This window comes from Corynebacterium sp. TAE3-ERU30 (assembly GCF_019209925.1).
Taxonomy (GTDB): domain Bacteria; phylum Actinomycetota; class Actinomycetes; order Mycobacteriales; family Mycobacteriaceae; genus Corynebacterium; species Corynebacterium megadyptis.
Map to the genome: position 1 here is coordinate 57,672 of NZ_JAHUTO010000002.1, position 230,686 is coordinate 288,357.

Annotated in this window: 193 protein-coding genes, 4 tRNA genes, 2 pseudogenes and 2 riboswitches (2 of these 201 only partly in view); of the genes and pseudogenes, 69 read left to right on the forward strand and 130 right to left on the reverse strand. The window is 62.8% G+C overall.

Features of this window, described 5'->3' with window-relative positions; genetic code table 11:
* Window positions 1-353, forward strand: the 3' portion of a protein-coding gene (locus tag KR227_RS03305; RefSeq protein ID WP_255549085.1) for a DUF3515 domain-containing protein. Its footprint begins 643 nt before the window's first position; only the last 353 of its 996 coding nucleotides appear in the window; the start codon falls outside the window, past its left edge; it ends in the stop codon at window positions 351-353.
* Between the two features lie 13 nt (window positions 354-366).
* Here KR227_RS03305 and KR227_RS03310 read toward each other — a convergent pair whose 3' ends face one another.
* From KR227_RS03310 to KR227_RS03330, 5 genes are all read right to left on the reverse strand, one after another.
* Window positions 367-1,437, reverse strand: coding sequence for an ABC transporter substrate-binding protein (locus KR227_RS03310; RefSeq protein ID WP_218363719.1), 1,071 nt, complete (start codon window positions 1,435-1,437; stop codon window positions 367-369).
* A 13-nt stretch (window positions 1,438-1,450) separates the two neighbouring features.
* Window positions 1,451-2,239, reverse strand: coding sequence for an ABC transporter ATP-binding protein (locus KR227_RS03315; RefSeq protein ID WP_218363720.1), 789 nt, complete (start codon window positions 2,237-2,239; stop codon window positions 1,451-1,453).
* A 7-nt stretch (window positions 2,240-2,246) separates the two neighbouring features.
* Window positions 2,247-3,290 (reverse strand): iron ABC transporter permease, encoded by a 1,044-nt coding sequence (locus tag KR227_RS03320; protein WP_218364321.1) that lies wholly within the window; start codon window positions 3,288-3,290, stop codon window positions 2,247-2,249.
* Between the two features lie 115 nt (window positions 3,291-3,405).
* Window positions 3,406-3,547: riboswitch (cobalamin riboswitch) on the reverse strand.
* A 47-nt stretch (window positions 3,548-3,594) separates the two neighbouring features.
* The gene (locus KR227_RS03325; protein ID WP_218363721.1) at window positions 3,595-4,707 is read right to left on the reverse strand and encodes a D-alanine--D-alanine ligase family protein; all 1,113 of its coding nucleotides are present in this window, start codon (window positions 4,705-4,707) and stop codon (window positions 3,595-3,597) included.
* Window positions 4,708-4,873: 166 nt separating this feature from the next.
* On the reverse strand, window positions 4,874-5,872 hold the full coding sequence (locus KR227_RS03330; RefSeq protein WP_218363722.1) for an NAD(P)H-dependent glycerol-3-phosphate dehydrogenase: 999 nt from the start codon (window positions 5,870-5,872) through the stop codon (window positions 4,874-4,876).
* A gap of 174 nt (window positions 5,873-6,046) precedes the next feature.
* Between KR227_RS03330 and KR227_RS03335 the strand changes: the two genes are divergently transcribed.
* Window positions 6,047-7,432 carry a YdiU family protein gene (locus KR227_RS03335; protein WP_218363723.1) on the forward strand — a complete coding sequence of 462 codons (1,386 nt, stop codon included), beginning with the start codon at window positions 6,047-6,049 and terminating at the stop codon, window positions 7,430-7,432.
* A gap of 24 nt (window positions 7,433-7,456) precedes the next feature.
* Window positions 7,457-8,455 carry a bifunctional NUDIX hydrolase/histidine phosphatase family protein gene (locus KR227_RS03340; protein ID WP_218363724.1) on the forward strand — a complete coding sequence of 333 codons (999 nt, stop codon included), beginning with the start codon at window positions 7,457-7,459 and terminating at the stop codon, window positions 8,453-8,455.
* Window positions 8,456-8,559: 104 nt separating this feature from the next.
* Here the strand turns inward: KR227_RS03340 and leuD are convergent, their stop codons facing one another.
* A complete protein-coding gene (gene leuD, locus KR227_RS03345; protein ID WP_218363725.1) occupies window positions 8,560-9,147 on the reverse strand; it encodes a 3-isopropylmalate dehydratase small subunit in 588 nt (195 codons plus the stop codon).
* 30 nt (window positions 9,148-9,177) lie between these two features.
* On the reverse strand, window positions 9,178-10,596 hold the full coding sequence (leuC, locus tag KR227_RS03350; protein WP_218363726.1) for a 3-isopropylmalate dehydratase large subunit: 1,419 nt from the start codon (window positions 10,594-10,596) through the stop codon (window positions 9,178-9,180).
* A gap of 230 nt (window positions 10,597-10,826) precedes the next feature.
* Here leuC and KR227_RS03355 point away from each other — a divergent pair, with 230 nt between their 5' ends.
* Window positions 10,827-11,552 (forward strand): IclR family transcriptional regulator, encoded by a 726-nt coding sequence (locus KR227_RS03355; protein WP_218363727.1) that lies wholly within the window; start codon window positions 10,827-10,829, stop codon window positions 11,550-11,552.
* A 567-nt stretch (window positions 11,553-12,119) separates the two neighbouring features.
* Here KR227_RS03355 and KR227_RS03360 read toward each other — a convergent pair.
* Together KR227_RS03360 and KR227_RS03365 are read right to left on the reverse strand one after the other, a co-directional pair.
* Window positions 12,120-14,342 (reverse strand): AAA family ATPase, encoded by a 2,223-nt coding sequence (locus KR227_RS03360; RefSeq protein ID WP_218363728.1) that lies wholly within the window; start codon window positions 14,340-14,342, stop codon window positions 12,120-12,122.
* 1,607 nt (window positions 14,343-15,949) lie between these two features.
* Window positions 15,950-16,022: transfer RNA gene (locus tag KR227_RS03365), tRNA-Glu, on the reverse strand.
* An 853-nt stretch (window positions 16,023-16,875) separates the two neighbouring features.
* On the opposite strand from KR227_RS03365, the gene KR227_RS03370 reads away from it, so the two are divergent.
* Both KR227_RS03370 and KR227_RS03375 read left to right on the forward strand, forming a co-directional pair.
* Complete coding sequence (locus KR227_RS03370) at window positions 16,876-17,289, forward strand: Rieske (2Fe-2S) protein (RefSeq protein ID WP_218363729.1); 414 nt, start codon at window positions 16,876-16,878, stop codon at window positions 17,287-17,289.
* 133 nt (window positions 17,290-17,422) lie between these two features.
* Window positions 17,423-18,787: an MFS transporter gene (locus KR227_RS03375; protein ID WP_218363730.1), complete on the forward strand. Its 1,365-nt coding sequence runs from the start codon at window positions 17,423-17,425 to the stop codon at window positions 18,785-18,787.
* Window positions 18,788-18,957: 170 nt separating this feature from the next.
* Here KR227_RS03375 and KR227_RS03380 read toward each other — a convergent pair.
* From KR227_RS03380 to gltX, 3 genes are all read right to left on the reverse strand, one after another.
* Window positions 18,958-19,030, reverse strand: a tRNA-Glu gene (locus tag KR227_RS03380).
* A gap of 35 nt (window positions 19,031-19,065) precedes the next feature.
* A tRNA-Gln gene (locus KR227_RS03385) sits at window positions 19,066-19,137 on the reverse strand.
* A gap of 128 nt (window positions 19,138-19,265) precedes the next feature.
* A complete protein-coding gene (gltX, locus tag KR227_RS03390) occupies window positions 19,266-20,762 on the reverse strand; it encodes a glutamate--tRNA ligase (RefSeq protein WP_218363731.1) in 1,497 nt (498 codons plus the stop codon).
* 54 nt (window positions 20,763-20,816) lie between these two features.
* On the opposite strand from gltX, the gene KR227_RS03395 reads away from it, so the two are divergent.
* Complete coding sequence (locus KR227_RS03395; RefSeq protein WP_218363732.1) at window positions 20,817-21,941, forward strand: isochorismate synthase MenF; 1,125 nt, start codon at window positions 20,817-20,819, stop codon at window positions 21,939-21,941.
* Between the two features lie 107 nt (window positions 21,942-22,048).
* Here KR227_RS03395 and KR227_RS03400 read toward each other — a convergent pair whose 3' ends face one another.
* From KR227_RS03400 to KR227_RS03455, 12 genes are all read right to left on the reverse strand, one after another.
* Window positions 22,049-22,846, reverse strand: a complete 798-nt coding sequence (locus tag KR227_RS03400) for a fumarylacetoacetate hydrolase family protein (RefSeq protein ID WP_218363733.1) — start codon at window positions 22,844-22,846, stop codon at window positions 22,049-22,051.
* A 192-nt stretch (window positions 22,847-23,038) separates the two neighbouring features.
* A complete protein-coding gene (locus KR227_RS03405; RefSeq protein ID WP_218363734.1) occupies window positions 23,039-23,680 on the reverse strand; it encodes an exonuclease domain-containing protein in 642 nt (213 codons plus the stop codon).
* Window positions 23,680-25,608 carry a DUF294 nucleotidyltransferase-like domain-containing protein gene (locus tag KR227_RS03410; RefSeq protein WP_218363735.1) on the reverse strand — a complete coding sequence of 643 codons (1,929 nt, stop codon included), beginning with the start codon at window positions 25,606-25,608 and terminating at the stop codon, window positions 23,680-23,682. Before KR227_RS03410 ends, KR227_RS03405 begins: the two co-directional genes overlap by 1 nt.
* Before the next feature lie 197 nt (window positions 25,609-25,805).
* Window positions 25,806-26,825, reverse strand: a complete 1,020-nt coding sequence (locus KR227_RS03415) for a 3-isopropylmalate dehydrogenase (RefSeq protein ID WP_218364323.1) — start codon at window positions 26,823-26,825, stop codon at window positions 25,806-25,808.
* A gap of 59 nt (window positions 26,826-26,884) precedes the next feature.
* Window positions 26,885-27,517 (reverse strand): hypothetical protein, encoded by a 633-nt coding sequence (locus KR227_RS03420; RefSeq protein WP_218363736.1) that lies wholly within the window; start codon window positions 27,515-27,517, stop codon window positions 26,885-26,887.
* 154 nt (window positions 27,518-27,671) lie between these two features.
* Complete coding sequence (gene serA / locus KR227_RS03425) at window positions 27,672-29,267, reverse strand: phosphoglycerate dehydrogenase (RefSeq protein WP_218363737.1); 1,596 nt, start codon at window positions 29,265-29,267, stop codon at window positions 27,672-27,674.
* 212 nt (window positions 29,268-29,479) lie between these two features.
* On the reverse strand, window positions 29,480-31,153 hold the full coding sequence (locus KR227_RS03430) for a cell wall-binding repeat-containing protein (protein WP_218363738.1): 1,674 nt from the start codon (window positions 31,151-31,153) through the stop codon (window positions 29,480-29,482).
* A gap of 215 nt (window positions 31,154-31,368) precedes the next feature.
* Window positions 31,369-33,267: a DUF262 domain-containing protein gene (locus tag KR227_RS03435; RefSeq protein WP_218363739.1), complete on the reverse strand. Its 1,899-nt coding sequence runs from the start codon at window positions 33,265-33,267 to the stop codon at window positions 31,369-31,371.
* A gap of 67 nt (window positions 33,268-33,334) precedes the next feature.
* Window positions 33,335-34,354 carry a cation diffusion facilitator family transporter gene (locus KR227_RS03440; RefSeq protein WP_218363740.1) on the reverse strand — a complete coding sequence of 340 codons (1,020 nt, stop codon included), beginning with the start codon at window positions 34,352-34,354 and terminating at the stop codon, window positions 33,335-33,337.
* Window positions 34,355-34,466: 112 nt separating this feature from the next.
* Window positions 34,467-35,480 carry a ketol-acid reductoisomerase gene (gene ilvC / locus KR227_RS03445; RefSeq protein ID WP_218363741.1) on the reverse strand — a complete coding sequence of 338 codons (1,014 nt, stop codon included), beginning with the start codon at window positions 35,478-35,480 and terminating at the stop codon, window positions 34,467-34,469.
* A gap of 51 nt (window positions 35,481-35,531) precedes the next feature.
* On the reverse strand, window positions 35,532-36,080 hold the full coding sequence (gene ilvN / locus KR227_RS03450; RefSeq protein ID WP_218363742.1) for an acetolactate synthase small subunit: 549 nt from the start codon (window positions 36,078-36,080) through the stop codon (window positions 35,532-35,534).
* Between the two features lie 19 nt (window positions 36,081-36,099).
* Window positions 36,100-38,046, reverse strand: a complete 1,947-nt coding sequence (locus KR227_RS03455; RefSeq protein ID WP_218363743.1) for an acetolactate synthase large subunit — start codon at window positions 38,044-38,046, stop codon at window positions 36,100-36,102.
* A gap of 633 nt (window positions 38,047-38,679) precedes the next feature.
* Here KR227_RS03455 and KR227_RS03460 point away from each other — a divergent pair.
* The 3 genes from KR227_RS03460 (at window position 38,680) to ilvD (ending at window position 43,274) form a co-directional block, all read left to right on the forward strand.
* The gene (locus tag KR227_RS03460) at window positions 38,680-40,317 is read left to right on the forward strand and encodes a mechanosensitive ion channel family protein (protein ID WP_218363744.1); all 1,638 of its coding nucleotides are present in this window, start codon (window positions 38,680-38,682) and stop codon (window positions 40,315-40,317) included.
* Between the two features lie 6 nt (window positions 40,318-40,323).
* Entirely contained in the window at window positions 40,324-40,941 is a 618-nt protein-coding gene (locus KR227_RS03465) for a PH domain-containing protein (protein WP_218363745.1), read from the forward strand.
* Window positions 40,942-41,429: 488 nt separating this feature from the next.
* Window positions 41,430-43,274 (forward strand): dihydroxy-acid dehydratase, encoded by a 1,845-nt coding sequence (gene ilvD / locus KR227_RS03470; RefSeq protein WP_218363746.1) that lies wholly within the window; start codon window positions 41,430-41,432, stop codon window positions 43,272-43,274.
* A gap of 132 nt (window positions 43,275-43,406) precedes the next feature.
* Here the strand turns inward: ilvD and KR227_RS03475 are convergent, their stop codons facing one another.
* Together KR227_RS03475 and KR227_RS03480 are read right to left on the reverse strand one after the other, a co-directional pair.
* Window positions 43,407-44,852, reverse strand: a complete 1,446-nt coding sequence (locus KR227_RS03475) for a DoxX family membrane protein (protein ID WP_218363747.1) — start codon at window positions 44,850-44,852, stop codon at window positions 43,407-43,409.
* A gap of 86 nt (window positions 44,853-44,938) precedes the next feature.
* Complete coding sequence (locus KR227_RS03480) at window positions 44,939-45,817, reverse strand: LysR family transcriptional regulator ArgP (protein WP_218363748.1); 879 nt, start codon at window positions 45,815-45,817, stop codon at window positions 44,939-44,941.
* A 70-nt stretch (window positions 45,818-45,887) separates the two neighbouring features.
* On the opposite strand from KR227_RS03480, the gene KR227_RS03485 reads away from it, so the two are divergent.
* On the forward strand, window positions 45,888-46,685 hold the full coding sequence (locus KR227_RS03485) for a LysE family transporter (RefSeq protein WP_218363749.1): 798 nt from the start codon (window positions 45,888-45,890) through the stop codon (window positions 46,683-46,685).
* Between the two features lie 105 nt (window positions 46,686-46,790).
* On the opposite strand, the gene mgrA is transcribed toward KR227_RS03485, so the two are convergent.
* Complete coding sequence (gene mgrA / locus KR227_RS03490; protein ID WP_218363750.1) at window positions 46,791-47,885, reverse strand: L-glyceraldehyde 3-phosphate reductase; 1,095 nt, start codon at window positions 47,883-47,885, stop codon at window positions 46,791-46,793.
* A gap of 81 nt (window positions 47,886-47,966) precedes the next feature.
* Here mgrA and KR227_RS03495 point away from each other — a divergent pair, with 81 nt between their 5' ends.
* Window positions 47,967-49,325, forward strand: a complete 1,359-nt coding sequence (locus KR227_RS03495) for a M20/M25/M40 family metallo-hydrolase (RefSeq protein WP_218363751.1) — start codon at window positions 47,967-47,969, stop codon at window positions 49,323-49,325.
* Between the two features lie 153 nt (window positions 49,326-49,478).
* Here KR227_RS03495 and KR227_RS03500 read toward each other — a convergent pair whose 3' ends face one another.
* From KR227_RS03500 to KR227_RS03515, 4 genes are all read right to left on the reverse strand, one after another.
* On the reverse strand, window positions 49,479-50,864 hold the full coding sequence (locus KR227_RS03500) for an HNH endonuclease signature motif containing protein (protein ID WP_218363752.1): 1,386 nt from the start codon (window positions 50,862-50,864) through the stop codon (window positions 49,479-49,481).
* 323 nt (window positions 50,865-51,187) lie between these two features.
* Entirely contained in the window at window positions 51,188-52,693 is a 1,506-nt protein-coding gene (gene gatB, locus KR227_RS03505) for an Asp-tRNA(Asn)/Glu-tRNA(Gln) amidotransferase subunit GatB (RefSeq protein WP_218363753.1), read from the reverse strand.
* Between the two features lie 64 nt (window positions 52,694-52,757).
* Entirely contained in the window at window positions 52,758-53,789 is a 1,032-nt protein-coding gene (locus KR227_RS03510; RefSeq protein WP_218363754.1) for a 6-phosphofructokinase, read from the reverse strand.
* Between the two features lie 28 nt (window positions 53,790-53,817).
* On the reverse strand, window positions 53,818-55,317 hold the full coding sequence (locus KR227_RS03515) for a DHA2 family efflux MFS transporter permease subunit (RefSeq protein WP_255549086.1): 1,500 nt from the start codon (window positions 55,315-55,317) through the stop codon (window positions 53,818-53,820).
* A 160-nt stretch (window positions 55,318-55,477) separates the two neighbouring features.
* On the opposite strand from KR227_RS03515, the gene KR227_RS03520 reads away from it, so the two are divergent.
* Complete coding sequence (locus KR227_RS03520) at window positions 55,478-55,792, forward strand: hypothetical protein (RefSeq protein WP_218363755.1); 315 nt, start codon at window positions 55,478-55,480, stop codon at window positions 55,790-55,792.
* A gap of 174 nt (window positions 55,793-55,966) precedes the next feature.
* Here the strand turns inward: KR227_RS03520 and thpR are convergent, their stop codons facing one another.
* The 3 genes from thpR to gatC all read right to left on the reverse strand — a co-directional run bounded on the left by thpR (window position 55,967) and on the right by gatC (window position 58,561).
* Entirely contained in the window at window positions 55,967-56,551 is a 585-nt protein-coding gene (gene thpR / locus KR227_RS03525; RefSeq protein WP_218363756.1) for an RNA 2',3'-cyclic phosphodiesterase, read from the reverse strand.
* A 213-nt stretch (window positions 56,552-56,764) separates the two neighbouring features.
* Entirely contained in the window at window positions 56,765-58,249 is a 1,485-nt protein-coding gene (gene gatA, locus KR227_RS03530) for an Asp-tRNA(Asn)/Glu-tRNA(Gln) amidotransferase subunit GatA (RefSeq protein WP_218363757.1), read from the reverse strand.
* An 18-nt stretch (window positions 58,250-58,267) separates the two neighbouring features.
* Window positions 58,268-58,561, reverse strand: a complete 294-nt coding sequence (gene gatC, locus KR227_RS03535) for an Asp-tRNA(Asn)/Glu-tRNA(Gln) amidotransferase subunit GatC (protein ID WP_151529985.1) — start codon at window positions 58,559-58,561, stop codon at window positions 58,268-58,270.
* A 145-nt stretch (window positions 58,562-58,706) separates the two neighbouring features.
* Between gatC and KR227_RS03540 the strand changes: the two genes are divergently transcribed.
* On the forward strand, window positions 58,707-59,363 hold the full coding sequence (locus tag KR227_RS03540; protein WP_218363758.1) for an amino acid-binding ACT domain protein: 657 nt from the start codon (window positions 58,707-58,709) through the stop codon (window positions 59,361-59,363).
* On the opposite strand, the gene ligA is transcribed toward KR227_RS03540, so the two are convergent.
* On the reverse strand, window positions 59,335-61,368 hold the full coding sequence (ligA, locus tag KR227_RS03545; protein ID WP_218363759.1) for an NAD-dependent DNA ligase LigA: 2,034 nt from the start codon (window positions 61,366-61,368) through the stop codon (window positions 59,335-59,337). The genes KR227_RS03540 and ligA overlap by 29 nt on opposite strands.
* A 142-nt stretch (window positions 61,369-61,510) precedes the next feature.
* Here ligA and KR227_RS03550 point away from each other — a divergent pair, with 142 nt between their 5' ends.
* Entirely contained in the window at window positions 61,511-62,182 is a 672-nt protein-coding gene (locus tag KR227_RS03550) for a 3'-5' exonuclease (RefSeq protein ID WP_218363760.1), read from the forward strand.
* Window positions 62,183-62,211: 29 nt separating this feature from the next.
* On the opposite strand, the gene KR227_RS03555 is transcribed toward KR227_RS03550, so the two are convergent.
* The 4 genes from KR227_RS03555 to KR227_RS03570 form a co-directional block, all read right to left on the reverse strand.
* Window positions 62,212-62,370, reverse strand: coding sequence for a hypothetical protein (locus KR227_RS03555; RefSeq protein WP_192796162.1), 159 nt, complete (start codon window positions 62,368-62,370; stop codon window positions 62,212-62,214).
* 147 nt (window positions 62,371-62,517) lie between these two features.
* Complete coding sequence (locus KR227_RS03560) at window positions 62,518-63,504, reverse strand: hypothetical protein (protein ID WP_218363761.1); 987 nt, start codon at window positions 63,502-63,504, stop codon at window positions 62,518-62,520.
* Window positions 63,504-64,601 carry a tRNA 2-thiouridine(34) synthase MnmA gene (mnmA, locus tag KR227_RS03565; RefSeq protein WP_218363762.1) on the reverse strand — a complete coding sequence of 366 codons (1,098 nt, stop codon included), beginning with the start codon at window positions 64,599-64,601 and terminating at the stop codon, window positions 63,504-63,506. Before mnmA ends, KR227_RS03560 begins: the two co-directional genes overlap by 1 nt.
* Before the next feature lie 263 nt (window positions 64,602-64,864).
* Window positions 64,865-65,548 carry an aminotransferase class IV gene (locus KR227_RS03570; protein WP_218363763.1) on the reverse strand — a complete coding sequence of 228 codons (684 nt, stop codon included), beginning with the start codon at window positions 65,546-65,548 and terminating at the stop codon, window positions 64,865-64,867.
* Between the two features lie 104 nt (window positions 65,549-65,652).
* Between KR227_RS03570 and KR227_RS03575 the strand changes: the two genes are divergently transcribed.
* Together KR227_RS03575 and KR227_RS03580 are read left to right on the forward strand one after the other, a co-directional pair.
* Window positions 65,653-67,620 carry a chorismate-binding protein gene (locus KR227_RS03575; RefSeq protein WP_218363764.1) on the forward strand — a complete coding sequence of 656 codons (1,968 nt, stop codon included), beginning with the start codon at window positions 65,653-65,655 and terminating at the stop codon, window positions 67,618-67,620.
* Between the two features lie 8 nt (window positions 67,621-67,628).
* Window positions 67,629-68,402, forward strand: a complete 774-nt coding sequence (locus KR227_RS03580) for a spermidine synthase (RefSeq protein WP_218363765.1) — start codon at window positions 67,629-67,631, stop codon at window positions 68,400-68,402.
* A gap of 57 nt (window positions 68,403-68,459) precedes the next feature.
* Here the strand turns inward: KR227_RS03580 and KR227_RS03585 are convergent, their stop codons facing one another.
* From KR227_RS03585 to KR227_RS03615, 7 genes are all read right to left on the reverse strand, one after another.
* A complete protein-coding gene (locus KR227_RS03585; protein WP_218363766.1) occupies window positions 68,460-69,536 on the reverse strand; it encodes a GTP-binding protein in 1,077 nt (358 codons plus the stop codon).
* A 69-nt stretch (window positions 69,537-69,605) separates the two neighbouring features.
* Window positions 69,606-70,730 (reverse strand): cysteine desulfurase family protein, encoded by a 1,125-nt coding sequence (locus tag KR227_RS03590; protein WP_218363767.1) that lies wholly within the window; start codon window positions 70,728-70,730, stop codon window positions 69,606-69,608.
* Between the two features lie 119 nt (window positions 70,731-70,849).
* On the reverse strand, window positions 70,850-71,800 hold the full coding sequence (locus KR227_RS03595) for an electron transfer flavoprotein subunit alpha/FixB family protein (RefSeq protein ID WP_218363768.1): 951 nt from the start codon (window positions 71,798-71,800) through the stop codon (window positions 70,850-70,852).
* Between the two features lie 30 nt (window positions 71,801-71,830).
* A complete protein-coding gene (locus tag KR227_RS03600; protein WP_151549044.1) occupies window positions 71,831-72,628 on the reverse strand; it encodes an electron transfer flavoprotein subunit beta/FixA family protein in 798 nt (265 codons plus the stop codon).
* Window positions 72,629-72,684: 56 nt separating this feature from the next.
* Window positions 72,685-73,857, reverse strand: coding sequence for an SAM-dependent methyltransferase (locus KR227_RS03605; RefSeq protein WP_218363769.1), 1,173 nt, complete (start codon window positions 73,855-73,857; stop codon window positions 72,685-72,687).
* 33 nt (window positions 73,858-73,890) lie between these two features.
* Window positions 73,891-74,712 (reverse strand): NUDIX hydrolase, encoded by an 822-nt coding sequence (locus KR227_RS03610; protein WP_218363770.1) that lies wholly within the window; start codon window positions 74,710-74,712, stop codon window positions 73,891-73,893.
* 20 nt (window positions 74,713-74,732) lie between these two features.
* Window positions 74,733-75,590 (reverse strand): ABC transporter ATP-binding protein, encoded by an 858-nt coding sequence (locus KR227_RS03615; RefSeq protein ID WP_218363771.1) that lies wholly within the window; start codon window positions 75,588-75,590, stop codon window positions 74,733-74,735.
* 320 nt (window positions 75,591-75,910) lie between these two features.
* Here KR227_RS03615 and KR227_RS03620 point away from each other — a divergent pair, with 320 nt between their 5' ends.
* A complete protein-coding gene (locus KR227_RS03620) occupies window positions 75,911-77,941 on the forward strand; it encodes an alpha-1,4-glucan--maltose-1-phosphate maltosyltransferase (RefSeq protein ID WP_218363772.1) in 2,031 nt (676 codons plus the stop codon).
* Between the two features lie 316 nt (window positions 77,942-78,257).
* Window positions 78,258-80,459, forward strand: a complete 2,202-nt coding sequence (gene glgB, locus KR227_RS03625) for a 1,4-alpha-glucan branching protein GlgB (RefSeq protein WP_218363773.1) — start codon at window positions 78,258-78,260, stop codon at window positions 80,457-80,459.
* Here the strand turns inward: glgB and KR227_RS03630 are convergent, their stop codons facing one another.
* Together KR227_RS03630 and KR227_RS03635 are read right to left on the reverse strand one after the other, a co-directional pair.
* Entirely contained in the window at window positions 80,460-81,365 is a 906-nt protein-coding gene (locus KR227_RS03630) for a tetratricopeptide repeat protein (RefSeq protein ID WP_218363774.1), read from the reverse strand.
* 66 nt (window positions 81,366-81,431) lie between these two features.
* Window positions 81,432-81,740 carry a thiamine-binding protein gene (locus KR227_RS03635; protein ID WP_218364327.1) on the reverse strand — a complete coding sequence of 103 codons (309 nt, stop codon included), beginning with the start codon at window positions 81,738-81,740 and terminating at the stop codon, window positions 81,432-81,434.
* A 175-nt stretch (window positions 81,741-81,915) separates the two neighbouring features.
* Here KR227_RS03635 and mce point away from each other — a divergent pair, with 175 nt between their 5' ends.
* Entirely contained in the window at window positions 81,916-82,374 is a 459-nt protein-coding gene (mce, locus tag KR227_RS03640) for a methylmalonyl-CoA epimerase (protein ID WP_151529965.1), read from the forward strand.
* A 28-nt stretch (window positions 82,375-82,402) separates the two neighbouring features.
* Here mce and KR227_RS03645 read toward each other — a convergent pair whose 3' ends face one another.
* From KR227_RS03645 to rho, 20 genes are all read right to left on the reverse strand, one after another.
* Complete coding sequence (locus KR227_RS03645; protein WP_192796161.1) at window positions 82,403-82,696, reverse strand: hypothetical protein; 294 nt, start codon at window positions 82,694-82,696, stop codon at window positions 82,403-82,405.
* Between the two features lie 98 nt (window positions 82,697-82,794).
* On the reverse strand, window positions 82,795-83,487 hold the full coding sequence (gene nucS, locus KR227_RS03650) for an endonuclease NucS (RefSeq protein WP_218363775.1): 693 nt from the start codon (window positions 83,485-83,487) through the stop codon (window positions 82,795-82,797).
* A 39-nt stretch (window positions 83,488-83,526) separates the two neighbouring features.
* Window positions 83,527-83,985 (reverse strand): DUF2550 domain-containing protein, encoded by a 459-nt coding sequence (locus KR227_RS03655; RefSeq protein WP_218363776.1) that lies wholly within the window; start codon window positions 83,983-83,985, stop codon window positions 83,527-83,529.
* Between the two features lie 307 nt (window positions 83,986-84,292).
* Window positions 84,293-84,661 (reverse strand): F0F1 ATP synthase subunit epsilon, encoded by a 369-nt coding sequence (locus tag KR227_RS03660; protein WP_218363777.1) that lies wholly within the window; start codon window positions 84,659-84,661, stop codon window positions 84,293-84,295.
* A 10-nt stretch (window positions 84,662-84,671) separates the two neighbouring features.
* A complete protein-coding gene (atpD, locus tag KR227_RS03665) occupies window positions 84,672-86,117 on the reverse strand; it encodes a F0F1 ATP synthase subunit beta (RefSeq protein WP_151529961.1) in 1,446 nt (481 codons plus the stop codon).
* A gap of 3 nt (window positions 86,118-86,120) precedes the next feature.
* Entirely contained in the window at window positions 86,121-87,098 is a 978-nt protein-coding gene (locus tag KR227_RS03670) for a F0F1 ATP synthase subunit gamma (RefSeq protein ID WP_218363778.1), read from the reverse strand.
* 51 nt (window positions 87,099-87,149) lie between these two features.
* Complete coding sequence (atpA, locus tag KR227_RS03675) at window positions 87,150-88,826, reverse strand: F0F1 ATP synthase subunit alpha (protein WP_218363779.1); 1,677 nt, start codon at window positions 88,824-88,826, stop codon at window positions 87,150-87,152.
* Window positions 88,827-88,882: 56 nt separating this feature from the next.
* On the reverse strand, window positions 88,883-89,701 hold the full coding sequence (locus KR227_RS03680; RefSeq protein ID WP_151529959.1) for a F0F1 ATP synthase subunit delta: 819 nt from the start codon (window positions 89,699-89,701) through the stop codon (window positions 88,883-88,885).
* 5 nt (window positions 89,702-89,706) lie between these two features.
* Window positions 89,707-90,276 carry a F0F1 ATP synthase subunit B gene (locus KR227_RS03685; RefSeq protein WP_151529958.1) on the reverse strand — a complete coding sequence of 190 codons (570 nt, stop codon included), beginning with the start codon at window positions 90,274-90,276 and terminating at the stop codon, window positions 89,707-89,709.
* A gap of 30 nt (window positions 90,277-90,306) precedes the next feature.
* Window positions 90,307-90,546: an ATP synthase F0 subunit C gene (locus tag KR227_RS03690; protein WP_018019996.1), complete on the reverse strand. Its 240-nt coding sequence runs from the start codon at window positions 90,544-90,546 to the stop codon at window positions 90,307-90,309.
* Between the two features lie 86 nt (window positions 90,547-90,632).
* Window positions 90,633-91,409: a F0F1 ATP synthase subunit A gene (gene atpB, locus KR227_RS03695; RefSeq protein WP_218363780.1), complete on the reverse strand. Its 777-nt coding sequence runs from the start codon at window positions 91,407-91,409 to the stop codon at window positions 90,633-90,635.
* Between the two features lie 476 nt (window positions 91,410-91,885).
* Window positions 91,886-92,308, reverse strand: a complete 423-nt coding sequence (locus KR227_RS03700) for a hypothetical protein (protein WP_255549088.1) — start codon at window positions 92,306-92,308, stop codon at window positions 91,886-91,888.
* Window positions 92,309-92,350: 42 nt separating this feature from the next.
* Entirely contained in the window at window positions 92,351-93,550 is a 1,200-nt protein-coding gene (locus KR227_RS03705; RefSeq protein WP_218363781.1) for an MraY family glycosyltransferase, read from the reverse strand.
* A 289-nt stretch (window positions 93,551-93,839) separates the two neighbouring features.
* A complete protein-coding gene (locus tag KR227_RS03710; RefSeq protein WP_218363782.1) occupies window positions 93,840-94,496 on the reverse strand; it encodes an L-threonylcarbamoyladenylate synthase in 657 nt (218 codons plus the stop codon).
* A 187-nt stretch (window positions 94,497-94,683) separates the two neighbouring features.
* Complete coding sequence (locus KR227_RS03715; RefSeq protein WP_218363783.1) at window positions 94,684-95,715, reverse strand: permease; 1,032 nt, start codon at window positions 95,713-95,715, stop codon at window positions 94,684-94,686.
* Between the two features lie 15 nt (window positions 95,716-95,730).
* Window positions 95,731-96,459 carry a TIGR03943 family protein gene (locus KR227_RS03720; protein ID WP_218363784.1) on the reverse strand — a complete coding sequence of 243 codons (729 nt, stop codon included), beginning with the start codon at window positions 96,457-96,459 and terminating at the stop codon, window positions 95,731-95,733.
* A 191-nt stretch (window positions 96,460-96,650) separates the two neighbouring features.
* Complete coding sequence (locus KR227_RS03725; RefSeq protein ID WP_218363785.1) at window positions 96,651-99,806, reverse strand: alkaline phosphatase; 3,156 nt, start codon at window positions 99,804-99,806, stop codon at window positions 96,651-96,653.
* Window positions 99,807-100,000: 194 nt separating this feature from the next.
* The gene (prmC, locus tag KR227_RS03730; protein WP_370625151.1) at window positions 100,001-100,861 is read right to left on the reverse strand and encodes a peptide chain release factor N(5)-glutamine methyltransferase; all 861 of its coding nucleotides are present in this window, start codon (window positions 100,859-100,861) and stop codon (window positions 100,001-100,003) included.
* 1 nt (window position 100,862) lies between these two features.
* Window positions 100,863-101,936 (reverse strand): peptide chain release factor 1, encoded by a 1,074-nt coding sequence (gene prfA / locus KR227_RS03735; RefSeq protein WP_151529950.1) that lies wholly within the window; start codon window positions 101,934-101,936, stop codon window positions 100,863-100,865.
* 1 nt (window position 101,937) lies between these two features.
* Entirely contained in the window at window positions 101,938-103,998 is a 2,061-nt protein-coding gene (rho, locus tag KR227_RS03740) for a transcription termination factor Rho (protein ID WP_255549089.1), read from the reverse strand.
* Window positions 103,999-104,564: 566 nt separating this feature from the next.
* On the opposite strand from rho, the gene KR227_RS03745 reads away from it, so the two are divergent.
* The 3 genes from KR227_RS03745 to KR227_RS03755 all read left to right on the forward strand — a co-directional run bounded on the left by KR227_RS03745 (window position 104,565) and on the right by KR227_RS03755 (window position 107,845).
* Window positions 104,565-106,361, forward strand: coding sequence for a long-chain fatty-acid--CoA ligase (locus KR227_RS03745; protein WP_218363788.1), 1,797 nt, complete (start codon window positions 104,565-104,567; stop codon window positions 106,359-106,361).
* Between the two features lie 90 nt (window positions 106,362-106,451).
* Window positions 106,452-107,528, forward strand: a complete 1,077-nt coding sequence (moaA, locus tag KR227_RS03750) for a GTP 3',8-cyclase MoaA (protein WP_255549090.1) — start codon at window positions 106,452-106,454, stop codon at window positions 107,526-107,528.
* A gap of 59 nt (window positions 107,529-107,587) precedes the next feature.
* The gene (locus tag KR227_RS03755; protein ID WP_151529947.1) at window positions 107,588-107,845 is read left to right on the forward strand and encodes a MoaD/ThiS family protein; all 258 of its coding nucleotides are present in this window, start codon (window positions 107,588-107,590) and stop codon (window positions 107,843-107,845) included.
* A gap of 25 nt (window positions 107,846-107,870) precedes the next feature.
* Here KR227_RS03755 and KR227_RS03760 read toward each other — a convergent pair whose 3' ends face one another.
* The gene (locus KR227_RS03760; RefSeq protein ID WP_370451588.1) at window positions 107,871-108,290 is read right to left on the reverse strand and encodes a molybdenum cofactor biosynthesis protein MoaE; all 420 of its coding nucleotides are present in this window, start codon (window positions 108,288-108,290) and stop codon (window positions 107,871-107,873) included.
* Window positions 108,291-108,354: 64 nt separating this feature from the next.
* On the opposite strand from KR227_RS03760, the gene glp reads away from it, so the two are divergent.
* The 3 genes from glp to KR227_RS03775 all read left to right on the forward strand — a co-directional run bounded on the left by glp (window position 108,355) and on the right by KR227_RS03775 (window position 110,884).
* Window positions 108,355-109,638, forward strand: coding sequence for a gephyrin-like molybdotransferase Glp (gene glp / locus KR227_RS03765; protein WP_218363789.1), 1,284 nt, complete (start codon window positions 108,355-108,357; stop codon window positions 109,636-109,638).
* 107 nt (window positions 109,639-109,745) lie between these two features.
* Window positions 109,746-110,222 (forward strand): cyclic pyranopterin monophosphate synthase MoaC, encoded by a 477-nt coding sequence (gene moaC, locus KR227_RS03770; protein ID WP_218364333.1) that lies wholly within the window; start codon window positions 109,746-109,748, stop codon window positions 110,220-110,222.
* A complete protein-coding gene (locus KR227_RS03775; RefSeq protein ID WP_218363790.1) occupies window positions 110,219-110,884 on the forward strand; it encodes a molybdenum cofactor guanylyltransferase in 666 nt (221 codons plus the stop codon). Before moaC ends, KR227_RS03775 begins: the two co-directional genes overlap by 4 nt.
* Window positions 110,885-110,946: 62 nt before the next feature.
* Here the strand turns inward: KR227_RS03775 and KR227_RS03780 are convergent, their stop codons facing one another.
* Window positions 110,947-111,519: a MogA/MoaB family molybdenum cofactor biosynthesis protein gene (locus tag KR227_RS03780; protein WP_370625152.1), complete on the reverse strand. Its 573-nt coding sequence runs from the start codon at window positions 111,517-111,519 to the stop codon at window positions 110,947-110,949.
* A gap of 136 nt (window positions 111,520-111,655) precedes the next feature.
* On the opposite strand from KR227_RS03780, the gene modA reads away from it, so the two are divergent.
* The 3 genes from modA to KR227_RS03795 are packed head-to-tail and all read left to right on the forward strand — an operon-like array spanning window position 111,656 to window position 115,208.
* On the forward strand, window positions 111,656-112,423 hold the full coding sequence (gene modA, locus KR227_RS03785; RefSeq protein WP_218363791.1) for a molybdate ABC transporter substrate-binding protein: 768 nt from the start codon (window positions 111,656-111,658) through the stop codon (window positions 112,421-112,423).
* 23 nt (window positions 112,424-112,446) lie between these two features.
* Entirely contained in the window at window positions 112,447-114,438 is a 1,992-nt protein-coding gene (locus KR227_RS03790) for an ATP-binding cassette domain-containing protein (RefSeq protein WP_218363792.1), read from the forward strand.
* An 11-nt stretch (window positions 114,439-114,449) separates the two neighbouring features.
* Window positions 114,450-115,208: a metalloregulator ArsR/SmtB family transcription factor gene (locus KR227_RS03795; RefSeq protein ID WP_218363793.1), complete on the forward strand. Its 759-nt coding sequence runs from the start codon at window positions 114,450-114,452 to the stop codon at window positions 115,206-115,208.
* Between the two features lie 111 nt (window positions 115,209-115,319).
* On the opposite strand, the gene thrB is transcribed toward KR227_RS03795, so the two are convergent.
* The 4 genes from thrB to argS form a co-directional block, all read right to left on the reverse strand.
* A complete protein-coding gene (gene thrB, locus KR227_RS03800; RefSeq protein ID WP_218363794.1) occupies window positions 115,320-116,243 on the reverse strand; it encodes a homoserine kinase in 924 nt (307 codons plus the stop codon).
* Window positions 116,244-116,248: 5 nt separating this feature from the next.
* Window positions 116,249-117,586, reverse strand: a complete 1,338-nt coding sequence (locus tag KR227_RS03805; protein WP_151529940.1) for a homoserine dehydrogenase — start codon at window positions 117,584-117,586, stop codon at window positions 116,249-116,251.
* Window positions 117,587-117,753: 167 nt separating this feature from the next.
* Window positions 117,754-119,106: a diaminopimelate decarboxylase gene (gene lysA / locus KR227_RS03810; protein WP_218363795.1), complete on the reverse strand. Its 1,353-nt coding sequence runs from the start codon at window positions 119,104-119,106 to the stop codon at window positions 117,754-117,756.
* A 161-nt stretch (window positions 119,107-119,267) separates the two neighbouring features.
* Window positions 119,268-120,926, reverse strand: coding sequence for an arginine--tRNA ligase (gene argS, locus KR227_RS03815; RefSeq protein WP_218363796.1), 1,659 nt, complete (start codon window positions 120,924-120,926; stop codon window positions 119,268-119,270).
* Between the two features lie 337 nt (window positions 120,927-121,263).
* On the opposite strand from argS, the gene KR227_RS03820 reads away from it, so the two are divergent.
* The 5 genes from KR227_RS03820 (at window position 121,264) to KR227_RS03840 (ending at window position 126,685) form a co-directional block, all read left to right on the forward strand.
* On the forward strand, window positions 121,264-122,937 hold the full coding sequence (locus tag KR227_RS03820) for an L-lactate permease (RefSeq protein ID WP_218363797.1): 1,674 nt from the start codon (window positions 121,264-121,266) through the stop codon (window positions 122,935-122,937).
* Window positions 122,938-123,474: 537 nt separating this feature from the next.
* Window positions 123,475-124,260 carry a (Fe-S)-binding protein gene (locus KR227_RS03825; RefSeq protein WP_218363798.1) on the forward strand — a complete coding sequence of 262 codons (786 nt, stop codon included), beginning with the start codon at window positions 123,475-123,477 and terminating at the stop codon, window positions 124,258-124,260.
* Complete coding sequence (locus KR227_RS03830; RefSeq protein WP_218363799.1) at window positions 124,257-125,804, forward strand: lactate utilization protein B; 1,548 nt, start codon at window positions 124,257-124,259, stop codon at window positions 125,802-125,804. Before KR227_RS03825 ends, KR227_RS03830 begins: the two co-directional genes overlap by 4 nt.
* 2 nt (window positions 125,805-125,806) lie before the next feature.
* Complete coding sequence (locus KR227_RS03835) at window positions 125,807-126,451, forward strand: LUD domain-containing protein (RefSeq protein ID WP_218363800.1); 645 nt, start codon at window positions 125,807-125,809, stop codon at window positions 126,449-126,451.
* Between the two features lie 161 nt (window positions 126,452-126,612).
* Window positions 126,613-126,685: transfer RNA gene (locus KR227_RS03840), tRNA-Arg, on the forward strand.
* A gap of 127 nt (window positions 126,686-126,812) precedes the next feature.
* Here the strand turns inward: KR227_RS03840 and KR227_RS03845 are convergent.
* From KR227_RS03845 to KR227_RS03865, 5 genes are all read right to left on the reverse strand, one after another.
* Window positions 126,813-127,220, reverse strand: coding sequence for a MarR family winged helix-turn-helix transcriptional regulator (locus tag KR227_RS03845; protein ID WP_255549091.1), 408 nt, complete (start codon window positions 127,218-127,220; stop codon window positions 126,813-126,815).
* A 424-nt stretch (window positions 127,221-127,644) separates the two neighbouring features.
* Window positions 127,645-130,317, reverse strand: coding sequence for an AAA family ATPase (locus tag KR227_RS03850; RefSeq protein WP_218363802.1), 2,673 nt, complete (start codon window positions 130,315-130,317; stop codon window positions 127,645-127,647).
* 9 nt (window positions 130,318-130,326) lie between these two features.
* Window positions 130,327-131,481 carry a DNA repair exonuclease gene (locus tag KR227_RS03855; RefSeq protein WP_218363803.1) on the reverse strand — a complete coding sequence of 385 codons (1,155 nt, stop codon included), beginning with the start codon at window positions 131,479-131,481 and terminating at the stop codon, window positions 130,327-130,329.
* 71 nt (window positions 131,482-131,552) lie between these two features.
* On the reverse strand, window positions 131,553-132,491 hold the full coding sequence (locus KR227_RS03860) for a hypothetical protein (protein WP_218363804.1): 939 nt from the start codon (window positions 132,489-132,491) through the stop codon (window positions 131,553-131,555).
* A gap of 1 nt (window position 132,492) precedes the next feature.
* On the reverse strand, window positions 132,493-135,543 hold the full coding sequence (locus KR227_RS03865; RefSeq protein WP_218363805.1) for a DEAD/DEAH box helicase: 3,051 nt from the start codon (window positions 135,541-135,543) through the stop codon (window positions 132,493-132,495).
* Between the two features lie 537 nt (window positions 135,544-136,080).
* Between KR227_RS03865 and putP the strand changes: the two genes are divergently transcribed.
* From putP to KR227_RS03880, 3 genes are read left to right on the forward strand one after another with little or no spacing between them, the layout of a single operon-like run.
* Window positions 136,081-137,649 carry a sodium/proline symporter PutP gene (gene putP, locus KR227_RS03870; protein WP_218363806.1) on the forward strand — a complete coding sequence of 523 codons (1,569 nt, stop codon included), beginning with the start codon at window positions 136,081-136,083 and terminating at the stop codon, window positions 137,647-137,649.
* A gap of 59 nt (window positions 137,650-137,708) precedes the next feature.
* Window positions 137,709-138,461: an HNH endonuclease family protein gene (locus tag KR227_RS03875; RefSeq protein ID WP_218363807.1), complete on the forward strand. Its 753-nt coding sequence runs from the start codon at window positions 137,709-137,711 to the stop codon at window positions 138,459-138,461.
* 31 nt (window positions 138,462-138,492) lie between these two features.
* Window positions 138,493-138,966, forward strand: a complete 474-nt coding sequence (locus KR227_RS03880; protein ID WP_218364337.1) for a DUF2269 domain-containing protein — start codon at window positions 138,493-138,495, stop codon at window positions 138,964-138,966.
* A 195-nt stretch (window positions 138,967-139,161) separates the two neighbouring features.
* Here KR227_RS03880 and KR227_RS03885 read toward each other — a convergent pair whose 3' ends face one another.
* Complete coding sequence (locus KR227_RS03885; protein ID WP_218363809.1) at window positions 139,162-141,180, reverse strand: DEAD/DEAH box helicase; 2,019 nt, start codon at window positions 141,178-141,180, stop codon at window positions 139,162-139,164.
* Between the two features lie 50 nt (window positions 141,181-141,230).
* Window positions 141,231-142,481: an MFS transporter gene (locus tag KR227_RS03890; RefSeq protein WP_255549092.1), complete on the reverse strand. Its 1,251-nt coding sequence runs from the start codon at window positions 142,479-142,481 to the stop codon at window positions 141,231-141,233.
* A 94-nt stretch (window positions 142,482-142,575) separates the two neighbouring features.
* On the opposite strand from KR227_RS03890, the gene KR227_RS03895 reads away from it, so the two are divergent.
* The gene (locus KR227_RS03895; protein WP_218363813.1) at window positions 142,576-143,130 is read left to right on the forward strand and encodes a hypothetical protein; all 555 of its coding nucleotides are present in this window, start codon (window positions 142,576-142,578) and stop codon (window positions 143,128-143,130) included.
* Window positions 143,131-143,160: 30 nt separating this feature from the next.
* Here KR227_RS03895 and KR227_RS03900 read toward each other — a convergent pair whose 3' ends face one another.
* The 3 genes from KR227_RS03900 to KR227_RS03910 all read right to left on the reverse strand — a co-directional run bounded on the left by KR227_RS03900 (window position 143,161) and on the right by KR227_RS03910 (window position 146,448).
* A complete protein-coding gene (locus KR227_RS03900; RefSeq protein WP_218363815.1) occupies window positions 143,161-143,844 on the reverse strand; it encodes a hypothetical protein in 684 nt (227 codons plus the stop codon).
* A 142-nt stretch (window positions 143,845-143,986) separates the two neighbouring features.
* A complete protein-coding gene (locus tag KR227_RS03905; protein ID WP_218363818.1) occupies window positions 143,987-144,841 on the reverse strand; it encodes a (2Fe-2S)-binding protein in 855 nt (284 codons plus the stop codon).
* 5 nt (window positions 144,842-144,846) lie between these two features.
* On the reverse strand, window positions 144,847-146,448 hold the full coding sequence (locus KR227_RS03910) for a carboxylesterase/lipase family protein (protein WP_218363819.1): 1,602 nt from the start codon (window positions 146,446-146,448) through the stop codon (window positions 144,847-144,849).
* Between the two features lie 349 nt (window positions 146,449-146,797).
* On the opposite strand from KR227_RS03910, the gene KR227_RS03915 reads away from it, so the two are divergent.
* The 3 genes from KR227_RS03915 (at window position 146,798) to KR227_RS03925 (ending at window position 155,842) form a co-directional block, all read left to right on the forward strand.
* On the forward strand, window positions 146,798-147,793 hold the full coding sequence (locus KR227_RS03915) for a hypothetical protein (RefSeq protein ID WP_218363820.1): 996 nt from the start codon (window positions 146,798-146,800) through the stop codon (window positions 147,791-147,793).
* Window positions 147,794-147,985: 192 nt separating this feature from the next.
* Window positions 147,986-151,849, forward strand: a complete 3,864-nt coding sequence (locus tag KR227_RS03920) for an ABC transporter ATP-binding protein (RefSeq protein WP_370625153.1) — start codon at window positions 147,986-147,988, stop codon at window positions 151,847-151,849.
* 195 nt (window positions 151,850-152,044) lie between these two features.
* Window positions 152,045-155,842, forward strand: coding sequence for a multifunctional oxoglutarate decarboxylase/oxoglutarate dehydrogenase thiamine pyrophosphate-binding subunit/dihydrolipoyllysine-residue succinyltransferase subunit (locus tag KR227_RS03925; RefSeq protein WP_218363821.1), 3,798 nt, complete (start codon window positions 152,045-152,047; stop codon window positions 155,840-155,842).
* Window positions 155,843-155,972: 130 nt separating this feature from the next.
* Here KR227_RS03925 and KR227_RS03930 read toward each other — a convergent pair whose 3' ends face one another.
* Complete coding sequence (locus KR227_RS03930) at window positions 155,973-156,701, reverse strand: hypothetical protein (protein WP_218363822.1); 729 nt, start codon at window positions 156,699-156,701, stop codon at window positions 155,973-155,975.
* Between the two features lie 211 nt (window positions 156,702-156,912).
* Here KR227_RS03930 and KR227_RS03935 point away from each other — a divergent pair, with 211 nt between their 5' ends.
* Complete coding sequence (locus KR227_RS03935) at window positions 156,913-158,001, forward strand: magnesium and cobalt transport protein CorA (protein ID WP_218363823.1); 1,089 nt, start codon at window positions 156,913-156,915, stop codon at window positions 157,999-158,001.
* A gap of 300 nt (window positions 158,002-158,301) precedes the next feature.
* Here the strand turns inward: KR227_RS03935 and KR227_RS03940 are convergent.
* Window positions 158,302-158,769 (reverse strand): annotated as a pseudogene (locus KR227_RS03940) (general stress protein); the annotation flags it as partial.
* 311 nt (window positions 158,770-159,080) lie between these two features.
* On the opposite strand from KR227_RS03940, the gene KR227_RS03945 reads away from it, so the two are divergent.
* From KR227_RS03945 to KR227_RS03955, 3 genes are read left to right on the forward strand one after another with little or no spacing between them, the layout of a single operon-like run.
* Complete coding sequence (locus KR227_RS03945) at window positions 159,081-160,385, forward strand: magnesium transporter MgtE N-terminal domain-containing protein (protein WP_218363824.1); 1,305 nt, start codon at window positions 159,081-159,083, stop codon at window positions 160,383-160,385.
* Window positions 160,386-160,388: 3 nt separating this feature from the next.
* The gene (locus KR227_RS03950) at window positions 160,389-160,976 is read left to right on the forward strand and encodes a DUF1003 domain-containing protein (RefSeq protein WP_218363826.1); all 588 of its coding nucleotides are present in this window, start codon (window positions 160,389-160,391) and stop codon (window positions 160,974-160,976) included.
* Between the two features lie 30 nt (window positions 160,977-161,006).
* The gene (locus KR227_RS03955) at window positions 161,007-162,134 is read left to right on the forward strand and encodes an Mrp/NBP35 family ATP-binding protein (protein ID WP_218363828.1); all 1,128 of its coding nucleotides are present in this window, start codon (window positions 161,007-161,009) and stop codon (window positions 162,132-162,134) included.
* Window positions 162,135-162,230: 96 nt separating this feature from the next.
* Here the strand turns inward: KR227_RS03955 and tatB are convergent, their stop codons facing one another.
* The 3 genes from tatB to sigE all read right to left on the reverse strand — a co-directional run bounded on the left by tatB (window position 162,231) and on the right by sigE (window position 163,945).
* Window positions 162,231-162,716 carry a Sec-independent protein translocase protein TatB gene (tatB, locus tag KR227_RS03960; RefSeq protein ID WP_218363830.1) on the reverse strand — a complete coding sequence of 162 codons (486 nt, stop codon included), beginning with the start codon at window positions 162,714-162,716 and terminating at the stop codon, window positions 162,231-162,233.
* Between the two features lie 129 nt (window positions 162,717-162,845).
* The gene (locus tag KR227_RS03965) at window positions 162,846-163,214 is read right to left on the reverse strand and encodes an anti-sigma factor (RefSeq protein WP_218363832.1); all 369 of its coding nucleotides are present in this window, start codon (window positions 163,212-163,214) and stop codon (window positions 162,846-162,848) included.
* 80 nt (window positions 163,215-163,294) lie between these two features.
* Window positions 163,295-163,945 (reverse strand): RNA polymerase sigma factor SigE, encoded by a 651-nt coding sequence (gene sigE, locus KR227_RS03970; RefSeq protein WP_218363834.1) that lies wholly within the window; start codon window positions 163,943-163,945, stop codon window positions 163,295-163,297.
* Window positions 163,946-164,138: 193 nt separating this feature from the next.
* Here sigE and KR227_RS03975 point away from each other — a divergent pair, with 193 nt between their 5' ends.
* Window positions 164,139-164,786, forward strand: a complete 648-nt coding sequence (locus tag KR227_RS03975) for an O-methyltransferase (RefSeq protein WP_151641058.1) — start codon at window positions 164,139-164,141, stop codon at window positions 164,784-164,786.
* Window positions 164,787-164,894: 108 nt separating this feature from the next.
* On the opposite strand, the gene glgC is transcribed toward KR227_RS03975, so the two are convergent.
* Window positions 164,895-166,112 (reverse strand): glucose-1-phosphate adenylyltransferase, encoded by a 1,218-nt coding sequence (glgC, locus tag KR227_RS03980; protein ID WP_192795942.1) that lies wholly within the window; start codon window positions 166,110-166,112, stop codon window positions 164,895-164,897.
* Between the two features lie 102 nt (window positions 166,113-166,214).
* On the opposite strand from glgC, the gene glgA reads away from it, so the two are divergent.
* From glgA to KR227_RS03995, 3 genes are all read left to right on the forward strand, one after another.
* The gene (gene glgA, locus KR227_RS03985) at window positions 166,215-167,387 is read left to right on the forward strand and encodes a glycogen synthase (protein ID WP_218363835.1); all 1,173 of its coding nucleotides are present in this window, start codon (window positions 166,215-166,217) and stop codon (window positions 167,385-167,387) included.
* A 129-nt stretch (window positions 167,388-167,516) separates the two neighbouring features.
* A complete protein-coding gene (gene budA, locus KR227_RS03990) occupies window positions 167,517-168,272 on the forward strand; it encodes an acetolactate decarboxylase (RefSeq protein WP_218363836.1) in 756 nt (251 codons plus the stop codon).
* Window positions 168,273-168,372: 100 nt separating this feature from the next.
* On the forward strand, window positions 168,373-169,782 hold the full coding sequence (locus tag KR227_RS03995; RefSeq protein WP_218363837.1) for a GH32 C-terminal domain-containing protein: 1,410 nt from the start codon (window positions 168,373-168,375) through the stop codon (window positions 169,780-169,782).
* A gap of 140 nt (window positions 169,783-169,922) precedes the next feature.
* Here KR227_RS03995 and KR227_RS04000 read toward each other — a convergent pair whose 3' ends face one another.
* The 5 genes from KR227_RS04000 to KR227_RS04020 all read right to left on the reverse strand — a co-directional run bounded on the left by KR227_RS04000 (window position 169,923) and on the right by KR227_RS04020 (window position 173,881).
* On the reverse strand, window positions 169,923-170,795 hold the full coding sequence (locus KR227_RS04000) for a methyltransferase domain-containing protein (protein WP_218363838.1): 873 nt from the start codon (window positions 170,793-170,795) through the stop codon (window positions 169,923-169,925).
* Window positions 170,796-171,016: 221 nt separating this feature from the next.
* A complete protein-coding gene (locus KR227_RS04005; RefSeq protein ID WP_151529904.1) occupies window positions 171,017-171,187 on the reverse strand; it encodes a DUF3117 domain-containing protein in 171 nt (56 codons plus the stop codon).
* Window positions 171,188-171,310: 123 nt separating this feature from the next.
* Entirely contained in the window at window positions 171,311-172,126 is an 816-nt protein-coding gene (locus KR227_RS04010; RefSeq protein WP_218363839.1) for a glucosyl-3-phosphoglycerate synthase, read from the reverse strand.
* Between the two features lie 71 nt (window positions 172,127-172,197).
* Window positions 172,198-173,058 (reverse strand): dihydropteroate synthase, encoded by an 861-nt coding sequence (gene folP / locus KR227_RS04015; protein ID WP_218363840.1) that lies wholly within the window; start codon window positions 173,056-173,058, stop codon window positions 172,198-172,200.
* Between the two features lie 37 nt (window positions 173,059-173,095).
* Window positions 173,096-173,881, reverse strand: coding sequence for a TIGR00730 family Rossman fold protein (locus tag KR227_RS04020; protein ID WP_218363842.1), 786 nt, complete (start codon window positions 173,879-173,881; stop codon window positions 173,096-173,098).
* Between the two features lie 247 nt (window positions 173,882-174,128).
* Between KR227_RS04020 and KR227_RS04025 the strand changes: the two genes are divergently transcribed.
* The gene (locus KR227_RS04025) at window positions 174,129-175,136 is read left to right on the forward strand and encodes a DapH/DapD/GlmU-related protein (RefSeq protein WP_218363843.1); all 1,008 of its coding nucleotides are present in this window, start codon (window positions 174,129-174,131) and stop codon (window positions 175,134-175,136) included.
* A 114-nt stretch (window positions 175,137-175,250) separates the two neighbouring features.
* Window positions 175,251-176,624 carry an amino acid permease gene (locus tag KR227_RS04030; protein WP_218363844.1) on the forward strand — a complete coding sequence of 458 codons (1,374 nt, stop codon included), beginning with the start codon at window positions 175,251-175,253 and terminating at the stop codon, window positions 176,622-176,624.
* Between the two features lie 131 nt (window positions 176,625-176,755).
* On the opposite strand, the gene KR227_RS04035 is transcribed toward KR227_RS04030, so the two are convergent.
* From KR227_RS04035 to typA, 7 genes are all read right to left on the reverse strand, one after another.
* Window positions 176,756-177,334, reverse strand: coding sequence for a GtrA family protein (locus tag KR227_RS04035; protein ID WP_218363845.1), 579 nt, complete (start codon window positions 177,332-177,334; stop codon window positions 176,756-176,758).
* A 133-nt stretch (window positions 177,335-177,467) separates the two neighbouring features.
* Window positions 177,468-178,607 carry a succinyldiaminopimelate transaminase gene (gene dapC, locus KR227_RS04040; RefSeq protein ID WP_218363846.1) on the reverse strand — a complete coding sequence of 380 codons (1,140 nt, stop codon included), beginning with the start codon at window positions 178,605-178,607 and terminating at the stop codon, window positions 177,468-177,470.
* A 21-nt stretch (window positions 178,608-178,628) separates the two neighbouring features.
* Window positions 178,629-178,946 (reverse strand): ferredoxin, encoded by a 318-nt coding sequence (fdxA, locus tag KR227_RS04045; RefSeq protein ID WP_151549115.1) that lies wholly within the window; start codon window positions 178,944-178,946, stop codon window positions 178,629-178,631.
* Between the two features lie 29 nt (window positions 178,947-178,975).
* A complete protein-coding gene (locus KR227_RS04050) occupies window positions 178,976-179,419 on the reverse strand; it encodes a hypothetical protein (RefSeq protein ID WP_218363847.1) in 444 nt (147 codons plus the stop codon).
* A 3-nt stretch (window positions 179,420-179,422) separates the two neighbouring features.
* On the reverse strand, window positions 179,423-180,367 hold the full coding sequence (gene mshB, locus KR227_RS04055) for an N-acetyl-1-D-myo-inositol-2-amino-2-deoxy-alpha-D-glucopyranoside deacetylase (protein ID WP_370625156.1): 945 nt from the start codon (window positions 180,365-180,367) through the stop codon (window positions 179,423-179,425).
* A complete protein-coding gene (locus KR227_RS04060; RefSeq protein WP_218363848.1) occupies window positions 180,364-182,010 on the reverse strand; it encodes an ABC transporter family substrate-binding protein in 1,647 nt (548 codons plus the stop codon). The genes mshB and KR227_RS04060 overlap by 4 nt, the downstream gene beginning before the upstream one ends.
* Before the next feature lie 72 nt (window positions 182,011-182,082).
* On the reverse strand, window positions 182,083-184,011 hold the full coding sequence (typA, locus tag KR227_RS04065; protein ID WP_218363849.1) for a translational GTPase TypA: 1,929 nt from the start codon (window positions 184,009-184,011) through the stop codon (window positions 182,083-182,085).
* A 453-nt stretch (window positions 184,012-184,464) separates the two neighbouring features.
* On the opposite strand from typA, the gene KR227_RS04070 reads away from it, so the two are divergent.
* From KR227_RS04070 to arsC, 3 genes are read left to right on the forward strand one after another with little or no spacing between them, the layout of a single operon-like run.
* Window positions 184,465-185,163: a hypothetical protein gene (locus KR227_RS04070; protein ID WP_370625157.1), complete on the forward strand. Its 699-nt coding sequence runs from the start codon at window positions 184,465-184,467 to the stop codon at window positions 185,161-185,163.
* A gap of 21 nt (window positions 185,164-185,184) precedes the next feature.
* Entirely contained in the window at window positions 185,185-185,760 is a 576-nt protein-coding gene (locus KR227_RS04075; RefSeq protein WP_218363851.1) for a DUF402 domain-containing protein, read from the forward strand.
* Window positions 185,761-185,803: 43 nt separating this feature from the next.
* A complete protein-coding gene (arsC, locus tag KR227_RS04080) occupies window positions 185,804-186,154 on the forward strand; it encodes an arsenate reductase (glutaredoxin) (protein ID WP_218363853.1) in 351 nt (116 codons plus the stop codon).
* 77 nt (window positions 186,155-186,231) lie between these two features.
* Here arsC and KR227_RS04085 read toward each other — a convergent pair whose 3' ends face one another.
* The 8 genes from KR227_RS04085 to KR227_RS04120 all read right to left on the reverse strand — a co-directional run bounded on the left by KR227_RS04085 (window position 186,232) and on the right by KR227_RS04120 (window position 195,472).
* On the reverse strand, window positions 186,232-187,950 hold the full coding sequence (locus tag KR227_RS04085; RefSeq protein WP_218363855.1) for an ABC transporter ATP-binding protein: 1,719 nt from the start codon (window positions 187,948-187,950) through the stop codon (window positions 186,232-186,234).
* A 2-nt stretch (window positions 187,951-187,952) separates the two neighbouring features.
* Entirely contained in the window at window positions 187,953-188,951 is a 999-nt protein-coding gene (locus KR227_RS04090; protein WP_218363857.1) for an ABC transporter permease, read from the reverse strand.
* A complete protein-coding gene (locus tag KR227_RS04095) occupies window positions 188,944-189,870 on the reverse strand; it encodes an ABC transporter permease (RefSeq protein ID WP_218363859.1) in 927 nt (308 codons plus the stop codon). Before KR227_RS04095 ends, KR227_RS04090 begins: the two co-directional genes overlap by 8 nt.
* Before the next feature lie 358 nt (window positions 189,871-190,228).
* Window positions 190,229-191,812, reverse strand: a complete 1,584-nt coding sequence (locus tag KR227_RS04100; RefSeq protein WP_218363861.1) for an ABC transporter substrate-binding protein — start codon at window positions 191,810-191,812, stop codon at window positions 190,229-190,231.
* Between the two features lie 226 nt (window positions 191,813-192,038).
* Window positions 192,039-192,518: a hypothetical protein gene (locus KR227_RS04105; RefSeq protein WP_218363863.1), complete on the reverse strand. Its 480-nt coding sequence runs from the start codon at window positions 192,516-192,518 to the stop codon at window positions 192,039-192,041.
* 1 nt (window position 192,519) lies between these two features.
* Window positions 192,520-193,287: an energy-coupling factor transporter transmembrane protein EcfT gene (locus tag KR227_RS04110; RefSeq protein WP_218363865.1), complete on the reverse strand. Its 768-nt coding sequence runs from the start codon at window positions 193,285-193,287 to the stop codon at window positions 192,520-192,522.
* Window positions 193,284-194,771, reverse strand: a complete 1,488-nt coding sequence (locus KR227_RS04115; protein WP_255549129.1) for an ABC transporter ATP-binding protein — start codon at window positions 194,769-194,771, stop codon at window positions 193,284-193,286. Before KR227_RS04115 ends, KR227_RS04110 begins: the two co-directional genes overlap by 4 nt.
* Before the next feature lie 95 nt (window positions 194,772-194,866).
* Window positions 194,867-195,472 (reverse strand): ECF transporter S component, encoded by a 606-nt coding sequence (locus KR227_RS04120; protein ID WP_151549130.1) that lies wholly within the window; start codon window positions 195,470-195,472, stop codon window positions 194,867-194,869.
* A riboswitch (TPP riboswitch) is annotated at window positions 195,467-195,576 on the reverse strand. (Overlaps the previous gene by 6 nt.)
* A 174-nt stretch (window positions 195,577-195,750) precedes the next feature.
* Here KR227_RS04120 and KR227_RS04125 point away from each other — a divergent pair.
* The 4 genes from KR227_RS04125 to KR227_RS04140 all read left to right on the forward strand — a co-directional run bounded on the left by KR227_RS04125 (window position 195,751) and on the right by KR227_RS04140 (window position 199,632).
* Window positions 195,751-196,662, forward strand: a complete 912-nt coding sequence (locus KR227_RS04125; protein ID WP_218363867.1) for a DUF808 domain-containing protein — start codon at window positions 195,751-195,753, stop codon at window positions 196,660-196,662.
* Window positions 196,663-197,062: 400 nt separating this feature from the next.
* Window positions 197,063-198,712 carry a sodium-dependent transporter gene (locus tag KR227_RS04130; RefSeq protein WP_218363869.1) on the forward strand — a complete coding sequence of 550 codons (1,650 nt, stop codon included), beginning with the start codon at window positions 197,063-197,065 and terminating at the stop codon, window positions 198,710-198,712.
* 2 nt (window positions 198,713-198,714) lie between these two features.
* Window positions 198,715-198,882 carry a methionine/alanine import NSS transporter subunit MetS gene (gene metS / locus KR227_RS04135; protein ID WP_151529880.1) on the forward strand — a complete coding sequence of 56 codons (168 nt, stop codon included), beginning with the start codon at window positions 198,715-198,717 and terminating at the stop codon, window positions 198,880-198,882.
* 219 nt (window positions 198,883-199,101) lie between these two features.
* Window positions 199,102-199,632: a type 1 glutamine amidotransferase domain-containing protein gene (locus tag KR227_RS04140; RefSeq protein WP_218363871.1), complete on the forward strand. Its 531-nt coding sequence runs from the start codon at window positions 199,102-199,104 to the stop codon at window positions 199,630-199,632.
* A gap of 34 nt (window positions 199,633-199,666) precedes the next feature.
* On the opposite strand, the gene KR227_RS04145 is transcribed toward KR227_RS04140, so the two are convergent.
* Window positions 199,667-200,329: an isochorismatase family protein gene (locus KR227_RS04145; protein ID WP_218363872.1), complete on the reverse strand. Its 663-nt coding sequence runs from the start codon at window positions 200,327-200,329 to the stop codon at window positions 199,667-199,669.
* Between the two features lie 132 nt (window positions 200,330-200,461).
* Between KR227_RS04145 and KR227_RS04150 the strand changes: the two genes are divergently transcribed.
* The 3 genes from KR227_RS04150 to KR227_RS04160 all read left to right on the forward strand — a co-directional run bounded on the left by KR227_RS04150 (window position 200,462) and on the right by KR227_RS04160 (window position 203,706).
* On the forward strand, window positions 200,462-200,806 hold the full coding sequence (locus tag KR227_RS04150; protein ID WP_370625158.1) for an ArsR/SmtB family transcription factor: 345 nt from the start codon (window positions 200,462-200,464) through the stop codon (window positions 200,804-200,806).
* A gap of 10 nt (window positions 200,807-200,816) precedes the next feature.
* Window positions 200,817-202,028: an MFS transporter gene (locus KR227_RS04155; RefSeq protein ID WP_218363874.1), complete on the forward strand. Its 1,212-nt coding sequence runs from the start codon at window positions 200,817-200,819 to the stop codon at window positions 202,026-202,028.
* Window positions 202,029-202,260: 232 nt separating this feature from the next.
* Window positions 202,261-203,706, forward strand: a complete 1,446-nt coding sequence (locus KR227_RS04160) for an amidohydrolase (protein WP_370625159.1) — start codon at window positions 202,261-202,263, stop codon at window positions 203,704-203,706.
* 254 nt (window positions 203,707-203,960) lie between these two features.
* On the opposite strand, the pseudogene pyk reads toward KR227_RS04160, so the two are convergent.
* From pyk to KR227_RS04240, 16 genes and pseudogenes are all read right to left on the reverse strand, one after another.
* Window positions 203,961-205,382 (reverse strand): annotated as a pseudogene (gene pyk, locus KR227_RS04165) (pyruvate kinase); the annotation flags it as partial.
* Between the two features lie 409 nt (window positions 205,383-205,791).
* Window positions 205,792-206,673, reverse strand: a complete 882-nt coding sequence (gene lgt / locus KR227_RS04170) for a prolipoprotein diacylglyceryl transferase (RefSeq protein ID WP_218364344.1) — start codon at window positions 206,671-206,673, stop codon at window positions 205,792-205,794.
* 101 nt (window positions 206,674-206,774) lie between these two features.
* Entirely contained in the window at window positions 206,775-207,584 is an 810-nt protein-coding gene (gene trpC, locus KR227_RS04175; protein WP_218363876.1) for an indole-3-glycerol phosphate synthase TrpC, read from the reverse strand.
* Window positions 207,585-207,746: 162 nt separating this feature from the next.
* Window positions 207,747-208,466, reverse strand: coding sequence for a TIGR02234 family membrane protein (locus KR227_RS04180; RefSeq protein WP_370625160.1), 720 nt, complete (start codon window positions 208,464-208,466; stop codon window positions 207,747-207,749).
* A complete protein-coding gene (hisI, locus tag KR227_RS04185; RefSeq protein WP_218364348.1) occupies window positions 208,463-208,861 on the reverse strand; it encodes a phosphoribosyl-AMP cyclohydrolase in 399 nt (132 codons plus the stop codon). The genes KR227_RS04180 and hisI overlap by 4 nt, the downstream gene beginning before the upstream one ends.
* A complete protein-coding gene (gene hisF / locus KR227_RS04190; protein WP_218363877.1) occupies window positions 208,851-209,693 on the reverse strand; it encodes an imidazole glycerol phosphate synthase subunit HisF in 843 nt (280 codons plus the stop codon). The genes hisI and hisF overlap by 11 nt, the downstream gene beginning before the upstream one ends.
* Before the next feature lie 186 nt (window positions 209,694-209,879).
* Window positions 209,880-210,716, reverse strand: a complete 837-nt coding sequence (locus KR227_RS04195; protein WP_218363878.1) for an inositol monophosphatase — start codon at window positions 210,714-210,716, stop codon at window positions 209,880-209,882.
* A 44-nt stretch (window positions 210,717-210,760) separates the two neighbouring features.
* The gene (gene priA / locus KR227_RS04200; RefSeq protein ID WP_218363879.1) at window positions 210,761-211,501 is read right to left on the reverse strand and encodes a bifunctional 1-(5-phosphoribosyl)-5-((5-phosphoribosylamino)methylideneamino)imidazole-4-carboxamide isomerase/phosphoribosylanthranilate isomerase PriA; all 741 of its coding nucleotides are present in this window, start codon (window positions 211,499-211,501) and stop codon (window positions 210,761-210,763) included.
* Between the two features lie 66 nt (window positions 211,502-211,567).
* Window positions 211,568-212,203 (reverse strand): imidazole glycerol phosphate synthase subunit HisH, encoded by a 636-nt coding sequence (gene hisH, locus KR227_RS04205; protein ID WP_151530320.1) that lies wholly within the window; start codon window positions 212,201-212,203, stop codon window positions 211,568-211,570.
* Window positions 212,204-212,295: 92 nt separating this feature from the next.
* Window positions 212,296-213,705: an MFS transporter gene (locus KR227_RS04210; RefSeq protein ID WP_218363880.1), complete on the reverse strand. Its 1,410-nt coding sequence runs from the start codon at window positions 213,703-213,705 to the stop codon at window positions 212,296-212,298.
* On the reverse strand, window positions 213,706-213,891 hold the full coding sequence (locus KR227_RS04215) for a hypothetical protein (RefSeq protein WP_369408538.1): 186 nt from the start codon (window positions 213,889-213,891) through the stop codon (window positions 213,706-213,708).
* Between the two features lie 30 nt (window positions 213,892-213,921).
* Window positions 213,922-214,575: an imidazoleglycerol-phosphate dehydratase HisB gene (gene hisB, locus KR227_RS04220; protein WP_225976683.1), complete on the reverse strand. Its 654-nt coding sequence runs from the start codon at window positions 214,573-214,575 to the stop codon at window positions 213,922-213,924.
* An 84-nt stretch (window positions 214,576-214,659) separates the two neighbouring features.
* On the reverse strand, window positions 214,660-215,763 hold the full coding sequence (locus KR227_RS04225) for a histidinol-phosphate transaminase (RefSeq protein WP_218363882.1): 1,104 nt from the start codon (window positions 215,761-215,763) through the stop codon (window positions 214,660-214,662).
* A 22-nt stretch (window positions 215,764-215,785) separates the two neighbouring features.
* The gene (hisD, locus tag KR227_RS04230) at window positions 215,786-217,102 is read right to left on the reverse strand and encodes a histidinol dehydrogenase (RefSeq protein ID WP_218363883.1); all 1,317 of its coding nucleotides are present in this window, start codon (window positions 217,100-217,102) and stop codon (window positions 215,786-215,788) included.
* Between the two features lie 142 nt (window positions 217,103-217,244).
* A complete protein-coding gene (locus KR227_RS04235) occupies window positions 217,245-217,811 on the reverse strand; it encodes a hypothetical protein (protein ID WP_218363884.1) in 567 nt (188 codons plus the stop codon).
* 6 nt (window positions 217,812-217,817) lie between these two features.
* Window positions 217,818-218,498, reverse strand: a complete 681-nt coding sequence (locus tag KR227_RS04240; RefSeq protein WP_218363886.1) for a hypothetical protein — start codon at window positions 218,496-218,498, stop codon at window positions 217,818-217,820.
* Between the two features lie 101 nt (window positions 218,499-218,599).
* Between KR227_RS04240 and KR227_RS04245 the strand changes: the two genes are divergently transcribed.
* From KR227_RS04245 to KR227_RS04275, 7 genes are all read left to right on the forward strand, one after another.
* A complete protein-coding gene (locus KR227_RS04245; protein ID WP_218363888.1) occupies window positions 218,600-219,280 on the forward strand; it encodes a TetR/AcrR family transcriptional regulator in 681 nt (226 codons plus the stop codon).
* Window positions 219,281-219,289: 9 nt separating this feature from the next.
* Entirely contained in the window at window positions 219,290-221,929 is a 2,640-nt protein-coding gene (glgX, locus tag KR227_RS04250) for a glycogen debranching protein GlgX (RefSeq protein ID WP_218363890.1), read from the forward strand.
* Between the two features lie 198 nt (window positions 221,930-222,127).
* Entirely contained in the window at window positions 222,128-223,330 is a 1,203-nt protein-coding gene (locus KR227_RS10900) for a BRCT domain-containing protein (protein ID WP_218363892.1), read from the forward strand.
* A gap of 66 nt (window positions 223,331-223,396) precedes the next feature.
* Window positions 223,397-224,059, forward strand: coding sequence for a hypothetical protein (locus tag KR227_RS04260; protein ID WP_218363894.1), 663 nt, complete (start codon window positions 223,397-223,399; stop codon window positions 224,057-224,059).
* Window positions 224,060-224,328: 269 nt separating this feature from the next.
* A complete protein-coding gene (treY, locus tag KR227_RS04265; RefSeq protein WP_218363896.1) occupies window positions 224,329-226,752 on the forward strand; it encodes a malto-oligosyltrehalose synthase in 2,424 nt (807 codons plus the stop codon).
* Window positions 226,753-226,758: 6 nt separating this feature from the next.
* Entirely contained in the window at window positions 226,759-227,787 is a 1,029-nt protein-coding gene (locus KR227_RS04270; protein ID WP_218363898.1) for a GTP pyrophosphokinase family protein, read from the forward strand.
* An 81-nt stretch (window positions 227,788-227,868) separates the two neighbouring features.
* Window positions 227,869-228,027, forward strand: a complete 159-nt coding sequence (locus KR227_RS04275) for a hypothetical protein (protein WP_218363900.1) — start codon at window positions 227,869-227,871, stop codon at window positions 228,025-228,027.
* Window positions 228,028-228,112: 85 nt separating this feature from the next.
* On the opposite strand, the gene KR227_RS04280 is transcribed toward KR227_RS04275, so the two are convergent.
* Genes KR227_RS04280 through KR227_RS04290 form a run of 3 tightly spaced genes read right to left on the reverse strand, consistent with a single transcriptional unit; the run spans window position 228,113 to window position 229,451 of the window.
* Window positions 228,113-228,502 (reverse strand): RNA-binding S4 domain-containing protein, encoded by a 390-nt coding sequence (locus KR227_RS04280; protein ID WP_218363902.1) that lies wholly within the window; start codon window positions 228,500-228,502, stop codon window positions 228,113-228,115.
* A gap of 2 nt (window positions 228,503-228,504) precedes the next feature.
* Window positions 228,505-228,732, reverse strand: coding sequence for a hypothetical protein (locus KR227_RS04285; RefSeq protein WP_218363904.1), 228 nt, complete (start codon window positions 228,730-228,732; stop codon window positions 228,505-228,507).
* Between the two features lie 59 nt (window positions 228,733-228,791).
* Entirely contained in the window at window positions 228,792-229,451 is a 660-nt protein-coding gene (locus KR227_RS04290; RefSeq protein WP_218363906.1) for a YigZ family protein, read from the reverse strand.
* Between the two features lie 106 nt (window positions 229,452-229,557).
* Here KR227_RS04290 and treZ point away from each other — a divergent pair, with 106 nt between their 5' ends.
* A protein-coding gene (gene treZ / locus KR227_RS04295; RefSeq protein WP_218363908.1) for a malto-oligosyltrehalose trehalohydrolase crosses the window boundary here: on the forward strand, window positions 229,558-230,686 show its 5' portion. It continues 644 nt past the right edge of the window; 1,129 of the gene's 1,773 nt are visible here — the first part of the coding sequence; the start codon lies at window positions 229,558-229,560; its stop codon lies beyond the right edge, outside the window.

Here is a 230,686-nt window from a genome sequence, read left to right on the forward strand (position 1 = left end):
CCTCGGGCACCTACCGTCTGGTTAAGGGCTCGGAGCTGATCGCCGCCGGCTATCCGCAGGATCCGCAGAACACGGTGGCGTGGATGCCGGACGACGATGGCCTGGAGCCGATTGTCACCCGCTGCGGCCTGGCGGAGCCGGCGGGCTATGAGCCCGGCGAGCAGCTGCAGCAGATCAATGACATTCCGTGGTTCAATGACACCCAGTTGGCCAATGGAACGACCCAAGGCGTGTGGTACGCCCTGGGCCGTGATGTAGCTATTGCGGTGGCCATGCCCCAAGCTGTGGGCCAGACCGTGTTTGTGGATATCGGTGACGTCATCGCCGACACCACCGCCACGGTCGCCCGCTAGGCCGGCACCTGTTTTAGGAATCGATTCGGACGTTGAGGCTGGGCTGGATATCGGATTCCGGTACCAGCCCGTACTCCTCTAGCCCCTTGCGCACCAGCTCGGCGCCGTCGATATTGAGCGGCCCGGAGGTCCACAGCGCATAGGGCAGGTTGATGAAGCGCTCCTGCTGCACCGCCTCGAGATCCTTGGTGGCGGGGTTCTTCTTCAGCTGCTCCACCTTTTGCTCGAAGCTCTGGCCGGGATAGTCGACGAAGACAAACACATCGGGCTGGGCATCGGCGAGGGTTTCCCAGCCCACCTCCACCCAAGTGTCATCGAGATCGTCTGTTGCGTAGTCTGCACCGGCAGCGGCCACCATTTCTGCGGGAGCACCCTTCGCGCCGGAGGTAAATACCGCATCGGTGCCAGAGTCGTAGAGGAAGACCACCGGCTTGTTCTCCGCCTGCGGGGCGTTATTCAGCGCCTCGATACGCGCATCCATATCGGCGATCACGTCTTCGGCCTTATCCTCATGCCCAGTGATCGCGCCAACATTGCGCAGATCGCTGCGCACCGCATCCCACGGGTTTTCCACGCCGCGGGCCGTCGAGCCCTCTTGGCGGCAGGCCTCGGTGAGGATATAGGTGGAGATATCGTGCGTGGCTAGGGAGTCGGGGGTGATGTTTTTATCCTCCCCCAGCCCATAGCCCCAGCCGCCGTAGAACACCTGCGGGGAGGCGGCCACGATCTGTTCCAGGGAGGGATACTCCTCGCTGATCTCCTTTAAGTTATTGACCTTCTCGCCATACTTTTCGACGAGCACGTCGCGGTCCCGGTTCAGGCTGGAGACCGCCACTAGCTCATCTTGGGCATCGAGGGCCAGGTTGAGCGCGATGAGATTGCCGTCATTGGCCAAACCGGCGGCCTTTTTCGGAAAGCTCACCTCCTCGCCGCAGTTGGTGACGGTGACCATCTCGCCGGAGTGGTCGGTGGCATCGTTAGGCGCTGCGGGGTTCTCGGCGCTGCCGCCGCCGGAGCAGGCGCTCAGAAGGACTGTGGCGCTGCTCAGGGCGGCGACAAGCGCGAGGCGATAAGGCTGTGACATGTGTGTACGCATCCTATGGGTTAGAGGAATCATAACGGGTGGATACCCCATCGATAACGAGATGAGGGTGGCGCAGCCCCTGCCGCACAATCACCGAATCCACGCCAAAGACTGTGCGCACCCGCGCCGCGTCGAGCACCTCAGTGGGGCTACCGCAGGCAAGAACCTCGCCGTTGTGCAACACCAGGCAGATATCGAAATGCGTGAGCGCGAGGTCTAGGTTGTGGATCGTGGAGATGATTGTTGCGTGCGAGGCGCGCATGAGCTCCAAGACGCTGAGCTGGTGCTCCACGTCGAGGTGATTGGTGGGTTCATCGAGCAGGATCAAACCGGTGTCTTGGGCGAGGGCGCGAGCGATAAACACGCGCTTGCGCTGCCCTCCCGAAAGCTGATTGCAGGTGCGTTCGGCCAGATCGGTCACGCCCACCCGCTGCATCGCCTTCTCGGTGGCCTCGCGGTCCGCAGCCGACGGCGGCCGCCACACCGATTGGTGCGGCAGACGCCCCAACGCCACGGTTTGGCGCACGGTCAGTCCCTCCGGCACGGTTTCTTCCTGGCCGACATAGGCCAGCATCTGGCCCCGCTGTTTCGCGCTCAACGACGCCAGCGGCGTGTCATCGATGCGCACGTGGCCGCGGGAAGGGAGAAAACCCGCGATGCTGCGCAGCAATGTCGTTTTGCCGGCGCCATTAGGGCCGACGATGGCGACCATGGCGCCAGGCTCCACGCTGAGGGTGACGTTGCTGAGAATAGGGGTGGCGTCGATAAGGCAATCCAGCTGCTCGAGATGGAGACTACGCATCAGAGTTCTAGGCCTCCTTAGCGAAGCTATACGAGCTCGACCTGCCCATGATGAACAGGAACAGCGGCGCGCCAATAATGCCGGTGACTACTCCGAGGGGAATTTCCTGCGCGCCTGCGACAACGCGCGAAGCCATATCCACCCAGAGCAAAAACAGCCCGCCACCGAGCATGGCGATGGGCACCAACCTGCGATGCGTTGGACCCACCAGCATGCGTGCCAAGTGCGGCACCACGAGACCGACAAAACCGATCCCGCCGGACACCGCGACGAGCACGCCCACGAGCACCGCTTGGAGAAGGAACAGAGATGCTCGGAGCTTATCGACGTCCACTCCTACGCTTGCGGCCACATCCTCCCCCGATGCCAAGGCATCGAGACGAGGACCGAGGACGAAGAGAATGACAGCGGCCAGAAGCGTCGCCACCACCGGGATGCCTAATTTGATCCACTGCGCCCCTGCGACAGAGCCCAGCATCCAAAACATCACCGATTGCGCGGCGCGCGGATCGGGACCGATGAACACGAGAAAGCTGGCGAGGGCTGAAAAGGCGCTCGCGAGCACGACACCGGTAAGGATCAGCCGCAAGGGGGTGATGCCTCCCTGGGCGTAGGTGATTCCATACACCGCCATCGTGGCCACGAGCGCACCAATCAGCGCCCCGCCAGAAAGTGCCCACACCCCTAATGAGGAGAAAATGCCTAGAGTAATAACGGCTGTCGCGCCGACGCTAGCGCCGGAGGACACGCCCAACAGATAGGGATCAGCCAGAGGGTTACGCACCAGAGTCTGCATGGCCACACCGGCCAGCGCGAGCCCAGCGCCGACGATGAGAGCAAGCAGGCCTCGCGGCGTCCGCAGCTGCCACACAATGGTCTCCACCGACTGCTCCGGCACCGTGGCCGAAGACAGGCCCAGCTTCGACTGCATCACAGCAGCCACATCACCGAGCGGGATGGTGACCGATCCCACCGCTACCGAGGCAACGGCTGAGACCGCAATGAGCAGCACAAGCACGGCCACGAGGGCCGTGTAGCTGCGTCGAAAAATCGACACGCCAGCAACAATCCTTCACTGCTAGGCGACCTTAGGAAAACGAGATACTCGCATCCCCACGCGAGGCCGAAAACCTAGCCATCAAGTGGTTCACACTTTCTTTCAGCTGCCTTTAACGTTGGCCGAGGGCAGGCATTCGGACTTGTCCACATATCCTCGCTGTGAAAGCGAAGCGCGGCTTACCGTTGCGCGTCAGCTCTGGAGTTGCACCAGATTCCCCTGCGGGCTCGACCCAGCAGCGCTTTGTATTTTACACCGCGGATGGATGGCTGCGAATAAGCGTCGATAAGCGCCGCAGCTAGCGGCGAGAAAGCGCCTGCTGGACCACAATATCTAGCAGCTCAGCGTAGGGCACGCCGGAGGCCTCGAATACCTTGGGATACATCGAGATCGGGGTAAAGCCGGGCATGGTGTTGATCTCGTTGAGCACCGGGCCGGAGTCGGTGACGAAGAAATCGACGCGCGCCAAGCCCGTGCAGTTCAGGGCGTGGAAGGTTTCCACAGCCAGCGACTGGATCAGCTCCGTGGTCTCCTCGGCGAGCGGCGCCGGGATCGCGGCAGAGACCACATTGTCGAGGTATTTGGTGTCGAAGTCGTAGAAGCCCTCATCGCCGTCCTCGGTGCCGATGAGCTGCGCCGGCACCGAAGCCACCACCTCGCCCGAGGGGTACTGCAGCACGCCGCACTCCACCTCGGCGCCGCGGATTTCCGCCTCCACGATCACCTTCTCGTCATAGGCCACCGCCGCCTCATAGGCCGCGGGGAACTCCTCCCAAGACTCCACCTTGGAAATACCGATCGAGGAACCGCCGCGAGCCGGCTTGACGAATACCGGCAACCCCAGCAGCTCCTTTTCTGCCTCGCTGAGCTCGCCGCGCTGCCGCAGCACCACCTCGCGCCCCACGGGCAGCCCCGAGGCGCTCATGAGTTTCTTGGTGTATTCCTTATCCATCCCGGCCGCCGAGGCCAGCACCCCAGCACCCACATAGGGCACCCCGGAGAGCTCGAACAGACCCTGGATGGTGCCATCCTCACCGAATTTGCCGTGCAGCACCGGCACGATCACATCCACGCGATCATAGAGCTGCCCGGCGCGCTCGCCGCTGCTATAGCGGAACTCGCCGCGCCGGTTGGGATCCACCGAGAGCTGAACCTCCTCGGTGTGTTCCACCACGGGTAACTCGCGGCCGTCGGCGCGGAGCTGCTGCGGATCGGATTGCCCCACCACCCAGGTGCCTTCGAGGGTGATGCCCACCGGCACCACCCGGTAGGTCTCAGCATCGAGGTGGCTCATCACCGCCGAGGCCGAGATACAGGAAATCGAGTGCTCGGAGCTGCGGCCGCCATAGACGACGGCAACAGAGGTACGGGTGTCAGTGGCATCGCTGGCAAAAGAGGTGGGAGCAGTCATCTCGGTCTTTCATATCTCGGCTGTAGTGACGGGCTGTCTTATGGACAGTAGTGCGGGACTGTGGGTATGGGCTGTGTTGCGGGGCTGTCCGCCTGCTGCGGCGCAGGCACGCGGCATTGCACCACACCTCGGCGAGCGGGGTGGGTGCCGAACCGCTGCGATTGTACTACTCGGACTTCTTCGAACGCCCCATCAGCGCACCCACCATGGTGTCCACATCCATTCCCTCGTGGCACACCAGGTACACGGCGTGCGTGATAGGCATGTCTACCCCGTGCCGCTCGGCGAGGCGGAACACCGACTCCGAGGAGGTCACGCCCTCAGCCACCTGCCCCGAGGTGGCGTGGGTGGCCTGCTCAAGCGAATCGCCCCGGCCGAGGCGGGCGCCGAAGCTGCGGTTGCGCGACAGCGGCGAGCTGCAGGTGGCGACCAGATCGCCCAATCCTGCCAATCCGGCGAAGGTGCGGCTATCGGCGCCGACCGCCACGCCCAGCCGGGCGATCTCGGCGAGGCCACGGGTGATCAAGCTCGCGGTGGTGTTCTCCCCCAGCCCTTTGCCATTGGCCATACCGCAGGCCAGGGCAATGACGTTTTTGCACGCCCCGCCGAGCTCAGTGCCGATGACATCGGTATTGGTATAGGGCCGGAAATAGGGCGCCGAGCAGGCCGCCTGGGCGTATTTGGCGTTGTCCTCGTTAGTGCAGGCGATCACGGTGGCGGCGGGCTGTTCCATGGCCACCTCGCGGGCCAGGTTGGGCCCTGAGAGCACGGCGATGCGCTCCGGTTCGATGCGTCCAGCCTCGGCGATCACTTCGCTCATCCGCATCAAGCTGCCGTGTTCCACACCCTTGGCGAGGCTGATCACGATCGCCTCCCGCGGGATGAGCTCGACCCACTGCTCCACATTGGCGCGCAGCGTCTGGGAGGGAACGCCCAAGACCACGATGTCGGCGCCAGCGAGGGCGTGGGCGGCATCGGCCGTGGCGGTCACGGACTGGGGCACGCTAAGCCCGGGCAGGTAGTCGAGGTTCTCGCGCATGATCTGTATGGATTTCGCCACCGATTCCCGGCGCGCCCAGAGGCGCACGGTGGCTCCGGCATCGGCGAATACCTTGGCTAGGGTGGTGCCCCAGCTTCCTGCGCCCATCACTGTCACGTTGACCATGAACCCTGTTGTGTCCTTCCCGAGGTATCTGCTCGTTGCGGTGGTAGCTGCTCGTTGTTGTAGCTGCACTGTGTCGAAGCGGCGCGCAGAGTGGAGTCGCCGCAGACAGTGCTGCATCTGTGTGCGAGTCTACCGAGCATTACCCAGCGGCCGTGGACAGTACACTGTGGCGGTATGTCTACTCCTGTGTTGCGCGCCGAGTTTGCCGAGAACTTCCCCGATCTCTGCCTTGAGTGGCAGGCAGCTGATTATCCCGATGCCTCGCTGCTGCAACTCAATGAGCCTCTCGCGGCGGAGCTGGGGTTGGATCCGCAGTGGCTGCGCACGGATGCGGGGCTGGATTTTCTGTGCGGCCGGGCTAGCGGCTGCTATACCCAGCCGGTGGCCCAGGGCTATGCGGGCCACCAGTTTGGCCAGTTCAATCCGCAGTTGGGCGATGGCCGCGCCCTGCTGCTCGGCGAGCTCGACACACCTGGTGGGCTGGTGGATCTTCACCTCAAGGGCTCGGGGCCCACACCTTTTTCGCGGGGCGCGGATGGGTATGGGGCGCGCGGGCCGATGCTGCGGGAGTATCTGATCTCCGAGGCGATGCACGCTCTCGGCATCCCGACCACGCGGGTGCTGGCGGTGATTGATACCGGCCGCAGCGTGCTGCGTAGTGGCCCTGAGCGCGGGGCGATGATTGTGCGGGCGGCCAGTTCCCATATTCGCGTGGGCACCTTCCAGATGGCGACGGTCCTTGGCGCCGAGGATGTTTCCGCCCAGCTGGTCGAGTATTGCCTCCAGCGGCATTATCCCGAGTATGCCGGCGGCGGGGCGCTGGCCTTGCTCGAGCAGGTGATGAACACCCAGATGCACACCGTGGCGCAGTGGATGGGCGTGGGCTTTATCCACGGGGTGATGAACACCGATAACACCACGATCAGTGGCGAGACGATCGATTACGGCCCCTGTGCTTTTCTCGACGCCCACGCCACGGATGCGTGTTTCTCCAGCATCGACACCACCGGCCGCTACCGCTACAGCCAGCAGCCGGCGATCCTCGGCTGGAATATGGCCCGCTTCGGTGAGGTGCTGCTGCCGCTTATCGACGCCGACCCGCAGGCCGCCATCGCCCAAGCCCAAGAGGTCCTGAGCAGCCAGGGCAGTCGCTTCGACGCCATCGCCACCGAAATGTGGGCCGCCAAGCTCGGTATCAGCGGCCGGCCACAGGCGCCGCAGGTGGTCTCCCTTGCCCTGGATTATCTGCGCCGCGAGCAGCCGGATCACACCACGTTTTTCGCCTCCCTCGAGGACTACGCAGCAGAGCAGACCCATCCTCTGTGGCAGGCGTGGCGGGACTGCGAGCCGGATCCGCAGCGGAATAATCCGGTGGTCATTCCCCGCAACCACGAGGTGGAACGCGCCCTCAGCGCGGCCGTTCAGGATGATTGGCAGCCGTGGGATGCACTCCTGCACGCGCTGCGCCACCCCTTCGATGCCGACGCCGCCTATCCGGAGCTGCTCAAGCCGGCAGCTGCGGAATGGACGGAGACTTTCACCACCTTCTGCGGCACCTAAGACCGCCGTCCTACAATTGCAGCTATGGCTTCTCACGCGCAGGAAACTGATAAAGACCGCAAGAACAACGTGCTTGTCACGGGTCGGCTGCAAAAAATTCCTTCTAATCCCTGCAAGGACATCACCCGCCCGACCCTTGCTGCGGGCGCGGTGCTGTGGCGCGGCGATCGTTCCCGCCCCGAGGAGATCGAGGTGGCGGTGATTCACCGCCCCCGCTATGACGACTGGTCTTTGGCGAAGGGCAAGCTGGATCCGGGTGAGTCCCTGCCGGTGACTGCCGCCCGTGAGATCGAGGAAGAAACCGGCTACGAGGTCCGCCTGGACAAGCTCATCGGCAAGGTCAGCTACCCGGTGCACAAGCGCACCAAGGTGGTCTATTACTGGCTGGCCGAGGTCATCGGCGGCGAGTTCAGCGCCAACGATGAGGTGGACACGCTGCGCTGGCTGCCCATTGACGACGCCGCCTCGCTGCTGTCCTACCAGCTGGATGTGGATGTCTTGCGCAAGGCCGAGAAACGACTGCGCCTTGCCCCGGATACCCGCGTCATTCTGCTGCGCCACGCCAAGGCCTATCAGCGGAAGAATTGGCAGGGCGATGACTCTATCCGGCCTTTGGATAAGAAAGGGCGTCGACAAGCGGAAATGCTGGTGCCTTTGCTCAGCGCTTTCCGCCCCGAGCAGCTGTATTCCGCCGAACCTGATCGCTGCCAGGACACTATTGCCCCGCTGGCCGATGAGCTGGGCATGGATGTCACCGTCAATGAGCTCTTCGGCGACAATGCCTGGCTTTCGCAGATGACAAACTGCCACAGCGCCATCTCGGAGCTGTCCCGCAGCGGCACGATTTCGGTGGTGTGCTCCCAGGGGATCTGGATTCCCGATGTGGTGGCGTGGGCCGCGGCCCGCGGTCAGCTGCCGATCGATGAGATTAAGGCGAAGAAGGGCTCGATGTGGATGCTGGACTTCCGCGACGGGCAATTGGTGGGCGCGGACTATCTCGCCAGTGCCCTGCCGGTGAAATAGCCGGCTTATCGCCCGCATACGCCATACAACCCCGCCGAGGTGGATAACACCATGGCGGGGTCGTGTGCTGCGCGGGGCGCGGGCGCTTACTCGCGGCGGCGGGCTTAGAAGACCCGCGGCATGAAGGGCTTGCGCTGGGCCTCGAAACGCTTGATGGCGTCTTCATCGCGCAGGGTGAGGCTGATATCGTCGAGCCCCTCGATCAGCCGCCAGCGGGTGTAGTCATCTACCTCGAAAGGCAGGATGTGTTCGCCGGCGGTGACGGTGCGGTCGACGAGATTGACCGTCAGTTTCAGGCCCGGGGTCTGCTCCATCAGCTTCCACAACAGCTCGATATCGCTGTGCTCCATCTGCGCGGCCAGCAGCCCGGCCTTACCGGCGTTGCCGCGGAAAATATCGGCGAAACGCGGGGAAAATACCACCCGGAAACCATAGTCCATGAGCGCCCACACGGCGTGCTCACGGGAGGAGCCGGTGCCGAAGTCCTCGCCGGCGACCAAAACCGAGCCTGCTGCGTAGTCCTCTTGGTTGAGCACGAACTCGGGGTCGCGTCGCCACGCGGCGAACAGCCCGTCCTCGAAGCCGGTGCGGCTGACCCGCTTGAGGTAGACGGCGGGGATGATCTGGTCGGTGTCCACGTTCGACCGCTTCAGCGGCACGCCGACACCAGTGTGAGTGTGAAACTTCTCCATTGTTGTTCTCTTCTCCTACTGCGACGGTGCTTAGAGGTCTGCGGGCGATGCCAGGGTGCCGGCCACCGCGGAGGCGGCGGCCACTGCGGGCGAGACCAAGTGGGTGCGACCGCCCTTGCCTTGGCGTCCCTCGAAGTTGCGGTTCGAGGTGGAGGCGCAGCGCTGACCGGGCGAGAGCTGGTCGGGGTTCATGCCCAAACACATCGAGCAGCCGGGCTGGCGCCACTCGGCACCGGCGGCGGTGATGATCTTATCCAGGCCCTCGGCCTCGGCCTGTTCCCGCACCCGCTGGGAGCCGGGCACCGTGAGCATGCGAACATTCTCGGCCACGCGGCGACCCTTGAGCACCTCAGCGACCGCCCGCAGATCCTCAATGCGGCCATTGGTGCAGGAGCCGACGAAGACGGTATCGATTGTCACCTCGCGCAGCGGCTGGCCGGGAATCAAGCCCATATAGTGGATGGCCTTCTCCGCGGCCGAGCGCTCGTTTTCGTCGCTGATCTCCTCCGGGTTGGGCACGCACTCGGCCAGCGGCAAACCCTGGCCCGGGTTGGTGCCCCAGGTGACGAAGGGAGTGAGGGCATCGCCGTCGATGGTGACGACCTTGTCATAGCTGGCGCCCTCATCGGTGCGCAGGCTGGACCAGTATTCGACGGCCTGATCCCACAGCTCGCCCTCGGGCGCGTACTGCCGGCCCTTGATGTAGTCGAAGGTGGTCTGGTCGGGGGCGATCATGCCGGCACGAGCACCCGCCTCAATCGACATATTGCAGATGGTCATGCGCTCTTCCATCGACAGCTTCTCGATGGCCTCGCCGCAATATTCAATAATGTGGCCCTGGCCGCCGCCGGTGCCGATCTGCGCGATGATCGCAAGAATCAGGTCCTTGGCGGTCACGCCCTCGCCGAGAGTGCCGGTGACATTAACGGCCATGGTCTTAAAGGGCTTCAGCGGCAGCGTCTGGGTGGCCATCACATGCTCCACCTCAGAGGTGCCGATACCGAAGGCGATCGCACCGAAGGCGCCGTGGGTGGAGGTGTGCGAATCGCCGCACACCACCGTCATACCGGGCTGGGTGAGACCCAGCTGCGGCCCCACCACGTGGACGATGCCCTGTTCTTGATCCGCCATGGGGTGCAGCCGCACGCCGAACTCCTCGGCGTTGGTGCGTAGTGTCTCCACCTGGGTGCGCGAGATTTCGTCCTTAATCTCCAGGATGGAACCGGTAGTGATGCCCTCGGTAGGGACGTTGTGGTCCTCGGTGGCCAGGGTGAGATCGGGGCGGCGCAAGGAGCGCCCCGCCAGCCGCAAACCGTCGAACGCCTGCGGGGAGGTGACCTCGTGAAGAAGCTGTAGATCGATGTAGATGAGATCGGGTTTGCCTTCTTCACCATGGGTCACGATGTGGTCGTGCCACACCTTTTCCGCCAGCGTTTTGGGGCTGGTCATATGATCACCGTTACCTTTCACTATGGTGCCTGCCGCAGCAGAACGGTCGTGTCTGCGTATGCCGCGGCGCGACTGGATGCACGGACGAGGGTTGTCCTCGGCATGTTCTGGCTGCGCATCTCATGCTCAACGTGGGGCTGGCACGCTGGGTCTGGGCGGTGTGTCAGGACACCCTGCTCAGCTCCAACCAGAAACTAGCCTCTCACGATATGGGATGATAATATCGTGTCATGGGAAAGTTTAACTCACTTGATGGGCAACAGTCCAGCGGAATCAAAGTACTGGACCGCACAGTACTTATCTTGAACACCGTCGCGAATTCGCCCCAATCCCTCAGCGAGCTGTGCGAACGCACCCAGCTTCCCCGCGCCACGGCACACCGGCTTGCCACCGCCTTAGAAATGCACGATCTTCTAAGCCGCACCTCCGATGGCAAATGGTCCATCGGCTCCGCATTGCGCGCGCTCGGTGCCTCGAGCTCGGACAAGCTTATCGACGCCGCCGTGCCCATCATGGCCAACCTGATGGAGACTACGCAGGAGTCCGTGCAACTATATCGCCTCAACGGAACGATGCGTACCTGCGTGGCCGCCCAAGAGCCCTCCTCGGGACTGCAAAACACCGTGCCCGTGGGCTTTCGCATGCCACTGACCGCAGGCTCGGCCGCGCGCGTCTTCGTGGCCTATGCCCCACCGCATCTGCGCGACACCATTCTGCGCGATGCCCACTTCACCACCACCGACTTGGAGCAGGTGCGCGCCCAAGGCTACGCAGACTCGGTCTCCGAGCGCGAGGTCGGACTTGCCAGCGTCTCCGCGCCCATCTTCGATGCCAATGGCGAACTCCTCGCCGTGCTATCGGTCTCCGGCCCCGCCGAGCGGCTTGGTCCTAACCCCGGGGCACGGCACGGGCAGGCCTTACTCGAGGCCTCCCGCCAGCTCAGCGGCACCGCCTAAACACCGGCGACTGTCATAGCCCGCAGATGGCACAGCCGGCGGATGCCGGCATACGAAAACACCTCCTCCTTGAGCTATCTTCGGAAAAGACATCTCTCAGGAGGAGGTGTGCGCGTTGTACATCGCGCACACGGGCTGGACGAATGAGAATAGGCCGAAAATCTAGCTGCTGGCAGCACTGCGCATTTTCTCACACGAGCGCTAACTGTCAGTTGTGTCCAAACCTATAATCCTCGAATAATCGCTGCCTAGTATAATTGCCGCCTAAATAGTCTAACGTGGCGCTCCAAGCAATTTTGCCGCGAAATAGCAAAAGCGACCCAAAACCTAAAACCACGAAAATCAAGTAACTTAACCAAAACTAGGCGTTATGTGAAGCTTCAATATCACCTTAGAGCCGCTTAGCCTATCGATACGCCAACGAAATTTTACGGGCCAAAGTCGGAACAAAGGAGAACTCAAACACTATATCCGCCGCTCAATATCGGAATAAAATAACAATGCCGTATGTTAAAAGTCCGCGCGCCATTATGTGGAACGGGATCGGCGCCCCAAAACTGCGAACGTCTAAGATCCGGCGTCGTTGACATTAATTCCCATCATCATGTTATAATGATTAATTTGCCCGGTAGCGTCAAATATATCTCTAAACACTCTAAAGTGCACGGAGCTGTCAAGATTAGTTTGAGCGCTATCTAAATCCCACCGAATCTGATGGGAACCGTCATTGACCCACGATAGAAGCGATTTAGCTGCGAGCTGGAGATCAACGCCAAGTTTATCGATAAGATCACCGTCCGGACCTCCGATAAGTCTGAAATAGACCTCAAGAATTCGACGCATTGAATTTTGAACACCGGCGCTTACTACTTTTTTCGATTCGGCCTCACGAATATCTCGCCAAAGCAATTCATACGTAGACTCAATTTGGTTTTCTGGGCTGGTATTTATTTGGGAAGTGCCGTCTTCCGCCTTTCGTATAAATGAAAATAGCCTACGCTTAGGATCCGGCACCTTCTTCCGGGGCCCCTCGTATATAACCTCCTGATAAAAATAAGCATTATGCGTGAGGACGAAGAGCTTATCAAGATAATTTGTTTGTTCCTCACTCTTGCAGGCAAAGTCTCTACAGAGGTGACTAATGGCGCTCAAACTCTGGGAATCGAGACTCGATATAGGATCATCAAGCACGACCCAAAACTTCGTATCGCTGGAACGATCAGCAATTCTATCGCTAATACGTTGAAAAAAATACAAAAAGGAGATCAGGGTCTTCTCCCCTTCGCTGAGTCTGCTAGCGCAACTTCCATCGTCCCGCTCAATACGATACTTGCTGCCATTGTCGATTAATGCTAGATGGAAACTCGTAAAACCTAACGATCTTAAATTTTGATTAATTTCGTTTTTAACATCCACGGCCGACGTCAACCGGCTTTTGCAGTTCTCGTATTCATAACGAAGATGATTAAGCTGCTTTTTAGCCTCTTCAATTTTGTCCCCAAGATTTTCGATTGCTTTATTAGGTCCCTCAACCCTTCCGCTATAACGTATGCATGCTGATGATACCTCTTTTTTTCCCAGAAAGTATAGCCAGATATCTTCTTTAAGAGTTAGTAGTGCACCTTTCGTATTTTCGATGTCTCGATTATATTCTTGGATTTGTTCATTTATCCTTTGACGCTCTTGTTCCAGTATCTTTACGGACTGCGGGAATTCTATTTTTACTGCCTTAGACATGTCAGCCGACTTTTCGGCGAGCAGCCTCAGATTTTCTTCAACCTCAGCCCTAGCCTGAAGCGATATTTTCTCGAAAGAACTGATATCAGCTACTTCAACGCCCTTGACGCTACGGACATAATCGTCTAGCGTTTCGAGATATGTGTTGAGGCTATTTCTTAGTGAATTGACCGCCCCCTTCGCTGATTCGTACTCGCGATCGAATAGTTTGCGGATTTCAGCTTCGAGATTCTCGTCTACCCCTTGTTGGCAAAAAGGACACACACCGCCCGAATGCCCGAGATAGTCTATTCCTTCTCTAACCCATTCTGTATTCTTCAGCTCTTTTATTAAGGAACTTAGCCGATTTGAGCTATCCTCAGACAATGGCTTTGCCAGAAGTTCTTCTGTAACTTTAGGTATTTCAGGGACAGCAGGTAGATCGGCGAGAAGCGCTACCTTTCTCGAAGTATTTGTGTTATTAAGCCGATCGAGCTTTTCTAGAAGTAGTTTTTCCGCTTCAGGGTCGTTCTGATCATCCTCAAGAGATAAGCGGTTGAATCTACTTATCGTTTCGTTGGAAAATTTCTCTTTGTTATTGAGAAAACCCTTAAAAGCATGCCGCTGGAGGGCATCAGGTAGATTTCTTTTACTTTTCCAAAGTTTGTATATTAATTCCTTTGTAGCCTCTTCGATTTCGTATTCCTTTTTGCTAAAACTAATTTCTAGACTACGCACTTTCCGCTGAGTTAATGCAATTTCTCCCTCATTAACCTCATCACCCTCTAACCTTATCAATGCTTCTTGTACTTCTGTTGAGCCCGCGCGAACAGTAAAGACTCCTTCAATTTCGGCGTCGGGACTAATAAAATTATCTATATATTGTTGGTCGAACAACTCGACGGAAACTGATGCCCCTGGTTCAACAGGCTCAACTTTCTGTAACTCTCTTGCGATACTAGACTTGCCAGATCCGTTTGGGCCGTATATGAAATTCGACTGAGCTATAGGTAGTTCTATTGTCTCCTCTTTAAAGCATGGAATTCTCGTTAGTTCGATCTTCTCGAGTTTCATATTATCTACTAACCTTCCTTTATCTGTTCGCTACTATCCGTCAACAGTCCGTACGACGGGTTCAACACCTAAATGTCCTCTGGTTTTAGTGAGACCAGCAATTATAAGTTCAAAATCGTCACCTCAGGTGTCTGCTTCTTTCAGTAACGCTAACAGCTGGTCTGTAAACCCGCCACTGAAATCGCTCAGAGCACCCCCAAACGCAGGAGCAATCGACGTCGCGGCATCCGTAGCACACATGTCCGGAGCGCGGCCTCGAACAGCATTCCACTTGGTGCCTCCCGTTCGGTTCGCCCCGCACTCAGGCCCGCCTAATGCTCGCCGCGGGTTTCCGCCGATATTTTTTCTTTAAACTGCAAGGTAGTGGTAGCCGGTAATGGGCCCGGGGATTATTTTACCTAATAATACTGCCATTTGGTTTGACTCTGATCGGCTCAACCGACCCCTCGGTAAAAGGAGAATATTCACGAAATTCGTGCCTACGCTTACGCAGCCTCCGTTGCGCTTTGGCACACCACGAGATGAGGAGAGTCCTCTGTGCTTATCTTCTCACGATGGGCTACTACTCACGCTCATCGAAACCAACGGATATTTTAGCGAGCAGCGTTACTACTAAAGGCCATGATATCGACGAGGTCCTCCTTAAACGGGCCGTCAACCATCAGGCGTGTTCGGCGTAATATAAATTCTTATGAGACAACTATGACGGCTATCTGACCTTCGGAAGTTGACTTCTATTTGGATAGCCGTGCCGAAGCTTTGGAATCTTTGCACCACGCTCTAATCCGCATGTAAGCTCTTCCCGGTCCCGTTACTCACTAAGATCGTCCTAGCCGAACGGCCTACGAAGATAAGGCGGTTCTGGTCGCAATCCGCCGCATCGAATTTTCTTTAAAGAGCGCCATAGGTAGAAACAGCATTCTAAGAGAAACGCAATGCGCTACCCTCGCCCTTCACGACAAAACAACTTTTGAGCAATGCGAAAGTTACGATTAGTTTTTCATCGCATCTTGCATATGATCAATTGGGTTTCCGGGTTCCTATGAAATTAATTATACCTCTACGGAGCGATAGAGTTTCACATCTTTGCTGGCGTGCCAGCCATGTCTGCTATAATGGTTGCAAATTTTGCGGCACGAACGTATGCAATTGCTGCAGGGGTTCGTCGAAATTCTATCCTCGTGATCGAATTCGTCGATTCGAAAGCCCGCAGTGTTTATCTTTATCTAGCTCGACACCATCAGCAAAATTAGAGAAGGAGTCCTCCACCGATGAGCGACTATTAACCTAGCGACACCCGACCAAAGGAGGACGTCATACCCAACGTGGACTGCTACCTGGCCGTAGCTGTCCTAATAGAAGCTTCCACGGCTTAACCAAGTAACTGGTCACCGATAGAAAGCTTCCCCATGGTAGGGTTCACCCCTGACCCGATCTTCTGGTCGATCCCGATATTTAAATCCGATAAAAATGTGCGCGACCAATCGCATCCTAGTGTCGGGCTACCCCTAGCAACGATTCATTGGCCGAAAATCAAACGAGACAGCCAGTAAGTCTTTACTGACTGTCCCGTTTCGTTTCAAATGTGGCCTGTATCCACACTGTTGTACCCCGTACGGGATTTGAACCCGTGTTACCGGCGTGAGAGGCCGGCGTCCTAGGCCGCTAGACGAACGGGGCCTTGGATCGCTTCGAACTGCTCGTTCGTTGCCTGCATAAAGTTACACGACGGGTACTAAGAAATAGAAATCGCCGCCCTCAGCTGCGGAAATAGGCGTTGAGGGCGGCGTCGATAAGGCGTGGGGTGCACACGCACACGCGGGGCGTCTTCGGCGGTAAGTGAAGACGCCCCGCGCTGAACAATAATGTGAAAACCGATCCATGAACGCTCGGAGCCTGCGCGACTGCGCGTTCACGCTAACGACGAAGGTGCGGAAGTGTCGTGACCCCGGTGTCGTGCTCTCACCGTGGGCCCGTCCGCTGTCTCTGCATCAGAGTCAGGTGTCGAGGTGATCTATGCGCAATCCGTAGACTATCGAGGAGGTCTCGGTGAACAGAGTCACGATAAACATTCACCTTCGCTTAGCTCTACCCTCGCGCATCCCTAGCGCGGAGAGGGATTAGATTATGGCAATGCTCGCTACGAAGGGGACGTGCGACGCTGTTACTAGAAAAGACGCTGCTTCAGCCATCCACTCTCCTTTGCTGACATAAAATTGCTCTGAACAGGTATGCGATATATCGCCGAGAATCTCACCCGATGCGCGCCGTAGCGGTGGCGACCCGCTGCGACTTAGACAACCCCGTCCTAGGCGCTGGTGGTTATCTCAAAAAACCCGTGTGAACTTCTCACCCCTCACTCTAGACCTCCAGCGACAGCGGGGGAAGAGATTCGCTATTTTTCTTTCCCCACTATTCCGCTTGTACCCCATATCGCCACCCCTGCTTCATGTGGGGGGAACGGGTACACCGGCACTCGTTTTAAGGAGCACCTTAATTTTCCCACCCGCTGAGCTGGGGTAGCGTGAGGCTCATGAGTGGTTTTGATACGTCCCGCTTCCCCTGTTCGCGGCGCAGCTTCCTCAAAGGAGTCGCCGCGGCGACCGCCGCTACCGCCTCCGGCGCCTTGCTCGCTGCCTGCGGCAGCTCTGAGACCGCCGCACAGGTGGATTCCGCATCCGTACCGGTGGGAGGCGCCGTCTTCGTCGAGGGCTGGGTTGTTGCCCAACCACAAGAGGGAGTGTTTACCGCCTACTCCGCCACCTGCCCTCACGCCCAGGGCCCCATCGATCACCTCGAGGACGTCGATGGCGAACAGGTGGCCGTCTGCTCCAAGCACATGTCGAAATTCAGCCTGGCCGATGGCTCGGTCATCGAAGGCCCCTCGCGGGATCCGATGGTGCCGGCCACGATCGACAAAGCCGGCAACGAACTGACCGTCTCCTAAAGATCCAGCGCCACACTGGGTGCGAGAGGTACACTTCTCGCGCTTCGAGGGGGCATTCACCTCCGCTTTTCCGCGCCACCCTCTATGGGGGATGAGGCGAGCGCCACGGCGGAGGCTGGTTTAGGCTCCCTCTATGCACCACCCTGATATCGACTCCACGTCATCTGCTACTACGCATCAGCCCGCGCCCTCGCGCACGGAGCGCCTTGATTCTCTTCCCGTGACCAGAAAACACGCCCAAATTTTGGGCGGCTCTGGGATCGGATGGGCGCTCGACGCGATGGACGTCGGGCTTATTTCTTTTATCATGGCGGCCCTCACCGCCCATTGGGGCTTGAGCCATACCGAAACATCGCTATTGGGATCCATCGGCTTTGTGGGGATGGCGATCGGTGCCACCTTCGGTGGTTTGCTCGCCGATAAATTTGGGCGCCGCTCCGTATTCACCCTCACCTTGCTGGTGTATGGCATCGCCACCGGTGCCTCCGCGCTTGCTGGCAGCCTCGCGGTCTTACTCGTGTTCCGTTTCATCGTCGGCCTGGGGCTCGGCGCCGAGCTACCTGTGGCTTCCACCTTTGTCTCTGAGTTCGCTCCGCGGCGCATCCGTGGCCGCATGGTGGTCATCCTCGAGGCCTTCTGGGCGCTGGGCTGGATCCTCGCCGCCTGTATTGGCGCATTCGTGGTGGCCGCCGACGATAACGGCTGGCGTTGGGCTCTCGCTTTGGGCTGTATCCCCACCGTGTATGCGCTCGTCGTTCGTTTTGGCATGCCGGAATCCGTCCGCTACCTCGAGGCCACGAACCGCCACGAGGAGGCCGAGAAGGTCGTCCGTTCCTTTGAAGAGTCCCCGGCTCTCGGACGCCAGCCGCAGCACGACCGCGCAGTGGCGGCAATGGAACCCGAGGTGGCGAACGCCCACTCTATTTGGGCATCGCCGCTGCGGCGTCGCACCGCAGCCTTGTGGACGGTGTGGCTGTGCATCAACCTCGCCTACTACGGGGCGTTTATCTGGATTCCCTCGATTTTGCACGAGCAGGGTTTCACCCTCGTGAAATCCTTCACCTTCACGCTCATCATCACGTTGGCGCAGCTGCCCGGCTATGCCGCGGCCGCCTATCTGATTGAGCGTTGGGGCCGCCGCTTGACCCTCGCGGTCTTTCTTGCCGGTAGTGCCACCGCGGCGCTGAGCTATGGTTTGAGCTCGGCGGAGTGGCAGATTATTGCCTCCGGCTGCTTCCTCAGCTTCTTCAACCTCGGCGCATGGGGTGCGCTCTATGCCATTGGGCCGGAGCTCTACCCCACTGCCCTGCGCGCCACCGGCACCGGTGCGGCCGCTGGTTTCGGCCGTATCGCTTCTATCGCCGCCCCGCTGATCGTTCCGCCCCTGCTCGCCTCCGGCGGGCAAATCATGCTCTTTACCGTCTTCGGTATGGCGTTTGCGCTCGCCGCAGCCGCAGCCTTAACGTTGCCGGAAAATACCAACGTGGCACTGGATTAGCCGCAGCACCGCCGCTCTCACAGCACGTGAGAGGACGGGGCGTATATACGACAAGAAGGGGCGCCGAGTGCGCCCCTTCTTCTTGTTATGCGCCATAGAGAGCTCGCGACAAAGCAACAACCTCCCCTTCGCTTCCACCGAAGTGAAAATGAAGAGGAGGTTGTATGTTGTACCCCGTACGGGATTTGAACCCGTGTTACCGGCGTGAGAGGCCGGCGTCCTAGGCCGCTAGACGAACGGGGCTTAGGAACCAGCATGAAGCGTACTTCATACTGAAGCTGGCCTACCAGGACTCGAACCTAGAATGACGGTACCAGAAACCGTTGTGTTGCCAATTACACCATAGGCCATTGCGCTCAGCTGCTGATTGTTATCAGCTCCTGCTGTGCAACGAGGAATACTATAACCATGACGGCTCTCATTGCACAAACCAGCAGCTCAGGCGGATTTTTAGAGCTTTATTGAGGCGCCAATTGCGTTAGTTGGCGCTCTCCTCGCTCCACGGGGTACGCGCCCGGGCAGCGCGCAGGCGGGCCAGGGTGGAGTCCTTGCCCACCAGCTCCATGGACTCAAACAGCGGCGGCGAGACCTGGGCGCCGGTAAGCGCCACGCGCAGGGCGCCATAGGCCTTACGTGGCTTGAGCTCCAGCTCTTCAATCAGACGAGAGCTCAGGGCCGACTCGATCTGTGCAGTGCTCCACTCCTCGAGCGGCTCCAGCACGGCGATCGCCTCGTCGAGGGCCTGGACGGCATCCTCCTTGAGGTTCTTGCGGGCTGCCTTCGGCTCCAACTCGAGGTCCTCATCGGCGACAACGAGGAAGCGCAGCAGGCCCCAGGCATCGCCCAAGGTCTTGATACGGGTCTGCACCTGCTCGGCAGCGAAACGGAAGGCGTCGTCGGGATAGTCTGCTGGGAAGTCGTGGTACTCGCTGAGATAGGTGCGCAGGCGGGAAGCGAAATCGTCGAGCTCCAGCAGGCGGATGTGATCAGCGTTGATGGCCAGCATCTTCTTCTCGTCGAAGCGAGCCGGGTTGGACAGCACATCGGTGATGTCGAAGTTCTCGATTAGCTGGGAGGTGGTGAAGATATCTTCATCCTTGCTCAGCGACCAGCCGAGCAGGGCGAGATAGTTGAGCATGCCCTCCGGGATGATGCCGGCATCGCGGTGGTTAAAGAGGTTCGACTGCGGATCGCGCTTCGAGAGCTTCTTATTGCCCTGCCCCATTACGAAGGGCATGTGCCCGAACTCTGGCACGCGCTGGGCCACGCCGATCTGCATGAGCGCCTCATACAGCGCGATCTGGCGCGGCGTAGAGGGCAGGAGATCCTCGCCACGCAGGACGTGAGTAACCCCCATGATGGCATCGTCCACCGGATTCACCAGGGTGTAGAGCGGCTGGCCATTGGAGCGGGCCACCACATAGTCCGGCTGGGTCTGGGACTTGAAGGAGATCTCGCCTCGCACCAAGTCATTCCACGCCCAGTCCTTTTCCGGCATGCGCAGACGCCACACGGGCTTGCGGCCCTCGGCCTCAAACGCAGCCTTTTGTTCCTCGCTGAGATCGCGGTCGAAGTTATCGTAGCCCAGCTTGGGATCGCGCCCTGCGGCCTTGTGGCGCTCCTCCACCTCCTCTGCGGTGGAGTACGCGGGGTAGACCAGTCCGGCGTCGATAAGCTTCGACAGCACCTCCTTATAAATGTCGCCGCGCTGCGACTGACGATAAGGCTCGTGGGGGCCGCCCTTTTCCACGCCCTCGTCCCAGTCGATTCCCAACCAGTTCAAGGAATCGATAATGGCCTGGTAGGACTCTTCGGAGTCGCGGGCAGCATCCGTATCTTCAATGCGGAAGATCATCTTGCCGCCCGTGTGGCGGGCGTAGGCCCAGTTGAACAGGGCGGTGCGCACCATTCCGACGTGCGGAGTGCCGGTGGGCGATGGGGAAAAACGAACGACAACTTCTGAAGTATGAGACATGGTTGTCTAGTCTAGTAGCTTTCCCGTGGCCTGCATGAACTAGCATTACATGCCATGGCCCGATTCGCTCACCGTCCCTCTTCTGCACCGGATTTCCTGCTCTCTCGTGCCCATGGATCAGTGCGCACCCAAGGATCGCGCGCTACCTATAGCGACCCATGGGAAGCCGTGGCTGCGCTGCGTGAGGGGCGGGTGACGATGGTGGTCGGCGCTCTTCCTTTCTTGCGCGATGATCCCGCAGCACTGACCGTGCCCGAGCGGATCATTAGCGAACAAGGCCCCCTGGAGCCGCACGCGCACTATCGCATCGGCCCCGGTTCGCAGCTGCACTCCGAGCTTGTTGGCGTCGACCCCGAGGAGGATGAGCATCGGGCGCGGGTAGAGGCGGCCGTCGCCACCATCGCACGCACCCGTCTGGAAAAGGTGGTGCTTGCCCGCGCGGTGGACGTGCGCTTCGACCCACCGGCCGATCCGCTGTTGGTGGCAGCCAAGCTCATTGATCGCTCTCCCCACTGCGATGGCTTCATCGCCGACCTCTCCCCCGCTGGCGGCGACCACGCCCACACCATGTTGGTGGGCTCCTCCCCCGAGGTCTTGGTGCGCAAACATGGCACCACGATCAGCGCCTATCCACTGGCTGGTTCGGCGCCTCGCGGCGTCGATAAGCGCAGTGATGAGGAAAATGGGCAGCGGCTCTACAACAGCGCCAAGGACCTCGCCGAGCATGCCCATGTGGTGCAGCATTTGGAGCGCACCTTGCGGCCGCTGTGCGAGACGCTGAGCATTCCCGAGCGCCCCGAGCTGACCAAAACCGCCGAGATGTGGCACCTCGCCACCCCCATTACGGGCACGGTCAAGGAAGCAGAGATGACTGCGCTCGAGCTGGCCCTGCAGACACACCCCACCCCGGCGATTTGCGGCACCCCCACCGATGCCGCAGAGGCAATCATCACCGCCACCGAGACACCGCGCGGGTTCTATGCTGGCGCTGTGGGCTGGTCCAATCGGCGCGGGGACGGCGAGTACATGGTGGCGATCCGCTGCGCCGAAGTCGATGCCTATGGCACCCACGCCCGCACCTGGGCCGGCGGCGGGATCGTCGCCGATTCCGATCCGCAGGCCGAACTCGATGAAACCACCGCCAAGCTGCGGACCATTATGTCCGCGCTGGGGTTATAAGGGCGCGCGCGACATACGACAACCACCCGCCGCCGAGTGGGATCTCAGCAGCGGGTGGGCATAAGTGTGAGGCCGCGACGCGCGGCGGGCGCAGGGGCGCGGCCGGTTTAGGCGCGCTCGACGGGGTTGGCCAGACGGCCCAAGCCGGGGATCTCGATCTCGATGTGATCGCCGGGGAACATCTCCTCTGTTCCTGCCGGGGAGCCGGTGGAGATAACATCACCCGGCAGCAGCGTCATGGACGCGGTGATGAACTCCACGATCTCTCCCACGGACATGATCATCTGCGAGGAGTTAGAATCCTGCTTGGTCTCGGTGACACCGTTGTGCGTCAGGTGTGCCTTGATGGGCAGGTCCTCAAGATCGAGGGAATCAAGGTCGGTTTCGATCCACGGGCCCAGCGGGCAGAAGGTGTCAATACCCTTCGCGCGCGACCACTGGCCATCGGAGAACTGCAGATCGCGGGAAGAGACATCGTTGATGACGGTGTAGCCGAGGATCACGTCTTTCCAATTCTCGGCCTTGACGTTCTTGCACGGGCGACCGACGATGAGCGCCAGCTCGCCCTCGAACTCCACTCGGGTGGCGAAGTCGGGGATCTTGATGGCAGCGCCTGGGCCCACCACAGCTGTCGGCGGCTTCAAAAACAGCGTTGGGGGCAACGCATCCGCAGACTTCTTAAACACCTCCGCCACGTGGTCCGCGTAGTTGCGGCCGATCGCGCAAATCTTCGACGGCAGCATCGGTGCGAGCAACTTCACCTCGGCGATCGGCCAGCTACGGCCCGTGAATTCAGGCTTAGTGAAAGGAGTCTCTTTGATCTCCTTCGCTACCTGATCCTCACCTTCCCCCTCGATGACGGCGAAACACATTCCTTCTGGGTGGGCAATTCGTCCAAAACGCATGCCGACCATCTTAACCAGCCCGCGCTTCCACGCGCCGCTAATCGGGCATAAAACCTGCTACAGCACGGCGGCTCTCCCACCAGATGGGGTTAGTTTCCGCGCTGCTACTACGCATCAGAGCGGCTGATCCCCCATCGCGCTCGCGAGCAGGGAAAATCAGGGCCACCTAAGCGGCGCCACTCTGATGCGTAGTCACAACTGAATATCACGCAGGGTGGAGTACCCGAGGTGTGCCCTCATGGCTAGGTAGAGCTCGGCGCAGGCGATGGCGTCGATAAGCGCATTGTGATTGGGATAGCGCGGCAAGCTATAGCGGGCGCGCACCCGTGGCAGGCGAAGGTCCTCGCCGCGCGGATAGGTCGACATCTTTTCCATGTGGGTGCGTTCGAGTTGGAAGGTGTCGGCGGTGGGCACTTTCAGGGGCGCGCCGAATTCCTGTTCGCAGAGCGCGGAGAGGAAGCGCTGCTCGATCGGGGCGAAATGCACCAGCATGGTGGTGCCCGCGAGCCGGGGAAGAAACGCCTCCAAGGCCTCGCGGGGGCTTAAGCCGGTGGCGAGTTGGGTATCGGTGAGATGGTGCAGCGTCGCGGAGGTGCCCACCGAGCGGTCCTGTTTGATGAGCATATAGCCGGCCTCGCCGAGATGAATTCTGCGGCCACGCACCGGCACCCACCCGATCGAGAGCATGGCGTCCTTTTTCGGATTCAGGCCGGTGGTCTCGATATCGACGGCGAGCAGCTCCGCCTCGTCGAGGGGCGTGCGCGGGTCCTGAGCGGCGACGGCCTCGAACTCGGCGAGCGCGCCGGTGGCCTTCTTTTTTCCCCAGCCGAACATCAGATACTCCGCACGGGGTATTTGGTGCTCAGCGCTGATTGCATCGAGCGGATGATGGAAAAGGCATCGCGGAGGCCTTCGCGTTCGATGGTGCTGAGCTGTTTGGGGTCGATGTGGTAGTCCACGGCTTCTGGTGCGGCGCCACTACGCAGCTGCGCCGCCTGGTGGCGCTGCACCACGGTGTTAAGAAAATGGAAGCTATCGAGCAGATCAGCCCCGCCCTTGGCGGAGACCCACTTGCTGGCCATGGCATACTCCAGGCGCTCGGAGGTGCCGAGAGGCCGCATGCTGGTGTCGGTGGGCGCGGATAAGGCAAAGAGGCGGGCCATTTGCACGATCGTGGCCGTGCCGCCCTTTTTCACGTTGAGGGTATTGGCATAGTCGCCGCTGCGTTCCACCACGAGCCCGCGGAAGAACCCCAACGGGGCATCGCGCCGCGCCGCAAGCGCAGCCAAGTGAGCGTGCATCCTGCGCGCGCCGTGAGCCTGATCATTCGCGGATTCGATGACCTCCTCGGCAAGCGCCAGGGTGCCGGCGATACCGCGCATGTCGAAGAACACCTGCGTGTGCAGTACCGCCTCCGGCTCCGGAGCGGATACCCACGTGTGAAAGGTGTGCTTCCACTGGCTCACCGTCATGCGCCACTCGGGGTTGGAGGCCATCATCTCGCCGGGGCAAAGCACTTGGCCGGCGGCGGCAAGCCGGGTGCATACGCGCTCATAGAACGTGGCGAAATAGTCGCCATGCGCGCCGGGGTCGAAGTCATCGGCGAGGATAAGCGCATTGTCCTGATCGGAGGCGAAACCCATTTCGCGGCGCCCGTGCGAGCCGAGCACCACGAAGCAATAGTCCACAGGGGGCGGGCCCATCTCCTCTTCCGTGAGCGCGATCAGTCGCTGCGCCAGGGCATCGGCGGCGAGGGTGAGCAGGCCAGAGACCTCCGCTGGGTCGGCGCCGCGCTCGATGAAGCGGGCGGCCACTTCCTTCGCGGAGCTATAGACCTCTGCGAGCTCCGCATCGGTTTCGGCCCGCTCCATATCGGCGTGCACGAAGATCGGATCATTGCGCAGCAGGCGCATAATATCGCCCGAGGCGACGATGCCGACGAGGTTGTGATCATCGATCACCGGCAGGTGGTGGATGCGATATTGCGCCAGCAGCAGCATTGCCTCGAAACCGCGCATCGAACTGCTCACCGTCACCGGATCTGGGGTCATCACCGCAGAAATCGGCAGCGAGGAATCGATCGCCTCCGCCACCACTTTCTTGGTCATGTCCCTATCGGTGACGATGCCGAGCAGCCGCACCGTATCCTGTGCCGCATCGACGAGCACCCCCTCCTCCAACGCACTCTCCTCGCCCTCGACCACCAGCAGGCTGGACACACGCTGGGAGGCCATCCGCGCCGCCGCCTCCCTAATGGAGGTATCGGGCCTGCAGCAGGCGGGCCGGCGCACCATGCACTCGCCCACCGAGCTGCGCAGCGCATCGGAGGCCGACTCCTCCCGCATCTGGGAGGCCGTCGCCCGAATCCGCTGCGACTGCGAGGAGAAAAAGCGATGCACCTGTGGCTGGTTCTCGCAGAGCTGAAGAAATGCCTCGCGCGGCAGCCGCAACAGGAGGCTATCCTCCACCGCGACCATTGTGTACATCGACGGAGAATCATCCTCGAGCGTCGAATAGCCGAAGGAGCGCCCGGCGTCGCGGCGATCGAGCAGCAGCCCATCCTCGCCGAGCACGTCTACCGCGCCCGAACGAATGATATTGAGAAAGCTATTGGGCTGTCCCGCACTAAAAATGACCTCGCCGGCGCGGATATACTCCACCACCACATGCTGCGGCAGCTCACGCAGCGCGTCGGCCGAAAGGTGACTAAAAGGCTCATGCGCCGCTAAAAAATCGCGGATCTCTTCCAGTTCTACGTTCATGTCCCGTAGTGTAATTCACTTCACTTTTGAGACGACGTGTTTTAGACCAAAATGATCCGCGATTGTGACCTAGATCCCCACTGGGGCAACAGTGCTTATCGACGTCGCCCTCCTGCTACTACGCAGCAGAGCACCGACAGCAACGCCCCAGGCACCCCAGAGCCGCGCGAGACGAAGGCGGTCCGGGGAGCGCACGGCTAGCTCAAGCGAGAGACGATATCGTCTCCGACCGCCGTGGTGGAGATGGCGGCATCGACATCGCGTGCCGATAGATGATTCTGCACAGCCTCCTCGATGCGCTGGGCATTGGCCTCGTCATCCAGGTGACGCAGCAAGAGCGCCATCGAGAGAATGGCGGCCACCGGATCGGCCACACCGGTGCCGGCGATATCGGGGGCGGAGCCATGGACGGGCTCAAACATCGAGGGATTCGTGCCGCTGGCGTCGATATTTCCGGAGGCAGCCAGGCCAATGCCGCCGGTGATGGCGCCGGCCTCATCGGTGAGGATATCGCCGAAGAGGTTATCGGTGACAATCACATCGAAACGGGAAGGATCAGTGACTAGGTAAATCGTGGCGGCGTCGATATGGCAGTAGTCCACGGAGACCTCGGGATAGTCCTTGGCCACCTCATCGACGGTGCGCTGCCACAAGGAACCAGCGTGAACGAGCACATTGGTCTTGTGGACCAGCGTCAGCTTCTTGCGCCGCGATTGCGCTAGGTCGAAGGCATAACGCACCACGCGTTCGACACCGAAACGAGTATTCTGGCTCACCTCGCTGGCCACCTCGTGCGGAGTGTTCTCCCGCAGGGTGCCGCCATTACCGGCATAAAGTCCCTCGGTGCCCTCGCGCACGACCACGAAGTCCACATCACCAGGATCGCGCAGCGGCGAGGTGGTTCCCGGATAGATCTTGGAAGGACGCAGATTCACATGGTGATCAAGGGCGAAACGCATCTTCAGCAACAGGCCTCGCTCCAACACGCCCGGAGGAACTTCCCCTGGTGCACCGATAGCGCCGAGCACAATGGCGTCGTGGCGCTTCAGCTCTGCCAGATCGTCCTCGGTGAGTAGCTCGCCATTGCGGAGATAGCGGCGCGCCCCGAGATCAAAATCGGTCGTGGCAACGTCGTCACGCACTGCATGGAGCACCTTCAGCGCTTCGGCCGTGACCTCCGGCCCAATACCGTCGCCGCCGATGACTGCAAATTTCAACCCAGATTTCATAGAGTGATACACCTTTCCCATATAGTGAACAGCGCTAGTGTAGCACGTTAGCCCTGCCCCGCGAGCACATTAACTGTGCGCTGCAACTGCAGCACCGCCGCCACCGCGCTCCGCAACGCCGAGTCGAAACCAGCCTCATCGCAGCCGGCGACCTCCACCGCGGTGTGCACGGCACACCACCACCCCTGCTCCCCTTTCACCGGGAATGCCGCCGCATTATCCACCTTGCTGGTCGCGAAATTGCACACGTGCGCCAACTCGCCCGGTTCGCTGTCGACCTGCGAGATCGCGACCACCTGGAGGTGCCCGCCACGAGTCGCCCCAAAATCCACCGGTAGGCCATCGATAGCAAACTCAATGCGTCCAGTCTCAGCAGAGGGCTGCACCTCACTGACCCCATGGGCCTTAAACCACGCAGCCAAGGACTGCATCACCGCTGCACGGGCGGCATCATCGGGATCTTCCGCCGCAAGGTTCGGGGCGGGCTCAGCAGAGTCCGCGGCGGAGATCATCCCGCAGGCCGCCACAGCCCGCTCCCGATACGCCGAATCCGAGATGCTACTACGCAGTAGAACCGTGCCGCTTTCTGCATCAGCGACAAGTTGGGCGCCGGGATTGGCGGAATTATAGGCCGCAACTGCAAGAAGAGCGCGGGGATAGTCGTCGACGGTGAAGCTCATAGGCAAAGTCTCAGAGTGCATAACTCTGTAGCGTAGTAGCACCAAAAAATAACCCGCGTGACTACCCGAGTATCGCTACTCGGAAGCCACGCGGGCAGCAGCTACCCCGCCGCCCCACCGCAGCGAGCACGCGGCGGCGAGGGGTGCGACGTGATTAGTCCAGGCAGAGCTGGAAGACGAGGGAGGCGTCGAGCTTCTCGCCGATGGTCTCCACGACCTCTTCGGGAATTTCCTGATCGATGCGCAGGATCAGGGTGGCGCCGGAGCCGGTGGCGTCCTGAGACAGCGCGGCGGCGTTGATATTGACCCCGCACTCGCCGAGCACGGAGCCGACGATGCCCACCGCGCCCGGGGCGTCGGTGTACTGCAGGAAGAGGTTGTGTCCTTCGGCGCGCAGATCGAGGCCGCGACCGTTGATGCGCACCACCTTCTCCACGCTATTCAGGCCGGTGAGGGCGCCGAAGACCTCGACAGCGCTGCCGTCGCTGGCGATCACCTTCACTCCGAGAACGGAGCGGTGGGTCTGGGCCTCGGTGGCGGTAGAGACATCCAGCTCCACGCCACGGGACTCGGCGATCTGCGGGGCGTTGACGAAGGTAACGGGCTGATCGACGGTCGTGGCGAATACGCCGCGCAGCGCCGACAGGCCCAGCGCCTCGATGTTCTCGGAGGACAGCTCGCCGCGGCCTTGTACCTCGACGCGCACGGCAGCGCCGTCGAGCAGATGCACCGCCACGAGTCCCAGCTTGCGGGCCAGCTCCAGCCATAGGGCCACTTCCTCGCCCACGGCGCCGCCGGAGACGTTGACCGCATCGGGAACGAACTCGCCGGCCAAGGCCTTGAGTACGGAGTCGGCCACATCGGTACCGGCACGGTCCTGGGCCTCAACAGTGGAGGCGCCCAAGTGCGGGGTGACGACTACCTCGGGGCAGGCGAAAAGTGGGGAGTCCGTGCAGGGCTCGGTGGCGTAGACGTCGAAACCGGCGCCGCGGATGGTGCCGGCCTGGATGGCGTCGACAAGCGCCTGCTCATCGACGAGACCACCGCGCGCGGCATTGATGATGATCTGCCCCTTCTTGGCCTTGGCCAGCAGCTCGGCATCAAACATGCCGGCGGTTTCCGGGGTTTTGGGCAGGTGAATCGTGACAAAGTCGGAGCGCTGCATGAGCTCCTCGAGTTCCACAAGCTCCACACCCAGCTGGCCAGCGCGGGCCGGATTGGCGTAGGGATCGTAGGCGATGATGTCGGTTTCGAAGGCGCGCAGGCGTTGAGCGAAGAGCTGACCGATATGGCCGAAACCGACGATACCCACCGTTTTCCCGTAGATTTCCACGCCCTTAAAGGAGGAGCGCTTCCACTCGCCCTCGCGCAGGGTGGCGTCGGCGGCGGGGATCTGGCGCGCGGTCGAGAGCAGCAGCGAGATGGCGTGCTCGCAGGCGGAGTGGATATTGGAGGTGGGGGCGTTGGCCACCATCACTCCCTGCTCGGTCGCGGCATCGATGTCCACGTTGTCCAGGCCCACGCCGGCACGGCCGACGATCTTCAGCTTCGGCGCCGCATCGAGCACCTCCTTGTCCACGGTGGTGGCAGAGCGCACCAGCAGCGCATCGGCGTCCGCGACCGCAGCGAGCAGTTCGGGGCGGTTGGGACCGTCAACCCACCGCACTTCCACGGCATCTCCGAGCGCATCGACGGTGGACTGGGCGAGCTTATCTGCGATGAGAACGACTGGACGGGTTGTCTCGGTCACGAGGAATCTCCTGGGGATATGGGGTGTTGGGCGGCTTCCGGCTGATGCGTGACGACGCCGCCACGCCTTCATAGAAAGTCTGATATTCCAGACTTGCGGTGAGGCCAGAAACAGGCCCACCCTCTGCTGCGTAGTACAGCGTGGGTGGGGCCTTTTAAATCTTAATGGCTAGGAGACCGATCCTTGCTGAATCGGCCTCAATTGGGGGGATTCTATTGATAGGACACAAACCACGGACGCGGCTCGATGTCCATCGTCTGCTCCGGAGTGAAGGTGGGAGAATCCTCGTCGTAGAAGTTCTTCCACGCCAAGAAGATGCGCGGGTCGAGACCTTCCTTGAGCACCTCCCAGGTTTGGAACTTCAGATCCGGGGTGCCGTGACCATCGGCGTGCAGCACGATGGCCAGCTCGGGGTAGTCCACATTCAGCTGCTCGCGGTTGCGGATCATCTGCAGCTGGAACTGGTGCAGCACCAAGGGCTTCTGCGGCAGGTTATTCTCCTCGACCAGCTTGGCGAGCCAATCGGAGACCTCGTTCACCTCGGCAGCGTCCACATGGCCCACATTCTGCAGGGGCAGATCATTCGGCCCGAGCTTCCACTCCGGATCGAGCGCCAAGCCCACATTGGGGCGCCTGAGCAGCTCTTCGTAGAGCTTGGCTTGGTCGAGCAGACGCGCCCGGCCGGGCTGTAGATCGAGCACCGCATAGCCGCCGACCTCGGTGATGGCATCGAGATAGTCAAGCAACTCCTCGGTGGTGGCCTCGTTGGAATAGTCATTATCATCACCCGGATCCGAGGAGGCCACGGTGGCCATCATCTCGAAGGCGGGGATGACCGGATCGTCCACATACTGCTGGTACTGCTCGGCGATGTTTACCACACGCTCCGCAGCGGAGGCAGAATCCTGCTCACCCATCGCCCCCAAGGCAGGACCAGTGTGGTGGCCGTAGAGGGCAACCACGTGGCGGCCTGGGAAGACGAGCTGGCCGCCACCGGGCTGCTCCTCGGTGACCTCTTGGCTGAGCACAATGCGCTTCTTCAGGTTCTCCTTGGAACCAAAGAGACGACCCAAGGCGATCACCGGCTTGTCTTCCATTCCGGCCACAGCCTTGATGCCCTCTTCCGAGGCGCGTGGATCCGGCCACGGCAGAGCAATGAGGTCAGCACCCCACGCCTTGGCGGTGGCAGTTGCCGGGATACCGCTCATCGGGGAGGTCAGCACCACCGGAGAGTTGCCGTCGTCAAGCGCGGACTGGGCTGGGAAATTCTCCTGCTCCTTGGCCTTGCCCTCGGCCGGGGTGGAATAGCCCTCCGGAACCAGCAGGGTGGGCTTCTTGGGATCCAGATTCACAATGTCCGTGATGGCCTGTCCGGTACTTTCGGTGGTCTTCTCAGTGAAGCTCTGCGAGGTGGCGGCCTCCAAGGATGCGATGGTGCCTTCATCCTTGATGAAGGTGATATCGGCATCGTCAGTTGCCTCAGCCGCGGCGAAGTCCGTATCGCCGACCAGCAGCACCTTGGTGGCCTTGAGACGCTTGAGCTCCTCGAGGATCGCGGCGCGGTTATCGGGAGTATTCATCAGCATCGGGGCGTGGGCCACAGCCGCGATCGATGCGCCGCGCAGCTGCGAGGCCTTAGCCATCCCAGTGACCACCGCTGTCTCGGAGTGGTCATAGAAGAGCTTGGAGGCGTCAATGCCGGAGAAATCGTTATCGCCTACCACGAAAGGGGCCTCGCCGAAACGGGGGTCCACGTCGCGGGCTGCCGCTGCATTCGACGCCGCCGGTTTATTATCGGCGCCGCCATTGTTATTAGAGCACGCCACTCCCACGCTGGAGAGCATGAGCACACTCGCGGCGATCGCGATAGCCTTGTTCTTCTTCACTAAATAATCCTCTCGCCCTGACGGGTTCGATTGCTGGTTTGCCTAGGTCTTTAAACATATCTACCTACCCAGAGGACGCGGTCTCGGCTGCGTGCTAGCGGACACTACGCAGCAGCCCAGCGATACCCGGCGCGCCACCGTGCCGAGGTCACGTGCGCGCACCACGAAACGCGCACCTACAGGGCAGTATCGACAGCTTAGCCTAGCGCATCTTATTATTCTCCCGTGCTTTCTTCGGGACACTGGAAGGCATCGGGACCCTCGTGGCCGCCACGCAGATCGTTTTCATCCACGTCGTGAATCGCCTCATTGCCCATCGCCTCTTCGATGGCCTGCACCACTTGACGGCGGCGATCGGAGAAGAATTCCTCTGCCTTGGCCGCGTGCAAGTACTCGGGGCGGAGCATGGAGGTGGCGAGTACCGCGTCGAACTCGGCATCTTCCATGATGGACTTCGACTGCACGCGCGGCAGGTAGCGCGAGGGCGGGGTTCCCGAAATCACCACCTGGGTGCGCCGACCCATCGGGGCACGGTTGAGCACCGAGTTATACAGCACTGGGTCCACACCCTGCTCGGCGCACCATCGCGGCGGGAAGATGTAGTGGAATCCGGCGTCGAGATCCTCGATATTTTCGCCGGTAAATTCCAGCCCGGTTCGCCAGTCCTTGGCCCCGCGACCCATCATGAGCGCGAAGATTCCCTTATAGGCAGTGGAATCGGCGTCGATGCTGAGCAGACGCGACTCGGCGAAGCGCGCCTTCGCCACGCTCGCGGGCAGCTCCACATCCGCGGCAGCGCCAGACTCCCCCGCTGTACCAGACTCCCCTGCTGTACCAGACTCCCCTGCTGCACCGGACCGCTCGGCGCGGGCGGCGGCGAGCACCCAGCGCGGCACTTCGTTGACGTCTCGGGCGGCTCGGTTGGCCACTGCGGCGGTGCCGTAGAGCTCGCCCATAATCACGCACCAGAACCACCTGTAGAGCCGGTCCCACGCTGCGCGGGACTGCCATACTTCCGGCTCCTCCTCCAGGATCGCAAGGATGACGGCCAGCGCCACCAGCTGGGAGGTATAGGGCACTTGCTCGCGGGTGAAGATGCGGCGGTCGCGGAGGAATTTCGCGGTGTGCGCGAAGGCCACTCGCATTGCCTCGGCGGCGGGCTTGTACTCCTCGAGGGTGAGCTGCAGAATATCCTCGCGCTGCCCCGAGGCGCGGCCACGCCGGTAGGTCACCAGCAGTGTCACGGCCTTGAGGAAGTCGGTGGTGCCGACATCGCCGAGCACCTCGAAATTGGAGAGCACATCCTTGGTCTTTTTCCAATCGTCTCCCAGCTTGTACTCGCTGTCCTCGGTGGCAAAGACCGAGGTGAGTAGGTCGAAGACGCCCATGCGTAGTCCGCCGGAGTTGGCGTGGGCGAAAATGGAGCCGATGCCGCCGGTGTGGGTATCGCGATCCAGCCGGATCATCGGCACGCTATAGCGAGACAGCGGGCGCACGACGCGGTTCATGATGGTTTTCATGCGTTCGCGCGTATCGGCGTCGCCTCGGGCGGCGAGATCGAAGAGCATGTTGGCGCCCTTGTCATTCAATAGGTCAGCAATGGGAATGACCTCATTGCTCAGCTCCGCCTCATGATCGCTGACCCCGCCGTCGATAAAGGGCCCGAAATGCGTGTGCACGATGCCGTGTTCATCCACGGAAAACACAGCTTCATCGGGCAGGATATCGCCTTCGAGCGCCTTGTTAATGTCCAGATAGAACTTGCGACGCACCCGCTTGCGGCGAAAGTCCACGGTGTCGATATAGCCATCGCCGCTCAAGGTATGAAACAGCGTGGTGAGCCGCTGCTGGCCGTCGAGAAGCAACCAACCCGGATCGGAGCCTTCATTCGGCGCCCCCTGCAGCGGCCGCGGTTTGAAGCGCACCGGCTCGCCGCGCACATCCAGAGTCATCAGCGTGCCGATCGGATAGCCGCGGAGCACCGTCAGGATGAGGGCGCGTACTCGATCCACATCCCAGCGGAAGGTGCGCTGAAAATCCGGTAGCTGCAGATCACCCCGATTGATGCGGGCAAACAGGTCAGTCAAAACATAGCTTGGCGTACTAAAACCCATACCCTTAAACCTAGCGCTTCATTCCAGCCGCGTCGCGATAGCGCTTATCGACGCCGCCCCGCGCCACTTACTCGCCTTGGCATTGTACTTCCTCATGCCCTGCGTGCTTCTCGGATTCAATCTGAATGGTGGCGTGCCCCAGGCCCATCTCCTTCAACGCGGCCGTGGCGGTATCGAGTACTACGCAGTGGTCCGAGGCGTCCAACGTATTGTCGACCACAAGGTGGCAGGAGCACAGATGCGTAGTGCCATCGAGGCTCCAGATGTGAATGTCGTGTACCTGGTTGACCGCATCGATCTCGATGAGCCGCTGCTGCACCCGATCGACGGTCACCCCGGCTGGGGCGTGCTCGAGAAGCACCTGGCAGGCATCCAGCACCAGCCGCAGGGAGCGCGGCAGAATCATCGCGGCGATAATAACGCTCGCAATGGTGTCGGCGGCCACGAAGCCGGTGTAGCGAATAATCAACCCGGCGATAATCACCGCCACCGAGCCCAATAGGTCGGTGAGCACGTGCAGATAGGCCCCGCGCAGGTTCATGCTGTCGTGCTGTCGCCGCACCAAGACCACCGCCGCGATGGTATTCACGGCCAGGCCGATCACGGCGACGATGAGCATCATGCCGGTGTCCACGGTGTGGTGGTGGCCGAAACGCCCGATCGCCTCAATGAAGATATAGATCGCAATCACAGTGACGGTGAGGGCATTGAAAAGCGCGGCGAAGACCTCCATGCGCTTATAGCCAAAGGTCGCGCTGGCGGAGTGCGCGGAGCGCCCCACCACCATCGCGATCAGGGCGATAAACAGTCCCGCCGAATCCGAGAGCATATGCGCCGCATCGGAGAGCAAGGCCAAGGATCCAGAAATGAGGCCGACGATGAGCTCGGCGAAGAAGACCGTAGCTGTCAGGCCGATAACGACAAGCAGCGCCCGCAGCGAGTCGGTGGGCACATGCGCATGCGCATGGTCGTGACCATGGGCATGGTCGTGACCATGATCGTGGTCGTGACCGTGGCCGGAGTCATGCGCGGAGTCGTGGGCATGCTCCTCGTGGGAGTCGTGGGAATGAGGGGAGGAGGTAGTCATACCTGATAGCCTATCCCCTATTTTCATTAATTGCCAGTATTGAAAATATTATGGTTAGCCTATACGTGCAAAAGCCCCACCAGATGGTGGGGCTAATGGCCATTTGGGGCTACTACGCAGTGGCGTCCAGCGGGTTCTTCACCCAGGACATCATGTCGCGCAACTTCGCACCGGTCTTCTCGATCGGGTGGTTGGCGATCTGCTCGCGGTAGTCCTTCATCTTCGGCTGGCCGGCCTCAACGTCGGCAACCATGTCGCGCACGAACTTGCCCGACTGAATATCAGCGAGCACCTCTTCCATGCGCTTCTTGGCCTCGGCGTCGATGATGCGCGGGCCGGCAACGTAGCCGCCGAGCTCAGCGGTCTCGGAGATGGAGTAGTTCATGTTCTCCAGGCCGCCCTCCCAGATGAGGTCCACGATGAGCTTCATCTCGTGCAGCACCTCGAAGTAGGCCATCTCGGGGGCGTAGCCGGCCTCGGTGAGCACCTCGAAGCCGGTCATCATCAGCGACTCGAGGCCACCGCAGAGCACGGCCTGCTCGCCGAAGAGGTCGGTCTCGGTCTCCTCACGGAAGGAGGTGACGATCACGCCGGCGCGGGCGCCACCGATAGCGGCAGCATAGGACAGCGTGAGGTCCTGGGTGTTGCCGGAGGGATCCTGGTCGACGGCGATCAGGCAGGGCACGCCCTTGCCGTCGACGAACTGGCGACGAACCAAGTGACCGGGCCCCTTGGGGGCCACCATGCCCACGGCGATGTCCTCGGCGGGGGTGATCAGGTCGAAGTGGATGTTCAGGCCGTGACCGAAGAGCAGCACATCGCCGGACTTCAGGTGCGGCTCGATCTGCTCGGTGAAGATCGTTGCCTGGGAGGTATCCGGGGCCAGGATCATGATGACATCTGCCCACTCGGACACCTCGGCGACGGATCCCACCTCGAAGCCAGCCTCTTCGGCCTTGGCGGCGGACTTGGAGCCCTCGCGCAGACCGATCTTGACCTCGACACCAGAGTCGCGCAGACACTGAGCGTGAGCGTGGCCCTGGGAGCCATAGCCCACAACCGCAACCTTGCGGCCCTGGATGATGGACAGGTCGGCATCGGCGTCGTAGAACACTTCAATAGCCATGTTGGAGAGATCAACCTTTCATTGATGGAAATGCTAGGGGTAGCGTATCACTTACTGGGACTCGAAGTCCACTATTTGAGACGCCTTCTTGTGGTTGGGTGTGAGAATACGAGGACCACGGTGCATCGCGATCTGGCCGGACTTGGCCATCTCCCGAATACCGAAGGGCTCGAGCACCTCGAGCAGCGCGTCCAATTTATCGGGCGCGCCGGTGGCCTCGATCACCATGGAATCGGGAGAGACGTCCACGACGCGGGCGCGGAAGAGATTCGCCGCATCCACCACGAGCGGGCGGTTGGCGGCATCGGCGTTCACCTTCACCATGAGCAACGCCCGCGCGATGGTCTTCTCCGGCTCGAGGCGCACCACCTTGAGGACGTGGATCAGCTTGTTCAGCTGCTTGGTGATCTGCTCGATCGAGTCATCGTCGGTGTGGACCACGATGGTGATGCGATTGACGCCGCGTGTTTCGGTGCGCGCCGAGGTGATCGCGCTCATGGTGTACGCCCGGCGGCTGAATAGCCCAGCAACGCGGGAGATGATGCCGTCGACATCCTGAACGAGCACGCTGAGAGTGTGACGATGGATTTCTTCAGACATTGATTCTTATCCTTCTCTCTTAGCCGCGCGATGCGGAGTCGGTGTCGGCAGCAGCCGCTGCGGTGTTCTCTGCGTAGTCGCTCTCCGCCCGCGAGGCGTGCGCCGCGTAGCCGGAGGCATTGCCATCGGAATAGTCCGAGGCGGACGCGGCCGAGGACTCTTCGTCGAAAAGCGGACGCAGATCACGGGCGTATTGGATATCCGTGTTCGAGGCGCCGGCCGAGACCATCGGCCACACCTGGGCGTCCTGGCCCACGATGAAGTCGATGAGCACGGGCCGGTCGTTGATCTCGCGCGCCTTGTTAATGGTGGGCACGATGTCCTCTTCCTTGGTCACGCGGAAGGCGACACAGCCGAGCCCCTCGGCGAGGGCGACGAAGTCCGGCACATACTCGCCCTGCTCACGCAGCTTGGTGTTGGAGTAGCGACTCTCATAGAACAGTGTCTGCCACTGACGCACCATGCCGAGATTGCCGTTATTGATCACCGCCACCTTGATGGGCATGTTCTCAATCGCGGAGGTGGTGAGCTCTTGGTTGGTCATCTGGAAGCACCCATCGCCATCGATGGCCCATACTTCCTTATCGGGGCAGCCCGCCTTGGCGCCGAGGGCGGCCGGCACGGAATAGCCCATGGTGCCCAATCCGCCGGAGTTCAACCACGTGCGCGGATGCTCGAAGTCAATGAATTGCGCCGACCACATCTGGTGCTGGCCCACGCCGGCACAGTAGATAGCGTCCGGGCCGACTGTTTTAGAGAGCTCGCGGATCACGTGCTGCGGGGTGAGCAGGCCATCATCCACATCGTCCCAGCCGCGCGGGAAGCGCTCCTTGAGCGAGTTGAGATAGCTGTGCCACGCGCTGAGGTCCTGGGTGTCAACGGACTCGGAGTCGAAGGCGCGGTTGAAGGCGCTCAGCACCTCGCGGGCGTCGCCGACGATCGGCACATCAGCCACCCGGATCTTGCCGATCTCGGCTGGGTCGATATCAGCGTGAATCACCTTGGCCTCGGGGGCGAAAGAATCAACATCGCCGGTGACGCGGTCATCGAAGCGCGCGCCAATGGTGATGAGCAGATCCGCGCGTTGGATCGCACCCACCGCCGAGACGGTGCCGTGCATGCCCGGCATGCCCATATTCAGTTCATGATGAGAGGGCACAGTGCCCAAGGCCATGAGCGTAGTGGCCACCGGAATACCGGTTTTATCGATGAATTCCTGCAACTCCGCAGAGGCATTGGCCTTGATGATGCCGCCGCCAGCGTAGATCACCGGTTTGGAGGCTTGGGAGATGAGCTTGACGGCCTCATCGATCTGCCGGCTGTGCGGCGTGACCGTCGGGCGATAGCCGGGGATCTTGATCTTCGGCGGCCACTCGAAGGTCATCTCCGCGTTTTGCACATCCTTGGGAATGTCCAGCAGCACCGGCCCGGGGCGTCCCGTGGTGGCGATGTGATAGGCCTCGGCGAAGGCCCGCGGGATGTCATTGGGGTCGGTGATCATGTAGTTGTGCTTGGTCACCGGCATGGTGATACCGCGGATATCCGCCTCTTGGAAGGCATCCGTGCCCAGCAGGGAATGCCCCACCTGGCCGGTAATGGCCAGCATCGGAACGGAATCCAGCATGGCATCGGCGATCGGGGTGACCAAGTTAGTCGCGCCCGGACCAGAGGTGGCGACGCACACCCCGATACGGCCGGTGGCCTGGGCATAGCCGGTGGCAGCATGGCCCGCGCCCTGCTCGTGGCGTACGAGTACGTGGCGCACCTTGGTGGAGGAATAGAGGGGATCATACAGCGGCAGGACGGCGCCGCCGGGAATACCGAAAATGGTATCGATCCCGATGAGTTCCAAGGTCGTTACGATTGCCTGCGCACCAGTCATGCGCTGACCATTCACGGCATCCGCCTGTGAGGTCTGGCTGTGGTGCGCTGCAGCCTGCGATGAGGGCTGTTGCTTCTCGGCCACGGTGGATTGGCTCCTTGTTCGTTGCTGTCACTTGCTATGTACTACGCAGCAGAGTTGTCCCACCAGCACACCGAAAGATAGAGGCGCGGGTGGGCATATCCTGCCGGCGGGGAGTGAAACATCAGCTGTGTAATTATGTCGTAGCACTCAGCGGCGCCTCGGGGGGTGATGGAGGGACACAGACCGCTGATAAACCAAAACCCTCGGCGGGAACTCGTCTGGTGTTCGAGTCCGTCGAGGGCGCGTGCTATATGGGACGACTAGTACCGACCGCTACGGCGCGCGCCGCTCGGTAATTACGAGTACAAGTCGAATGTTGGTCATGCGGCAATAATACACAGCAGCCCTCGGAACTCACACACAATTCACAGAAACTACCCCCATCAGACGGCAGCGCGGCCGAAGCGGTCCGGCCACGGCCGACGCGCCACTCCCCCAGCGCGGCCGCATGCTGCGGCGATAGCGGGCGCTCTGCCGGCAACCGCGGACAGCGCCAGCACCACGGTGGCGGCGGAACTAAAAAATGCGGCTGAGAGTTAGATGAGAGCAGGTCAGGGTGGCTGCGGGTGGGCGTCGATAAGCGCTAATAACTCGTTGGCCACACCGCGGGAAACGACTATTTTAGAAACCACCATGCTCACTCAAGCTCAGTACATCTTCTATCAAACGCTCGACTGGATCGTCAGCCAAGGTCTCACCCTTATCCTCCTCATTCTTTTGGGACTACTCGTGCCCCGAGTCGGCAGGCTCATCAACCGCTACGTGCAATCCAAATGGGAGGACTCCGAGGAAGACCGCAAGGCCAGTCTCGCGCTCGTCGGCGCGGCCGTCTATATCGGCCAAGGTATCGCCTACTTCCTCCTCATCCTCGTCTTCTTCAAGACCCTAGGTCTCTCGCTCGTGGGTGCCGCTGTGCCGGCGACCGTCATTTCTGCTGCCCTCGGTTTTGGCGCCCAAGCCCTCATTGGCGACTTCCTCGCGGGCTTTTTCATCATCACCGAGAAGCAATATGGTGTCGGCGACTGGGTGCAATTCGAAGGCAATGGCATCAGCGTCGAAGGCGACGTCATGCAGATCACCATGCGCGCCACCAAGATCCGCACCCTCAACGGCGAAAACGTCACCGTCCCGAACGGTACAGCCCGCGTGTGCATCAACTATTCCAACTACTGGGCCCGGGCTGTCGCCGTCCTTCCGGTGCCGCTACTGGGATCCGACTCTGTGGAATCTGCCATCAGCCGCTCCACCAGCGCCGCCGAGCGCGCCCTCAATGACCCAGTAGTCAAGCGCGATATCATCGGCGAACTCGAAGTCCATCCCGCCGTCGATGTCGTTCCGCCCACCATCGTCGGCATGCCGTGGATGATGACCATGCGCTTTATCGTCCAGGTCAATCCCGCCCGCCAATGGGCCGTCGAACGCGCCATCCGCACCGAAGTACTCAAGGAATTCTGGGACGAATACGGCTCCGCCACCACCGTCGATGGCATGCGCGTCGCGGAGCTGCGCGACGCCACCACACGTCCCCTCGAAACACCACACTCCCTCGCAGCCCGTTCTTCGCTTGACGACGCCGCCCGCGCCGATAATAAACCTGCCGAGGATGCGGCACGCGCCGCTGGCGGGGCTGGCGCTGCTGCTGGTGCTGGTGGCGCTGCGGGCGTGGCTGCTGCTGGTGCGGCGGGCGCTGGTGCGGGCGTGGCTGCTGCTGGCGCTGCGGACGCAGCGACGCCCGACGAGGAACCGACTCAGCAGGCTGCCGCCCTGGCCGATGAACGCACCCGCAGCTTCCCTGCCACCGATGCGCCGGTGATAGAGGAGCCTGGCGTCGATAAGCGCGATGCCGAAGAAGACCAGGGCCCCACGCACATCTTCCGCACGGACGTCTACGAGCAGCGCTGGAAGCAGGCACTCTCGCTCGGCGGACGGACGCGCGTGTCCACCACGCTGATGATGATCGCGGCACTGATCTTGCTGATCACCAAGCTATTGACGGTGCAGCCAGCCGAGGACTGGCGGGCCACGACCCGCTTCGTCGACCCGACCACCTCCAGCAGCCAGCCCTCCACCCCAGCCTCAACCACGCCATCGCCCGCGACGAGCGAGCCAAATCGGACACCCGAGCCCAGCGCCACCAACCCGGCCCCCACCAGAAACTCGCCCGCCCCTAGCAGCTCGCCTGCTCCAAGCACCTCGCCCCGAGAGCCAGAGCAGTCCGAACCGGAGAACTCGGAGGCTAATAATCCCAGCGAGACGACGGACGTAGAATAGGCAGCTATGAACTCACGCCCCGGACACTCAGATAAGCCCGCACGATCCTCCCGCGCCCGCAGCACAGACGCCGCAGGCCGAGCCGATACTGCCCGCTCGAGTACCCGGGATGGTGCTGCCAAACGAAGCGACGAGATCGTCACCACCTTCCGCCCCGACCGCAGCCACATCCTCGCGGCCGTCATCATGATCCTCATCGCCCTGGTAGGCGTGGCCTACCAGCCGTTGCTTCTCGGCTGGATCCTGCTACTGCCGCTGATCTTCATCTATTACGTCCTAAAGTCCGCCACGCTGGTGGGGCCGGCGGGCATCACCATCTCCCCCGCCTTTGGCTCCTCCACAACCGTGCCCTGGGACAACATCGACGGCGTGGAGTTTTCCGGGGCCAAAGCCCTGCTGCGCACCTCCGACTCCCAGAAGCACCGCATGCCGGGCGTGACCTTCAATTCCCTGCCCAAACTGGAAGCCGCCTCCCAAGGCCGTATCCCCGACCCCATCACCCAAGGGCGCGACGCCGCCGCAGAGAAGGTCGAAGTGGTCCATAGAGATGGGCGCAGCGAACTTCGCGAGAAAAAGCCCGAGCGGGACGCCTCCACAGAACAGAAGGACAAGCCTCAAGACTAGACTGAGGTGCGGCTGCTGTGGGGCGGTGAGCTGGTGTAGCTGCTGTGGTGCGATGGCGCGGTGCGGTGAGCTGGTGCGGCGCTGTGGCGGCGGTGATCGATGGGGCGAGCACACCGTCGCTCGCGCGTATATCCGTCTCATCCTCCCCCGCCGATTGTCCGCATACTACGAGCGGCCCCCACCGGCGGCATAACTTCCCAGGGCGCACACGTGCTGTGGATGCTACTACGCATCAGCCTGACTCCCCCGCACACACCCTGCCGCCGGCTGCGGTATTCGTGGTGGAAAAACACGCCGCTGGCCCTCGTTCTGCGGTTGAGAAAAGCAGCGTCGCAGCGTCGATAAGCTGCATAAATCCGATAAAACAGCCGAGCACTCTCGCGCAACCTGGGGCGCTAAAGCTGCCCCCGTCACTAATTTTTCAGGCCTGACCCTCTACTCTGTAGCGTAGTCACCCATCAATCGTCATTTTCGGAAGTGTTCACCTTATGATTCCCCTTCGCTCACGTGTGACAACTGTCGGCCGCAATGCCGCCGGGGCGCGCGCCCTCTGGCAAGCAACTGGCACCAAACCGGAGGATTTCGGCAAGCCCATCGTGGCCATCGCCAACTCCTATACTCAGTTCGTTCCAGGGCATGTGCACCTGAAGAATGTCGGCGATATCGTGGCCGATGCAGTGCGCGCCGCTGGGGGTGTGCCGAAGGAGTTCAACACCATCGCCGTCGACGACGGCATCGCCATGGGCCACAATGGCATGCTCTACTCGCTGCCCTCGCGCGAAATCATCGCCGACTCGGTGGAGTACATGGTCAACGCCCACACCGCCGACGCCCTGGTCTGTATCTCTAACTGCGACAAGATCACCCCAGGCATGCTCAACGCGGCGCTGCGATTGAACATCCCCACCATTTTTGTCTCCGGTGGCCCCATGGAATCGGGCGAGGCGATTGTGGTTGATGGCGTCGCCAAGCGCGGATCCGATCTGGTGGACGCGATCTCCGCCTCCGCCAATGACACCGTCGATGATCACCACCTCGAGCAAATCAGCAATTCTGCCTGCCCCACCTGCGGGTCCTGCTCCGGTATGTTCACCGCCAACTCGATGAACTGCCTCACCGAAGCCCTCGGGCTGAGCCTGCCGGGCAATGGCTCCACCTTGGCCACCCACGCCTACCGGCGCCGCCTCTTCGAGCGGGCCGGGCAGCGCATCGTGGAGATCGCCCACCGCTACTACGCAGAAGAGGACGACTCCGTGTTGCCGCGCGCCATCGCCAACCGCGATGCCTTCACCAACGCCATGACACTGGACGTGGCCATGGGCGGTTCCACCAACACGGTGCTGCACATTCTGGCCGCCGCCATCGAGGGCGAGATCGACTTCACCCTCGACGATATCGACGCGATCTCGCGGCGCACCCCGTGCCTGTCCAAGGTGGCCCCCAATTCCGACTACTTCATGGAAGACGTGCACCGGGCCGGCGGCATCCCCGCCATCTTGGGCGAGCTCTACCGCGGTGGCCTGCTTAAGGAGACCGTCCACTCGGTGCACTCCGATTCCCTGGCCGACTACATCGCCCACTGGGATATTCGCGCCGAGAATCCGAGCGAAGAAGCAATGGATCTCTTCCACGCTGCTCCCGGCGAGGTACGTACTACGCAGCCGTTCTCCACCTCGAACCGCTGGGAAAGCCTCGACACCGACGCCGCCGGCGGATGCATCCGCGACGTCGAGCACGCCTATACCGCCGAAGGTGGCCTGTGCGTGCTGCGGGGCAACATCGCCGAGGACGGCGCCATTTTGAAAACCGCCGGTATTTCCGAGGAGCAATTCCACTTTGAAGGCACCGCCCGCGTCGTGGAGTCCCAGGAAGAGGCGGTGTCTGTGATCCTGAACAAGGTGCTGCAGCCCGGCGAAGTCCTCTTCGTCACCTACGAAGGCCCCGCCGGCGGCCCCGGCATGCAGGAAATGCTGCACCCCACGGCGTTCATCAAGGGCGCCGGCTTGGGCAAAAAGTGCGCGCTCGTCACCGATGGTCGCTTCTCCGGCGGCTCCTCCGGGCTGTCCATCGGCCACGTCTCGCCCGAAGCCGCCGCCGGCGGCACCATCGGCCTCGTGCGCACCGGAGACCCCATACTTATCGACGTCGCCTCGCGGACGCTGCACGCCGATATCTCCGAGGATGAACTCGCCGCGCGCCGCGAAGAGGAAAACTCCCGCGAGAACCCCTTCACTCCACACCAGGACCGCCCCCGCGCAGTGAGCAAGGCGCTCAAAGCCTATGCCGCCATGGCGTCCTCGGCAGATAAGGGAGCTGTGCGCATCGTCGACTAGGGCTAGCGGGCGCTATATCGCGGCCGTGTCGGTTGCGGAGTAGAAGGCGTCGATAAGCGCTGTGCGTAGTGCGCAAAATAAGAAAGGGGCTGGTCTGTGACGACCAGCCCCTTTCGGTTATGTGTTGCGGCGCTAATTCAGCGGATTAACTCCGGCGCCAAACCACCACAGTGCAACGGCGGCCGCGCCACCAACAAGCACCCACAGCCACGAGCTCAGCAAGGGGCGGTGCGCCCACGAGCGGTTGAAGTCGAGCGATAGCTTGCCCGGGCCGGTGAACTGGAGGGCAAGTACTGCGAGAATCATGACTACGCAGAAGAGCACCTCGCCCGACCAATTCAACGGATTCACACCCGCATTGAGTACATCGATCTGGTGCAGCGCAGACAACAACGTGGCGACAATACCCACGGCCGCAGCGACCGGGGTCAAGAGACCAAGCAGCAAGAACACACCGGCGAGCAGCTGCAGACTGGGCTGAACAACCGATAGCAGCCACGGCATCGCGTAGCCGCTGAACTCGTTTTCCAACCCAGACAGACCCTCGGAGTCGCCGAGCTGGAAGAAAGTCTTCACCCCGGCGAGGATCAGCAATGCGCCCACGCCTACGCGGAGCAGGAAGATACCGAAGTCCAGGGTGCCACGGCGGTGGTCCAGCGCCGGGTCATAGGGCTGTTCGGCATCATCGGCCGGCTCCGCCATGTCGCCCTCGACCCACTGGGGGCCGGCGGCCGGTGCTGCAGCCACGCCGGATGCTGCGGCCACGCCCGGCGCTTGTGCGTAGTCCGCGTCATAATCCGCCTCGCCTGCCGGCTGAGGGCGCTGAAGAGCCACAGTCTCCTCTGCGGCCGGGCGGGTCGGCTCGGGGCGCGGGGGTTGGCGTCGTTCCGAGCCAGGCTGGGCCGCGGGTGCCGGCGTGCTTTCAGGCTCCGTGGCGCGAGTGTCGCGAGCGCTAGTCGGCGCATCCGATGCGAGCGGACGAGAACGCTCGGGATGCTTGTCCGAGGCGGCCTGAGCAGAGGCAGCGGCCGCGGCGGCTGCGCCGGCGCGGGGCATCACGACAGTTTCGTTGCTGTCCTCTTCGCGACTAGGGGTGCTACTACGCACCGGAGCAGCACCGCGCTCGGGTGCGTCGTTCGCGGGCTGTGTTGCAGGCTCTGCAGGTTCTGCAGCGCGCGCTTGCTCAGGCTGGCCGGCCTGGCCGCGGGGTGGAATAGCCTGCGGTGCTGCACGGCCAGTGCGTTCGTAAATACTGCCCGCCGTGGGGCGCTTGCCAGACTTCTTCGGCTCGGGCGTGGAACTCTGCTGCGTAGTAGCAGAGGACTGCTTCTTCGAGTGAGCCTCGTCGCGCGCACTCGCTGCGGGCTCGCTAGCCGCAGGCTTATCGGATGTACGACGCGACTCCGAAGCCTTGGCGTCCTTGGAATCCCGGCGCGCATCGGCCTTGGAGTCCTTGGAATCCCGGCGCGCATCGGCCGAGCCCGCGGAATCCTTGGGGTTGTAAGTGGGGATTTCGGTGTCCTCGCCGAAGTCGTCGGCACGGGCCTTGTCGGGGCGGGGGTTCTCAGGCTTGGTCATGCAGCTCAGCGTATAGCGCCGAGCTGGTGAAACGAAGGATTTCCTCACCGGCGTGCCGTGAGTGTGAGGGAACCTTTACAGGATTGTTATTGCTCGAGGGCGGTGGCGGCGTCCAGGACAGCGTCGCTGAGCGCACCCAGGATGGGTGATTCGAGGCGCCAGTGCTGCCAATAGAGGTGGACTTCTTCGACGCTGTCATCAAGCAGGACCACGTCGCCGCTGTCGAGGAGGGGGCGTAGTTGCGTCTCGGGAAGAAGGCCCCAGCCGAGGCCGACGCGGGCTGCGTAGACGAAATCTTCCGATGAGGGGATCCAGGAGATGCTGCGGTGGCGGCCGTCTTCGCCACTGCGTAGTCGCCCAAGCAGGTCGTGTTCTTGGAGCTCGTCATTGGGGCCGTAGCGCAGCGCGGGCATCGAGGCCCAGTCGAGGCTGCCGTCGGGGCGGGTGTAGGTGTCGAGGAGCCGGGGATGCGCGGCCGCGCGATAGCGCATGACGCCGAGATAGTGGGATTCACAGCCGGAGACGGCCTCGGCTTCGCGGGTGACGGCGCCGAGGACGTCACCGCGGCGCAAGAGGTTGCGGGAATGGGATTCGTCTTCGATGCGTAGTCGCAATGACGCGCTATTCCAGGAGGCGACGTCGGCAAGCACCGGCCGAAACCAGGTGGAGAGTGAGTCGGCGTTAATGGCGATGGCTAGGGGCACGCGGCCGAGTCGCCCGCGTAGTTGGGCGTTGGTTTCGGCCTGCAGCAGTGCCATGCGGCGGCCCGCCTGGACGAGGATTTCTCCTGCCTCGGTGGCGCGGACGGGGTTGGCGCGTTTGAGCAGTACCCGCCCGATCGTGTTTTCCAGCGCTTTGATTCGCTGGCTGACCGCCGAGGGGCTGATGCCGAGCCGTGAGGCGGCTGCTTCGAAGCTGCCTTCATCGACGACGGCGAGGAGCGTGTTCAGCTTGACGTTGTCCATGAAGCAATTTTAACGCAGGTGAAGAATACTTAATTTTCCTTCACGCGTGGAGTGCAAGAATATTGAGTACGTGATTGCACTGAATGGCTTTTTCGTTGGATTGTCCCTGATCATCGCGATCGGACCGCAGAACGCGCTCCTGCTCAAACAAGGTGTTAAAGGAGTCGCCGTGGGCGCGGTCGTCGCCGTCTGCCTCCTCTCCGACATTCTGCTCATTCTGGGCGGCACCGCTGGAATGGGCGTGCTCGTCGAGAAGGCCCCCACCGCGCTCGTCGCCCTGAAGTGGGCTGGGGTGGTGTATCTCAGCTACTTTGCCTACACCTGTTTCCGAGATTCGCTCGCTCCGAAGGCAGGCGCACTACGCACCACGGATGTACGCGATCCCGAAGAGATGGATCTGCGTGGCGAGGATGCTACTACGCACAACACCCCCGAGATCATCGCCGAGGCAGGCGCACTCCAGGACACCTCTTTCCGCCGCACCGACATCGGCGAAGAGCACAGCGATCACGGCAGTGGCTACGTCTCCGGCGGCAGTGTTGCCACCAAGCGCCGCAGTCGCATCACTACCTCCGAAAAACCGTGGCTCAGGCCGGTTATCGCCGCGCTGGTGTTCACCTGGTTCAACCCGGCCGCCTATATCGACACGCTGGTCATGCTGGGCGGGCTCGCCAACCAATTCGGCCCCGTCGGCCGTTGGGAATTTTCCGCCGGTGCCCTGGCAGCAAGCGTGTTGTGGTTTCCCACCATCGGTTTCGGTGCGCGTGCGCTAGCCCGGCCGCTGTCGAAGCCACAGAATTGGCGCCGACTCAACTTCGCCATCGGCATTGTCATGGTGATCATCACGGTGCGATTGGCCTTGCACTAGCGTGTGAAGCGCATGCGAGGTGGCGTCGACAAGCATTATCGACGCCACCTCGCGTTTTTCAACCCGATGGCTCGTGGCCGCGTGGTTGCTCGCTCTTCTGCGTAGTTACTTTTTCTTCGACGCGGTCGCCCCGGCCCAAATATTGATTCCGGCATCATCGGAGGCCTCGTCGATGGCGGCCAGCTCGGCGTCTGTGAAGTCCAGATTATCCAGAGCCGCCACGTTGTGGCGCAGCTGTTGCGCAGACGATGCACCCACCAGGGCCGAGGCCACAGTCAGCTCACCGAAATCACCTTGCTCGCGCAATACCCAGGCGATGGCCATTTGGGCGAGGCTTTGCCCGCGCTCGCGCGCAATGTCGTCCAGGGCCCGCACCATGGATAGATTGCTCTCGGAGAGCATGCTTTCGCCAAAAGAGCCCTTCTCGGCCGCGCGGGAATCGGCGGGCACGCCGTCGAGATAGCGGTCGGTCAGTAGTCCCTGAGCCAGCGGCGAGAAAGCAATCACCCCGAGCCCGTTGTCGGCAGCGGATTCAAGCAGGGACTCGCCGTCCTCGCCGGGTTCTTCGACCCAGCGGTTCACAATCGAATAGCTCGGCTGATGGATCAGCAGCGGGCAGCCTTCCTCCTGCATGATCGAGGCTGCTTCTGCCGTCAGCTCTGGCCCATAGGAAGAAATACCCACATAGAGCGCTTTTCCGGAGGCGACAATATCGCGCAGGGCATACATCGTCTCCTCCAACGGTGTATCCGGATCGGGGCGATGGTGGTAAAAGATGTCCACGTAATCCACTCCCAACCGGTCTAGCGATTGATCCAGCGAGGACATCAAGTACTTGCGCGAGCCACCAAACCCGTAGGGGCCGGGCCACATGTTCCACCCTGCCTTCGAGCTGATGATCATCTCATCACGATGCCCTGCGAAGTCGCTACGCAGAATCTCGCCGAAGTTGCGCTCCGCGGAGCCTGCGGGCGGCCCGTAGTTGTTGGCGAGGTCGAAGTGTGTGACGCCAAGATCAAAGGCACTACGCACAATATCTCGCTGCACATCGAGACGACGGTCATCGCCGAAGTTATGCCACAACCCGAGCGAGAGGGGCGGCAATTTTAGGCCTGAATTACCCACCCGGCGATAGTTCATGGACTCGTAACGGTCCGGCGCGGGTTGATAGGACTGGGGTGCTTCTACTGTGAATGACATGCTCCCAGTGTGCCTGCGACAGTGGCGATCGTGCTACTACGAAACAGAGCCTCTCCCCCATTGCCGCTGCTAGCCCATAATATGGGGAAGATGACTACGCATCAGCTCTACGACTCCACTCTTGACCTACTTCGCGCACTGATCCGCAACGCGTGCGTCAACGATTTCACTCCCGGCTCGGGCAACGAGAAGCGTACCGCCGAGACCCTCCGTGAGTTCTTCTCCGATGCTCCGGCCGAGGTTCGTGAGCGCCTCTCAATTGAAAGCATTGAGCCCAGCCCAGGTCGCACCACTCTCATCGTTACTGCCGCCCCAGCCAAAGATGAGGGGCTCGCCCCTCTTACCTTCTTCGGCCACACCGACGTCGTTGTCGTCGACGAACAGCACTGGACCAAACCCTGCTTCGACGCGGTGATCGAAGACGGCAAGATCTACGGCCGGGGCGCAGTAGACATGTTGTTCATCACTGCAGTGCAAGCTGTTGTGACTAAATGGGCTGCCGCACAGAATCATCTTCGCCGCCCAATCCAATTTGCTGCTCTCGCCGATGAAGAGGCACGCGGTGGACTCGGTGCGGGTTGGATCGCCGAGAACCAACCCGATGCCCTTTCTTTTGATCATTGCCTCGGTGAGACCGGCGGTGGGCACATCGTGCTCAATGGCACGTCGCGCTGCGTAGTAGTCAACGCCGGCGAGAAAGGAGCTGCCCAGCGACGTATTCACTTCACCGGAGATCCTGGGCACGCATCGACTCCGTGGGGAACAACAATGACCACGGGCATCCTGGGCGAAGTCACCACCCGGCTAGCCGCATTGTCTATCCCTTCTGATCAACCCCTCTGGGAGCCGTTCGTCCGTGCCTTTGGTTTCGATCCCGAGACTGAGCGGGCATTTCTTGCCCACGAGACGGACGATTACAGCCCGTTCGGCGAGATGTCCCGCTTCGCCCATGCAATCTCCCACACCACTGTCGCTCCCACAGTTGTTCGTGCCGGCGGCCCCATCAATGTTCTTCCCTCATCTGGGTATGTGGATCTGGATATCCGCCCCACACCAGGCATGACCCAAGACGATGTGGATGCCTATCTTCTCGAAGCCATTGGCGAGCTGCGTAGTCACTGCCGCATCGAACGGCTGATCTGCGAAGATGCCACAGTATCCCCCACCGATTCACCGCTCTACGACGCGATCAGCGCAACTTTGGCCGAGCTCTTCCCCGAGGAACAGGTTCTGCCCATCATTGCTTCAGGGGGTTCAGACTTACGCTTCGCCCGTAAAATGGGCGGCGTCGGCTATGGCTTTGCAGCACATGCTACGGGGCGCACGCTCGGCGAAGTCCAGGCCCAGCTGCACGCCCACGACGAGCACCTGCATCTCGAAGACCTGGAACTGACTCTCCGGGCATACCTGGGAGTAACTGAACGCTTCGCAAGCGACTAAGCCCCGCGCGCCTTAACGACGCCGCCCGCACGGTGTACACCCACCTCGCAAAGCCGTCTCCTCTCCTCGCCCGCCCCACCTCCTAGGGGCTCCCTGGGTGGAGTTCTCGCGTGGCGTGGTGCAACGCTAACTCTGAGCGTCGGTGGCGGTGTCCTAGCTGTGATAGGCACACGGCTCGGGCCAAGGCTGGGCCCGCACTTTTGCACCAGGTGCTTGCTGCGCTGCCACGGAGTCGTTGACGTGGACTTCTGGGCTGGATTCTGCGGCGTGTGCCCCGCGGGTCGCACCTACTCGCCCCGTCTTGGGGTCCCGCGCTGCATGATGTTTGCTGTGGTGGGCGCGGGTGTCATCGTTGTCGCTGTGGTGGATGCGACAAAGACAGGTGAGATTCTCAATATCCGTCGCCCCACCCTGCGCATAGGGCTCGATATGGTGAATTTCGCATTTGGAAATGGGCGTCGAGCACCCAGGATGTGAGCACACATTCTGCGCCGCAGCCAAGGCAATGCGCTGAAAAATATTGGCGCAGCGCTCGAATCTTCCCAACCGAAGAACATCGCCAGTATGCGGATCATGGACTGCAAGGAATCCGTATTTTTTCATGCCGAGCGCCATGACTTGCTCAGTGGTCAACGGAATACCTGTGTTGGTGGGGTGCTCGATACCGGCATTGGCGTAATCGCAGTGGGTGAAATCTTTCGGCGAAATGCACACCACCAGTGTGCTGTCTGCATTCCCTGTGCCGCGTTTAATGACGGCGCTAAACGCCTCTTCGTAGCGTTGGTGATAAGAACGCTGATCCCCCTTGGGGCGAGGCTTTCTCATTTCTCGATCGACCTGATCTGTGAGGACTGCCGCCGCATCGGGCGCAATACGCCCGAATATCCCCACATTGCCATCGGTTCCGGGTTTGGTGATAGTTAAGCGTCGAGAAGCGGCGCTATCACGGTCAGCCTCAGGTAGCGAACTATTGACCCGGCGCACGCGCAGAATCAGCAGTTCACGGGTGTCATCATAGGAATGCTCGGCGCCATAGCTGATTGCCTCGAGGCGAATCGATTCGCGAATGCGCGCATCTTTCGTGCGTAATCCAGCCAAACTCGTTTCAATAAGCCGGCGCATATCGGCGCTCAACCGGTGTCGCCGCAGCTTATCGACGCTCAAAGCCCGCAACTGGCGAGCCTCTTCAACGCGCTGCGCCGTCTCGTGAGCCGGCTCATCCTCCGGCGGTGCGTCCTTTATCGGCCCATACAACCGTGCCGCCTGGGTAGACACATTCGAGGCCCGCGTTTTCGACCACCCCAGGGTGTCTTGTAAAAACCGCACGGGCTTTTTCGTACCAGCCACAGCAACAGCCTTCTCGCTTCGGACGCGGTGCGCGAGCAAAACATCAGTGTGGGCTTTCAGGTCTTGAAGCTGCTCCAATCTCTGATAGGTGGCTATAACGTGGTCGAACTCCTCCACCCCTGATTCCAATTCTTCGGTGAGACGAAGCAAAAAGGCCTCGTACTGGCTAATTTCATCGATAAGTGCGGTCATCGTGTGTCCCCCATGGCAACAATGCTCGTCGTTGTGTGTGTTGACAGCACTGTGACAAATCCGCGCCCCCTCCGCCACGCTTTCGCCCCGCCACGCGACTGACTTGTGGATTGCGCGAAATTTATGCACAGCCTAGGACGATGGTTGTGCGGTCATCGACGCTTTCGGGTAGGCACTACGCATCAGAGCGCACACAGGGAAAACACGCCGCCACCGCTGATGCGTAGTCCCTTTTACCCACACACCAATCCACCCACGCTGCGCGCACGAAAAAAGCCGGCAGCACCTCTCGCGAGGTCGCTGCCGGCAGCTCTGCTGCGTAGTTACTGTAGCTTCGAAGCGATGAGCTGGTTGACTACCGCCGGGTCGGCCTTGCCGCGGGTAGCCTTCATCACGGCGCCGACGATGGCACCGGTGACCTTTTTGTTGCCGGCCTTGTACTTTTCCACGATGTCAGGGTTGGCAGCCAGGGCCTCGTCGACGGCCTTCTCGATGGTGCCGTCGTCGCGCATGACTTCCAGGCCGCGCTGGGACACAACCTCGGAGACGCTGCCCTCGCCGGCGAGCACGCCATCAACGGCCTGGCGGGCGAGCTTGTTGGTGAGCTTGCCCTCGTTGATCATACCCACAACTTCGGCGACCTGCTCGGGGGTGATGGCCAGCTGCTCAAGATCGACCTCGAGCTCATTGGCCTTTTGGGACAGATAGGACACCCACCACGAACGGGCTTCAGCAGAGGTGGTGCCCGCATCCATGGTGGCGACGATGAGATCGAGGGCGCCTGCGTTCACCAGATCACGCATGGCGGCATCCGATAGCTCCCATTCCTCCTGCAAGCGCGCCCGACGCACCCACGGCAGCTCCGGCAACGTCGCGCGGATCTCCTCTACCCACTCGCGCGGTGCAACCACCGGCGGCAGGTCAGGGTCATTGAAGTAGCGGTAGTCATCGGCGGTTTCCTTGCGGCGACCCTGCGTGGTCGTGCCATCAGTTTCCTGATAGTGGCGAGTCTCCTGGCGGATCGAGCCCCCATCCTGCAGCACCGCAGCCTGGCGCTGCATCTCGAAGCGCACGGCCTGTTCCACGGACCGCACCGAGTTGATGTTTTTGGTCTCGGTGCGGGTGCCGAACTCGCTTTGCCCGATGGGGCGCAGGGACAGGTTGGCGTCACAACGCATAGAGCCCTGGTCCATGCGAGCATCGGAGACCCCAAGGGCCTTGACGAGATCACGCAGCGCAGACACATAGGCGCGGGCCACCTCAGGGGTGCGGGCACCGGCGCCTTCAATCGGCTTGGTCACGATCTCAATAAGCGGCACACCGGCTCGGTTGCAATCAACCAGCGAGGAGGTAGCGCCCTGGAGGCGTCCGTCGGCGCCGCCGATGTGGGTCAGCTTGGCGGTATCTTCCTCCATATGAGCGCGCTCGATCTCGACGCGGAACACCTCGCCATCATCGAGCACCACATCGAGGTAGCCGTCATAGGCGATCGGCTCATCGTACTGCGAGATCTGGTAATTCTTCGGCTGGTCCGGATAGAAGTAGTTCTTGCGGGCGAAGCGCGAGGACTCCGCGATCGAACAATTCAACGCCAAGCCAATCTTGATCGCCCATTCCACGCCCTTGGCATTAACTACCGGCAGCGCCCCGGGCAGGCCCAAGCTCACCGGATCCACATTCGAGTTCGGGGTGTCTCCGAAATGCGCGGAGCTCGCCGAGAACATTTTGGTCTCTGTCGACAGCTCCACATGCACCTCAAGCCCCATCACGGGATCGTAGGTGGCGAGGACATCCTCGAAGTCCATCAGGTCAAAATCCGCTTGCGTCATAGCACCCCATAATAGTTCATGGCCCGCACGGAGATATCCATGCGGGCCATGATCCTTCTACTCTTTAGCCAAACAGCGCCTGAGCAGTGCGGTAGCGTCCCTCGGGCACGCTCTTCAGCTTGCCCACAGCAACATCGAGATCCACCAGCTCGATGTGCTCACCGCGCAACGCCACCGACTTGCCGAAGTCGCCAGTGTGGCAGGCGCGGGCGGCGTGCACGCCATAGCGGGTGGCGAGCACACGGTCGAAAGCAGTCGGGGTGCCGCCGCGCTGGATATGCCCCAGCACGGTGGTGCGCACATCCTGGCCGAGGCGCTTTTTGATCTCCTCGCCGATGACCTGGCCGATACCATTGAAGGTCTTGTGGCCGAACTGGTCTTCCTCGCCCTCATCGAAGTCCATGGTGCCCTCCTTGGGCAGCGCTCCCTCGGCGACGACGATAATGCCGTATTTCTCGCCCATCTGGAAGCGGCGTTCCATGCGCTTACAAATGTCATTGATGTCGAAGGGATGCTCCGGAACCACGATGTAGTGGGCGCCGCCGGCCATGCCGGCGTGCAAGGCAATCCAGCCCACGTGGCGGCCCATGACCTCCACGATCATCACGCGGTTATGGGATTCAGCGGTGGTGTGGAGACGGTCGATGGCATCGGTGGCCACAGACACTGCGGTGTCGAAACCGAAGGTGTAGTCCGTGCCATTGACGTCATTGTCAATGGTTTTCGGCACACCCACCACGGGGATGCCGTTATCGGAGAGCCACTTCGCGCCCTTGAGAGTTCCCTCGCCGCCGATCGGAATCAGGGCGTCAATGCCCGCATCCTCCAGGTTCGCCTTGACTTGATCGATCCCCTCGCGGAACTGGTTCGGGTGCAAACGGCCGGTACCCAAAATGGTGCCGCCGCGCAGCAGGATGCGGTCAATACTCTCGTCGTCATAGAGCTGGGTGCGGCGATCCTCAAGCAGGCCCACCCAGCCGTCTTGGTATCCCACCACCGTGGAACCATACTCGGCGGTCGCAGTACGAACGATACCGCGGATAACAGCATTCAGGCCGGGGCAGTCGCCACCAGAAGTCAGAGTCGCAATACGCATGCGTTTCAGTCTAGTCCTTATCTTTGTGTTATGCCCGATCGGACAGCGTATTTTCCGGTTTCGGAAACGTGTATTTGCTTACAGTCACTAATCCACAGATCATCGCCAGCATCGGCAAGGACATCGCGAGCGCCACGCTCGTCGATAGCACCGCCCCCACAGCGGCGGCGCCGATCACCGAACCAAGCTGACGCGTAGTGTTATACACCCCCGAGCCCGCACCGGAGAGCTCCGGGGTCAGCTCCCGCATGGTCGCCACCGAGTTGGGGGCCCACACGAACGCGCTCGCCACACCGAAAAGAGTGAGCGGGATCATCAGCAGCAGCGGGGCGGCGTCGATAAGCATCAGCCCCGTCATCGCCCCAAGCACAAGCACGCAGCCGCCGAAACCCACCAGCGACATCGTGCGCGGATGCACCCGGTCGGACATGCGCCCTGTCACCGGGGCGAGCACGAAGGCCACAAGCGCCATCGGGATCAGCAGGAAACTGGCCTGCTGGGCGCTCATCCCGTGGGTGGACTGCAGAAACAGCATCACCGGCAGCATCATCGAGTTCACACAAAAGCCCATCATGGCGATCGAGAACGCCCCGATCGAGAAGTTGCGGTAGCCGAAAATCTGCAGCGGAACCAGGGGGTCGCGCTGGGCGCGGGCGGCGCGGCGTTGCAGCGCGATGAATGCTACTACGCATAAGAGCGCCAGGGCGAACAACACCCACACCACTGGTGCGTAGTGGAGGGCAGGCCCCTGCTGCACCGCGAAGACCAACGCGAACATACCGATCATGCTGATCGCCACGCTCGCGAGATCAATCCGCCGCGCCACCCGCTCCAGTGCGGGCACCCAGGCCCACACCAACACAATCGAGACCACACCGATGGGCACATTGACGAAGAAAATCCACTGCCATCCGAAACGGGACACCAGCAGCCCGCCGAGCAGCGGGCCGGCGAGGTTCGCCAAACCCGCCACCGCACCCCACACGCCCATGGCGGCGCCGCGGCGATGACGCGGAAAGATCCGGTTAATCACACTCATCGTTTGCGGGGTCAATAGCGCCGCACCAATGCCCTGCACCGCCCGGGCGATGATCAGCGCATGCACCGACTGCGACAACCCGCACGCCAGCGAGGACAGCGTAAACACCGCCATGCCCACCATGTAGACCTCGCGCTGCCCATACCGATCTCCTAGGCGCCCGGTCACCAAAAGCGGCACCGCAAAACACAGCAGATAGCTACTGGTCACCCACACCACTTCGGTAAGCGTCGCATCGAGCTGCGCATATAGCTGCGGGGTCGCCACCGCCACGATGGTCTGATCCAGCAGAATCATAAAGAAACCGATGCACAGCGCCGCCAGCGCTTTCCACTGCGGCCGGAGACTCTCCTGCTCCATCGGCGCCGTGGGCCTCTGACCAGGCCGCGCGGCATCAGCGCTTGTCGACGCCATCTCGGGGCCAGCAGCCGCAGCAGACCGCGCCCGAGCCGCGCAGGTATCCCGTGCGGGAAAACGAGGAGTAGACATGGCACGCCAGTCTACTCCGATGCCCCTGCTCCCCCGCCGGCCCCATCGCGCCAGCCCAGACTCGTTAGTCTCACGGTGCTACTACGCAACAGAGTGGCTCACCCCCGATCGCCGCCTCGGTTCACCCCACCGGCTGCTGTCGCGGGCTACGATAGCCGGTATGAACCTGAAAAAAGCTGAGAACGTCAATACTGCCGCCATGGTCACCGTCGGCCTGATCGGTGGCTGGCTCACCGCCCGGGAAACCTTGATCCGCCCCCTTGGCGGGGCTGTCCTTGCTGCCGCCGGCGGCTATGCGGCCCGAAGCTGGTACAAGAAGAGCGGCGGTGTGGTCGCTACCGGGCTGACCGGACTCTACGTTGCTGGTTTCGGCCTCTCCCACCCGTTGGCGAAGAAGATCGGCGCATGGCCTGCCGTGCTGTCTGTCACCGCCGCCACCGCTGGCGCTGCTTGGGCGCTCAACGATAACGCCTAACACCGCTTTTCACCGCACATCCCACGCGCCACGGCCCATGCCTCAAGTCAGGCATGTCCAGCTGCGGCGCGTGGTTTTTTTTCTGTGGGCGCCCCTCGCCCCGCCGCCAGCGCCCCACTACCCGCAGTCACCTCGCCGCGCGCTTACGGTCACGCCGACTATCTGTCTCCTTCATCACTGGGCGAGCGGAATGCTTCCCACACGGCGATGCAGCGCGCCGCCACGTGGGCCCGCCCCCAGCTCGGAGACCAGCACGTCTACCCGATCCACGAGGAAGCTGGGACCCGCATAGAGCGCACAATCCTGGGCGATTTCTGCAGTAAGCGATACAGCGGGCGTCTTCTCTGGCCCGCCTCGATGAGCCTGTGTTCGCCCCCGCCGCATGCGAGCCACCGTGAGATGCGGGCGCGGGGTGATATGGTCCGGTTCGATTCCAGGCAGCACGCACCGCCGCATGCACTCGGTCATCTCGCGTCTGCCGTCTCCCACCCCGATCCACAGATAGCGGCCGTGGAACTCCCCCGCCCCGCGCAGCGACAACCGAAACGCCGGTGTGTCCCGAAGCGACTCCGCCAGGTGCTGCTGCACCGTGTCGATACTCCCGCTGGGCATCTCGCCATAGAACTGGCACGTGATATGCCAACTGCACGGCTCGCTCCACCGCAGCTGCCCCGCCGCGGAGAGACTACGCAGCGCAGCGGCCAGATGATCGCGGGCGGGCGCACTGGGATACACCGCGCTGAATAGTCGCACACTCATACCCCTCAGCGTAGCGTTTTCACCAGCGCTTTTCGACGCCACCAGCCGCCGAATATCGGTGCGCAAGCCCGATCGAGAGCGCCATGGGGCAGCCTCATGTAGGCACGCAGTGCTCTACTGCGTAGTAGCAGAAGGCGCGGCGCACCTGGTGTCGCAGGTGTGCCGCGCCGTATCAGTAGCGCCAACCGGAACATCGGCCGGCGCAAGAACTACTTAAGAACGCCCAGCCTCGAAGGCGGCGCCGACTGTGTAAAGGCGGTCGTCGCAGAAGGCGGGTGCCATCAGCTGGAGGCCGACGGGAAGGCCGCTGTCAGAAGCCATGCCGGCGGGAACCGACATACCGGCCAGGCCTGCCAGGTTCAAGGGCAGGGTGAAGAGGTCGAAGTTGTACATGGCCAGCGGGTCGTCGATCTTGTCGCCCAGTTTGAAGGCGGTGGTCGGGGTGACGGGGCCGGCGATGACGTCGACGGTTTCGAAGGCGCGAGCGAAGTCGCGGGCGATCATGGTGCGCACGCGCTGGGCCTGCAGGTAGTAGGCGTCGTAGTAGCCCACCGAGAGGGTGTAGGTGCCGAGAATGATGCGGCGTTTGACCTCGTCGCCGAAGCCGGCGGCGCGGGACATGGCCATGACGTCGTTGGCGGAGTGGGTGCCATCGTCGCCGGTGCGTAGTCCGTAGCGCATGCCGTCGAAGCGCGCCAGGTTGGAGGAGATCTCCGAGGTTTGGATCAGGTAGTAGGCGTTGAGCGCGTGGTCGAAGCTGGGGCAATCCACCTCGACGATCGTTGCTCCCTGCTGCTTGAGCTGCTCGAGGGAGGCGTCGATGGTCTCGAGAACACCGGTTTGGTAGCCATCACGGATGAACTGCTTGGGGCAGCCCACGGTCACGCCGCTGAGGTCGCCGTGGGCGCCCTTGGTGGCGGCGTCGACCACGGGGGCGACGGGCTTGTTCACGGAGGTGGCGTCGAAGGGGTCCTCGCCGGCGATGACTTCGTGCAGCAGCGCGGTGTCGAGCACGGTGCGGGCGGCGGGGCCGCCCTGGTCCAGGGAGGAGGCGCAGGCGATCAGGCCATAGCGCGAGACCGTGCCATAGGTGGGCTTCACGCCCACGGTGTTGGTCAGCGCGGCGGGCTGCCGGATCGAGCCGCCGGTGTCGGTGCCGATCGCCAGCGGGGCCTGCAACGATGCCAGTGCCGCCGCCGAACCGCCGCCGGAGCCACCTGGGGTGCGCTCGGTGTCATAGGGGTTGCGGGTGAGTTTATAGGCCGAGTTCTCGGTGGAGGAGCCCATAGCGAACTCGTCCATGTTGGTTTTTCCGAGAATCGGAATACCCGCCTCGCGCAGCTTGCGGGTCACCGTGGCGTCGTAGGGGCTCATATAGCCCTCAAGCATTTTCGAGCCCGCCGTGGTGGGGGCGTCGGTGGTAACGAAGACATCCTTCAGCGCCAAGGGAACACCGGCCAGGGCCGAGGCGGGCTGCTCGCCGCGGGCGAGAGACTCATCCACGGCATCGGCGGCCGCCAAGGCCTGCTCGGCGCCGACATGCAGATAGGCGCCGATATCTCCGTCGACCTCCGCAATGCGATCAAGGAAGGCCTGGGTGACCTCGCGGGACGATACCTCGCCGGAGTGGATCTTGGCGGCCAGGTCGGCGGCGCTGAGCGAGAGAAGTTCTACGCTCGATTCAACATAAGAGCTCATGTGGTTGCTATCCCTTCTCTATTCGCCCAAAATCCGCGGCACGGCAAAACGCTGCTCGGCCGAGTCGGGGGCCTGATCAAGTGCCTGCTCCGGGGTCAGCGAGGGCTTCACCACGTCCTCACGCATCCCCGTGGATACCGAGTGCGGGTGGCTCATCGGCTCGACGCCTTCGGTATCGACTTCCTGCACGGCCTCGACGTGATCAACAATATTGATGATCTGCGTGCCGAGGTGATCGAGCTCCTCGTCGCTTAGGGCTAGCCGGGCAAGGTCGGCCAAGTGGGCCACCTCGCTGCGAGAAATATCAGCCACGGTGAATTCGTCCTCCTCTTAGGGTTTCGCTGTAACTTCCCTAGCTTAACCTACGGCTACTACGCAGCAGAGTGCCCCGCCCCATGCGGCCCCACGACCCCCGCCTCCTGCCGCCTAGATCACAAAAGTCGCTACTATGAACGGTGTGTCCTACCTAATACGAGTCCTCCTGCCCGACGAACCCGGCAGTCTCGGCATGCTTGCTGAGGCGATCGGTGTCATTGGCGGCAATATCCAATCAGTGGATGTTGTGCACCAATTCGACAGCGGCACCGTTATGGATGACATCGTGGTGGATTTGCCTTCTGGCACTCTCCCAGACAGCATCGTCTCCGCCGCGCAGGAAATCCCCGGTGTGATCATCGATTCGCTGCGCCCCTTCTCGGGCGTGGTCGATCGCCGCGGCCAGATCAAGATGCTGGCTGCTGTCGCCGAAAACTCTAGGCGTATCGACGTAGCCATGAAAGAGCTTGTCGACGTCATCCCCCGCACCATGACCTCTGGGTGGGCCATTGTGCTCGGGCCCGCTGGGCGTGTGGCGGCCTCCACTGCCGCCCCGGAAGACGACGGTAATCTCCCGGAGATCAACGTCCATTCCGCCCGCCTGCTCGACCCCGAGAAAGAAACATGGGTCCCGGAACGCTGGGCGCTCTTGGATGCCTCGCTAGCGGTGGTGCCGCTGGGCGAGAGCGACTTACTGCTGGTGGTGGGCCGCCCCGGCGGCCCCGATTTCCTCTCCAGCGAGGTCGAGCACCTCGGCAACGTGGGCCACGTTATTGGCTCAATCCTAAAAGCTGCATAAAGCCCGCCTCGTCGAGGATCTCCAGGCCGAGATCGCGGGCCTTGGTTTCCTTCGAGCCGGCATTCTCCCCAGCCACCACATAGGTGGTCTTTTTCGATACCGAGGACGCCGCTTTGCCGCCGCGCGCGACAATGGCGTCCTTTGCTTCTTCGCGGGTGAAATTCTCCAGGGTGCCGGTGACCACGATGCTCATGCCCTCCAGCAGCTGCGGCAGCTCCGCCTGCTCGGAGATATCTTCCTCCATGGTCACCCCGCTCGCAGCCCAGGTGTCCACGATGGCCCGGTGCCAGTCCACCTGCCACCAGTCGGCGATCGATTCAGCAATCGTTTGGCCCACGCCCTCGACCTCAGCGATCTCGGTCAGGGGAGCGTCGAAAAGCGCTGGGATCGAGCCGAAATGCTGGGCGAGCGCACGAGCGGCGGTGGGGCCGACGTGGCGAATAGATAGCGCCACGAGCACCCGCCAGAGCTCCACCCCTGTCGAGGCAGCGAGATTATCCAGCAGTTTTTTGGCGCTCGCGTTGAGCGCGCCGGTGGAGGTGGTATACACCGCGGAGGCGCGCAGGTCCTCCTCGCTGAGATCGAAGAGCCGAGCTTCGTCGCGGAGAATCCCGCGGTCGATCAGATCCTGGGCGCCTTTCTCGCCGAGGGCCTCAATATCGAAGGCGCTCCGCGAGGCCAGATAGGACAGCCGGCCGGTGAGCTGCCCGCGGCACGAACGGGTATTGGGGCAGCGCCAATCAGCGTCATCGGCCTTCGCCGGGCGCAGTCGCGTGCCGCACTCGGGGCAAAGCGTGGGGAAGATATACTCCCGCTCGCTGCCATCGCGGGTATCGGCCACCGGGCCCAATACCTCCGGGATGATCTCGCCGGCCTTGCGAATCACCACGGTATCGCCGATGAGAACGCCCTTGCGGGCCACCTCCTCGGGGTTGTGCAGGGTGGCCATGCTCACCGTCGAACCGGCCACGAATACCGGATCCATCACCGCATACGGGGTGACTCGCCCGGTGCGGCCCACGCTCGCCCGAATATCGATGAGCGTCGTGGTTACTTCCTCCGGCGGGTACTTATAGGCGATCGCCCAGCGCGGCGCCCGGGATGTCGCGCCATAGTCGCGCTGCTGCTGCAGATCATTGACCTTCACCACCAAACCATCGAGCTCGAACACGGCGTCGTGCCGGTGCTTTTCCCAGTAATTGACCTGGGCGATGATCTCCTTCGTGCTGCTCGCCGTGGTGGTATAAGGCGAGGTCGGCAGCCCCCAGGCCGTCATCGCCTCATAGGCCTCGAGCTGGGAGGCGGGGCTAAAGCCCTCGCGGGCGCCGATACCGTGGCAGACCATGCGTAGTTTCCTACGCCGCACCGCCGCGGTGTCTTTTTGCCGCAGGCTCCCGGCGGCGGCGTTGCGCGGATTAGCGAAGGGCTTGCCGCCTTCTGCGATCCGCGCGGCATTGACATCGGCGAAGTCCTCAATGGCGATAAACACCTCGCCGCGGATCTCGACCAGCTCGGGCACCGGATACTCCGCGCTGTGCTGCAGCTGATGCGGAATGTCCTCGATCACCTTGGCATTGGCGGTGATATCTTCCCCCACCCGGCCATCGCCGCGCGTGGCAGCCCGCTCCAGCTGGCCCTGGCGATACACCAAGTCGATCGACAGGCCATCGATTTTCAGCTCTGTGAGGTACTCCGGCGCCGGAGTGCGCTCCAACCAGGCCTGCAGCTCATCGAGCGCGAACACATTGTCCAAGCTATACAGTCGCTCGAGGTGCGTGACATTGGCAAAGCTCGACGATTCCGACACCGGCGCGCCCACCTGCAGGGTCGGCGAGTCCGGCACCCGCAGCTCGGGGTGCTCGGCCTCCAGGGTCTCTAGCGCACGAAAAAGCTGATCAAACTCTGCATCCGAGATCTCTGGCTGCTGGTTGTAGTACTTCTCGCGGTGATGGCGCACAGTCGTCGCCATCTCGTCCCACTTTTTGCGCAGATCGTCTGTAGTCACAATCCGACAGTCTAGCGCGTGCCCACCCACAGGATTGTGGTGCTACTACGCATCAGAGTTGCGCGAGATGGCGTCGTCACGCGCCCTGCCCCAACCGCACGTGGCGACCGAGTGTCCGGTGCGCAGTTTAAGCTAAGTAACCATGAACCACTTCGATCCGCAGAACATGCTCACCTTCGACCTTGAGACCACCACCAACGACCCCATGGAGGCGCACATTGTCACCTCCGCGATCGTCTCCATCAAGGGGCGCTCGGTGGAGCCGCTGGAGCTGCTCGCCGATCCGGGCGTGCCGATTTCGGAAGCCGCGACGAAGGTGCACGGAATCAGCACCGACTATGCCCGCGAGCATGGCCGCCCGCACGATGAGGTGCTGCGTGAGACCATCGACCGGATCTATCAAGGCTGGTCCGATGGCCAAAGCCTGGTGGTCTTCAATGGCACCTTTGACCTGACGATTCTGCGCCAACGCTCCCAGGACTTCGTCATTAAAGGCCTAGTCTATGACCCGTATGTGATCGACAAAGCCAAGGATCCCTATCGCAAGGGCCGACGCACCCTGGGCAGCCTGTGCGAGTTTTATGGGGTGCGCCTCGACAACGCCCACGAAGCCACCGCCGATGCCCTCGCCGCGGCGCGCATCGCGTGGAAGCAGCTGCGCATGTGGCCCGAGCTGGCGCAAATGGACGCCGATGAGCTCATGGAACAGCAGGCCGTGTGGTACTACGAGTCGCAGTCGAGCCTGAAGAAATACTTCGAAAGCCGCGGCAAGGACTCCTCCACGGTCTCAACCGTGTGGCCCATGCGCGGCTAGCTACATGATCCGTGGGCGCGGCGGCGGGCTTAGAGAATAATCGCCGCCGCGATCACGGCTAGGAAAATCACAGATACGATGATGCCGATGATGGTGCTGGAGCGATCGTCTCCAGTAAAGTCCGGCAAGCCGTATTTGTTTTTAGGGAGCGAATCCGGATCCAGCTCCTCGCCTTCTTCTCGGCGCACGACGTTTCTCCTTGGATCGGCAGGTGATCGATGCGCTGCTAATCCTAGCTCACCGAACCGCATCCGAGTTCTCCCCCGCCTGCGCAACGCTTATCGACGCCATCTCGCCACCACACATCCCCGCGCCGGGCTGTGCGCTGTTGCCGCCTAGAGATCCCCGGCGTCTCGGCTGAGCATCTCGCCCACCACGCGGGCCGTCTTCAGTGCGCGCGCCGCGCTGAGCAGATCGCCGCGGCTGAGATCTTCTTCCGGGGCAATATCCACCGAATCGACGAGGACGTCTCGTGGCAGCGCCAGTTCATCGATGAGTCCGGCGGCCTCTTGGGCGCGGGCGCGGGGGCACTCCCCGAGTTCATCGACATGATCTGTACTACGCACCAGCCTCAGTCCGAGGCTAGTGCCCTGCTCGATCGACTCGGCGAGCGCATCTTTGGTGGAGCTATCCCACCCAGTGGCGGTGCTGAGGATCGCGTCGAAATGCATGCCCACCCTGATCTGATCCGGGGTGAGGCTGGGAACATGCAGGATACGACGGTCGGCGCTGGAGCCGAGTGGAGCCAGCGCCGGGGTGAGCTCATCGCGGTGGATCGCTGGGATGGGATCCAAGGTGGTGGCTGGGGTGAGGGTGCCGCGCAGAATGGGCGCGAGAAGCGGCTCATCGATTTGCAGCCACACTGATGCGTAGTAGCGTCGCCGAATCTCGGCGATGTGGCGGGTGATGCCTTCGTACAGACTGGCGCTGAGATCGCGCATGGCCCCAGGGTCGCGGAGGAGCAGCTGGCCAGTGCTGAGCTCGATGGAGGCCGCCAAACTCCACGGGCCCACGATCTGCTCTTTGATGACGCCGCCGACGCCGGTGCCCCAGCAGGATTCGAGCTCGTCGAGGTCTCGTTCGGTGCGGTCGAGTATGCGGCGGCTGGCGAGCTGGGGGCGCGCATCCATGCGCCAAGAGCGCGGGCCGCGGGAGACCTGCAGCCCCTCCAGCAGGCTGGCAGTGCGGCCGATAGCATCGGAGCCTAGACCGCGCTGGGGCAAGTGCGGGATGGCTCGATAATCGCCGGTTTCGCCTGCGATCACGGAGGCGGCGTCGATAAGCGAAAGCCCAGGCATGGGGCCGACAGAGTAGGCAACCATTATCGACCCGTCCCGCAAATAGTGCCGGAGCCGAGCACAATATCGCCGCCGGGATCGGGGCGATAGAGCACGGCGGCTTGGCCGCGGGCGACGCCACGCAACGGCTCCTGCAGATCCAGCACGAGCCGATCGGCGTCGCGATCCACCTGCGCCCGCGCCGCCACGACGCCGCCATGCGCCCGCACCTGGACCTCGCAGTCGAACACGCCCTCCATGTCCGGGTGGAGCACCTTCACCCGATCGGCCTCGATGCGGGTGACGGTCAGCGCCTCGCGCGGACCAACCACCACGGTGCCCGTGGAGGCGTCAATATCGGTGACATAGCGCGGTCGCCCATTCGCGGCCGGGGCCTTAATATCTAGGCCCTTGCGCTGGCCGATGGTGTACTCGTGCACCCCAGAGTGCTGGCGCAGCACCGCGCCTTCCTGATCGACGATCGCGCCCGGGCGCACCCCGATGTGCTTGCCCAAAAACGCCTGGGTGTTGCCGTCGGGAATGAAGCAAATGTCATAGGAGTCCGGCTTCGAGGCGACAGCGAATCCCATCTCCTTCGCCTCCTCGCGGATCTGCGGCTTGGGAGTATCGCCGACCGGGAACATGCAGCGCTTGATCTCCTCGATACCCAGCACGCCCAGCACATAAGACTGGTCTTTATCTGGATCCACAGAACGACGCAGATAGCCGTCCCCGCCGTCGCTCGGCTGGGTCAGCTGTGCGTAGTGCCCCGTGACAACCGCATCGAAGCCCAGCGCCACACCCCGCTCGAGCAAGGCTCGAAACTTGATCTTTTCATTGCAGCGCAGACACGGGTTCGGGGTCTCGCCAGCCGCATAGGAGTCCACGAAATCATCGATCACATCCTCTTTGAAGCGATCGGAGAAATCCCACACATAAAAAGGAATGCCCAACTTATCGCACACCCGGCGCGCATCCGCCGAATCCTCCAAAGAGCAGCACCCGCGCGAGGACTCGCGAACCGACTGCGGATCGCGGGACAACGCCAAATGCACACCAATAACCTCATGGCCCGCTCGGACCGCCCGGGCAGCAGCCACTGCAGAATCCACCCCACCACTCATCGCTGCGAGAACCCGCACTGCTCGATCTCCTCCTTGTGCGCTCCCCCACGCCCGTGGACGCGAAGGCTGTAGTTAGGGCCGGCGGCGCCACTGGGTCGCTGGCGCTCGTGCCGATAGTTCACTCCTGTGCGGCGCCGGTGCGTGGCGCCAGTGTTAAACGAGGCCTCATCCTAACAGGCGCGGTTTGCTACTACGCATCAGAGTGGCTGTACGTAATTCCCCTCCAGCAGCGGCGACTGCCGGACACGCCGCCGGACACCCTTCCGGACACGCCCAAAGCGCTAGCTGGATGGGTGCAGCCACTGCTGTGTCAGCGTGTCGATCACCTGCTGCGCAGACCCACGTGCCGCACTGATCTGACGGACCCCGTGCACGGCATTGAGGGCGATTGCACCGTCATAGTCCGAGAGCCGGAAGACATGCTCAGGCTGCCATCCCAGCTGCGGTGTCTGCTCCCGCAAGAACGCGAGGGTCGTGCTGGGAAGAATATCTGGGCTGACGGGGATGCGAACCTGGCCGCCGCGCAGCACTGCCAGGGACCAAAACGACCCCTCGGTGAGTTCACCTGTCTCCGGGCAGCGGAAAAGGATGTCGTCGTATCCGCGTGATTGGGCAGCAGCGATAAGTTCTCGGACGGGCTGAATATCGGTGTGTTTCTCTGATGCGTAGTAGCGCCGATACGGCACTTCTTCTACCTGAGTGATCGGTGCCCCGCAGCGGGGCGGCAGCTGCCGGGTGCTCACCTCGAAGGAGTCCCTATAGGCGGTAATCCGCACCACGCAGGGATCGCTGGGCAGGGCGGCGAGATGGGGCTGGAGGGTGGCGTCGAGAAGCGTAAGGGGCATGTCGAGGCAGCTGCCGAAGGCGCGGGCATCGTGGCGGAGGCGGCGCAGGTGATGCTGCCAGCCGCGGACGGGGCGGGTGTTGAGGAAGGTGGTGAAATGCCCCTGCGGTCGCTGATTCATGCTCCTCCTTGTCGGCGGTGGTCATGTGAGGCTTCATCGTAGTTGGCGGCGGATGCGCGGGGCAGATCGGTCGGGGCGGGCGGCGGCTTCTAGGATTAAGGCCCATGAAGGTTCTGCTGATCGATAATGTCGATTCGTTTACCTATAACCTCGTTGACTACTTTCACCGTCTCGGCGCGAGCGTGACCGTACTACGCAATAGCGCTCCGCTGCCCCCGCTCGACGCTGTGGATGCGATCGTCTTATCGCCGGGCCCGGGCAGTCCGCACGATCCGGCGGCGCTGGGCTGTTCCAGCGCGGCATTGGAGGCGGCTACGGCTCGCGGGATTCCGGTGTTGGGGATCTGTCTGGGCGCGCAGGCGATGGCGGTGGTCAATGGCGGCGAGGTGCGCCACGCCCCGGAGCCGATGCACGGGCGGGTCGACTCGATCAGCCACACCGAGCATCCGCTGTTTCGCGGCGTGGAGCAGGACTGCGCAGCCACGCGCTATCATTCGCTGGCGATTACCCGCCTGCCCGAGTGCATGGAGGTGCTGGCTCGTTCCAGTGATGGGGTGATTCAGGCGATCGCGCATCGCAGTCTGCCGCAGTGGGGTGTGCAGTTTCACCCCGAGTCGATTCGCACCGGCGCGGGGCTGCAGATTCTCGATAACTTCCTGCACTTAGCTGCCGAACATGCCGGCTGCCAGGTGCAGATTCATAGCTTCGCGCATCTCGTCGAGGAGTCGGAGCTCTACTGCGTAGTCCGCCAGTGGGCGCGCTACTACGCATCAGCCTCCATGTGGCTCAGCGCCGCCGCCGACCGCTTCAGCTATCTTGGCATCGGCTCCCAGGTGGAGTCCTTCGGTTTCGACGATGCGCCCAGCATGCCGACCGTGCACATCGACCGCGACGCCCCGGAGCTAGGGGCATTCACGCTCGGCTGGGTGGGCTACTTCGACTATGAGACGCCCACGCACGACCCCGACGCCGCCACCACCGCCCGTTCCGCCGATCCGGCCAGCCAGTGGATGTGGGTGGACTGCTGCGTCGTGATCGATCGCGAACAGGGGCAGATGCATCTGCTCGCCCGCGGCGGCCTCGAGCAGTCGCTTATCGACGCCATCTCCGCGCTTGCTCCCCTCCCCGCCGAGCAGCACCCTATGGCCCAGCCCAGCCATCCGCCGGCGCGGCCGCCGGTGACGATGCTCTCGCCGCCGCGTATCCGCGACGATCGCGCCAGCTACATGGACAAAATCATTCAGGCGCAACGCCACATCCTCGACGGCGACACCTATGAGGTGTGTCTGACTACGCAGCTGGAGGTGAAGGCAGAGCTGGATGTGTGCGCGGCCTTCGACTATTTACGACGCCGCCACCCCGCCCCCTATTCGGCCTTGCTCGAATTTCCCGACGTGCAGATCCTGTCCTGCTCGCCAGAAAAGATGCTCAGCATCGACGCTGCAGGCCGGGCGGTATCGAAACCGATCAAAGGAACCCGACGCCGCGACAGCGACCCCGCCACCGATCGCGCTTTAGCAGCCGAGCTACACACAGAAAAAGAGCAGGCCGAAAATTTGATGATCGTCGATTTGGTGCGCAACGATCTCACCCGCCACTGCCAGCCAGGCTCGATCACGGTAGAGAAACTCTTCGACGTTGAAAGCTACCCGAGCGTGCACCAGTTGGTCTCTACTGTCTCTGGGCTACTACGCAGTAGAGACGATGCCCTCCCTCTCGTGCGCGATTGCTTCCCTGGTGGCTCCATGACGGGCGCGCCCAAGATATCGACGATGAAAATCCTTCACCAGCTCGAAGGCGCCCCGCGTGGCATCTATTCTGGGGCGCTCGGCTATCTCAGTAGCAGCGGCGCCATCGACCTCGGCATGGTGATCCGCTCCTTCATCATCAAGGGCACCACGGTGAGCTTCGGAGTAGGCGGAGCGATCACAGCCCTGTCCACCCCGGCTGCGGAATGGGAGGAGATCATGGTGAAGTCGCACCTATTCCGCGAACTCATGGGAATCGACACTCTCGAACAACCGCCCGAGGACCACGCAGCCACCTGCTCGACTACCCCACCCACCACCTAAGGACCGATATGGCACGCCGCAACCGCTCCCGCACCGAGAAGCATCCGAGCACCAGCACACGGGCACTTGCTGGAAACTATGAGCTCAGCCACGGCGAGGCGACGTTGAAATTCGATAACGGCTGGTGGCTCTATATTGATGGCCACCCCTCTTCGCACCTCAAAATCGGAGAACCGCGCTATCTCGCTTTCGATTACATGCAATGGATCGCGGCCTGCGTCGATAAGCATGTGCGGGCGCAGCTTGATCCGCAGCGGCTGCGCATCACCCACTTGGGCGGGGGCGGCTGCTCGTTGCCGCGCTACTTCGCGGACGTGTATCCGCGCTCGCGCAACTCGGTGGTGGAATACGACGCGGTGCTCGCCGAAAAGGTGCGGGAATGGTTCGACATCCCGCGCGCCCCACAGATAAAGATTCGCGTCGGCGAGGCCGCCGCCACCACCGCATCCTTTCGGCCGGAATCGCGCGATGTCATCATCCGCGACTGCTTCTCCGACGGCGCTGTGCCCGCAGCCCTCACCGAGCGGGAGTTCGTGCACAATGTGCACCGCAGCCTGAGCGCGGACGGGATCTACGTCGCCAATACCTCCGGCGCGGCGCGGGCCGAACGTGTGGTGCTCGACGAATTTTTCGCACACACCGGGATCATCGCCCCCGCCGCTGTGTTGAAATCGGGTTCTGCTCGCGCCGCCAACGCGGTGCTGGTGGCCTCCGATCGGGCGCTGCCGGATCCCGATGCACTACGCAGCAGCATCGTTCCCGCCCGATGCGACTTCCACTAGCCGCACCCAAAAGCGCCGTTGCCGCCGTTGCCGCCGTTGCAGCGGCCGCAGCGGCAGTTATACCTGCACCAACGCCCGCGCCTCCTCGTCGGTGAGCATGGCCTCCTCGAAGGCCTGCAGCGCCGCACGCTGATCGAAATTCACCCCAATGAGCACGACTTCATTGGAGGGAGCCACCCCCGCGCTCGCCCAGGGCGCGGCTGGCTGAATGGTGAGATTGGGCCCTGCTTGGCTCCACACGTGGGCCATCTCGAGGCGATCGGCGAGCCAGCAATGACCCTTGGAACGCACCAATCCAGTTGTGCTGCGTAGTGCCTGTACCAAGCGCTCGCGATCGAAGGGGCGATCCCCGCGAAAGACCACGGAGGAAATCCCGTACTCCTCGGTTTCGGGTGTGTGCGGATTCGCGAGCTCCTCGGTATAGCCCTGGTAGGTTGCCGCGGTCTGGGCGTCGTAGAGAGCGGAGTCGAGGATGGCATCGGCGGCGATCTCGCCGTGGGTCACGGGCACGATACGCGCCCGCGGGTTCATCGCGCGCACCGCGTCGATGGTCGCCCCCGTTGCGGCTTCGCCGGCGATATCGGTTTTGGTGATGAGGATGAGATCGGCGAATTCTGTTTGCTCCACGAGCAGATCGGCGATGGTGCGCTCGTCGTTTTCGTCGAAGCTGGCGCCGCGCTGCAGCTGGGTGATGAAGGTGGAGGCATCCACGAGCGTGACCATCGAGTTGATGGGGGCGACATCGCACAGGCGGGTGCCGTCGTCGAAGGTCCACTCGAACGTGGCCGCGACGGGCATCGGCTCGGAGATACCGGTGGATTCGATGACGATGTGATCGAAGCGCCGCGAGCGGGCTAGCTCGCCGACGCTGTCCACGAGATCCTCACGCAGTGTGCAGCAGATGCAGCCATTGGACAGTTCCACGAAGCGCTCCTCCCCGCGCTCGAGGTGACTGCCCTTGGCGATGAGATCGGCGTCGATGTTGATTTCGGAGAAGTCGTTGACGATCACCGCGATTTTTCGCTCGCGGGCATCGTGCAGCAGGTGATTGAGCAGCGTGGTTTTGCCCGCCCCTAAAAATCCCGACAATACGGTGACTGGGGTCGTGGCAGCAGGTGTGATAGGTGAACTCATGGCCCATCACCATACCCTATTGGAAACTGATTCCATTAAACGGGCGCCGGATCGCCCCACCAGCCCGCTTCAGCACATCCCAGCGACGCGGGCCATCTCAACAATCCGCGGAAATTCCTCCACGACGCGCGCAATATCCTCCTCGCATGTGGTGCGCCCCAGCGTCATACGCACCGCCGAGCGCGCATCCGCCTCCGAGACCCCCATCGCCAGCAACACCTCGCTCGCGCGATTCACCCCGGCCGCGCACGCCGAGCCCGTGGCGCACTCGATCCCGGCACTATCGGCGAGCATGATCAAGCTATCGCCCTCCGCCCCGGGCACGCTGAAGTGCAGATGCCCCGGCAAGAGCTGTTGCCCCTCACCATGCATGAGCACATTGTCAATGGAGCCCCGAAGTCCACTGCGTAGTCGCTCACGCACATCTTCTAGGCGCTGCTTTTCGACGCTCATCTCCGCGCACGCCTCCCGCAAAGCCGCAGCCGTGGCCACTGCCCCCGCCACGTCCACAGTGCCGGGGCGGATACCGCGCTGCTGCCCGCCGCCACACAGAATCGGCTGCGGCACCGGCGAGCGCCGGGCGAGCAGCAGCCCCACCCCGCGGGGACCGCCGAATTTATGCGCGCTCGCCGCTAGGGTGTGCGCCCCGAGCGCACGGAAACTCACGTGGATATGCCCCACCGCCTGGACGGCGTCGACATGCACGGGCGTATCCACCGCCGCAGCTGCATCCACCAGAGTTTCTACCGGCTGCACGACCCCGGTTTCGTTATTGGCCAGCATCATCGTGGCCACCGAGTGCGAGGTGGACAGCACCGAGCGGATGGAGTCTTCGTCCACCGCGCCGCCGGGGCTGACGGTGAAATATTCGCACTCGTGGCGGGCCACGACCTCCCGCACAGCCGGGTGCTCGATCGGGCTACTCGCCACGGGCAGCTCGGGCTGGGCCTGCGCGAACCCGGCGACGGCCAGATTGTCGGCCTCAGTTCCCGAACCGCAGAAAATTACCTCAATCGGTTCGCAATCGAGGCACTCGGCAATAGTTTCGCGCGCCTCAGAAAGCAGCGCATTCGCCGCCCGCCCCGAGCCATACTGCCCGCCGGGGTTGAGCGCCCCCGAGGCCTCGATCCACGCCTGGCGAGCGGTCTCGCGCAGCGGTGCTGTTGCTGCGTAGTCCAGATAGATGCGCTTCATTGCTTCCTTGGCTTCTCCTACATCCGGTTGTGCTACTACGCAGCAGAGCCCCATCCCGTACTCCCCCACCCGCGCCTGTCGCTACCCCCTACGTACACGACGCGGGCACAGGGAGTTATCTAGCCGCGACGGTTGGTGATCTCCTCGATCAGCTGCGGCACCACCTCGTCGACATCGCCGACCACGCCGAAGTCCGCGATCTCGAAGATCGGGGCGTCTTCATCGCTATTGATCACCACGATGCGCTTGGCGGTCTGCATACCGGATTTGTGCTGGATTGCACCGGAGAGACCGAGGCCGATGTACAGATCCGGCGAGACGGTCACACCGGTTTGGCCGATCTGATAGTTGCCGTCGTAGAAGCCCTCGTCCACTGCGTCGCGGGTCGCGCCCACCGCACCGTCGAAGAGATCCGCCAGCGGCTCGGCTAGGGTCTTGAAGCCATCGGCAGAGGACAAGCCACGCCCACCGGCCACCACCACAGGAGCCTGGGTGAGCTGCGGACGATCCCCCCGCTCGGCGGGAATGAAGGAGCGGACCTGGGCATCCAGCGGCGAGGAGTCGGGCAGGTCGATAGTGGCCAGCGCCCCGGCGGCCGGTGCCGCATCGGGCGTGATGGCGCCGCCACGCACCGCATAGATCGGGCTCTCGCCGCCCACAGCGGCTGTCACCGAGTATTGGTCACCGAAGATGGACTGCGATGCGGTGCCATCGGGGTTGATCGCCACCACATCGTTGAGCACGCCCGAGGCGACACGCGCCGCAAGCCGCCCGGCGATCTCAGATCCAGCCACCCCGGCTGCCACCACGATCGGGCCGGGCTGGCCCGCGGCGAGCATCGACAGGGCATCCACCTCGGGGATGATGAGCCGCTCGGTAACAGACTCCGACTCGGCGGCGATCACCATTTCTGCGCCCCACTGCCCCAGCTGGGCGGCAAAACCCTCGGCGGTACCGGGGGTGCCCACCACCACCGCCGAGACCTCGCCGAGCTGGCGGCCAGCGCTAATCAGCTCGGCCGTGACTGCGTCGAGCTCACCATTAGAATGCTTGACAAGTACGTATGTCATTGTTGTTCACTACGCCTTTCTGACTGCGCTTTAGAGCAGGCCCTCGGAGGACAGGTAATCGGCGATGGCCTTCGCGCCGTCACCGTTATCGCGGACGATCTGGCCGGAGCCGCGCTCCGGACGCGGCGTGGCGGACTGCACCACGGTGGCGGAGTGGGCCACGCCCACCTGGGAGGGATCCACCCCGATAGCGGCCAGATCGATCCGCGTGATCTCGGCCTTCTTGGCAGCCATAATGCCCTTGAAGTTAGGAAAGCGCGGCTTCGCGGCGCGCTCACTGATGGAGACAACAGCTGGGTAGGACGCACTCATCTCGTAGCTGCCCTGGTGATCGGTGCGCGTGGCCTGCACAGTTCCTGCCTCCGGATCGGCGTCCACATCTGCCACCATGGTCAGCGCCGGGAGCTGGCGATATTCCGCCAGAATGCCCGGGATCATGCCCATCTGCCCATCGGAGGAGGCATTACCAGCAATAATGAGCGCCACATCATCGATGGTGTTGATCGCGTTGTGCAGCGCCCAGGCTGTGCCCATCGTGTCGGAGCCCGCCAGAGAATCGTCGACAAGCAATACCGCGTCATCGGCACCCATGGCGAGGGCCTTGCGCAGGCACTCCTCGGCGCCCTCGGGGCCCATGCTCAGCGCCACCACGCGGAAGCCGGCATCGGGGTGCGCCTCTTTGATGCGTAGTGCCTGTTCCACCGAGTACTCGTTGATCTCATCGATCACCTCGTCCGCCGCCTCGCGGTCGAGGGTGAAATCCTCCTCGAGCGACTTCGTGGACCACGTATCGGGTACGTGCTTGACCAGTGCAACCAATGCTGGCATGAGCTCGTTCAATCTCCTTCGGGCAGTATTTCAACACACTTTTGTTGTCTATTTGCTTAGCGGACACCATCGTAATGCTTCCGCGGATGGCAGACAAAGGCCATCGCGCCCCGATCGAGGCGGGCGATCACGCAGGCATAGGCCTGCGATCCACGCAGTTTCAGTTTTTTACGTAGTACATCGGGATCCACATCCACCCCGCGCACCAGAATTTCCAGGCTTCCCGCCGCGCGCCGCTTCATCACCTGCCGCAGCTGCTTCAAGGGCACGGCCTCAAGCACCTCGAAGCCGCTCGCGCCCGGCGGGATCTGCTCCCCAGTGAGATAGGCAATGTGCTCATTGAGCATCCACAGCCCATGGCGCTGGGCATAGGCGCGCACCAGCCCCGCCCGCACCACGGCCCCATCGGGGTCGATGATATAGCGGCCCACCTCGCCCACGGGCGCCTCCGGCGGCTCCTCGGCGCTGGTATAGCGATCCACCGTGCCCGCCTCGTCGATCACCCAGGCCTCGCGGCCGCTCGCGCCGAGCTGCTCGGAATAGAGGCAGGTTTCTTTCACCGCCCCCGCCACGCTCGCCACCGTCACCAACCCGGGCCATTCTGCGTAGTCGATGCCTGGGGCGCACTTCACCACCACAGGGGTATCCGGATAGGCCGCCAGAAGATCCGGCAGCGGCGGCACCAGATCCTGCACCTTGGTGATGCGCCGCCCGCCAGCCCGGCGCGCCGGATCCGCCACCACCACATCGGCACTGGGCGCCACTGGGGCGAGGGCATCGGCGCGCACGCACCACCCCTGCGCCAGATTGTGGGCCGCCATGGCCACCCGCGCCGGATCGAGATCCGAACCGAGATAGCGCAGCCCGGCGCGGGTGAGCTCTAAGCCCTCGCTGCCAATCGAGCAGGTGACATCATTGACCAACGCCTGCTCTCCACACAGCGCCCGTAACCGCTCGGCGCGGGCAGCCGCCACCTGCCACGGGGTGGCCTGTTGGGCGGATTCCTGGCACATCAGCAACCCCTCGCCACCGCTGCGGAACTTCTGCGCTGCCGAGCGGCGAGCGCTCACCAGCTCAACGACGGCGCGACCATAGTCGCCGAACTCCGCGCGGGCGGCGGCGTGATCGGCGATCATGCTCGCCTTCGTGCAGGCATGCTCCCGCGCCCAGTGCGCGATGGCGGGACCGTGGGATGCGAGAAAATGCACCTCGCTCGGGCTCAAGGACATAGCCCTACAGTGTAGTTGCCGCCCCCACTGCTACTACGCATCAGAGATCACACGTCCGAAATAGCTATTGCATTCCGGCTTATCGACGATCGGCTCCATGTCCACCTCTGGCAGCGTCGCTAAGAGCGCGGCGACAGAATCCACGGCGCTGAGCACCCGCAGCTTCGACCAGGTCGGCAGCACGAGCTGCACTGTTCCCTCAGCCCAGCCATCAAGCAGCTCCTGGGGGCGGTACCAGCCGGCCGTCGTTGTTTCCCCAGAGACCGCATCGGGTCGCTGTTCGCGCGGTGCAACCACCACAAAGGAAAAAGCATCGAAGCTGCGTGCCGCGCCGGGAGGGCCGATCCAGCGGGCGAAGGGGTGCAGCAGCGAGGACGCTATCTGCAGCTGCTGGGTGTGCAGGAAATCGCCGAAGCCGAGCTGCTTGGACTCGAGCGCGAGGCGTTGCTGATGAAACCTATCCGCCCGCCGCAGCAGCTGCTGCGTGCCCTCGCAGGCAATGAGCGTGCCGGTTTCTTCGAAGAGCTCGCGGACCGCGGCGGTCACAATCGCCGCAGCGTGGTTCGGCGCAACTCCGAGTCTGTGTGCCCACTGCTCAGGCGACGGCCCCTGCCACAACGCAGCGTGCATGGCGGAAGAAAGATAGTCGCCGCGGTCCACCCCACCGCCGGGAAATACCGTGGCCGAGGGGAAGGTGGGCATGGAGTTCACTCGGTGCTGGGCATAGACCTCAAGACCGGCCTGCCCGTCGCGTACTAATACCACCGTGGCCGCCAGCCGCGGGGCGGGCGGGGTGTGGCCCGGCGGCAGCCGCAGGGCGGCCTGGGAGAGATCGCGGGCGGTGGGACGCTCCATCACTCTGCTGCGTAGTAGCCCTAGGAACGCGGGGCGCGGTGCGCCCCACCGGTGCGGGAGCGACGGGCGAAATAGCGGCCGTCGATACGATCCAAGGTGATCTGCTGGTGGAAAGTGGTGGTGAGGTTCTCACTGGTGAGGACATCATCAATGAGGCCCTGGGCGACGATGCCGCCCTCGTCGAGAAGCAGCGCGTGGGTGAAACCGCGGGGGATTTCCTCCACATGGTGGGTGATCATCACCGTGGCCGGGGCATCGGGGTCCATGGCGAGATCGCCGAGATAGCCCACGAGGTCTTCGCGGCCGCCGAGGTCGAGGCCTGCGCCCGGTTCGTCGAGAAGCAACAGCTCGGGATTGGTCATCAACGCGCGGGCGATGAGCACCCGCTTCTTCTCGCCCTCGCTGAGCGTTCCCCAGGTGCGATCCCGCAGATGCAGGGCGCCCACCTGCTCGAGGGTGTCGATGGCGTGCTCGAAGTCCATTTCCTCATAGGCCTCGCGCCAGCGGCCGAGAATGGCATAGCCGGCGGAGATCACCAGATCCGCCACCTTTTCATCCTCGGGGATGCGGGTGCCGATCGCCGAGGAGGTCATGCCGATCATGGTGCGCAGATCGCGCATATCGGTCTTGCCCACTTGCTCGCCCATGAGAAAGGCCACACCACTGGTGGGGAAGGCCTCTGCGGCGGCTAAGCGGAACAGGGTGGTCTTGCCCGCACCATTCGGGCCGATCACCACCCAGCGCTCGTCCAGCTCCACCTGCCAAGTGATATTGCCCAGGAGGGCGCGACCATCGCGCACGAAGGAAATATCGCGAAAATCGATCAGCAGGTCCGGATCCGTGGGGGCTACAGGCGAGGAACTCATAGCCTCCATCATGGCGGAAAAATGCAGTGCTGTGGGCGAGCCACACCCTGGCCTCCCCCTGCGGCGCCCTAGCGGCGCCCCGGCAGTGCCCCGGCGGCTGCGGTGGCGGCTGCGGTGGCGCGCGGCGGGATCGATTGAGCGCGCGCCGAGCACTGGTCACTATCACCTATAACTGTGGTCAAAATACCAAAAGCAGCACCCTGTAATTCCCCTTCTGAGCCAGTAGACTTGGGGTTCAACGTCGCATCGTCTATACAAAATCGTCTATATAAAACTGCCCCGCGCTCGAGCCCTTTTCGGCCGGCGCGGAGCGAGAGAAAGTGGTGTCTATTGTGACTGGCAGACTCGGTATTGATGACGTCCGCCCGTACATCTCAGGGAATCGTTGCCCCTCCAAGGCCGTCGTTGGTGAGGTCGTTCCCGTCTTCGCCCTCGTCTGGCGCGAGGGGCATGATGCTATTTCCGCCACCCTCAACGTTAAAGGACCCAAAGAGTCCTCCGTGGCTCCGAAGATGAAGCGCATCCCGATGAGCGCGGATGCCTTCGACCAGGACGAGCACCACGCGATCTTCGTGCCCGATGTGCCGGGTCAGTGGAGCTTCCGCGTGGACGCCTGGTCCGATCCCATGGCCACCTGGCGCCACGCGGTCACCGCCAAAATCCACGCCGGCCAGTCCGCAGCCGAGCTGGCCAACGATCTGGAGACCGGCGCCCAGCTCTTCGAGCGTGCCGCCAAGAAAGCGCCGAAGACCTATCAGCAGCAGCTTCTCGACGTCGCCGCCACGCTGCGTTCCGACGCCGAGGTCCGCGCCCGCGTCGCGCCCGCGCTCTCGAAGGACATCCTCGGTATCTTGGACCTGCACCCGCTGCGCGAACTGCTCACCCGCGGCCGCACCCACAAGGTCGAGGTCATGCGCCGCAAGGCCCTGGTTAGCTCGTGGTATGAGCTCTTCCCCCGTTCCACCGGCGGCTGGGATGACTCCGGCGCCCCCGTGCACGGCACCTTCGCCAGCACCGCGGAGCAACTGCCGCGGATTAAGGCCATGGGCTTTGATACTGTCTACTTCCCGCCGATCCACCCCATCGGCGAGATCAACCGCAAGGGCCGCAACAACACCCTGGTGACCGAGCCGAACGATGTGGGCTCGCCCTGGGCCATCGGCTCCAGCGACGGCGGCCACGACGCCGTCCACCCCCAGCTCGGCACCCTCGAGGACTTCGACGCCCTTATCGCCCGCGCCAAGGAACTGGACCTCGAGATCGCCCTCGACTTGGCGCTGCAATGCGCCCCCGATCACCCCTGGGCTAAGGATCATCCCGAGTGGTTTACCGTCCTTCCGGACGGCACCATCGCCTATGCGGAAAACCCGCCCAAGAAGTACCAGGACATCTACCCGCTCAACTTCGACAATGATCAACAGGGCATCTACGACGAAGTCCTGCGCGTGGTGAAGTTCTGGATCAAGCGAGGCGTGACCACCTTCCGCGTGGACAACCCGCACACCAAGCCCACCAACTTCTGGGAGTGGCTCATCGCCACCGTGCATGAGACCAACCCCGAGGTGATCTTCCTCGCCGAGGCCTTCACCCGCCGCCCGCGCCTCTACGGCCTGGCCAAGGCAGGTTTCTCCCAGAGCTACACCTACTTCACCTGGCAGACCTCCAAGCAAGAGCTCACCGAGTTCGGCCAAGAGATTGCCCGCATGGCCGATATCTCCCGGCCCAATCTCTTTGTCAATACTCCCGACATTCTCCACGCCTCCTTGCAGGAGGGCGGCCGTGGCGCCTTCGCTATCCGCGCCACCCTGGCCACCACCCTCTCCCCGCTGTGGGGCATGTACTCCGGCTTCGAGCTCTACGAAGGCGAGGCCGTGGCCCCCGGCAGCGAGGAGTATATGGACTCCGAGAAATACGAGCTGCGCCCCCGCGACTTCGAGGCCGCACTGCGCAATGGCGACTCCCTCGAGCCCTATATCACCACCCTCAACCGGATTCGCCACGAGCAGCCCGCCCTGCAGCAGCTGCGCTCCATCCACTTCCACGACATCGACTCCGAGCAGATGATCGCCTACTCCAAGGTGGACGCCCTCACCGGCAACACCGTGCTGGTGATCGTCAATCTCGACCCGTGGAACGAGCACGCAGCCACCGTGCGCCTCAACATGGAGGCCATCGGCCAAGACTGGGATGCCGAGTTCGAGGTCACCGACCAGATCACTGGTAACCGCTACACCTGGAGCGCCGCCAACTACGTCAACCTCAAGCCCTGGGAGAACGTCGCGCACATCTTCGTGCTGCCCGACGTGCCCCCTGCCCGGCGCGAAGCACTGGCGTGGCGCACCATCGAGGACTATCGCCTCTAGTCCCACCGTCGGCACAGGGCGCTGGCGGCTGCGGTGCCCGGCGCGGCATCGACTGCGGCGGGTAGCACTACGCAGCAGAGTGCGAGTGGCAGCGAGACGGCGTCGATAAGCGTCTCGCGCCGCTGAGCACCGGCGCCCCTCGCTCTTCGTAGCATCCGCTCCGCCCCTGCCCACAGTGCCGTGCGCCACCCTCTCAGGGCGCGTGCCCACCGCCGATCCGGCAGAGGACACGACAGCTCTCAGCCCGATCCGCTACACCGCGTACTCTTCTGCGTAGTAGCTCAACCACCCGACCATCCGACAGAAAGCTCACCCCATGCCCTTCGATCCTCACGATCCCACCCTCGGCATCCCCGACCACGACTTGCAGCGTCTGCGGTATTGCCAGCACCACGACCCCCATGCTTTCTACGGCTGGCACGCCACCCCGAGCGGCGCGGTGATCCGCACCCGCCAGCCCGGCGCGGAGAAGGTGGAGATCCTCACTGCTGATGGCGGCACCCATGAGGCGGTGCACACCACGGATGGCATTTTCGCCATGCTGCTCGAGTCCTCGGAGCCGATTGACTATCGCCTGCGCGTCACCTGGCCGGGGATGGACCCGATCACCGTCGCTGATGGCTACCACTTCCTGCCCACGCTCGGCGAGACGGACCTGTACCTGATTGGTGAGGGCCGCCATGAGCGGCTCTGGGAGGTGCTGGGCTCACATGTACGCACCATCGACACGGAGATGGGCCCGGTGGTCGGCACCTCCTTTGCGGTGTGGGCGCCGAACGCGATCGGTGTCGCCGTGGTGGGAAGCTTCTCCGGGTGGAACCCGGCCCAGTATCCGATGCGTTCGCTCGGGTCCTCGGGTGTGTGGGAGGTGTTTATCCCCAACGTCGGTGCGGGCGAGGTGTATAAGTACGCCATCCAGACCAAGGAGGGCTACCGCCGCGATAAGGCCGATCCCATGGCTCGCCAGGCGGAGGTGCCTCCGGCGACGGGATCGATCATTAACGAATCCACCTATGAGTGGAAGGACGATGCCTGGATCACCAAGCGGGCGCGTTCCAATGCTCAGACCGAGCCGATGAGCGTCTACGAGGTGCATCTCGGATCGTGGAAGCAGGGGCGCACCTACGAGGATCTCGCCGTGGAGCTGGTGGACTATGTCGATCACATGGGCTACACCCACGTGGAGTTCCTGCCGGTGGCGGAGCACCCCTTCGGCGGCTCCTGGGGCTATCAGGTCTCGGGCTACTACGCACCAACGTCGCGCTGGGGCACCCCCGATCAATTCCGTGCCCTCGTGGATGCCTTCCACGCCCGCGGTATCGGTGTGATCGTGGACTGGGTGCCGGCGCACTTCCCCAAGGACGAGTTCGCTCTCGCCCGCTTCGATGGCGAGGCTCTCTACGAGCACCCTGACTGGCGCCGCGGCGAGCAGCGCGACTGGGGCACCTATGTCTTCGACTTCGGCCGCACCGAGGTGCGCAACTTCCTCGTCGCCAATGCGCTGTATTGGTGCAAGGAATTCCACATCGACGGCCTGCGCGTGGACGCGGTGGCCTCCATGCTGTATCTGGATTACTCCCGCGATGAGGGCGAGTGGCTGCCCAACCAATTCGGCGGCCGGGAAAACCTCGAGGCCAAGCAGCTGCTGCAGGAAGTCAACGCCACCGTGGCCAGTACCTTCCCCGGCGTGCTCACTATTGCGGAGGAGTCCACCTCCTGGCCGGGTGTCACCGCCCCGACCTACAACGACGGCCTCGGCTTCTCCCTGAAGTGGAACATGGGCTGGATGAACGACACCCTCGAGTATTTCGCGCAGGACCCCATCCACCGCAAGTACCACCACAACGAGATCACCTTCTCGATGGTCTACGCCTACTCGGAGCGCTACGTGCTGCCCATCTCCCACGACGAGGTGGTGCACGGCAAGGGCACCCTGTGGACTCGGATGCCGGGCGATCCCTGGAACAAGGCCGCCGGCGTGCGCACCCTGCTCGCCTATATGTGGGCGCACCCAGGCAAGAACCTGCTCTTCCAGGGCCAGGAGTTTGCCCAGGTGCAGGAGTGGAATGAAAACCGGTCCATCGATTGGGGAAACATGGAGGGCTGGGAAGGCGAATATCATCGCGGCGTGCACCAGCTGGTGCGCGATCTCAACTCCAACTACAAGGAGCTACCGGCGCTCTATTCGCTCGATAGCGACCCCGCCGGTTTCCAGTGGGCCAAGTCCGATGACGCGGACAACAACATCCTCGCCTTCTACCGCACCGGCGATAAGGGCGAGAAGCTGCTCTGCGTCTTCAACTTCGGTGGCTCCTCCCAGCAGGCCTATACCCTCGGCGTGCCGGAGGCCGGCCGGTGGTCGCTGCTGCTGAACACCGATGCCGGCGCCTATGAGGGCGCGGGCAACGATATCGGCAGCGGCTTCGACGCCACCGACAGCGCCTGGGACGGCTACCCCTACTCCACGACGCTGCACATCCCCGCGCTCTCCGCGCAGTGGTACCGGCTAGACAGCTAGCTAGTACAGCGCCGAGGCCAGCTTGCCCCGCGCCGCCAACACGCGCGGGTCAGCGGTCTCGTACATGCCAAAAAGCTCGATGAGGCGGTCCTTGAGGGCCGCCTTTTCTTCGCCCTCGGCCTGGGTGATCGCCGCGATGAGCCCGTCGAAGGCCTCCTCCACACGCCCATGCGCGATCAGCGCATCCGCTGCTGCGTAGTGCTTATCGACGCCACCCTGCGCCGCATCCCCCTCATCGTCCGCGGCAGCCTCGCTTGCACGCGCACGCTGGATCACCTCGGCACGCTTAGACAGCTGCACCAGCTCCGGATCCTCCGGATGCTCGGCCAGGGCCTCCTCGAGGATCGGCAGCGCCTGATCGAGATCAGGCTCCGCGGCGTCAAGGAGACTACGCACCTGAGCAATACGGGGATCTTCTTCCGGCTCCTCGCCCGGCAGCCCCTCGAGTTTGCCGGCGACAGCCCCCACCACAGCGGCGGTCCACTGCTGCAGCGCCTCCTCGGGCTGACCGCCCTGGAAGTCGGTAATCGGTTGGCCTTGGGCGAGCGCCAGCACGGTCGGCAGGCCCTGCACGCCCAGCGCCTGGGCGAGCTGCGGGGTGCGATCGGCGTCCAGATAGGCGTAGATCCAGCTGATCTGCTCCTGCGTGTTGGCGAGACGGCTCAACACGGTGTGCATCTCCGCGGACTCGGGCGAGCGCTGGGTACCGATATGCACCACCACCGGCACCTGCATGGAACGCTCCAGCACCTCGGACTTAATGTTCTGCTCGGTGACATCCACCACCGGTGCCACGGTGTGCCCCGCATCGCGACCCTGGGTGTGGCCCTTCGCCTCCGCGCGGGATTTCACCTCCCCCAGATCAATAGCCCCAGCAACAAATCGTTCAGGTGCGTTCTCAGCCATGGTGCTCCTTAGTTCTGCGTAGTGTAATTCTGCGTAGTGTCGTCTACCGTGAGTTCGGCCGCATCCTCACTCAGCCTCACTCAGGTGCTTTTCTAGCGATGCTACTTTGCCCTTCAGCCGGTCGCTGTAGCCGGGCCGAATATCGGCCTTCAACACCAGCGACACCCGAGGACTCACCTCCATCACCGCCTCCGTGGCGCGCTTGACCACGTCCATCACCTCATCCCAGTCGCCCTCGACGAGGGTGAACATGGCATTGGTTTCACACGGCAGGCCGGAGGCGCGCACAACGCGCACCGCCTCAGCAACAGCCCCAGACATCTCGGCGTCCGTCGTGGGAGTGACGGTAGGTGCAACAGAAAAAGCAATCAACATGGGACACATCCTAGCTGCGTGTTTGCGGCCGCGCTGCCACCGGCGATGGGTGTGGTGGCAGCGGGCGGCGTCGATAAGCGACACGCGCTCGTGTTGTGTCACAGTGTGGTTTCTCTCAGTTCTCGCGGCCGGCTTCTGCCCCACAGCCGCTGCTAAGTGGCTTAAAGTGGGGAGCATGAGTAATGACATTTCTGGCATTGAGATTCCCCACGAGTACGTCGTCTGCCTAGACCACGTGGGTATCGCTGTTCCCGACTTCGACGCCGCCGTGGAGTTCTACCGCTCCGCATTCGGCTGGGTGAACCACCACGACGAAGTCAATGAAGAACAGGGCGTGCACGAGGCCATGATCGGCCCGAAGAACATGTCCGCCACCGACGGCATGATTCAGCTCCTCGCCCCGCTGAACGAGCAGTCCACCATTGCGAAGTTCATCGATAAGAAGGGCCCCGGCCTGCAGCAGATGTGCCTGCGCACCAACGACATGGACGCCCTCTGCGAGCACCTGCGCAACCAGGGCGTGCGCCTGCTCTATGATGCACCGAAGCAGGGCACCGGCGGCGCCCGCATCAACTTCGTTCACCCGAAGGATGCCGGCGGCGTGCTTCTCGAGCTCACTGAGCCGGTGAAGTAACTCCCCCACTCCCTTTTGGGCGCCGCCCCTAGCGGCGCGCCCAACATGCGCGGTGCCAATGACGACGATCAGCGGCACCGCGCATCGTGTCTTTCGGCCACGCCACAATATGCGCCGTGCCCGCGTAGATCGGCCCCTGACAGCCCGGGCACACATAGTCCTTCACCGCCGAGGGCCCGCCCATCTCGCGCACATAATAGTCGCGGCCGAAGCTATAACTCGGCCCCTCCTCCACGCGGGTACCCCAATAGCCGCTGCCATCGCGCGGCAACGGGCGCCGGGCATAGCGTCCCGTGGTGTTTCTGCGATTCCTCCGCGGCACGACACTTACCTCCCGTGTATCTGCGGTTATTCCACTGCCACTCTGATGCGTAGTAGCACCGCCGCTTATCGACGCCGCCTACCCGCCTTTTCCCCTGCTTAGAACAGGCGCAGCTCGTCGGATTCGAGCCCGCGCAGCTCGTTATAGTCGAGGACTACGCAGGAGAACCCGCGATCTTCGGCAAGGGTGCGTGCCTGGGGTTTGATCTTCTGGGCGGCGAAGATGCCGCGGACCGGTTTCAGTAGCTCGTCGCGGTTGAGTAGTTCCACGTAGCGGGTGAGCTGCTCCACACCATCGATTTCTCCGCGGCGCTTGATCTCGACCGCAACGGTCTGGCCTTTTTCGTCGCGGCAGAGAATATCCACCGGCCCGATCGCGGTGAAATACTCGCGGCGAATGAGCGTATAGCCGGGGCCGAGGGTGGTGATGTGTTCGGCCAGGAGCTCCTGCAGGTGCTGCTCCACCCCGTCTTTTTCCAGGCCTGGGTCCTCGCCGAGGTCGTATTCCAATTCGGAGTGGATGGCCTCGACTGTGATGCGTAGTTGCTCACCTTTGGAGTTTTCTACCACCCATAGCCGCACCCCGGCCTCGGCCTCGTCGGCATCGTCGATGGCCTGCTCGGTGAGCGTGCAGGGGGGCGTCATCCAGTTCAGCGGCTTATAGGCGCGATCATCGGCGTGGATGGACACGGAGCCGTCGGCTTTGATCATCAGCAGCCGATCGGCGGTGGGGAGATGGGCCTCGAGCCGACCCACATAATCAACGGAACAACGAGCAATCACAAGACGCATTCTGACTACATTAACAGAGTCAGCGGCGGGGTCTGAGAGCTATTGATGTCCCTGGCTTTCGCGAAAATACGAGCGTGCGGCCCGCAAATTGGTGCGCACGCGCTGCCGTGAGGGCGCCGCTTCAATCCACGCGGTCAGCGCCATTTCGCTGTGTGCGTCCAAGGCTACTTCGTAGTGCTGGCCGGCGATATCCAGCTCCAGGATGGACAGATACGGCTCCATAAAAGAAGCCTCCCCCGCGGTGATCCGGCGCCGAGATACCACCTGGGTATCGGACCGGCTGAACACCATATTCGGGGAAGGCAAAAGAGAGCGCACCTTGTAGTAATAGAGCACCATGCCGCGATAGCGGAGCATTCCGTGACGCCAGCCATGCACTCCTTCGGCGGGCAGCCGCCGCATAATAACCGGGGTGCCCTGGGATCGCAGCGTAAAAAATCGCCACAGAACGAGGAGGGCCGCCACTCCGGCTGCCGCAATAATCACACTGGCGATCACTCGCACTTCCATTGCCACTCTCCCGCCGCGCATCAGGTACTCAGAGACTCGGAAATTATTCCCAGTCTACATCTATTGCAGACCATCTTCTTCATTATTGCTTCTAGCTGCGCTTATCGACGCCAACTCGCCGCTATCTCCTCTGATGTCTGCTGTGAGACGCGCGGCGAAGCAAGGCAATACGCGTGCGACAAGAACAGGGACAGCACGAGAACAGACACAGCACGGGAACAGATATGGCACAAGAAAAGGCGCCACCCCTGTCTGGGATAGCGCCTTTATTCAGTAGCGTGTCAGCCTTGGGGCTTTAGCCCGCGTGGCGACGAACTGCCTTCAGCTCGGCTTCTGCCCGAGCCTTCTCCACAGCGTCGCCCGTGGCCAATGCGGACTCAGCGGCGGAAGAATCCACCTCGTCGGCCCACGTTGCATAGTCGGCCAGCACGGTGACCTTCTCCGGAGTGACGGAGAGGAAACCACCCTGGCAGGCGGCGACCTTCTTCTGGCCGTCTGTCGCGGTCAGAGTCACCACGCCATTGTCGACGAGCTGAGCGAGCATAGGCTCATGCCCTGGCAACACGCCGATTTCACCTTCGATGGTCTGCGCGGTGACGATGGTGGCCCGACCGGACCACAGCACGCGTTCCACGGAGACCAGTTCTGCGGCGATGTCAGCCATAGCTTAGCCCTTAACCTTCCGCTTGGATCTTCTTGTAGGCAGCCTCGACGTCGTCCAGCCCGCCGAGACCGTTGAAGGCCTGCTCCGGGTAGTGGTCGAACTCGCCGTTGCAGATGCGCTCGAACGCGTCGATGGTGTCCTCCAGCGGCACGTAGGAGCCGGGCAGACCGGTGAACTTCTCAGCAACGAAGAAGTTCTGGCCCAAGAAGCGCTCGATACGACGGGCACGCTGCACCGTGATCTTGTCTTCCTCGCCGAGCTCATCCATACCGAGGATGGCGATGATGTCCTGCAGTTCCTTGTTCTTCTGCAGAATACCGATCACGCGCTGCGCCACTGCGTAGTGACGCTCGCCGACAATACCGGGCTCGAGGATACGAGAGGTAGAGGTCAGCGGGTTCACGGCCGGGTAAATACCCTTCGATGCGATACCACGATCAAGCTCGGTGGTGGCGTCGAGGTGGGCGAAGGTGGTGGCCGGGGCGGGGTCGGTGTAGTCGTCCGCAGGGACGTACACGGCCTGCAGCGAGGTAATCGACTTGCCCTTGGTGGAGGTAATGCGCTCCTGCAGGACACCCATCTCGTCAGCCAGGGTGGGCTGGTAGCCCACGGCCGAAGGCATACGACCCAGCAGGGTGGACACCTCAGAGCCAGCCTGAGTGAAGCGGAAGATGTTGTCGATGAACAGCAGCACGTCCTGATGCTGGACATCGCGGAAGTACTCCGCCATGGTCAGACCGGACAGGGCCACGCGCATACGCACTCCTGGCGGCTCATCCATCTGGCCGAAGACAAGCGCGGTGTCTTGCAACACGCCCATCTCCTCCATCTCGAGGTGGAGGTCCGTACCCTCACGGGTACGCTCACCGACGCCGGCGAACACCGAGGTACCGGAGAACTCGCGGGCGATACGGGTGATCATCTCCTGGATGAGCACGGTCTTGCCCACACCTGCACCACCGAAGAGACCGATCTTGCCACCCTTCACGTAGGGGGTGAGAAGGTCAATCACCTTGATGCCGGTTTCGAGGATCTCGGTCTTACCCTCGAGCTGGTCGAATGCCGGCGGCTCGCGGTGGATGCCCCACTGCTCGCCGTCGCGGCCGAGACCCGGCTCGTCGAGGCAGTCACCGAGGGCGTTGAACACGTGGCCCTTGACGACGTCGCCCACGGGCACCGAAATCGGCTTGCCGCTGTCCTTGACCTCCGCACCGCGGACGAGGCCGTCGGTGGGGGCCATGGAGATGGCGCGCACGAGGTTATCGCCCAGGTGCTGAGCGACCTCGAGGGTGATGGTCTTTGCCACTGCTTCGAGGGTGACCTCGACTGTCATGGCGTTGAAGAGTGCCGGAAGAGCGCCGCGGGGGAATTCCACGTCGACAACCGGCCCAATGACACGAACTACTCGACCGGCAATTGCGGTCTGAGCATCGTGCTCTTGTAGAGCTGTAGACATAATTTAGTCACTTTCTCCGCTTTCGGCGAGCGCTCCCGCGCCACCGACGATCTCTGTGATTTCCTGCGTAATTTGAGCCTGTCGAGCCTGGTTGGCAACGCGGGAGAGGTCATTGACCAGCTCGGTTGCATTGTCCGTAGCGGACTTCATGGCGGTGCGGCGGGAAGCGGATTCTGCCGCAGCGGCCTCCAGGAACAGGGCGTACACGGTGCGCGAGACATACTTCGGCAAAAGCTCTGCCAGAAGAGTGTCTGCGTCGGGCTCGAAAAGGTAGTCCGCTGCCACACCCTGGTGTTGAGTCAGGATGGAGTCCTCGGAGTCGAACTCCTCAGTTTCCAGGACCGGCTCGATGGGCAGCACCTGCTGCACCGAAGCGGTCTGGGTCAGCATCGACTCAAACTTGGTGTAGACAACGTGGACCTGGTCAAAGCCCTGAACGCCCTCGCCCTCATCGCTCTTCAAGCCCTCACGGGGCTTGGTGTAGCCCTCGGAGCTGGCCAGGAAGCCATCGATCAGGTGACGACGCACGTCGTGCGTTTCTTTCCATGACGGGTCTTGCGAGAACCCAGTCCACGCACCCGCAAATTCTTCGCCTCGGAAACTGTAGTAGCCAACACCCTTGTTACCGGTGACATAGCGCACCGTTTCGTAACCGCGATCCTCCAGCATGCGCGTAAGCTCCGCTGCCTTCTTGAACACGTTGTGGTTGTAGCCACCGGCCATTCCTCGGTCACTCGAAACCACCAACACGGCGGCACGCTTGCCGTTTTCACGCTCGTGCAGCATCGGATGATCCAGGGAGCTGGCGGATGCCAGCTTGTTGATCACACGGTGCAACTCGACCGCATACGGCTGCGAGGCCTCAACCCGTGCTTGGGCCTTGGTGATTCGCGAGGTGGCGATCATTTCTTGAGCTTTAGTGATCTTCTTAGTGGAGTTCACTGACCTGATGCGGTCGCGAAGCTCGCGAAGATTAGCCATGAATCATCGCCTCCCTTCTTTTCCTTGGACGGTCATTGTGTGCATCACTGCTTACTTCTTAGCAGCTTTCTTGGACACGGAAATCTGGCTCTTGCTGACTTCCGTCTCGTCGAGTGCATCAACTTCCGGCTCATTGATAATCGGGGTTCCGTCCGAGGCCTGGAAGCTGGCCGCGAAGTTATCGGCTTCTTGGCGCAGCTGATCCTTGGACTCATCAGAGAAGGGAACGCCGCCCTTAATCTGCTCGAACACGTCACCGGCAAAGGCATGCAGGTGCTCGTGCAGCTCAGACTCGAAACGACGGACGTCCTCAACGGGAACGGAGTCGAAGACGCCTTCGTTCGCGAGGTGGATGGAGACCATTTGGTCCTCCACGCTCATCGGGTTGTTCTCTGCCTGCTTCAGCAGCTCCACGAGGCGCTGTCCGCGCTCGAGCTGGCGCTTGGAAGCGGAGTCCAGATCCGAAGCGAAGGCAGCGAATGCCTCCAGGTCGCGGTATGCGGCCAGATCCAGACGCAGGTTACCGGAGACCTTCTTCATGCCCTTGGTCTGAGCGGCACCACCCACACGGGAGACCGAAATACCCACGTTAATAGCGGGGCGGACACCCTGGTTGAACAGGTCGGACTCGAGGAAGACCTGACCGTCGGTGATGGAGATCACGTTGGTCGGGATGAAGGCGGACACGTCGTTCGCCTTGGTCTCGATGATCGGCAATGCGGTGAGCGAACCGGCACCCATGTCGTCGGAGAGCTTCGCAGCGCGCTCCAGCAGACGGGAGTGCAGGTAGAAGACGTCACCGGGGTAAGCCTCGCGTCCCGGAGGACGGCGCAGCAGCAGGGAGATCGCACGATACGCCTCGGCCTGCTTGGTGAGGTCATCGTAGATCACCAGCACGTGCTTGCCCTGGTACATCCAGTGCTGGCCCAGAGCGGCGCCCGAGAAGGGAGCCAGCCACTTGAAGCCTGCAGCATCGGAGGCCGGGGCCGCCACGATGGTGGTGTAATCCAGTGCGCCGTGCTCGCGCAGAGTCTCGCGGACTCCAGCGATGGTCGAGCCCTTCTGGCCGATGGCCACATAGATACAACGGACCTGCTTTTGCGGGTCGCCGCTGTCCCAGTTGGCCTTCTGGTTCAGAATGGTATCGATGCAGACCGCGGTCTTACCGGTCTTGCGGTCACCAATGATCAACTGACGCTGACCGCGACCAATCGGGGTCATTGCGTCGATTGCCTTGATGCCGGTTTGCATCGGCTCTTCGACCGGCTGGCGCTGCAGCACGGACGGTGCCTGCAGCTCCAGGGCACGCTCTTCTTGCGATGCAATTTCGCCCAGGCCGTCGATGGGCTGGCCCAGGGGGTTGATAACGCGGCCGAGGAAGTCATCCCCAACCGGAATCGAAAGGACCTCTCCGGTCCGCTTTACTTCGTCGCCCTCTTTAAGAGTCTCGTAGTTACCCAAAACCACAACGCCGACGCGGTCAGTGTCAAGGTTCTGAGCGACGCCAATCACGCCGCCAGGGAACTCGAGCAGCTCATTCGCCATCACCGACGGTAGCCCCGAAACCTGGGCAATACCGTCAGCTGCCGAAATGACCACGCCGACCTCCTCGCGGGAGGCCTCCGGGGAGTAGCTCGAGGTGTAGCTAGCAATCGCGCTACGGATCTCATCGGAGGAGATCGTCAGCTCCGCCATGTTCTTCCTGCTCTCGGTTGTTTCGTCCAGCATGTTGTCCAAAAATGTAGTCGTGTCAGTGCGTAGTGCCTGTGACCCGCAATGCGGGTTTAGGCGAATGCGCGGCGCATTCTTTCGATCTTGCCCTTGGTAGAGCCGTCGATCACTTCATCACCGACGCGGATGATCACTCCACCGAGGAGGCTGGTATCAACCTCGGTATGGACGTTCATCGCACGACCGTAAATACGTCCCAGTTTGTCCGCTAGTGCCTGCTCCTGCGTGGAGTTGAGCTCTGATGCAGCAACGACATGGGCAACTGAGCGGCCAGAGACCTCTGCAGCGGAGTCAACGAGAGAAGCCAGATCATCGATCGGGTTCTTCTCTGGGCGACCAATGGCTTGCAATGCAAGCGCCTCGGTCACCGCGGTGACCTTGCCGTAGAGAACCTTGGCAAACAGCTCACGCTTCCGAGATGCAGGTTGGGTCCGGTCGCTGAGAAGATGAGTCAATTCGGGCTCATCTTCCAGGATGCGGCTCAGTCGGAAGAGCTCGCCTTCCACCTGCTTCAGCTGACCCTGCTCCTGTGCGGAGCGGAACAGGAAGCGTCGTCCAACCTCAACAAGTCCGGTGCGCATCTCGCGCGGGTTGGACCAGTTGAGCTTCACAATGTCGCACAGCACGCCAAGGGCGGTCTCCGAGACTTTGCCCCCAAACACCGTCTCCATCAGGCCGGCGCGAGCGTCGGCCGGAGCGGCTGTATCGGCTGCTGCCACACGCAGGCCGCGGTCAACATCCAGGGCATCGACGATGTCGAACAACTCGGTGCCCGTCTGAGCGGTAACTGCTACTGCGTTGTCGGAGCTGTTGGCCACGCGGTCAACAAATCCGAACGCTTGGTTTAGCGCCTCGCGGCTCGCTGCGTGCATATCGCTCACTTTCCTGCCGGAGCCACGCTATCGAGCGAGGACAAGAAGTTATCGATCGTGCCCGAACGCTTGACGTTGTCGGAGAGTTGCTCTCCGAGCAGACGCTCAGCAAGGTTGATCGAGTTCTGTCCCATCTCGGAACGCAGTTCAGAAACAACCTGCTCGCGCTGGGCAAGAAGCTGCTTCTCTCCGGACTCAATAATGCGGTTGCTCTCTTCGGTGGCCTCGGCCTTCATCTCGTCCACGATCTTCTTGCCCTTGTCGCGGGCTTCTTCGCGGATCTGCTGTGCTTCGGCGCGGGCCTCAGAAAGCTGCGCGTTGTACTTTTCCAGCGCGGCCTTTGCCTCAGCCTGTGCGGCCTCGGCGCGTTGAATGCCGCCCTTGATCCGGTCCTCACGCTCGGCCAGGACCTCTTGGAACTTCGGAAGTACGAACTTCCAGAAGAGGAACAGGATTACGATGAGCGAAACAAAGGACCAGACGAGGTCGTAGTTAGCAGGCAACAGCACGGAGAATTGTCCCTCCCCGGGAAGCTCCTCCCCACCGGCTGCTAAGTAGGTATAGACGTTCGTCATGAGTCTTTAGTGCTTTCGTGTCTGTTCGTCTTAGAGGATGAAGCCGGCGACCAAGCCGATGAGGGCGAGGGCCTCAACGAAGGCGATGCCCAGGAACATGGTGGTACGCAGCTGGCCGGCCATCTCAGGCTGGCGAGCCATGCCCTCGAGGGCCTTACCAACGAGGATGCCGATGCCGAGGCCCGGGCCGATGGTGGCGAGACCGTAGCCGACGGTGGCGATGGAGCCGTCAAGACCGTTAGCGGCCTGTGCGAGGATGACTTCGTTCATGATGTGTCGTTCCCTTTCTAGGGGCTCAGCGCTTCCTTAACTGAGCCTGGAATTGTGTGGTTTTTTGGTCCGCTGAAATCAGCGGGTCAGTGTTCGTCTGCGTGCAGAGAGAGTTCGATATACACGGCCGACAGCAGGGCGAAGATGTACGCCTGCAGGAAAATGACCAGCATCTCGAACAGAGTGAATGCAATCGCTGCGAATAGGGTCACTGCGGACAGCGCGGTCCAGCCATTCATCTGCCAGAAGAAGAAGTTGGTGGCAGAAAACAGCAGCACCAGGATGATGTGACCGGCCAACATGTTGGCCATAAGACGCAGAGTGAGGGTTGCGGGGCGCAGCACGAAGGTGGAGAAGAACTCCAGCGGAATCACCAAGAAGTGCAGCGGCCATGGGAGATTAGGAATCACCACAGAGGACTTGACGTACTTGAAGAATCCGTAGCGCTTAGCACCCGCATAGACGAAGGCGATGTATCCGAAGATCGCCAAGACCAGCGGCATGCCGATTCTGGCGTTCGGAGAGATGTTGAGGCCAGGAATGATCGAGGGGATATTCATAGCCAGAACAAGGAAGAAGATAGTGGCAATAACCGGCAGGAACCGGCGGCCCTCCTTCTTGCCCAAGATATCTTCCGAAATGTGAATACGAACGAAGTCAAGGAGCATCTCGGCTACGTTCTGGAGGCCACGCGGAACAACCTTGGGGTTGCGCATAGCCACGAGGAAGAAGATCGCCAACAGCACCGCCATAAGCAGGCGGACGAACATCAGACGGTCGATTGCGAACCAAGTATCGTCGAACCAAATTGGACCCGGGGAAAATTCGTGTTCCAGAGAGGGCGGATGGAACTCACCCTTCATGGACAGTGTTGTAACGCTCAGCGTTCTCTCCCGTGTTCGGGCCGAAACGCCCTGTACAGAGCAGCTTCGGTGCGATGGACGTCTGATTTTCTTTGGCCGTACCGGACTCCGTCGCACATCTCGTGACGGCCAATTGTGGGCAGCGCATAGGAGCGTTTGCCCGTCGATAAGATTATCAGGCTTGTCTCAAGTTCACCCGAAAGATGAAACGGCCACGCCCACCCCTCGCCTAGACATAAGAAAAACCCGCGCGTAGCGGGCATTTTTCCCCTCTTGTAAGCTGTCTCACAGGGGCTATACGCCCCTGTTATGGGGGTGGTTCCGCCGGCACGGGTTCTCGCGATAACTATTGAGCAGAGTGAATAGATGCACCACCAGCCCCAGCAGCATCCCCCCAGTAGAGGGGATTACGGCGGGAGAACATGTCTTGTGTGGGCAGCAAGTAGGCGTCGATAAGCGTCCGCCCGCACTCGCAGTTAGTTGATGGTGGTCACCTTGGTGGTCATAATCGCCCAGACCTCGGCACCGAGAACGATCACCAGCGCCGCGATCGTGGTCACAACGAGCGCAATCGGATCATAGAACGTCAGGTCGCGCAGGGCCCACAGCACGATGATGAGCACGACGATCTTCACGAGCCAGCCACCCAGCACCACCACGCCCGTCATCTCCGGGGAGGTATTGGAGGTAAGAAGGGTGCTGAGCACGGTGAGCAAGACGAAACCGCCACCGATAGCCGCGCCGAGAAGCACGCCCCACACCCCGGGGAGATCGCGAATGAGCCACCACAGCAGCACCGACAGCATCGTCACGGCCACCAGCGCCAGCGAACCCATCTTCATCGCGCGCACCAAGGGGCGCCGCGGATCATCGTATTGCGAGGCGGTTTTTTCAGTCATAATGCGGAAATTGTACACACTACGCACTAGCGCAGCGCCCGACTAGGAACCCCGCGCCACAGAGGTCGAGCTGCGGCGCATATGGCGCCCTTCCCCACTGCCCCGAGTACCGGCCGCGCGGCGCAGCGAAGGCAGCACCGTCAACACCACGGCGAGCAGCGCGCTCACCCCGAAGATCGGGCCGGCGATGCGCGCCGGAAACACCGTGAACCCCACCGCACCGAAGGCCACCACCGACACCCAGGTGTACAAAATGAGCACCACGCGGCGGTGGGTGTGGCCGATGTCGAGCAGGCGGTGATGCAGGTGCTTGCGGTCGGCGGCAAAGGGCGAGCGCCCCGCGGAGACGCGCCGCACCACCGCCAGAACCAGGTCCAGCACGGGGATGAAGATCGCTGCCGCCACCACGATGAAGGGGCTGAGCAGGGCGACGATGTCCTCGGTGCCGTAGAGGCTCATATTGATCTTGCCCGAGGCGGAGGTGGCCGCGGCAGAGAGCAGCAACCCGATGAGCATCGCTCCGGTATCGCCCATGAAAATGCGGGACGGCTCGAAATTATGGGGCAAGAAACCGGCACAGACCCCCACCAAGGCAGCGGCGATAATCGCCGGTGGATAGGCCGAGACAGCTCCGCCTTGATCGTGCAGCACCGTCAGGGAGAACACGAGAATGGCCGCCCCGGCGATCATGCCCAGCCCTGCGGCGAGTCCGTCGATGCCGTCGACGAAGTTAATGGCATTAATCAACGCCACCGTAAACACAGTGGTAAAGACCGTGGACTGGACACTATCGAGGATGACGGTGGTGCCCTCCCCAAAAGGCACATAGATCAATGTCCACGACAGTCCGAGGGCGCTCATCACAATGGCGGCCAGAATCTGGCCGATGAGCTTCGTGACGGCGTCGAGCTCGAAGATGTCATCGATCACGCCCACCACGACAATCACGATGCTCGCCCAAAACACCGCATGCATTTCGGGAGTCATGGGCATAAACCCACGCGTCAGCGCCGGCAGCTGGGAGGCCATCACCACCGCCAGCACCAGCCCGGTAAACATCGCTACCCCGCCGAGCTGTGGCTTCGGGATTGTGTGCACGTCCCGATCCCGAATATCGGCCAGCAGCCCGGCGCGCACCACCGCATGCCGAATGATGCCCGTGGTGAGATAGGTGACCGCGCAGGCTGCCAGCAAAATGAGCGCAAGCTCACGCAGCGGAACACCCGCTCCACCAGCGCCCATCGTGTTGTCCTTTCCTTCTCGTGCCGCCCAGGTTGAGTCTCGCGGGCGATATCTACTACTGCTACTACGCAGCAGCGTCGCCCCTAGAGTGGCCCCTAGTGTGGCCCCACGCCCTGTGCACTCTTCGTCTCAGCAGTCTAGGCCACCGCCAGCACTCGCGGGGTGGCCACGGCTGTGGCAGAGGCCAATTCGTCTTTTTCGCGCACCGCCGCGTGCCGACGCGTGCTGCCGACGCGCCGCATCACCACGGGCCAAACGATGGGCCGTGAGCGGTGATGTCTCGTGTACTTTAGCGGGCGCGGAGCTGCTCTGGGTCGATCTCGAGCACCTCTGCGATCCGCTCCGCGGAGATTGCGCCCTCGCGGAGCAGCCGCGTCTTGTTGCCGGAGAGATCGACGATGCTGGAGGGCTGTCCCATGGCGCACTCCCCACCGTTGAGATAGGTAGACACCGCGTTGCCGAGCTGCTGCTTGGCGTCGACAACGGTGGTGGCCGGTGGCTGCCCGGAGATATTGGCGCTGGATACGGCCATCGGGCCGGTTGCGCGGAGCAGTTCGATGGCCACGGGGTGCAGCGGCATGCGGAGCATCACGGTGCCGCGGGTATCGCCGAGGTTCCACATCAGCGACGGTGCTTGTTCGATCACGATGGATAGCCCGCCGGGCCAAAAGGCCTCGACTAGGCGTTGGGCATTGGGCGTATAAGTATGGACCAGGCCGCGTACTGTGTCCCAGCTTCCGATGAGTACCGGCACCGGCATATCTGGGCCACGACGCTTCGTGGCGAGGAGCTGATTCACCGCCTGATTATTGAAGGCATCGCATCCCAAGCCATAGAGGGTATCGGTAGGAAGAACAACGAGCTTTCCTTCCGCAACCTCGGCTGCGGCGGTGCGGACACCGAGCTCGCGCTTGTCATCTTGGGAGCAATCGAAGATCCGAGACACGTCGAATTCTCTCCTTATACGTCAGCGGCAATTGTGGTGGTGTAGCAAAAATAGTACGCCCCAGAGCACACGGCGCGATAACACCGTCCACGGTAGGCCGCCTATTCGGGTGCTCGTAGCTGCAGAGTGGCGAGGCTCTCTGCGGCGGCACATGCCCACCACGTGGCCTCAGCACACGCCAGCGGCGCTATAGTCCGCCGAAAAGTATACCGCCGACGATCACCGCACTGAGGATAGAAAAGGCCAGCGCGAAGGGCACAAAACGCAGCACAAAGGCCTTGCCCCACATGCCGTATTGCATAGCGATGAGCTTGATATCCACCATCGGCCCCACCACGAGGAAGACGAGCTGCGCTGTGGGCGAGACATGGGTGAAGGAGGCTGCGATAAAGGCATCGGCCTCCGAGCAGAGGCTGAGCACGATCGCCAGCGCCGCCATCACGGCGACGGCCACGAGCGGGTATTCATTGATCGTCTCGAACCAGGAGCGCGGCACAGTCACCTTGATCAGTGCCGCAGCCATCGCGCCGAGGGCGAGGAAGCCACCGGCGTTCATCAGATCGCTCAGCGCGGAGGCACGAAATACATCCAGCTTCTTCGCGTGGCTATGGTCGTGGCCGCGGCCGATCTCCATGTGCTCCTCTCCCCTGATGCTGATCCACATCCATCCCACGAGGATGGCGGCGGCGAGCGAGGCGAGAAACCGCGCCCACACCATGAGGGGAAAGCCATTGAAGGCCACGGCGGTAGAGACGAGTACCACCGGATTGATCGCCGGCGCGGCGAGCATGAACGCAAGCGCCGCAGCGGGCGGAATCCCGCGCCGAATCAGTGACCCACTCACCGGAACCGAGCCGCATTCACATCCCGGGAGTAATAGACCGGAGCTGGCCACGGTGGGCACGGCGAGAAATTCATTGCGCGGAGTAATTGTGCGTAGTGCGGTATCTGACACAAACGCCGATATCGCCCCCGACACGATCACGCCGAGCACCAGAAAGGGCATGGCCTGCAACGTGATGGCGACGGTGATCGAGGCCCAGGATTCCACTGCGCCGCTCATGGGCAGGATAGGCCCGCGAATGCGGACCACCACCAACGCAAGGGAGAGCAGAGCTACCGCAGCGACGGGAATAAGCCACCAGCTGCGCGGCCCTATTCCGTGCCTGCGCTGGCGGAGATCGCTCGCGGTGTGCGGGGGATGCGCGTGCGTGGTCATCTCACACCTGCTTTCTTAGAGATAAGGGCGGTTGGGTTGATCGATCGGCTCGGTTTCTTCCACCCGCAGCACCGGCCATTGCGCGTCGGCTGCGGTGTCTACTGTGCCGCTGAGCTCGTACCACTGATCTGAAACTGGTTCCGCGAGGCCTTCTAGGCGTACTTGATAGGGAATGGCATCGGCCGCGCAGCAATAGATCTTGAACCGCCCGAGAAACCAGCCTCCCTCCGCGCCTTCTGAGGCGAAGCCCACCACCCGGACCTGCACCCCATCGAGGTCCTCTTTGGAGCCAAAGTAGAAGCGGTTGGCGAGATCCTCGAGCGTGATCTCATTGACCTCATCACGCGCCAGCTCGGGAAAGGCGATGGTGCCATCGGGGTTGCGTTCCACCCGTACCAGTTGTTGGGCGCGCTGCGCCTGCGGATCCCCCATGCTTGTCGACGCCCCGCCCACGGCCGCCGAGCCCAACATCGACGCCCCTAACGGGTCCGGCGCGCTCACCACCGCGAGCAGCACGGGCACAAGCAACACCCAGGACGTGGCGCGCACTGGGTGCTCCCCCGCTGCGGTGGCCGCGTCGAGCCGCACCCGAGCCAGGGACCATACTCCCAAGCCGAAAAGCGCCAGCCCGGTGAGAATCATGATCGGGCGAAAGAAGGGCTGCACATAGTTATTGAGCTGCCCAGTGATCGCCAATACCAGCAACACGATGCTCAGCAGCACCACGATAGTGGAGGCCAGCACGGTAGATAGGCCATGTGCGGGGCTGGTCTCGCGCGTCTCCGCGCAGCAGGCCTGCTGAGGCGGAGATGAATGCTCACACGGAGCCATGGTGAGTAGATGTCCTTTCCACGGGCTACTACGCAGCAGAGTGATCTGAAAATCAGTGTAGGTATCGGCGTGGCTAGAGCGTGTGACCGCCCTAGCCGCGAGACCTAGCTGGTGCGGGAGCGGCTGCTCAGCAGCGCGATTCCACCCACCACGACGATCACGGACACACCGGCCAGAATCCACCACACGGTGTGCGTATTCGAGGAGGTGGCGTCGTACTGCGCCTGTTTATCCCATTGCGGGCTGAGATCGATGGCACCTGGATCCGTGTCGAGCTCGAGGGCATTGGCGGCGACGTAGAAAATATCTGTTTGATCCAACTGCCCCACCACGTTCTGCGCGCCTGGGCCGGAGGCAGCCACCTGAATCTGCGCCCCGGTGTGGGTCTGACCACCGAGCGCCACATCATCCTCATTCGAGGGCGCGGTGGCATAGTTCATGGTCATCTCCACCCCTGGGGTAGTGCCTGCGAGGGTGATGGTGCGGCCAGCTGTGATCGCCCCCGGGTTGGTGATCTGCGAGGTGTGCGCATGATCGGTGGTAGAGATGATCAAGGTGGGCTCGCCGGTGGTCTCTACCCACTCGCGGACTGCGGCGAGGGTGGCGTCGTAGTCGCTGAATTCACCGAACTGGCCGCAGGCATCGGCGTCGTGGCCGGCCTTGTCCACCGAGGCGGCTTCAACCTGTAGCAAGAAGCCGGCGTCGTTGCGCAATAAATCCAAAGCCGTGGTGGTCATCTGCTCCAGCGATGGGATCTCCGGGCCGCGCTCGCTATTGGCGCTGCACTGCTGGGCGGGGGCGATGGCGCCGTCTTCGGTGGGGATCGATTGGGCATAGTGTCGCGGCAGGTTGCCGGGGGCGAATAGCCCCAACACGGGGCTGCCGGTATGGGCGTCGCTGAGCCGCTGCATCTCCTCGGTCGTGCTCACGATCTGATAGCCCTGAGCCTCGGCGTTCTCGAGGACACTCTTACCTTCGGTCCAGTCGTTGCCGGCCCACATCCCACCGCGTTGCACGATCTGCTCGAAGGCCTCGCGGCCACCGCCGAGGGTCACATCGGCGCGCAGATCCACGATCTGCTCCGAGATCGACCCGAGCCCACCATTCTCCCGATACTGCGAGTCCATGTCTGGGCCTTGACATTTCTCATTGTTCTTGTCCTTCTCCGGCCCATAGCACTTGCGGTTCAAGGCGTGAGTGGCGAAGGCGGCCGGGGTGGCATCTTGCACCTCGGCGGTGGTGACATTGCCGATTTTCATGCCCTTGGCTTTGGCCAGCTCCGCCATGGTGGGCACCGGCACGCCGGTGACATCCACGCCCACCGCGCCGTTATAGGTTTTGATCCCCGAGTTCCACGCCGAGCCCGAGGCCGCGGAGTCGGTAACGAGATCCGGTTGGCCGGTGCTGCGGGAGAGCGCATAGGTGGTAGCACTGCCGGTGAAGTCGAAGTTGTCATAGCCGGGCAGCCGTCCCGAGGGGCCCACGAGATAGTTGCGGGCGGAGGTGATCTCGGAATTTCCGGTGCCATCAGAAATCATGAGCACCACATTCTTCGCCTTATCCGTAGACAGCCCGTGCCCCTGCGTGCCATAGTGTGCGCAGTCTCCTGGCTGGGGCGCACCGCCATCGGCGGTGACGAGATAGCACGTCTCGCGTACATCATCGCGTGCCGCGGCAGCCTTCTTCAGGTCGATGCTCTGGAACGGAGAGGACTCAGCCACCTCCCAATCGCCGAGGCGCAGCGCATTGGCCATCACATAAAACATGTCGGTTTGATCGATCATGCCGATTACATTGTCCGCTCCCGGACCGAAAGCGGCCACGCGCAGCTCGGCACCATTGTGCTGGGTGGAGAATTTCTCCTCCCCTTCAATCACCTCTGCGGGCAGCGTGCCATAGCCGACGGCCTGGCCCACTCCATCGTTGGTGGCCAAGCGGGTCGCGGGGCTGACCGACTCCGCGCTATCGGGAAGGATCTGCGCCGAGTGGGCGTGATCGGCAGCCAGCAACACCAAGGTGTTGCCATCGGCGCGGGCAAAGTCGAGGGCTTCCTGGATGGCCTCGTCGATGCGCTCGACCTCACCAATCATCCCGCAGGCATCGGCGGCGTGATTGCGCTTATCAATGCTGGCGGATTCTACCTGCAGAAAAAAGCCGGTCTCGGCCTCAGGATCGTCTAGCAGCCGCAGGGCTGTGGAGGTCATTTCGGCCAACTCGGGCTCGCTACCGGTGTCATTGGCGCTACAGGTCTCGGGCGGCTTCTGCGCCCCACCGACGGTGGCTGTGGAGGGGGCGAAACGGGTGGTGAGATTGCCGTCGTTGAACAACCCCAGTACCGGCTCCTCCTGCGAGGCCCGCTCTACTGCGCCCAGCTCCTCGGCAGTGGTGACAACGGTGTAGCCGGCGTCGGTGGCGTTATCGAGCACGCTGCGGCCTTCTTGCCAGGTCATCGTGCTATCCAGATAGGGGGTGCGCGCCGGGCCGCCCTCTTGCACGATCTCGCGGAAGGATTCCATGCCGCCGCCGAGAGTGATATCGGCGCGGGTTTCCACCAGTTGCTCCGAAATGGATCCCAAGCCGCCGTTGTTGCGGTACTGCTCCGAGTACTCGCCTCCCTGGCAGCGTTCGTGCTTATCCTCTTCCGGCCCGTAACACTTGCGCCCCACCGCATGCGCCGCGAGCGACGCTGGGGTGGCATCCTGAACTTCCGAGGTGGTGACATTGCCGGTGCGCATGCCCGCCTTTTTGGCCAGTTCCACGATATTCGGCACCGGCTCGCCCTCAAGATCCACGCCGATGGCGCCGTTATAGGTTTTAGTGCCGCTCGTCCACGCGGTGGCGGAGGCAGCCGAGTCTGTGACGAGGTTGAAGCTGCCATCGCGGTCAATGGAATGGTGGGTGTAGGTGCCGGTGGCGGGCAATTCATCGATGCCCGCGAACCGTCCGCCCGCCCCCTTGAGATAGTTCCGCGCTGCGGTGATGGTTTGTTGATCCATGCCATCGCCCACGATGAGGATCACGTTGCGGGCGGTCTCCGTACTGCGGCCCGGCCCTGCGGTGCCGAAGCGGGCGCAGTCGCCCGGGCCTGGGGCGCGGACGGTGCCGTCGTCGGTAATGGCGATGCAATCGCCGCCGTCGCTGGGCGCGGTGTTTGTTGGAGTGTCCTCGGCATGGCCGAGCGGGGCTAGTCCGAATCCGGTGAGTGCTGCGATGAGCAGGCCCGATGCGCACAGTCGGGGCACTCGAGTCGATATCGCCATGATGCTGTTGTATCCCTTTTAGCTATCCACGTCGGGAGCCACCGCGCCGTCGCTGCTCAAGGAATTCGCAGCCGGCGCTGAGGTGGCTCGGGCATAGTCGATGCCTCGAGGGATCACTCTAAAAAGTGAGCATGACACGGCCTGTACCGTGACGCTACGCACATATGAATACTCGGTGACGAATAAGAAACTTGTTAGTTTCGGAAAGCTATCGCGAATCGATGGATACCATTAAGATCGTCGAGCACCTCGGCAGGGCTGAAGGCCCCATAACGATCAAGGGCGTCCCGCACCAATTGTGAAGTGGCATCATCATGTTCGATGCCCACTGCCCCACCGGGGCGAAGCAGCCGCGCCAGCACAGGAATCATCGGCTCGATCACACTCATCCCGTCCGCACCAGCGAATACCGCCGCATGAGGGTCGGCGGCCACCTCTGGCTCGACGACGCTGCCCTCCGGCACATACGGCGGGTTGGTCACTATCAGATCCACCTGGCCATCCAGCGCCCTAAGCAGTTGCGGATCGGTGGCGTCGCCTGCGAGCACCTCGAGGTTCGGGTACGTGGAGGCGTTCTGCGTAGTATATTCCCGCGCCCGCGCACTCAGCTCCACCGCACTCACCCGCGCCTGCGGCACAGCCGCGGCAATCCAGCAGGCCAGCGCGCCCGAACCGGTACAGAGATCCACCACACGGGGCGCGGCTATCCCCGCGTGCATCATGTCCTCCAGGCGCTGCACGGCCCACTCGGCGAGCACCTCGGTTTCTGGGCGCGGAATAAATACCCCGGGTCCCACGGCGAGGTCGAGGGGGCCGAAGGCGGCGCTGCCGAGAATATGCTGCAGCGGCTCCCTGGCAGCGCGGCGAGAAAGGAGCTGGTCGAAGGCTTCCGGTCGGGGCAGAACGTCACCGTGATGAAAAAACAGGCGGGAGCGGTCGATGCCGAGGTGGTGGGCGAGCAGCGAGGAGGCGTCGTTAAGCGCAGAAGAGCAACCGCTCGCGGAGAGACGAGCGGTTGCTTTCTGTAGAGCTTGACGGACCGTGAGGTCGGTCACGTTAGTTCTCCGCCTCCAAGCGCGCGGCGCGTTCGGCCGCCTGGAGCGCGGTGAAGAGATCATCGAGCTGACCATCCAGCACCGAATCAAGGTTATTGGCCTTGTAGTTGATGCGGTGATCAGAGATGCGGTTTTCCGGCCAATTGTAGGTGCGGACGCGCTCAGAGCGGTCCATGGTGCGCACCTGATTAGCGCGGCCCTCGGCGGCCTCCGCCTCGGCTTCTTCCTCGCGCATCTGCTGCAGACGAGCGGCCAGCACCTGCATGGCGCGGGCGCGGTTCTGGATCTGCGAGCGCTCCTTTTGGCAGGTCACCACCACTCCCGTGGGCAGGTGGGTGATGCGCACGGCCGAGTCAGTGGTGTTCACGCCCTGGCCGCCCTTACCGGAGGAACGATAGACATCCACGCGGATGTCCTTTTCGTCGATCTCCACATCCTCGACCTCATCGGGCTCGGGGTAGACAAGCACACCGGCCGCGGAGGTCTGGATACGACCCTGCGATTCGGTGACGGGCACCCGCTGCACGCGGTGCACCCCGCCCTCGAACTTGAACACGCTCCACGCGCCATCGCGGGAGGGCTGCTTCGAGCGGATCGAAAGGGTGATGTCTTTGACGCCACCCAGATCGGACTCGGCGAGGTCGAGCACCTCGGTGGAAAAGCCATTCTTATCGGCGAACTTCTGGTACATGCGCACCAGCTCACCGGCGAAGAGCGCGGCTTCTTCGCCGCCGGCACCGGACTTCACTTCCATCACGATGTCATCGCCATCGTGCGGATCGCGCGGGGCCAGTAGATCGGCGAGCTGCTCCTCGAGTTCGATGGCGCGCTGCCCCAGCCGCTCGGCCTCCTCCGCGAAGTCATGATCCTCATAGGCCATTTCCTTCGCGGCTTCGTGGTCCTCGCGGGTGGACTTCAGCTCCTTGTACACCTTCACGATCGGGCCAAGCTCCGAGTAGCGCTTTGCGACGCGGCGCGCGGCCTTTTGATCGTTATGGAGTTCAGGATCAGCCATCTGCTGCTCCAGGCCGTGATATTCGGCCAGGATGTCATCAACTGCTGAAACTTGGCTCATCTTAGGAGTATTCCTCCTCCTGGTCGGCCGCCATCGGCGCGGAGGATGCTACCTGCACCATGAACTCGCCATTGTTCTTGGTCTTCTTCAGCTGCTTGATCAGCAGGTCAATGGCCTGCTGATTGTCCAGCGCAGACAGGATACGGCGGAGCTTGTGCATGATGCGGGCCTCTTCCGGGGCGAGCAGCAGCTCATCCTTACGGGTACCGGAGGGATTGACATCCACGGCCGGGAAGACGCGGCGCTCGGAGATCTTGCGATCCAGCTTCAGCTCGGCGTTGCCGGTGCCCTTGAATTCCTCGAAGATCACGGTATCGCCGGCAGAGCCGGTCTCCACCATGGCGGTGGCGATGATGGTGAGGCTGCCGCCGTTTTCGATATTGCGGGCAGCACCCAAGAAACGCTTCGGCGGGTAGAGCGCATTGGAGTCCACACCACCGGAGAGGATACGGCCCGAGGCTGGAGAGGAATTGTTGTAGGCGCGGCCCAAACGAGTGATGGAGTCCAGCAACACCACCACGTCCTCGCCCTGCTCCACCAGGCGCTTGGCGCGCTCGATAGCAAGCTCGGCGACCGCAGTGTGCTCGCTCGGCGGGCGGTCGAAGGTGGAGGCAATAACCTCGCCCTTGACGCTGCGCTGCATGTCCGTGACTTCCTCGGGGCGCTCGTCCACCAGCACCACCATCAGGTAGCACTCCGGGTTATTGGTGGCGATGGCGTTCGCAATGTTCTGCAGAATCGTCGTCTTACCGGCCTTCGGCGGGGAGACGATCAGGGCGCGCTGGCCCTTACCAATGGGCATGATCAGATCGATCACACGGGTGGTGAGGATCCGCTGCTCGGTTTCCAGGCGCAGACGCTGGTTCGGATACAGCGGGGTGAGCTTGGAGAAGTCCGGGCGCTGCCGAGCCTCGTCCACGCTCATGCCGTTGACGGTATCCACGCGGACCAGCGGATTGTACTTCTGGCGGCGGTTATTGCCGCGGTTATTTCCGCCGACCTTGGCTTGGCCGGTAATGGCGTCGCCGCGACGCAGCCCGTTTTTGCGAATCATGTTCTGATTGACAAAAACGTCCTGGGTGCCGGCCTGGTAGCCGGTGGTGCGCACGAAGGCAACGTTGTTATCCACGATGTCCAGGATGCCGCCTACCGGCTGCAGCTGGTCATCATTGCGGTTGTCATTATCGTCCTGGTTATCGTTATTGCGATCGTTATTGCGATCGTTGTTGCGGTCATTATTCCGGCCACGACGGTTGTTGCGATCACGACGATTGCGGCGACCGCCCTTGTCATTGCGGTCTCGGCGATTGCGGCGGTTACCGCCCTGATCATTGTTGTTATCGTCATCATCCCGGCCGGAATCATCGCCATCGCGGTTATCGCGGTTCTTATTCCTGCCGCGGTTGTCGCGGTCGCGGTTGTCGCGGTTATCCCGATCGCGGTCACGATTGCGGTTATCGCGGTCGCGACGATCACGGTTGTCGTTGGAGGAGTTGTCCTCGGAGTCACCGCGCTCATTATCGTCCTCGCCGCGGTCATTATCGCGACGCTCGCGCTGAATCTGGCGCTGCTTGTGGCGGCGGGCGCGGCGGGCTGCGGAGCGAGACTCGTAGTACACCGGCTCATCCTCAGACTCGGAGGACTGGGAGGAGGACTCGGCGGCCTTTTCCGGCTTCTCGTTCTTGTCGCCCTTATCGGAGTTCTTCTCGGCCTTGTTCTCGGCCTTGTTCTCATCGGCAGCGTCGTGCTGCTCTGGGGTGTGGGCCTTGGCAGTAGCGCGACGACGTCGCGAACGCGGCGAGTGATCCTCGGCCTCAGCGGAGGAATCGGAAGCGTCCTTCTTCGCCGCAGCGCGCTGAGAGCCCTGTCCCCCATTGCCCCCGGCCGCGCCGTTCTGGGCAGCCTTAATGGCGTCAACGAGCTCAACCTTGCGCTTACCGGAGAGACCACGCAGACCCAAGTCGCGGGCCATCGCGCGGAGTTCCGGCAGCCGCAGGGTGTTCAGGTCCTTAGCGGAAGTGTCCTTGTCGGTCACAGAGTTCCTTTCATCGCTTTTCTTCATCCCCCGTGATCGCCGCGGCTATGCAGGAAACACGCCGTATGCAGCGGATACGAACACCTGCCCTAGTCACTAGGGCACGCATGGGCATTCGAGGTTAAAAGCTACTGTGGAGTTTGATATGGGGACTACCTGTGGATCATGATTACCCAGCGGTGAAATGTCGGCAGATAGTCTATACGCGTGGCGTAAACGCGAGGCGTCACGGAGTGCGGGCTCACGGCCGTCGACGCAACGTCGATAAGCAGTGGCGGTCAGCCGCCTCCTACAAGGGCGATCAAACAATGTGATGTGAGCCGCACCACACGCACCGCAGTCTGCAGTTAGCCACCGCGAAGTGGCAAAGAGTGTGCGGGGAGTGTGCGACGTCTAAAGCCTCGTTGACGCCTGTGTTCGCACCAAGAGCGTAGAGCACGATCCTCAATCATTCTTAAGTTGCGTGCTACTGACTCCCGATCATAACAGAGCTGTAACTCTCCTGCGAAGAGGCATCGCCTGGTTTGTGCCATGTGGGGTTGAGCCCGCGATCAGACACAAGTGTGTCGCGCCGAACAGTTAAGCTAGACCCTATGCGCAGCACCATGCACGATATCCCCCTGTCCTTGGCGCGAATCCTCACCTACGGCTCCACCGTGTTCGGCGACACCACGGTCACCACGTGGAGGAATACCGGCCCCGAGACCACGACCTTCGCGGACATCGGGTCCCGTGCCGCCGCTTTCGCCCATGCCCTGCGCGATGAGCTTGGAATTGACGGCGACCAGCGCGTGAGCACCTTCATGTTTAACTGCGCCGAGCATCTCGAAGTGCTCTTCGCCACCTCGTGCATGGGGGCGGTATTTGCACCGCTGAATAAGCAGCTGATGCACGATCAGATTCGTCACATTATTAATCACGCCGAGTCGCGGGTGATCGTGGCGGATCCTTCTCTCGCCGCGCCGCTGGGCTCTATCCTGCGCGGCTGCCCCACCGTGAGTGCGGTGGTGTTTATCGGGCTCGAGGACCACGAGCAGCTACGCGCGCTCATTCCAGAGCATCTGCCCGTGTATTCCTATGAGGCGCTGCTCGATGGGCGCTCGGCGCACTATGACTGGCCGGAATTGGATGAGACCACGGCGGCGGCCATGTGCTATTCCACCGGCACCACGGGTGCGCCGAAGGGCGTGGCGTATTCGCATCGCTCCCTATATATCCAGACCCTGGAGTTGCGCTCCTCCGATGCGATGGCGATTGCCCACGGCGTGCCCTTTTTATGCTGCGTGCCGATCTATCACGTGTTGAGCTGGGGTGTGCCCGTCACCGCCTTTATGTCTGGCACCCCGCTGATCCTGCCCGGCTCCGATGTCTCGGCCCCGCGACTGGCGGAGATTATCGAGACCTGCCATCCGCGCATGGCGCATGGGGTGCCCACCCTGTGGATTTCCCTCATGGTGCATTATCTTTCCCACCCGCCGCAGCGCATGAGCCTCACTGAGCTGTTCGTCGGCGGCTCCCCTGTGCCGCCGGTGCTGATCCAGCTGTGGGAGGAACGCTATGGCGTGGATGTGGTGCACGTCTGGGGCATGACGGAAACCTCCACGGTCGGCACAGTCTCGCGCCCACCGGTGGGCGCCTCCGGCGAGCGGCGCTGGCTCTATCGCACCTCCCAGGGCCGTTTTTCGCCCTCGGTGGAATTCCGAGTGGTCAACGATGGCGCTATCCAGTCCTCTACGGACCGCAACCAAGGCGAGATTCAGGTGCGCGGCAATTATGTGACCGAGCGCTACTATGACTCCCCCACCGAGCATGGCGAAAACCCTGCCTCGGTCTTTCGCGGCGAACCGGTGGATCATGCCGCAGAACAGTTCACCGAGGATGGCTGGTTAAAGACGGGCGATGTGGGCTCGGTGACCAAGGATGGCTTCCTCACCATCGAGGACCGCGCCCGAGACGTGATTCGCTCCGGTGGCGAGTGGATTTACTCGGTGCAGCTGGAAAACATGGTGATGGAGCACGACGATGTGGTCGAAGCCGCAGTGATAGGCTATCCCGACGATAAGTGGGGCGAGCGCCCCCTCTCGGTAACGGTGCTGCACCCAGGCGTCGATCCGACTCGGGAGACGGCGGAGCGGCTGCGCGATAGCCTGCGCGAGCGCCTGCCCCGCTGGATGCTGCCCGAGTATTGGACCTTTGTCGAACGCATCGACAAAACCAGCGTGGATAAGTTCGACAAGAAGGATCTGCGCATGCACCTGCGCGATGGAGATTATTCGGTGATCAAGTTGATCGGCCCCGGCGCCTCCACCCCGCAGGACAGTACCCACCGCGCGGAGAACACGGAGGATAGCGGGACCAACGAGGGGCAGGATCCCGCAGCGCAGCGGTGATCGCAGCGGTGGCCGCAGCGGTGGCCGCAGCATAAAACCCAAGGGGCGTGCTGGCATCACAGTCGGTGTATCTATACTCTTGTCTGCACCATGAACAATGACGCTGCCCCTCTCTCCACTCAGCGCGAGGCCGCATCCGAGCCAACCACCCTGCTTTTGCAGGATAGGTTCGGCCGCACGGCCCGCGATCTGCGTGTGTCGTTGACCGATAAATGCAATTTGCGTTGCACCTATTGCATGCCCGCCGAGGGGCTGAATTGGTTAGCTCAGGAAAAGACGCTCACCGATGAGGAGCTGTGTCGCCTCCTGCGCATTGCGGTGGAACGCCTCGGCATTCGTCAGCTGCGTTTCACCGGCGGCGAGCCCCTGCTGCGCCGCTCCCTGCCCGAGATCATCGCTTTTGCCACCAGCTTGCGCACCGATGAAGGCCGCGCCCCGCTCACCGCGTTGACCAGCAATGGGCTCGGGCTAGATAAAAGGGCCGCTGAGCTTGTCGACGCTGGCCTGAATCGGGTGAATATCTCCTTGGATTCGCTCGATCGCCACCGCTATCACACCCTCTCGCGGCGCGACCGCCTCGATGATGTGCTGGCCTCCATCGACACCGCACTCAAGGTCGGGCTCACTCCGGTCAAGATCAATACCGTGGTGATGCCCAACTCGAACGAAGGCGATATTCTGCCCCTCGCCCACTTCGCGGTGCGCACCGGCGCTCAGCTGCGCTTTATCGAACAGATGCCCCTCGGCCCGCCCGAGAAATGGGATCGCAACATCATGATCACCGCCCAGGACATCCTGGACACGCTCGCCGAAGACTTCGAGCTGACCGCCTCCTCCACGCCCCGCGGTTCCGCTCCAGCCCAGCTGTGGCATGCTGTAGAGCGCCAGCACCCGCATCACTCTGGGGAGATCGGGGTGATTGCCGCGGTGACGCATCCCTTCTGTGGCGACTGCGATCGCTCGCGACTGACCGCCGATGGCTTCATGCGCAATTGCCTATTCTCCCGCAGCGAAACGGACTTGCGGACGCTGCTGCGCTCGGGGGCGAGCGATGAAGAGATCATGGCCGCCTGGGCTGAGGGCATGGCGGAGAAGAAAGCCGGCCACGGGATTGATGATCACAGCTTCATCCAGCCCCAGCGCCTCATGTCCGAAATCGGCGGCTAAAGATACGCCGCCGCCCTGACCCAAATCGTGTGATTGTCTCAGAGGAGAACCCGCCCGTGATGTCTGATGTGAATGTTCAGGTTCGTTTCTTCGCCGCCGCCGCAGATGCTGTGGGCCGCGAGCACATTACCCTGCACCTGCCGGCAGAGTCGGCGGTAGCCGATGCGCTTGCCGCGCTGCACCGCCGATTCCCCACCGCCGCGCCGGTGCTGGCGAACTGCGCGGTGTTCATCGACGACCACCTCGAGGCGGATGAATCCCGCCAGCTGGCGACCGTAGAGAGCATGGATCTGCTGCCGCCTTTCGCCGGCGGCTAAAGTACTGCCGCTGCCGAGTTAAGGCTTAAGCGCAGTTCGACCACTCATAGCTGCCATCGGCGAAATACTGTTTCTTCCACACCGGCAGACGCAGCTTGACGGCGTCGACAAGCGCTGCGATGGCGGCAAAAGAGTCCTGCCGGTGCGAGGAGGATACCGCCGCGGCGAGTGCCACGTCTCCAATGCGCAAGGAGCCGGTGCGGTGATAAACGGCCAGCGCGTGCAGATCGAAGCGCTCGGCGATGTCGTCTGCCACCTCGGCGATGATGCGTGAGGCGGCCGGATGCGCGGAATATTCGAGCGCGCTCACACTATGGCCGTGATCGTGATTGCGCACCCGCCCATCGAAGGTGACCACCGCACCCGCCTCGGGGCACGCGACCGAGGCATGAAGCTCGGCCATATCGATCGGCTCGGTGCACATTCCGGAACTGGTGACGGCCAAGGGGCATCCTTTCTGCACTGCGGCTGACTCCGCTGCTCATCGCTACTCGCTAGACTTGCCTACTATGCCACAGATTCGCAATGTCGACGATCACCTGCGCGCCGTCGTCGAACTCGGCCAGCGCTACCTCAACGCCACTGCTGCATCCACCGAGACGCGGGCGACGGAAGACTGTCGCGGCCGGGTACTCGCCACGGACCTTTCCGCCCGCTACCCCATCCCGGTGTTTCATAACTCGGCGATGGACGGCTTTCTGGTGCATCACGCTGATCTCAGCGACGGCAGCACCACCCTGCCGGTGGTTGCGGATGTGCCCGCCGGCAGCGCTCCGCAGAGCCCGCGGGCAGGCGAGGCAGTACGCATCATGACTGGCGCCCCCATCGATCTCAGCGGCTCGCCGGCAGAGTCCCCGCTGGCCGTGGTGCCGGTGGAGGCCTCGGATATGCCCATCGGGCGCAGCGACTGCCCCGCCGAGGTGCGCCTGAACGGCACGGCTGCTCCTGGCCAACACATCCGCGCCGCCGGCGAAGATGTCAGCGTCGGACAGCTCGTACTCACCGCGGGCACAGTGCTCGATGCCGGCGCGATCGCCACCGCGATCTCCATCGGCTACGCCGAACTCAGCGTCTACCGCCTGCCCACCGTGGCAGTACTCTCGACCGGCGATGAGCTCCGCGGCCCCGGCGAAGAACTCGGCCCGGGACACATCCCCGATTCCAATGGCCCGATGCTGGCGGCGCTAGTTTCCGCCCTCGGCGCCGAATGCATCCGCGTGCACAGCAGCTCCGATTCCCCCGCAGAATTCGAAGACACCCTGCGCTCGCTGAGTGAACGCGCCGATCTGATCATCACCTCCGGCGGAGTCTCGGCGGGCTCCTTCGACGTGGTCAAGGAGGTACTCAGCCGCCACGGCGTATGGTTCGGCCCCATCGCCCAACAGCCCGGCAAGCCGCAGGGCCTCGGCATGATCCACGACACCCTCATCACCTGCCTGCCCGGTAACCCGGTGAGCGTCTACGCGTCCTTCCACCTCTACGTAGCTCCGCTCATTCGGCTACTACGCAGCAGAGCGAGCACTCCGGATCACTGGGATCTTCCCATCATTCACGCCACCGCTGGTGGGCATTTCCCCAGCGATTCCCGGCGCGCCCGTTTCGTGCCCGTGTGTCTGGAGCGCGAGGGCTCCATCACCGATGCGACGGTGCGGGCGGTGCCCGCCCATGATCGCGGCCTCGGCTCACATCTCATTAGCTCGCTCGCGATCGCCGATGGGCTTGCGATCGTCCCACCCCGGGCAGGCGATATCACCGACGGCGCGGCTGTATCGGTGCTCAGCACCCGGCTCTAGAGGGCTATGTGCCGGCGGCGGGTGCCGGCGAGTACGATTCGGGCGCGCGCCACCGTGCTTTTATCCACGACTTACGTATTTTCCAAGGACGTTTCATGAGCAAAGATCTGACTTTCACCCACCTCAACGAGGCTGGCACCGCCTACATGGTGGATGTGACCGCCAAGAACCCCACCGTGCGCGAAGCTACCGCCTATGGCGAGGTGGCGTGTTCGGCCGAGGTGATGAGTGCGCTGAGGGATAACCGCGTCCCGAAGGGCGATGTGCTCGCCGTGGCCCGTATCGCCGGGATCTCGGCGGCAAAGAAAGTGCCCGAGCTTCTCCCGCTGGCCCACACCATCGGCGTGCACGGCTGCTCGGTGGAGCTGGAATTGCAGGACGATCACGTGGCTATCACCGCCACGGTGCGCACCGCTGATCGCACCGGGGTGGAGATGGAGGCACTCACGGCGGTATCGGTGGCGGCTCTCGCCGTGATCGACATGGTGAAGGGCGTGGATCGTTCTGCCTATATTCGGCGCAGTGCGATCATCGCCAAGTCAGGTGGGCGCTCCGGCGACTGGTCCCGCGAGATTCCCCAATGAGCGCCCAAGTCGATGTGATTCTGCTGGCCGGGGGCCGCGGTAGCCGCATGGGTGGCCGCGATAAAGCCACCGTCGAGGTGGCGGGCCGCCGGCTGATCGATCATTGCCTCGCCACTATCGAGGCGATCGCAGAGCCCGCGGCCATGTGCGTGGTCACTACTCGCCCAGTGGAGCTTTCAGAGACTATTCTGCGTGCCACCGAACATCCCGCCTTCGCTGGGCCGGTCGCCGCTATCGCCGCGGGTGTGCAGCGGCTACGGGCGGATCGCACGCCGAGTCCCACCACGCTTGTTCTCGCGGTGGATGCGCCCCACTCCGCCCAGCTCTATCCGCAGCTAGCCGCGGCGCTTGTGGCACCCGCAGCCGCTGGCGCGGAGGTGGCGGAGCAGGCAGACGCCACCCACAGCACGGACACAGCGGGCGGCGATGTCGCTCTGGTGCGTAGTAGCGATGGCCACCGCCAGCCTTTATGCGCTTTGTGGCGCACCGCCTCCCTAGAACAGGCCGTAGCGGCGCTAGAGGAATGCGCTGGGGCTGCTGTATCGGCGTTAATGAAGAATCAGCGCATCATTACTGTGCCGGGAGATGGCTCCGAACGCGACTATGACACGCTCGCCGCGTTGGCGGAATTTCCGCCGGCGGCCGCCCAGCGGCACGACTAGCGCGCGGCCGGCGCGAGGCGGCGCGGGGCGAGCCCAGCCCCAGCGCCGATAGACGCAAGCGGCTAGTGGTGCTCCTGGTTTTCGTGCTCGCTGCTGCCGTCCATTTGATCCACAATGTGGCTCAGCAGCGGGCCCACCACGGCCAGCACATCCTTTACTCCGCCGCGCGAACCCGGCGCGTTGACGATCACTGCGGGACGCTGCCCAGAGCGGCGGGTGATTCCCACCAGCCCCCGCGACAACGCCGCCAGCGGAGTCTTCTCGAGCCCGCGCAACAGAATCTGGGTGGAGATTTGGCGCAGTTCCACATCGAGCAAGGGTGCCGTCGCCTCGGGGGTTAGATCCCGCGGCGATACCCCGGTGCCGCCGGTGGTCAGCACCACCCGCGCGCCTGCCTCGATCGCCGCGATAATCGCGCCCTGCACCGAGTCCACACCGTCTTCGACGACCGTGATCTCCTCCACTGTCACCCCATGCGAGCGCAAACCCTCGCGGGCGATGGGGCCCGAGAGATCCTGCCGCTGCCCGCGGGCGCAGCGATCGGAGACGGTAATCACCGCGCCGGGGATATCCGGCATGGCGGCAATGGGCTGGGGGCTGTGGTGGGTGTGCTGGTGGGCAGTGTGTTCAGTCACGATTGGGTGGCTCCTCATGCGTGTCGATGGCGGCGGTGGCAGGCGGCGTTCAGGCTGCTGCGTAGTGCCACTGTAGGTGATGCCTCAGGTGTGCGGGCAGCGCGGTCGCCCGCGGGACGCTGTGTACCATATGTGCATGCGTAAAATCCTGACGACGTTGAGTAGTGTGTTCGTCGCAGCCGGCGTGCTCAGCGCCTGCTCCTCCCCCACAGATGTTCCCGGCGGAGACGCCACCCAACTCGATGTCTTCGCTGCCGCCTCGACGCGGGTGCTCAATGATGACTTCGCGGATCTCGGCTCCGAGCTGGATAGCCCTGCCGAGCTGGTGATTCACAACGCGGGCTCCTCGGCGCTGGTACAGCAGCTGGTCGATGGCGCGCCTGCGGATGTGCTCATCACCGCCGATGAGCGCACCATGAACCGCGCCGTCGAGCAGGGCGTAGTCGATAGCCCCGAGGTCATCGCCAGCAACTATCTGGTGTTGGTCGTCCCCGCGGATAATCCCGGCGAGATCACCGGTTTCGATGAGTCCCTGCTCGATGCCACCGTCGTGCTCTGCGATGAGCAGGTGCCCTGCGGGGCGGCATCAAAGACGCTTATCGACGCCACCCTGCCCTCTCTTCAACCTGCATCGCTGGAGTCGAATGTGACCGATACTCTGGGCAAGGTCACCTCGGGCGGGGCCGATGCCGCGTTGGTTTACGCCTCTGATGCGATTGCCGCCGGCGATGCCGTGCGCACCTTCGAGATCCCCGGTGCCGAGGCGAGCCCTAACCGCTATCTGGCCGCTGTGGTTGCGCGAAGCGAGAAGAAGCCAGAGGCCGCCGCCTTTGTCCGGGCGCTGCATAGTAGCGCCGCCGATGAGGCGTGGTCCCGCCACGGCTTTAGCCCCGCCAGCTCCTAGTTTTTCTTGCAGAAGTCATCGCGATGCCTGCCGCACTCACCCCTGCCCGCACCCGCCAAACCCTTCCCATCATCGTGGCCGCGTGGTGTGGGCTCTGTGTGATTATTGCCCCTGTGCTCACCCTGCTGTGGCGGGTGCCGTGGAGCCGGGTGCCGGAGATTGTGCGCGAACCCGCCACTCGGGAATTGATCGGGGTGACGATCTCCTCGGCGCTTTGGGCCACGCTGATCTCCACTGTCCTCGGCCTGGCGGTGGCGCTGTGGGTGCACACCTTGCGGGCTGGGCGCACGATCACCCGATTGCTGGTGCTGCTTCCCTTGGCGTTGCCGCCGGTGGTGGGCGGCATGGCGCTGACCACGCTGCTCGGGGTCTACGGGGTGGGCGCACCGCTATTGAATCTCTTCGGGCTGCGCTTCGCGTTCGCCTTTCCGGGCGTGGTGGCCTCGCATGTGTTTATCGCTATGCCCTTCGTGGTGATCACGATCGAACAAGCCCTGGCCCAGCTGAGTCCCCGAGTACAGTCCTCGGCCCGCTCGGTGGGGATGAGCACGGGGGCGATCAACCGGCACATCCTCATCCCCACGGTGCTGCCGGCGCTTGCTAGCGGGGCCGGTTTGGCCTGTGCCCGCTCCCTCGGCGAGTTCGGCACCACCCTCACCTTCGCCGGTTCTTATCCTGGGGTGACCCGCACCCTACCGATCGGTATTTATCTCGAGCGAGAAATCGACCCCGAACGCGCCCTCGTGTTGGCGGCGGTGCTCATGCTGCTGGCGGTGACGGTGCTCGGGGCGGCACTGGGCGGGGCGGCTCTATGGCTGCGGCCGCGCAGCGCCGGGAAGGCCCACCAGGCGACGCTCGGCCCGATCGATGCCACTGCCCTCTCCAGCCTCACCGCCCCCACCGAGACAGCCGCAGCGCTGACGATCGGCGAGGGCGTACACGCCACCACCTTCCCCCAGGCCCGCACCACCGCACTGGTTGGCGAAAACGGCGCGGGCAAAACCACCCTGGCGCGCATGATCGTCGGCGAGCTCCATGGCACCCGCATCCAGCTGGGCGAGCGGATCCTCGACCCCGCAGCTACCGCGGGCACGGTGGTGCCGATGCAGCAGCGTGGCATTGTGCTTCTCACCCAAGATCCCGCGCTGCCGCCTAGGATGCGGGTGCACCGGGCGCTCACTGTGGTCTGTGGCAGCGCCGAGACCGCCACCCAGCTGCTTGCCGCGGCGGGGCTTGCGGAGCTCGCCGAGCTGCCCATCGCCGAGCTCTCGGGCGGCCAACAAGCCCAGGTGGCTTTGCTGCGCGGCCTGGCGGCTCGCCCACACACGCTCATCTTGGACGAGCCCATGGCCGCCCTCGACGCCGCGAGCGCCAGCCGCTGGCGGGCGGTCCTGGAGGCCTGTGCCCAGCAGCGCACCGTGCTCCTCATTAGCCACAACGTGGTCGATATCGCCACTCTGGCACACTACGCAGCAGTCCTCGAGGCCGGCGAGGTCACCGCCTTCGGCGATGTGGAAGAGATGATGCACCAGCCACCGACCGAGTTCATGGCGTATCTCGCCGGCCTCAACCGGCTGTATGCCACGGTGGTCTCGCATAGCGCGGGGCTGGTGACGGTGCGCTGTGCTGGGCAGCTGATCGACGCCACCACCCAGGACCACACAGCCCCCGCACCCGAGAGCCACACCAGCCCGCTATCTCCGAATAGCGATGTTGCCGTGCTGCTCGCCCCCACCGCCGTGAGTATCGCCCCCAGCGACACCACCGCGCGCACCTCGGCGCGCAACTGCCTCCACGGCACCGTCGTGGCCTTGGAGCACAGCGGCGAGCAGGTCAGTGTGCACGTGCGCGTAGCCGAGAGCACCCAGCTGCTACGGGCCGCGGTCACCGCGCGCAGCGTCGCCGAGCTGGGGCTGAAGGTGGGCAGCACGGTCTGCTGCACCTTCAAAGCGCTGGCCACCTCGGTGCACCCCATGCCCCGCACCGAGCGTTCTCAGCGCCGGCGAGCCGAGTAAACTACTCCACCATGCCCACCCCGCACGCCGAGTCGTCCCGCCCTGCGAGCAGCCCGTCACCAGGTCCCGCGCCCACCCGCGCGCTTTTCGACGATTCCCTGCCGCTGAGCGCCAAACAACGCCTCGTCCTCGAGGCGGTGCGCGCCCACAGCGATGGCGCCAGCATCTCTGCCTTGGCATCCGATACCGGCATGCACGTCAATACTGTGCGCGGCCACATCGATGAACTGCTCGCCCGCGGCGCGGTGCGTAGTAGCACCACCCCAGCCACGGGCGGGCGGGGCCGGCCCAGCTTGGTGATCCACGCCCGCATCCCCGATTCCGCAGAGATCAGCACCGAGCAGATCGAGCTGGTCAATGAGCTCGCCCAGCTCTTGGCTTGCACCACAGATAGCGCTGCCGCCCACCGCAATGCGGTGCAACTAGGACACCGCTGGGCGCAGCGGGTCGGCTACGGCGGCGAGCACTGCACGGACTACGCAGAACAGGTAGCAGCGCTGGTGACCCTGATGCGTCGCACCGGCTACGACCCCGATGAACCGCAGGAGGATCCCGCCGCGCCCGAGAGGCGGATCATCTCTTTGAACCGCTGCCCCTTTGTCTCCGAATCCACCCAACCCGATCCGCTGGTCTGCTCGATCCACCACGGCTTCGCCCAAGCCGCGCTGGGCACCGTCGCCGATCACCACACCACCTTGACCTTGGTTCCCTATGTACGCCCGGGCCAATGCGATATTCGGCTGGACTGCGCTCCTCTACAGCAGAGTTAGCTCCTACTGATACACCAAGCCCCGTTGTTGCCGCGTCTGCCGCGCAGACACAGTTCACAACGGGGCTTTATGGCGCGTCGAGAAGCCAGCAGCTTCCGCGCCCATATGGTTTTAGGAGCGCTCGACGCGCACCGGACCGGCTACCGGCAATTCCATCACTTTCAGCCCAGAGGCGCGGGCGTCATCGAGGATGGCGGCCTCGACCGGCTCGGTGGAGAGCACCATCACGGTCGGGCCGGCACCGGAGAGATAGGCGGCATAGCCGCGGTTGCGCAGCCGGTTGACCCATTCGGCGGTCACGGGCAGCACATCGGCCCGGTAGGGCTGGTGCAACCGGTCGCGGGTGCCCTCCCAGAGCAGCTCGGGATGGTGCTGCAGGGCCATCACCATCACCGCGGTACGCGAAACATTAAAGCGGGCGTCGATGTGAGTGACATCCGAGGGCAATACCTTGCGCACAGCATCGGTGGAGGCGTGGAAATCCGGCACCAAGGCGGTGGCCTGGATGGACTCGTGCACTGGCAGCGACACCGCATGATATTGCGGCTGGGTGCGCCCGTCCACGGGAATATCGGTCCACGACACCACCGCGGCGCCCAGCACGGAGGCTGCGGCGTTATCGGGGTGGCCTTCGAAAGCGGAGGCCAGCTGCACGATCTCGGCGGCGCTGAGCGGCTCGCCGGCAAGCCCATTAGCGGCACACACTCCCGCCACGGCGGCGGCCGCAGAGGAGCCGAGCCCACGCGATTGCGGGATATTGTTATGGCAACTCACCTTCAGCCCAGGCGCACTCATCCCCGCGGCGGCGAGACCGCTGCGCAGCGCCTTCACCACCAAGTGGGTTTCGCCGCGCGGCAGATCGTCCTGGCCTTCGCCGAAGATCTCCACCTCAAGCCCTGAGGAGGTGACCTCCACCTCAACGGTGTCGTATAACCCCAGCGCCACGCCGAGTGTGTCGAAGCCCGGGCCGAGATTGGCCGAGGAGGCGGGAACGGTGACGCTGACCCGAGTGCCGGGAACCAAGTCCGTCGCCATGGCCTTTAGCGTCCTTCCAAACGGATCACGCTGCGGATGGTACGCACAGCGTCGAGTTGCTTGATGGCATCCACGGTGGCGGCCAGATCCGCCTCGGTGGCGGAGTGGGTGACCACGATCAGACGTGCATGGTCCTCGAATTCCTCCTGGCGCACGGTGCGGATCGAGATCTTGCTCTCGGCGAACTTGGTAGCGATCTCGGCGAGCACGCCCTCCCGATCCTGGACTTCCATATCCACGTGATAGCGGGTGCGCACATCGCCGAAGCTGGCGATGGGCAGATTGGCGTAGGTGGACTCGCCCGGGGCACGACCGCCGTGCACCTTGTTTCGGGAGGCGCCCACGAGATCACCCAGCACTGCGGAGGCGGTGGGCGCACCGCCGGCACCATTGCCGTAGAACATGAGACGACCAGCGGCCTCTGCTTCGACGAAAATGGCGTTGAAAGACTTGTTCACGCTGGCCAGCGGGTGCGAACGCGGGATCAACGTGGGGTGCACGCGGGCGGCGATCTCCTCCACGCCCTTATCGTTGGTGAATCGCTCACACACGGCCAGCAGCTTGATGATGTAGCCGGCATCCTTGGCGGCCGCGATATCGTCGGCGGAGATATCGCTAATGCCCTCGCAGTACACGTCATCCGCGGTGACGCGGGTGTGGAAAGCCAGGGAGGCCAGGATGGCGGCCTTGGAGGCGGCGTCGTGGCCCTCAACATCAGCCGTGGGATCGGCCTCGGCATAGCCCAAGCGGGTGGCTTCGGCGAGCATGTCGTCGTAGTTCGCCCCCGTGGAGTCCATGCCGTCGAGGATGAAGTTGGTGGTGCCGTTGACGATGCCCATCACCAGCTCCACCTGGTCGCCGGCAAGCGAGCGACGCAGCGGGCCCACCACGGGGATAGCGGCGGCCACAGCGGCCTCGAAGTACAGGTCCACGCCAGCGGCATCGGCGGCCTCGGCGAGCTCGGCCGAGTGGGCGGCGACGAGCGCCTTATTGGCGGTCACCACGGACTTGCCGGCACGCAGCGCGGCCAGAACCAGCTTGCGGGGGTAGTCGATGCCACCGATAACCTCCACCACAATGTCCACATCGTCTCGGTTGATCAGAGACATAGCGTCGGTGGTGAGCAGATCCCGGGAGACGGCGTCGGCGTGCTTCTCAATATCAGAGACGGCCACGCCCTTCAGCTCCAGCGGGCCGCCGATGCGGTGCTCGAGAGCATCGGCGTCCTGCTGCATAATGCGCAGTACTTCGCTTCCGACGGTGCCGTGCCCCAGAATCGCGACGCCAACCGGTGAGCCAGCGCCCTTCCCAGGCTTGAAGGTTACGGGTGCGTTCTCAGACATGGATCGATATTCCCCTTAAGAATTATTTCTGTCTGTGGTCGGTGTTGGGCGGGTAGCTACAGCATCCGCGCTAGGCGGGCGCAGCGTGAGGCAAGTATAAACCTCCGCCGCCGCGATCGCCGTGGGTGTGTCCCAGGCCTCAAGGCCGCTGGGTGGGACGCTGCGGGCTAGGCGCCGGTGGTATTTTCCAGCGCCAGGATGTCCTCCACGGTCTCACGGCGCACCATGAGCTTGGCTTCGCCGCCGCGCACGCTCACGATCGGCGGGCGCAAAAAGGCGTTATAGCGGCTGGACATCACATAGCAGTACGCGCCGGTGGCGGCGATGGCGAAAAGATCGCCACGACGCAGGTCATTCGGGTAGGAGGCTTCATTGATCAGGATGTCGCCCGACTCGCAGTGCGCGCCCACAATGCGGGTGCTGGTGTTCTCCCCCTCGGCGAAGCGATCGACTAGGCGGCCATCATAGGCGGCGCCATAGAGGGCGGGGCGGATATTATCGCTCATCCCGCCATCGACGGCCACGTAGCGGCGGGTGGTGTCCGCGTCCACGTGCACGTCCTTGACCGAGCCCACCTCATAGAGGGTGACGGTCGACGGTCCCGCGATAGCGCGACCCGGCTCCACCTTCACCGAGGGCGCAGGGATTCCCAGCTCGTCGGCGCACTCGGCCACCCGACCGATCAGGTCGGCGGCCACCTCGCGCACATTGAGCGGCTCTTCCTCTTCGGTATAGGCGATGCCATAGCCGCCGCCGAGATCCAGCACGCGCAGCTCTGCGGTGTCCGCAGCGGACAGCTCATCATGTAGTTGCTTGAACAGTCCCAGCACACGCTCGGCCGCCACGGAGAAGCCATCGGCGTCGAATACCTGGGAGCCGACATGGCAGTGCAGGCCGATAAGGCGCAGGTTTTCGGCGCGCACGGCCGCACGGGCCGCCTCCATGGCGGAGCCAGAGGCGAGGGAGAAACCGAATTTCTGATCTTCGTGCGCGGTGGCGATGAACTCGTGCGTGTGGGCCTCCACGCCGGGCTTCACCCGCACCAATACATCCTGGATGTGGCCGGAGGCGGCGCTGAGCTCATCGAGTAGTTCCAGCTCATCGGCGTTATCCAGCACCACGGAGCCCACCTTCTCGCGAATAATGGCGCGCAGGAAGGCCACGGACTTGTTATTGCCGTGGGCGGTGATCCGCGCCGCGGGGAATCCGGCTGCGAGCGCGATCTGCAGCTCTCCGAGGGAGGCCACGTCCATGCATAGCCCCTCCTCATCTACCCAGCGCGCCACGGTGGCGGTAAGTAGCGCCTTCGATGCGTAGTGCACATTATGGCCGCCGCCGAAAGCCTCGGCCATATCGCGGCAGCGGCTCCGGAAATCGTCCTCATCGATGACATAACACGGGGTGCCATAGGTTTCCGCGATCTCGGGAAGCGGCACACCAGCAATGGTGACCACGCCGTCGTCTTGGCGCATGGCGTTACGCGGCCACACGTGGGAGGGAATGCTGTTGAAGTCGTTCATCAAGGGGGCTCTTTTACTTAAGTAGTTTGATCAGCGGCATACACGCCCACCCCACCACCACGCCGACATCCCACCGCACGGTGGGAGGCAGCGAGGTGGCGTCGATAAGCGATCGCGGCCACCTGCGGTCGGGAGTTCGTGGTGAACGAGATTACCCTACGCTACATGCGCTCCGGCGCGGTGACCCCGCACAAACCGAGCGCATTGCTCAACACCTGGCGGCTGGCGGCGGCCAAGGCTAGGCGCGCGATGTGCAGCTCGGTGGTCTCCTCGCCGGCCTTGGGCAGGATCTGGCAGGTGTCATAGAAACGGTGGAAGGTGCCGGCCAGCTGCTCGGCATAACGGGCAATACGGTGCGGTTCGCGCAGGTCAGCGGCCGAGGCAATCGCAGCGGGGAACTCGCCCAAGGTGCGGATGAGATCACCCTCGCGCTCGCTATCGAGCACCGAGTAATCGATATCCGCGCCCTGCAGGCTCACCCCCAGCTCGGCGGCCTTGCGCGCAATCGAGCACAGGCGCGCGTGGCCATATTGCACATAGAACACCGGGTTATCCGAGGAGCGGGAGGCCCACAACGCGAGATCGATGTCGAGGCTCTGATCCACCGAGGAGCGAATCATCGCATAGCGGGCCGCATCCACGCCCACGGCCTCCACCAGATCATCGAGGGTGATCACGGTGCCGGCGCGCTTGGACATGCGCACGGGCTTGCCATCGCGCACCAAGTTCACCAGCTGGCCGATGAGCACTTCCACCTGCTCGGGGCGATAGCCCAAAGCGGCAGCGGCGGCCCGGAGCCGGGAAATATACCCGTGGTGATCAGCACCGAGCATGTAGATGCACAGGTCGTGGCCGCGATCAATCTTGTCGGCCACATAGGCAATATCACCGGCGATATAGGCGGCATCGCCATCGGATTTGATGACCACCCGGTCCTTATCGTCGCCGTAGTCGGTGGACTTCAGCCACCACGCGCCATCGGCTTGGTACAGGCTGCCATTATCCTTCAGCGTCTGCACCGCGGCATCGACTGCCCCGGATTCGAAGAGGGAGTTCTCGTGGAAGTAGACATCGAAGGTGGTGCCGAACTCCGCCAGCGAGGACTTGATGTGGGCGAACATCATCTCCACACCATGAGCGCGGAAAGTTTCTTTCATCTCCGCCTCAGGCAGCTCGAGGGCATCCGGCACGCGGCGCAGCACCTCGGTCGCGATCTCGGTGATGTAGTCGCCGGCATAGCCGTCCTCGGGGGCGGGCTCATTCTTAGCCGCGGCGATCAAGGAGTTGGTGAATCGATCGATCTGGCGACCGTGGTCATTGAAGTAGTACTCGCGGGTCACCTGGGCGCCGCTGGCCTCAAGCACACGCCCCAAAGAATCGCCCACGGCGGCCCAGCGGGTTCCACCCAAGTGGATGGGGCCGGTGGGATTGGCCGAGACGAACTCGAGATTCACGCGCTCCCCCGCGAGGGTATCGGCGTGGCCATAACGCTCACCTGCGGCGAGGACCTCGGCGATAATCGCGCCCTGGGCGGCGGCGTTGAGGCGGATATTAAGAAAGCCGGGCCCGGCGATCTCTGCCTCGGAAATGCCCTCGTGCTGTGCCAGAGCCTCGGCCAGCCACTGAGCGAGCTCCCGAGGATTGGCCCCCGCACGCTTGGCCACCTGGAGGGCGAGGTTCGTGGCGTAGTCACCGTGCTCCGGATTGCGCGGACGCTCGACGGTCACTGTCTCAGGAAGGACAGAAGAATCGAGGTCGTGCTCGGCAAATACGGATTCCGCGGTGCGTCGAATTAATGCAGCAAGATCGGCAGGTGTCATAGCGGATCAGTGTATCGCATACCCCCATTTGCTCCACCAATTTCTTCACGAACCTCCAGCGTAACCTTAAAAAATCCTGAAATGAGACACAGAGCACCTCAGCTTATTTTTGGATTCACGACATCCTACGTAAGAATGGTTGTGAACATCACATCCCACCTGTGGATGTCTCATAGAACCAGTATCGGTGTGCAGAACTTCACACTGCGAGTGCACTACTGGCCCACATCCGAACACGCGCCGCACCACCCCTCGGCGGCACGGGCCAGCAGCAGAGAGGCATGTTCTGAAGCGATACAGCAGACACACACAGGTCCACCACACTTAAGGAGTTGCGGTGAACAATACATTTACCGTGGTCACTGATGCCGTGGGAGGCAGTCTTGGCCTCTCTGCTTTAGTAGCAACCATCCCCCTGGTCACCTTTTTCGTGTTGCTTCTCGGTTTCAAGGCCCGAGCACACGTCTCCGCGGCGGCCGCCACCCTGGCTGCGATCCTGGTAGCCGTCTTCGGCTTCAGCATGCCCACCGAACTCGCCCTGATGTCCGCCCTCCGCGGCGGAATCTTCGGCCTTCTGCCCATCGTCTGGGTGATCGTGATGGCCATCTGGTTCTACCAGATCACGGTGGCCTCGGGCCGTTTTGAAGACCTGCGCCGCACCTTTGACAAGCTCGGCGATGGCGATGTGCGCATCCAAGCCATCCTCATCGCCTTCTGCTTCGGCGGCCTGCTCGAGGCCCTCGCCGGCTTCGGTGCCCCCGTGGCCATTACCGCCACCATGATCCTCGCCCTCGGCGTGAAGCCGCTGCGTGCCGCCACCGCCGTCCTGCTGGCCAATACCGCGCCGGTGGCCTTCGGCGCCGTGGCTATTCCGATCACCACCGCCGGCGATGTGGCCGGCCGCACTGCCGAGCAAACCGCCAATATCGCCGCCATCGTCGGCCACCAGGCCCCGCTGATCGCCGTGTTCGTGCCCGTCATCTTGCTCTTCATCCTCGACGGCATGCGTGGTGTGCGCGAAGCATGGATCCCCGCCTTCGTTATCGGCGGCGCCTTCGCTATCGCCCAGTGGGCCACCTCGAACTTCTTTGCCTACCAGCTCACCGACGTCGTCGCCTGCATCGTCTCCCTCGGCGTGGCCTTCGTCTTCCTGCAATTCTGGACCCCGCGCGGCATCGAGGAGCTGCGCGAGCGCATGGACCTTCCCCCGGCCGCAGTGGCCGAGGAGCTGCCGGCCCGCCGCGTCGGCATGGCACTGCTGCCCTATGGCGTGGTCACCTTCGTCTTCGGTATCGCTAACTTGGGCTCCACCATCCCCGAGGCACTGAAGTCCATCGCCATCAGCGTGGAGTGGCCGGTACTGGCCGATCGCTTGGTTAATGCCCAGGGCGATCCGATCAAGTCCACCTACACCTTCGCGATCATCGCCAACCCCGGCAGCCTGATGCTGATCTCCGGCCTGATCGTGGCCGTGATCTACGCCATCTTCGACGAGAATGGCACCTACCCACTCAAGGCCGGCCAGGTGCTGCAGGCATTCACCGACACCGCCTATCGCATGCGCTGGTCCGCCCTGACCATCGTGCTCGTGCTGGGGCTGGCCTATGTGATGAACTACTCCGGCCAGACCATTGCCATCGGCGAGTTCGTTGCCTCGCTGGGCGGCGCCTACGCCTTCCTCGCCCCCACCTTGGGCTGGGTGGGCACCGCTGTGACCGGCTCCGATACCTCCGCCAACGCCCTCTTCGGCAAGATGCAGGTCACCGCCGCACAGCACGCTGGGCTCAACCCGGATCTCATGCTCGCGGCCAATACCTCCGGCGGCGTGGTGGGCAAGATGATCTCCCCGCAGTCGCTGGCGATTGCCGCCACCGCCGTGAAGATGGAAGGTCGCGAGTCCGACATTTTCAAGTCCGTGGTTCTGTGGTCCTTCGGCATGCTCATCGCTGTGTGCACCATCGTCTACCTGCAGACCAACGTGCTCTCCTTCATGGCACCCGTGGTTCCCTAAAACCACTGCGGCGCTTATCGACGCCGTCCCGCTGCCGCATCCACCCTCCTCGGCACCGGTGCCCGCCGTGCTGGTGGCGGGGCCAGGAGAAGGCGTCGATAAGCCGCAGCACCGCATGGAAGTTAGGTAACGCTCAGCTTCTTACCCCCGTTGCCCTGTACTCGGCAACGGGGGTTTTCTCCATCCCCCTCTCCCCCACCTTGGGGTCAGCCGGCCATCACAGCTCCAATTAGGAAACACGAGTGTTTCTTAAATATATGCAGGTGGACCGGCTTTTTTAGAAGCGCGATCGGTTCACATTCTGAGCAGATTTCGGGTAGATTAGACATATCCGAACGTAGGATGTGTCGGTGAAAGCTGACGCCGCCGCCGTTCGTTCGCGACGTGCAACTACCCCCTCACCGCGTCGGCCTCTTGACTTTGGCACGTCAAGCAGTCCAGAGCGGTAGCCCCGCCGCGAGCTCGACCTCATGCCACTCGATGTAATCGCCATTGTGCGCCAACAATAGTTAGCCAACATTAGTTAAAGGAGCGTCCGTGCGAGTCGCGATCTTTACCACCTGTATCGGTGACATTCTCGGGCCGGACATCGCTAAGGCGACCGCCCTGATTTTGTCCCGCCTCGGCCACGATGTTGTGGTCCCCGATAAACAAACCTGCTGCGGCCAGATGCACATTAACACTGGCTACCAGCGCGAAGCCGTGCCACAGATTGAAAATTATGTGGACGCCTTCTCCGATCCCTCTATCGACTGCATCGTCAGCCCCTCCGGTTCCTGCGCGGCTGCGGTGCGTCATGAACACGAGCGGATCGCAGATCGCTATGGCTCCGCGGCGCTGCGCGATGGGGCTGCAGGCACCGCCAAGAAAACCTATGAGCTCTGCGAGTTCCTCACCGATGTGGAGCAGCTCGAAAACGTGGGCGCATTCTTCCCGCACCGCGTGACCTATCACAGCTCCTGCCACTCCCGTCGCCTGCTCCAGCTGGGCGATCGCCCCTACCGGCTCCTGCGCGCCGTGGAGGCCATCGACTTGGTGGAGCTGCCCTTCTCCGAGGAGTGCTGTGGCTTCGGTGGCACCTTCTGCGTGAAAAACGCCGAAACCTCGGCCGCGATGGTCAATGACAAGACCCGCAATATCAAGTCCACCCTCGCCGAATACGTCACCTCCGCGGACTACTCCTGCCTGATGAACATCTCCGGCACCCTCTCGCGCCAGCACAGCGGTATCCGCAGCGTGCACATCGCCGAGATTCTCGCCTCCACCAAGGAGCACCCGTGGACCCCGGATTCCGCCGCTTATACCAAGGAGTTCATGCTGTGACCACCTTCCTCGGAAACCCCACCGTTCCTCCGACAGCGCCCGAAGGTGTCGGCTATCTGCGCGGCTCGCGCAGCTTCCAAAAAGGCGCCCACGATGGCCTCTACAACGCCACTCAGCGCCGTAACCTCTATAACGCCACCCACACCATCCGCAATAAGCGCGCCCAGGTCGTGGAGGAACTTCCCGACTGGCAGGATCTGCGCGAGGCCGGTTCCGGTATCAAGCGCGATGTTGCCTCCCGCATGCCGGAGCTGCTCGAGCAATTCGAGGCAGCCGTCACCGCCCACGGCGGCCACGTGCACTGGGCCCGCGATGGCGTCGAAGCAGGCCAGATCGTGACCGATCTGATCAAGGAAACCGGCGAAACCCACGTGGTCAAGATCAAGTCCATGGCCACCCAGGAAATCGGGCTCAACGATCAGCTGCGCGATGCCGGTATCACCGCCCGCGAGACCGACCTCGCCGAGCTCATTGTGCAGCTGGGACACGACTTCCCCTCGCACATTCTGGTGCCCGCCATTCACCGCAACCGCGCCGAGATCCGCGATATCTTCGTCCGCGAGATGCCCCACACCGACGACTCTTTGCCGGCTAACCCGCCGGAGCTCGCCGAGGCCTCCCGCGTGTTCCTGCGCAAGCAGTTCATGGAAGCCAAGGTGGCCATCTCCGGCGCCAACTTCGGTGTGGCCGAGACCGGAACCGTGAGCATCGTCGAATCTGAGGGCAATGGCCGCATGTGTCTTACCCTGCCCGAGACGCTCATCTCGGTGATGGGTATTGAAAAGCTGCTGCCCACCTTCCAGGACTTCGAGGTATTCCTGCAGCTGCTGCCGCGCTCCTCCACCGGTGAGCGCATGAACCCCTACACCTCGCTGTGGACGGGCGTGACCGAGAATGACGGCCCGAAGAACTACCACATCGTGCTGCTGGACAATGGCCGTACCCACGCGTTGTCGAACGAGATTGGCCGCGAGGCGCTGAAGTGCATCCGCTGTTCGGCCTGCCTCAACGTCTGCCCGGTGTATGAGCGCGCCGGCGGCCACGCCTATGGCTCCACCTACCCGGGCCCCATCGGCGCGATCCTCTCCCCGCAGCTGACCGGCATCATCGACCACAATGACCCGAATGCCTCGCTGCCCTACGCCTCCTCTCTGTGCGGCTATTGCTTCGAGGTATGCCCCGTCAAGATCGACATTCCGGCCGCGCTGCTGGAGCTGCGCCACCAGAAGATCGAAACCGATAAGCCAAAGATCGAAGGCGCCATCTTCGGCGCCATGGGTCTGGTGTTCGGCAACGCCAAGATTTGGGGCCTCGCCACCAAGTCGGCCTCTCTGGGGCGGGTCCTGGGCGGCTTCAATAAGAAGATCACCCACATGCCGAGCTTCCTCGCCGGCTGGACCGATGTGCGCGACACCGCCGTGCCCGCAAAGACCTCCTTCCGCGACTGGTTCAAGTCCGAGGAGGCCCAACAGTTGCTCAAGGACGCCAAGCGCGAGGGGCTGCCCGCCGCCGCTCATGCCGGCACCGACGAAGAGGAGAAGTAGCCATGTCTACGCGTAACGACGAGGCCAAAAAGGAGATCCTCAACCGCATCCGCAACGCCCAGAAGCTCTCTAATGTGCAGACCGGCGGCTACGATGTGGTGCGCAACTACATCACCGAGCATGATTATCCGCGCGAGGAAATCAAAGAAGTGCTCATCGATCGCCTGCTGGACTACAAGGCCATCGTGGAGCAGAGCACCGAAGCAGAGCTCGGCGCCACCATCGTGCGCCTGCTCGAGGAGCGCGAGGCCAAGGACGTGCGCTATGCGCCAGGTCTGGACGCCAGCCTCTTTGAGGGCTTCTCCGGCAGCGCCACCCCGGACGATGTGACAAGCGATCCCCGCCTGCTCGACTCGGTGGATGTGGTGGTCACCGACTCCCACACCTCCTCCGCTCAGACCGGCACGATCTGCCTGGAATCCAATGAGACCAACGGCCGGCGTGCCCTCACCCTGGTTCCGGACTGTCACATCTGCATCGTGCGCATGGACAACGTGGTCTACGGCGTTCCCGCCATGATCAGCCGCCTCGACCGCCATCGCCCGATCACGATGATCTCCGGGCCCTCGGCCACCTCCGACATCGAGCTCAGCCGTGTCGAAGGCGTGCACGGCCCCCGCACCCTGATCGTGGTGCTGGTGGACTAGACGCACCGCCCTGGGGCCCGGCAGCCGCCTCCACGCGCCACCCGCTGGGCCCCACTCTGCTGCGTAGTAGCACCTCCGACCCAGGTTTTATCGCACGGCAGGGATAGTGCTAACATACGTACGGTGCATAGCAGCGGGTAACTGCTACTACGCATATTTTTGCCCCCGTAGCTCAGGGGATAGAGCATTGGTTTCCGGTACCAAAGGTCGCACGTTCGAATCGTGTCGGGGGCACAGAAGAAGGGAGGGGCCGCAGCATATGCTGCGGCCCCTCCCTTTTGCCCTGCGGCCGCTCCCACCGGCGGCCTTCGCACAGGAGCTGCGCCGAGCCGCTCGCCCGTGGGCGATGCTCATGGCTGGTTTAGGGAGTGGGCCGGGCTTGGAGGACGTTCCTGAAGAACACGTCGAGGTGGTGGGCTTGATCATTGCTCATGTGGTCGAAAATCAGCCGGTTGACGGACTCCACGTGCATGGGCACTGCCTGCTTGAGGCGCCGCTTGCCCTCCTCGGTCATGATCACGACAACACCGCGGCCATCGCCGACGCATTTGGTTTTTTCGATCAGCCCGCGGCGTTGCATGCGGGAGAGCTGGTGTGAGGCGCGGCTGCGATCCCAATTCAGGTGGGCGCAGATTTCGCGGATCCGAGCTTGCTCGTCCTCTGACTCGGACAGCACGACCAGCACGGCGAATTCGGGCGAGGTCAGCTCGGCTTCAGCTTGCAGAGTGTCCTCTATATCGCGCTCGAGTTTGCGTATCGCATCGAGCATGAGGCGCCAGAGTGCTTGCTGATTGTCATTTAGCCAGCGTGGCTCGTGCTGAATCACTATCCCTTATCTTCCTTAACTTTTCCGCGCGCGAGATCTGTGCGCTACCGGTCTGGTGCGGTCGGCCGCGGCTGTAGCCAGCCTTGATGCGGCCGCAGTGGCCCGCTGCAGAGTGTGAGTGGCGGCAGCCGCATAAGCGGCGCCTCACGCTGTAGCGGGAGATGAGGGAATAGCTCGTGACGCGTAGAACTCCTGCGGTGCTCATGTCACTGAGTTCTTCTAAGACTAGCGTGTCACAGCAGTCACGTCATCTTTGCTTAGCTGGAACAAACTGGCTCAGCGCCGTGGGATGCGACTCGGAGCACGCGAGAAGGAGCTACTCCTCGCTCGCGTGCTCGCTGCTGCCACGGGCCGCCTGCTACCACACTCAGCGGTTGCTCAGCGGCGTTGAGTGAGCAGCGCGCTTCAACTCCTCGACGCGGTATTCTTTGCGCTTGCCGATGGCGGCGAAACGCTGGGGATCGCAGGTCATGATGAAGATCTGCTTAGTGGCTGCCTCGCGCTCGATCAACCCCGACAAGCGCTTGAGCCGCAGCACATCGGAATTGCCGAGGGCATCATCCATAATCACCGGCATCACGGTATCGACGCCGTCCGACTCCGCGTTGTTCGCCGCCAGGTTCGCAATAGCGAGCCGCAGCATCAACCCCAGTTGCTCAGAGGCGCCACCAGAGAGCTCATCCACGCTCAGCTGCTCTTCGCGAATCACGCGCCCGACAAGACCGGTCTCGTCGAACTCATAGGAGACCTCACCCTCATGCAGCTGCGCGGCCAAACGCTCAAGCTCCTCGCGGATCGGCTTGGCATAGCGCTGCGTGACATCGCGGTAGTGCCGCTCGAGGGTATCCAGCAGCAGTTTGGCCACATCGGCCCGGTGCTGGGTACGCGCGAGAATGCTCTCCACGCGCTCGAGCTCGGCCTTGGCGATCTTCTCCTTCTCGGCAGCGCCCTCATAGGCGTTGATACTGCCCTTAATCTCCGACTGGCGCCGATAGGCCTCCTCGAGGTGCCCTTCGGTGTTCTTCAGCAGGGTCTCATCCTGTTCCGCGGCGCGGCGCGCCTGCTCGAGGCTGAGAACACTATCGTCTTCCTCCAGGGCCTGCAGCGCCGCAGTGAGCGTGGCGAGCTGAGCATCGAGGCTGCGCAGTTGCTCTTCCTCGGCCTCATCACTGTGCTCCTGCTCCGCGGCTTCTAGCGCCTGCGCGCGACGCTTCTGCTCATCGATGGCGTCCTTGAGTTTCTCCCTAGCCACAGCCACGTCTTGGTCGATCCTCGAGGTCCGCGCCTCCTCTAGGTTCGTCCGCGCCTTCGCGGTGGCGGCATCGGCCTGTTCCACGGCCGTGCGCAGCTCGTTGAGGCGCTCCTCAAGCGCCTTCTCCCCTGCCTCGTCGGCGCTCATGCCCTCTGGGAGTTCCGCGGCCTGGAATTTCTCAACGGCGTCTCGGATATCATCCACGTCCCGCTTCCCTGCGTGCCGTGTCCGCGCCTTCTTCAGGCGCGCAATATCCGCGGTGATGGATTCGGCGGTCGTGGCGATCTGCTTGAGCTGCTGCACAGAGTCCACCTCGAACTCGGTGCACAGCTGATCGCGCTCGCGGATGAGCTGGTCCAGAGCATCCTTTTCGGCAGCCACATTGGCCGCCGGTTCGATCACCGCGTCGACCTCGCCGATGCGTAGTGTCGTGCGTTCGCTGACCTTCACCACCGTGGCCGTATCGCTGAGTGTCTGGGTCTCACCATTAACCGCAATCTCGGCGCCCGCGGCGGAGGATAGCGTCAATGTCGAACTCGCCGCCGCCACCGTGGCCTGGGCGTAGACAATCTTCTCCGCGATCTCTTCCGCCCGGGCGATGTCGCTGCTGCTGGGCACATCCTCCGGCAGTTTCTTCTTCTGCTGGGAAATCTCGGCGGTGTACTCGTCGTACTGCGCCAGAAACTCCGTGTCCTTCTGGTGGCGGATTCGCTCGCGCACGGCATGCTGGTGCTGCTCCCACACCCGATATTCGGCGCGGGCGCTCTGCTCGGCTTCCACCGCGGCATCGAGTGCGCTGCGGAGCCTCTCGATCTTTTCCGCATGCTCCTTGGCCTGTAGTTCGAGCTCTTGTTGCGTCCGCTCGCACTCTGTCACGCGCTGCGCGCTAGCAGCCAGCTCCTCGGCAGCGCGGGCCCGCTGCTTCTTTCGCTCCTCGATGCGCTGCTTCTTTTGCTCCTCGACATCCTTTTTCGTCTGCAGGCGTTCCCGCTCGGATTCCCGCTTTTCCGCTCGCACCACCTCGCGTTGCGACGCCTCCACCTGCTGTTTCAGCTCTGGGATCTGCGGCTTCAGCCGAGCCAGCTCAGCCTCAGCGGCCTCATAGTTTTCTAGCTGGGCGCTCAAGTCGGTGATCGCCGCGCGGGCTTCGGCGTGACGCTTCGTGGCGTCTTTTACCTCCTGCTGGGCCTGCTTGAGTTCCTTGGAGGGCTTGCCTGTTTTGGTGTAGTAGCGCGAGACCTCATCGCGCACCTTCGCCATCAATTCGGACTGTGAACCCTGCGCGATACCGGCACCATCCCCGGCATCGGCGAGCTGCAGAGGCTTTTCCAGCTGGTTAAAGCCCACCTCCCCGAGAGTGTGGTCCAATGCGCCCTGTTTGACGAAGAGCAACTTATGCAGATTGCTATCGAGGTGCTCGTCGATGATCTGCATGAGCTCATCATTGGCCTGATCGTCGGTGTAGGTCCGCGGATTCGGCGAGTGAATGACAAGCCGAGCGTTCGGCTTATTGAGGAACTGCTTGCTGATGGTGAAGTGCTGATCACCGATCGTGGCTTCAAGGCTGACCCGCATAGGCTCGGTGCTGCCCACCCGGCGCATGCTTTTCATCCACTTCTTTTGCGCGGTGGACTTTTCGGAGAGCACGAGGTCAATAGCCTCCACAATGGTGGACTTACCCACCTCATTGGGGCCACTGATCATGCACACACCGCTGGCCGGAATGTCCCGCAGTTCGAGGTGCTCGATGGAGCGAATATTGTCAATAGTGATGGAATGAATCTGCATGGTACTGCCCTACTTCCGCTCAGAAACGATCAGCCGGTGCAGCAGCCCCACCGCGTCGCTCGCCGTGTTGTCTGTGTCTGCTTGTTCGATGAGTTCGCTCATCGCCGCCCCTACATATCCACCGAGCCCGAGATTCTCGAGTTCCTCCTCGGACGGGGCCAGCAGGAGGTTATAGGTGCGCTCGCGTCGATAGAGCGCGGCAAAGATACTCTCTAGTTCTGCCAGCTGCTCTTCGAGGTAGCGCATCGTATCGAGGGTGGCCGTGCCTACCAACGCATATTTCACCACCGTGGTGGCCTTATCGGGATACTCCCGCAGGGCGCTAATGAAGGCTTCCGCGTCCTCGTGGCTGGCGATCTCGTACTCGAGCGCATGCCACGTCCAGGTGCCGATGTGGTGCGACTCGACCGTGACCTGCGAGGTGGAACCGGTGGCCTCGATGTCTACAACGAGAGCATTGCCGGAGTCCTTCTCGCCGCCGCCGGCGGTGGAGAAATCATGATAATCGGTAACTTCCGGGCTGCCTGAGAACCACACGCGCCCCGTGGAGCCAAGCGAGGCGGTGGAGTGGGTATCGCCCAAGGCCAGATAATCAATCACTCGGCGATCCAGGGCACGCTCAACGGTGCCAAGGTCGATCGGGACGCTATCGTCGTCATTGCTGCGCGACTCCACCTGGCCGTGCCCCACGGCAATGCGCACGCTCCCCTCTTCTGCCTGCTCGAGATCCTCCAGAGCCTCGGCCACGATATCGGTGGAGACACGCTTGCTGAGATAGGGGGCGCCGACGAGCTCAACGCCCGAGCGGATCTCTATGGGCGCGCTATCGCGGATCACATGGACATTGTCGATGGCGTCTGTAAACCGGAAAATATTATTGGCCACTAAGGGATCATGATTGCCCGGCAAGAGATACACCGGCACAGCTAAGTTGCGCAGCACTTCCATGGTGCGGCCGGTTGTTGTGGCATTGAGACTATTGGCGTCGAATACATCGCCGGCGACGACGATGAACTCGCAGTCCTGCTCGCTGGCAAGATCACCGAGCTTTTTAATAGCCGCGAGACGATCGGCATCGAAGCGACTATGCGCCTCAGCGGGAAGAAAACCCCGCTTCATTCCGATCTGCCAGTCCGAGGTGTGAATAAATCGTGTTCGTGTCATGCATTCATTGTTAGCAAAACTACCGGACACTGCACGCTGCACTGTCGCCCAGATGTTCTACTGTCGCCGCTTTAAGGGGAATCTGGGCTCGAAGAACCCTCGTTGTGGGTGAGGAAATAGTACATATCCTCGATATCTGTGATAGCCCGTAGCTCATCAATCGAGGTATAGGACACCGAGCGCATCGCAATATGCAAGAGGCTGAGATCGGAGTCGTCGAGGGCAGGCTCCACCTGCGGATCCGGCAAGGAAGGAAGCTCGCCTCCCTGCCAGAACGCCGTGGCATCCACCTGCTGCTGGCGTTTCTGCGCGGACGAGCGGCTGGACTCCGCCGCGGCAGCAGGCTCGTCGGGAGTGCCGCTGCGAGCGGTATCCTTCCCCCGCTCCGCCGGAGCGTTCGCCGCGGCGTTCTCCTTAACCCGCCGCTTCACCGCCGCCTCGATCTCCTGTGGATCCCAGCCGCGCAGATCAAAGATGCGCGAGCTGCGGCGGGATATCTCCGCAGCGGCGGCATGCGCCACGGCCACGATGTGCTTACACACTGGGTTGGGATCTGGGCACTCGCACGAGCTTGTAATGCTGCGCGGATCGGAAAAGCCGAGCAGGCGCTGCGCGCGACGATCCAGCTCGCCCCTTAAGAATGCCGGCAGATAATCCGGCAGGGAGACAAGATAGTCCCACAGCTCGCGCTGGTCGTGGCGCGCAATGGGAGCGAAGCGCAGCTGTACCTCGAAGGGCTCCGGCCGGGAGCCACGCACCTGTGCGCTGATCAGATTCTCGCTATAGCTGAGCAGCGTCACCCGATCCTCGCGGGCATAGTCGCGGCCGCGCTGCTTGCGACCTGGATCGGTGTCCCGCTCGACAGAATCGACGATGAATCGGGAAACTGTAGACAGCCACTCGCGGTCCTCGTGTTGCTTCTCGGCGGCGGCAGCACGCTGCTGGGGATTGTGCCGTTTCGCGCCAAAATTCGCATAAATGACGTTATCGCGTGAGGTATAGCGGGGCATATTAGTCCTCGTCCTCCTCGATGGTTCCGCGGTAGGTCAATAGGGTCTCCAGATCCTCTTGGCTCAGCTCGCTGATCCAGCCTTCGCCTTCACCAACAATATCGCTGGCCAGTTGGATCTTGCCCTCGATAACATCCTGGATGGCTTCTTCCATGGTGCCCTCACACACCATCTTGTACACCGTCACATCCTTGCGCTGGCCGATCCGGTAGGCGCGGTCCGTGGCCTGGTTTTCTACCGCCGGATTCCACCAGCGGTCCATGTGCACCACAATATTGGCTGCAGTCAGGTTCAGCCCGGTTCCGCCGGCTTTGAGGCTCAGCACCATAATCGGCGGGCCCTCCTCCGATTGGAACTCGGTGACCATCCGGTCGCGCCCCTTCTGCGACACCCCGCCGTGCAGGAAGGGCACCTCGCGCCCAACGTGCTCGCTCAAGTAGGGCACGAGAATATCGCCAAAAGCACGATACTGGGTGAACACCAGCATCTTTTCCCCATTGTCGAGGGCGGCGTCGATAAGCTCCACGAGCCTGCCGACCTTACCGGAGCGGTGTATGCCCTGGTAGGTGATGGAGGAGCCATCGCCGAGGAAGTGCGCGGGATGATTGCAGATCTGTTTAATGCGGGTCATGGCGGCGAGGATCATGCCGCGGCGCTTCATCGACGCGGTGTCCTCCACCTCCTTTTTAATGCGATCCACATAGGACTTATACAAAGCCGCCTGCTCTTTGCTCAGCAGCACGTGCAAGACGTTCTCAGTTTTATCGGGAAGATCGTCGATCACCGCCGGGTCGGTCTTTAGTCGCCGCAGGATGAAGGGGGCGGTGAGCCGGCGCAGCGCGTCTTTCATCTCCGGATCATCGTAGACCTCGATAGCGCGGGCAAAGTGATTGCGGAAGAAGGAGGCGCTGCCCAACATCCCGTAGTTACAAAAATCCATCAGCGAATGGATCTCCGCCAAGCGGTTTTCGATCGGGGTACCCGTCAAAGCGATGCGATGCGCGCTGGGAATCACCTTTGCCGCACGCGCCATGCGGGTGGAGGAGTTTTTGATCTGCTGTGCTTCATCCAGCACGAGATGCTGCCAGTGCAGCTCACAGAATAATTCGACATCGCGCGAGAGCACCCCATAGCTAGTGATCACCAGATCGCACTGCGTGGCCTGATCCACAAATTCTTGGCCTTTCGGCCGCTCCGAGCCGTGATAGACCATGACGGAGAGATCCGGGGTGAATTTCTCGGCCTCCCGGTGCCAATTCGACAGCACCGAGGTCGGCGCCACCACCATGGTGGGCGCCTCCCTGAGTCCCTCGTGCTTCTCTATCGCCAGCAGGGTGAGAAGCTGCAGAGTTTTACCCAAACCCATGTCATCGGCAAGCACCGCGCCCAGCTCGTGGCGCGCCATCCAATACAGCCAATCCACGCCGCGGCGCTGATATTCCCGCAAGGTGGCATGCACGCTATCGGGAATTGCGAGGCGCACCGGCGTGGGAACGGGATCTGCGTCCGCGCTCATCAGCGAACTAAACCAGTCGCTGCCACGAAACTCGATATAGCGCTGACCAGCGCTCTTCAGCGCCATCTCGCGCAGCGCCGCGGCCGAAAGATAATTCTCCTCCGCCAGATCGAGCTCATCGGCGCGGGGATCGCCCTGCTGTGCCGCGGAATCCTTTGCGCTCACGCTATGGCTTTTCACCATCTCCACATAGGCGCGCACCCCGTCCAGGCTGCGGCTATCCGCCATCACCCACGAGCCACGCAGCTCAATCAACCCGGAGGTGGATTCGATCAGACGCTGCGCTTCCTCCGGCTCCAGCTCGACCCCGCCGAGCGAGAGCGTCCAGTCATAGCTGAGCAGCTGATCCATGCCATAGGTGGAGGCACTAGTGAAATTCTGCACCTTGGAGGTATGCAGCTTGGCCGTGAGCTCATGCTCTCCCCAGGAGCGCGGCAGCATCACCGTATAGCCGGCGCTGCGTAGCTTCGGCACATCCTTATCCAGAAACTCCCCCAGCTGCTCCAGGGTGAGGAAGCGATCCCAATCCCCGCGTGTTCCGGGCTCCTCGCCCCACGGATCATCCTGCTCTTGCTGCTCCACCTCGGGGCTGCCGAGGGTGCTCGCCACCTCGAGGAGTCGATTGTGATCATCGCGCAGCCTATTCGCGAAGGCGGCGTCGATAAGCTCGGCCTGCACCGGTAGAGGTGTATCCACCCCGAAGCGCACCTGAATCCGCACCGGAAAGAGCAGCTCCTCGGCGTCGGCCTCGGCGTCGGCCTCGGCGTCGGAGTCTGGGAGATCGGAATGGGTGGGGGCGTCTTCCACGATCACCATGAGCTCCACCCGCGAGCTAGTGATGGAATCCTTCCACTCATTGAGTTTGCTCGCGAGCGTCGGTCCGCCGCGACGCAGCGATTCCGAGTTAAGCAAGGTGCGCGAGAAGGTATGCAGCTCGCGGGAGCGAGGCTCGTCAATGAAGTCCCGCAAAATATAGGAGGCAATCCAGTGCGGCAGCTCCTCGGCCATGTCATCGGCCACGGCGGCGCTGCCATTGGCGGTGAGCACCTGCGGAATCGCTAAGTGCATACGCCCCATCCACACCCGCTCCCGCCCGGAGGGCAAGAGCTGCCATTGCGGCCACCAATGATCATCTGCCCAGCGCACCCGCAGCACCACCCGCCCGGCGCGCACGAACTGCTTCAGCCCCCGATAGAACTGAATAATCCACAGCAGATCGGGCGCTACTTGCGTGACGACGCTATCTCCCTGCTCCCCATCGAGCAGGGAGATCAATTCCTCAATGATCTCCACGGCCTTCTCGGGATAGCAACGGGCGACGGGGATGGGCAGCCGCACGCGCCGCCCTTTGGGCGTGCTCAAGTGCGCAGTGAAACGATGGCCGAAGTTGAGAGGGCGAATGAGCGCGAGAAGCTCCGGGCTAAACGCGTCGGCGGGAAGCTGTTCGGGGATGAGGATTTTATGCCCCTCCACCTGCTCGACCCACAGAATCAATCCGCTTTCGCGATGCCAGAAACCGTGCACGAGATGCGTCACGTCCGTCCACCCTCCTTTCCTTAGTCCTCGTCTTTTCCTGTGTTCACCACGACGGCGGCTGTGGTTGATCCGCGGCCGCGGATCGTGTCGTTGCCGGGTCAGCTTCTCAGCCCTAAGCGATCGATTCTAGTCCTTCTCCGCGCCGCGTGCGGCTGCGCCCAGATAACACTGCCCGAAGTTGCCCGCCACCGCTGGGCGCTACCCGCAGCCGCTCAGGCTGGACAGGGTCCGTCCCCCTCATAAGAGCCTAGCGAGCAACCTGAATAAGACATGAGAGCACAACCTCTGTACTATCGGCCAACGCACAACGGCCACGTGGTGTACGTGGCAGCTACCCCGATGTTCGAAGACAACGGTCTGAGTGAGCGCGCCGGTCTCCGCCATGGGGTGTGAGAGGCGCGCCGAGATTTGGGCTGTGCGCAGGCGAGTATCGCCTTGAGAAGCGTCGTGGGAGACGCCCCGGCCCTGTGCTGGTGCCTGCGCACAGGCACGACAAGCTGCGTAGCATCGGAGAAAAATGAGAATGGAGTGCACGACTTGAGCGAAAATACTTGGTTTATTCTCGCGATCATCATCTACATGTTGGCGATGCTCGCGATTGGTTATTGGAGTTATAAGCAAACAGACGAATACGACGATTATGTGCTCGCTGGTCGCGGCCTGAATCCTTTTGTTGCCGCCCTCTCGGCGGGCGCCTCGGATATGTCCGGCTGGCTGCTCATGGGTTTGCCGGGCGCGCTATTCCTCACGGGCTTCTCGGAGCTGTGGATCGCCATCGGCCTGCTGATCGGCTGCTGGGCGAACTGGACCTGGGTGGCGCCGCGCCTGCGCTCCTATTCGGAGATCGCGAATAACTCGATTACGGTTCCGAGCTTCTTGGAAAACCGCGTACAGGATAAGTCCCGCGTACTCCGGATTGTCTCCGCCGTGGTGATCATCCTCTTCTTCACCTTCTACGTGTCCTCCGGCATGGTCGCCGGCGGCAAGTACTTCGAGTCCACCTTCGGTGGCAGCTACCTGGACGGCATGCTCATCGTGGCAGCAGTGACGGTGGCCTATACCTTCATTGGTGGCTTCCTTGCTGTGTCCTATACCGATGCCGTGCAGGGCACCATCATGTTCCTCGCACTGATTGTGGTGCCGATCATGGCACTGCTGTCCTTGGACGAGCCGTCCAGCATCTTCACCTGGGCTGTCGAACAGCCCTATGGCCCCTATGACGCCGGCAATTCCTCCTATTTCAATATGATCTCTGGCGTCTCGATTACCGCGATCATCGGTAACCTCGCCTGGGGCTTGGGCTACTTCGGCCAGCCGCACGTGATCGTCCGCTTCATGGCGCTGCGCGCGCCCTATGAGGCGAAGGCCGGTCGCTGGATTGGTGTGGGCTGGATGCTGCTGTGCATCATCGGCGCAACCTTCGCCGCCTTGGTGGGCACCGCCTTCTTCGGCCAGGATCCCTCCATTCTGGTCACCGACCGCGAGGCCTTCGAAACGATCTTCCTCGACATGGGCCGGATTCTCTTCCACCCGCTGCTCGCCGGTCTGCTGCTGACCGCCGTGCTGGCGGCCATCATGTCCACCCTGTCCTCCCAGCTGCTGGTCACCTCCTCCGCACTGATCGAGGATCTGACCAAGATCGTCTACAAGCGAAAGCTGCCGGACAATATCCTGGTGAACCTCTCGCGCACCGCCGTGGTGGCCGTGGCCGTGATCGCCGCCGTGCTGGCCATCAACCCCTCCGACTCGATTCTGGGTCTGGTGGGCTTCGCATGGGCGGGCTTCGGTTCCGCCTTCGGCCCGATCATCCTCGCTTCCCTCTACTGGCGTCGACTCACCGCCGGCGGAGCGATTGCCGGCATGATTACCGGCGCGGTCGTCTCCTTCGCCTGGGGCATGTCGCCGCTGAGCGACACCCTCTACGAGATGGTGCCCGGCTTCTTCCTCGCCACCGTCGTGATGGCCGTGGTCTCGGTCATGTCCAAGGGACCCAGCCAGCAGGTGCTGGATGAGTTCGATAGCGCATCGAAGCTCGCCAGCATCGCCGAGGAACAGCCCAAGATGGATATTGAGACTGCCGCCGAGCAGCTCGAGACCAAGGGCTAAATCCTCTCGACTACGCGCAAAGGGAACCTCATTGAGGTTCCCTTTCGTCATTGAGAGGTATGGATCTTTCTTCCCGCCGCGGCTGGTTTATCCTTTTATGCTTATCGACGCTTCTCTGGCTTCTTATCGGCCTGATAGCACGGGTGCCCGCGCATCCGCCCACCGAGCCGCAGCTGCCGGGATTACACAGCACGCTGCCCACGGTGAGCGTCGTCAAGGCGCGTACCCGCCACCCTGGATACCGGCGCGAATTCTTCGGGCCGGGCTGGCGGGCCCACCCTGGCTTGGGCGCGGGCTGTACCACGCGGGATCGCGCGCTGCGTGCCGCGGGAGTGCAGGCGCCGTGTCACAACGGGCCCCGCGGGGTGATTCAGGATCTCTATACCGGCGAGCGGATTGACGCCGCCATCGAGGAGCTTCAGATCGATCATGTATTTCCGCTCGCGGCCGCATGGGATATGGGGGCGGCCATCTGGCCGCGGGCCAAGGCGGAGGATTTTGCCAATGATCCACTCAACGTGGTGGCTGTGAGCGCCGCCGCCAATCAAGACAAAAGCGACGCCCTGCCCGCGGCATGGATGCCTCCCTACCACCGGCATCGCTGCTGGTATTCCCAACGTCTCGCCGCTGTGGCGGCGCGGTATCAGCTGGCGCTATCCCAGCCGGATATTACGCGCATGAAGCGCAGTTGCTGGGTTAGCGAAGTTCTAGGACTTTCACTAAAATCGCAGTTTGCGCTGAGTTATCCGGTTGGGCACCCACAGCGTGGCCAGCGCGGGAGGCCTCGGCGTGATGTTTCTACCACCCAGTAATAGTTCACCCCTTAGTGAAAGAGGACTCACCATTTCTACTGTGATGCTGGCACTCCACGTGCTCTCCGCCGTGCTCTTCTTGGGCCCGGTCACCGTGGCTGTATCGACCTTCCATGTGCAAGCAGCCCATGCACATAACGGCAACGATAAGGCCAAGGGTTCCGCCGCGCTGCTCTACCGGATCAGCAACACCTACGGCTTGCTCTCGCTGCTGGTGCCGCTGCTGGGCTTCGGCGTGATGTTCTCCAACCTCGATGCATGGCTCAAGGAAGGGCTGCTGCACACGTCCATTCTGCTGTCCGTCATCGCGTGGGCCGTGTTGTACTTCTTGATTCTGCCCCGCCAGAAGGCCATGGCTGCCGAATTGGGCATTCTCGACGCCGACGATATGCCGGAGAATGCCACCGTGCAGGATTGGGACAAGGCAAAGTCCCAGCTGTCGATGTTCGGCGGCATCTTCTCGCTGCTGTGGATCATCATCTTCGCATTGATGATGACGATGTAGCGGCACGCTGTGTCGATCTCACCTCGCTGCCTCCGTGGTAGCGAGGTTTTTTATGTTCCCGTGCTGCCCGCTGTTTTAGCGGCGTCGCGGGCGACGTGTGCGAGTGCCCCATGCAGTCGCCACAAGAGAAAACACCACCTCGCCGGATAATCCAGCGAGGTGGTGTGGGGTTATTGTGCTGAGAGCTCGGGGAGCTTAGTAGCGGTCGTCCCGGCGACGGAAGCTGCCACGGCGATCACCGCGGTCTCCCCTATCGCGACGGTCGAAGCCACGGCCACCGCGGCCGCCATCACGGCCACCACGATCGCCACGGTCACCACGATCGAAACGTCGACCGCCATCGCGACCGCCACGGCCGCCGAAGCCACGGCCGCCACCGCGACCACCACGGTCACCATAGCCGCGCTCCAGGGAAGCATCGGGGGCAGACTCGATATTGATCAGCTGGCCCGAAATGCGGGTATCTTCCAGCCGGTCGAACACATCGCGGGGCAGATCCTTGGGCAGCTCGACCAGGGTGTGATCCACATTGATCACAATCCGGCCGAAGTCCTTGGAATTCAGCCCGCCTTCGTTTGCCAGCGCGCCCACGATGGAACCGGGACGCACATGCTGCCGTTTGCCCACGGCGAGGCGATAGATGCTCATGTTCTGATTAGAACGCTCGAAACGCCCACCGCGGTCGCCGCGGTCACGGCCACCACGATCGAAGTCGCGCTCGCGACGATCGGAGCGGTCCTTACGCTTATCGCGCGGCGGCTCCTTCATCAAGAACTCGTCGCTGGCCTGAGCCTGCGTTGCCAATGCCGCCGCGATATCCACCATCGGAATATCGTGCTCATCAGAGTATGTCTGCACCAAGGAACGGAAGATGGTGACCTGAGAGTCCTCCAGCGCCTCGGTGATGGAATCGGCGAACTTCTCCTTGCGGGATTCATTCACCTCATCAACGGTCGGCAGATCCATCTCGTTCAACGGCGCGTTAGTGGCGCGCTCGATAGAACGCAGCATGCGGCGCTCACGCGGGGTGACGAAGAGAATAGCCTCGCCGGAGCGACCGGCACGGCCGGTACGGCCAATGCGGTGCACATAGGACTCGGTGTCGTGCGGGATGTCGTAGTTCAGCACATGGCTGATACGTTCCACATCCAAACCGCGGGCAGCCACATCGGTGGCCACGAGAATATCGAGGCGACCATCCTTGAGCTGGTCCACAGTGCGCTCGCGCTGGGCCTGCGGAATATCACCGTTGATGGCCTGCGCGGAGAAGCCGCGAGCACGCAGCTTTTCTGCGAGCTCCTCAGTCTCGAACTTGGTGCGCACGAACATGATCATCGCTTCAAACTCGGTGACCTCGAGGATACGGGTCAGAGCATCGAGCTTGTTGCGGTGCGCCACCATCAGATAGCGCTGGTTGATATTGGTGTTGGTGCGGCTGGTCGAACGGACGGTGATTTCCTGCGGCTGATTGAGATACTGCTGGGAAATCTTGCGAATGCCGTTCGGCATCGTGGCCGAAAACAGTGCCACCTGCTTGTCTGCAGGAGTGTCGGCGAGGATGCGCTCGACATCCTCTTGGAAGCCCATTTGCAGCATCTCATCGGCCTCATCGAGGACGAGATAGCGCAGGCCGGAAATATCCAGCGAGCCCTTCTGCAGGTGGTCGATCACACGACCCGGGGTGCCCACGACGATGTGAGCACCGCGGCGCAGACCCGACAACTGAATGCCATAGGACTGTCCACCATAAATCGGCAGCACGTTGATGCCGCCGAGGTGATCGGCGAAGGACTGGAAGGAGTCAGCAACCTGCAGCGCGAGTTCGCGCGTCGGTGCCAATACCAATGCCTGCGGAGAACGCTCATCCTTGTTGATGCGCGCCAAAATTGGCAGCGCAAAGGCGGCGGTCTTGCCGGTACCCGTCTGGGCGAGGCCTACGACATCGTGGCCTCCCATGAGAACGGGAATGGTTTGTTCTTGAATAGGGGACGGCGTTTCAAAGCCAACCTTGGTGACTGCCTCCAACACATCTGAGGGTAAGTCCAAGCTTTCAAAGCCGGTGGGTGAGCCGGTGTCCTCAGAAGTGTTCGCATCCCTGGTGCTGTGCTGATCGGCAGACTGTGCTGCCGCACCTTGCGAAGTATCCTGAGAGTCCGACGAAACGATATGATCCGGACTGTCCACGTCTCCGGTGACGTTATCGGTGTTACTCATTGCCCCACCACGTTACGCTGCGCGGCGACGCATAGCCAATTGTCTCGGGCTTATCCCTTCCGACAAGGGCTTTCAGCAGCGCCGTCATCACGGGATTCTAGGGACTCACGCGCTCCCAACCACACCACTGCGGCAGTGAATCCAATCAGTCCGCAGGAGGCGAAGGCCCAGCCATAGCCGACCCAGCCCGCCAGAGCACCCACCACAATCGGGCCGGTGATCGTCCCGAAATCTTGGGCCATTTGGAAATTGGCGAGAACACGACCACCGGAACGCTCCCGCCCCACCACATCGGCCAGCGCCGCCTGCTGCGCGGGGTTGAGACAGCCCGCCCCGAAGCCGGCGAAAACGGAGACGGTCAGCAGCGTGATCGGCTCTTGGGTGAGACCAATGCTGGCCGTAAACACCGCATTAATCACCAATCCTGTAATCACTAGTGGCTTGCGCCCCCATTGATCGGACAATCGCCCAGAAAATTGCAGGGCAAGCGCATTGCCGCCGGCGAAAAAGGCGAGTGCGATACCGGCAACGGCACCAGCTTGGTGGAACATCGCGGCGGAAAAAAGAGGAATGATGGCCACGCGCACGCCGAAGTTAGACCAGCCATTGGCGAAGGCGGAGACCAGCGCTGCCCGATAGGCGGAATCCCGCCAGGCCTCGGAAAAGGTCATCGGGGCTAAGGTGTTCGTGTTCTCATAGGAGCCTATTGCCTCGGCGGAGAGCATCACATACACCACTGCGGCGGCCAGCAGCACGGTGGCGCCATAGATGAAAAATGGGGCGCGCATGCCCATAAAGGACAAGGCGGCGCCCACCACGGGACCCACGATATTGCCCACAAGAAAACCGGTGGCATAGATAGAAGAGGCCTTGCCGCGCACCTCGGGTGGCGCCATGCGCACGATCAACCCCATGGCCGAGACCGTGAACATGGTCGAGCCAATACCGCCGATACCGCGCAGCACCACGATCTGCCAATAGTCACTCACCGCGCCAACGAGCCCCGTGGTGATCGCCACGGTGATCAAACCGGTGAGATAGACCTTGCGGGAGCCCAGGCGATCAATTGCCCGCCCGGACACTGGGGCGAAGAGAAGCCGCGAACCCGCAAACACAGAGACGACGGCACTCGCCGCAGCGAGGGAGACATCAAAGCTGCGGGCGAATTGCGGGATGATCGGCGCCACGATGCCAAAACCGACGGCAATAATAAACGCCGCCGCAACAAGCGCCCAGATTTCCTTGGGCAGCGGCGGGACAGGACGCTTCTCCTTGTCCTGCGTATGTGCTAGTCGACGCATCACGCGCCTCATTCCTCCTTCGATACCCCACCCTTTCGAACATGTGTTCGCTTTTGGTGTGGGAGTGTCTCAGCCGCTGTTTAGACTGCGGGCCATGCGAAACATTAACAGCAACACTAAGCCCCATTTCTTTAATCCCGCACAGCGTTATAGCAGCTCCAGCCGGACTGGGCAGCGGCCAGTATCCACGGCCACGGCGCTGGCCCTCATCAGGCGGGACCACCCCGACATCGTGGAGCGGGTGGCATCGACGATTCACCATCCCCGCTCTTTAGCGCGTACCCCCAGCACGTGGCGGCCACCGACGCTCACTCTTCCCGCGGTGGACATCGCCGGTGTTCCCGAGTTGAAGCTGAATATCACCCGCTATCGGGCGAACCCAGCCATGGCGGCAGCGCTGGCCCAGGGGCCGCACTCCCCCACTCCGGCATATGCCGTGATCGCGCGCTTTACTAATCCACGCGGCGATAGCGTTCCTGCCAGCGTCAGCGAGGCGTGGATGCGCTCTTTCATTCCCGAGGAGGCGTCGTTTATGGTGCACGAGATCCTCACACCCACCGCCCCCACCTACTGCTGGGTGGTCGACAGCACCTATGCACCGCTGCCCTCACCGGTGTCGTTTTTTGTACAACACACCACCGCCGCTTAAAGCGCACGGCGGTGGCGCGGGTATGACTGCCTAGCTGTCGTCCTCGTCGAGGTCGAAATACTCTTCGTCCTCGGTGTCATAGAGTCCGCCGAGTGCGGCGCGCCGCTGGGCGGCATCGTGATCGTCCTCGTCGATGGGCGCCAGCTGATCCTCCCAGTCTTCGGCTTGATCCGCGGCGAGGCTAATGACATCGAAAAGACGGTCATAGTCGGTGAAGGAGCCGAGGCTGAGGATCTCGTTATCCCATGCCTCATCATCGTCTCCCAGGGCGATGAACTCCACGGTCGCCGTGGGCACGCCCTCCTCGAGGTCCACGCGGAGCACGATCTCGGAGTTGGCTGCCACCTCAGCGCGCACGGTATGAGCGTCCTCTTCGTCTTGGAAGAAGTCCAGATCCGCAATGCGATCATCGGTGCCGCTGAGCACATCCCGCAGGATGGTGACTACCTGGTCGGTGGCGATGTGCTCGCTCACGGTCGCAACAGCATCCTCTACCGAGAACACCACCGCCACCAAGACGGCCTCGAAATCCTCATCTTCCTCATCCACATCGGCGGCAGCAATGTAGACATTGGCGGCAGGAAAGTCAGGGTCGATGTCCACAAAGTGGATCTCCACCTCGGAGGTGATCGGTACAAAGAGAGTGCAGTCGTGCGCACGCGACTCGATGCCCGCATCGTCTAGTGCCGCTGCAATATCCTCTAAGAAACTCATGGAGGCAGGCTTTCCTTCCACATAGATGGTTACGTGACACCCCGCCACAAGCGGCGGGGCTGCCGCTCTACAGCCTAGTTGCCCCGCCGCAGAATCGCCGCAGGGTGATTGATGGACATCGGGACGCCACGCGAGATGCTTCTTAGAAGCTCGCCAGCGCCGCACATTGCTGTGCCATGCGTTCGCGCTTGATATCGGGTTTTTGTTTCGGACAGGACACGCACACGCCGCAGCCGGGAGAGTGAAAAATCATGCAGCACGTCAGCCTTTTAGTGCTCAGCACCACATCATCATCGGGCTCATCCTCGCCTAGTGCCATCTGCAGATCGCTGGGACGAAACTCCCCATCGACATAATCAAAGAAGCGCGGCTCCACCACGCGGGCACGATCCTGCAGCTCTACGCGCATCCCCTCGAGCACCGCCAGACAGGCGGCGATGCCCTCATAGGGAGCAAAAGCCTCATTGCCCGCCGTGGCTGCCGCCATGGATACCGCATCGCTGACCACCGCCCATAACGCGGCCACAGAGACATCAGTGATCTCCGCGAGACCGCACACAATCGGCTCGAGAAGCTCCGCCCATCCCGCCCCGAGCTGCCGATAGCTATCCGCGGAGGGTTCGAGCACATGGTTCGGGTGATAGCCATACCAAAAACCCGCACCATGGCCGGTGGGTGTGTGCACAAACATGGTGGCGGGATGCTCCGCATCGCAGATCGCCACGAGATCGTGATCGAGGGCCAGCATCATTGTCGGCTCAACGAGGGTGGTGACAAAACTATGAAACCACAGCTGTGCACAGTGTTTGTCCTCGTCCATGGGGAAAAGCTCATGGGTGGCGGCGATGGCCGCGCGCAGGCGGTCGAGGAGGGCGGCGTCGATAAGCTGCGTGGAGAGTAGCTGCTCCGAGTCCTCATTTAATGGCGACAGCGCTTGGCTGAAGCGGGGATGCTCGTGGATCAGCAGCGACCAGTGCGATGCCGGACTAAAACTCATCTTTTTCATCCCTCCTGAGACGCCGAGCGGTGGGCAGTGCGGGGCAGAATCGACTCGAGTAGCGCGAGCGTCTTTGCCACCCGAGTGGGGCTGGTGAAATCGGGCTCATCATTGCCCCACTGCCGCAAATCATAATTATCCCACGCTTGGCGACGCTGTGAGCGCGGATCATACACCACCGTCGATGCGCTATCGAAGACTTTGGTGGCCCTACGCGGCATGCGATCCGCCACTGCGGCGCGATAGCGCGGCCACCCCGAACCGACCTGGGAGTGATGAATGAAGTTGCCCCAATAGGCCTGCAGCTCGGTGGTGAGCGCCGCGAACTCGGCGGCGCCTCCGAGCCTATTGAGACCAGAGACTCGCGAGGCCTCCATATCGCCGAAGACGGCGGTGAGCTCGAGCGAATGCATCGCACCAATGCCGAGGCGGCGCAACACAGCGGGGGCGAAGTCGAATCGATACATCCAGGTATCGGCGATGCGCGCATGGGCCTCGGCGAGCCGCACCGAGGGCACCCAAAACACGGCATCGGTGAGCAGGTCCGCAAAATCCTCGCGACTAAACGCGGCCGAGTACTCGCGCAGCACCTCATGGGCACGTTCGGTATCGAAGGCGGTGAGCATGCGATGCGCCGAACGCGAGCGCGCGGACTCGCGAACATAGAGGGCCTTGGCCATCGAGGCTTCGTCATTATTCGTACCGATCAAAAGCGGCACCGGCGCCTGGCGCCCCTGCGCGAAGGCATCCAGCGGGTGCTGCGGCAGCACATGGCCGTCCACCACTGGGCCATAGGGCGAGTTGAGATTGAGCATGTCCCGCAAACGCAATTGGGATAGGCTGCCGGCGCGCACCAGATCAGCGGGTGGCAGCGCCCGGAGCACGGACATATCGGCGAGATCGTGCAGTTTAAGATTGTCGACCAGCGCCCGCGCCCAGCGCCGCGACTGCTCCTGAGAGTGAAACGAGGCCGCCGGCGCGGACTGGGCAATAGCCTTGTGAAATAACCCCCGCGCTGCCGGCGAGGCCAGCAGCGAAATCACGCTCGCCGCGCCCGCGGATTCGCCCATGATGGCAATGTTGTTGCTATCGCCACCGAAGGCAGCGATATTCTTTTTCACCCAGCGCAACGCCGCCAGTTGATCGTGCATCGCCGGGGTGGGCACGCATTGGCCACTGATCTCCGACAGGTCGAGATAGCCGAATACCCCCAGCCGGAAGTTCAAAGACACATAGACCACATTCAGGGCGCGCACAAAGTTATGCCCGCGCAGCATGGTTTCATGCGAGGAGCCCACCAGGTAGGAACCGCCGTGAAAATACACCACCACGGGCAGCTGCTCGTCGGTATCGGGGCGCACAATATCGAGGTTGAGACAGTCGGGCCCGCCCGCCAATTTGGTTCCCCATAAACTGGCCGGCTGCCATGCCTTGGCGCCATATTCGGTGCAGTCTTTCACCCGGGACCACGGCTCGACTGGATGGGGCACGCGCCAGCGGCGTTCGCCGTCGACAAGCCCCGCATAGGGCACTCCTCGCCACGTCAGCAGTCCGGAGCGCGCCACTCCTTTGACATAACCAGCGGTGGTTCGGACCAGCGTTTCCATATCCTCCACGGTAGTTGTTCCGCGTGGTTGGTGTGGGCTACTACGCAGCAGAGTTCTTCAGGTCGCGCCGCGCGTAGCGGCGCATCATCCGGCGCATCTGGAGAAGAAATCACAGCGGGCCCGGCAGGCGCATGCGGAATATAAATTATGGCAGGTGTCGTTTACTGTTGTGTATATCCGGCGGTGCAGTACAACCACTACACTGGGCAACAATGCCCACCAGCCCTGATACACAGCGCCCTCCGCCAGAATGAGGCCGCCTGGGGCTGGGCATTCCTAGCACTCAAAGAATCACATACCGCCGATTATTTTCCCCATTATGAATTTCTACTAAGGAGCTCTACTTATTATGTCTCAATCCACTTCACAGGAACCGACGTATGACATCACCGATGCATTGGGTTCTGATCCCGAAACCTTGCACGAGCGCACCGGAGCATCCGGCAAGATCCTGATTAAGGCCCTCAACCATGTGGTGAAGATGCAGTCGTCTTCGATCACCAGCTACGTGAACTGGCTGCGCAAGCGCAACCCAGAGGCCAGCCCAGCTGATATTCAGAAGATGCTGGACCAGCACATCACCTATCTGGCCACCGGCTCCGGGGCCTCCGCCGGCATGGCCGCTGCCGTGCCGGGCATCGGTTTTATCACCGGCGCCGCCGCCGTGGGCGCGGAGTCGCTGGTATTTCTCGACGCCGCCGCCTTCTACACCATGGCCTCGGCCTATCTGCGCGGCGCGGATATCTCCGATCCCCAGCGTCGCGAAGCACTCATCCTCGTGGTGATCATGGGTTCCTCCGGCACCGCCCTCGTCGATGCGGCCGTGGGCGATCTTGGCGTTGAGGGAGGCGCATCGACGATCTCTACCCTCTCTCGCTTCTCCGGGCCGTCGATGAGCAAAATTAATAACCGCCTACTCAAGCAGGCGTTGAAGCAGACCAATAAGCGACTGCGCGCCGCCTGGATCGGCAAGGTGATGCCCCTGGGTATTGGCGCTGTGATCGGCACCGTAGCCAACCGCAAGCTGGCCAAGAAGCTCATCGGCAACACCTATGACTCCCTGGGCTCGGCACCGGCGGAGTTCCCCTCCCTGCTGCCTGCCCTCGAAGAGATCAAGGATGAGGACGTCAGCGCCATGGACAAGGAAGTCACCGAGGCTGTCACCAAGGCCCACCAGAACGAGGGCCTGGCTGCCCGCAGCTGGGAGTTTGTCAGCTCCACCGCCAGCAACGTCGGCAGCAGCGTCGCTGATGCCGCCCACGGGGTTGCTGGAGGCGTGTCCGGTGCAGTGCGTAAACTTCCTTTCGTAGCGAAGAAGAAGGACGCCACCGACGGCGAGGCCTAAGCTCGTGCGCTAAAACGCACCCAATGGTGCACCGCTGCCCGCGGGCAGCACTCGGCCCCGCCACCTGTGGTCGCCCACCGCTTCATGCGGTCGACGCAGGTGGCGGGGCTTTTTTCCTGCATCGACAGGCCGCGGCTGCCAAGAGCGGTACAGAGTAGATCGACACACAGAGCTTTAAGGAGGAGCAGAACCGTGACCGCTTCGCAGTCCGCGCACTCTGAGCCGGAGCGCGCAGGCATCACCGAGCGCGGCAGCTCCCGCACCTCCTCATCGCAGCGTCCGGCCGCGAAGTCCCAGCGCGGCTTTCCGGCCCTGCGGCGGCTGCTCAGCACCGCCTGGGAGCTGAAGTCGGTCAGCCTCTTTGCCATCGTCTGCACCCTCGCCGAGGTTGTGGCCGAGCTCAGCGTGCCCCTGCTGACCGGTAGCGCAGTGGATATCGCCACGGGCTCACGCAAGGCCACCTCCTGGACCGAGTTCGTCCATCGCTCCGGAATCTTTGCCCCCTTCGGTGTGTCGGGAAGCGCCGATGCGCTGCGGATCGTGGTGATCTCTCTCATCCTCGCCGCCCTGATACGTTTCGTCTTCCAGGCGGGGCGCCGCTACTCCGCGGGCAGGTTATCCATCTCCGTTCAGCATCTGCTGCGCATACGCATTCTCTCCACGCTGTCCCGCCTCGACGGCCCCGGCCATGACCGCATCCGCACCGGCGAGGTGGTCTCGCGCTCTATCTCGGATCTCAACCAGATCCAAGGCATTCTGGCCATGACCCCCTTGGCGCTCGGCTCGCTGCTCAAAATCCTTGCCGAGCTCGCAGTCATGCTCTGGCTTTCTCCCCTGCTGGCGCTGGTGGCGGTGATCTCGCTGCCGGTGGTGGTCGTAGCCGCGGCTGTGTCGCGCCGCCCGCTCTACGCCGCCACGTGGACGGCGCAACAACAGGCCGCCGAGGTAGCGAGCCACGTGGAGGAAACCGTCAGCGGTATTCGCGTGGTCAAGGCCTTCACCCAGGAAGATCGCGAAAGCACGACTCTCGCCGCTGCCAGCCGCCGGCTTTTCGCCCTGCGTATGCGCGTCGCCCGTCTCGCCGCCCGCAGCATTCCCTTCATTGAACGCCTCCCGCAAATCGCGCTCGTGGCCAATGTCGCCCTCGGCGGTCTTTTAGTGCTCAATGGCACGATCACCCTCGGCGTCTTTGTCACCTTCTCCTCCTACTTGGTCTCCCTCACCGGCCTCGCCCGCGTCTCCTCCGGCATGCTCATGCGCATCTACATGGGCTTTTCCTCGGTGGAACGCGTTTTTGATGTCCTCGACCAGCGCCCCGCACTGCCCGATTCCACCGATCCTGTGCCCCTGCCCGCCAGCCGTCTCGGCCTCGACGTGCACGATGTGCACTTCAGCCAGCCGGAGAATGGCCGCGCCGTACTCAACGGCATGTCGCTGCGCATTCCCCCTGGCACCCGCATGGCCATGGTGGGCCCTGCCGGCTCCGGTAAAACGATGCTCACCCAGCTCGTGGGCCGTTTCTACGATCCCGACGAGGGCAGCATTGCGCTTATCGACGCCACCTCCCACCGTTATGACCTGCGCGATATTCGCCGCGCCGAGCTGCGTGAGCGGGTGGCCATCGTCTTCGACGATCCCTTCTTGTTCTCGGATTCCATCCGCAACAACATCACTGTCGGGGCAGACATCTCGGAGGAGACACTCCGCACCGCCCTCGAGGCCTCCTGCGCCGCCGAGTTTGTGGATGAGCTCGACGACGGCCTCGACACCGTCTTAGGAGAGCGCGGCCTCGATCTCTCGGGCGGCCAGCGCCAGCGCCTCGCCCTCGCCCGGGCCCTCGCCCGTGGCGCGGATGTGGTGGTGCTTGACGACGCCACCTCTGCGATCGATGCCATCACGGAGGCAGCAATCTACGAGGGCATTCGCCGCCACTACCCCGATCTGACCATCCTCGCTATCGCCCACCGGGCCTCCACCCTGGAACTCACCGATACGGTGGCGCTGGTGGATGAAGGCCGCGTGAGCGCCTGCGGCAGCTTGGAGGAGATCTCGGCGAATCAGGACTTCGCTCATCTGATGGATCTCAGTTTCCAGCAGCGCCCCAGCGAGGAGGAGCCGGTCCCCTTCGACTCGGAGCTCCGGCCGAGCGAGGAGCAGCTCTGGCCTGCAGAGCCGGTGGGGCGGCGGCCGCACGAGCGCGGCACGATTGCCAAGTCTCAGGCCACCGCGATCAGCGGGCGCGGCGCGTTGATGTCCCAGCCGCTGAATGATCGCCTCGCCGCCGATATCGCACGACTGCCCGAGGCCACCGAGCAGCCTCATCTCGCTGTGTCGAATACCGAGGAGGGCTTTAGCCTCACGCGGCTATTTCGTCCCGTTCGCGGTCTCATCGCAGCCAGCATTGTGCTGTTGGTGATGGGCGTGCTCGCCGATATCGCCCTGCCCACCCTCATCCGCTATGCCATCGACCGCGGCATAAGCGAGAATAACCTGCGCATGCTGGTGCTCATGGCGCTCGCCGGGCTGGCGATGATTCTGCTCAGCTGGGCGGCGGCGGTGGCCCAAACCATCATCACCGCCCGCACAGGTGAGCGTCTGCTCTACGGGTTGCGTGTGCGTTCCTTCCGCCACATCCTGCGGCTGTCCATGGACTTTTTCGAACGCACCCTCTCGGGAAAGATCATGACCCGCATGACCACCGATATCGATGCGCTGAGCTCTTTTCTCCAAACTGGGCTGGCACAGACCGTGGTGGCGTTGAGTACCCTGGTGGGTATCTCTGGGATGCTTCTGGCCACCAATGTCCAGCTCTCGCTGCTGGCCTTTAGCGCACTGCCGATCGTCGCAGTGGCCACCGTTGTGTTTCGCCGCATCTCCTCTCGGCTTTATCGCCGCAGCCGGGAACAGGTCTCGGCGGTCAACGCCGAGTTCCAGGAATCAGTGGGAGCACTACGCACCAGCCAGATGCACGGCGCCGTGGATCGCAGCCTCGCAGAGTTCACGGCCGCAGCGGCGGAATATAAGCGGCTACGCATCGCCTCACACACTGCCGTCTCCCTCTATTTCCCCGGCATTAATGCCATCTCGCAGCTCGCCCAAGCGGCCGTGGTGGGTTGGGGCGCCACGATGGTGCTGGATGGGGAGATCTCTGCGGGCGTGCTCGTTGCCTTCGTCATGTATCTCAGCGCTCTCTTCGGCCCGATCCAGCAGCTCTCCCAAGTCTTCGACAGCTATCAACAGGCCTCGGTGGGCTTCAACCGCATCCGCGATTTGCTCATCACCCAGCCCAGCGTGGTGTCCACGGGCACGCGGGACGACGCCGCCCGGGCTGCCAACGGCGCCCTAGCCCTCGATGATGTCAGCTTCAGCTATAGCCCGGATACTCCTGCAGTCACCGAGCATCTATCCTTCGAACTCTCCCCCGGAAGCACGGTGGCGGTGGTGGGCCAGACTGGGGCGGGCAAGTCCACCATCATCAAACTCGCTGCCCGCTTCTACGATCCTGCCTCCGGCGCGGTGCGCGCCCGCGGGATAGACATCCGCGACTTTCCGCTCGCCGCATGGCGGGGACAGATCGGCATGGTGCCACAAGAAGCACACCTCTTTAGCGGCACCATCGCCGAGAACATCGCCTATGGCCGCCCCGAGGCCACCCGCGCTGAGATCACTGACGCCGCCGCTCGCGTCGGCGCGCTGAGCGCGATCGCCAGCATCCCCGGCGGATTCCGGGCCCAACTCGGGGAAAAAGGCCGCGGCCTGTCCTCGGGACAACGTCAGCTCGTTGCGCTCGCCCGCGCCGAGCTGACCCAGCCTTCCCTGCTGCTTCTCGACGAGGCCACCGCCACCGTGGATCCCGCCACGGAAAACACCATTCTGCAGGCCTCAGACCGCGTCACGGAGGCCCGCACCAGCGTGGTCGTGGCCCACCGCTTGAATACCGCCGCGCGAGCGGATCGGATCATTGTGATGGATCATGGCCGCATCATCGAGGACGGCACCCACGAGAACTTACTCAACCAAAAGGGAATCTATTGGCGCATGTGGACTTCCTCTTAGGAGGGTGTACTCGGCGGCAGGAGTGGTTAACCCGCTCACACCCGCCACCGTGGTGGTCAGATCTCGCACGAGAGGTGCGTAATTTCTGCCCAGATTTAGGCGACAAAAGGGGTGGACCACCGTTAGTCTGGTCCAATACCACTAAACTGTGTATGAATCACCCAATAACCCAAGGAAATGAGGCGAGCACCTGCCGTGAGCAGCGCTAGTACTTTCGGCCAAAATCAGTGGCTGGTAGACCAGATGTTCCAGCAGTTCAAGGAGGATCCCTCCTCCGTAGACAAGGAATGGCGCGAGCTGTTCGAAAAGGAGGGCAGCCCCGCTGAGCCCACCCCCGAGAACACCCCCGCATCCTCGTTCAAGAGCTCCAAGAAGGCCGCCCCCAAGGACACCGAGGGCTCCGGCCCTAAGGCCCCTGCAGCGCCGAAGAACACCGCAGGTCCGAAGAATAAGGCCCAACACAGCGAGCCACAGCCCATCGCTGAGAAGGCCCGAAAAGCAGCCACCGATCCCAATACCAAGATTGCGCAGGCTCGCGAGGCCAATAAGGAGAAGAAGCGGAAGGCAGCCCAATCGCCTCTGACTAAGATTCAGGACAGCCCCGAGGCCGGCAATTTCCCCATGAAGGGTGCCGCCAAGGCCGTGGCAAAGAACATGGACATCTCTCTCGAGCTGCCCACCGCCACCTCGGTGCGCGATATGCCGGCTCGGTTGATGTTCGAAAACCGCTCGGTCATTAACAATCACCTCAAGCGGACTGTGGGCGGCAAGATCTCCTTCACCCACATCATCGGCTACGCCATGGTGAAGGCAATCATGGCGCACCCCGATATGAATAACTCCTACGAGGTCATTGACGGCAAGCCGAACCTGGTGGTGCCGGAGCACATTAACCTCGGTCTTGCCATCGATATGGAAGGCAAGGGCGGCGAGCGCTCCCTCGTGGTCGCCAAGATCGCCGAGTGTGAAACCCTCGACTTCAAGCAGTTCGTCGAGGCCTACGAAGATGTGGTCGAGCGCGGCCGCACCGGCAAGCTGAAGATGCCGGACTTCCAAGGCATCACCTGCTCGCTTACCAACCCGGGTGGTATCGGTACCCGCCACTCTGTGCCCCGCCTCACCAAGGGCCAGGGCCTCATCGTGGGCGTGGGCTCCATGGACTACCCCGCCGAGTTCGCTGGCGCCTCCGAGGATCGCCTCGCCGAGCTGGGCGTCGGCAAGCTTGTGACCATTACCTCCACCTACGATCACCGCGTGATCCAGGGCGCCGAGTCCGGCGAGTTCCTGCGCACCATGTCCCAGCTGCTGGTGGATGACACCTTCTGGGATGAAATCTTCACCTGCATGTCCGTGCCCTATGCACCGATTCGTTGGCGCCAGGATCAGCCCAACACCGGCATGGACAAGAACACCCGCGTGATGCAGCTGATCGAGGCCTACCGCTCCCGCGGCCACCTCATCGCCGATGTGAATCCGCTCAACTGGCATCAGCCCGGCATGCCGATTCCGGATCACTCCGATCTGCAGCTGGAGACCCACGGATTGACCCTGTGGGATCTGGACCGCACCTTCCACGTGGGTGGCTTCGACCAGCGCGAAACCATGACCCTGCGCGAGGTCGTCACCAAGCTGCGCGCCGCCTACACCCTGAAGGTGGGCTCCGAGTACAACCACATTCTGGATAATGACGAGCGCACCTGGCTGCAGGATCGCCTCGAGGCGGGCATGCCCAAGCCCACCGTCGCCCAGCAAAAGTACATTCTGCAGAAGCTCAACGCCGCCGAGGCTTTCGAGAACTTCCTGCAAACCAAGTACGTGGGCCAAAAGCGCTTCTCCCTCGAGGGCGCCGAGTCCCTCATCCCGCTGATGGATGCGGCCATCGATACTGCCGCCGGCCAGGGCTTGGACGAGGTTGTTATCGGTATGCCTCACCGCGGCCGTTTGAATGTGCTCGCCAATATCGTGGGCAAGCCGCTGAGCCAGCTCTTCAAGGAGTTCGAGGGCAACGCTGACCCGGCTGCTGCCGGTGGTTCCGGCGACGTGAAGTACCACCTCGGTGCCGAGGGCAAGCACATCCAGATGTTTGGCGATGGCGAGATCAAGGTGACGCTCACCGCTAACCCCTCGCACCTCGAGGCCGTCAACCCGGTCATGGAGGGCATCGCCCGTGCCAAGCAGGACATCCTGGACAAGGGCGAGGCCGGCTTCTCCGTCATGCCGCTGCTGCTGCACGGCGACGCCTCCTTCGCAGGCTTGGGCGTGGTGCAGGAGACCCTGAACCTGGCCCAGCTGCGCGGCTACACCGTCGGTGGCACCGTGCACATCGTGGTGAATAACCAGATCGGCTTCACCACCACCCCGGATTCCGGTCGTTCCAGCCACTACGCCACCGATCTAGCCAAGGCCTATGGCTGCCCGATCTTCCACGTCAATGGCGACGACCCGGAGGCGGTTTACTGGGTCGGCCAGCTGGCTACCGAGTACCGCCGTCGCTACGGCAAGGATGTCTTCATCGACCTCATCTGCTACCGCCGTCGCGGTCACAACGAGGCCGATGATCCCTCGATGACCCAGCCGAAGATGTACGACCTGATTGACGGCCGCGAGACCGTTCGCGCCCGCTACACCCAGGACCTGATTGGCCGCGGTGATCTGAACAAGGACGACGCCGAGGCTGCCGCCCGCGACTTCCACGATCAGATGGAGTCGGTGTTCAACGAGGTTAAGGAAGCCAAGAAGCGCGATGCCTCCGGCCAGGAGGGCATCACCTCCTCCCAGGAGCTGCCGCATGGTTTGGACACCTCCATCACCCGCGAGGAACTCGTGGAGATGGGCCAGGCCTATGTCAACGTCCCCGAGGGCTTCGAAATCCACAAGCGCGTCAAGCCGGTGGCCAAGAAGCGTGCCCAGTCCGTCAAGGAAGGCGGCATCGACTGGGGTTGGGGCGAGCTGCTCGCCTTCGGTTCCTTGGCCATCGGTGCGGAACGCACCGTGCGTCTCGCCGGCGAGGATTCCCGCCGCGGTACCTTCACCCAGCGCCATGCCGTGATGTTCGACCCGAACACCGCCATGGAGTACAACCCGATCGACCACATCGCTCGCGAAGGCGGCGAAGGCAAGTTCATGGTGTACAACTCGGCTCTGACCGAGTTCGCCGGCATGGGCTTCGAGTACGGCTACTCCGTGGGCAACTTGGATGCTGTGGTGGCATGGGAAGCCCAGTTCGGTGACTTCGCCAATGGCGCCCAGACCATCATCGATCAGTACCTCTCCTCCGGTGAGGCGAAGTGGGGCCAGCTGTCCAAGCTGATTCTGCTGCTGCCCCACGGCTACGAGGGCCAGGGCCCGGACCACTCCTCCGCCCGCATCGAGCGCTTCTTGCAGCTGTGCGCCGAAGGAACCATGACCGTGGCCCAGCCGACCACCCCGGCGAACCACTTCCACCTCATCCGCCGCCACGCCCTGAGCGACCTGCACCGCCCGCTCGTGGTCTTCACCCCGAAGTCCATGCTGCGCAACAAGGCCGCCGTGTCTGCCGTGGAGGACTTCACCGAGGTGAGCAAGTTCCAGTCGGTGATCAATGACCCGAACCAGTTCGATCGCAACGGCGAGCAGCTGGGCGATCCGGAGAAGGTCAAGACGATCCTGCTGTGCTCCGGCAAGGTCTACTACGACTTGGAGAAGCGCCGCGCCGACGACGGCCGCGATGATGTGGCTATCGTCCGCCTGGAGATGCTGCACCCGATCCCGCACAACCGCCTCAACGATGCCTTCGAGTGCTACCCGAACGCCGAAGAGGTGCGCTTCGTGCAGGACGAGCCGGCCAACCAGGGCCCCTGGCCCTTCCTGGCCCTGCACCTGCCGGATCTGCTGCCGGATATGCCGAAGCTGCGCCGCGTGTCTCGCCGCGCCCAGGCTTCTACCTCCACCGGTATGGCCAAGGTGCACCAGTTCGAGCAGAAGCAGCTCATTGACGAGGCCTTCGTTGACTAGACGCCTGAAAGCTGAGCCCACATAGCCAGCGGGCTCAGCACAGTGCTACTACGCATCAGCCCCAGGAACCGAGTGATCTCGGTCCTGGGGCTGATGCGTTCTCTGCGTCGTCGATGCTGCGGCGTAGCGTTTAGTCCGCGCCGTTGGAAAGCACTCGGTTGGAGGACAAGAAGGTGGTGTAGACCTCATTTTGATCCTCGCCGCTATTGAGCTCCTCAGCGATCTCCTTCAAGGAGGCCTCGGAGATAGCGCCATTGACCACGTTGAGCTTGTCCCATTCCTTACGGTTGAGCAGTGGCCGCTGATAGAGCACGATAAAGTTCTGCGGCAGTTTCAGGTCTTCGCTTTCTGCGCAGCCATGAGTCGGCGAAAAGTTCGAGTTATGCACGGTGCGCGGCAGTGAGCCCAAGAGGCTATCGAGCACCGTTTCAGAGAAATCAATATCGGTCGGTGTGATCTCACCGGCATCAATCTTCGCGGTGTAGTCCTGCGATAGTTCCTTGGCGCGGGCGGGATTGAGTGCTTCGAGAGCCGTGCCGAGGCAGACCACCACGACATCGGCATGGTTGGTTTCCACGGCCTGAATCCGCGCGGCCGTGTCAAGGTCATATTCAAAGTCCACGAAGGTTTGGCGGCCACGAGAGGCAAGCGCCCGCGAGTACAGCTCCCCCATGATCACCTGTTCTTGATCGGAGGAATCCACCATCACCTGCACCGGTGATACTTCTACCTCATTGACCTCGCGGTAGGGCTCGGCGACGCATCCACTGCTCAGCATGCCCACCACACCGAGGGCGCATACAGTGCGCACGGTCGCAGGGGCGCTGGGGTGGAGCTGCCGAGGCATCGTCGTGGTCATGGTGCAAGCAGGCCAATCTAGCTAGGCAAATGGGACTGGCGTGGAACACGAGGCATGCGGCGCACACGCGCGGCCACACCATCGCTGATTCTAGCGCAGCTGCCCCCATAGCCCATGGCGCCACGGAATTGCTGATATCGCCCTAAGCGGCGGTACACTTGCCTGCGGTCCGCACCACAGTGCTGGGCGTGTACGTCAAGGAGGTTCTCGCATGGTTGATCCACTTCGTTTGCCGCATAAGAGTGGCAAGCACACTGACGCTCAGGAGCACCCTGTGGGGTCTCGTCTGCGCGTGCCCGTGGAGCGGGCCGTGGATCGCTGCCGCGTGATGTGCCACGGACGCGAGCTGAACCAAGAGTTCTCATACGAGAGTGCCCTGCACTACGCCACTGAGCACGAAGACTGCTACGTGCTTTTGGAGCTCTCGGAGCCTGATGAGCAGCAGATGGAGCACATCGCCGCGATCTACGGGGTGGATGAACTGATCGTGGAAGACACCGTGACCGCCCATCAGCGGCCCAAGGTGGAGCGCTACGATGATCAGCTCTTCTTTGTGCTGCGCACCGTGGTGTATCAGGAGCATGAGCGCGTCCGTGACGCGAAGGAGATCATCCAAACCGGTGAACTCCAGATGATTCTCGGCCCCAACTTCATCATCGCTATCCGTCACGGAGTACTTACCGGGCTGAAGCGTTGGCGCCGCGAGCTGAGCGAATGGTCCGAGCAGCTCGAGCTAGGCCCTGTGGCATTAGCGTGGCAGCTCTCTGACCTGGTGGTGAATGAGTACGTGCGCATCGCCGGCGAGCTCACCACGGATGTGGACGAGATCGAGGAAGAAGTCTTCACCCCGAACTCCCCCATCGATATTTCGCAGATCTACATGCTCAAGCGAGAGATCCTGGAGATGAGGCACTCGGTGGATCCGCTCAGCACCGCGCTGCGTATCCTCACTCAGAACCACAAAGATGTGCTGAGCAAGCCGCTGCGCTCCTATTTCCGTGACGTGCTGGACAATCAGCTCATTGCGGCCGACTCCATCGCATCCCTCGATGAGCGCCTCACCGCCTTGATCGATGCTGCCGTGGCTAAGGTCACCATGCAGCAAAACTCGGATATGCGGAAGATTTCCGCGCTCGTCGGTATGGCCGCGCTGCCCACCATGATCGCCGGTGTGTACGGCATGAACTTCGATCACATGCCGGAACTGCACTATGAGTACGGCTACTACGTGGTGCTCGGCGTCATGATTGCCGCGGTGGTTCTCATGTGGTGGGTGCTAAAGAAAAACCACTGGCTCTAACCTCAGCGCCGTGGGGCGCAGGCTAGAACCAGTGGCTCTCATCGTGTTTCATGCGCGGCTTTAGCGTCGCGGAAACTCCGAGTTATCGGAGGGCTCTCCCCACGCCTGATCCTGCTGCGGCTGTTGTGGTGCAGGCTGCTGTGGGTGCTGCGGCTTCTCCTGTTGCGCAGGTTGTTGCGGCTGCTGTTCCTCACGAGGTGCGGGCCAGCCACCCTGCGGCTGCTGCTGCGGCGCCTGCTGCACAGGCTGCTGCGACCAGGCGCCGCGGTCGTTGTTGCGGGGCCGAACGATCTGGCCGCGGGCAATCGAGTCACGGGCTTGGCGGGCAGTGTGCGGCTCGCACAAAATGTCATAGCGCCCGGCCACAATCTGGGTGCTCGACGCGAAATCGCGTTTCCCCTTCGACGCGGCATAGGGCACGCTCACAGACACCAGCCCGAAAATCACACCGAGGATCGCACCGGTGAGAAGCGGTACCAGCCAGTTTTCATAAAACAGCCCGAAGAGCAGCCCGAAAAACAGGCCCGCCCACGCGCCGGATACTGCGCCGCCTAAGAGCACCTTGCCCCAGGTCAAGCGACCTTGAACGCGCTCGACTTCCATAAGATCAACCCCCACGATGGTGAGGTCCTTTACCGGAAACTCCTGATCAGAGAGCATATCTACGGCGGCTTGGGCCTGTTCATAGCTCTCGAAACTTGCAACCGGCCACCCTTCCGGGCGCTTCTTCATCGCCATCGCCTTCACGTTGTTCGCGGGGGATGTCATAGCAGTATCTACCAACTTCTTTGCATCTACGGGCAGCACAGCGCCGCCTGGGACATCATTCAGAGCTCGCTTAAGCCGCGCCATCTGGGCTGGCTCGTTATCGGGCCTTCACTAGCCCTAACGCCCGAAGCCTGCGGAAGGTTCCCGAACAATACGTTCCACTACCTCGTTTATGGGGTTTCCCATGCGTAGTACGCTTATCGACGCCCACCTCGCGCCACCTCCCCTCCTGCCGCAGGTGAACACCCAGCTTGGGCGAGCCCCAGCAGCAGTAGCAGGATCTGTGCAGCTGACCGTTACAATATCTAGTTATGAATGCAGTGACGAGAGTGTATGCCGGCCGACTGGCCGGAATGGTGGTGCGTAGCCCCGACGCCGAACCCATTGGTCGTGTCCGCGACGTTGTCGTGATGATGCACGGGCTCGAACGTGACTCTCGCGTACTCGGCCTGATCGTGGCGCTTCCCTCCAAGCGCCGCATCTTCCTGCCGATGCTGCGCGTAGCCACCATCGAACCCCAAGAGATCGTTCTTGCCTCGGGGCAAGTATCGATGCGCTCCTATCAGCCCCGCGAGGGCGAGACGACTATCTCCCAGGACATCATCGGCGCCAAGGTGCACGTGGATGATCCCGAGCTGGAGAATCTCCATGGCAAAGCCGTGGAGGTCGCCGATGTGGAGCTGACCCGCACCCGCACTCGCGACTGGGTGATCTCCAAGATCGCGGTGAGCGCCAATAAATCCACCTTCGGCCGGCGCCCCACGCTCTATGTCACTCCGTGGAAGTATGTGCATGGCCTGGGAGAAACCGCGACCAGCCACGAGCAGGAAACCGCGAAGCTGCGCTCCCAATTCGAGGAGATGCGCCCGGCCGACGCGGCGCCGCTGTTCTACAACCTCAGCGCCTCCCAGCGTCGTGCTGTCACCAGCGGCCTGAACGACGAGCAATTGGCCGATATTCTCCAGGAGCTTTCTGAGGAACGCCAGGCCGAGCTGATCGAGGAGCTGGCTATCGAACGCGCCGCGGACGTGCTCGAGGAGATGGACCCGGACGACGCCGCCGACCTGTTGGAAGAGCTTCCCGACGCCACCGCCGACGTGCTGCTGGAACTGATGGATCCCGAAGACTCCGCGCCCGTGCGTCGCCTCATGAGCTTCCTGCCTGATACCGTCGGTGCGCTCATGACCTCGGACCCGTTGGTGATGACCCCGCAGCGCACTGTCGCCGAGGCACTCGCGATGGCCCGCAACCCCGATCTGCCGACCTCGCTGTCCTCTATGGTGTTTGTGGTGCGCCCTCCCACAGCGACCCCTACCGGCACCTACCTGGGATGTTTGCACCTGCAAAAGCTGCTGCGCGAACCTCCTTCCGAGCTCATCGGCGGCTTGCTCGACCCCGATCTCCCGCCGCTGTATGCCGATGACCTGCAGGAAACTGCGGCTCGGTATTTCGCCACCTATAACTTGGTGTGTGGCCCTGTGTTGGACGATGACGGTCACCTTCTCGGTGCCGTCGCCGTCGATGACTTGCTCGACCACATGCTGCCCGAGGATTGGCGCGAGACCGGAATCCGGCCCGCCCAGTCCGAGACCACCACGCCCCTACAGGAGGCCTAGCTGATGAGCGATTACCGCAATAGCCTCGATACGCCCATGGCCACGCGGCGCCGCGGCCTCCGCATCAATGCGGACGCTGTTGGCGCCATGGCGGAAAGGGTTGCCCGTTTCTTCGGAACTGGCGAGTACTTGTTCTGGCAGACCATCTTCGTGATCACGTGGATCGCGTTGAACCTCGGCGCGTGGAAGTGGCAGTGGGACCCCTACCCCTTCATCCTGTTGAACCTGGCCTTCTCCACGCAGGCCGCCTATGCGGCGCCGCTGATTCTGTTGGCCCAAAACCGACAGGAGGACCGCGACCGCGTCTCCTTGAGCGAGGATCGCCGCCGCGCCGCCCAGACCAAGGCCGATACGGAGTTCCTCGCCCGCGAGCTGGCGTCGGTACGCCTCGCGCTGGGTGATAGCGTCACTCGTGACTATCTGCGCCGCGAGATGGAAGATCTATCCAGTTTGCTTGAGCGCATCGAGGCGAAGCTGGACGATGAATCCGCGGCACGCATCGCCCGCGAACACGGCGACCACCAGTCCTCCGAGTTCCATGAGCCCACTCAAGGCGATGTGGTAGACACCAACCGCCGCCCCCACAGCTAAAGCCCACAGTCAGGAGAATCGCACACCCCGATGTCTCATATTGAAGAATCCCTCGTCCGCCAGGCCCTCTCTCGTGTCGAAGACCCCGAGATTGGTCGCCCCATTACGGAGCTCGACATGGTGAAGTCGGTGGAGGTCACCGGCAACGACGTGGCAGTGGTGATCTATTTGACCATCGCCGGCTGCCCCATGAAATCCACCATCACCGAGAATGTGCGCGCCGCTATCGAGGAGCTCGACGGCGTGGGCGAGGTCTCGGTCAGCACGGATGTGATGAGCGATGAGCAGCGCCGCAATCTGCGCCTGCGCCTGCGCGGTAGCCAAGATGATCCGGTCATCCCCTTCTCGCAGCCCGACTCCACCACCCGCGTATTCGCCGTGGCCTCCGGCAAGGGTGGCGTGGGTAAATCATCGATGACGGTGAACCTCGCCGCCGCTCTCGCAGCGCGGGGGCTCAGTGTGGGCATTCTCGACGCCGACATCTACGGCCACTCCATCCCGCACATGCTCGGCAGCACCGAGGCGCCCAATATGGTCGAAGATATGATCATGCCGCCCCAGGCGCACGGCATTAAGCACATCTCCATTGCCCACTTCACCGAGGGCAATGCCCCTGTGGTGTGGCGCGGGCCGATGCTGCACCGCGCGATCACCCAATTCCTCACCGATGTGTTCTGGGGTGATATTGACGTCCTCCTGGTGGATCTTCCGCCCGGCACCGGCGATGTGGCGATCTCGATTTCCCAGCTGCTCCCCACGGCCGAGTTGTTGATCGTCACCACCCCGCAAGCCGCCGCCGCCGAGGTGGCGGAACGCGCCGGCACCATTGCTCAGCAGACGCGGCAGCGGGTGCGCGGGGTTATTGAAAACATGGGGGCTATGGTGCTTCCCGACGGCAGCACGATGGATATTTTCGGCTCCGGTGGCGGCGCCACGGTGGCCTCCCGCCTCACCGAGCTACTCGGCACGCAGGTGCCACTATTGGGATCGGTGCCGCTCGACCCCGCGCTGCGGGAACAGGGCGATACAGGCATCCCGATCGCCGTGCATGATCCCAGCAGCCCCTCCGGCGCGGCGGTGACCGCGATTGCCGAGCAGCTGGTACGCCGCGAGGGCTCGCTCACCGGCGTCCAGCTGGGTGTGAACCCGCGGCGCTAGCAGGTCGATCAGGCGCACATAGACACCACCCCGCCTTCGTGGAGGATCTTTTCTCTCACGAGGCGGGGTGTGGTGTGTCTTCAGGAGCAGCGCGGCCTAGGTGATGTCATCCCAGCTGAAGTTGCGGTTCTGCGGCCCGCTGGGCGGCATCTGCTGTGCCGGAGGCTGGGCGGAGGAATCGGCGTCTTGGCCCCGGGTATTCGGCACCACCGTGCTGCCGGAGGCGGGTGGCACCGCCGTACGGTCGCGATAGGCCTCGCCTTGAGTGTCGCTGGCCATGATCTTCTTCGGATCAAAGGAGTCCAGATAGGAGCCATCGCCGTCGAAGAGCGCCTTCGTCAGGGCCGCTTTGGGGCCCATGGCGGTGAATTTCGACAGCTCTTGTACCGGTCGGGCCACCTCTTCGAACTCGGGGCCAATCTCATCATTAAGAGTCTGTTTGGTGCGGTTAATGGCGTCTCGGGCGGCGATGAACGCGGCACGGACGTCTTGGATGACTCCAGGCAGCCGGTCGGGGCCGACGACGATGAGCACCACGACGCAGACGACGAAAATCTCGCTCCAGCCGACGCTAGAAAACACCAGTCCCTCTTTCTTCTTCGCACCATCTCGCTATAGCAGGACACTACTTGTTTCAGATTCTAGCGCGCCACGCCGGCGCGATATGCACCAGGAGCAGCAGGCACACCCGCAGGGAAAAACAGCGGTGCTCTAGCGCCCCTGGACGTGACGAACAGCGCGGTAGAACACCTCGACGCGATCCATCAAGCTGGGTGCACTACCGCGACTTATCTCGTCTGCGCCTGGGCCTTCTGGGCAGGACATTTCAATCTGGGCGAGCTTGGCGATGAGCGAACGCGGTGCTCGCAGACCATCATTGACCCTTTGCCGCACTGATTCGGCGGCCTGCCGCTGGCGATGAACCTCATGGCGACACAAAGGGCAATGCACCAAGTGCACCCGAGCGCGGTCAGCGGCGATCGGGCTGAGCTCGTTATCCACGTAGGCGGCAATGGCCTCGGGTCCTAGGTGCTCGACTGAGTCGAAGCTATCGGCTTCGTTGCGGTAGTCGCTGATCATCTCCGTCGGTCACCTCACCTTCAATGTGCTCGTGTGTTCATGTGTGCTGTGCTGCAGCAGCTGCGGCAGCAGTTCCGGCGCTAGCTGTGGTGAGGCACCAATAGCTTCGCGTTTTCATCATCCGCTGCGGCGGCCCGTTCCAAAGAAGCTCGGAGCTGGGTACGGCCGCGGTGAATCCTGCTGCGTACAGTTCCCATTTTTACCCCGAGGGTATCTGCAATTTCATCGTAGGACATGCCAAGTACGTCACAGAGCACGATCGCCACACGAAAATCGGGCGATAAACTATCGAGGGCCTCCTGCAAGCTGGGATCCAGATTGGCCACGTGATAGGCCTGCTCAGGGGTCAAAACTGTGCCGGGAACGCGCTCATAATCCTCGGGCAGCGATTCCATCCGGATCTTGTTGCGGTGGCGCACCATATCGAGAAACAAATTGGTGGTGATGCGGTGAAGCCATCCCTCGAAGGTGCCCGGTTGGTAGTTTTTTAGCGAGCGAAACACACGCATGAAGGTCTCTTGGGTGAGATCCTCAGCGTCGTGCTGATTACCGGACAAACGAAAAGCGAGGCGATACACGCTATCTGCGTGTTCCTCGACGAGCTCGGCCCAGCTGGGCATCGATCCTTGTCCTGCATCGAAGGCAGCAGTGCCGTGAAGCGGTTCCTCACACGCTGCAGCTGTAGGGGATTCTGCAGCGGCGGGCGAAGCGAGGGCAGGACGATCAGTCATGAGAGCTATTGTGCCGTATGGAGATAAGAAATAACTGAGTTCCGCACAACAATCCCGTAACGCTCGACTGGGAATGTGCTGTCAGCACAGCCGCTGCGCCCTTGTATGGCACTTAAGCCACACCTGTCACAGCTTTGCTGCTGGTGGTGCGTTGTTCCCCCGCCCTGCGCACCGCCACTTTAAAATAAGGCGCGTGACTGAGACTGCATACCGTGCTTTGACTGACTACATTCGCTCTACCGCCGTCACCAGCGAGAGCCTGCAGGCCGCAACGGAGGGCGCAGCGGAATTCGGCGTTCCCACCCTCGACGCGATCAGCGGCTCCGTATTGACTCTGCTGGGCTCCCAAGCTGCCCGTGGCGCAGAACCAAGCGCAATTGCTGTCACCCCCGCCGCCGCAGTGGTGGGCCTGCACCTCTTCGAGGGCATGGGCCCGGCGGGACATCTCACCTGTATCGACCCAGAGCTCGAGCACCAGAAACTGGCGCGCCGGAGCTTCACCGAGGCAGGTATCGCAGCCTCGCGCTTCCGCTTCCTGCCCTCGCGCCCCCTCGAGGTGATGGGCCGGCTAGCCACGAACTCTTATGACATCGTCTATGGCGATGTGGCCCCGCAGGACATGCAGGCCTTTGTGGACTCCGCGTGGCCGCTGATTCGCCCCTCCGGCATGATCATTGTGGCCGCGAGCCTGCTCGATGGCACCGTGGCCGATGAGTCCCGCACAGACCGAGACACCGCCGCCGCCCGCGCCCTCGACGAACAACTGCGCGACTATCACGATGCCCTCGTCACCCGCCTCCCCCTGGCCGGCGGTCTCAGCATCATCAGCAAGCGCCCCTAAGCCGCGAGACAAGCGTCGTCACGCATACTCGCGACGCCACAGCATAGACGTCAGCGCCTAGGCTTGTCCTCATGGGAGAAGCCCAGGCGCTGCAACGTGTGGGTCTAGCTAGACGATCTCGTTTTTGCCCACGCAGACCACGCCGCCGGGGCTGACCTTGAAGCGGGACTTATCGCGCTCGTGATCGACGCCGATGAACTCGCCCTCGCTCACCTTGACGTTCTTGTCCAAGATGGCGTGGCGCACCACCGCGCCCTTGCCAATACGGACGCCGGGCATCAGCACCGCGCCTTCGACAGTGGCACCGTCCTCCACGATCACATTGTTCGACAGCACCGAGTTACGCACCGTGCCGCCGGAGATAATGCAGCCGGAGGAGACCATCGAGGATTGCGCTATGCCGCCTTGCACGAACTTGGCCGGCGGCAGGTTGCCGATCTCGGAAGTGTGGATGGGCCAGTGCTTGTTGTAGAGGTTAAACACTGGGTGGACGCTAATGAGATCCATATGGGCCTCGTAGAAGGCGTCCACGGTACCGACATCGCGCCAGTAGCCATGATCGCGCTCGGTGGAACCGGGCACCGCATTGGCCATGAAGTCATAGACGTGGGCGTCGCCGCGCTCCACGAAATAGGGGATGATGTCTCCGCCCATATCGTGCTCGGAGTCGTCATTGTCTTCATCATCCAGCAGGGCCTTGATGAGGGCCTTGGTGGTGAACACGTAATTACCCATGGAGGCATAGGTGACGTCCGGATCGTCCGGGGTAGCCGGCGGATTCTCGGGCTTCTCGAGGAACTCGGTGATATTGCCGTCTTCATCGGATTGGATGCAGCCGAAGGCGGTGGCCTCGGAGCGGGGCACGCGAATGCCGGCCACAGAGACGGACTTCCCAGACTTGATGTGCTCCTCCACCATCTGGGAGGGATCCATGCGGTAGACGTGATCGGCGCCGAAGACGATAACGTAATCCGGTTCTTCGTCATAGATCAGGTTCAGCGACTGCAAAATGGCGTCTGCGGAACCGGTGAACCAGCGCTTACCCAGGCGCTGCTGCGCGGGCACTGGGGTGATGTACTGCTCAGCGAGACCAGAGAGCTGCCACGACTGAGAGATATGACGGTCCAAGGAGTGCGACTTGTACTGGGTGAGCACGCAAATCTGCATGAATCCCGCGTTGACAAGATTGGAAAGCACAAAATCGATGAGGCGATAGGTGCCGCCAAAGGGAACGGCTGGCTTGGCGCGGTCAGCGGTGAAGGGATACAGGCGCTTACCTTCGCCGCCAGCAAGGACAATTGCTAGAACATGTGGTTGGCGTTTCACGCCTTCCAATCTATCCCCTTTTAGGTAGACGCGCCGGAAAAGTGGGTTACCCCATACACACTTCCGCCCCCTCGCTCGCGAGGTCACACTACTGTGGGGATTATGCGAGTTGGAATGATGACCAAGGAGTACCCACCGGAGATTTACGGCGGCGCAGGCGTGCATGTGGCGGAGCTGACCCGCTTCATGCGCGAGCTCGTTGACGTCGATGTTCACTGCATGGGTGCGCCCCGCGATGAGAAGAATGTGTATGTCCACGGAGTGGATCCCGCACTCGAGGATGCCAACCCGGCCATCAAGACCCTCTCCACGGGGCTGCGCATGGCCACTGCCGCACACAATGTGGATGTGGTGCACTCCCACACCTGGTACTCGGGCCTAGGCGGGCACTTGGCGGCGCGCCTCTACGACATCCCCCATATCGCCACCGCACACTCCCTCGAGCCACACCGGCCGTGGAAGCGCGAGCAGCTCGGCGGCGGCTACGAGGTGTCCTCGTGGTCGGAGAAGAACACCATGGAATACGCCGATGCGGTGATCGCTGTGTCGGCACAGATGAAAAACGCCATCATGGAGGCCTATCCGCGCATCGACGAGAACCGCATTCACGTGGTTCTCAACGGCATCGACCCCGAGCTGTGGCATCCCCGCCCCACCTTCGATGACAACGAGGACTCCGTGCTCCGTGAGCTCGGCGTGGACCCGAACAAGCCCATCGTCTCCTTCGTGGGCCGCATCACCCGCCAAAAGGGGGTAGAGCACCTGGTCAAGGCCGCCTCCCACTTCGATGAGGGCGTGCAGCTGGTGCTCTGCGCCGGCGCGCCGGATACTCCCGAAATCGGCGAGCGCACCGCCACCTTGGTGCGACAGCTGCAACAGCAGCGCGACGGCGTGTTCTGGGTGCAGGAGTTTTTGCCGAAGCCGAAGATTCAGGAAATCCTCACCGCCTCGGATACCTTCGTCTGCCCCTCCATCTACGAGCCGCTGGGCATCGTCAATCTCGAGGCCATGGCCTGCGGCAGCGCCGTGGTCGCCTCCGATGTGGGAGGTATCCCCGAGGTGGTCAATGACGGCGTCACCGGCAGCCTCGTGCACTACGATGCCGAGGACACCGAGGCCTTCGAGCGCGACTTGGCCGCCGCGGTCAATGAGATGGTGGCTGATCGTTCTCGCGCCAAGGAGATCGGCGAGAAGGGCCGGCAGCGCGCCGTCGAGCAGTTCTCCTGGGCCACCATCGCCGAGCAGACCATTGATGTCTACCGTTCTTTGATGTAACTGCTCGTAGCCGCACCCTTGCTCCCGCTCCAGCACGCCGCTGTGGGCGGGAGAGGTGTTTTATGGGCAGGCGAGATGGCGTCGATAAGCGTGCGGCAGCATCCTGGGAGTCGCGACTAGGCTGGGGCCATGACCCACTACCCCACACACAGCACCCAGCTCGCGCCGGTGGAACGACATACGATTTTTCAAAATTCGCTGATGACGGCGCTGCTCGATGGCATTTACGACGGCGACATGACGGTGAGTGAGCTGCTGGGGCAGGGCAATTTTGGAATTGGCACCTTCGACGCCCTCGATGGGGAGATGATCATCGTCGATGGTCAGTGCTATCAGGTGCGCGGCGACGGCACGGCCCGCCCAGCGCGCCTGGACCAGTGCTCGCCATTCACAGTGGTGACCAATTTCGTGCCGCGCATTAGCGCCCACGCGCCGAATGACATGTCGCGCAGCGATCTCGGCACCTATATCGATTCGCTCCAGCCGAGCGAAAACTACATGTACGCCGTGCGGATTAGCGGCCAGTTCCACGATGTGTCCGTGCGCACGGTCACCCGACAGGAAAAGCCCTATCGGCCTATGGTGGAGGCAACGGCAGACGATACCGAGATGCATTTTGCGGATGTCTCCGGTGTGATCGGCGGGTTCCGCACCCCCGTCTACGAAAAAGGTATTTCCGTTCCCGGCTGCCACGTGCACTTCATTGATGATGCGCGCAACCGCGGCGGGCATGTGCTGGATTTCCGCGTCAAGGACGCGATTATCGAGCTCTGCCCCGCAACGGAGCTGAACCTGCGGCTGCCACTCTCCTCGGATTTCTCCCGCGCCGACCTCGCCCCGGAGAACCTCGATGAGCAGATCCACACCACGGAAGTAAAAAGTTAAGTACTATCGACGCCGCAACGCTCTACCCATTGTGAACTGGGTGTGCGCAGCAGCCAATCGGTGCCCGAACACAGTTGTCGAAAGAAACACTAGGTACGTTATGAGCCACCGCCCCGAGTTACACGTCACCGCCGAAGAAGGCATTCTCGCGGCCCCCGCTGGGGTGCTGCTGCACGACGACGTGTGGCACGTTTTCAACCAGTACAAGCCGAGCGCCTCGGCGAGCTCCCGCTGGGGGCACCAGGCCTCCCGCTCCCTGCCCTATGACTGGGACGTGTGCGATGATGTGCTCGCCACCCACGGCGACGAGGTCGAGCTGCGTGCCGGCTCGGTGATCCCCGTGGGTAAGGGCATCGACATCTTCTTCACGGCCGTCTCCGCGGACGCCACCACCATCAAGGTGGCCGAGATCGCCGACGCGGACGCCACCACCGAGACAGTGGCCGATGACATCTCGCACCTCGATAGGCATGTGGACAATGTGCACACCGTGGTCTCGGACTGCCACGGCTATTCCCACTTCCGCTCGCCCTGCGTGGTTCCTGATTGGCGCTCCACGCAACGCGATGATCACCACGGCTGGATCATGCTCGCCGTGGCCGGTTCTTCCGACAACCCTGACATTGTGGTCTTCGAGTCCGCCGATCGCCGCGACTGGAACTTCGTGGGCCCGCTGCGCTGCGTCGGCACGCCCAGCGGCGTCAGCCAGTATCAGCGCATCGTCTCTCCCCGCCTGATTCGCTTGCAGGATGAGGTGGACGAAAAGATTTATGATGTTTTGCTGCTGACCGTTGAAACCGACGGCCGCGATATCTCCGGCTATCTGGTGGGCACTCTCACCGACTCCGAGTTCAGCGTGATCACCCCCTTCACCCGCCTCGACCGGGGCCATGATTTCTCCCGCCCCCGCAACACCAATGTGGTGACCGGCTTCAACACCGACCCCGCGGCGCGCTACGCATCCAGCACCATGTTTGGCCTGATGAACGGGGTGGGGCGTGGCGACGATCCCACCACCCATCTGAGCCTGCAGCAGGAAAACTGGGCCAATTGCCTCACCCTGCCGCGCCGAGTGACCCTGCAGGGCGGCATCCTCTACCAAACCCCGCGCGCTGGGCTTCCCGACGCCATCCGCGCCTCCGAGCACGCCCGCGCCTTCATTGCCCGCCTGGATGCGCAGCCGAGCGAGGACGCCGTGGTCGATATCGAGCTCCGCGACGCCACGGGCGCCGTCGCTGCGCGCGTGTCCTATTCTTCCGATGAGATCACGCTGGATCGCAGCATGAACCCACACCACGAGGGCAGTGTCCCCGCCGTGGCGGAGCGCAGCAGCGAAGAAACCGAGGCGCTCTCCCTCATCGTGGATGGCTCCACCGTGGAAGTCTTTGCCGACGGCGGACTGATCGCGATGGCCTCGCGGGTGTATTTCGATGGCGGCTGCCAGTCCATCACCTACACCGCCCGCCATGGCGCACGGGTGGAATCGACCATGGAGATCGAGCCGCTCTAAACCCGGCTAGCCGCCGCGGCTGGTTGCTCATCGCTTATGGGCCCGCACCCCCCTATGTGTATGCATGAGGGGTGCGGGCCCAGTGCTGTTTTTTGAGCTGTACCGGCTAGTCGCCGGTTAGCTGCCGGTTAGTCGCCGAACTAGTCGCCGACGCGAGCGAAGCGGGTGATGCTGGCGCGGGCGGTGATCTCCATGCGCTTGGGCAGCACAGCCACGCGCTCGGCGAGTACCTCCGGCTCGATGTGGCGCGCCGAGGGGCTCATCCCGATCTGGGCGGCGATAGAGGGCTGATCGAGGCTCATGCGGAATTCCACCAACTGCGGCGGCTGCACCGGGACGAGATACTCCGACATCTCCTCGATCAGGCGCTCGGTACTGCCCTGCTCCACGTCCAGAATGCCGAGTGGCTCCCGCAGTTCACTCAGGTGCCCGGGTTCGGCGTTGAGCATCACTACGTTCCCGCCGGGTGCGAGCACACGGGCACATTCCGCGGCATTGTGCGGGGCGAAGATCAGGGTGAGGGCGTGGATGGAGCGATCGAGCAACGGCAGGCGCTCTAAAGCATCAGCGACCACGGCGCCGACGCGCGAGTGGGAGTGGGTGAGCTTTTCCGCGGCGGGAATAGAGACGTCGATGCCCACGCCGCGGGAATCATCCACCGCATCCAGCGTGTGCGACAAATAGTAGCCCGTGCCGGCGCCAATCTCGCACAAGGCGGGGGCGATATCGTTGCCCACTCCCGCGTCCTCGAGGGCCTCATGCACGCCCTGGGTCACGGCCTCCACGAATGGTGCGTAGTGCCCCTGGGATAAAAAGGTTTCGCGATCCGCCACCATCTGGGCGTCATCGCCATCATGGGCCAGCCGGCCATTCGCCGCGAGGGTGACAAAGCCCTTGGCAGAGACCTCATAGCTACGCCCCGTCGCCGACACCAGGCTGCGGTAGCCATCGTGGGACACCAGCGGGGTGCCATCCACAGGGTCGGCGAGGAGGTCACTTACATCATCGAGCACGGCTACCGCCTATCTACATCTTTGTTCGGTTCAACTGCGCCGCGCGGCAACATCACCGCACGCAATGGTTTACGCAGCATAAGTAGTGCATACAAGGAATCCTCCTCGCTGCACTGGGCACAGAACATTTTTGCCCATGGTACAACCAGGAGGAGGAGCACCCAAACTTCACCGGTGGCCGTGCCGAGCACGAACGCTAGGGCGAAGAAGGAAGCGGCAGGCTAGGCCTCCGCAACATCAAGAAGATGGTGGCCAAGCTCGGCTGCTTCATCCTTGCTCAATTCCACCACCAAGCGGCCGCCACCGTCAGCGGGGATCCGCACCACGATTTTCCGGTTTTCTTCGACAGCTTCCAATGGTCCATTCCCCGTGCGCGGTTTTTGAGCAGCCACGATAAGCCTTCCACTATGACAAAAAAATTGTTACAACTACCCATACATCCTACGCCGTAGAACGCGGCCATGCGTTGCTTTTGTCCGGTGTACTCAGCCTTGAGCGGCTCACAGTGGGCCAGCTCACGGTGTGGTGGGCATGCTGTGCGCCGCAGCGTCGCTACTCGCGACGCCGAGCGATTCCAGTGGCGGCCGGCTGGCACACGATTCACGCTCGAGCAGGACTCGGGCCACGCTATCGGCGGTATGGGCCAGCTGCTGCAGCGGACGATGCTTGTGGCGTTTGACCCCCAGGTCCGCCTCGGCAATGGCGGCGGGGCCGAAGCGTGCTGCGATATCGAGCATAATTCCGATTTCCACGCCGAAGTCAATGATGAAGGAGCAGGCGCGGGCACTCGGGCGACGCAGGGCATACTCCCCCGCCAAGGGCTGGGAGATGTGGCCGAGCTCGGGGTGCAGAATCCGCAGCAGAGGTTTGGCGGTGAGCTCGGTGACGCGGCCACCGCCGTGTGGATCCTCGCCGAGTGGTCGCCGATAGGCGGCTTTGACGAGGTGGATCCCAGGATCGGCCAGCGGCGCGAGCAGGCGCCGGACGAGGTGCGGTGGCGGATTCTGTAGATCGGCGTCCACAAACACCACATAGTCGCCTCTGGCGGCGGCAAGCCCGCGCCAGAGGGCCTCGCCCTTGCCGGGGTGGGGCGCAATAGCAGGATGGATCTCGCGCCAGTTAAGCACCCGTGCTCCCGCGGCGGCGGCACGGGCGGCGGTGCGATCTTCGGAGTCGGAGTCGATGACGATGATCTCTGTTGGATCATCCTGCTCTACGGCCGCGATCACCTGGGCCACGGTGGCTTCCTCGTTGAGGGCAGGAATCACCACCGAGACGCTGGCGCCGCCGAGGTGCTCGGAACACTTAAGGGGCGGCGCAGACGGAGTCATATGTCTCGTTATATCAGGAGCGTGGCAGCAGCATCGATTCGCGCGCATCTATCTAGCGCGGGGCGTGCCGCCTAGATCAACCCTCGTTGCGCCCGCACCGGCGCCATATCGCCGGAGATCGCGGCGACCATGCGGCAAACATCCACGGTATCGCTGACTTGGTGGACCCGAAACGCCGCCACCCCGTGCGCTGCGGCATGCGCTGTGGCCGCGAGGGTGCCCGCCACCCGCTTATCCACGGCACGGCCGGTGGTCTCGCCTACAAAGTCCTTATTCGACAGCGCCATGAGCACCGGCCAGCCGGTAGCCACGACCTCATCGATGCGGCGCAAAAGCTCAAGTCCGTGATAGGTGTTCTTGCCGAAATCGTGGGTGGGATCAATCAGCACCTTATTCTCCGGTACCCCGCACGCCACGGCCCTTTCGGCGAGGGCACTGGTCTCGGCAATCACGGCGGCCACCACATCGTCATAGCGCACCCGGTGCGGGCGGGTACGCGGCTGCTGCCCGCCCGTATGGGAGCACACATAGCCCACCTTCTTCTCCCCGGCGAGCTCGACCAGCTCCGAATCCACCCCCGCCCACGTGTCATTAATAAGGCTCGCGCCTGCCTCCACGGCGGCGCGCGCCACCTCGGTGCGCCAGGTGTCCACCGAAATCGCTATCTCGGGGTGGCGCTCATGGGCGGCGGCAATGATCGGCACCACCCGGTCCACCTCTTCCGCAGCAGAGACGAACTCGCCGGGCCCCGCCTTCACCCCACCGATATCGAGAATCGTGGCTCCTTCGCCAACGACGCGGTCGATGCGGGCGAGGGCGGCGTCGTCGCTAAACGTGGCTCCCTGGTCATAGAAGGAGTCGGGGGTGCGATTGATGATCGCCATCACCGCCGGCAGCGGGCCGGGCCGAAACGCGGGGGACAAAGCGGGCATGAAGATCTCTCTCGTATGTGCTCGGGTCTACCCTGGGCTAAGCCTGCGGCGCCGCGGGTGGCTCGGCCAAGCCGAACTCACTGTGTACGCGGGTGATGTGCTGCACTGCTTCGTCTATATCGTCGGTGATGATGAAGCGATCGACATCGTCTTCGTCAATAAAGCCCTCCTCGATCACCCGGTCCAGCATCCACTGTTTCAGCGGCGCCCAGAACTCGGTGCCGATGAGCACTATCGGATAGTTGGTGATCTTGCCCGTCTGGGTGAGCACGAGCGCCTCGAAAAGCTCATCCAAGGTGCCGAAGCCACCGGGCAGGCACACAAACGCCTGGGTGTACTTGAAGAGCATGGTCTTGCGCACGAAGAAGTAGCGGAAGTTCAGGCCCAGATCCACCCACTCGTTGAGGTGCTGCTCGTGCGGCAGTTCAATGCCCAAGCCCACGCTTAGCCCATCGGCATCGCTGCAGCCGCGGTTCGTGGCCTCCATCAGGCCCGGGCCGCCGCCGGTAATGACGGCATAACCGGCCTCGGCGAGCGCCGCGCCGAGCTTCCGGCCCAGGACGTAATAAGGATGATCGGGCGCGGTGCGGGCAGAGCCAAAGACCGTCACCGCCGGCGGCAGCTCCGCGAGGGCGCCGAAGCCCTCGACGAACTCGGACTGGATGCGCAGCACCCGCCAGGGATCGGTGTGCAGCCAGTCCGCGGCGGCGGAGTGATCCAAGAGCCGTTGATCGGTGGTGGATTCCTGCGGGGACTGCTGCCGCATCAATACCGGCCCGCGGAGGCCACGGCGGGGCGAGTCAGGGGTGGTGTCGCTGGTCATATGCTCATCCATTCTTCGCTTCAGACATCTGTTTGTAGCTGTTCACACTAGCCGTTGCGCGCGAACACGGCGTGGGATTACACCACGGGCACACGCAGTGCGCTGCCAAGGCTACCCCGCCCTACCGCTGTGCGCAGGAGGCGGCATTCTGCTTTCATTACACCGTGGCGATGGCGTGTCTGGGAGCGCCGCGGGCCGAACCCTGCCCATACTTAAGCCGCAGCAAGCTGAAGGTAGGATGAGATTCATGCTCACACATGGTGCCACTGCAGTGGGAATTGCAAATATCGCGATGGATGGGACTGTTCTCGACACCTGGTATCCCCACCCCGAGCTGATGATGGACGCGGACTCGCACACGCTGCCCTCGAGTTCCGGAACCACTCGCCTCGGTGCTCATCGACTGACCCCAAAAATGCTGTCGCTGGTGCGTATCGACGAGGACCGCATGGTGGAACAGGTGGCGGTGTCCACCACCATCCGCGATCTCTCTCAGCCCCCGCTCGATGCCCACGATGTGTTCCTGCGTCTGCATCTGCTCTCGCACCGCATTGTCCGCCCCCACGAGATCAACATGGATCGCGTGCTCGATCTCCTCTCTACTGTGGTGTGGACCAATAAGGGCCCCTGCCTGCCCGATAATTTCGAGTTCGTGCGCACCTCCCTGCGTTCCCGCGGCCTCATCCACGTCTATGGCGTCGATCGTCTGCCCCGCATGGTCGACTACGTGGTGCCCTCTGGGGTGCGCATCGCCGAGGCCGAGCGGGTCCGCCTCGGCGCCTATCTCGCCCCCGGCACCTCGGTGCTGCGCGAGGGCTTCGTCTCCTTCAACTCCGGCTCGCTGGGGCCGAGCAAAATCGAGGGGCGCATGTCCTCCGGCACGGTGATCGGGGAAAATACCCGGGTCGGCTTGGCCGCCACCGTGATGGCAGGGCGCAGCGAGAGCAATCCGCGGGTGCCCACCACCATCGGCGAGGACTGCGTGCTCGGGGTCAGCGCCGGCGTCATCGGGCTCGATCTGGGAGATCACTGCAGCATCGGCAACAACGTGGTGCTGGAGCCACACACCCCCGTGCTCTTCTTCGACGGCGACCTCCCCCAGCCCGGCGCGTCCATGGAGCAGGGCCGGTGGGGCACCGCCGCGGACATGGCCGGTGGGAGCAACTGGACCGTGCGCTGCGCAGCAAGCGCCGGCACGATCGTCGCCTCCCAAGCGCCACAGCAGGCAACACCGGGCTATAACAGCTTTAGCTAAGGGACATATCGGGCGCCGAAGGGGCAGCATTGCGCCTGCGTGCTACCCCTTATGTGATGGGGCGGCTGGCAGAAAATGTACCGAGCGGTACAGAGTGTAATACGCTAGCTAACCATGACTACCGTGGACACAGCTGAGAACACACTCGGCTCAGGCTTAAAAACCCGCCACCTGACCATGATGGGGCTCGGCTCCGCCATTGGTGCGGGACTCTTCCTTGGCACCGGCGTGGGCATCAAGGCCGCCGGCCCGGCGGTGCTCTTGGCCTATATCGTGGCCGGCATCATCGTGGTGTTTGTGATGCAGATGCTGGGCGAGCTATCTGCTGCCCGCCCGCGCTCCGGCTCCTTCTCCGAATATGCGGAAATGGCCTTCGGGCACTGGGCTGGCTTCACGCTCGGCTGGATGTATTGGTTCATGCTCACCATGGTGATGGGCGCGGAGATGACCGGCGCGGCCGCCATCATGGGCTCGTGGTTTGGGGTGGCTCCCTGGATCCCGGCGCTCGTCTGCGTAGTATTCTTCGCCATCGTGAATCTGGCCGCAGTGCGCGGTTTCGGCGAATTCGAGTTCTGGTTCGCCTTCATCAAAGTCGCCGTGATTATCTTCTTCCTGATCGTCGGCGTGCTCATGATTATGGGCTGGCTGCCTGGCCACGAGGCCGTAGGCTTGACCAACTTCATCGACGCCGGCTTCGCCCCTAATGGCATCTCCGGTATCGCCGCCGGCCTGCTGGCTGTGGCCTTCGCTTTCGGCGGTATTGAGATCGTCACCATCGCCGCGGCAGAGTCCGAAAAGCCCCGCGAGTCCATTCGCGTGGCGGTGCGCTCGGTGATCTGGCGTATCTCCGTGTTCTACCTGGGCGCAGTGCTGGTGATTACCTTCCTGCTGCCCTACTCCCGTATCGGCGGCGCCGATTCCGCGGCGGATTCTCCCTTCACCATCATTTTGGGCATGGCGAATATCCCCGGCACGGTGGGCTTCATGGAGGCCGTGATCGTGCTGGCGCTGCTCTCGGCATTCAACGCCCAGATCTACGCCACTTCGCGCTTCGTCTACTCCTTGGCGCAGCGCGGCTACGCGCCGAAGGCATTCCGCTCGCTCAGCGGCACTAACCAGGTTCCCACGCTCGCGGTGATCCTCTCAGTGATCTTCGCTTTCGGTTCCGTGGCCCTGCAGTGGTGGAACCCCGCGGGGCTTTTGGAGTTCCTCTTCAATGCTGTCGGCGGCTGCCTCATCGTCATCTGGGGATTCATCGTCGCCAGCTATCTCAAGCTGCACCCGGAGATGGAGCGCAATAAGGAAATCTCGGTCCGCATGTGGGGCTATCCGTGGCTCGGCTGGGTCACCCTCGCCATGCTGGCGGGGCTGACCATCCTCATGCTTTTCGACGCCTCCTCCCGCCCCCAAGTCAGCTCCGTGACGGTGCTGACCTTGGCGCTTGTCGCCCTGTCCTTCCTCACGAAGGGTTCGGCGCGAAAGAAGTAACTACGCAGCAGAGTGTGGGGGCATAAGCCCCCTGCTGGTCGCCACACACAGCACACCCCGAGACGCCGCATATCCAGGCATCTCGGGGTGTGGTGTATCTGTGCAGTTCTTTGTGAGTCGTCGCCGCCCGGCTAGACCGGCGCCTGCTCCAGTACCACCCGCGTTTTTCTAAAGGTCCACAGCTTATTCACTACGAAATTCACGGGCATGGCCACCGCCGTACCGGCTAGGGCCGCCCAGTAGAGCTTGGTGCGCAGCCCCGTGGAGCCATCGAAGATATCCGAGGGCAGAGCCACGGGCGACTCTGGGTTGATAAGCAAGGTGGACACTACCTGGGTGACTACCAGCGCCCCGAGCCCGGCGATGAGGAAGGGGATGAACTGCTTCAGCCAGGAGGGCCGGTGCGAGGTGCGGAAGGTCCACATGCGGTTGAGCTGGAAGTTCGACATATTGGCCACCAGGAAGGCGATGGTCAAGATGATGTGGAACCAGCGGATGTGAAACTGGGTGCCCAGCAGGTTCATGGCGGCGTCTTCTTCGTGAATACCGAAGCCACCGTCGAGGATTTTCTTCACGACCACCACGGTGAGGAAGTTCACCACAACGCCGGAGGCGCCGACAATGCCAAACTTGAGGAATTGCCGGAAATTGCGGCGATAGCGTGAGGCCCCCGAACCGCTGCGCGGCTGGGCTACCTGGTGGTTAGTCACTACTCTCTCCCCTAGCGAATGCCATGTTGAATACGGCTCAGGCGGGTATCCACCCGCTGGTGTTCATCCAGAGTTTACCCGCTGCATGCCGCAGAATAGGAACCCTTCATAGGCCCCTAGCGCGGGTAATGGCCTAAGCCGGCGCTCGGCCGAAGCCTCCCGCGAGGCGCCGTGCCGCCGCCTCGATCGCGCTATCGCTGGCAGTGATAGATAAGCGCACATGGCTGTGGCACTGCTCGTTATCGCCATAGAAGGTGCCCGGCGCGGTGATAATTCCGAGATCCGCGAAGGCCTCCACGGTCTCTTGGGCGCTGCGCCCTTGGGTGACCCAGAAGTACAACCCCGCCTCGGAATAGTCCACCTGCAGCCCCGCGGCGTCCAGGGCGGCGCGCAGTGTTTCGCGGCGGCGGCGATAGACCTCGTACTGCTGCTGCTCGTGCTCCTCGCTACTCAGCGCGCACACCATGGCGTGTTGCACCGCCCAAGGCAGCGATAGACCGCAGTGCTTGCGCACCTCGGCCACCTCGCCCAGCAGGCCGCTATCGCCGAAGATGAAACCTGCGCGATAGGAGGCCATGTTCGAGGTCTTCGACAGCGAATGAATCACGATGAGGTTCTCGAGGCTCTCCCCGCACACCTCGGGATGGGCGATGGAGCGAGCCCGACCGGAATAGTCCAAGCCGAGATAGCACTCATCGGAGGCAATAATCGCCCCGGTCTCGCGCGCCCACGCCACCAGTTCCTTGAGTTCGGCGGCGCTACGGACACGGCCGGTGGGATTCGATGGCGAGTTGATATACACAAAGTCCGCATCGGAGGCGGTGATATCCGCGACTTCTTCGGCCACCACGACGCACGCCCCACACAGCCGCGCGGCGATATCGTAGGTGGGATAGGCGATCGCCGGTACGGCGATGCGGTGCTCGCCGCCGAGGCCCAGCAGCCACGGCAGCTGGGCGATGAGTTCTTTGGTGCCGACCACGGGCACAATCGCGGCCGCGGGCACGGGCTGTATGCCATAGCGGCGGTGCAGTGACTGCGAGATAGCGTCGATAAGCGCCGGAGTGCCGAGGGTCGGCGGATAGCCGGGATGGGTGGCGTGGGCGCGCAGGGACTCGGCGATGGGCTCGGCCACGGGATCGACCGGCGAGCCCACTGTCAGGTCGATGGCTCCCTCGGGGTGGGCGTGGGCGCGCTCGATAATAGGCCCGAGGCTATCCCACGGGAAGGCGGGAAGGCGACGGGCCAAGGGCTGGCGGGAACGCGCGGTCACGATGAGAGCCTCCCTGAACCTTTAAGCCTGGGGAGGTAGCTCGGAGACCAATGGCGGATCGAAGTCTTGGGCGCCGAGCTTGGCAGCACCGCCGGGCGAGCCGAGGTCATCGAAGAAGGCGGCATTGGCGTCGTTGTAGTCAATCCACTCATCCGGCACATCGTCCTCGTAGAAAATAGCCTCCACGGGACACACCGGCTCGCAGGCGCCGCAATCCACGCACTCATCCGGGTGGATGTAGAGCGAACGCTTGCCCTCGTAGATGCAGTCCACCGGGCATTCTTCCACGCACGCCCGGTCCATCACGTCGACGCAAGGCTGAGCGATGGTGTACGTCATGTGAGCTAACTCCTGAAAATGTGTGACAACTATGGTTGTGTGGTGTGCGCATCGGGGCGCGGGGGCCGCGGGCTTTTCTGCCACAACGGCATGAGACCGCCCGCGATTCCAGCAGCAAGTAACAACACCGAGCGCAAACTAGACCCGACAAGCATATCCCCAGTCACCGACACCGAAAAAGTTAGGATCATATAACCTGACACCCACACGATCGCCGGTACGGCCGCCGCGAGCATGTTCTCCGTCCACAGTCGCGCCGTGCGGGTCAGCACCGCCGTGAAGAAGAAGGCGATCACGATGGTGTAGGGAAAAGGAATCGAGTTCCCGCCCGGCAGTGTGATCCACGTGCCCAAATAGACCACCTCCAATAGCACCGACACCAGCGATCCCACCGATAACCACAGGAGGCCGCCGGCGATTTCACCGGTGCTGTGCTCGGCGTAGGTGTAGCGCTGTGGATGGCTGAGCTGCATCGCTTAGTCCTCCTTCCCACAGTGCGGGAGGCGGGCCAGTTCATCCTCGCCGAGCTCATAGATCTCACACACCTCATCGAACACATCCGTGGCCTCGCGCGGCAGCTGTGGCCCCGCACCAATTTGATAGCTTTCGCTCGCCGTCACCGGCTGGGCAATGAGATTCGATAGCGCAAACACAGGAGTATCCGCCTCGGCCTGCGCGGGCACCGGGTTGGTGGCGCTCACGGAGCCATCGGCGATCCAGATCTGGGTCGCGTGGGCCCGCATGGCCGCCACCTTCTGGGCCTGCTCCGCAGGGCTCAGGGCCAGGCGAATATCGGCGTGCTCGACCCGCGCGATCTCCGCATCGGCGCGGTGCCACGTCTGGGGAATGGAGCGGATTCCCGCGAAGCCGGCCTCGAGATCCTCCTCCAGCGTCACCGCCCACAGGATGCGGATGTGCTCCGGGGCGGCCCGATGGGTGATGGTATGCGCCGCGATGTGATCTGGGTGGCCATAGCCGCCGTCCGGGCCATAGGTGATCAACAGCTCAGGGTCGTACTCGGCAATGAGCTCCCGCAGCTGCTCGGTGGCCTGATCCAGGTTATTCACCAAGGCCCGCGGGTGCGCCGCGGAGGGATCGCCGGCCATACCGGAGTCTCGCCACTGCCCCGGGGCGCCGAGGTGAATCCCGCGCACCCCAAGGGCCGCCAGCGAGTCCTGGAGCTCGCGGATACGGAACCCGCCCAGCTGATCGGAGTGCTCGGCGACTAAGTTCTGGTAGGGCTCACCGATCACCTCTCCCTGTTCACCCAGGGTGCAGGTGACCACGATGACATCCGCGCCGCGGCGCGCCAGATGGGCGAGGAGCCCGCCGGTCCAGATGGCCTCATCATCAGGATGGGCGTGGACAGCAAAAACGGTGACGCCATCTAAGGGCATCTCGGACTGCACAGTGGTGATCATGGGGTTTCGGTGTTCTCCTCAGGGGTGCCGATACGACTGGGGCCTAGGCCTTGGCGCACGCTCCAACTGGCGGCGCCGGCGAGTCGCCCAGCATAAGGATCAACGGGCCACTCAGCGAAAGTGGAGGCGGGGCCGATAATACGCGCCCCTGCCGCATCAAGGCGGATGGTATAGGACAGTGGGTAGGTCAGGATCTCGCGGTTTTCCACCGACCGCACCGCCTCGGTGGCGGCGGTGCCGTCCACCGCGCCGGCGAGATACTCGCGCAGTGTGGCGTCGAGATCGCTATCGCATAGCTGCGACACAGCCACCCCACATAGATAGCGGGTCGCAAGCTCGATGGGGGCTTGCTCCGTGCGGGAGTGGGTGACAATACCGTCGATATGCCCCTCGGGCATGAGGGTGCTAAAGAGCTCGGCGGTGGTTGTCAGGATCACGTTCACATCGATGCCCTGCTGCGCGGCGAGATCGCTGATAGACCGCGCCGCCGTCACGGCCTCGTCATCGGCGGCATCCACGCCGAGCACGACGGAGCGGCCCGTGGGCAGCGCCTCCGGCTCTATCTCTGGCTGTGGGAACTCGCTGGGATCCGCCAGCCCGAGATGTGCACTTCGGCCGGTGGCGAGCTTGGCCACGAGGGGGGCGTCGATAAGCCTCATGAAACCGGCCCGCCTAGCCGGGGTGCTCAGCGTGGGGGCCTGGGTGTTCAACACCACGTCGAGGCGGCGATGATAGACGCGGGTGGCGGTCTCTACCCCGGGCACGAGCTGCAGGGCGGGCTCGGTTGTCTCCTCCAGTGAGAGGTCGGCCAGATCCATCTGACTGCGGCGCATCATCTCAGCGGCGCTACCGGCCGAGCGAATCTCGCGGAAAATGAGCCTTTCGATCTTCGCGGGCTGCAGTCCCCAGTAGCGATCATTCCGCGACAGCACCACCTCACCGCGCTGCCTGTCAATGGAGGAGACTTGATAACGCCCGCCGGAGACCGGCATGGTGTTGGCCAGAACGCGGTCGAATCCATCGGTACCGGTAAGGAAAATATGGCTCGGCAGCAGGTGCGTGAACAACCTCTGCCACTGCTCCACGCGGTGGCCAAAGTCCACGGCCACGGACTTGCCGCCATTGCTGACACGAATACCCGAGATCTGGCGATAGCCAGCGGTGTCCGTCGTGCCCGGGGTGGAGACGATGGATTCCCACAGGTACTGAAAATCGGAGCCGGTGATGGGGGTGCCATCAGACCATTGAGCCGCGGTGCTGATCTGATAGCGCACCGTCTGCACCGCATCGCCGACCGGTTCTATCTCCTCGGCGCTGGTGAGCAAAGAGGAATTGAGCTCACCGCCGACGAAGGCGCTGGGCAACACCAGCGCCGCCATGGATTCCACAAAAGGTGTGGAATCGGCGATCAGATGCGGATTAAAACCGTTGAGCAAAGGATCCATGCCCACGATGATCTTGTTGCGCTCAGCGGGGTCGATGTCCTCGGGGCGCTCCGGCGGCGTGGAGGAGGACGTGGTACTGATCGTCCGCTCCACTTCCTCCACCGGCGGCGGGCCCGGATTGGCTGCACAGCTGGCAATACTGAGAGCGACGACCACGCTGGTGCAGCTCAGCGAGGCACGGCGAAGCACATTGATCACCCTCATGAGTCTAGCGGCTAGGCCGGTGCGGCCGAGAAGTCGCGCTAGGTGTTGCGGGCTACTTGTCGCGAGCTACTTGTTGCGGGCCTTCTCGCGGGCGCGGGCGCGACCACGGTCGGTGGCAGAGAGAATCACCTTGCGCACACGAATGCGCTCCGGGGTCACCTCCACGCACTCGTCCTGGCCACAGAATTCCATGGCCTCGTCGAGGGAGAGCACATGCGCCTTCGCCAGGGTAAAGGTGGCGTCCGCCGTTGCCGAGCGCATGTTGGTGAGCTTCTTCTCCTTGGTGATGTTGACGTCCATGTCCTCATCACGGTTGTTCTGCCCCACAACCATACCCTCATAGGCCTCCATGCCGGGCTCCACGAAGAACTGACCACGATCGGCCAGCTGCATCAGCGCATAGGTGGTGACCTGACCGGAGCGATCGGCCACCAAGGAACCGGAGGCGCGATCCTTGATCTCGCCGGCCCAGGGGCGGTAGCCATCCGAGTAGTGATTGGCAATGCCAGTGCCCTTGGTGTCGGTCATGAACACGGTGCGGAAGCCGATCAGACCGCGGGCGGGCACCTCGAATTCCATGCGCACCCAGTCGCTTCCGGTGGTGTCCATGGACATCATGATTCCCTTGCGGCTGGCCAGCAGCTGGGTCACAGCACCCTGGTACTCGGCGGGCACGTCGATCACCATGTGCTCGAAGGGCTCGTGGATCTTGCCGTCGATGGTCTTGGGCACCACCTGGGGCTTGCCGACGGTGAGCTCGAAACCTTCACGGCGCATCGTCTCCACCAGCACGGACAGCGCCATCTCGCCGCGGCCCTGCACCTCCCAGGCGTCGGGACGCTCGGTGGGCAGTACGCGCAGGGAGACGTTACCGATGAGCTCCTGCTCGAGACGGGCCTTCACCACGCGGGCGGTGAGCTTATCGCCACCGCCGCGACCGGCCATCGGCGAGGTATTCACGCCGATGGTCATGGAGATCGCCGGCTCATCCACGGTGATGCGCGGCAGCGGGGTCGGATTCTCCACATCCGCGAGGGTGTCACCGATCATCACCTGATCGATACCGGAGATCGCCGCGATATCGCCGGCGATAACCTCCTTGGCGGGCACGCGCTGCATGCCCTCCGTGGAGAGCAGCTCGGCAATCTTGACGGTCTTGGTGTGCTGATTGCCCTCATCGTCGTAGTGAATCCATGCCACCTGCTGGCCCTTCTTCAACACGCCGGCGTGAACGCGCACTAGGCCGATACGGCCCAAGAACGAGGAGGAGTCGAGGTTGGTCACATGGGCCTGCAGCGGGGCGTTGATATCGGCCGAGGGCTCGGGCAGCACATCGTAGAGCACATTGAAGAGCTCCTGCAGATCCTTCGCATCCGGCACATTGCCGTCACCGGGGTTTTCGGTGGAGGCGGTGCCGGCGCGGCCGGAGGCGTAGAGCACCGGCAGATCCAGCAGCGTCTCGGCGGCCGCCTGGGCTTCCTCGTCCTCCAGAGTGGAGGCCAGCTCGAGCAGCAGGTCCTGGGATTCTTCGACCACCTCGTCGATGCGGGCATCGGGGCGGTCGGTCTTGTTCACGCAGATAATCACCGGCATCTTCGCCGCCAGGGCCTTGCCCAGCACGAAGCGGGTTTGGGGCAGCGGGCCTTCGGAGGCGTCGACGAGCAGCACCACGCCATCGACCATGGACAGCGCCCGCTCCACCTCACCGCCGAAGTCGGCGTGGCCGGGGGTGTCGATGACGTTAATAATGAGATCTTCGCCATTCTTGCCCTGGCCCACGCGCCGAATGGAGGTGTTCTTGGCCAGAATGGTGATGCCCTTTTCCTTCTCCAGATCACCGGAGTCCATCACCCGATCGGCGATCTCTCCGTGGTCACCGAAGGCACCGGATTGTTCGAGCATGGCGTTGACGAGGGTGGTTTTACCGTGGTCAACGTGTGCGACAATGGCGACGTTTCGGAATTCGGTGCGCGCGGTAGTGTTGTTTTCGCTCACGGGCTTGTGTGTACTCCTGCAATATAGATGGTGATCGCGGCGCGCAGACGATGAAGAAGGGAACGCGCCTGTCGCCTTCGCGTCATACGCGGGCAACGACTAGCCGAGTGTACCCCCTTTTCCGGCGATACCACATCTTTTAGAGTAGATTGTAACGAAATGGCAACAAAAACCTATCTATTCCGACAGTGACACATCCTCTTATGTCTTCACAGAGTGCGGTAGCTACAGCGGCCGTTGCGCGTGACGACGCCGCCCCGGGGCGGATGCCCCGCAGGCCCGAGCCTGTTCCGTCCGTGGCTGTGACGATGATAGTGAACACAGCCCTAGCCTCACTCTGAGAAATGTATTAGTGTTGTGACTGTTGTGACTAAAGTGGTTTAAGTGAAGTCTGTGGACTAGAGCTTTGTGCCCGTCGCATGTACAGCTTCCAAGAAAGGACACTGAAACCCCGTGAAACTCCGTACCCCGATCGCCGTCGCCTGCGCTGCCGCCCTGACCGTTGGCGCCACGCTCTCCGCCCCGCTGGCCACCGCGCAGACCAGCTCCGATATGACGGTTCCCGTCATCACCAATCCCCAGCTGATCGACGATCTCGGCCGCCCCTCCCCTGAGGTACTGGCCCAGGCCCGCGCTTTCGCCAACCAGCCCTTCATCCCCGAGCAGCTGCGCGACGCCGTGATCGCCGCCGTGGAGTTCTACGAGGGTGGCCACTCCCCCGCGGGTGCACCGCTGCTGCAGCCGGAGAACACCCCCGAGTTCACCCAGTTCTACTGGCCCACCATCGCCGGCTCCTGCATCGGCGGCGAGCACACCGCCGTGGGCACCGCCATCGCCGTTCCCGGTCCGGCCGATCTGCCGCTGCCGGGTGTTCCCGCCGATGAGGCCGGCTTCGTATTCACCGCGCTCGGCACCCCCGGCCTGGCTGCAGAGCAGCAGGACGCACTCAACGTGCACTGGATGAATATCGACACCCTGCAGTTCGGCACCTCCCGCCTGGACGATGGCGGCCTCAACCCCGACGGCCCCGCCACGCTCAACGGCACCGCAGCCACCGGCAAGGGCACCATCATCGCTGTTCTCGAGGGCACCGTGAATACCTCCGAGACCGCCTGCCACTTCGCCCCCACCGCCGCGATCTTCACCGTCTAAGAGCGACTGCGCAGGTATCTCATGTCCACCTCCCAGGCCGATGCGAAGGATGGAGGCTCCACTGTGGATCTCCATCCCGTAAAGCAGGAGACCTTTGATGTCTCCGCGCTGACCAACACGGACCCCAAGGGCTACCTGCGCGCGGTGGATACCTACACCGAAACAGACTTCGGGCTGTACATGGCGCGCGGGGCGGATCATCCCCGCTTCGGCTATCTCGAATCGTGGCTGTTGCCCGAGCTCGGCCTGCGCGCCAATATTTTCCACTTCCGCCCCGGGGTGGATGTAGACCAAGAGCTCTACATCGACATCGCAGATATCAACCGCGAGGGAACCACCTGGACCACGCGGGATCTCTACGTGGATCTCGTAGCCACCACGGGCACCCCCATCGACGTGCTCGACATCGACGAGCTCGCTGCCGCCACCTCCGCTGGGCTCATCACCGCCTCCGAAGCTGAGCGCGCCATCGATCGCACCCTCACCGCCGTGGAAGGCATCACCCGCTATGGCGATGATGTGCACCAGTGGCTGCGCTCGCGCGGTATCACCCTCGAGTGGGCGGACAACGTCACCCTCACTCCCGCGGGCTGCTGATTCGCTTAACGACGCCGCGCTCCACACCGGTAGCCTTGGCGGCATGACCCTGATCTATCACAATCCCCGCTGTTCCAAGTCCCGTGCCGCGCTGCAGTATCTGCGCGATCGCGGCATCGAGCCGACCATCGTGCGCTATCTCGAGGACACCCCCGATGAACAGACGCTCCGCAGCCTGCTCGCGGATGCTGGCCTGCGCCCACATGAGGCGATCCGCACCAGCGAATCCGAGTATGCCGAGCTGGGGCTGAGCTCCGAGACACCGGAGGAGGAGCTTATCGCGGCCATGCTCGCCCACCCGAGGCTGATCGAACGACCCTTTGTGCGTAGTGCCTCCGGGGTGGTTATTGCTCGCCCCACAGAGAAACTCGACGAGATCATCGATCCCGCCTAATTCCCCCTAGATAGCACCTAAGGGCCGCTGCAGCACGTGCTGCGGCGGCCCTTGTGGCGTTGTGGAGCGGGCGGGGCTTAGTCCCCTGCTCCGAGCTCGATGCCGAGCCCAGGCACGGAATCAATGAGATTCCGGGTGTAGTCCTGCTGGGCGTGATCGAAGATATCGTCCGCGCTGCCCTGCTCCACCACCTTGCCGTTTTGCATGACCACGATGTCATCGGCGGTCTGGCGCACCACGGCGAGATCGTGAGTGATGAACAGATAGGAGAGATTGAACTCATCCTGAAGCTGCGTCAGCAGCTGCAGAATCTGGTTCTGCACCAGCACGTCGAGGGCGGAGACGGCCTCGTCCAAGACGATCACTTCCGGCTGCAGCGCCAAGGCGCGGGCAATAGCGATGCGCTGCCGCTGACCGCCCGAAAGCTCATTGGGGTAGCGGCGCATGGTCGAGCGCGGCAGTTGCACCACATCGAGCAGCTCGGCGACGCGCTTTTCCCGCTGCTCGCGGTTGCCCACCTTGTGTACCTTCAGCGGCTCCTCGATGCAGCGGTAGATCGAATACATCGGGTTGAGCGAACCATAGGGGTTCTGGAACACCACTTGGAGCTTGCGGCGCATATCGAAAAGCTCCTTGCGGCCCAAGGTAGACAGATCGGTGCCCTTGTAATACACCTTTCCCTCGGTGGGGTCGAGCAGGTTCAGCACCATATTCGCCACCGTGGACTTACCCGAGCCGGACTCGCCCACCAACGCCAAGGTGGTGCCGGTGCGCAGCCCGAAGCTGACATCATCGACGGCCCGCAGTTCCTTCTTCGCGCCGCGGGCGCCGCGGACATCAAAGATCTTGGTGAGGTTCTCCACGCGGATCACCTCGTCCTGTACCTGCGAGTGATCGCTGCTGAGCTTGTCCGTGGACTCCACACCCTGCTGCTGTGCCTGCTGAATGCGGGCGGAGGCCAGCGAGGGGGCGGCGTCGACAAGCCGGCGGGTATAGGGGTGCTGCGGGTTGCGCAGAATCTTCAGCGAGGGACCCGATTCCACAATGCGGCCGCGATGCATCACCACGAGGTGCTCGGCGCGCTCGGCGGCCAGGCCCAGATCGTGGGTGATAAACAGCACGGCAGTGCCGAGTTCCTCGGTGAGGGTGCCCAGGTGGTCCAGGATGCGCTTTTGCACCGTCACGTCGAGAGCCGAGGTGGGCTCGTCGGCGATAAGCAGCTTGGGATGCGCGGCCAGGCCCATGGCGATCAGGGCGCGCTGACGCATGCCGCCGGAGAACTCGTGCGGATACTGCTTGGCGCGGCGCTCCGCATCCGGCAGCCCCGCCTCCTCGAGCAGCTCGGCGACACGCTTGTCGTACTCCTTCGGATCCACCACGTTATTGGCGCGCAAGGATTCCTTGATCTGGGTGCCGATGCGCCACACGGGGTTGAGGTTACTCATCGGGTCTTGCGGCACCAAGCCGATCATCTTGCCCCGGTATTCTTGGCGCTCCTTCTCGGAGACATCGGTGATGTCCTGGCCGTCGAAGGTAATGGAGCCGCCGGTGATCTTTCCGGTGCCGGGCAAGAGCCCGAGGATGGACATGGCAGCGGTGGACTTACCGGAGCCGGACTCGCCCACGATCGCCACGGACTGCCCGGGATAGATGGCGAGGTTGATGCCGCGCACGGCATCCACGGTGCCGGTGGTGGACTCGAAGGAAATCTTGAGATCTTCGAAGGTCAATAGCGGCACGGAGCGATCCACCTCGGCGGAGCTATCGGTGCCGGCAGGGGGCGTAGTATTCGTCATAATTATCGCTTCCTTGCCTTCGGATCGAGGGCGTCGCGCACGACGTCACCCATCATGATGAAGCTGAGCACAGTCATTGCCAGCGCCACAGCCGGGTAGAAGAGCACCATCGGCTGGGTGCGCAGCGAGGCCTGGGCGCGCGAGATGTCGCCACCCCACGAGACCACCGTCGAGGGCAAACCGATACCCAGGAAGGACAGCGTGGCTTCGGCCACGATGAAGGTGCCCAGAGCCACGGTGGCGTAGACGATGATCGGCGCCGCCGCATTGGGCAGGATGTGGCTGAACAGGATCTTGGTGCGCGATGCGCCCAGGGCCCGAGCGGCGGTGACGAACTCTTCATTCTTCACGCTCATCACGGCACCGCGGGTGATGCGGGCGATCGAGGTCCAGCCGAAGAGGCCGAGCACCACGATCACGGTGAACACCGTGCGGTGATCCTTAAACATCTGCATCACCACGATGGCGGCCAGCACCAGCGGCAGCGCGAAGAAGACGTCGGTGATGCGAGAGAAGATGGAGTCCACGATGCCGCCGAGATAGCCGGCGGTGGCACCGATGAGCACGCCGAGCACCACGACGAAGATCGTGGTGAGCACGCCGACGAGCACCGAGGCACGCGCCCCGTAGATGGTGCGGGCGAAAATGTCACAGCCCTGGCGGTCGAAACCAAAGGGGTGACCATCAGTGGGCCCCTTGAGGGAGTTGGCCAGCTCGCAGGTCTGCGGATCCACGCTGGTAAACAACTGCGGGACCAAAGCGAGCACAATGGCGGCGAGCATGAGCACGGCCGAGGTCCAGAACAGCGGACGGCGACGCAGGTTCTGCCACGCCTCGCCCCAGAGGGAGGTCGGTGCGGACTCATCGGCCACCGCGTCGACAGCACCGAGGCCGGTTTCATCCACGGCGTCAACGAAGTGCTCTTGGCCCTTCTTCGTCTCAAAGGCGGGGCCCTGAAGGTTCTTCTCGGGGTTGAGGTGTGCGGGAGATGGTTTAGGCATAGCGAATCCTCGGATCGAGCACGGCGTAGATCAAATCCACGAGCAGGTTGGCCACAATATAGACGAGCACCAGCACGGTGGTGAAGGACACCACGGTGGCGGGCTCGCCCTTGAGGATGGCTTGGTAAATAGCACCGCCGACACCGTTGATACCGAAGATGCCCTCGGTCACGATGGCGCCACCCATGAGGGCACCAAGATCCGCGCCGAGGAAGGTGGCAACGGGAATCAAAGAATTGCGCAACACGTGACGGTTCATCACCGTGCTGCCCTTCAGGCCCTTGGCGCGGGCGGTCCGCACATAGTCGGCGGTGAGGTTCTCACTCACCGACTGCCGGGTCAGGCGCAGCACATAGGCGAAGGACACCGCGCCCAGCACGATCGCAGGCATGAGCAGCGCCTCGAAGGACTCATTGGGGCCGACCGTGGTGGGCAATAGTCCCCACTTCACGCCCACCATGAATTGCAGCACGAAGCCGATCACGAAGGTGGGCACGGCAATCACGAGCAGAGACAGCACCAGCACGGTGGAGTCGAAAATGCCACCGCGGCGGATACCGGCGACCACGCCGAAGAGAATGCCGAAGAGGGTCTCGAAGGCCAGTGCCATGAAGGCGAGCTTGATGGTCACGGGGAAGGCATTGGCCATCACCGAGGACACAGGCTGACCGGAGAAGGTGGTGCCGAAGTCAAGAGTAAAGATGCCCTTGATGTAGAGCAGGTATTGGACGAGGAAGGGTTTATCCAGGTTGTACTCTTCCCTGATGCGTTGAGCCGCGGATTCGGATAGTCCACGGTCACCACCCAGGGCTTGCACAGGATCACCCGGCATGAGGAATACGAGCGCATAGATCAGCAGAGTCGCTCCGATGAACACCGGAATCATCTGCAGAACGCGGCGCCCCACATAGCGCAGCATAGGCGAGGACTTTCTAGGTTAGGTAGCGCGGTTGACGCGTCGATCCTCCCGCAAGCCACCACCGCTGGCCGATCCGATTGTCCTGTGATGCACGGAGAGCTCGGGGGCGCAGTGAGACTAGCGAGACTATCGCTTTAAATTACCAAAGCTTCACACATACCAGCACCCCTGGCCGCTGCGGATGACACCGTACGAGCGTTGAGAACTGTGATTATTCAGAGCGCAACGTCCTTTCGGAGACTCATCCCAGGCCGCCAGGGGTGCTGGGGATCAAAAGCGAACACTGCGCCCGGCAGTGCCGCCCCGCCCGTGGGTACACGAGCCGGGCCACACCGCCGCAGGCGCAGGCGAGAACAGATTACTTCTTGGTGATCTGCTCGTAGACGGGGACGGACTTCCAGTTGAAGACCACGTTCTCCACGGTGTCGGCGCTGCCGCCGGTGACGTTGGAGTACCACAGCGGGATCGCGGGCAGATCCTCAAGCAGGATCTCCTGGGCCTCGTTGTAGAGCGGGGTGGCTTCCTTCACAGACTCGGCGCCGGCAGCCTCATCGAGCTTGGCGTCGAAGTCCTTGTTGGAGTAGTCACCATCATTGGAGCTGGCGCCGGTGGCGTACAACGGCCCCAGGAAGTTACCCAGGCCCGGGTAGTCAGCCTGCCAGCCGGTACGGAAGGCAGTGGTGATCTCGCGGTTGGTCACCTCATCGCGCAGGGACTTGAAGTCCGGGTAGGGCTTGCCCTGAGCGTTGATGCCGAGCACGTTCTTCAGGGAGTTGGCGGTCGCATCCACCCATGCTTGGTGGCCACCATCGGCGTTATAGGCGATCTCGAAGGTGCCCTCGAAAGGAGCGATCTCATCGGCCTCGGCCCACAGTTCCTTGGCGCGGTCCGGGTTGAAGTTCAGCACCTCTTCGCCCTTGAGATCGGGGTCATAGCCGTCGATCACCGGGGAGGTGAAGTCCTTCGCCGGGGTGCGGGTGCCGAGGAAGATCTTGTCGGTGATCTCATCGCGGTTCACCGCCATCGAGATGGCTTCACGACGCAGCTTGCCCTCCTCACCGTTGAAGTGCTCCAGGCTCTCCGGGATGGTGAAGGACTGGAACACGGCGGCGGGCTGGTTCACCGCGCGGTCGCCGAGCTCTTCCTCATAGGTGGAGAAGGCGGAATCCGGCACGGCATCCAGGACATCGAGGTTGCCGGAGAGAAGATCGGCGTACGCGGCGTCCTGCTGCGGGTAGAAGGTGAAGCGCACGCCGTCGTTCTTCGCGGCACGCTCACCGTCGTAATACTCGTTCGGGACGATGAGGGCGTCCTGCTGGTGGTTCCACTCTTCGAGCTTGTAGGGGCCGGAGCCCACCGGGGACTCGCCGAAGGCGTCCATGTCCTCGAAGGCGACGTCGGGAAGCGGGAAGAAGGCGGAGTAGCCAAGGCGCAGCGGGAAGTCAGACTCGGGCTGCTGCAGCTCGATGGTGAAGGTGTAGTCGTCCTCTACCTTCAGTCCCTCCATCTCGGAGGCGCCATCCTCGTAGCCCATGATGGGCTCGAAGAAGTAGGCGGAGAGCTGCTCGTTCTCCATGGCATAGTTCCAGGCCTTCACAAAGTTCTCGGCCTTGATCTCGGTGCCATCGGAGAACTTCTTGCCCTCCTTGAGCTTCACGCGATAGGTCTTATCGCCCTCCAACTCGATGGAGTCAGCGAGATCGTTATGAACCTCACCCTCGGTGTCGTAGTACACGAGACCGGTATTAATGAGGTCAATAATGCGGCCGCCACCGGTCTCATTGGTGTTAGCCGGAATCAGTGGGTTCTGTGGCTCGGATCCGTTGGCGCGGATGTAGTCAGCTCCGCTGCCCCCGCCAGAACCGTTATCATCCGAGCACGCAGCGAGGCCCAAGGTGAGCGACGCAGCGCCAAGGATGGCCAGCGACTTCTTTAGCGTCATGGCGTTAGTTCTCCCATTCGAGGTAGGTCATGCATATGGTGATGTCATCGGGTAATGACGATCGCCTTTGCGGCACGTCACATCTTAGTTTGCCTGAGAACTAAACACGAAAAACTCTTAGCTCACTGTGTGCTGCAGCTCAGCTACCTGAACCTTCACCCCTTGTAGGGGGCCGGAAAATATTTCTATAGGTCCCCAGAAAGCCCCCTCGCGCGGGGGTAATTAGCTAGGGTGCGCGGGAAAAGTCCACATCCTGCCACGGCAGCACGGAAAGAATATGCCGATCCTCCTGTGCCGCCCACATATCCCAATAGGCCGCATAGCCCGGATCGCGTTCAAGCGCCCGCCGCTTGCGCTCCGCAGCGTCGAGATCGAGGAAGATCGTGGCCACCAGACCGCGCGCCCGGGCGGCCGCGACAGTGGCGGGGGTGATGGCCCCGCAGCCTTCCACAATCAGCGGCGCGCCGGCCGAGAGGCTCCGCCACTGCCCTGCCCGCCCCTGCTCCCAGTCCCAGCGGTAGTATCCCGGCGCGATGGGTGCCAACACATCCTTGGCGACGATCTCACCGGCGGCGGCCAGCCCATGCCAACCCGGATAGAGATCATCGAGGTGCACTAGCTGGGCGCCGCTGCAGTCGGCCAACCATCGCGCCAGGGTGGTTTTGCCCGCCCCGGAGCGGCCGTCGATAAGCACAGTGCGTGGCATCTTAAGCCCCGAGGAAACGGAAGGCGCCGCTGGCGATAGACACCCCGAGCGCCACGAAGGAAATGGCCAGGCAGGCGAGCAGTACTGCGTAGTCACGGCCAGACATGGTCGATTCCCGCGCCCACGTGCGCTCGTGATCGCTGCCGAAACCGCGGGCCTCCATGGCGGTGGCGAGCTTGGAGCCGCGGCGCAACGCCAAGACGAGCAGGGCGAAGATCTGCCCGAAGAAACGGGTGACGCGGCCGCGGTCGCCGAGCCCGCGCGAGCGGCGCGCCCGCTCAAGGGCCCGCCAGTCGCGTTGGAACAGACTCATTAACCGCACCCCAGCCACGGAACCGATGACGAAGCGGGCAGGCAGCTTGAGCACCTGGGCCAGACCATCACCGAAATCGGTGGGATCGACTTTGTAGGAGACGAGCACCACGGGCAGGCCGATGGCGAGCACGCGCAGCATGATCGCGAGCGCCAGCTCGAGGGAATTATCCGTGATGTGGGCGAAGAGGAAACTGGCGTATTCGGTGCCTTCGGGCCGGCCATAGAGGGCCATGGAGATACCCGAAATGGGCGTGACGGCCAGAATCGGCCAGCCGCGGCGAGCCAGCTGCAGCCACGACATTCCGCACAGCGGCGTCACCGCGAGGGTGCAGAGCAGCGCCACCCCGGCCGATACCCAATCCACGCTGATGAGCAGTGGTGTCGTGAGAAAGAGCACGCCCAGCAGCCGGGTGACGGGATTCGTGCCACGGAGGACGTTTACGCGTGCGCTCATGCTGCCCCCTCCCCCGCCTGGGGTGTGGGGGCGTGCTTATCCACGTGGATGCGGTGATCCCCTAGCGCGTCGATAAAGAGCTGATCGTGGGTGATGGAGGCGATCGCCACGCCCTCATCGGCCAGCTCGCGGATTAGCTGCACCAATTCGGTGAAGGTGCGCCGGTCTTGGCCAAAGGTGGGCTCATCCAGCAGCAAGACCTGTGGGGCGGCAACCAGCGCCGTCGCCACAGACAAGCGGCGTTTTTGCCCGCCGGACAGAGTAAAAGGATTGGCCTCGGCGAGGTGGGCGAGCCGCAGCCGCTCTAAAAGCTCATCCACGCGGGGATGCTCCTTCAGATGCTTATTGCCGCTAATTACGCGCGGGCCCACGAGCAGCTCCTCGCGCACGGTGCGGGCGACAAATTGATGCTCGGGGTCCTGAAACACGTAGCCCAAGGTTTGGGCCAAAGCGACAGAGCGCAAGCGGTGCGGATCGACGCTGCGCTGCGGTGTGTGCACCCGCACGCTCCCGCGCACGGGCCGGAGCAGGCCGGCGACGCTGAGCGCCAGCGTCGATTTACCGGCGCCATTATCGCCGGTAATCACGGTGGAATGCCCGGCGGGAATGCTGAGGTTCAGCGGCCCCGCCACCGGCTGGTTCTTCTGCCACCCCACCATAAGATCCGTGGCGGATAGTGCTGCATTGGCGTTCGTCGGCACGGTGTGGGCGGCGGGTAGGTCGAGCTCCACCCCGGGAACCCACACTCCCTGCTCCGCCAGTTCGGAACCATGCTCGGCGATGACGGTGTCGATGGGCCCATCGGCGGCGATATCGCCCGCAGCGCCCACGACCACCGTGCGATCGAGGTGCTGCTGCCAGATGTCTACCCGGTGTTCCACCACGATGAGTGTCGCCCCGGTGCGCTCGGCAACGGCGATCACCGCATCGCGGACCTCGCGCACCCCGGTGGGATCGAGGTTGGCGGTGGGCTCGTCGAGCACAATCACCCGCGCGCCCATCGCGATCACCCCGGCCAAGGCGAGGCGCTGTTTTTGCCCGCCAGATAGCTCTGCGGTGGGATGATCCAGCGGCAGATGCAGCCCCACCAGCTCGAGTGCCTCGGGTACTCGCCGCCAGATCTCCGCGCGCTCCACACCGAGGTTCTCGCAGCCAAAGGCGACATCATCGCCCACGCGCGAGCTGATGACCTGCGAGTCGGGGTCTTGGAGCACCATTCCCACGAGGCCACGGGCCTGCTCGGGCGAGCGCCCCGCAACAGTGATGCTGCCGTGCTCATCGCCCTCATCCTCGCCGCCCAGCACGCCGGCGATGGCGTGCAGCAGCGTGGACTTGCCCGCTCCGGACTGCCCTAAAACGAGCACCCGCTCACCCTGCTCGATCTGCAGATTAATGGAGCGCAGAGTCGGGTTTTTTCGGCCTCCGTGCCGCCAGGAATAGTCCCGCACATGCACGGGGGCAGCGGCGTCGCTGAACTGCGACAGACCGTGTGAGTGCTTCACTATGGGCCACTTTCCTTGAGATTCTCGCCGTGGGCGGCGACGCACCCACGCGCTGCGGCGGATGCGGTTCGGGCAGCTTAGACTTCAGCGCGGTGTTCGCGGCCTACCGCGAAACGATCCAAGGCGCCAGCCGCTGCGAGCGCCCGCACCAGCACATAGCCGAGCAGACCCGCCAGGAAGAGACCGGAGACGATCAGGGTGGAAAGGTAGGTGATATTAAAGAGCAGCGACTTGGCGTAGTTGGCGCTGAGCACCAGCTCCAGCAAGAATGCCCCAACTGCGGCGCCGGCACCGGCCAGCATGGCCACGACGGGAGTGAAGCGTCGATAAGCAAAAATGAGGAAGATCAGCTCTGCGCCGATTCCCTGCGCCAGACCGGAGTACAGGGTCTCCGGGCCCCACTGGCTACCCAAGGTGGCAGAGACGGCGGCGGCGAGCAGCTCCACGAAAATCGCGGCGCCGGGCTTGCGAATCACCAGCCCGCCAAGAACGCCGCCGAGCAGCCACACGCCCACGGCGATACCGCCCAAACCAGGGGTGAGTGCGTCTGCGGCGGTGTACCAGGCATAGCCCACCGAATTCCAGATCCAGAAAATCAGACCGGTCGCCACACCCAATACGGCGGCCACCACGATGTCGACGACGCGCCACCGCGAGGCGGTGCGCTGGGTTGATGATGTCATGAAAAAGTACCCTCCCTCTCGCCGGAATTACCCGGATCAGGTTCACACGGTGTGTTCTCAGCCCCAGCGCGGCCTATGGCGCGCGGGCACCCGCGGTAATGTCAGTATTTAGTATGCTTAGGCAACGGCGCGACTCCCACACAGATAAACGCACAGGCCAAGGCTGGTCCATGCACACTGTGGAGTGGCAGCGCCGGTACACGGCTCTTGCAACACTAGCGGGGCTAGTGCACCCTAAGCAACCGCTCTTTTTCCCCGTATCTAGTTAGGACCTCTTCATGGCCGGTGGGCTTGCAGCGCTTCTCGACGACGTCTCCCTTCTTGCTCGGGCCGCCGCCGCGAATATTGACGATGTGGCTCTCCACGCGGCCAAGACCTCTACCAAGGCCGCCGGCGTGGTGGTCGATGATGCGGCTGTGACCCCGAAGTTCGTCGCCGGAGTCTCGCCCTCGCGCGAGCTGCCCATGATCTTCCGGATCGCCCGGGGCTCGCTCTTTAATAAGCTCATTGTGATCCTGCCGCTGGCGCTGCTATTGAGCTGGCTGGTGCCCTGGCTACTCAACCCGATCCTGATGGTCGGCGGTGCCTTTCTCTGCTTCGAAGGCATGGAGAAGGTAGTCGAGCTGGTCACCGGCGCGGAAGGCAAACAGACCCCGGCCTCCGCCAATAAGTCGGTGGATGAGGACCAGCTGGTCAAAAGCGCCATCGCCACCGATCTCATTTTGAGCGCGGAGATCATGGTGATCTCCCTCAACCAGGTGGCCCACCTGACCTTCGGGGTGCGCACCGCGGTGCTCGTGGTGGTGGCCATGGGCCTGACCGCGCTGGTCTATGGCGCGGTGGCGCTGCTGGTGAAGATGGATGATGTGGGGCTCAAGCTCGCCGCCTCCGATAACTCCGGCGCCGCCACCTTCGGCCGCGGACTGGTCGCCGCTATGCCGAAGGTGCTGGCCGCGATCAGCGTGATCGGCACCTTCGCCATGCTCTGGGTCGGCGGGCACATTATCGTCCACGGTGCCGCCGAGCTGGGATGGCGTGGCCCCGAGGACCTGATGCATTCCCTCTCCCACGGCCACTACAGCTTCCTCGGCTGGTTGATTAATACCGGCTACTCGCTCGTGGTCGGTGCGATCATCGGCAGCATTCTGGCCACGGCCGTGCACTTCTCGCCGCTGAAGCGCAACCACTAACGCAACCACTACGACTTCACTACAACTTGGGCGGGGTATATCTCCGCAGGCGCCGCACTGGGGTGAGTCTCCGCTGCGGCGCCTTTATTGATGGGCATTACTATATAAGACCCCTATTTTTCTGCTCTTTGCTCCCGCAACCCGAGATTCGCAGCGCGCAGCAGCACTCTGCGCGACCCTCGCTACCCCCAGATGAGCGTAGCCGCGAGCCCTCGACAGGCCTCCTAGCTGGGAAACCCCGCCTTTCTTAGATTTTCCTGAAATTCTATAGAGGCTGTTCTTATATCCGTACCGACTCTGTTATTGTGAGACCAAGTTTCCCACCATGTGAAACTTTCTTTGAGAGCGAGGTGCGCGGCACACTGCGGCGCATCGGAATCAGTAGAAAAGAGACCGAGACATGTCTACCTCCACGAGCACCGCAGGTAGCGCCGAGGTCGCCCAGAGCCGCGAAACATTCTCCTCGCGGCAGGCGTTCCTCTTCGCTGCCATCGGCTCCGCTGTGGGCCTAGGAAACATCTGGCGCTTCCCTTATGTTGCCTATCAGTCCGGCGGTGGCGCCTTCCTCATCCCCTATATCGTCGCCTTGATCACTGCGGGTATCCCGCTGCTGTTCTTCGACTTCGCCGTGGGCCACCGCTTCCGCGGCTCGGCACCGAAGGCATTTCGTCGCCTGAAGTCCTGGACCGAGCCGGTCGGCTGGTTCCAGGTGGGTGTGTCCTTCTTCATCACCATCTACTACTCGGTGATTATTGCGTGGGCCGCGATCTACGCGTTTAGCTCTATCGGCAAGTCCTGGGGCGATAATGCGGAGGAATACTTCTTCAACGACTTCCTGCAGATCGACGCCACCTCCATCAACAGCCTGAACTTCGTGTGGCCGATCGCCATCGTCCTCGCCGTCGTGTGGGTACTGGTCCTCGCCGTGCTGGCTCTGGGCGTGGATAAGGGCATTGGCCGCCTGTCCACCTGGGCGATCCCAGTGCTGGCCGTGATGTTCATCGGCATGGTGATCTACGCGCTCACCCTGCCCGGCGCCGCCGCCGGCCTGAACGCCTTCTTTACTCCCGATTGGTCGGCACTGAGCAACCCGACGGTGTGGATCTCCGCCTATGGCCAGATCTTCTTCTCGCTCTCGGTGGCCTTCGGCATCATGCTCACCTACTCCTCCTACCTGAAGCCGCGCTCCAACCTCACCGGCACTGGCCTGGTGGCCGCCTTCGCCAACTCCTCCTTCGAGGTGCTGGCCGGTATCGGCGTGTTCGCCACCTTGGGCTTCATGGCAACCCAAGCGGGCGTGGGCGTGGACGAGGTCACCTCCTCCGGCCCGGGCCTGGCCTTCGTGGCCTTCCCCACCGTTATCTCGGAAATGGGTGGGCTCTGGGGCTCGGTCTTCGGCGTCGTGTTCTTCGCCTGCCTCGTGATCGCCGGTATCACCTCTCTGCAGTCCCTGCTCGAGGTGGTCATCGGCGCCTTCCAGGACAAGTTCGACCTTCCCCGCGTGCAGGCTGTGCTGCTGGTGGGCGGTTCCATGGCCGTGATCGCCATGATCTTCTTCCCCACCACCTCTGGTCTGGTCACCCTCGACATCGTGGATAAGTTCACCAACAACATCGGTATTGTCGCCGTCGCTATCGCCGCGATCATCGTGGTGGACTGGATTCTGCACCGCACCGATGAGCTGGCACTGCACCTCAATGCGGTCTCCTCTTTCCGCGTGGGCAACACTTGGCGCATCTTCGTCGCCAATATCACCCCCGTGGTGCTGGCGATCATCCTCTTCCAGGAGATCACCACCCTGATTGCCGAACCCTATGAGGGCTACTCCCCCGCCCAGCTGGGCATCTACGGCTGGGGCGTGATCGGCGTGATCTTCATCGGTTCGATGGCGCTGACCATCCTGCCGTGGCGCGGCAACCAGGCCCTCGATGGCCCGCCCGGTTCGGACTTCGGTGTGGATGTCGATCATTCCCTCGGCTTCCGCGGCATCGGCGACGATGGCCCCGAGGCCACCCTCCACAAGACCGCCGACACCAAGGAGGCGCACTAATCATGACCGGTACCGCAATCATCATGATGGCCCTGTTCATCCTCGTCATCTGGGGCGGGCTGGTGTACTTCAGCGTGCAGCTGATGAAGCACCCCGATGAAACCTCCGGCTTCCTCGGCGCTGACCCCAAGGCAGACGATGACATCCTGCTGAAGCTAGAAAAGAAATAAGCCGGCACCGACCTCGTGCTCAGGCCCATCAACCCGCGTGCTTCTCGACGTTGCGCGCGGGTTGAGTGCATTATCCCCCACGGCGCTGCACTGCTGGCCGCTGCGCGCCTCAAGACACGCGCCCGGTGGCGACGACGGTGGCACAAACGGCACGGCCCGCCCTATTCTGGGCCGCACACTGCAAAAGCCGAAAAATTAATGTGAAAGGACGTGGACGTCGTGTCCGATCTGAAGTCTGTGACCGTCGCCGTTGTAGCCACTCATGGTTTTGATGATGATGAGCTCTCCAGCCCCATCGCCGCCATCACCGAAGCCGGTGGGCGGGCGCTCGTAGTCTCCACCGAGGCCGGTGAGATCGAGGGCAAGAAGGGCTCCACCGTGGCGGTGGATGTCACCACCGAAAAGGCGGATGCCGCTGATTTTGATTGCCTGCTCTTGCCCGGTGGAACCAAAAACGCCGATACCATCCGCACCGATGCCCACGCCGTCGCACTCGTGAAAAACATGGTGGAGGCCGGCAAACCAGTGGGCGTGATCTGCCACGGTGGCTGGATTCTCAGCGACGCCGATGTGCTGCGCGGCCGGACCATCACCTCCTACCACTCGATGAAGACCGACCTCATCAACGCGGGGGCCACCTGGGTTGATCGCGAGGTCTGTGTCGATGGCGCACTGATCTCCTCGCGCACCCCTGCCGATTTGCCCGCCTTCAACGAGGAGATCCTGCGCGCCTTCGCCGCCGCGCACTAAGCCCCCTCGCCCCTGGCTGCTGCCTAGTTACGGGCTAGACCAGCAGCAGCTGGCCACCCTGGGCGCGGATCTCACGCAACGCCTCCAGCGAGCTCTGCTCTGCCACCCCTGCGGTTAAAGGCACGAGAAGCCGCACGGCGAAGCCCGCTGCAAGGCCATCGAGACAGGTGGCGCGCACGCAATAGTCCGTGGCGATGCCGGCAACATCGAGGGTTGTCACCCCGTGTTCCCGCAGCGCCTCGGCGAGGCTCGTGCCATGCGGGGTGGCTCCTTCGAATCCCGAATACGCCGCAGTGTATTCGCCTTTGCTGACGTCAATGCGTATCTGCTCGGGGGCGGCCGCTGCGGCATTATCGAGCGCCCGCAGCGCCTGGGGATGTAATTCCGCTCCTTTAGTGCCGGCCACGCAGTGCTGCGGCCAGCTCTCGGCAAAATCGGGCTCCTCCGCAAAGTGGGCACCGGGATCGATGTGCCAATCGCGCGTGACCGCGCACACCGCATAGTTGCGGGCATGGGCGGCGCAGAACTCCGCCGTCGCCGCCAGGGCGTGGGCACCGCCCTCCACCCCGAGAGCGCCCCCTTCAACAAAGTCGTTTTGCCCGTCCACGAGGACAAAAGCGGCACGATCCTGTGGGGCCGAATAACTCGTGGCGTCAATACCAGCAGCGCGTAGTGTCTGAAGTGTGAGTGTAGTCATATCTACTACTCTAGGCCTACCCGCCTTCCACCCTTGACCACGCGCAGCAGGCAACCCTATTATCTTCATATGCACGAAGATAAGAAGCTAAGGAATGGATCACCTAAACGCGTCCCGAGTGATCACGTGCACGTGCCTGCCATCACCGAGAGCGGCTCCTTGGAACTCGCCGCCGCCGAAGTGCTCAAACTGCTCGCCGACCCCACGCGCATTCGCATCATCCTCACCCTGGGGAAAGCCGAAGAGATGAGCGTGAACGAGATTTCGGCCACCGTCGCTAAGCGTCCCGCGACCGTCTCCCAGCATCTCGCCAAAATGCGCCTGGCGCGGATGGTCACCACCCGCCACCAGGGCACCAGCGTCTACTACTCGCTGACCGATGAGCACGCCATCCAGCTGATCAGCGAGGCTATGAACCAGGCTGAGCACGCCGTGAGCGCCGAGGCGCTCTCCCGCACCCACACCCACGACAACTAAAGGCACCGTCATGCTTTCTGTTCTTCGCAATCACCGCTACGCTCGGCTTTTCGGGGCCCAAGTTATTGCTCTTGTGGGCACCGGATTGCTCACCGTTGCCCTGGGCCTACTCGCCTTCGATATCGCCGGCAGCCAAGCCGGCAGCGTGCTGGGCACCGCGCTGAGCATCAAGATTATTGCCTATGTGCTGCTCTCCCCCGTGGCCACCACGCTGCTCGCGGGGTGGAATCCCAAGGTAGTGCTGGTTTCGGCGGATGTGGTGCGCGGCCTCATTGCCTGCGGCCTGCCCTTTGTCACCGAGACATGGCAAATCTATATCCTCATCTTTATCCTGCAGGCCGCCTCGGCCACCTTCACCCCGACCTTCCAGGCCCTCATCCCCGATGTGCTGCCCGATGAAGAGGACTACACGCAGGCGCTGTCCCTGTCTCGGCTGGCCTACGATTTAGAGTCGGTGCTTTCGCCGCTTCTCGCCGCCGCGCTGCTGGCCGTGATGAGCTATCACCTGCTCTTCCTCGGCACGATCATCGGCTTTGCCTGCTCCGCAGCGCTCATTCTCAGCACCCACATCGAGGAGTATCGCCGCACCCTCGAGATCGACCGCACCGAATCCATCTTCCGCCGCCCCCTCGCCGGGGCCCGTATCTTCCGGCGCACCCCAGAACTGCGCGGCGTGGCCTGGTCGAATCTCACCGTGGCCGCAGTCGGGGCCATGGTCATCATCAACACCGTGGTGGTGGTGCGCGATCAACTGCAGCGGCCGGAGTCCGATCTCGGTATCTTGCTCGCCTTCTTCGGCGCCGGCTCGATGTTTATTGCTCTCGTGCTGCCGCGGCTGCTGCACTACGCAGTAGACACCACGGTCATGGTCCTGGGCGCCATCAGCGCGCCGCTGCTCCTCGCGGCGGTTGCGCTCGCCCTCCACGGTTCGGCCGCGTGGTGGTTGATGTGTCTGCTCTGGGCCCTGCTCGGCGCAAGCGCCGCGCTCATTGCCACCCCGAGTTCGCGGCTGCTGCGCCGCCACAGCACCGTCGATAACCGCACCGCCGTGTTCGCCACCCAGTTCAGCGCGTCCCACGCCTGCTATCTGCTTACCTACCCGGCCGCAGGTTTCATCGGCAGCCTCGTCAGCCTCTCGGCTGCGGCCTGGACGCTGGGCGTGCTCGGCGTGATGGGAGCAGCGGGAACCGCCCTGTGGTTCGCCCGCGCCAAGCGTAGCTAGCTGGCGCATTCCCCACCCCCTATCGCTTGGCTAGGAGCCATAGGGGGTGCATAACCCCTTGTGCCGCGCTGCCTGCGCCTCTAGGGTTGATGGCACTATACCTTCTTTTCCCATAGTTGCCCCCTCGGGGCTTTTTGCTTGCCCCACCACCGTCCGCGGCGGACGGCGAGCGAGGGAAAAGGGGGCGAGAACACCCAGTGCACGCAACCTGTGAAAGGAACCTAGTACCCCCGTGAATGACACCACAGCCGCCTCGGCGCATGCGCGCGATAAGAGCCGGACTATCAAGAACATTATTGATAATCACGGGGTGAAACTCGACTGGCAGAAAGCCTTCTACCAGGACATGCACGCCAATCCGGAGCTCTCCGGATTTGAGGTGGAAACCGCCCGTAAGATCGCCGCGCACCTGCGCAACTTCGACTGCGAGGTACACACCGGCATCGGCGGCCACGGCATCGTGGCTATTTTCCGCAATGGCGATGGCCCCACCGCGCTATTCCGCGCCGACTTCGATGCGCTGCCGGTGAAGGAAACCTCCGGCGCCATTTACGCCTCCACCCGCACGCGGGTGCGTGAGTCTGGGGTGGAAACCCCGATCATGCACGCCTGCGGGCACGACATGCACACCACCGCCCTGCTCGGCGCCTGCGCCGTCATGGACTCTACCCGCGATAGCTGGTCCGGTACCTTCGTGGCGCTCTTCCAGCCGGCTGAAGAGATCTCGGTGGGCGCGGCGGCGATGGTCAATGATGGCCTCGCCGATATCATCCCGAAGCCCGATGTGTGCTTTGGCCAGCACGTGATCGCCGGTCCCGCCGGCCGCATCCTGTCCCGCCCCGGAGCGGCACTTGCGGCATGCGACACCATCACCATCAAGCTCTACGGCAAGTCCGCGCACGGTTCGATGCCGCACAACTCCATCGACCCCACCTACCTAGCGTCGATGATCGTGGTACGCCTGCAGGGCATCGTCGGACGCGAGATCAACCCCAATGACTTCGCTGTGATCACCGTCGGCTCCCTGATTTCCGGGCACACCAATAACACCGTGCCGGGCGAAGCCACCTTGGTGCTCAACTGTCGCTTCTACGACAACGAGGTCAAGCGCAAGACCTACCAGGCCATTAAGCGCGTGGTACACGGCGAATGCCAGGCCTCCGGGTGCGAGCGCGCCCCCGAGTTCCGTTTCTCCAATCACGGCGAACTCACCGAGAATGACCCCGTGGTGTATTCGCATGTGCGCTATACCTTCGACGAGGTCTTCGGCGAGGAGAGCGTGGACGCCAAACGCTGGACTGCCTCGGAGGATTTCACCAATATCCCCCGCGCCTTCGGCGCCCCCTACTTCTTCTGGCTGGTGGGTATCACTCCCCGCGAGCAGTGGGAGAAGGCGCTCGCCGAGGACACTATCGAGGACATTCCCGTCAATCACGCCGGCGACTTCCTCCCGGATTATGAGCCTTCTGTGGAGGCCTCCACCAAGGCCGCGCTGTGTGCCGTGCTCACCTACTTGGTAGACGATAAATCCGAGGCCACCATTCAGCGCCCGGACGAGGCGAATCTGCCGAAGAATCTCCCCTCCGATCCCACCGAGGTGCGCTCAGAGGCCGTGGTGGAATCCGCGAACCTCCCCGACGCCGAGGCCGCACACCGCGCCCACGAGCTGCGGAAGTAACACCATCGGCCACCGCCCCTGTTGAGACGGGGGCCGCAGACGTCACAGACCACCGATCCCCACTCCTGTCATGGGAGAGGATCGGTGGTCTGTGTTATGTAGTGCGGTAGTAACCGCAGCCAGCCGCCCTAGTGCCAGCCGGGGCGGACACTTACGGCAGGCGCAGGCTACTTCGCGGTCGAGCTCGTCGTGCCGGTGCTGGTGGCGGTGGAGGGGGTCTCCGATACCAGGGTGGCGTCGCTCTCGCTCTCACGCTTGGTGGAGCGGGTGTTATCGCCGAGCAGGTGCACCTGGATCATGTTGGTGTTACCGGGGATTCCGGGAGGAGTACCGGCAACAACCACCATCACATCATCGCGGTCGTACTCGCTCATCGACAGCAGCGCCTCGTCGACGGCCACCATCATCTCATCGGTGTCGTGGACGGTTTCGGTCAGGAAGGTCTCCGCACCCCAGGACAATGCCAGCTGCGAACGCACGGCCGGGTCGGGGGTGAAGACCAACAGCGGCAGCGGGCAGCGCAGGCGAGCCAGGCGCTTCGCGGTATCGCCGGAGGTGGTGAAGGCCACCAGAGCCTTGGCGTTCAGACGCTGGGCGATATCGCGGGCCGAGTAGGTGATCACGCCACGCTTGGTGCGCGGAACGTGCGTCAGCTGCGGCACATCGCCGTCCTTTTCCGCGACCCGCACGATGCGGGACATGGTGCGCACCACGTTGTGCGGATCCACACCAACGGAGGTTTCACCGGAGAGCATGACGGCATCCGCACCATCCAGCACGGCGTTGGCCACGTCGGAGGCCTCGGCGCGGGTCGGGCGGGAGTTTTCGATCATGGAATCCAGCATCTGGGTAGCCACGATCACCGGCTTAGCGTTTTCGCGTGCGATCTGGATGGCGCGCTTCTGAACCAGCGGCACCTCCTCCAGCGGCACCTCCACGCCGAGGTCACCACGGGCAACCATGATGGCGTCGAAGGCCAGCACCACGGACTCGAGAGCCTCAACAGCCTCGGGCTTTTCCAGCTTGGCGATGACGGGGACGCGGCGGCCCTCCTCATCCATGACCTTGTGCACGAGCTCGACGTCGGCCGGGGAGCGCACGAAGGACAGGGCGATGAAGTCCACGCCCAGGTTCAGCGCGAAGCGCAGGTCCTTGATGTCTTTCTCGGACAGGGCCGGCACGGAGATATCCATACCGGGCAGGGAGACACCCTTGTTGTTGGACACTGGGCCACCTTCGGTGACCTCGCAGACGACGTCGTTGCCATCGACCTCGATGCAGACGAGGCCGACCTTGCCGTCATCGACCAGCAGGCGGTCACCCGGCTTGGCGTCATTGGCCAGGTTCTTGTAGGTGGTGGACACGCGGTCGTGGGTGCCCTGCACATCGTCCACAGTGATGCGGACGGTTTCGCCGGTCTCCCACATAGTGGAGCCGTCGATGAAACGGCCGAGGCGGATCTTGGGGCCCTGCAGGTCGGCGAGGATGCCGACAGCGTGACCAGTCTTATCGGTGGCCTCACGGACCCAGCGATAGTTCTGTTCATGGTCGGAGTGATCACCGTGCGAGAAATTCAGGCGAGCCACGTCCATGCCAGATTTGACGAGCTCAAGAATGCCCTCCTCACTAGCAACGGCGGGACCGAGGGTACATACGATTTTCGTTCTCCTATTCACGCTTCCCCACTGTAGTGCTCCTAGCGCAATCCGGCTACACACGCCGCTGTGGAGAAAGCGCTGGAAGACGCACTAACAGCCCCGCTGAAGCCCACACCGCCCTGTTGTTTTATCCACAGAAATGTCCACAAAACCACACAAATGCAGGTCAAACAGGCACAAAACCACATTGTGATCTGGGTCCATGCCGCCCCGTGATGTGCGAGATGTGGCCACAGCCACCCTCTCTGGCGAAGTTGATCACACTGGCACGCACCACCGCCTACACCGTCGCCGCACCGTCATCGCACTGCCGCCTACAGCACCACCGCACCACCGCCGCAGGCGAACACAGCCGAGACATAAAACCGCACCCACCATGTGGTGAGTGCGGTCTCTGTGCTCTCGGCTAGGTGGCCCTGCTGGCGCCTCAGAGCGTGCTCTGTGGGGACTCCACCGCAGCGGTCTGGGTCTGCGCGGCGTCGCGGTGGCGTTGCCGCGCCCGCATCATGATGAAGACGAGCACTGCGGCGAGGAACACCACAGCGGAGACAACGGTATTGACCCGCAGGCCAAAGATATGGGTGGCCGCATCCGAGCGCATCAGCTCGATGACGAAGCGGCCTGCGGTATAGCCGGCCACATAGAGTGCGAATACCTGGCCGCCGCGCAGCGAGAAGCGCTTATCTGCCCACAGCAATAGGGCGAAGATGATGAGGTTCCACAGCAGCTCGTAGAGGAACGTCGGGTGCACGGTGGCCAGCACCTCGCCGGTGGAGCGGCCCGTGACCGGCGCGAGCATGCCAGTGGCGTCGACGCGCTCATAGATCTCCAGCGCCCAGGGCACATCGGTGGGATAGCCATAGAGCTCTTGGTTGAACCAATTGCCGAGGCGGCCGATGGCCTGGGCCAGGATGATGCCGGGTGCGACGGCGTCGGCAAAGGGGGCGAGCGGGATTTTCTTCATGCGGAAATACACCGCCACGGCGATGGTGCCGAGGGCAATTGCGCCCCAAATGCCCAGTCCGCCATTGGTGATTTTCAGCGCGTCGATGGGAGAACAGCTCTCGCAGAAGTACTTATCGTGATCGGTGATCACGTGATAGACGCGGCCGCCGATGATGCCGCTGGGCACGGCAACGAGTGCCGCATCATAGACGACCTCCCCATCGCCGCCGCGATCCTGGTAGCGCTTTTTGGTCAGCAGCAGCGCCGCCACGATGCCGGCAATAATGCAGAGCGCATAGGCGCGCACGGGAATGGGGCCGAGCTGCCATACGCCCTGCGGTGGGGAGGGGATGGCGCGGGTCAGCCCCGCGCTTAGGCGGCCGAGGTCGCCCGCGAAAAGCGCAGACGGCAAGCCGGCGGAAATAAACTGGTCTAGCACCGTGTGGGATCTCGCTTCGTGAGTTGCTAGCGGGTGGAGGGACACGCCGGATGCTGTCCGGCTGCCACCAGTTTACGACACAGCCCCGCTGGGTCCTCATGGGTGACCAAGGAGGTAGAAATGATCACCGCATCCGCGCCCCAGCCGGCGTAGGTCATCAGCTGCTGCGGGGTATCGACGCCCGACATGGCGATGCGCACCACCCCGCTGGGCAGGCCGGGGGCGATCTCAGAAAAGGCGGTGGGATTGAGCTCGAAGGTATCCATGGACCGGGCATTCACCCCGATGAGCGTGGCCCCGGCCTGCACCGCCCGGCTTGCTTCTTCGCGGGTGTTGACCTCGACCAACGCGGTCATGCCCAGGGATTCGATGCGATCGAGCAGCGCCTCCAGCCGGTGCTGATCCAAGATGGCGGCAATCAACGGCACCACGTCGGCGCCGAAGTAGCGGGCCTCGTGGATCTGGTAGGGGTCAATGATGAAGTCCTTGGCCATCACCGGCACATCCACTGCTTGTTTCACCGCGCGCACATCACGCAGATCGCCGTTGAAGCGGCGGCGCTCGGTCTGGCAGGAAATGATGCGCGCCCCCTCGCGCTCAAACTGCTGGGCCAAGAGCGCGGGGTGTTCGATGGCGGCGAGCTCGCCCTTATTGGGCACGGCACGCTTCAGCTCGGCAATAATGGAGCATCCCGGTTGGGAGAGGGCGGCGCGGGCGTCTCGCGGCTTCGGCGCCGAGAAGGACAGCCTTTTGATCTCTTTAAAGGGCAGGTGGTGCTCGCGCGCCTTCACGTCCTCGCTGACGCCAGCGAGAATGCGCTCGATCTCCGAAACCATGCCGTGTCCTTCGAGTGTGTCCGGCGGCTGTGGTGGCCTGTATAAGAATCGCACCACCGCCCTAGAATTAACTCTTTTAGGCTATAGCCTGCCACGGGCTATCCCTAAATTACCCCTATTTTCCCAGTTCACGGCACCTCTATACGGAGTTATGCAGAGAGCTTAAGAGGTGGATGTGGTGCCTGCGCCCTTGTCCTCGTCGGTGGTGTCCGGGGCCTCGGTGGGATCAATATCTTCATCGAGGGCATCCCACATCACGCGCCCGGAATCGGGGGATTCCCGCAGATCCTCGCCAAGTTTTTCGCGCCGCGCCGCCCGCTTTTCGTATTTATTCGACGCCGCGCGCGCCTGCCCTGGCTGCAGCAGCAACAACACGCCACCGAAGACCGCGCTGGCGCAGGCCACCAGCGCCAATGCGGGACCAAGGGTGGAGCTATCAACGGCTTGGATGCTGGCCCACTCGGTGAGTGTCTGTACTTGCTGGGAGGTGCCGGCCGCGGAGGCTCCCGCATCGTGGGAGTCCGCGAGCAGCAGCGCCCGCGCCCGCGAGGGGTCCGGCTCGCCTCCCAGCACGCTGAGCGGGGCATAGCCGCCGACTACCCCAGCCACAGCCACCACGCCACCAATGACGCGGCGCACGAGGGGACGCAAGACCGCCGCCGCTACTACCGAGGCGAGAAAGAGCAGGGCGATGGCGGCCAGCTCGGTCGACCAGGTGGCGCCGAGGATCTCGAAGGAGGCTGCGCCGGATTTATCGTCGAAGCTCTCGACGCTCACCCACACCATGCGGGTGGATACCCACGCCACCACGGCGCCCAAGGCAATCGCCCCTAAGGCCATCCAGTACTTGGCGGGGCGCTGGGCTGTGCTGCGCGAGCTCACTGCTGTTCTCCTTCTGCATCCTCGAGCGCGCAGCCGAAGCTGAGCTCACGGTCATCGAAGCAGGTACGGCTACCGGTGTGGCAGGCGGCGCCGGTCTGGTGCACGCGCATCAAGAGGGTATCGCCATCGCAATCCGCGGCCAGCGAGACCACTTTTTGCACATGCCCGCTGGTGAGCCCCTTGATCCAGTACTCCTGACGGGAGCGGGAATAGTAGGTGCCGCGACGCGAGGCCAAGGTATAGGCCAGCGCGTGCGCGTCCATCCACGCCATCATCAATACTTCCTCGCCGCGTTCCTCCTGCACCACCACGGGAACGAGGCCATCGGCATTAAAGCGCACCTGGGCGGCGACGGCGGGGTCCAGCTCATAATCGGCGGGATTGCTACTTGGCATCATCGTCCTCCTCGGCGGCAGCGGGCTGCACGGCCGGGGCGACGCCGCCGTCCCGGCTGGTGCGCACCTCCAGGTTGGCGTCGATAAGCGCCTGCTTGCAGGAGGCAATGCTGACTTCTTGGAAATGGAAAATGCTGGCCGCGAGCACCGCATCGGCGCCGGCCTCAATGGCGGGCGGGAAATGTTCGGCGCTACCGGCGCCACCGGAGGCAATCACGGGCACGGACACGGCATCGCGGACGAGGCGGATCAATTCGGTATCGAAGCCGGCCTTGGTGCCATCGCCATCCATGGAATTCAGCAGGATCTCCCCTACCCCGCGGCGCTCTGCCTCGCGGGCCCACTCGATAGCGTCGATCTCGGCTGAGCGCGTGCCGCCATGCGTAGTCACCTCAAACCCGCTGGGCTGCGGGGTGCCACCGGCGGGCACGCGGCGGGCATCGAGGCTGAGGACCACGCATTGGGAACCAAAGGTTTCCGCCAATTCGGTGAGCAGCTCGGGCCGGGCAATCGCGGCGGTATTCACGCTCACCTTGTCCGCCCCGGCGCGCAGCAGCTGGTCCACATCCTCCACGCTGCGCACCCCGCCACCAACGGTGAGGGGGATGAACACTTGATCCGCGGTGCGGCGCACCACATCGAGCATGGTGCCGCGGCCGGCGGTCGAGGCGGACACGTCGAGGAAGGTGAGTTCGTCTGCTCCCTCGGCGTCATAGCGGGCCGCGAGTTCCACGGGGTCGCCGGCATCGCGCAGCCCCTGAAAGTTCACGCCTTTTACTACGCGCCCTTGGTCCACATCCAGACACGGAATCACTCGCACTGCTACGCCCACGGTTGTTCGTCCTTACCCACGATTGTTGTTCACGATTACAGAGTTTTTGACTGTAGTTGAATTCTCGTTATCAGTCTCCCACGCACCGGCCGGTACACCGCGTACGGGGTGGGGGCTTATCGACGCCATCCTCCAGCCACGAGCAGCTGCGGCCCGCCGGCTGCACCCGGCTGCCTTGATGCGCCCCTAGCCGGCCTGCCGGATGACGTCCATGACCACCTCGTGGATCTCCGGGGTGGCGGCCACCATGCCGATGCCCCCAGGCCGCCACGGCGTGCCGCCCAGATCGGTGACCACATTGCCCGCCGCGGTGTTGAGCACATAGCCGGCGGCGTTGTCCCAGGGGTGGGGGCTAAAGCTCACGGCCCCGCCGAAGCGGCCGAGGGCGGTATAGGCGAGATCCACGCCTACCGAGCCGCTGATGCGCAGCCGCGGGAAACGGGTGATGAGCTCACCGAGCAGGGCGTGGCGCAACGTTGTGGGGAAGCGGGAATCGCGGGGCGAGACAATGGAGCCGAACCCGAATTGGGTGATCGAGCGCACGTGCTCTGCCGGCTGCGGCGCCACCACCCCGTTGAGATACACCCCCGAGTGGGTCGTGGCGGAGAGCAGCTCACCGGTGGCGGGCAGCGCGGTCAGGCCCACCACGGCCTGCCCGCCGACGATGAGGCTGACCAGGATCGCGCACTGCGGGTTGCCGGCGGAGTAGTTGGAGGTGCCGTCGATGGGGTCGATCACCCATTGCGGTCCGGGGGTCGTGGCGGCTGCTGCGTAGTCGCGCACCGCGCCAAATTCTTCCCCGGCACAGGCGATACCGGTGTGGGCGAGAAGTTCCTCGCTGAGCGTGCGCTCGAGCTGCAAGTCCACGGCGGTGGCGAAGTCCCCCGGCGCCTTTGTGACGGCAGGCGGGGAGCCGAGCCCGCCGCGAAAGACCGGCAGCAGCGGCTGCAGGATGCCTTCCGCGGTGCAGCGCAGCTGCTCGAGCTGCTGGGCGTCATAGTCCGTCTGGGGTGTCTGCGCCATGGTGGTCTCCGCCCAATCCTGATGTGTCGGTGCCGTGCTCGTCGCTAGTCCAGCGCGTCCACGGCGGCCTGCACCTCGGCGAGGCTAAAGCGGTGTTCGTAGAGGGCCTTGCCGATGATCACCGAGTCGATACCCTCGGCGCGGTGCTGGGCCACGGCCAGCACATCCTCGATGCTGGAGATGCCGCCGGAGGCGACGATGCGGGCATCGGTAGCAGCCGCCACATCGCGCAGCAGGTCAATATTCGGCCCGGTCAAGGTGCCGTCCTTGGATACATCGGTGACGACGAAGCGGCTACAGCCGGCGGCGTCGAAACGCTCGAGAACCTCCCACAGATCGCCGCCATCGGAGACCCAGCCATTGCCGCGGGTGCGCCACTCGCCATCGATGTGTTTGACATCCAGCCCGATCGCTACCGCCTCGCCATAGCGCTCGAGCACCGCCTCAGCCCAGTCTGGGTTTTCCAGCGCCGCGGTACCGATATTCACCCGCGCGGCACCGGTGCCGAGGGCGCGCTCGAGCGAGGCATCGTCGCGGATACCGCCGGTGAGCTCCACCTTGATGTCGAGCTCCCGAATCACCTCTGCCATGAGCTCGTGATTGGAGCCGCGCTTGAAGGCGGCGTCGAGGTCCACAAAGTGCAGCCACTCGGCGCCCTGCTCCTGCCAGGTGCGGGCCGCCTCGAGCGGGCTGCCATAGCTTTTCTCTGTCCCAGCCTCGCCCTGGTGCAGGCGCACGGCCTGGGAATCTACAACGTCGACGGCGGGAATGAGAGTAAAACTCATGACGATCAAGGATCCTTCACGTGAGAAGAGTCGGTGGCCGCTACTCGGGCCCGGGCGGGGATTAGCTTAGAGCGTAGCAATCCAATTGCGCAGCAGCTCGGCGCCGCTGTCGCCGGATTTCTCGGGGTGGAACTGGGTGGCCCACAGCGGGCCGTTTTCGACGGCGGCAAGAATGCGATCGCCACCGTGCTCGCTCCAGGCGAGCTTTGGGGGCAGGAAGGGCTCTTCTACCTGCATCTCCCAGGAACGCACGCCATAGGAGTGCACAAAGTAGAAACGCTCCGCGGGGTCAATGCCGTCAAACATGCGCATGCCGGCATCGGCCTCGACGGTGTTCCAGCCCATATGCGGCAATACATCCGCCTCGAGCCTTTCCACCGTGCCCGGCCACTCCCCCAGCCCCGCGGCATCCACGCCATGTTCGACGCCGCGAGCAAACATCACCTGCATGCCGACGCAAATACCCAGCACGGGCCGGCTCCCGGCGAGACGCTCCCCGATCAAACGCGGCCCCTGCACCTTTTTCAGCCCCTCCATGCAGGCGGCATAGGCACCGACCCCGGGAACGAGCAGGCCGTCGGCGGCGAGCACCTCGCGCGGATCGTGGGTCACCAGCGTGGTCACGCCGTGGCGTTCAATTGCTCGGTGCGCCGAGCGCAGGTTTCCGGCGCCATAGTCCAGAATGGCCACTGTTGTTGTCATGAGGTTGTCTCCACCTTGTTTTGTGCTTATCGACGCCACCCTGCAGCGGCGGGGCGGGTGCATCCACGAATTCTAGCCTGCGGTGGCCGAACCTAGCCGCGCTTCTTGTTTTTCTTTCCCCGCTTCCAGCCGCCGGGGCGTGGGGCACGGCGCAGCAGCGCCTCCACCGGCACGGCACTGGCGCCGACGCGGCGGATCTTGCGCATGCCATAGACGGCTTTGCGGGCCACCGGCACCTGGCGCAGCTGGGCGCGGGTATTGCCGTATTCGGCGATACGATGCCGGCCCATCACCGCATCGGCGTAGCTGATCATCAGCCCCACCACGACCAGGCCGGCGCCGACGATAAAGGCGTCCTGGTAGGCGGCACGGGCGGCCACGATACCGAGCACAAAGGAGCCCATGCCGGTGCCGGTGTCATAGGACATATTCCACAGCGCGGAGGCTTCGGAGACCTTCGAGCGCGGCAGTCGGTTGAACATGGCCAGCAGGGCCTCGTTTTGGATGGCGCCGAAGCCACCACCGAAGGCCAGTGCCGCAAAGAGCAGCAGCCAGCTGGGCCACTCGAAAATAATGATCACGGCGATAGCAACCAGGCCCAGTGCAGAGAGAATCTGGGCGGGGCGCATGGTGGCCCCGGCCTCGCCGCGGCGATCGGCCACCACGCCTGAGAGGAAACGGAAGATCATCTGCGCGCCACCCACGACCGAGAGCACGATACCGGCGATAAAGGCACCCGTGTTGGGGTCCATATCGCGGATCGCGGCCGGCAGGAAGGAGGACACCGCACCGAAGCCCATGGCCACCGTGGAGATGGCGATGGCGGGCACGGTGATGAGTTTCCACGTGGCAACGCGCTGGTTGAAGCCCTCGGACTCCTCTTGGTTATCCGTGACGGGATTGGGCCGCACCGGCGGAATGAGCACGCACAGCGCCGCGCCGGAGACGCCGATCACTGCGGCGATGATATAGACCACCGTGAAGCTGACATTGTCGGCCACCGCGAGACCAATCGGCAAGAAGACCATCTGCGATAAGCCGACGCACACGCCCAGCATGCCAGAGGCCTTACCTAGGAAACGCAGCGGCACGATCTCCGCGATGAGGGCTGCCTGGGCCACCGTGATAGCGCCGAAGCCCACGCCGCGGAGGGCGGAAAAGAGTAGCGCCGGCACCACTGTCATACCCAGCAGGTGGCCGAGGGCGGGCACGCCGAGCATGAATGCCGAGGCCACCATCACCGGCCGGTATCCGAGGGCGCGGATGGCCTGCGGGGTGAAATATTGGGTGAGCACGGTGGCGGCCATGAAGATGGCCGTGGTCGCACCAGCAAGGGCGTCGGAACCACCGGCATCAATAACGGCCAGCGGCACCACCGGCAGCAGAATGGAGAAAGCGCCGAAGGCCGAGCCCACTGCGATGAGCGTGGCAATAAACCCGGGCGACTTCCACATGCTGGGCAGTTCTTCGAGTTCTGCTCGTGAAAGTACCCGAGTGCTCATCTAGGCTCCTAACTCTCCAATCATCCACAACACCCCGCCAGCGAAGCCGATCAGGGCTAATACACCTAAGACTATCGTGAGTACTTTTTGCTCTGCCCTATAGGCCGAGATAGCGCCGCCGACCAGCAAACCAGCCACCATGAACAGCAGATATATCAACCACGAGGTGCCCGTGTCTCGCTGCATATCGGCGGCGGCGAGAACATAAAACTGCATCTACAGGCTTCCCTTAGTCGAGGGCACACCACTGACGCGCGGATCCTTTTCCACCGCCTGGCGCAGGGCGCGGGCCACCGCCTTGTACTCGGCCTCGGTGATGTGGTGGGGGTCGCGGCCATAGTGGCAGCGCACGTGCAGCGCGATGCGCGCATTCAGGGCTAGGGTTTCAAAGAAGTGATGGTTAATCACGGTGGGATAGTGCCCGCCGATCACCGCCGTGAGCATCTGATCCGGCTCCCCCTTCATCACGCAATAGGGGCGGCCGGAGACATCCACGATGCCCTCCACCAGGGACTCGTCCATGGGCAGCTGGCAGGAGCCGAAGCGGCGAATACCGGATTTATCTCCCAGCGCCTCCGCAAAGGCCGTGCCGAGCACGATGCCGGTGTCCTCCACGGTGTGGTGGGCATCGACCTCAATATCGCCCTTGGCGCGCACCTCAAGATCGAAGCTGCCGTGGCTGGCAAAGGCGTGCAGCATGTGGTCGAAGAAGGGCAGCTCGGTGGAAATATCGGCCTTACCGGTGCCATCGAGGTTCAACTCCACCGAGATGGTGGATTCCTGAGTGGCCCGCTCGATGCGAGCGCGACGCTCCTTATCGGCGGTTTCTGCGCTGATGCGCTGATCCCTGCTGTGGCTGAGATCGGGCATGATGTGCTCCTTGGTCTTTACGCCGGCCCCGAGCACTGTGGCTGGGACCGGCATGATGTGCGTGTCGTGTTCTGAGAACTCTGCTTATATATTCTGCTGAATCTCGCGTGCGGCGGCGAGGAAGGCATCATTTTCCTTCGGCAGGCCCACGGTCACGCGCAAGAAACCGTCCACGCCCACGTCCCGGATCAGCACTCCCCGATCCAAGAACTGCTGCCACACCTGGTGGGCATCGGCGAAGCGTCCGAAGAAAATGAAGTTCGAGGAGCTATCAACCACCTCGTAGCCGATCTCCTTCAGCTCTGCGGCCACCCGATCGCGCTCCGCAGCAAGGGTGGCGACCGTGGCCAAAGTGTCCTCGGAGTGCTTCAGCGCCACCACCGCAGCGGACTGGGTGAGCACGGAGAGGTGATAGGGCAAACGAGTAAGCATCACGGCCTCAACAAAAGCGGGCGCGGCCACAAAATAGCCCACGCGGGCGCCAGCGAAGTCGAACGCCTTCGACATCGTCCGCGAGATCACGAGCTTGTCCGGATAGGTATCAAGCAGCGTGGCAGCCGAGGGTTGATCGGAGAACTCCGCATAGGCCTCGTCCACGATCACCACGCCGTCGGTGGCCTCGATGATGGTGGCAATATCCTCCAGCGAGGTCAGCCCACCCGTGGGGTTATTAGGGGTGGTCACAAACACCACGCTGGGTGCGTGCTCGGCGATCGCGGCGAGCGCCCGATCGATATCGATATCGAAATTCTCATCGCGGGGACAATTGAGAAACTCCGTCATGGTCGATTCGGAAAGAATCGGGTGCATGGAGTAGCTCGGCTGGAAGCCCAGGGCGGACCGGCCGGGGCCACCGAAGGCCAGCAGCAATTGCTGCAGCACCTCATTAGAGCCATTGGCCGCCCAGACATTGTCTACGGTGACCTCGACCCCCGTCTGGCGGGAGAAATACTCGGCCAACGCGGTGCGCAGCTCGACGCTGTCTCGCTCCGGGTAGCGGTTGAGTCGCGCAGCATCGGCGGCGAGGCGTTCCTGCAACTCGGCGACGATCGCCTCGGAGGGCGGATAGGGGTTCTCATTGGTGTTGAGTGCGACCGGCACCTCGAGCTGCGGCGCACCATACGGCGATTGCCCGCGCAGGCTATCGCGCAAGGGCAAGTCATTCAGCGAAGGGTGGGAAGCTGCCATGAAGTCTCACGCCTCTTTCTTCTTAGTCGGTGGCTGCGTCGGTGCGGGCCTTGATGGCCTCACCGTGGGCGGGCAGGGCCTCGGCATCGGCGAGGGCGATCACGGCGGGGCCGATCTCGCGCAAGGCCGCGTCGTTGTACTCGATGAGGTTCACGGCCTTCAGGAAGGTGTGGGTAGACAGCCCCGAGCTGTGTCGCGCCGTCCCCGAGGTGGGCAGCACGTGATTGGACCCGGCCGCATAGTCACCCAAGGGCACCGGCGAGTAGGTGCCCACAAAGATCGCCCCCGCGTTGCGAATCTTCTCCGCATCCGCCCGAGACTGGCGGGTGTGCACCTCGAGGTGCTCGGCCGCATAGGCGTCGGCGGCGCGCAGCGCCTCCTCCATGGAATCGACCAGCACAATACCGGACTGGGCGCCACGCAGGGCCTGGGCCACGCGCTCGGAGTTCAGCGTCACGGAATAACGCTGCTCCACCTCGCGGTCGACGGCGGCGGCGAACTCTGCGGAATCAGTAATTAATACAGACGCCGCCATCACGTCGTGTTCGGCCTGGCTGATCAAGTCATAGGCCACTTCCACGGCATTGGCGCTGTCATCGGCGACGATGGCGATCTCGGTGGGGCCGGCCTCGGAGTCGATGCCCACCACGCCGCGCACCAAGCGCTTAGCGGCGGTGACAAAGATATTGCCCGGGCCGGTGATCATATCGACCGGCTCCAGATCGGCGTTGTCATCGCCATAGGCCAGCAAGGCCACCGCTTGGCCACCACCAACAGCCCAGACCTCGTCTACCCCGAGCAGCTCACAGGCAGCCAAGATGGTGGGGTGTGGCCAGCCACCGAACTGCTGCTGCGGCGGGGAGGCCACCACCAGGCTGCTCACCCCGGCCTCTTGGGCGGGGATGACGTTCATCAATACCGAGGAGGGGTAGACGGCATTGCCGCCGGGCACATAGAGCCCGACCCGCTCGACGGGAATGAACTTCTCGGTCACCGTGGCCCCATCGGCCAAGGTCGTGGTGCTGCTCTGCGGAACCTGGGCGGCGTGCACCTGACGAATACGAGAAATGGCCTCGTCGAGGGCAGCACGCACCTGCGGCTCCAGCGAGGCAGCGGCCTCGCGCAGCACCGCCTGTGGCACCCGCACCGACTCGGGACGGATGCCATCAAACTTCTCGCCATAATCTAAGGCCGCGGCGGCGCCGCGCTCCTGGACGTCGGCCACCATGGGAGCGACGGTCTCGATAACAGCACCCACATCAGTGGCACCGCGCGGCAGCGCCTCCCGCAGCTCGCGGGTCGAGGGGGTTGTTCCACGAAGGTCAGTAATCTGCAGCATCGCTCACACACATCTTTCGTTAAATTCATCGGCTGCTCGGCGGGCGTGTGGGGCTATTGTAAGAGCCCACCCTTAACTATCGGCATTCTACGCCCCGTACAGGTGTAGCCCCCCGATACCTCTACCGCAGGAAACACCGCGCTCAGTGCCGGGCCGGTGCGGACTGCTCCGCTGCGGGCTGCTGCTCGCCGACGCCGACGCTCACCCAATAGGACAGCGCCGCCACCCCGGCCGCGGCCACCACGCCCACCCGTCCGGTGAGAGTCACAGCGATCATGGCACTATCCCCCACCTCAACGTCGTGCAGGTCGGGCAGCGGATGGGCGATCATGGCCAGCCAATTACCGAGATCAAAAGCCATCAGGGCGCCGATGGCGGCGCTGCCCACCACGGCTGCCATGGTCCAGAGGCTTGGGGCGGCTGGGCAGCGTCGATAAGCGCCCATGCCCAGCACCATCGCCACCGCGGAACTCGCGATAACCCACAGCGCATACTGCGGAAACTGCTGCGCAATGGCCGCGGCATCGCTGTATACCCGGCCATCAGCGGCCACGGTGACCCGCTGGCCGGGGCGCAGCAGACCCCACGGAAGAGCCCACGCGGCATTGACCCCCACCGCGAAGGCAAAGCTGCCGAGCGCCGTGCGCACAGCGGGGCGCTCGCTCACATAGCGCCGCAGAGAAGACGCGGCGCCAGTCGATCCTGCCATGCCCACCTAGTTACACATGGTCCAGCGGCCATCTTCGCGTTCAAAGCGCATGGTGCTGGTTTCGGCATTCGGGCCGGTCGGAGTGACCTGTGCGCTCGCGGAATCGCCATTGACCTGGATATCGCTGACGTCCTGCACACCAAGGTTGAGATTGGGCTGATCCTGCAGCGACACATCCGGCACCTTCGAGGGATCGCCCGCGGCATAGCCGCCATTGCTTTCAATCACGCGCCGGCAGGTGTTGTTATTGGCATATTCCATAAAGGAGCGCAGGGTGGTCTGCTCGCCCCAGCCGCGCACAAGTTGCTCAATTTCCTGCTTGTCTTTCTCATTGGCCGGCTCTCCACCCTCGATCGGCTGCTGGTCAGGGGCCGCCGCGGCCGCCTGTTGGGCTGCCTGCCGGGCCGCCTCCAGTTGCTCCTGCTGGGCCTGCTGCACCCGCTCGCGCTCATTCTCCGCGGGGGCGTCCTCTGCCTGGTTATCCTCGTTCTCTTCGGCCTTCTCCTCCTCGGAGCGCTCCGGCGTGGCCGTGGAGGTAGAGGTTGTTGTGGTGGTGGATTGGCTACTGCTGCTCGAGGACGAGCTCGGTGCCGAGTCCTCCTCGTCGCGGCTGCAGGCGCTCAAGGTCAAAGGCAGCACCAATAGTGCTGCGACGACGCTCTTCTTGGACAGAGACGCGATGGACACGATAGACAACTTCTCCTCAGTTAAAGGTCTACTACCCGCATAGGCATCTCATCCCGCGGGTCAGTGCTGGATCAACCGTAGCAAACACACCTGACAACCATATGAGAATCCGCGCAGACCAGTCCCAGACTCCGCTGAAAACCATCTCGATGCTTGTCGACGCCACCCGCTCGGCAGAGTTCACTACAGTAATCACTGTGCAACTATCGAAACAGGCGATTATTGACTCCGCCATGACCATCCTGGACACCTTTGGATTGGCCGATATGACCATGCGGCGCGTGGCCACACACCTCGGGGTCGCCCCTGGGGCTTTGTACTGGCATATCCCCTCCAAGCAGGCGCTGATCGCGGAGATCGCCCAGGAGATCCTCGCCCCGGCGTGGGCGGAGATGCCCGCAGAGGGCGTCGATACGCACTGGAGCGAACGCCTCGAGCAGGCGGCCGAGCGGCTGCGGGAATGCCTGAACGCCCACCGCGATGGCGCCGAGATCGTCAGCGCCGCACTTCCCCAACCCGAGCTGGCGGCCCGCGCCGGCGAGATTTTCCGCGCGCATCTGCCGCCGGAGATCCCCGCCGCCCAGCGCGAGGACATGGCAGCAGTATTTCTGCACTACGTGATTGGCGCCGTCTTGGCCGAGCAGTCCACACGCCAACTCACTGAGCTTGCTCACCCGCGCGAAGAATCCCCTTCTCACCTGCACGAGGTGGACTATCGCGGCCGCTTCGATATGGGCGCCCAGCTGCTGGTTAAGGGTATTATCTCGCAATACCGTCTATGATCGTTCCCTATGAGCACTTCTGATCTACCCTTCGAAGTTTGGCCCGGCGATGCCTACCCTCTGGGTTCCACCTACGACGGCGCCGGAACCAACTTCGCCCTCTTTTCCGACATTGCGGAGAAAGTGGAACTCTGCCTCATTGATGCGGATATGAACGAAACCCGCGTCAATATGGAGGAAGTGGATGCCCACATCTGGCACTGCTACCTCCCTGGCGTTCAGCCCGGGCAGCGCTACGGGTATCGCGTGCACGGCCCCTATGACCCCGACAACGGACACCGTTGCGACCCGAACAAACTGCTGGTTGATCCCTACTCCAAGGCTTTCGCTGGGGAATACGATGGCGATCCCTCGCTGTTCTCCTACGACATCTTCAAGCCCGAGGATCCGAACGCCCGCAACACCGAGGACAGCCTGGGCCACACCATGCTGTCGGTCGTGATTAACCCCTTCTTCGACTGGGGCGCAGATCGCGCCCCGGAGGTTCCCTATCACGAGACCGTCATCTACGAAGCCCACGTCAAGGGCATGACGATGACGCACCCCGATGTGCCGGAAAACCTGCGCGGCACCTATGCCGGCCTGGCCCATCCGGCCATCATTGACTACCTCAAGCACCTCGGCGTCACCGCCATCGAGCTGCTGCCGGTCCACCAGTTCTTCCAAGACGATCGCCTGCGCGAGCTGGGCCTACGCAATTATTGGGGCTATAACACCTTCGGCTTTCTCGCCCCGCACGAAGACTATGCCGCCGCCTCTGAGCCGGGCGGAGCCGTGGCCGAGTTCAAGGGAATGGTGCGCAGCTTCCACGAAGCTGGCCTCGAGGTGATCCTCGACGTGGTGTACAACCACACCGCCGAGGGCAACCACATGGGCCCGACCATCTCCTTCCGCGGTATCGACAACGCCGCCTACTACCGGCTGGTGGATGGCGATCGCCGCCACTACATGGACTACACCGGCACCGGTAACTCCCTGAATGTGCGCCACCCGCACTCGCTGCAGCTGATCATGGATTCGCTGCGCTACTGGGTCACCGAGATGCACGTCGATGGCTTCCGCTTCGACCTGGCCTCCACCTTGGCCCGCGAGCTGCACGACGTGGACCGCCTCTCCTCCTTCTTCGATCTGGTTCAGCAGGACCCGATCGTCTCCCAGGTGAAGCTCATCGCCGAGCCGTGGGATGTGGGCGAGGGCGGCTACCAGGTGGGTAACTTCCCGCCGCTGTGGACCGAGTGGAACGGAAAATACCGCGATACCGTCCGCGATTTCTGGCGTGGCGAGCCCGCCACCCTCGGCGAGTTTGCCTCCCGCCTGACTGGCTCCTCCGATCTTTATGCCAATAATGGTCGCCGCCCCACGGCCTCCATTAACTTTGTCACCGCCCACGATGGCTTCACCCTCAATGACTTGGTGAGCTACAACAACAAGCACAACGACGCCAATGGCGAGGGCAATAACGACGGCGAATCCCATAACCGCTCGTGGAACTGTGGCGAAGAGGGCCCCTCCGAGGACCCGCAGGTGCTGCAGCTGCGTGCGCAACAGCGCCGCAACTTCCTCACCACCCTGTTGCTCTCCCAGGGCACGCCGATGCTGGCGCACGGCGATGAGATGGGCCGCACCCAGGGCGGTAACAACAATGTGTACTGCCAGGACAACGAGATCGCCTGGATGGACTGGGAACAGGCCGAGACCAATGCCGATCTGGTGGCCTTTACCAAGCGCCTGCTGAACATTCGCGCCATCCACCCGGTGTTCCGTCGTCGTCGCTTCCTCGCCGGCGGCCCGCTCGGTGATGCGCAGCTGGCCAAGCGCGATATCGCCTGGCTGGTGCCGGATGGCAAGGTGATGAGCCAAGAGGACTGGAACTTCGCCTTCGGCAAGTCGCTCATGGTGTATCTCAATGGCGATGCCATTGCCGAGCCCGATGAGCGCGGCGAGAAGGTCCATGATGATTCCTTCATTTTGTGCTTCAACGCCTATCACGAGGACATCCAGTTCACCGTTCCCGATGAGCAGTTCGGTAAGAGCTGGCGTTTGATCGTGGACACCACCGAGGCCACCGGCTACCCGCTGGAAGAAGAAGTGGTCGAGGCCGGGCAGACCTTCGTGGTTCCCGCCCGCTCCACCTCCATCCTCAAGCAGATCGAGCCGCCAGAGGCCGAGGAGAACCAGGCCAGCGATGACGAGTACGCTCGCCGTCTGCACGCCGTGAACGTGGGCTCCGAGCGCACCAACTACTCCGGTGAACGCCTCGAGCGCGCCCTGCGCGACCGCGATCACCGCATCAAGCAGTCCCAGGCGCGGCTGGCCAAGCTCGCCGAGACCGATCCCGAGAAGGCCAAGGCCAAGCTCGAGCGCGCCAAGGCGAAACTCGAGGAGGCACAGGGCATGGAGGATGCCGAAATCGACGCCCTGAAGGCCGAGGTGGAGGTCCTTATGGCCCAAGCCGAGCAGCATGCCCGTGAGGATTCCGAGAGCGCCGGTGAGCAGCAGGCACAGTCCTACTCCTCCAACGACACCGAGGCCCGTTCGCACACCGATTGGACCGAAGAGCTGGCGGATGCCGAAAAGCGCGCCCACGAGAAGGTCGAGCAGGTAACCCGCGAGACCGCCGAGCGCGTCCAGGAGAACAAGGCCGACTAGCTCAGCACGAGGCCGCCTCAAGCCTGCACCCACGCCCGCGTATGATCGTGACAGACATGTACACGCTCCTCTGCGCGGGCGTCGGCTATGTGCGCGGGGGTGCGGCCAGCCGCCGAGTGCGCGGCCAGGCGCCGGGTGCGCGGCCGCACAGGGCGTGTACGGCCTTGTTAGCGCGAATGAATATAAGGAGCGGGACACGTGGTTGCGGTTCATGGCGGAAATGTGGAATTTGTGGGCACCACGCTCACCTTTCAGCCCAGCGAGCTTGCCCGCGCCCTTCGGGTGCCGGCGCAGTCCTTGCGCCTAGATTCCTCCTGTACATGGCAGCTAGAGGAGCCGACCGCACTCAGCTGCGGCACGCTCACTGTGCGTTCCGATCACGACTGCCTGACGATTACTATTGCACCCAACCACGCCGAGACCGCCCGAGATCTCGTACGGGTACTCACCGGCATCGCCACGGGAGAGGGCATGTCCATTCCCGGCCTGGACTGTGTGCTCGCCAGCGGCGAATTCACCCATGGTGATCCAGGCCAGCTCGAGACGCTGAGCCTCGCACGGGTTCGCGATGGCCGGATAGAAGAAGAGCGCACCCTCGAAGGCGCAGACATTGCCACTCGCTGCAGCGAGTTCTTGGGCCAGGACATCCTGGTGGCCTATAACGCGCAGCCACTCCTGCTGGGTATTGCCCAAGCGGCCCGCCGGGAAGGCGTGGATGCGCCGGAGTGCGAGTTCGGCTGCCTGCTTGCGCTCACCCGCGCCCAGGCCGCCACGGCGGATGCCCCCGCCCAGCAGGTCCGCTTGGGCATGCCCATTGCGGAGACACTCACCCTGCTTGGCGCTGCCACCGCAGACGCCACCGAGCCCGGAGATCTCCGCGCGGTATGGGCGGGATCCTCGCTGCGGCTGGGACGCTGCAGCTCCTCCGGAACAGTGCAGCCCGTACTGCACGATCGTCTAGCCGGTGTCTCCGGCACGAGCGCGCGTGCCGCCGCGAGCACTACCGCTGGGCAGGAGGCATCCGATACGACTGGGGGCGCGAAAGCCAAGGGCTCTGCCAACGCCCCGGCATGGGCCAAGGTGCAGGCCCCCGACTCGGTGCCGGAGGCCAACCCCAACGCCACCAAGGACAACCCGCTGTTTGGCCAGAATGTCACTCTCACTGGCGAGTTCTCCCCCTTTGACAAGGGACAGCTCTGGGAGCGCATCGCCGACTGCGGCGGCACTGTGGGCAAGAACGTGACCAAAAAGACCACCATTCTGGTGTGCGGACCGTGGAATGGGATCACCTCCAAGCAGAAGAAGGCGGAAAAATACCGCGAGCAAGGACAGAGCATCGAATTCTGGGATCAGCCACGGCTGCTGCAGGTGCTCGGCTTAGACGAAGAACCTCCCTTCTAGCCCCCGATAAGGGGTGTGTGCGAGGCCAGCGGAACCTCAACCGCCCTCGGGAGAGTCCACATCACTATGACTCTTCATACGCATCTGATCACGCCCCTTCTCCGGCCGACGGCCTTAGTGCGCCGGGACCATCTCAACAGCGCCCACTTCGCGACATCAGCACCGCTGGTGAATCTGTGCACCACCTTGGCCGCAACTCTCTGCCATGATGGCACCCCGCTCACCCAGCGCGATATCGACTCCCTGCAGATCAGCGTCTCTCGCGCATGGGGCATGGCGGCCACGAATCTCGTCGATGCCGCCCGCACCCCGCGGGGCCTGCGTTTCCTTACGCGCCGGTGCGGGGAGATGACCCAAATCCGCACCCCTCGCTACTCGCCCACTGCGTGGCTGGCCCACCCCACTACCTTCACCATTCTCAATAATCACCTCACCAACCTCCTCGGCAGTGATGTGGTGTTTGTAGCGCTCTCCGATGATCATCTCTTCGCTGTTCCGGTGCGCGCGGCCGCAGGCTTCAGCGATGATTGGATCACTGAGCTTGCACGCATCCACCTGCCGCAGCGCCCCGGAGAGCCCCCGCAGCCGCTCAGCCCGCACGCCCTGCTCTACCAAGACGGCTTTCCACATGAGCTCAACCCGCAGAATATGCCCAGCACGCTCGCGTCCTCCCCGGCCGCGGCGCGGCGGCGCCGCACTATTCCGCTCATGGGAAGCGAAGCAAGCTAGCCCGCGAAGGACCCAGACGTTCGGGACCAGGGTGGGCTGGGGCATGCCCATCCGCAGCAGAACCCGCACGCGGAGCAGAATCGCCCGCGCAGGGCTAGTTCTGCCGCTGCGGGCGCGAGCAGGTCTACACTCATAAGGCACATGTGCGTGTGCGTCTGCTCCGCGATAGTGCTAGCGAATCTCGAGCGCCGTCACTGAGCGAGAACCCGGGCGCGCCGCCTGTACCGTCACGCATTGTGCGATTTCTACAAACTGAGGACTGATTTTTCATGCCCCGTACACCCATTACCTCCACGTATCGCCTCCAGCTGCGCGGCCCGAAAGCCGATGCCCAGGGCCGTGCGTTTGGTTTTGCCGAAGCAGCCGAGGTAGTCCCCTATCTGCATGAGCTGGGTGTCAGCCACGTGTACTGCTCGCCGATCCTGGCGGCGGCACCGGAATCCAATCACGGCTACGATGTGATCGACCCCACCACCGTCAATCCGGAGCTGGGTGGTATCGAGGGCTTCCGCGCGTTGGCGAATGTGGTGCATGAGCACGGCATGGGCCTCGTCATCGATATCGTGCCCAATCACGTGGGCATCGATAATCCCCGCGATAATGCGTGGTGGTGGGATGTACTCAAGCGCGGCCAAGCCTCGGAGTTTGAGTCCTATTTCGATATCGACTGGCACAAGGATAATGGTGCCGGGGGCAAGCTGGGACTGCCGGTACTCGGCGCGGAGGGCGATGAGGACAAGCTCGAGTTCCGCGAGGTCGAGGGCGAGACCGTCCTTGCCTACTATGACAATATTTTCCCCATCGACGAGGGCACACTCAGCGAGGATCCCCTCGAGACGTATCGCCAGCAGCACTATAAGTTGATGTACTGGCGCGACGGGGTGATCAGCTATCGCCGCTTCTTCTCCGTCAATGGCCTCGCCGGCATCCGCCAGGAAGATCCGCTGGTGTTTGAGCACACCCACCGCGTGATCCGCCAGCTCTGCGCCGAGGGGCTTATCGACGGTATCCGGGTGGACCACCCCGATGGTCTCTCCGATCCTTTTGGTTATCTCAAGCGGCTGCGCGATGTGATCGGTGAGGATCGCTGGCTGGTGGTGGAAAAGATCCTCGATGTGCACGAACCGCTCGATGCCCGTCTCGCCGCCGATGGCACCACCGGCTATGACGCCCTGCGCGAGCTCGACGGGGTCTTTCTCAATCGCCGCGCCGAGGATGCACTCTCGATGCTGGCTCTCGAGCAGTCCGGCTCTACCTGGAATCAGGCGGCGATCGATGCAACTGAGCACGCCCTGAAGCGGGATGTGGCTGCCGATGAGCTCTCCGCCGAGGTGCGCCGCCTGGCGCGGGCGCTGCGCCGCGATAACTTCTCCACTGTGGGCGGGCGAGTCTCCGATGAGGAGCTCTTCGACACCATTGTGGACTTGGTGGCCGCCATGCCGGTCTACCGCGCGGACTATCTCTCCTTGTCGCGCGTGACCGCCACGATTGTGGCGGATATGGGCCGACGCTTCCCCTCCCGCCGCAATGCCCTCGACCTCATCTCTGCTGGCCTATTGGCCGATGGCGAGGCCAAGATCCGCTTCGCCCAGGTGTGCGGCGCGGTGATGGCTAAGGGCGTGGAGGACACCACCTTCTACCGCGCCTGCCGTTTGGTGGCACTGCAGGAGGTGGGCGGCGCCCCGGGGCGTTTCGGTGTCTCCGCCGCGGAGTTCCATCTTTTGCAGCAGGAGCGCAGCGTGCTGTGGCCGAAGGCCATGACCACCCTGACCACGCATGACACCAAGCGCGGCGAGGACGTGCGCGCCCGTATCCTCTCCATTTCTGAGACTCCCACCGAGTTCGCAGAATTAGTGCGCGAGGTCTTGGCGCTCACCCCTGCCCCGGATTCCCAGACTGGGCTCTTTTTGCTGCAGAACCTGCTGGGTATCTGGCCGGAAGACGGCGAGGTATCCGATTCTCTCGTGGAGCGTTTCCACGCCTATGCGGAAAAGGCGATGCGCGAGGCCAGTGTGCACACCACCTGGACTGATCCGGATGCCCAGTTCGAAGATTCCATTCACAATTGGATCGATGCGCTCATCCAGGGCCCCGCCACCCCGCTGATCACCGCCTATGTGCAGCGGCTGGCGCCCTCGGCACGGGTGCTCTCGGTGGGCCGTAAACTTCTGCAGCTCATCGGCCCCGGCATCCCGGACATCTACCAGGGCAACGAGTTCTTCGATGATTCCCTCGTGGACCCAGATAATCGCCGCTTCGTCGACTACACCAAGCGCGAACAGTGCCTGCAGATGCTGATCGAGCAGGGACTGCGCACCGAGGAGGGCACCGCGCTTATCGACGCCACCCCCGACCTGGTGAAGCTCGCCGTGGTGCACGAGTCCTTGACTCTGCGCCGGGAGCACCCGGATTACTTCATCAACGCCGACTACCAGTCGGTATTCGCCCAAGGTGTGGCGGAGAATCACCTCGTGGGCATGGCCCGCGGCGATGGGGAACGCAATGTGGATGTGATTGCGGTGGCCACCCGCACCCCGCTGCTCTTGGACGCTGACGGCGGCTGGCGCGACACCACCATCACTCTGCCCGACGGCACTTGGCAGGACCGCTTCACGGGGCGCCAGTGGCAGGGCACCATCGCCGTCGCGGATCTTTTCGCCACCTTGCCGATCGCGTTGCTGGAAGGTATCTAAAACGGAGTGAGCACTGAACCTGTTTCCGAGGGTGACATCGTACACACCCCCGAGCACATATCTGCCCTCAGCGACACCTATACGCAGTGGTGCGCTGCGCATCCCGATGCGGCGGAACGCTTTCAAGATGTGATCGAGGATCTGCTCACCGATGGCGGTATCACCTATGACCGGGTGGTGGCGCGGGTGAAACAATGGCCCTCCTTAGAGGCGAAAGCCTATAAGCGGGATGCCGAGGGCGAGTGGGTGTATCCGCATCCCTGGGACGATATTCATGACATTCTCGGGGTGCGGGTCACCACGTTTTATTCCACCGAGATTCCCATCGTGATCGACATGCTGGGCGGGCATTTTCATGTGCTGCGCTCGATCGATAAAACTGCGCAGACGCGGGTGAGCGGTAGTTTCGGCTATGGCAGCCACCACCTGGTGGTGCGGGTTCCTTCCGATCACGACGATCTGGAAGATTTCGCCGGGCTGACCTTCGAGGTGCAATTGCGTACCGTGCTGCAGCATGCGTGGGCCGAGTTCGAGCACGATATCCGCTATAAAGCCTCCGGGGCCACTGTGGATCCGCGGGTGGATCGCGCTTTTACTCTCGCCGCCGGGCTGATTGAGTTGGCCGATCAGCAATTTGATCAGATAGCGAGCATCCAGAATCCCTCCCCGGAGCCGGGCGATGATGTTGCCTTGACTGCGATCACCTTGCCCGGCGTGCTGGCCATTTTGTTGGGCTCGCAGTTCCCGCGTTCTAAATCCGAGCACTATCCGTGGCTGGAAGAGCTCCTCAAGCGCAATGGTGTCACCACCGTCGCCGAGTTGAAGGAGCTGGTGAACGCATCCGCGATTGCGCGGCTGCGGCGACGGTTGGACTACCGTTTCCAACCCAGCCAGGTGCGCATCGTGGACGATCTGCTGCTCGATCGCTTCGGCGAAGAGCACATTGCCCGCACTGATTCCACCGGTAACCGCGCTGCTCAGCGGCCACATCGCCTCGCCCGCCGCTTGAAGCGGCTGCGCCGCGAGGACACCTAGGGGCTTCTCCACCGTAGGTTCGGTGGGCTAGACTGGCGGCTGGTACATACCCCATCCGACTAGTGCAAGGAGACGATCGAGATGGATAGTTTTGCAGAGCAGTTCCCTGTTGCCGCTGACATGGTGCACGTGTGGGCGCTGCGGGCAGCCGATTTCTTCCGCGAGTTCGGGATCGATATCCCGCCCGCTGAGTGGGGCATGGACGATCTGGACGCTGTTGTGGGAAGCGTGGAGTTCTAGCTTTTCAGCGGCTATCACCAGCGCCGCACTGGACGAAGGACATCACTGTTCTTCTTCCGGTGCGGCGCTTATGTGTATTGCAGAGCTATAGCTCGTCGCTGCGGCCACGCAGGCGATCGAGTTGGCGGCGTTCTTTCTTCGTGGGGCGGCCGGCGCCACGGTCGCGGCGCGGTTGCGAGACCAAGATTTCTCGCGGCGGAGGCGGCGGGGAATGATCCACATAGCAGGTGCGGGCGATGGTGGCGCTGACGCGTTTTTTGAGAGTCTGCGTGACCTCAAGCTCAAGGTTGCGGTGCTCCACCCACACGCTGACGCGGTCTCCCGGCGCGACGAGTTGGGAGGGTTTGGCCGTGGTGCCATTGATCTTGACATGCCCGGCTTTGCACGTCGCCCCGGCACGGGTGCGAGTTTTGACGATGCGGACAGCCCAGATCCATGCGTCGATACGCACGGGCTCGCTACTGGGGGAGGTCACAGCTAATTCAGGTCCCGGTGGTTGATGATTTTGTGCACGCGCCAAGCGTTATAAGACGCTCCCGCGACCGCGCAGATAAACACCAGCATCGCCAGCGTTGAGCCGATAATAAGCCCGGCAATGGCCGCACCGGTACCACCGATGCCCCAGATAGCCGCGTTGCGGGAGTATTGCCGAACCGCTCGTTTGCGCCGTTCGACGGGGTTATTGGGGTAGCGCTGCATACTCATGCACCCAATAGTACCCACTGCCCTGGCCGCACAAGCAGCGCGGGCACGGGCGTGTGCAGCTACTTTCGCTGCGGCGTGTCTACCCACATGGTGCCGTCCCGCTGGGCCTCCACCGTGCCGCCGGTGAGCTGGGCGATCAGTGTCTGAGCCCGCTCCTCGTCCGCCGGGTCGAGAGCAAGGCTCAACGCCACCCCTTGAGCGGTGTATTCCGGATCGAGCACCGTCAGCTCGAAGCCATGCGGATAGCGCAGTTCTGCCTCGATTTTTCCGGCGGTGGCGTGATCGAGCTCCAGCCGCAGCAGCAGCCGTTCCGCCCTTTCGACCACGTGGACATTCTCCATGGCGCAGTGCACCGCCTGCCCATAGGCGCGCACCAGCCCGCCGGTGCCCAGCTTTATTCCACCGAAGTAGCGCACCACCACGGCCACAACGTTCTGCAGGCCGGTGCCGCGCAGCACATCGAGCATGGGCATTCCGGCGGTGCCGGAGGGCTCGCCATCATCGCTGGAGCGCTCCACCGGCTGAGCGCCGTCCACGTGGAGGATAAAGGCGTGACAATGGTGGCGGGCATCCGGGTAGTCGGAGACGCAGCGCGCGATAAAGGCGCGGGCATCTGCTTCGCTGTCGGCGCGGGCGATCAATCCGATAAAACGGGAGCGCTTTTCTTCAAATTCTGCCTCTGCGGGCGCCTCGATGCTCTCTGCTGGCAGCTGGTACATAGGTGACATTCTTGCATTAGTCCGCGCGCTCGACCGCATTGTCCCGCCCCGATGTGCCCGCTCGGTGCGGCGGTGCTGGCCGGGGTGGTTGCTACAGTGGACAAGCATGAAAACTTTTAGCGTATGGGCCCCGTATGCACGTGCCGTGTCGTTGCTTGTCCACCCCGGCGGAGATTCCTCCCGGGAGCGCATCATCGAGCTGCACCGCGATCCCCATCGCAGAGACGTCTACACCACCTCGGAGATCAGCCCCAGCCCGGGCGATCGTTATGGGTTCATCCTCACCACAGACAATGAGGAGGCCGAGGGTGGCGTCGATAAGCTCGGGCCCCTGCCCGATCCCCGCTCCCACGCTCAACCGGATGGGGTGCATGGCCTCAGCGCCGTCGTGGATCACGATTATCCCTGGGAGGACCAGGCGTGGACCGGCCGCAGCCTGCCCGGCCAGGTACTCTACGAGCTGCATGTGGGCACTTTCAGCCCCGAGGGCACCTTCACCGGCGTGATCAATAAGCTCGATCACCTTGTTGATCTCGGTGTCACGGCGATTGAGCTGATGCCCGTGCAGCCCTTCGGGGGCAACCGCAACTGGGGCTATGATGGCGTGTCGCTGCACGCGGTCCACGCCGGCTATGGCGGACCCGATGGGCTGAAGGCGCTTGTCGACGCCGCCCACCGCCGCGGCATCGCCGTGGTGCTGGACTGCGTGTACAACCACTTTGGCCCAGAAGGTAACTATGTGGGCGCCTTTGGCCCCTACACCTCGGGAGGCTCCACCGGCTGGGGCGAGGTGGTCAACCTCAACGGGGAAGATTCCGATGAGGTGCGGCGCTACGTCCTCGACGCTATCGAGCACTGGCTGCGCGACTATCACATCGACGGGGTGCGCCTGGACGCGGTGCAGGCCCTCGACGATCCGGGCGCGGTACCGATTTTGGAGGAGATCTCCGAAGTGGCGCGCCGCGTCGAGGCAGAGACTGGAATCTCGCGGTTCATGATCGCCGAATCCGATCAAAATGACCCCCGCCTGGTCACCGCGAAAGAAGCGGGCGGCTATGGCCTCGATGCGCAGTGGATCGACGATATCCACCACGCCCTCCACTCCCTCGTCAGCGGCGAGCAGCACACCTACTACACAGACTTTGGCGATACCGCCACCCTGGCGAATGCGCTGGAGGAGGTCTTCGTGCACACCCGCTGGCATTCCACGTTCCGCCGGAAGCGCCACGGCCGCC

Excerpts from the sequence above, each read along its gene's own strand:
- KR227_RS03310 (WP_218363719.1), bottom strand. The coding sequence starts at position 1,437 with ATGTCACAGCCTTATCGCCTCGCGCTTGTCGCCGCCCTGAGCAGCGCC.
- KR227_RS03315 (WP_218363720.1), bottom strand. The coding sequence starts at position 2,239 with ATGCGTAGTCTCCATCTCGAGCAGCTGGATTGCCTTATCGACGCCACC.
- KR227_RS03325 (WP_218363721.1), bottom strand. The coding sequence starts at position 4,707 with ATGACTGCTCCCACCTCTTTTGCCAGCGATGCCACTGACACCCGTACC.
- KR227_RS03330 (WP_218363722.1), bottom strand. The coding sequence starts at position 5,872 with ATGGTCAACGTGACAGTGATGGGCGCAGGAAGCTGGGGCACCACCCTA.
- KR227_RS03335 (WP_218363723.1), top strand. The coding sequence starts at position 6,047 with ATGTCTACTCCTGTGTTGCGCGCCGAGTTTGCCGAGAACTTCCCCGAT.
- KR227_RS03340 (WP_218363724.1), top strand. The coding sequence starts at position 7,457 with ATGGCTTCTCACGCGCAGGAAACTGATAAAGACCGCAAGAACAACGTG.
- leuD (WP_218363725.1), bottom strand. The coding sequence starts at position 9,147 with ATGGAGAAGTTTCACACTCACACTGGTGTCGGCGTGCCGCTGAAGCGG.
- leuC (WP_218363726.1), bottom strand. The coding sequence starts at position 10,596 with ATGACCAGCCCCAAAACGCTGGCGGAAAAGGTGTGGCACGACCACATC.
- KR227_RS03355 (WP_218363727.1), top strand. The coding sequence starts at position 10,827 with ATGGGAAAGTTTAACTCACTTGATGGGCAACAGTCCAGCGGAATCAAA.
- KR227_RS03360 (WP_218363728.1), bottom strand. The coding sequence starts at position 14,342 with ATGAAACTCGAGAAGATCGAACTAACGAGAATTCCATGCTTTAAAGAG.
- KR227_RS03370 (WP_218363729.1), top strand. The coding sequence starts at position 16,876 with ATGAGTGGTTTTGATACGTCCCGCTTCCCCTGTTCGCGGCGCAGCTTC.
- KR227_RS03375 (WP_218363730.1), top strand. The coding sequence starts at position 17,423 with ATGCACCACCCTGATATCGACTCCACGTCATCTGCTACTACGCATCAG.
- gltX (WP_218363731.1), bottom strand. The coding sequence starts at position 20,762 with ATGTCTCATACTTCAGAAGTTGTCGTTCGTTTTTCCCCATCGCCCACC.
- KR227_RS03395 (WP_218363732.1), top strand. The coding sequence starts at position 20,817 with ATGGCCCGATTCGCTCACCGTCCCTCTTCTGCACCGGATTTCCTGCTC.
- KR227_RS03400 (WP_218363733.1), bottom strand. The coding sequence starts at position 22,846 with ATGCGTTTTGGACGAATTGCCCACCCAGAAGGAATGTGTTTCGCCGTC.
- KR227_RS03405 (WP_218363734.1), bottom strand. The coding sequence starts at position 23,680 with ATGTTCGGCTGGGGAAAAAAGAAGGCCACCGGCGCGCTCGCCGAGTTC.
- KR227_RS03410 (WP_218363735.1), bottom strand. The coding sequence starts at position 25,608 with ATGAACGTAGAACTGGAAGAGATCCGCGATTTTTTAGCGGCGCATGAG.
- KR227_RS03420 (WP_218363736.1), bottom strand. The coding sequence starts at position 27,517 with ATGAGCTTCACCGTCGACGACTATCCCCGCGCTCTTCTTGCAGTTGCG.
- KR227_RS03435 (WP_218363739.1), bottom strand. The coding sequence starts at position 33,267 with ATGGGTTTTAGTACGCCAAGCTATGTTTTGACTGACCTGTTTGCCCGC.
- KR227_RS03440 (WP_218363740.1), bottom strand. The coding sequence starts at position 34,354 with ATGACTACCTCCTCCCCTCATTCCCACGACTCCCACGAGGAGCATGCC.
- ilvC (WP_218363741.1), bottom strand. The coding sequence starts at position 35,480 with ATGGCTATTGAAGTGTTCTACGACGCCGATGCCGACCTGTCCATCATC.
- ilvN (WP_218363742.1), bottom strand. The coding sequence starts at position 36,080 with ATGTCTGAAGAAATCCATCGTCACACTCTCAGCGTGCTCGTTCAGGAT.
- KR227_RS03460 (WP_218363744.1), top strand. The coding sequence starts at position 38,680 with ATGCTCACTCAAGCTCAGTACATCTTCTATCAAACGCTCGACTGGATC.
- KR227_RS03465 (WP_218363745.1), top strand. The coding sequence starts at position 40,324 with ATGAACTCACGCCCCGGACACTCAGATAAGCCCGCACGATCCTCCCGC.
- ilvD (WP_218363746.1), top strand. The coding sequence starts at position 41,430 with ATGATTCCCCTTCGCTCACGTGTGACAACTGTCGGCCGCAATGCCGCC.
- KR227_RS03475 (WP_218363747.1), bottom strand. The coding sequence starts at position 44,852 with ATGACCAAGCCTGAGAACCCCCGCCCCGACAAGGCCCGTGCCGACGAC.
- KR227_RS03480 (WP_218363748.1), bottom strand. The coding sequence starts at position 45,817 with ATGGACAACGTCAAGCTGAACACGCTCCTCGCCGTCGTCGATGAAGGC.
- mgrA (WP_218363750.1), bottom strand. The coding sequence starts at position 47,885 with ATGTCATTCACAGTAGAAGCACCCCAGTCCTATCAACCCGCGCCGGAC.
- KR227_RS03495 (WP_218363751.1), top strand. The coding sequence starts at position 47,967 with ATGGGGAAGATGACTACGCATCAGCTCTACGACTCCACTCTTGACCTA.
- KR227_RS03500 (WP_218363752.1), bottom strand. The coding sequence starts at position 50,864 with ATGACCGCACTTATCGATGAAATTAGCCAGTACGAGGCCTTTTTGCTT.
- gatB (WP_218363753.1), bottom strand. The coding sequence starts at position 52,693 with ATGACGCAAGCGGATTTTGACCTGATGGACTTCGAGGATGTCCTCGCC.
- KR227_RS03510 (WP_218363754.1), bottom strand. The coding sequence starts at position 53,789 with ATGCGTATTGCGACTCTGACTTCTGGTGGCGACTGCCCCGGCCTGAAT.
- KR227_RS03515 (WP_255549086.1), bottom strand. The coding sequence starts at position 55,317 with ATGTCTACTCCTCGTTTTCCCGCACGGGATACCTGCGCGGCTCGGGCG.
- KR227_RS03520 (WP_218363755.1), top strand. The coding sequence starts at position 55,478 with ATGAACCTGAAAAAAGCTGAGAACGTCAATACTGCCGCCATGGTCACC.
- thpR (WP_218363756.1), bottom strand. The coding sequence starts at position 56,551 with ATGAGTGTGCGACTATTCAGCGCGGTGTATCCCAGTGCGCCCGCCCGC.
- gatA (WP_218363757.1), bottom strand. The coding sequence starts at position 58,249 with ATGAGCTCTTATGTTGAATCGAGCGTAGAACTTCTCTCGCTCAGCGCC.
- KR227_RS03550 (WP_218363760.1), top strand. The coding sequence starts at position 61,511 with ATGAACCACTTCGATCCGCAGAACATGCTCACCTTCGACCTTGAGACC.
- KR227_RS03560 (WP_218363761.1), bottom strand. The coding sequence starts at position 63,504 with ATGGTTGCCTACTCTGTCGGCCCCATGCCTGGGCTTTCGCTTATCGAC.
- KR227_RS03570 (WP_218363763.1), bottom strand. The coding sequence starts at position 65,548 with ATGAATCAGCGACCGCAGGGGCATTTCACCACCTTCCTCAACACCCGC.
- KR227_RS03575 (WP_218363764.1), top strand. The coding sequence starts at position 65,653 with ATGAAGGTTCTGCTGATCGATAATGTCGATTCGTTTACCTATAACCTC.
- KR227_RS03580 (WP_218363765.1), top strand. The coding sequence starts at position 67,629 with ATGGCACGCCGCAACCGCTCCCGCACCGAGAAGCATCCGAGCACCAGC.
- KR227_RS03585 (WP_218363766.1), bottom strand. The coding sequence starts at position 69,536 with ATGAGTTCACCTATCACACCTGCTGCCACGACCCCAGTCACCGTATTG.
- KR227_RS03590 (WP_218363767.1), bottom strand. The coding sequence starts at position 70,730 with ATGAAGCGCATCTATCTGGACTACGCAGCAACAGCACCGCTGCGCGAG.
- KR227_RS03595 (WP_218363768.1), bottom strand. The coding sequence starts at position 71,800 with ATGACATACGTACTTGTCAAGCATTCTAATGGTGAGCTCGACGCAGTC.
- KR227_RS03600 (WP_151549044.1), bottom strand. The coding sequence starts at position 72,628 with ATGCCAGCATTGGTTGCACTGGTCAAGCACGTACCCGATACGTGGTCC.
- KR227_RS03605 (WP_218363769.1), bottom strand. The coding sequence starts at position 73,857 with ATGTCCTTGAGCCCGAGCGAGGTGCATTTTCTCGCATCCCACGGTCCC.
- KR227_RS03610 (WP_218363770.1), bottom strand. The coding sequence starts at position 74,712 with ATGGAGCGTCCCACCGCCCGCGATCTCTCCCAGGCCGCCCTGCGGCTG.
- KR227_RS03615 (WP_218363771.1), bottom strand. The coding sequence starts at position 75,590 with ATGATGGAGGCTATGAGTTCCTCGCCTGTAGCCCCCACGGATCCGGAC.
- glgB (WP_218363773.1), top strand. The coding sequence starts at position 78,258 with ATGCCCTTCGATCCTCACGATCCCACCCTCGGCATCCCCGACCACGAC.
- KR227_RS03630 (WP_218363774.1), bottom strand. The coding sequence starts at position 81,365 with ATGGCTGAGAACGCACCTGAACGATTTGTTGCTGGGGCTATTGATCTG.
- KR227_RS03635 (WP_218364327.1), bottom strand. The coding sequence starts at position 81,740 with ATGTTGATTGCTTTTTCTGTTGCACCTACCGTCACTCCCACGACGGAC.
- mce (WP_151529965.1), top strand. The coding sequence starts at position 81,916 with ATGAGTAATGACATTTCTGGCATTGAGATTCCCCACGAGTACGTCGTC.
- nucS (WP_218363775.1), bottom strand. The coding sequence starts at position 83,487 with ATGCGTCTTGTGATTGCTCGTTGTTCCGTTGATTATGTGGGTCGGCTC.
- KR227_RS03660 (WP_218363777.1), bottom strand. The coding sequence starts at position 84,661 with ATGGCTGACATCGCCGCAGAACTGGTCTCCGTGGAACGCGTGCTGTGG.
- atpD (WP_151529961.1), bottom strand. The coding sequence starts at position 86,117 with ATGTCTACAGCTCTACAAGAGCACGATGCTCAGACCGCAATTGCCGGT.
- KR227_RS03670 (WP_218363778.1), bottom strand. The coding sequence starts at position 87,098 with ATGGCTAATCTTCGCGAGCTTCGCGACCGCATCAGGTCAGTGAACTCC.
- atpA (WP_218363779.1), bottom strand. The coding sequence starts at position 88,826 with ATGCTGGACGAAACAACCGAGAGCAGGAAGAACATGGCGGAGCTGACG.
- KR227_RS03680 (WP_151529959.1), bottom strand. The coding sequence starts at position 89,701 with ATGCACGCAGCGAGCCGCGAGGCGCTAAACCAAGCGTTCGGATTTGTT.
- KR227_RS03685 (WP_151529958.1), bottom strand. The coding sequence starts at position 90,276 with ATGACGAACGTCTATACCTACTTAGCAGCCGGTGGGGAGGAGCTTCCC.
- KR227_RS03690 (WP_018019996.1), bottom strand. The coding sequence starts at position 90,546 with ATGAACGAAGTCATCCTCGCACAGGCCGCTAACGGTCTTGACGGCTCC.
- atpB (WP_218363780.1), bottom strand. The coding sequence starts at position 91,409 with ATGAAGGGTGAGTTCCATCCGCCCTCTCTGGAACACGAATTTTCCCCG.
- KR227_RS03700 (WP_255549088.1), bottom strand. The coding sequence starts at position 92,308 with ATGACTGAAAAAACCGCCTCGCAATACGATGATCCGCGGCGCCCCTTG.
- KR227_RS03705 (WP_218363781.1), bottom strand. The coding sequence starts at position 93,550 with ATGGGCGCTGGTGGAGCGGGTGTTCCGCTGCGTGAGCTTGCGCTCATT.
- KR227_RS03715 (WP_218363783.1), bottom strand. The coding sequence starts at position 95,715 with ATGACCACGCACGCGCATCCCCCGCACACCGCGAGCGATCTCCGCCAG.
- KR227_RS03725 (WP_218363785.1), bottom strand. The coding sequence starts at position 99,806 with ATGGCGATATCGACTCGAGTGCCCCGACTGTGCGCATCGGGCCTGCTC.
- prfA (WP_151529950.1), bottom strand. The coding sequence starts at position 101,936 with ATGAGCCAAGTTTCAGCAGTTGATGACATCCTGGCCGAATATCACGGC.
- rho (WP_255549089.1), bottom strand. The coding sequence starts at position 103,998 with ATGAAGAAAAGCGATGAAAGGAACTCTGTGACCGACAAGGACACTTCC.
- KR227_RS03745 (WP_218363788.1), top strand. The coding sequence starts at position 104,565 with ATGCGCAGCACCATGCACGATATCCCCCTGTCCTTGGCGCGAATCCTC.
- moaA (WP_255549090.1), top strand. The coding sequence starts at position 106,452 with ATGAACAATGACGCTGCCCCTCTCTCCACTCAGCGCGAGGCCGCATCC.
- KR227_RS03755 (WP_151529947.1), top strand. The coding sequence starts at position 107,588 with ATGTCTGATGTGAATGTTCAGGTTCGTTTCTTCGCCGCCGCCGCAGAT.
- glp (WP_218363789.1), top strand. The coding sequence starts at position 108,355 with ATGCCACAGATTCGCAATGTCGACGATCACCTGCGCGCCGTCGTCGAA.
- KR227_RS03775 (WP_218363790.1), top strand. The coding sequence starts at position 110,219 with ATGAGCGCCCAAGTCGATGTGATTCTGCTGGCCGGGGGCCGCGGTAGC.
- modA (WP_218363791.1), top strand. The coding sequence starts at position 111,656 with ATGCGTAAAATCCTGACGACGTTGAGTAGTGTGTTCGTCGCAGCCGGC.
- KR227_RS03790 (WP_218363792.1), top strand. The coding sequence starts at position 112,447 with ATGCCTGCCGCACTCACCCCTGCCCGCACCCGCCAAACCCTTCCCATC.
- KR227_RS03795 (WP_218363793.1), top strand. The coding sequence starts at position 114,450 with ATGCCCACCCCGCACGCCGAGTCGTCCCGCCCTGCGAGCAGCCCGTCA.
- thrB (WP_218363794.1), bottom strand. The coding sequence starts at position 116,243 with ATGGCGACGGACTTGGTTCCCGGCACTCGGGTCAGCGTCACCGTTCCC.
- KR227_RS03805 (WP_151529940.1), bottom strand. The coding sequence starts at position 117,586 with ATGTCTGAGAACGCACCCGTAACCTTCAAGCCTGGGAAGGGCGCTGGC.
- lysA (WP_218363795.1), bottom strand. The coding sequence starts at position 119,106 with ATGAACGACTTCAACAGCATTCCCTCCCACGTGTGGCCGCGTAACGCC.
- argS (WP_218363796.1), bottom strand. The coding sequence starts at position 120,926 with ATGACACCTGCCGATCTTGCTGCATTAATTCGACGCACCGCGGAATCC.
- KR227_RS03835 (WP_218363800.1), top strand. The coding sequence starts at position 125,807 with ATGTCTACGCGTAACGACGAGGCCAAAAAGGAGATCCTCAACCGCATC.
- KR227_RS03845 (WP_255549091.1), bottom strand. The coding sequence starts at position 127,220 with ATGCTCGATGCGATACGCAAACTCGAGCGCGATATAGAGGACACTCTG.
- KR227_RS03850 (WP_218363802.1), bottom strand. The coding sequence starts at position 130,317 with ATGCAGATTCATTCCATCACTATTGACAATATTCGCTCCATCGAGCAC.
- KR227_RS03855 (WP_218363803.1), bottom strand. The coding sequence starts at position 131,481 with ATGACACGAACACGATTTATTCACACCTCGGACTGGCAGATCGGAATG.
- KR227_RS03860 (WP_218363804.1), bottom strand. The coding sequence starts at position 132,491 with ATGCCCCGCTATACCTCACGCGATAACGTCATTTATGCGAATTTTGGC.
- KR227_RS03875 (WP_218363807.1), top strand. The coding sequence starts at position 137,709 with ATGGATCTTTCTTCCCGCCGCGGCTGGTTTATCCTTTTATGCTTATCG.
- KR227_RS03885 (WP_218363809.1), bottom strand. The coding sequence starts at position 141,180 with ATGAGTAACACCGATAACGTCACCGGAGACGTGGACAGTCCGGATCAT.
- KR227_RS03890 (WP_255549092.1), bottom strand. The coding sequence starts at position 142,481 with ATGCGTCGACTAGCACATACGCAGGACAAGGAGAAGCGTCCTGTCCCG.
- KR227_RS03895 (WP_218363813.1), top strand. The coding sequence starts at position 142,576 with ATGCGAAACATTAACAGCAACACTAAGCCCCATTTCTTTAATCCCGCA.
- KR227_RS03900 (WP_218363815.1), bottom strand. The coding sequence starts at position 143,844 with ATGAGTTTCTTAGAGGATATTGCAGCGGCACTAGACGATGCGGGCATC.
- KR227_RS03905 (WP_218363818.1), bottom strand. The coding sequence starts at position 144,841 with ATGAGTTTTAGTCCGGCATCGCACTGGTCGCTGCTGATCCACGAGCAT.
- KR227_RS03910 (WP_218363819.1), bottom strand. The coding sequence starts at position 146,448 with ATGGAAACGCTGGTCCGAACCACCGCTGGTTATGTCAAAGGAGTGGCG.
- KR227_RS03915 (WP_218363820.1), top strand. The coding sequence starts at position 146,798 with ATGTCTCAATCCACTTCACAGGAACCGACGTATGACATCACCGATGCA.
- KR227_RS03930 (WP_218363822.1), bottom strand. The coding sequence starts at position 156,701 with ATGACCACGACGATGCCTCGGCAGCTCCACCCCAGCGCCCCTGCGACC.
- KR227_RS03935 (WP_218363823.1), top strand. The coding sequence starts at position 156,913 with ATGGTTGATCCACTTCGTTTGCCGCATAAGAGTGGCAAGCACACTGAC.
- KR227_RS03945 (WP_218363824.1), top strand. The coding sequence starts at position 159,081 with ATGAATGCAGTGACGAGAGTGTATGCCGGCCGACTGGCCGGAATGGTG.
- KR227_RS03950 (WP_218363826.1), top strand. The coding sequence starts at position 160,389 with ATGAGCGATTACCGCAATAGCCTCGATACGCCCATGGCCACGCGGCGC.
- KR227_RS03955 (WP_218363828.1), top strand. The coding sequence starts at position 161,007 with ATGTCTCATATTGAAGAATCCCTCGTCCGCCAGGCCCTCTCTCGTGTC.
- KR227_RS03965 (WP_218363832.1), bottom strand. The coding sequence starts at position 163,214 with ATGATCAGCGACTACCGCAACGAAGCCGATAGCTTCGACTCAGTCGAG.
- sigE (WP_218363834.1), bottom strand. The coding sequence starts at position 163,945 with ATGACTGATCGTCCTGCCCTCGCTTCGCCCGCCGCTGCAGAATCCCCT.
- glgA (WP_218363835.1), top strand. The coding sequence starts at position 166,215 with ATGCGAGTTGGAATGATGACCAAGGAGTACCCACCGGAGATTTACGGC.
- budA (WP_218363836.1), top strand. The coding sequence starts at position 167,517 with ATGACCCACTACCCCACACACAGCACCCAGCTCGCGCCGGTGGAACGA.
- KR227_RS03995 (WP_218363837.1), top strand. The coding sequence starts at position 168,373 with ATGAGCCACCGCCCCGAGTTACACGTCACCGCCGAAGAAGGCATTCTC.
- KR227_RS04010 (WP_218363839.1), bottom strand. The coding sequence starts at position 172,126 with ATGACTCCGTCTGCGCCGCCCCTTAAGTGTTCCGAGCACCTCGGCGGC.
- folP (WP_218363840.1), bottom strand. The coding sequence starts at position 173,058 with ATGCCCGCTTTGTCCCCCGCGTTTCGGCCCGGCCCGCTGCCGGCGGTG.
- KR227_RS04020 (WP_218363842.1), bottom strand. The coding sequence starts at position 173,881 with ATGACCAGCGACACCACCCCTGACTCGCCCCGCCGTGGCCTCCGCGGG.
- KR227_RS04025 (WP_218363843.1), top strand. The coding sequence starts at position 174,129 with ATGCTCACACATGGTGCCACTGCAGTGGGAATTGCAAATATCGCGATG.
- KR227_RS04030 (WP_218363844.1), top strand. The coding sequence starts at position 175,251 with ATGACTACCGTGGACACAGCTGAGAACACACTCGGCTCAGGCTTAAAA.
- fdxA (WP_151549115.1), bottom strand. The coding sequence starts at position 178,946 with ATGACGTACACCATCGCTCAGCCTTGCGTCGACGTGATGGACCGGGCG.
- KR227_RS04050 (WP_218363847.1), bottom strand. The coding sequence starts at position 179,419 with ATGCAGCTCAGCCATCCACAGCGCTACACCTACGCCGAGCACAGCACC.
- mshB (WP_370625156.1), bottom strand. The coding sequence starts at position 180,367 with ATGATCACCACTGTGCAGTCCGAGATGCCCTTAGATGGCGTCACCGTT.
- KR227_RS04075 (WP_218363851.1), top strand. The coding sequence starts at position 185,185 with ATGTCCACCTCCCAGGCCGATGCGAAGGATGGAGGCTCCACTGTGGAT.
- arsC (WP_218363853.1), top strand. The coding sequence starts at position 185,804 with ATGACCCTGATCTATCACAATCCCCGCTGTTCCAAGTCCCGTGCCGCG.
- KR227_RS04085 (WP_218363855.1), bottom strand. The coding sequence starts at position 187,950 with ATGACGAATACTACGCCCCCTGCCGGCACCGATAGCTCCGCCGAGGTG.
- KR227_RS04090 (WP_218363857.1), bottom strand. The coding sequence starts at position 188,951 with ATGCCTAAACCATCTCCCGCACACCTCAACCCCGAGAAGAACCTTCAG.
- KR227_RS04095 (WP_218363859.1), bottom strand. The coding sequence starts at position 189,870 with ATGCTGCGCTATGTGGGGCGCCGCGTTCTGCAGATGATTCCGGTGTTC.
- KR227_RS04100 (WP_218363861.1), bottom strand. The coding sequence starts at position 191,812 with ATGACGCTAAAGAAGTCGCTGGCCATCCTTGGCGCTGCGTCGCTCACC.
- KR227_RS04105 (WP_218363863.1), bottom strand. The coding sequence starts at position 192,518 with ATGCCACGCACTGTGCTTATCGACGGCCGCTCCGGGGCGGGCAAAACC.
- KR227_RS04110 (WP_218363865.1), bottom strand. The coding sequence starts at position 193,287 with ATGAGCGCACGCGTAAACGTCCTCCGTGGCACGAATCCCGTCACCCGG.
- KR227_RS04120 (WP_151549130.1), bottom strand. The coding sequence starts at position 195,472 with ATGACATCATCAACCCAGCGCACCGCCTCGCGGTGGCGCGTCGTCGAC.
- KR227_RS04125 (WP_218363867.1), top strand. The coding sequence starts at position 195,751 with ATGGCCGGTGGGCTTGCAGCGCTTCTCGACGACGTCTCCCTTCTTGCT.
- KR227_RS04130 (WP_218363869.1), top strand. The coding sequence starts at position 197,063 with ATGTCTACCTCCACGAGCACCGCAGGTAGCGCCGAGGTCGCCCAGAGC.
- metS (WP_151529880.1), top strand. The coding sequence starts at position 198,715 with ATGACCGGTACCGCAATCATCATGATGGCCCTGTTCATCCTCGTCATC.
- KR227_RS04145 (WP_218363872.1), bottom strand. The coding sequence starts at position 200,329 with ATGACTACACTCACACTTCAGACACTACGCGCTGCTGGTATTGACGCC.
- KR227_RS04155 (WP_218363874.1), top strand. The coding sequence starts at position 200,817 with ATGCTTTCTGTTCTTCGCAATCACCGCTACGCTCGGCTTTTCGGGGCC.
- trpC (WP_218363876.1), bottom strand. The coding sequence starts at position 207,584 with ATGGTTTCGGAGATCGAGCGCATTCTCGCTGGCGTCAGCGAGGACGTG.
- hisI (WP_218364348.1), bottom strand. The coding sequence starts at position 208,861 with ATGCCAAGTAGCAATCCCGCCGATTATGAGCTGGACCCCGCCGTCGCC.
- KR227_RS04195 (WP_218363878.1), bottom strand. The coding sequence starts at position 210,716 with ATGGCGCAGACACCCCAGACGGACTATGACGCCCAGCAGCTCGAGCAG.
- priA (WP_218363879.1), bottom strand. The coding sequence starts at position 211,501 with ATGAGTTTTACTCTCATTCCCGCCGTCGACGTTGTAGATTCCCAGGCC.
- hisH (WP_151530320.1), bottom strand. The coding sequence starts at position 212,203 with ATGACAACAACAGTGGCCATTCTGGACTATGGCGCCGGAAACCTGCGC.
- KR227_RS04210 (WP_218363880.1), bottom strand. The coding sequence starts at position 213,705 with ATGAGCACTCGGGTACTTTCACGAGCAGAACTCGAAGAACTGCCCAGC.
- KR227_RS04215 (WP_369408538.1), bottom strand. The coding sequence starts at position 213,891 with ATGCAGCGAGACACGGGCACCTCGTGGTTGATATATCTGCTGTTCATG.
- hisB (WP_225976683.1), bottom strand. The coding sequence starts at position 214,575 with ATGCCCGATCTCAGCCACAGCAGGGATCAGCGCATCAGCGCAGAAACC.
- KR227_RS04225 (WP_218363882.1), bottom strand. The coding sequence starts at position 215,763 with ATGGCAGCTTCCCACCCTTCGCTGAATGACTTGCCCTTGCGCGATAGC.
- hisD (WP_218363883.1), bottom strand. The coding sequence starts at position 217,102 with ATGCTGCAGATTACTGACCTTCGTGGAACAACCCCCTCGACCCGCGAG.
- KR227_RS04235 (WP_218363884.1), bottom strand. The coding sequence starts at position 217,811 with ATGGCAGGATCGACTGGCGCCGCGTCTTCTCTGCGGCGCTATGTGAGC.
- KR227_RS04245 (WP_218363888.1), top strand. The coding sequence starts at position 218,600 with ATGAGAATCCGCGCAGACCAGTCCCAGACTCCGCTGAAAACCATCTCG.
- glgX (WP_218363890.1), top strand. The coding sequence starts at position 219,290 with ATGAGCACTTCTGATCTACCCTTCGAAGTTTGGCCCGGCGATGCCTAC.
- KR227_RS04260 (WP_218363894.1), top strand. The coding sequence starts at position 223,397 with ATGACTCTTCATACGCATCTGATCACGCCCCTTCTCCGGCCGACGGCC.
- treY (WP_218363896.1), top strand. The coding sequence starts at position 224,329 with ATGCCCCGTACACCCATTACCTCCACGTATCGCCTCCAGCTGCGCGGC.
- KR227_RS04275 (WP_218363900.1), top strand. The coding sequence starts at position 227,869 with ATGGATAGTTTTGCAGAGCAGTTCCCTGTTGCCGCTGACATGGTGCAC.
- KR227_RS04285 (WP_218363904.1), bottom strand. The coding sequence starts at position 228,732 with ATGAGTATGCAGCGCTACCCCAATAACCCCGTCGAACGGCGCAAACGA.
- KR227_RS04290 (WP_218363906.1), bottom strand. The coding sequence starts at position 229,451 with ATGTACCAGCTGCCAGCAGAGAGCATCGAGGCGCCCGCAGAGGCAGAA.